The organism is Paenibacillus alba (assembly GCF_013204855.1).
GTDB classification, from domain to species: Bacteria; Bacillota; Bacilli; order Paenibacillales; family NBRC-103111; genus Paenibacillus_E; species Paenibacillus_E alba.
Window position 1 is genome coordinate 460,041 of the sequence record NZ_JABMKZ010000002.1, and the last position, 230,686, is coordinate 690,726.

Annotated in this window: 222 protein-coding genes, 2 pseudogenes, 2 riboswitches and 1 other annotated feature (2 of these 227 only partly in view); of the genes and pseudogenes, 45 read left to right on the forward strand and 179 right to left on the reverse strand. The window is 46.7% G+C overall.

Features of this window, described 5'->3' with window-relative positions; translation table 11 throughout:
• The 8 genes from ribE to HQN90_RS02295 form a co-directional block, all read right to left on the reverse strand.
• A protein-coding gene (gene ribE, locus HQN90_RS02260) for a riboflavin synthase (RefSeq protein ID WP_173216027.1) crosses the window boundary here: on the reverse strand, nucleotides 1–459 show its 5' portion. It extends 213 nt beyond the left edge of the window; only the first 459 of its 672 coding nucleotides appear in the window; the start codon lies at nucleotides 457–459; its stop codon lies off the left edge, out of view.
• A 16-nt stretch (nucleotides 460–475) separates the two neighbouring features.
• Nucleotides 476–1,585 (reverse strand): bifunctional diaminohydroxyphosphoribosylaminopyrimidine deaminase/5-amino-6-(5-phosphoribosylamino)uracil reductase RibD, encoded by a 1,110-nt coding sequence (ribD, locus tag HQN90_RS02265; protein WP_338042266.1) that lies wholly within the window; start codon nucleotides 1,583–1,585, stop codon nucleotides 476–478.
• 236 nt (nucleotides 1,586–1,821) lie between these two features.
• A riboswitch (FMN riboswitch) is annotated at nucleotides 1,822–2,004 on the reverse strand.
• Between the two features lie 125 nt (nucleotides 2,005–2,129).
• A complete protein-coding gene (locus HQN90_RS02270) occupies nucleotides 2,130–3,686 on the reverse strand; it encodes a sensor domain-containing diguanylate cyclase (protein ID WP_173216029.1) in 1,557 nt (518 codons plus the stop codon).
• 176 nt (nucleotides 3,687–3,862) lie between these two features.
• Complete coding sequence (locus HQN90_RS02275; protein ID WP_079409609.1) at nucleotides 3,863–4,294, reverse strand: peptidylprolyl isomerase; 432 nt, start codon at nucleotides 4,292–4,294, stop codon at nucleotides 3,863–3,865.
• 381 nt (nucleotides 4,295–4,675) lie between these two features.
• Nucleotides 4,676–6,007, reverse strand: coding sequence for a diaminopimelate decarboxylase (gene lysA, locus HQN90_RS02280; protein ID WP_173216031.1), 1,332 nt, complete (start codon nucleotides 6,005–6,007; stop codon nucleotides 4,676–4,678).
• Nucleotides 6,008–6,169: 162 nt separating this feature from the next.
• Entirely contained in the window at nucleotides 6,170–7,798 is a 1,629-nt protein-coding gene (locus HQN90_RS02285; protein ID WP_173216033.1) for a spore germination protein, read from the reverse strand.
• 23 nt (nucleotides 7,799–7,821) lie between these two features.
• Nucleotides 7,822–8,244, reverse strand: a complete 423-nt coding sequence (locus HQN90_RS02290; RefSeq protein WP_411830306.1) for a stage V sporulation protein AB — start codon at nucleotides 8,242–8,244, stop codon at nucleotides 7,822–7,824.
• A complete protein-coding gene (locus HQN90_RS02295) occupies nucleotides 8,241–8,873 on the reverse strand; it encodes a stage V sporulation protein AA (RefSeq protein ID WP_173216035.1) in 633 nt (210 codons plus the stop codon). The genes HQN90_RS02290 and HQN90_RS02295 overlap by 4 nt, the downstream gene beginning before the upstream one ends.
• 164 nt (nucleotides 8,874–9,037) lie before the next feature.
• Here HQN90_RS02295 and HQN90_RS02300 point away from each other — a divergent pair, with 164 nt between their 5' ends.
• Nucleotides 9,038–9,247, forward strand: a complete 210-nt coding sequence (locus HQN90_RS02300) for a DUF378 domain-containing protein (RefSeq protein WP_079409606.1) — start codon at nucleotides 9,038–9,040, stop codon at nucleotides 9,245–9,247.
• A 109-nt stretch (nucleotides 9,248–9,356) separates the two neighbouring features.
• On the opposite strand, the gene sigF is transcribed toward HQN90_RS02300, so the two are convergent.
• The 16 genes from sigF to HQN90_RS02380 form a co-directional block, all read right to left on the reverse strand.
• Entirely contained in the window at nucleotides 9,357–10,112 is a 756-nt protein-coding gene (sigF, locus tag HQN90_RS02305) for an RNA polymerase sporulation sigma factor SigF (RefSeq protein WP_079409605.1), read from the reverse strand.
• A gap of 11 nt (nucleotides 10,113–10,123) precedes the next feature.
• On the reverse strand, nucleotides 10,124–10,570 hold the full coding sequence (gene spoIIAB / locus HQN90_RS02310; RefSeq protein WP_079409604.1) for an anti-sigma F factor: 447 nt from the start codon (nucleotides 10,568–10,570) through the stop codon (nucleotides 10,124–10,126).
• Nucleotides 10,567–10,920 (reverse strand): anti-sigma F factor antagonist, encoded by a 354-nt coding sequence (spoIIAA, locus tag HQN90_RS02315; RefSeq protein WP_079409694.1) that lies wholly within the window; start codon nucleotides 10,918–10,920, stop codon nucleotides 10,567–10,569. The genes spoIIAB and spoIIAA overlap by 4 nt, the downstream gene beginning before the upstream one ends.
• 130 nt (nucleotides 10,921–11,050) lie before the next feature.
• Nucleotides 11,051–12,226 carry a D-alanyl-D-alanine carboxypeptidase family protein gene (locus tag HQN90_RS02320; RefSeq protein ID WP_173216037.1) on the reverse strand — a complete coding sequence of 392 codons (1,176 nt, stop codon included), beginning with the start codon at nucleotides 12,224–12,226 and terminating at the stop codon, nucleotides 11,051–11,053.
• A gap of 207 nt (nucleotides 12,227–12,433) precedes the next feature.
• A complete protein-coding gene (locus HQN90_RS02325) occupies nucleotides 12,434–13,735 on the reverse strand; it encodes a pyrimidine-nucleoside phosphorylase (protein ID WP_173216039.1) in 1,302 nt (433 codons plus the stop codon).
• A 109-nt stretch (nucleotides 13,736–13,844) separates the two neighbouring features.
• A complete protein-coding gene (locus HQN90_RS02330; RefSeq protein WP_079409601.1) occupies nucleotides 13,845–14,228 on the reverse strand; it encodes a cupredoxin domain-containing protein in 384 nt (127 codons plus the stop codon).
• Between the two features lie 179 nt (nucleotides 14,229–14,407).
• Entirely contained in the window at nucleotides 14,408–14,845 is a 438-nt protein-coding gene (locus tag HQN90_RS02335) for a flagellar protein (protein WP_173216041.1), read from the reverse strand.
• 180 nt (nucleotides 14,846–15,025) lie between these two features.
• On the reverse strand, nucleotides 15,026–15,853 hold the full coding sequence (locus tag HQN90_RS02340; protein WP_173216044.1) for a purine-nucleoside phosphorylase: 828 nt from the start codon (nucleotides 15,851–15,853) through the stop codon (nucleotides 15,026–15,028).
• A gap of 34 nt (nucleotides 15,854–15,887) precedes the next feature.
• A complete protein-coding gene (deoB, locus tag HQN90_RS02345) occupies nucleotides 15,888–17,063 on the reverse strand; it encodes a phosphopentomutase (protein ID WP_173216046.1) in 1,176 nt (391 codons plus the stop codon).
• Between the two features lie 110 nt (nucleotides 17,064–17,173).
• Nucleotides 17,174–18,070, reverse strand: coding sequence for a site-specific tyrosine recombinase XerD (gene xerD, locus HQN90_RS02350; protein WP_420851025.1), 897 nt, complete (start codon nucleotides 18,068–18,070; stop codon nucleotides 17,174–17,176).
• An 86-nt stretch (nucleotides 18,071–18,156) separates the two neighbouring features.
• The gene (locus HQN90_RS02355; RefSeq protein ID WP_173216050.1) at nucleotides 18,157–18,396 is read right to left on the reverse strand and encodes a DUF4227 family protein; all 240 of its coding nucleotides are present in this window, start codon (nucleotides 18,394–18,396) and stop codon (nucleotides 18,157–18,159) included.
• A gap of 57 nt (nucleotides 18,397–18,453) precedes the next feature.
• Entirely contained in the window at nucleotides 18,454–19,584 is a 1,131-nt protein-coding gene (gene ald / locus HQN90_RS02360) for an alanine dehydrogenase (protein ID WP_173216052.1), read from the reverse strand.
• A gap of 166 nt (nucleotides 19,585–19,750) precedes the next feature.
• Entirely contained in the window at nucleotides 19,751–20,236 is a 486-nt protein-coding gene (gene fur / locus HQN90_RS02365) for a ferric iron uptake transcriptional regulator (RefSeq protein ID WP_079409595.1), read from the reverse strand.
• A gap of 104 nt (nucleotides 20,237–20,340) precedes the next feature.
• Nucleotides 20,341–20,982, reverse strand: coding sequence for a stage II sporulation protein M (spoIIM, locus tag HQN90_RS02370; RefSeq protein ID WP_244208885.1), 642 nt, complete (start codon nucleotides 20,980–20,982; stop codon nucleotides 20,341–20,343).
• A gap of 61 nt (nucleotides 20,983–21,043) precedes the next feature.
• Nucleotides 21,044–22,228, reverse strand: coding sequence for an endonuclease Q family protein (locus HQN90_RS02375; protein WP_173216054.1), 1,185 nt, complete (start codon nucleotides 22,226–22,228; stop codon nucleotides 21,044–21,046).
• The gene (locus HQN90_RS02380; protein WP_173216056.1) at nucleotides 22,225–22,782 is read right to left on the reverse strand and encodes an NUDIX domain-containing protein; all 558 of its coding nucleotides are present in this window, start codon (nucleotides 22,780–22,782) and stop codon (nucleotides 22,225–22,227) included. Before HQN90_RS02380 ends, HQN90_RS02375 begins: the two co-directional genes overlap by 4 nt.
• 94 nt (nucleotides 22,783–22,876) lie before the next feature.
• Here HQN90_RS02380 and mciZ point away from each other — a divergent pair.
• A pseudogene (gene mciZ, locus HQN90_RS39840) lies at nucleotides 22,877–22,942 on the forward strand (Z-ring formation inhibitor MciZ); the annotation flags it as partial.
• 34 nt (nucleotides 22,943–22,976) lie between these two features.
• Here the strand turns inward: mciZ and HQN90_RS02385 are convergent.
• On the reverse strand, nucleotides 22,977–24,092 hold the full coding sequence (locus HQN90_RS02385) for a DUF3866 family protein (RefSeq protein WP_173216058.1): 1,116 nt from the start codon (nucleotides 24,090–24,092) through the stop codon (nucleotides 22,977–22,979).
• A gap of 129 nt (nucleotides 24,093–24,221) precedes the next feature.
• Nucleotides 24,222–25,352 (reverse strand): M20/M25/M40 family metallo-hydrolase, encoded by a 1,131-nt coding sequence (locus tag HQN90_RS02390; RefSeq protein ID WP_173216060.1) that lies wholly within the window; start codon nucleotides 25,350–25,352, stop codon nucleotides 24,222–24,224.
• Nucleotides 25,353–25,426: 74 nt separating this feature from the next.
• Here HQN90_RS02390 and prli42 point away from each other — a divergent pair, with 74 nt between their 5' ends.
• Nucleotides 25,427–25,531, forward strand: coding sequence for a stressosome-associated protein Prli42 (prli42, locus tag HQN90_RS39245; RefSeq protein ID WP_158081981.1), 105 nt, complete (start codon nucleotides 25,427–25,429; stop codon nucleotides 25,529–25,531).
• A 2-nt stretch (nucleotides 25,532–25,533) separates the two neighbouring features.
• On the opposite strand, the gene HQN90_RS02400 is transcribed toward prli42, so the two are convergent.
• The 4 genes from HQN90_RS02400 to lpdA all read right to left on the reverse strand — a co-directional run bounded on the left by HQN90_RS02400 (nucleotide 25,534) and on the right by lpdA (nucleotide 30,478).
• On the reverse strand, nucleotides 25,534–26,883 hold the full coding sequence (locus tag HQN90_RS02400) for a dihydrolipoamide acetyltransferase family protein (protein WP_173216062.1): 1,350 nt from the start codon (nucleotides 26,881–26,883) through the stop codon (nucleotides 25,534–25,536).
• Nucleotides 26,884–26,954: 71 nt separating this feature from the next.
• Nucleotides 26,955–27,935 (reverse strand): alpha-ketoacid dehydrogenase subunit beta, encoded by a 981-nt coding sequence (locus HQN90_RS02405; RefSeq protein WP_173216064.1) that lies wholly within the window; start codon nucleotides 27,933–27,935, stop codon nucleotides 26,955–26,957.
• Nucleotides 27,936–27,937: 2 nt separating this feature from the next.
• Complete coding sequence (locus HQN90_RS02410; protein ID WP_079409587.1) at nucleotides 27,938–28,948, reverse strand: thiamine pyrophosphate-dependent dehydrogenase E1 component subunit alpha; 1,011 nt, start codon at nucleotides 28,946–28,948, stop codon at nucleotides 27,938–27,940.
• 105 nt (nucleotides 28,949–29,053) lie between these two features.
• Nucleotides 29,054–30,478, reverse strand: a complete 1,425-nt coding sequence (lpdA, locus tag HQN90_RS02415; RefSeq protein WP_173216066.1) for a dihydrolipoyl dehydrogenase — start codon at nucleotides 30,476–30,478, stop codon at nucleotides 29,054–29,056.
• Nucleotides 30,479–30,649: 171 nt separating this feature from the next.
• Here lpdA and HQN90_RS02420 point away from each other — a divergent pair, with 171 nt between their 5' ends.
• Nucleotides 30,650–30,907 (forward strand): DUF2627 domain-containing protein, encoded by a 258-nt coding sequence (locus HQN90_RS02420; protein WP_173216068.1) that lies wholly within the window; start codon nucleotides 30,650–30,652, stop codon nucleotides 30,905–30,907.
• Between the two features lie 9 nt (nucleotides 30,908–30,916).
• On the opposite strand, the gene HQN90_RS02425 is transcribed toward HQN90_RS02420, so the two are convergent.
• From HQN90_RS02425 to steA, 3 genes are read right to left on the reverse strand one after another with little or no spacing between them, the layout of a single operon-like run.
• Nucleotides 30,917–31,828 (reverse strand): MraY family glycosyltransferase, encoded by a 912-nt coding sequence (locus HQN90_RS02425; RefSeq protein WP_173216070.1) that lies wholly within the window; start codon nucleotides 31,826–31,828, stop codon nucleotides 30,917–30,919.
• Nucleotides 31,798–32,532, reverse strand: coding sequence for a glycosyltransferase family 2 protein (locus HQN90_RS02430; protein ID WP_338042267.1), 735 nt, complete (start codon nucleotides 32,530–32,532; stop codon nucleotides 31,798–31,800). The genes HQN90_RS02425 and HQN90_RS02430 overlap by 31 nt, the downstream gene beginning before the upstream one ends.
• A complete protein-coding gene (gene steA / locus HQN90_RS02435; protein WP_173216072.1) occupies nucleotides 32,529–33,680 on the reverse strand; it encodes a putative cytokinetic ring protein SteA in 1,152 nt (383 codons plus the stop codon). Before steA ends, HQN90_RS02430 begins: the two co-directional genes overlap by 4 nt.
• A 127-nt stretch (nucleotides 33,681–33,807) precedes the next feature.
• Between steA and HQN90_RS02440 the strand changes: the two genes are divergently transcribed.
• Nucleotides 33,808–33,993, forward strand: coding sequence for a hypothetical protein (locus HQN90_RS02440; protein WP_173216074.1), 186 nt, complete (start codon nucleotides 33,808–33,810; stop codon nucleotides 33,991–33,993).
• Between the two features lie 100 nt (nucleotides 33,994–34,093).
• Here the strand turns inward: HQN90_RS02440 and HQN90_RS02445 are convergent, their stop codons facing one another.
• On the reverse strand, nucleotides 34,094–34,273 hold the full coding sequence (locus HQN90_RS02445; RefSeq protein ID WP_079409580.1) for a hypothetical protein: 180 nt from the start codon (nucleotides 34,271–34,273) through the stop codon (nucleotides 34,094–34,096).
• Between the two features lie 134 nt (nucleotides 34,274–34,407).
• Here HQN90_RS02445 and HQN90_RS02450 point away from each other — a divergent pair, with 134 nt between their 5' ends.
• The gene (locus HQN90_RS02450) at nucleotides 34,408–34,629 is read left to right on the forward strand and encodes a hypothetical protein (protein WP_173216076.1); all 222 of its coding nucleotides are present in this window, start codon (nucleotides 34,408–34,410) and stop codon (nucleotides 34,627–34,629) included.
• Here HQN90_RS02450 and HQN90_RS02455 read toward each other — a convergent pair.
• Nucleotides 34,608–34,862: a hypothetical protein gene (locus tag HQN90_RS02455; RefSeq protein WP_173216078.1), complete on the reverse strand. Its 255-nt coding sequence runs from the start codon at nucleotides 34,860–34,862 to the stop codon at nucleotides 34,608–34,610. The genes HQN90_RS02450 and HQN90_RS02455 overlap by 22 nt on opposite strands.
• Before the next feature lie 145 nt (nucleotides 34,863–35,007).
• Between HQN90_RS02455 and HQN90_RS02460 the strand changes: the two genes are divergently transcribed.
• On the forward strand, nucleotides 35,008–35,274 hold the full coding sequence (locus tag HQN90_RS02460; protein WP_079409577.1) for a hypothetical protein: 267 nt from the start codon (nucleotides 35,008–35,010) through the stop codon (nucleotides 35,272–35,274).
• Nucleotides 35,275–35,325: 51 nt separating this feature from the next.
• Here HQN90_RS02460 and HQN90_RS02465 read toward each other — a convergent pair whose 3' ends face one another.
• The 11 genes from HQN90_RS02465 to HQN90_RS02515 all read right to left on the reverse strand — a co-directional run bounded on the left by HQN90_RS02465 (nucleotide 35,326) and on the right by HQN90_RS02515 (nucleotide 46,460).
• Entirely contained in the window at nucleotides 35,326–36,711 is a 1,386-nt protein-coding gene (locus tag HQN90_RS02465) for a cobyrinic acid a,c-diamide synthase CobB (RefSeq protein WP_173216080.1), read from the reverse strand.
• Entirely contained in the window at nucleotides 36,711–37,868 is a 1,158-nt protein-coding gene (locus tag HQN90_RS02470; protein ID WP_173216082.1) for a cobalt-precorrin 5A hydrolase, read from the reverse strand. Before HQN90_RS02470 ends, HQN90_RS02465 begins: the two co-directional genes overlap by 1 nt.
• Nucleotides 37,865–38,641: a precorrin-4 C(11)-methyltransferase gene (cobM, locus tag HQN90_RS02475; RefSeq protein ID WP_079409574.1), complete on the reverse strand. Its 777-nt coding sequence runs from the start codon at nucleotides 38,639–38,641 to the stop codon at nucleotides 37,865–37,867. The genes HQN90_RS02470 and cobM overlap by 4 nt, the downstream gene beginning before the upstream one ends.
• Complete coding sequence (cobI, locus tag HQN90_RS02480) at nucleotides 38,642–39,352, reverse strand: precorrin-2 C(20)-methyltransferase (protein ID WP_173216084.1); 711 nt, start codon at nucleotides 39,350–39,352, stop codon at nucleotides 38,642–38,644.
• Nucleotides 39,345–40,580, reverse strand: a complete 1,236-nt coding sequence (gene cbiE / locus HQN90_RS02485) for a precorrin-6y C5,15-methyltransferase (decarboxylating) subunit CbiE (protein WP_173216086.1) — start codon at nucleotides 40,578–40,580, stop codon at nucleotides 39,345–39,347. The genes cobI and cbiE overlap by 8 nt, the downstream gene beginning before the upstream one ends.
• Nucleotides 40,577–41,707 (reverse strand): cobalt-precorrin-5B (C(1))-methyltransferase, encoded by a 1,131-nt coding sequence (locus HQN90_RS02490; protein ID WP_173216088.1) that lies wholly within the window; start codon nucleotides 41,705–41,707, stop codon nucleotides 40,577–40,579. The genes cbiE and HQN90_RS02490 overlap by 4 nt, the downstream gene beginning before the upstream one ends.
• A 5-nt stretch (nucleotides 41,708–41,712) precedes the next feature.
• Nucleotides 41,713–42,363 carry a precorrin-8X methylmutase gene (locus HQN90_RS02495; RefSeq protein ID WP_079409570.1) on the reverse strand — a complete coding sequence of 217 codons (651 nt, stop codon included), beginning with the start codon at nucleotides 42,361–42,363 and terminating at the stop codon, nucleotides 41,713–41,715.
• A gap of 5 nt (nucleotides 42,364–42,368) precedes the next feature.
• Nucleotides 42,369–43,145, reverse strand: a complete 777-nt coding sequence (gene cobK / locus HQN90_RS02500; protein ID WP_173216488.1) for a precorrin-6A reductase — start codon at nucleotides 43,143–43,145, stop codon at nucleotides 42,369–42,371.
• Entirely contained in the window at nucleotides 43,145–44,113 is a 969-nt protein-coding gene (locus HQN90_RS02505; RefSeq protein ID WP_173216090.1) for a sirohydrochlorin chelatase, read from the reverse strand. The genes cobK and HQN90_RS02505 overlap by 1 nt, the downstream gene beginning before the upstream one ends.
• Before the next feature lie 18 nt (nucleotides 44,114–44,131).
• Nucleotides 44,132–45,841, reverse strand: coding sequence for a precorrin-3B C(17)-methyltransferase (gene cobJ / locus HQN90_RS02510; protein WP_173216091.1), 1,710 nt, complete (start codon nucleotides 45,839–45,841; stop codon nucleotides 44,132–44,134).
• A 141-nt stretch (nucleotides 45,842–45,982) separates the two neighbouring features.
• Nucleotides 45,983–46,186: riboswitch (cobalamin riboswitch) on the reverse strand.
• Nucleotides 46,187–46,229: 43 nt separating this feature from the next.
• Nucleotides 46,230–46,460, reverse strand: a complete 231-nt coding sequence (locus HQN90_RS02515; protein ID WP_173216093.1) for a hypothetical protein — start codon at nucleotides 46,458–46,460, stop codon at nucleotides 46,230–46,232.
• Nucleotides 46,461–46,624: 164 nt separating this feature from the next.
• On the opposite strand from HQN90_RS02515, the gene HQN90_RS02520 reads away from it, so the two are divergent.
• A complete protein-coding gene (locus HQN90_RS02520; RefSeq protein ID WP_173216095.1) occupies nucleotides 46,625–47,200 on the forward strand; it encodes a guanylate kinase in 576 nt (191 codons plus the stop codon).
• Nucleotides 47,201–47,256: 56 nt separating this feature from the next.
• On the opposite strand, the gene HQN90_RS02525 is transcribed toward HQN90_RS02520, so the two are convergent.
• Both HQN90_RS02525 and HQN90_RS02530 read right to left on the reverse strand, forming a co-directional pair.
• Nucleotides 47,257–47,682 carry a hypothetical protein gene (locus HQN90_RS02525; RefSeq protein ID WP_173216097.1) on the reverse strand — a complete coding sequence of 142 codons (426 nt, stop codon included), beginning with the start codon at nucleotides 47,680–47,682 and terminating at the stop codon, nucleotides 47,257–47,259.
• A gap of 92 nt (nucleotides 47,683–47,774) precedes the next feature.
• Nucleotides 47,775–48,863, reverse strand: coding sequence for an MBL fold metallo-hydrolase (locus tag HQN90_RS02530; RefSeq protein WP_246362005.1), 1,089 nt, complete (start codon nucleotides 48,861–48,863; stop codon nucleotides 47,775–47,777).
• 495 nt (nucleotides 48,864–49,358) lie between these two features.
• On the opposite strand from HQN90_RS02530, the gene HQN90_RS02535 reads away from it, so the two are divergent.
• On the forward strand, nucleotides 49,359–49,454 hold the full coding sequence (locus HQN90_RS02535) for a YjcZ family sporulation protein (protein WP_173216099.1): 96 nt from the start codon (nucleotides 49,359–49,361) through the stop codon (nucleotides 49,452–49,454).
• A 149-nt stretch (nucleotides 49,455–49,603) separates the two neighbouring features.
• On the opposite strand, the gene HQN90_RS02540 is transcribed toward HQN90_RS02535, so the two are convergent.
• Nucleotides 49,604–49,810 (reverse strand): helix-turn-helix domain-containing protein, encoded by a 207-nt coding sequence (locus HQN90_RS02540; RefSeq protein WP_173216101.1) that lies wholly within the window; start codon nucleotides 49,808–49,810, stop codon nucleotides 49,604–49,606.
• Between the two features lie 332 nt (nucleotides 49,811–50,142).
• Here HQN90_RS02540 and HQN90_RS02545 point away from each other — a divergent pair, with 332 nt between their 5' ends.
• On the forward strand, nucleotides 50,143–50,265 hold the full coding sequence (locus tag HQN90_RS02545; protein WP_173216103.1) for a YjcZ family sporulation protein: 123 nt from the start codon (nucleotides 50,143–50,145) through the stop codon (nucleotides 50,263–50,265).
• A gap of 70 nt (nucleotides 50,266–50,335) precedes the next feature.
• On the opposite strand, the gene HQN90_RS02550 is transcribed toward HQN90_RS02545, so the two are convergent.
• The 27 genes from HQN90_RS02550 to HQN90_RS02680 form a co-directional block, all read right to left on the reverse strand.
• The gene (locus HQN90_RS02550; protein ID WP_173216105.1) at nucleotides 50,336–51,094 is read right to left on the reverse strand and encodes a thermonuclease family protein; all 759 of its coding nucleotides are present in this window, start codon (nucleotides 51,092–51,094) and stop codon (nucleotides 50,336–50,338) included.
• 744 nt (nucleotides 51,095–51,838) lie between these two features.
• On the reverse strand, nucleotides 51,839–52,633 hold the full coding sequence (gene spo0A / locus HQN90_RS02555; RefSeq protein ID WP_173216107.1) for a sporulation transcription factor Spo0A: 795 nt from the start codon (nucleotides 52,631–52,633) through the stop codon (nucleotides 51,839–51,841).
• Nucleotides 52,634–52,867: 234 nt separating this feature from the next.
• The gene (gene spoIVB, locus HQN90_RS02560) at nucleotides 52,868–54,208 is read right to left on the reverse strand and encodes a SpoIVB peptidase (RefSeq protein WP_173216490.1); all 1,341 of its coding nucleotides are present in this window, start codon (nucleotides 54,206–54,208) and stop codon (nucleotides 52,868–52,870) included.
• A 119-nt stretch (nucleotides 54,209–54,327) separates the two neighbouring features.
• The gene (recN, locus tag HQN90_RS02565) at nucleotides 54,328–56,058 is read right to left on the reverse strand and encodes a DNA repair protein RecN (protein ID WP_173216109.1); all 1,731 of its coding nucleotides are present in this window, start codon (nucleotides 56,056–56,058) and stop codon (nucleotides 54,328–54,330) included.
• Between the two features lie 15 nt (nucleotides 56,059–56,073).
• A complete protein-coding gene (ahrC, locus tag HQN90_RS02570) occupies nucleotides 56,074–56,523 on the reverse strand; it encodes a transcriptional regulator AhrC/ArgR (RefSeq protein WP_079409558.1) in 450 nt (149 codons plus the stop codon).
• 2 nt (nucleotides 56,524–56,525) lie between these two features.
• Entirely contained in the window at nucleotides 56,526–56,978 is a 453-nt protein-coding gene (locus tag HQN90_RS02575; protein ID WP_173216111.1) for a hypothetical protein, read from the reverse strand.
• Nucleotides 56,979–57,081: 103 nt separating this feature from the next.
• Nucleotides 57,082–57,918 carry a TlyA family RNA methyltransferase gene (locus HQN90_RS02580; RefSeq protein ID WP_173216113.1) on the reverse strand — a complete coding sequence of 279 codons (837 nt, stop codon included), beginning with the start codon at nucleotides 57,916–57,918 and terminating at the stop codon, nucleotides 57,082–57,084.
• Between the two features lie 37 nt (nucleotides 57,919–57,955).
• Nucleotides 57,956–59,842 carry a 1-deoxy-D-xylulose-5-phosphate synthase gene (gene dxs / locus HQN90_RS02585; protein ID WP_173216115.1) on the reverse strand — a complete coding sequence of 629 codons (1,887 nt, stop codon included), beginning with the start codon at nucleotides 59,840–59,842 and terminating at the stop codon, nucleotides 57,956–57,958.
• A gap of 113 nt (nucleotides 59,843–59,955) precedes the next feature.
• Nucleotides 59,956–60,861, reverse strand: a complete 906-nt coding sequence (locus HQN90_RS02590) for a polyprenyl synthetase family protein (RefSeq protein ID WP_173216117.1) — start codon at nucleotides 60,859–60,861, stop codon at nucleotides 59,956–59,958.
• 1 nt (nucleotide 60,862) lies between these two features.
• Nucleotides 60,863–61,114 (reverse strand): exodeoxyribonuclease VII small subunit, encoded by a 252-nt coding sequence (gene xseB / locus HQN90_RS02595; protein ID WP_079409553.1) that lies wholly within the window; start codon nucleotides 61,112–61,114, stop codon nucleotides 60,863–60,865.
• Complete coding sequence (gene xseA, locus HQN90_RS02600) at nucleotides 61,101–62,471, reverse strand: exodeoxyribonuclease VII large subunit (protein ID WP_173216119.1); 1,371 nt, start codon at nucleotides 62,469–62,471, stop codon at nucleotides 61,101–61,103. Before xseA ends, xseB begins: the two co-directional genes overlap by 14 nt.
• A gap of 8 nt (nucleotides 62,472–62,479) precedes the next feature.
• Nucleotides 62,480–63,346 (reverse strand): bifunctional methylenetetrahydrofolate dehydrogenase/methenyltetrahydrofolate cyclohydrolase FolD, encoded by an 867-nt coding sequence (gene folD / locus HQN90_RS02605; protein WP_173216121.1) that lies wholly within the window; start codon nucleotides 63,344–63,346, stop codon nucleotides 62,480–62,482.
• A 103-nt stretch (nucleotides 63,347–63,449) separates the two neighbouring features.
• The gene (gene nusB, locus HQN90_RS02610) at nucleotides 63,450–63,908 is read right to left on the reverse strand and encodes a transcription antitermination factor NusB (protein WP_173216123.1); all 459 of its coding nucleotides are present in this window, start codon (nucleotides 63,906–63,908) and stop codon (nucleotides 63,450–63,452) included.
• 169 nt (nucleotides 63,909–64,077) lie between these two features.
• Nucleotides 64,078–64,305: a DUF2273 domain-containing protein gene (locus HQN90_RS02615; protein WP_173216125.1), complete on the reverse strand. Its 228-nt coding sequence runs from the start codon at nucleotides 64,303–64,305 to the stop codon at nucleotides 64,078–64,080.
• A gap of 14 nt (nucleotides 64,306–64,319) precedes the next feature.
• A complete protein-coding gene (gene amaP, locus HQN90_RS02620) occupies nucleotides 64,320–64,880 on the reverse strand; it encodes an alkaline shock response membrane anchor protein AmaP (protein ID WP_079409548.1) in 561 nt (186 codons plus the stop codon).
• Between the two features lie 88 nt (nucleotides 64,881–64,968).
• Entirely contained in the window at nucleotides 64,969–65,382 is a 414-nt protein-coding gene (locus tag HQN90_RS02625) for an Asp23/Gls24 family envelope stress response protein (protein ID WP_079409547.1), read from the reverse strand.
• Between the two features lie 161 nt (nucleotides 65,383–65,543).
• Nucleotides 65,544–66,902, reverse strand: a complete 1,359-nt coding sequence (accC, locus tag HQN90_RS02630; protein ID WP_079409546.1) for an acetyl-CoA carboxylase biotin carboxylase subunit — start codon at nucleotides 66,900–66,902, stop codon at nucleotides 65,544–65,546.
• Between the two features lie 46 nt (nucleotides 66,903–66,948).
• The gene (gene accB, locus HQN90_RS02635) at nucleotides 66,949–67,446 is read right to left on the reverse strand and encodes an acetyl-CoA carboxylase biotin carboxyl carrier protein (protein ID WP_173216127.1); all 498 of its coding nucleotides are present in this window, start codon (nucleotides 67,444–67,446) and stop codon (nucleotides 66,949–66,951) included.
• Between the two features lie 156 nt (nucleotides 67,447–67,602).
• The gene (locus HQN90_RS02640) at nucleotides 67,603–68,403 is read right to left on the reverse strand and encodes a SpoIIIAH-like family protein (protein WP_173216129.1); all 801 of its coding nucleotides are present in this window, start codon (nucleotides 68,401–68,403) and stop codon (nucleotides 67,603–67,605) included.
• Nucleotides 68,404–68,441: 38 nt separating this feature from the next.
• Nucleotides 68,442–69,080, reverse strand: a complete 639-nt coding sequence (gene spoIIIAG / locus HQN90_RS02645; RefSeq protein WP_079409689.1) for a stage III sporulation protein AG — start codon at nucleotides 69,078–69,080, stop codon at nucleotides 68,442–68,444.
• 4 nt (nucleotides 69,081–69,084) lie between these two features.
• Nucleotides 69,085–69,834, reverse strand: coding sequence for a stage III sporulation protein AF (spoIIIAF, locus tag HQN90_RS02650; protein WP_173216131.1), 750 nt, complete (start codon nucleotides 69,832–69,834; stop codon nucleotides 69,085–69,087).
• Nucleotides 69,835–69,847: 13 nt separating this feature from the next.
• Nucleotides 69,848–71,047, reverse strand: coding sequence for a stage III sporulation protein AE (gene spoIIIAE / locus HQN90_RS02655; protein WP_079409542.1), 1,200 nt, complete (start codon nucleotides 71,045–71,047; stop codon nucleotides 69,848–69,850).
• Between the two features lie 24 nt (nucleotides 71,048–71,071).
• Complete coding sequence (spoIIIAD, locus tag HQN90_RS02660; protein WP_173216133.1) at nucleotides 71,072–71,461, reverse strand: stage III sporulation protein AD; 390 nt, start codon at nucleotides 71,459–71,461, stop codon at nucleotides 71,072–71,074.
• A gap of 10 nt (nucleotides 71,462–71,471) precedes the next feature.
• On the reverse strand, nucleotides 71,472–71,675 hold the full coding sequence (gene spoIIIAC, locus HQN90_RS02665; protein WP_029197158.1) for a stage III sporulation protein AC: 204 nt from the start codon (nucleotides 71,673–71,675) through the stop codon (nucleotides 71,472–71,474).
• Between the two features lie 61 nt (nucleotides 71,676–71,736).
• Nucleotides 71,737–72,255 (reverse strand): stage III sporulation protein SpoIIIAB, encoded by a 519-nt coding sequence (gene spoIIIAB, locus HQN90_RS02670; protein WP_173216135.1) that lies wholly within the window; start codon nucleotides 72,253–72,255, stop codon nucleotides 71,737–71,739.
• Between the two features lie 3 nt (nucleotides 72,256–72,258).
• Nucleotides 72,259–73,245, reverse strand: a complete 987-nt coding sequence (gene spoIIIAA, locus HQN90_RS02675) for a stage III sporulation protein AA (protein ID WP_173216137.1) — start codon at nucleotides 73,243–73,245, stop codon at nucleotides 72,259–72,261.
• 72 nt (nucleotides 73,246–73,317) lie between these two features.
• A complete protein-coding gene (locus tag HQN90_RS02680) occupies nucleotides 73,318–73,581 on the reverse strand; it encodes a YqhV family protein (RefSeq protein ID WP_079409538.1) in 264 nt (87 codons plus the stop codon).
• Between the two features lie 343 nt (nucleotides 73,582–73,924).
• Here HQN90_RS02680 and comA point away from each other — a divergent pair, with 343 nt between their 5' ends.
• From comA to HQN90_RS02695, 3 genes are read left to right on the forward strand one after another with little or no spacing between them, the layout of a single operon-like run.
• Complete coding sequence (comA, locus tag HQN90_RS02685) at nucleotides 73,925–74,728, forward strand: phosphosulfolactate synthase (protein WP_173216139.1); 804 nt, start codon at nucleotides 73,925–73,927, stop codon at nucleotides 74,726–74,728.
• A gap of 3 nt (nucleotides 74,729–74,731) precedes the next feature.
• Nucleotides 74,732–75,472 carry a 2-phosphosulfolactate phosphatase gene (locus tag HQN90_RS02690; protein ID WP_173216141.1) on the forward strand — a complete coding sequence of 247 codons (741 nt, stop codon included), beginning with the start codon at nucleotides 74,732–74,734 and terminating at the stop codon, nucleotides 75,470–75,472.
• Between the two features lie 56 nt (nucleotides 75,473–75,528).
• Nucleotides 75,529–75,993 carry a DUF441 domain-containing protein gene (locus HQN90_RS02695; RefSeq protein WP_079409534.1) on the forward strand — a complete coding sequence of 155 codons (465 nt, stop codon included), beginning with the start codon at nucleotides 75,529–75,531 and terminating at the stop codon, nucleotides 75,991–75,993.
• A gap of 8 nt (nucleotides 75,994–76,001) precedes the next feature.
• On the opposite strand, the gene HQN90_RS02700 is transcribed toward HQN90_RS02695, so the two are convergent.
• From HQN90_RS02700 to HQN90_RS02720, 5 genes are all read right to left on the reverse strand, one after another.
• Nucleotides 76,002–77,258: an aspartate kinase gene (locus tag HQN90_RS02700; RefSeq protein WP_079409533.1), complete on the reverse strand. Its 1,257-nt coding sequence runs from the start codon at nucleotides 77,256–77,258 to the stop codon at nucleotides 76,002–76,004.
• A 136-nt stretch (nucleotides 77,259–77,394) separates the two neighbouring features.
• The gene (gene efp, locus HQN90_RS02705) at nucleotides 77,395–77,958 is read right to left on the reverse strand and encodes an elongation factor P (protein ID WP_079409532.1); all 564 of its coding nucleotides are present in this window, start codon (nucleotides 77,956–77,958) and stop codon (nucleotides 77,395–77,397) included.
• 15 nt (nucleotides 77,959–77,973) lie between these two features.
• The gene (locus HQN90_RS02710; RefSeq protein WP_173216143.1) at nucleotides 77,974–79,047 is read right to left on the reverse strand and encodes a M24 family metallopeptidase; all 1,074 of its coding nucleotides are present in this window, start codon (nucleotides 79,045–79,047) and stop codon (nucleotides 77,974–77,976) included.
• 38 nt (nucleotides 79,048–79,085) lie between these two features.
• On the reverse strand, nucleotides 79,086–79,523 hold the full coding sequence (aroQ, locus tag HQN90_RS02715; protein WP_173216145.1) for a type II 3-dehydroquinate dehydratase: 438 nt from the start codon (nucleotides 79,521–79,523) through the stop codon (nucleotides 79,086–79,088).
• Nucleotides 79,524–79,600: 77 nt separating this feature from the next.
• The gene (locus tag HQN90_RS02720; protein WP_173216147.1) at nucleotides 79,601–80,095 is read right to left on the reverse strand and encodes a YqhR family membrane protein; all 495 of its coding nucleotides are present in this window, start codon (nucleotides 80,093–80,095) and stop codon (nucleotides 79,601–79,603) included.
• Between the two features lie 153 nt (nucleotides 80,096–80,248).
• Here HQN90_RS02720 and HQN90_RS02725 point away from each other — a divergent pair, with 153 nt between their 5' ends.
• Together HQN90_RS02725 and HQN90_RS02730 are read left to right on the forward strand one after the other, a co-directional pair.
• Complete coding sequence (locus HQN90_RS02725) at nucleotides 80,249–81,193, forward strand: DUF1385 domain-containing protein (RefSeq protein ID WP_079409529.1); 945 nt, start codon at nucleotides 80,249–80,251, stop codon at nucleotides 81,191–81,193.
• Nucleotides 81,190–81,447: a hypothetical protein gene (locus HQN90_RS02730; RefSeq protein ID WP_079409528.1), complete on the forward strand. Its 258-nt coding sequence runs from the start codon at nucleotides 81,190–81,192 to the stop codon at nucleotides 81,445–81,447. Before HQN90_RS02725 ends, HQN90_RS02730 begins: the two co-directional genes overlap by 4 nt.
• Before the next feature lie 5 nt (nucleotides 81,448–81,452).
• Here HQN90_RS02730 and HQN90_RS02735 read toward each other — a convergent pair whose 3' ends face one another.
• Both HQN90_RS02735 and mntR read right to left on the reverse strand, forming a co-directional pair.
• On the reverse strand, nucleotides 81,453–82,409 hold the full coding sequence (locus tag HQN90_RS02735; protein WP_173216149.1) for a patatin-like phospholipase family protein: 957 nt from the start codon (nucleotides 82,407–82,409) through the stop codon (nucleotides 81,453–81,455).
• 111 nt (nucleotides 82,410–82,520) lie between these two features.
• Nucleotides 82,521–82,946, reverse strand: a complete 426-nt coding sequence (mntR, locus tag HQN90_RS02740) for a transcriptional regulator MntR (protein ID WP_173216151.1) — start codon at nucleotides 82,944–82,946, stop codon at nucleotides 82,521–82,523.
• A 164-nt stretch (nucleotides 82,947–83,110) separates the two neighbouring features.
• On the opposite strand from mntR, the gene splB reads away from it, so the two are divergent.
• Nucleotides 83,111–84,172, forward strand: coding sequence for a spore photoproduct lyase (gene splB, locus HQN90_RS02745; RefSeq protein WP_173216153.1), 1,062 nt, complete (start codon nucleotides 83,111–83,113; stop codon nucleotides 84,170–84,172).
• 1 nt (nucleotide 84,173) lies between these two features.
• Here the strand turns inward: splB and HQN90_RS02750 are convergent, their stop codons facing one another.
• From HQN90_RS02750 to HQN90_RS02790, 9 genes are all read right to left on the reverse strand, one after another.
• On the reverse strand, nucleotides 84,174–84,887 hold the full coding sequence (locus HQN90_RS02750) for a cytochrome c biogenesis CcdA family protein (RefSeq protein WP_173216154.1): 714 nt from the start codon (nucleotides 84,885–84,887) through the stop codon (nucleotides 84,174–84,176).
• Between the two features lies 1 nt (nucleotide 84,888).
• Nucleotides 84,889–85,689 carry a metal ABC transporter permease gene (locus tag HQN90_RS02755; protein WP_173216156.1) on the reverse strand — a complete coding sequence of 267 codons (801 nt, stop codon included), beginning with the start codon at nucleotides 85,687–85,689 and terminating at the stop codon, nucleotides 84,889–84,891.
• Nucleotides 85,690–85,701: 12 nt separating this feature from the next.
• On the reverse strand, nucleotides 85,702–86,481 hold the full coding sequence (locus HQN90_RS02760; protein ID WP_079409522.1) for a metal ABC transporter ATP-binding protein: 780 nt from the start codon (nucleotides 86,479–86,481) through the stop codon (nucleotides 85,702–85,704).
• Between the two features lie 52 nt (nucleotides 86,482–86,533).
• Nucleotides 86,534–87,451, reverse strand: a complete 918-nt coding sequence (locus tag HQN90_RS02765) for a metal ABC transporter substrate-binding protein (RefSeq protein WP_246362008.1) — start codon at nucleotides 87,449–87,451, stop codon at nucleotides 86,534–86,536.
• Between the two features lie 156 nt (nucleotides 87,452–87,607).
• Complete coding sequence (locus HQN90_RS02770) at nucleotides 87,608–87,973, reverse strand: hypothetical protein (protein WP_173216159.1); 366 nt, start codon at nucleotides 87,971–87,973, stop codon at nucleotides 87,608–87,610.
• A 123-nt stretch (nucleotides 87,974–88,096) separates the two neighbouring features.
• Nucleotides 88,097–90,097, reverse strand: coding sequence for a methionine--tRNA ligase (gene metG / locus HQN90_RS02775; protein ID WP_173216161.1), 2,001 nt, complete (start codon nucleotides 90,095–90,097; stop codon nucleotides 88,097–88,099).
• Between the two features lie 363 nt (nucleotides 90,098–90,460).
• Nucleotides 90,461–90,712, reverse strand: coding sequence for a membrane protein insertion efficiency factor YidD (gene yidD, locus HQN90_RS02780; protein ID WP_173216163.1), 252 nt, complete (start codon nucleotides 90,710–90,712; stop codon nucleotides 90,461–90,463).
• A gap of 89 nt (nucleotides 90,713–90,801) precedes the next feature.
• Nucleotides 90,802–91,500: a transposase gene (locus HQN90_RS02785; RefSeq protein ID WP_173216167.1), complete on the reverse strand. Its 699-nt coding sequence runs from the start codon at nucleotides 91,498–91,500 to the stop codon at nucleotides 90,802–90,804.
• A 1,174-nt stretch (nucleotides 91,501–92,674) separates the two neighbouring features.
• Nucleotides 92,675–94,702: a beta-galactosidase gene (locus HQN90_RS02790; protein WP_173216169.1), complete on the reverse strand. Its 2,028-nt coding sequence runs from the start codon at nucleotides 94,700–94,702 to the stop codon at nucleotides 92,675–92,677.
• Between the two features lie 123 nt (nucleotides 94,703–94,825).
• Between HQN90_RS02790 and HQN90_RS02795 the strand changes: the two genes are divergently transcribed.
• Nucleotides 94,826–95,647: an AraC family transcriptional regulator gene (locus tag HQN90_RS02795; RefSeq protein ID WP_173216171.1), complete on the forward strand. Its 822-nt coding sequence runs from the start codon at nucleotides 94,826–94,828 to the stop codon at nucleotides 95,645–95,647.
• An 89-nt stretch (nucleotides 95,648–95,736) separates the two neighbouring features.
• Entirely contained in the window at nucleotides 95,737–96,366 is a 630-nt protein-coding gene (locus HQN90_RS02800; RefSeq protein ID WP_173216173.1) for a DsbA family oxidoreductase, read from the forward strand.
• 65 nt (nucleotides 96,367–96,431) lie between these two features.
• On the opposite strand, the gene HQN90_RS02805 is transcribed toward HQN90_RS02800, so the two are convergent.
• Nucleotides 96,432–97,118 carry a queuosine precursor transporter gene (locus tag HQN90_RS02805; protein ID WP_173216175.1) on the reverse strand — a complete coding sequence of 229 codons (687 nt, stop codon included), beginning with the start codon at nucleotides 97,116–97,118 and terminating at the stop codon, nucleotides 96,432–96,434.
• A 189-nt stretch (nucleotides 97,119–97,307) separates the two neighbouring features.
• On the opposite strand from HQN90_RS02805, the gene HQN90_RS02810 reads away from it, so the two are divergent.
• On the forward strand, nucleotides 97,308–99,407 hold the full coding sequence (locus HQN90_RS02810) for an LTA synthase family protein (protein WP_173216177.1): 2,100 nt from the start codon (nucleotides 97,308–97,310) through the stop codon (nucleotides 99,405–99,407).
• A 62-nt stretch (nucleotides 99,408–99,469) separates the two neighbouring features.
• Nucleotides 99,470–99,853 carry a YmaF family protein gene (locus HQN90_RS02815; protein WP_173216179.1) on the forward strand — a complete coding sequence of 128 codons (384 nt, stop codon included), beginning with the start codon at nucleotides 99,470–99,472 and terminating at the stop codon, nucleotides 99,851–99,853.
• Here the strand turns inward: HQN90_RS02815 and HQN90_RS02820 are convergent.
• Together HQN90_RS02820 and HQN90_RS02825 are read right to left on the reverse strand one after the other, a co-directional pair.
• Entirely contained in the window at nucleotides 99,838–100,824 is a 987-nt protein-coding gene (locus HQN90_RS02820; protein ID WP_173216181.1) for an aldose 1-epimerase, read from the reverse strand. The two genes, HQN90_RS02815 and HQN90_RS02820, sit on opposite strands and share 16 nt — an antisense overlap.
• Nucleotides 100,825–100,838: 14 nt before the next feature.
• Nucleotides 100,839–101,597 (reverse strand): CPBP family intramembrane glutamic endopeptidase, encoded by a 759-nt coding sequence (locus tag HQN90_RS02825; protein WP_173216183.1) that lies wholly within the window; start codon nucleotides 101,595–101,597, stop codon nucleotides 100,839–100,841.
• Between the two features lie 291 nt (nucleotides 101,598–101,888).
• Here HQN90_RS02825 and HQN90_RS02830 point away from each other — a divergent pair, with 291 nt between their 5' ends.
• Together HQN90_RS02830 and HQN90_RS02835 are read left to right on the forward strand one after the other, a co-directional pair.
• On the forward strand, nucleotides 101,889–103,247 hold the full coding sequence (locus HQN90_RS02830) for a sensor histidine kinase (protein ID WP_173216185.1): 1,359 nt from the start codon (nucleotides 101,889–101,891) through the stop codon (nucleotides 103,245–103,247).
• Nucleotides 103,248–103,260: 13 nt separating this feature from the next.
• The gene (locus tag HQN90_RS02835; protein WP_173216187.1) at nucleotides 103,261–103,959 is read left to right on the forward strand and encodes a response regulator transcription factor; all 699 of its coding nucleotides are present in this window, start codon (nucleotides 103,261–103,263) and stop codon (nucleotides 103,957–103,959) included.
• Here HQN90_RS02835 and HQN90_RS02840 read toward each other — a convergent pair.
• A complete protein-coding gene (locus HQN90_RS02840; RefSeq protein ID WP_173216491.1) occupies nucleotides 103,956–104,801 on the reverse strand; it encodes a YitT family protein in 846 nt (281 codons plus the stop codon). The genes HQN90_RS02835 and HQN90_RS02840 overlap by 4 nt on opposite strands.
• A 259-nt stretch (nucleotides 104,802–105,060) precedes the next feature.
• On the opposite strand from HQN90_RS02840, the gene HQN90_RS02845 reads away from it, so the two are divergent.
• Nucleotides 105,061–107,172, forward strand: coding sequence for an LTA synthase family protein (locus HQN90_RS02845; protein WP_173216189.1), 2,112 nt, complete (start codon nucleotides 105,061–105,063; stop codon nucleotides 107,170–107,172).
• Between the two features lie 61 nt (nucleotides 107,173–107,233).
• Here the strand turns inward: HQN90_RS02845 and HQN90_RS02850 are convergent, their stop codons facing one another.
• From HQN90_RS02850 to HQN90_RS02860, 3 genes are all read right to left on the reverse strand, one after another.
• Nucleotides 107,234–108,616: an MFS transporter gene (locus tag HQN90_RS02850; protein ID WP_246362009.1), complete on the reverse strand. Its 1,383-nt coding sequence runs from the start codon at nucleotides 108,614–108,616 to the stop codon at nucleotides 107,234–107,236.
• 316 nt (nucleotides 108,617–108,932) lie between these two features.
• Nucleotides 108,933–109,952, reverse strand: coding sequence for a Gfo/Idh/MocA family protein (locus HQN90_RS02855; protein WP_173216191.1), 1,020 nt, complete (start codon nucleotides 109,950–109,952; stop codon nucleotides 108,933–108,935).
• A gap of 25 nt (nucleotides 109,953–109,977) precedes the next feature.
• A complete protein-coding gene (locus tag HQN90_RS02860; protein WP_173216192.1) occupies nucleotides 109,978–110,754 on the reverse strand; it encodes a sugar phosphate isomerase/epimerase family protein in 777 nt (258 codons plus the stop codon).
• 133 nt (nucleotides 110,755–110,887) lie between these two features.
• Between HQN90_RS02860 and HQN90_RS02865 the strand changes: the two genes are divergently transcribed.
• The gene (locus HQN90_RS02865) at nucleotides 110,888–111,682 is read left to right on the forward strand and encodes a helix-turn-helix domain-containing protein (protein WP_173216194.1); all 795 of its coding nucleotides are present in this window, start codon (nucleotides 110,888–110,890) and stop codon (nucleotides 111,680–111,682) included.
• Between the two features lie 265 nt (nucleotides 111,683–111,947).
• Complete coding sequence (locus HQN90_RS02870; RefSeq protein ID WP_079409501.1) at nucleotides 111,948–112,175, forward strand: 3-dehydroquinate dehydratase; 228 nt, start codon at nucleotides 111,948–111,950, stop codon at nucleotides 112,173–112,175.
• Between the two features lie 79 nt (nucleotides 112,176–112,254).
• Here HQN90_RS02870 and HQN90_RS02875 read toward each other — a convergent pair whose 3' ends face one another.
• From HQN90_RS02875 to HQN90_RS02915, 9 genes are all read right to left on the reverse strand, one after another.
• Nucleotides 112,255–112,773, reverse strand: coding sequence for a DinB family protein (locus HQN90_RS02875; RefSeq protein ID WP_173216196.1), 519 nt, complete (start codon nucleotides 112,771–112,773; stop codon nucleotides 112,255–112,257).
• Between the two features lie 181 nt (nucleotides 112,774–112,954).
• Nucleotides 112,955–115,153 carry an alpha-galactosidase gene (locus tag HQN90_RS02880; RefSeq protein WP_173216198.1) on the reverse strand — a complete coding sequence of 733 codons (2,199 nt, stop codon included), beginning with the start codon at nucleotides 115,151–115,153 and terminating at the stop codon, nucleotides 112,955–112,957.
• 223 nt (nucleotides 115,154–115,376) lie between these two features.
• Nucleotides 115,377–115,664, reverse strand: coding sequence for a ferredoxin family protein (locus HQN90_RS02885; protein WP_244208883.1), 288 nt, complete (start codon nucleotides 115,662–115,664; stop codon nucleotides 115,377–115,379).
• Entirely contained in the window at nucleotides 115,661–116,971 is a 1,311-nt protein-coding gene (locus tag HQN90_RS02890; RefSeq protein ID WP_079409497.1) for an FAD-dependent oxidoreductase, read from the reverse strand. Before HQN90_RS02890 ends, HQN90_RS02885 begins: the two co-directional genes overlap by 4 nt.
• Nucleotides 116,968–118,110: an electron transfer flavoprotein subunit alpha/FixB family protein gene (locus tag HQN90_RS02895; RefSeq protein WP_173216200.1), complete on the reverse strand. Its 1,143-nt coding sequence runs from the start codon at nucleotides 118,108–118,110 to the stop codon at nucleotides 116,968–116,970. The genes HQN90_RS02890 and HQN90_RS02895 overlap by 4 nt, the downstream gene beginning before the upstream one ends.
• A gap of 42 nt (nucleotides 118,111–118,152) precedes the next feature.
• Nucleotides 118,153–118,989, reverse strand: a complete 837-nt coding sequence (locus HQN90_RS02900; protein WP_173216202.1) for an electron transfer flavoprotein subunit beta/FixA family protein — start codon at nucleotides 118,987–118,989, stop codon at nucleotides 118,153–118,155.
• Nucleotides 118,990–119,384: 395 nt separating this feature from the next.
• Nucleotides 119,385–119,558 carry a hypothetical protein gene (locus tag HQN90_RS02905; protein WP_173216204.1) on the reverse strand — a complete coding sequence of 58 codons (174 nt, stop codon included), beginning with the start codon at nucleotides 119,556–119,558 and terminating at the stop codon, nucleotides 119,385–119,387.
• 64 nt (nucleotides 119,559–119,622) lie between these two features.
• Complete coding sequence (locus tag HQN90_RS02910) at nucleotides 119,623–120,060, reverse strand: GNAT family N-acetyltransferase (RefSeq protein WP_173216206.1); 438 nt, start codon at nucleotides 120,058–120,060, stop codon at nucleotides 119,623–119,625.
• Nucleotides 120,061–120,093: 33 nt separating this feature from the next.
• On the reverse strand, nucleotides 120,094–120,744 hold the full coding sequence (locus HQN90_RS02915) for an HAD family hydrolase (protein ID WP_173216208.1): 651 nt from the start codon (nucleotides 120,742–120,744) through the stop codon (nucleotides 120,094–120,096).
• A gap of 217 nt (nucleotides 120,745–120,961) precedes the next feature.
• Between HQN90_RS02915 and HQN90_RS02920 the strand changes: the two genes are divergently transcribed.
• Nucleotides 120,962–122,086 carry an MHYT domain-containing protein gene (locus HQN90_RS02920; RefSeq protein ID WP_173216210.1) on the forward strand — a complete coding sequence of 375 codons (1,125 nt, stop codon included), beginning with the start codon at nucleotides 120,962–120,964 and terminating at the stop codon, nucleotides 122,084–122,086.
• Nucleotides 122,087–122,160: 74 nt separating this feature from the next.
• Here the strand turns inward: HQN90_RS02920 and HQN90_RS02925 are convergent, their stop codons facing one another.
• On the reverse strand, nucleotides 122,161–123,480 hold the full coding sequence (locus tag HQN90_RS02925) for an MFS transporter (RefSeq protein ID WP_173216212.1): 1,320 nt from the start codon (nucleotides 123,478–123,480) through the stop codon (nucleotides 122,161–122,163).
• Nucleotides 123,481–123,679: 199 nt separating this feature from the next.
• On the opposite strand from HQN90_RS02925, the gene HQN90_RS02930 reads away from it, so the two are divergent.
• A complete protein-coding gene (locus HQN90_RS02930) occupies nucleotides 123,680–124,444 on the forward strand; it encodes a sulfite exporter TauE/SafE family protein (RefSeq protein ID WP_173216214.1) in 765 nt (254 codons plus the stop codon).
• A gap of 99 nt (nucleotides 124,445–124,543) precedes the next feature.
• On the opposite strand, the gene HQN90_RS02935 is transcribed toward HQN90_RS02930, so the two are convergent.
• Nucleotides 124,544–125,287: an ABC transporter permease gene (locus HQN90_RS02935; RefSeq protein WP_173216216.1), complete on the reverse strand. Its 744-nt coding sequence runs from the start codon at nucleotides 125,285–125,287 to the stop codon at nucleotides 124,544–124,546.
• Nucleotides 125,275–126,012, reverse strand: coding sequence for an ABC transporter ATP-binding protein (locus tag HQN90_RS02940; protein WP_173216219.1), 738 nt, complete (start codon nucleotides 126,010–126,012; stop codon nucleotides 125,275–125,277). Before HQN90_RS02940 ends, HQN90_RS02935 begins: the two co-directional genes overlap by 13 nt.
• A gap of 170 nt (nucleotides 126,013–126,182) precedes the next feature.
• Here HQN90_RS02940 and panD point away from each other — a divergent pair, with 170 nt between their 5' ends.
• Genes panD through HQN90_RS02955 form a run of 3 tightly spaced genes read left to right on the forward strand, consistent with a single transcriptional unit; the run spans nucleotide 126,183 to nucleotide 128,578 of the window.
• The gene (gene panD / locus HQN90_RS02945; RefSeq protein ID WP_173216221.1) at nucleotides 126,183–126,584 is read left to right on the forward strand and encodes an aspartate 1-decarboxylase; all 402 of its coding nucleotides are present in this window, start codon (nucleotides 126,183–126,185) and stop codon (nucleotides 126,582–126,584) included.
• Nucleotides 126,577–127,350, forward strand: a complete 774-nt coding sequence (locus HQN90_RS02950) for a YheC/YheD family protein (protein ID WP_173216223.1) — start codon at nucleotides 126,577–126,579, stop codon at nucleotides 127,348–127,350. Before panD ends, HQN90_RS02950 begins: the two co-directional genes overlap by 8 nt.
• A 13-nt stretch (nucleotides 127,351–127,363) precedes the next feature.
• Nucleotides 127,364–128,578, forward strand: coding sequence for a threonine synthase (locus HQN90_RS02955; RefSeq protein ID WP_173216225.1), 1,215 nt, complete (start codon nucleotides 127,364–127,366; stop codon nucleotides 128,576–128,578).
• Between the two features lie 99 nt (nucleotides 128,579–128,677).
• Here HQN90_RS02955 and HQN90_RS02960 read toward each other — a convergent pair whose 3' ends face one another.
• The 6 genes from HQN90_RS02960 to HQN90_RS02985 form a co-directional block, all read right to left on the reverse strand.
• Nucleotides 128,678–129,307 (reverse strand): hypothetical protein, encoded by a 630-nt coding sequence (locus tag HQN90_RS02960; protein ID WP_079409484.1) that lies wholly within the window; start codon nucleotides 129,305–129,307, stop codon nucleotides 128,678–128,680.
• Nucleotides 129,308–129,449: 142 nt separating this feature from the next.
• Nucleotides 129,450–131,336, reverse strand: coding sequence for an arginine--tRNA ligase (locus tag HQN90_RS02965; protein ID WP_173216227.1), 1,887 nt, complete (start codon nucleotides 131,334–131,336; stop codon nucleotides 129,450–129,452).
• A gap of 52 nt (nucleotides 131,337–131,388) precedes the next feature.
• Nucleotides 131,389–131,609 (reverse strand) — a binding site (T-box leader).
• Between the two features lie 48 nt (nucleotides 131,610–131,657).
• The gene (locus tag HQN90_RS02970; RefSeq protein WP_173216230.1) at nucleotides 131,658–132,524 is read right to left on the reverse strand and encodes an EamA family transporter; all 867 of its coding nucleotides are present in this window, start codon (nucleotides 132,522–132,524) and stop codon (nucleotides 131,658–131,660) included.
• 60 nt (nucleotides 132,525–132,584) lie between these two features.
• The gene (locus HQN90_RS02975) at nucleotides 132,585–134,813 is read right to left on the reverse strand and encodes a GDYXXLXY domain-containing protein (protein ID WP_173216232.1); all 2,229 of its coding nucleotides are present in this window, start codon (nucleotides 134,811–134,813) and stop codon (nucleotides 132,585–132,587) included.
• A 110-nt stretch (nucleotides 134,814–134,923) separates the two neighbouring features.
• Nucleotides 134,924–136,717 carry an ABC transporter ATP-binding protein gene (locus HQN90_RS02980; RefSeq protein WP_246362012.1) on the reverse strand — a complete coding sequence of 598 codons (1,794 nt, stop codon included), beginning with the start codon at nucleotides 136,715–136,717 and terminating at the stop codon, nucleotides 134,924–134,926.
• Nucleotides 136,704–138,455: an ABC transporter ATP-binding protein gene (locus HQN90_RS02985; RefSeq protein WP_173216234.1), complete on the reverse strand. Its 1,752-nt coding sequence runs from the start codon at nucleotides 138,453–138,455 to the stop codon at nucleotides 136,704–136,706. The genes HQN90_RS02980 and HQN90_RS02985 overlap by 14 nt, the downstream gene beginning before the upstream one ends.
• Before the next feature lie 173 nt (nucleotides 138,456–138,628).
• Here HQN90_RS02985 and HQN90_RS02990 point away from each other — a divergent pair, with 173 nt between their 5' ends.
• Entirely contained in the window at nucleotides 138,629–138,841 is a 213-nt protein-coding gene (locus HQN90_RS02990) for a YrzA family protein (RefSeq protein WP_079409478.1), read from the forward strand.
• Between the two features lie 237 nt (nucleotides 138,842–139,078).
• Here HQN90_RS02990 and HQN90_RS02995 read toward each other — a convergent pair whose 3' ends face one another.
• The 5 genes from HQN90_RS02995 to HQN90_RS03015 all read right to left on the reverse strand — a co-directional run bounded on the left by HQN90_RS02995 (nucleotide 139,079) and on the right by HQN90_RS03015 (nucleotide 143,904).
• Nucleotides 139,079–139,321: an HPr family phosphocarrier protein gene (locus HQN90_RS02995; protein ID WP_079409477.1), complete on the reverse strand. Its 243-nt coding sequence runs from the start codon at nucleotides 139,319–139,321 to the stop codon at nucleotides 139,079–139,081.
• Nucleotides 139,318–140,751, reverse strand: a complete 1,434-nt coding sequence (locus HQN90_RS03000) for an NAD-dependent malic enzyme (RefSeq protein WP_173216236.1) — start codon at nucleotides 140,749–140,751, stop codon at nucleotides 139,318–139,320. The genes HQN90_RS02995 and HQN90_RS03000 overlap by 4 nt, the downstream gene beginning before the upstream one ends.
• Before the next feature lie 71 nt (nucleotides 140,752–140,822).
• Nucleotides 140,823–142,349 (reverse strand): tripartite tricarboxylate transporter permease, encoded by a 1,527-nt coding sequence (locus HQN90_RS03005; RefSeq protein ID WP_173216238.1) that lies wholly within the window; start codon nucleotides 142,347–142,349, stop codon nucleotides 140,823–140,825.
• Between the two features lie 55 nt (nucleotides 142,350–142,404).
• On the reverse strand, nucleotides 142,405–142,863 hold the full coding sequence (locus HQN90_RS03010) for a tripartite tricarboxylate transporter TctB family protein (protein WP_173216240.1): 459 nt from the start codon (nucleotides 142,861–142,863) through the stop codon (nucleotides 142,405–142,407).
• 36 nt (nucleotides 142,864–142,899) lie between these two features.
• On the reverse strand, nucleotides 142,900–143,904 hold the full coding sequence (locus HQN90_RS03015) for a Bug family tripartite tricarboxylate transporter substrate binding protein (protein WP_420851026.1): 1,005 nt from the start codon (nucleotides 143,902–143,904) through the stop codon (nucleotides 142,900–142,902).
• A gap of 289 nt (nucleotides 143,905–144,193) precedes the next feature.
• On the opposite strand from HQN90_RS03015, the gene HQN90_RS03020 reads away from it, so the two are divergent.
• Together HQN90_RS03020 and HQN90_RS03025 are read left to right on the forward strand one after the other, a co-directional pair.
• Complete coding sequence (locus HQN90_RS03020; protein ID WP_173216242.1) at nucleotides 144,194–145,795, forward strand: ATP-binding protein; 1,602 nt, start codon at nucleotides 144,194–144,196, stop codon at nucleotides 145,793–145,795.
• A gap of 4 nt (nucleotides 145,796–145,799) precedes the next feature.
• Entirely contained in the window at nucleotides 145,800–146,513 is a 714-nt protein-coding gene (locus HQN90_RS03025) for a response regulator (protein ID WP_173216244.1), read from the forward strand.
• Nucleotides 146,514–147,281: 768 nt separating this feature from the next.
• On the opposite strand, the gene HQN90_RS03030 is transcribed toward HQN90_RS03025, so the two are convergent.
• The gene (locus HQN90_RS03030) at nucleotides 147,282–150,257 is read right to left on the reverse strand and encodes a family 78 glycoside hydrolase catalytic domain (RefSeq protein WP_173216246.1); all 2,976 of its coding nucleotides are present in this window, start codon (nucleotides 150,255–150,257) and stop codon (nucleotides 147,282–147,284) included.
• A 128-nt stretch (nucleotides 150,258–150,385) separates the two neighbouring features.
• On the opposite strand from HQN90_RS03030, the gene HQN90_RS03035 reads away from it, so the two are divergent.
• A complete protein-coding gene (locus tag HQN90_RS03035) occupies nucleotides 150,386–151,282 on the forward strand; it encodes an AraC family transcriptional regulator (protein ID WP_173216248.1) in 897 nt (298 codons plus the stop codon).
• 587 nt (nucleotides 151,283–151,869) lie between these two features.
• On the opposite strand, the gene HQN90_RS03040 is transcribed toward HQN90_RS03035, so the two are convergent.
• On the reverse strand, nucleotides 151,870–152,829 hold the full coding sequence (locus HQN90_RS03040) for an acetylxylan esterase (RefSeq protein WP_173216250.1): 960 nt from the start codon (nucleotides 152,827–152,829) through the stop codon (nucleotides 151,870–151,872).
• A 24-nt stretch (nucleotides 152,830–152,853) separates the two neighbouring features.
• A complete protein-coding gene (locus tag HQN90_RS03045; protein WP_246362016.1) occupies nucleotides 152,854–154,506 on the reverse strand; it encodes a hypothetical protein in 1,653 nt (550 codons plus the stop codon).
• A gap of 197 nt (nucleotides 154,507–154,703) precedes the next feature.
• Here HQN90_RS03045 and HQN90_RS03050 point away from each other — a divergent pair, with 197 nt between their 5' ends.
• From HQN90_RS03050 to HQN90_RS03060, 3 genes are read left to right on the forward strand one after another with little or no spacing between them, the layout of a single operon-like run.
• The gene (locus tag HQN90_RS03050) at nucleotides 154,704–155,729 is read left to right on the forward strand and encodes a methionine ABC transporter ATP-binding protein (protein WP_173216496.1); all 1,026 of its coding nucleotides are present in this window, start codon (nucleotides 154,704–154,706) and stop codon (nucleotides 155,727–155,729) included.
• Nucleotides 155,730–155,731: 2 nt separating this feature from the next.
• Nucleotides 155,732–156,388, forward strand: a complete 657-nt coding sequence (locus HQN90_RS03055; protein WP_173216495.1) for a methionine ABC transporter permease — start codon at nucleotides 155,732–155,734, stop codon at nucleotides 156,386–156,388.
• Nucleotides 156,389–156,410: 22 nt separating this feature from the next.
• Complete coding sequence (locus HQN90_RS03060; RefSeq protein ID WP_173216254.1) at nucleotides 156,411–157,259, forward strand: MetQ/NlpA family ABC transporter substrate-binding protein; 849 nt, start codon at nucleotides 156,411–156,413, stop codon at nucleotides 157,257–157,259.
• Between the two features lie 329 nt (nucleotides 157,260–157,588).
• On the opposite strand, the gene HQN90_RS03065 is transcribed toward HQN90_RS03060, so the two are convergent.
• From HQN90_RS03065 to HQN90_RS03085, 5 genes are all read right to left on the reverse strand, one after another.
• The gene (locus HQN90_RS03065; protein ID WP_173216497.1) at nucleotides 157,589–160,729 is read right to left on the reverse strand and encodes a DUF5695 domain-containing protein; all 3,141 of its coding nucleotides are present in this window, start codon (nucleotides 160,727–160,729) and stop codon (nucleotides 157,589–157,591) included.
• A 300-nt stretch (nucleotides 160,730–161,029) separates the two neighbouring features.
• The gene (locus HQN90_RS03070) at nucleotides 161,030–161,860 is read right to left on the reverse strand and encodes a carbohydrate ABC transporter permease (protein ID WP_173216256.1); all 831 of its coding nucleotides are present in this window, start codon (nucleotides 161,858–161,860) and stop codon (nucleotides 161,030–161,032) included.
• Nucleotides 161,860–162,774 (reverse strand): carbohydrate ABC transporter permease, encoded by a 915-nt coding sequence (locus HQN90_RS03075; protein ID WP_173216258.1) that lies wholly within the window; start codon nucleotides 162,772–162,774, stop codon nucleotides 161,860–161,862. The genes HQN90_RS03070 and HQN90_RS03075 overlap by 1 nt, the downstream gene beginning before the upstream one ends.
• Nucleotides 162,775–162,891: 117 nt before the next feature.
• Nucleotides 162,892–164,325: an ABC transporter substrate-binding protein gene (locus HQN90_RS03080; protein WP_173216260.1), complete on the reverse strand. Its 1,434-nt coding sequence runs from the start codon at nucleotides 164,323–164,325 to the stop codon at nucleotides 162,892–162,894.
• Nucleotides 164,326–164,403: 78 nt separating this feature from the next.
• Nucleotides 164,404–166,374 (reverse strand): glycoside hydrolase family 127 protein, encoded by a 1,971-nt coding sequence (locus HQN90_RS03085; protein WP_173216262.1) that lies wholly within the window; start codon nucleotides 166,372–166,374, stop codon nucleotides 164,404–164,406.
• A 145-nt stretch (nucleotides 166,375–166,519) separates the two neighbouring features.
• Here HQN90_RS03085 and HQN90_RS03090 point away from each other — a divergent pair, with 145 nt between their 5' ends.
• Nucleotides 166,520–167,410 carry an AraC family transcriptional regulator gene (locus tag HQN90_RS03090; protein WP_173216264.1) on the forward strand — a complete coding sequence of 297 codons (891 nt, stop codon included), beginning with the start codon at nucleotides 166,520–166,522 and terminating at the stop codon, nucleotides 167,408–167,410.
• On the opposite strand, the gene HQN90_RS03095 is transcribed toward HQN90_RS03090, so the two are convergent.
• From HQN90_RS03095 to HQN90_RS03180, 18 genes are all read right to left on the reverse strand, one after another.
• Nucleotides 167,394–168,236, reverse strand: coding sequence for a YitT family protein (locus HQN90_RS03095; protein ID WP_173216266.1), 843 nt, complete (start codon nucleotides 168,234–168,236; stop codon nucleotides 167,394–167,396). The genes HQN90_RS03090 and HQN90_RS03095 overlap by 17 nt on opposite strands.
• A gap of 450 nt (nucleotides 168,237–168,686) precedes the next feature.
• A complete protein-coding gene (gene ald, locus HQN90_RS03100) occupies nucleotides 168,687–169,802 on the reverse strand; it encodes an alanine dehydrogenase (RefSeq protein WP_173216268.1) in 1,116 nt (371 codons plus the stop codon).
• Between the two features lie 125 nt (nucleotides 169,803–169,927).
• Entirely contained in the window at nucleotides 169,928–171,577 is a 1,650-nt protein-coding gene (locus HQN90_RS03105; RefSeq protein ID WP_173216270.1) for a PucR family transcriptional regulator, read from the reverse strand.
• Between the two features lie 167 nt (nucleotides 171,578–171,744).
• Nucleotides 171,745–172,896 carry a DUF2264 domain-containing protein gene (locus HQN90_RS03110; protein WP_173216273.1) on the reverse strand — a complete coding sequence of 384 codons (1,152 nt, stop codon included), beginning with the start codon at nucleotides 172,894–172,896 and terminating at the stop codon, nucleotides 171,745–171,747.
• Nucleotides 172,889–174,010, reverse strand: coding sequence for a glycoside hydrolase family 88 protein (locus HQN90_RS03115; protein ID WP_173216275.1), 1,122 nt, complete (start codon nucleotides 174,008–174,010; stop codon nucleotides 172,889–172,891). The genes HQN90_RS03110 and HQN90_RS03115 overlap by 8 nt, the downstream gene beginning before the upstream one ends.
• Nucleotides 174,011–174,028: 18 nt before the next feature.
• On the reverse strand, nucleotides 174,029–175,045 hold the full coding sequence (locus HQN90_RS03120; protein WP_173216277.1) for a LacI family DNA-binding transcriptional regulator: 1,017 nt from the start codon (nucleotides 175,043–175,045) through the stop codon (nucleotides 174,029–174,031).
• A 148-nt stretch (nucleotides 175,046–175,193) separates the two neighbouring features.
• A complete protein-coding gene (locus HQN90_RS03125) occupies nucleotides 175,194–176,540 on the reverse strand; it encodes an ABC transporter substrate-binding protein (protein ID WP_173216279.1) in 1,347 nt (448 codons plus the stop codon).
• A 532-nt stretch (nucleotides 176,541–177,072) separates the two neighbouring features.
• The gene (locus HQN90_RS03130) at nucleotides 177,073–178,962 is read right to left on the reverse strand and encodes a right-handed parallel beta-helix repeat-containing protein (protein ID WP_173216281.1); all 1,890 of its coding nucleotides are present in this window, start codon (nucleotides 178,960–178,962) and stop codon (nucleotides 177,073–177,075) included.
• Between the two features lie 856 nt (nucleotides 178,963–179,818).
• Nucleotides 179,819–180,799: an LLM class flavin-dependent oxidoreductase gene (locus HQN90_RS03135; RefSeq protein WP_173216283.1), complete on the reverse strand. Its 981-nt coding sequence runs from the start codon at nucleotides 180,797–180,799 to the stop codon at nucleotides 179,819–179,821.
• Nucleotides 180,800–180,823: 24 nt separating this feature from the next.
• A complete protein-coding gene (locus tag HQN90_RS03140; RefSeq protein ID WP_173216285.1) occupies nucleotides 180,824–181,606 on the reverse strand; it encodes an SDR family NAD(P)-dependent oxidoreductase in 783 nt (260 codons plus the stop codon).
• 143 nt (nucleotides 181,607–181,749) lie between these two features.
• Nucleotides 181,750–182,835 carry a Gfo/Idh/MocA family protein gene (locus tag HQN90_RS03145; RefSeq protein ID WP_173216287.1) on the reverse strand — a complete coding sequence of 362 codons (1,086 nt, stop codon included), beginning with the start codon at nucleotides 182,833–182,835 and terminating at the stop codon, nucleotides 181,750–181,752.
• Between the two features lie 30 nt (nucleotides 182,836–182,865).
• Nucleotides 182,866–183,945: a Gfo/Idh/MocA family protein gene (locus HQN90_RS03150; protein ID WP_173216289.1), complete on the reverse strand. Its 1,080-nt coding sequence runs from the start codon at nucleotides 183,943–183,945 to the stop codon at nucleotides 182,866–182,868.
• 173 nt (nucleotides 183,946–184,118) lie between these two features.
• Nucleotides 184,119–184,781: a hypothetical protein gene (locus tag HQN90_RS03155; RefSeq protein WP_173216291.1), complete on the reverse strand. Its 663-nt coding sequence runs from the start codon at nucleotides 184,779–184,781 to the stop codon at nucleotides 184,119–184,121.
• Between the two features lie 107 nt (nucleotides 184,782–184,888).
• Nucleotides 184,889–185,854: a class II fructose-bisphosphatase gene (gene glpX, locus HQN90_RS03160; protein WP_173216293.1), complete on the reverse strand. Its 966-nt coding sequence runs from the start codon at nucleotides 185,852–185,854 to the stop codon at nucleotides 184,889–184,891.
• Between the two features lie 40 nt (nucleotides 185,855–185,894).
• A complete protein-coding gene (locus tag HQN90_RS03165) occupies nucleotides 185,895–186,683 on the reverse strand; it encodes a pyruvate, water dikinase regulatory protein (protein WP_173216498.1) in 789 nt (262 codons plus the stop codon).
• A 27-nt stretch (nucleotides 186,684–186,710) separates the two neighbouring features.
• On the reverse strand, nucleotides 186,711–187,325 hold the full coding sequence (locus HQN90_RS03170) for a helix-turn-helix transcriptional regulator (RefSeq protein ID WP_079409445.1): 615 nt from the start codon (nucleotides 187,323–187,325) through the stop codon (nucleotides 186,711–186,713).
• A gap of 246 nt (nucleotides 187,326–187,571) precedes the next feature.
• Nucleotides 187,572–188,114, reverse strand: coding sequence for a chromate transporter (locus HQN90_RS03175; protein WP_173216295.1), 543 nt, complete (start codon nucleotides 188,112–188,114; stop codon nucleotides 187,572–187,574).
• A gap of 9 nt (nucleotides 188,115–188,123) precedes the next feature.
• A complete protein-coding gene (locus tag HQN90_RS03180; protein ID WP_173216297.1) occupies nucleotides 188,124–188,768 on the reverse strand; it encodes a chromate transporter in 645 nt (214 codons plus the stop codon).
• A gap of 244 nt (nucleotides 188,769–189,012) precedes the next feature.
• On the opposite strand from HQN90_RS03180, the gene HQN90_RS03185 reads away from it, so the two are divergent.
• Nucleotides 189,013–189,378, forward strand: a complete 366-nt coding sequence (locus HQN90_RS03185) for a hypothetical protein (RefSeq protein ID WP_173216299.1) — start codon at nucleotides 189,013–189,015, stop codon at nucleotides 189,376–189,378.
• A gap of 84 nt (nucleotides 189,379–189,462) precedes the next feature.
• Here the strand turns inward: HQN90_RS03185 and HQN90_RS03190 are convergent, their stop codons facing one another.
• A complete protein-coding gene (locus tag HQN90_RS03190; RefSeq protein WP_173216301.1) occupies nucleotides 189,463–190,374 on the reverse strand; it encodes a DMT family transporter in 912 nt (303 codons plus the stop codon).
• 144 nt (nucleotides 190,375–190,518) lie between these two features.
• Here HQN90_RS03190 and HQN90_RS03195 point away from each other — a divergent pair, with 144 nt between their 5' ends.
• Entirely contained in the window at nucleotides 190,519–190,716 is a 198-nt protein-coding gene (locus tag HQN90_RS03195) for a hypothetical protein (RefSeq protein ID WP_173215286.1), read from the forward strand.
• Between the two features lie 36 nt (nucleotides 190,717–190,752).
• On the opposite strand, the gene HQN90_RS03200 is transcribed toward HQN90_RS03195, so the two are convergent.
• The 4 genes from HQN90_RS03200 to HQN90_RS03215 form a co-directional block, all read right to left on the reverse strand.
• On the reverse strand, nucleotides 190,753–191,244 hold the full coding sequence (locus HQN90_RS03200) for a hypothetical protein (protein ID WP_173216303.1): 492 nt from the start codon (nucleotides 191,242–191,244) through the stop codon (nucleotides 190,753–190,755).
• A 106-nt stretch (nucleotides 191,245–191,350) separates the two neighbouring features.
• Nucleotides 191,351–192,802, reverse strand: coding sequence for a catalase KatA (gene katA, locus HQN90_RS03205; protein ID WP_173216305.1), 1,452 nt, complete (start codon nucleotides 192,800–192,802; stop codon nucleotides 191,351–191,353).
• Nucleotides 192,803–193,325: 523 nt separating this feature from the next.
• Nucleotides 193,326–194,471: a glycerate kinase gene (locus HQN90_RS03210; protein WP_173216307.1), complete on the reverse strand. Its 1,146-nt coding sequence runs from the start codon at nucleotides 194,469–194,471 to the stop codon at nucleotides 193,326–193,328.
• A 22-nt stretch (nucleotides 194,472–194,493) separates the two neighbouring features.
• Nucleotides 194,494–195,375 (reverse strand): NAD(P)-binding domain-containing protein, encoded by an 882-nt coding sequence (locus HQN90_RS03215; RefSeq protein ID WP_173216309.1) that lies wholly within the window; start codon nucleotides 195,373–195,375, stop codon nucleotides 194,494–194,496.
• A 151-nt stretch (nucleotides 195,376–195,526) separates the two neighbouring features.
• On the opposite strand from HQN90_RS03215, the gene HQN90_RS03220 reads away from it, so the two are divergent.
• Together HQN90_RS03220 and HQN90_RS03225 are read left to right on the forward strand one after the other, a co-directional pair.
• Nucleotides 195,527–195,856 (forward strand): PadR family transcriptional regulator, encoded by a 330-nt coding sequence (locus tag HQN90_RS03220; RefSeq protein WP_079409680.1) that lies wholly within the window; start codon nucleotides 195,527–195,529, stop codon nucleotides 195,854–195,856.
• Nucleotides 195,857–195,875: 19 nt separating this feature from the next.
• The gene (locus HQN90_RS03225) at nucleotides 195,876–196,592 is read left to right on the forward strand and encodes a pentapeptide repeat-containing protein (protein ID WP_173216311.1); all 717 of its coding nucleotides are present in this window, start codon (nucleotides 195,876–195,878) and stop codon (nucleotides 196,590–196,592) included.
• 593 nt (nucleotides 196,593–197,185) lie between these two features.
• Here the strand turns inward: HQN90_RS03225 and lacZ are convergent.
• Nucleotides 197,186–200,332: a beta-galactosidase, LacZ type gene (gene lacZ / locus HQN90_RS03230; RefSeq protein WP_173216313.1), complete on the reverse strand. Its 3,147-nt coding sequence runs from the start codon at nucleotides 200,330–200,332 to the stop codon at nucleotides 197,186–197,188.
• 134 nt (nucleotides 200,333–200,466) lie between these two features.
• On the opposite strand from lacZ, the gene HQN90_RS03235 reads away from it, so the two are divergent.
• Entirely contained in the window at nucleotides 200,467–201,327 is an 861-nt protein-coding gene (locus tag HQN90_RS03235) for an AraC family transcriptional regulator (protein ID WP_173216315.1), read from the forward strand.
• A gap of 90 nt (nucleotides 201,328–201,417) precedes the next feature.
• Here HQN90_RS03235 and HQN90_RS03240 read toward each other — a convergent pair whose 3' ends face one another.
• The gene (locus HQN90_RS03240) at nucleotides 201,418–201,708 is read right to left on the reverse strand and encodes a hypothetical protein (protein WP_079418535.1); all 291 of its coding nucleotides are present in this window, start codon (nucleotides 201,706–201,708) and stop codon (nucleotides 201,418–201,420) included.
• Between the two features lie 167 nt (nucleotides 201,709–201,875).
• Between HQN90_RS03240 and HQN90_RS03245 the strand changes: the two genes are divergently transcribed.
• Nucleotides 201,876–202,478, forward strand: a complete 603-nt coding sequence (locus HQN90_RS03245; protein ID WP_173216317.1) for a 50S ribosomal protein L25 — start codon at nucleotides 201,876–201,878, stop codon at nucleotides 202,476–202,478.
• 77 nt (nucleotides 202,479–202,555) lie between these two features.
• On the opposite strand, the gene HQN90_RS03250 is transcribed toward HQN90_RS03245, so the two are convergent.
• The 18 genes and pseudogenes from HQN90_RS03250 to HQN90_RS03335 form a co-directional block, all read right to left on the reverse strand.
• Nucleotides 202,556–202,750: a hypothetical protein gene (locus tag HQN90_RS03250; protein ID WP_173216319.1), complete on the reverse strand. Its 195-nt coding sequence runs from the start codon at nucleotides 202,748–202,750 to the stop codon at nucleotides 202,556–202,558.
• A 105-nt stretch (nucleotides 202,751–202,855) separates the two neighbouring features.
• Entirely contained in the window at nucleotides 202,856–203,524 is a 669-nt protein-coding gene (locus tag HQN90_RS03255; protein WP_173216321.1) for a GntR family transcriptional regulator, read from the reverse strand.
• An 86-nt stretch (nucleotides 203,525–203,610) separates the two neighbouring features.
• Nucleotides 203,611–204,324, reverse strand: coding sequence for a hypothetical protein (locus HQN90_RS03260; RefSeq protein ID WP_173216323.1), 714 nt, complete (start codon nucleotides 204,322–204,324; stop codon nucleotides 203,611–203,613).
• Between the two features lie 185 nt (nucleotides 204,325–204,509).
• The gene (locus HQN90_RS03265; RefSeq protein ID WP_173216325.1) at nucleotides 204,510–208,490 is read right to left on the reverse strand and encodes an endo-alpha-N-acetylgalactosaminidase family protein; all 3,981 of its coding nucleotides are present in this window, start codon (nucleotides 208,488–208,490) and stop codon (nucleotides 204,510–204,512) included.
• A 657-nt stretch (nucleotides 208,491–209,147) separates the two neighbouring features.
• Nucleotides 209,148–209,609, reverse strand: a complete 462-nt coding sequence (locus HQN90_RS03270) for a DIP1984 family protein (RefSeq protein WP_173216328.1) — start codon at nucleotides 209,607–209,609, stop codon at nucleotides 209,148–209,150.
• 98 nt (nucleotides 209,610–209,707) lie between these two features.
• Nucleotides 209,708–211,885 carry a sensor histidine kinase gene (locus HQN90_RS03275; RefSeq protein ID WP_173216330.1) on the reverse strand — a complete coding sequence of 726 codons (2,178 nt, stop codon included), beginning with the start codon at nucleotides 211,883–211,885 and terminating at the stop codon, nucleotides 209,708–209,710.
• The gene (locus HQN90_RS03280) at nucleotides 211,863–212,555 is read right to left on the reverse strand and encodes a response regulator transcription factor (RefSeq protein WP_173216332.1); all 693 of its coding nucleotides are present in this window, start codon (nucleotides 212,553–212,555) and stop codon (nucleotides 211,863–211,865) included. The genes HQN90_RS03275 and HQN90_RS03280 overlap by 23 nt, the downstream gene beginning before the upstream one ends.
• Nucleotides 212,556–212,715: 160 nt before the next feature.
• Nucleotides 212,716–212,799 (reverse strand): annotated as a pseudogene (locus HQN90_RS03285) (hypothetical protein); the annotation flags it as partial.
• Nucleotides 212,800–212,949: 150 nt separating this feature from the next.
• Nucleotides 212,950–213,822, reverse strand: coding sequence for a sugar phosphate isomerase/epimerase family protein (locus tag HQN90_RS03290; RefSeq protein ID WP_173216334.1), 873 nt, complete (start codon nucleotides 213,820–213,822; stop codon nucleotides 212,950–212,952).
• Between the two features lie 57 nt (nucleotides 213,823–213,879).
• Nucleotides 213,880–214,740, reverse strand: coding sequence for a sugar phosphate isomerase/epimerase family protein (locus HQN90_RS03295; RefSeq protein ID WP_173216336.1), 861 nt, complete (start codon nucleotides 214,738–214,740; stop codon nucleotides 213,880–213,882).
• A gap of 23 nt (nucleotides 214,741–214,763) precedes the next feature.
• Nucleotides 214,764–215,828 carry a Gfo/Idh/MocA family protein gene (locus tag HQN90_RS03300; protein WP_216855163.1) on the reverse strand — a complete coding sequence of 355 codons (1,065 nt, stop codon included), beginning with the start codon at nucleotides 215,826–215,828 and terminating at the stop codon, nucleotides 214,764–214,766.
• A 398-nt stretch (nucleotides 215,829–216,226) separates the two neighbouring features.
• Complete coding sequence (locus HQN90_RS03305) at nucleotides 216,227–217,423, reverse strand: MFS transporter (protein WP_173216338.1); 1,197 nt, start codon at nucleotides 217,421–217,423, stop codon at nucleotides 216,227–216,229.
• A 120-nt stretch (nucleotides 217,424–217,543) separates the two neighbouring features.
• Nucleotides 217,544–218,512 (reverse strand): quinone oxidoreductase family protein, encoded by a 969-nt coding sequence (locus HQN90_RS03310; protein ID WP_173216340.1) that lies wholly within the window; start codon nucleotides 218,510–218,512, stop codon nucleotides 217,544–217,546.
• A gap of 102 nt (nucleotides 218,513–218,614) precedes the next feature.
• A complete protein-coding gene (locus tag HQN90_RS03315) occupies nucleotides 218,615–219,247 on the reverse strand; it encodes an SGNH/GDSL hydrolase family protein (RefSeq protein ID WP_173216342.1) in 633 nt (210 codons plus the stop codon).
• Between the two features lie 485 nt (nucleotides 219,248–219,732).
• A complete protein-coding gene (locus tag HQN90_RS03320) occupies nucleotides 219,733–219,885 on the reverse strand; it encodes an aspartyl-phosphate phosphatase Spo0E family protein (protein ID WP_079418504.1) in 153 nt (50 codons plus the stop codon).
• Nucleotides 219,886–220,110: 225 nt separating this feature from the next.
• Nucleotides 220,111–220,563, reverse strand: a complete 453-nt coding sequence (locus HQN90_RS03325; protein ID WP_173216344.1) for a GNAT family N-acetyltransferase — start codon at nucleotides 220,561–220,563, stop codon at nucleotides 220,111–220,113.
• A gap of 13 nt (nucleotides 220,564–220,576) precedes the next feature.
• The gene (locus HQN90_RS03330; RefSeq protein ID WP_173216346.1) at nucleotides 220,577–221,932 is read right to left on the reverse strand and encodes a TrkH family potassium uptake protein; all 1,356 of its coding nucleotides are present in this window, start codon (nucleotides 221,930–221,932) and stop codon (nucleotides 220,577–220,579) included.
• A gap of 487 nt (nucleotides 221,933–222,419) precedes the next feature.
• The gene (locus tag HQN90_RS03335; protein WP_173216348.1) at nucleotides 222,420–222,698 is read right to left on the reverse strand and encodes a hypothetical protein; all 279 of its coding nucleotides are present in this window, start codon (nucleotides 222,696–222,698) and stop codon (nucleotides 222,420–222,422) included.
• A gap of 190 nt (nucleotides 222,699–222,888) precedes the next feature.
• On the opposite strand from HQN90_RS03335, the gene msrA reads away from it, so the two are divergent.
• Nucleotides 222,889–223,518 carry a peptide-methionine (S)-S-oxide reductase MsrA gene (gene msrA, locus HQN90_RS03340; RefSeq protein WP_216855164.1) on the forward strand — a complete coding sequence of 210 codons (630 nt, stop codon included), beginning with the start codon at nucleotides 222,889–222,891 and terminating at the stop codon, nucleotides 223,516–223,518.
• A gap of 148 nt (nucleotides 223,519–223,666) precedes the next feature.
• Here msrA and HQN90_RS03345 read toward each other — a convergent pair whose 3' ends face one another.
• The 6 genes from HQN90_RS03345 to HQN90_RS03370 all read right to left on the reverse strand — a co-directional run.
• Entirely contained in the window at nucleotides 223,667–224,110 is a 444-nt protein-coding gene (locus tag HQN90_RS03345) for a carboxymuconolactone decarboxylase family protein (RefSeq protein WP_173216350.1), read from the reverse strand.
• Nucleotides 224,111–224,164: 54 nt separating this feature from the next.
• On the reverse strand, nucleotides 224,165–225,055 hold the full coding sequence (locus tag HQN90_RS03350) for an RNA polymerase sigma-70 factor (RefSeq protein ID WP_216855165.1): 891 nt from the start codon (nucleotides 225,053–225,055) through the stop codon (nucleotides 224,165–224,167).
• A 578-nt stretch (nucleotides 225,056–225,633) separates the two neighbouring features.
• Nucleotides 225,634–227,823 carry a hypothetical protein gene (locus HQN90_RS03355; RefSeq protein WP_173216352.1) on the reverse strand — a complete coding sequence of 730 codons (2,190 nt, stop codon included), beginning with the start codon at nucleotides 227,821–227,823 and terminating at the stop codon, nucleotides 225,634–225,636.
• A 47-nt stretch (nucleotides 227,824–227,870) separates the two neighbouring features.
• A complete protein-coding gene (locus HQN90_RS03360; RefSeq protein WP_173216354.1) occupies nucleotides 227,871–229,049 on the reverse strand; it encodes an ABC transporter permease in 1,179 nt (392 codons plus the stop codon).
• A complete protein-coding gene (locus tag HQN90_RS03365; RefSeq protein ID WP_216855166.1) occupies nucleotides 229,046–229,768 on the reverse strand; it encodes an ABC transporter ATP-binding protein in 723 nt (240 codons plus the stop codon). Before HQN90_RS03365 ends, HQN90_RS03360 begins: the two co-directional genes overlap by 4 nt.
• A 30-nt stretch (nucleotides 229,769–229,798) precedes the next feature.
• Nucleotides 229,799–230,686 carry the 3' portion of a permuted SH3 domain-containing protein gene (locus HQN90_RS03370; protein WP_173216356.1) on the reverse strand. It continues 792 nt past the right edge of the window, so 888 of the gene's 1,680 nt are visible here — the last part of the coding sequence; its start codon lies off the right edge, out of view; the stop codon is at nucleotides 229,799–229,801.

Sequence of the window (230,686 nt, forward strand, 5' to 3'; positions counted from 1 at the left end):
TTCATTGACGTCCACCACCGTAAGGCTAATGCCATCAATCGTGATGGAGCCGCCGGCAATGATGTAACGGAAAATATGCGTATTCTCCGGCTCGAACCGGTAAACAACGGCATTTTCTTCCGGTGTGCGGGAAAGGATCGTGGCCGTAGCATCCACATGTCCTTGAACGATGTGTCCGCCGAATCGACCATTCGCCGCCATCGCACGCTCCAAATTCACGCGTGTGCCGGTTTGCAGCTTGCGAAGGTTGGTCTTGCGATACGTTTCGGGCATAACGTCCACGGAGAAAGACTCGCTATCGAAAGCAATGACAGTCAGACATACACCGTTCACTGAAATACTATCTCCCAGATGGACATCTGACAGCACTTTCTTGGCGCCAATCGTTAGCACCATCGCTTGACCTTGGCTATGAATGCGGCGCATGTGGCCGATTTCTTCAATAATGCCGGTAAACATGACAGCCCTCCATTCGTTAGTTCGGATATATCGGATAGCCTGTTAGGCAAATATCCGGTCCGAGCTGCTCGACCTTCACCCGGTCGAGCGTAATTGCTTCATCCATCTTCGCGAAGCCTTCGAAGTTGATGTTCACAGGTGCTGCGTGGCCTCCGCCGATCAGTTTCGGCGCAAACATCAGCACCAGCTTGTCTAGCAGGCGCTGCTCCAGCATAGCGCCGTTCAACTTGCCTCCGCCCTCCATGAGGATGGAGCCGATCTCCCGCTCGCCCAGCTGGCGCATGGCGAGCGTCAGGTCCACCTGCGGGCCATCCCCGCAGGTGAGGATCGTGATGCCGCGCGCTTCCAGCGCGGCACGCCGCTCTGCCGGCGCCTGTGCGCTGGCGAGCAGGATCGTCGGTTGACGATCCTGCTCGGTGAGCACGCGGGCGCCGAGAGGGACTCGCAGCTGCGAGTCCGCGATGATCCGTACCGGCTGCACAGCCGGTACGTCGCCGCGCGCGCTCAGCTGCGGGTCGTCGGCGATGACGGTGTCAACGCCGACCATAATCCCCTGATGCCGATGGCGCAGGGTGTGCACATAAGCACGCGACGCCGGCGATGTAATCCATTTGCTGTCGCCGGTCTTCGAGGCGATGCGACCATCGAGCGTGCTCGCCGTTTTCATCGTCACAAATGGCATCCGCGTGATGATGTATTTGTTGAAGGCCTCATTCATAGCTGAGGACTCATCGGCTAGCAGCCCCACGCTGACCTCGATGCCTTGGGCTTGCAGCTTGGCGATGCCCGTTCCCGCCACCAGCGGGTTCGGGTCTGTGGCCGCAACAACGACGCGTGTCACCCCCGCCTCAATCAGGCGGTCGCTGCATGGCGGCGTCTTGCCGAAATGGCTGCACGGCTCCAAAGTAACATAAGCCGTACTTCCTCTAGCTTCCTCGCCTGCCATCTGCAAGGCGAGAACTTCCGCATGCCCATGGCCGCGTTTCAAGTGCGCCCCCATGCCTACAATACGTCCATCCTTCACGAGGACGCAGCCTACAACCGGGTTGATCCCCGTTTGGCCTAATGCGCCGGCTGCCATTTGCAAGGCAAGTTTCATGTAAGCTTCGTCATTCAGTACATGCACGTCGTTTACCGCCTTCCACCCATCCAGCTTGATTATGAATGCAAAAAGACCCCTCCGTATATCGGGAAGGGGCCAGAGATTGTCGAGATAACACGAATAAGCTTCTGCCTATACGTACTTGCCGCATTTTTGATCAAACCAAACAAGATCGACGTTTCTGCTTCAAAAGACAGACTTGCCGAATTTTTGTTTACGTGAAAAAATGAACAAGTACGCATAGCGAATGTTAAATTCGCGTATTCCTTCTCCCATCCAGACTATACTGTCGGTTCCGGAATTGCACCGGATCAGCCGTAGCGAAGCTGTATGTCAGGTACCGCTAGCTTCAAAACGGGTCACGGACTTATCGAAACCAAGTACTAGGTACATGACTTCGAATCACCGCCGGTGTGGAATTTCACCACGCCCCGAAGGTTTTGCATACATATGAAAGTAACTTACAACTAGGAACTAGCTAAAAATTACTTTGGTAATGAAAAATTTATCACTCACACCTCGAAAAAGCAAGGGCTTTTTTTGCATGATTCCCAAATATGAATATGCCTTACGCTGACTCCACGCGATTTCTCCCCCTACTTTTCGCCCGATATAACGCTTTATCGGCATAAGCAATAAGCTCGTCCACATCTTTCGTTGTATCAGGAAATGAAGCCACCCCTATGGACACCGTAATATGTTTCCCACTGGGTCCCCTCGCTTCAGCCATCGATTTCCGCGCTGTTTCCGCTCTTCTCATCGCCGTTTTCAGCGAAGTATTTGGCAGCAAGATGACAAACTCTTCTCCGCCATAGCGGAAAATGGCTCCGCTTTTGCCTAACGAGTTTTGCAGGCTCTCGGCTAGAAATTGCAACACCTTATCTCCAATAACATGACCATATGTATCGTTGACCTTTTTGAAATGATCAATATCGAGAACCAGAATAGCAAATGGATTTTGCTGTGAGATCAGGTTTTGCATAAACAATTCCATCGTACGGCGATTATAGACGCCCGTTAAGGGATCTGTTTGGGAAATATGTGAAAGGTCATCAAATTCCGTGCGCAAATGAGTAACCGCCAAACTGAACGCCTTGTGAAGCTTGTTCGCTTCATACATCCAGGAGTGAATGCGCGGCGGATCTTCTTGCTCAAGATTATTCGTTGAGAGCTTCGCAGCATAATTAGCCAACCTCAAGAGGGGCTCGGACATTTTCCTGATGAGCATATAGATCACGAACATGAACGCAAGCACAATTGGAATGACATAAAGAAGAACTTGCCTAACAAGGTGATGAGAATCCGCTAATACGACTTTCATTGGCGTTTGAGCAACAATCCCCCATCTCGATTCCTTCATGTATGTGTAACTGGCGAGCATATCCACACCTTTGGTATTAATAAGCCTCCGCATACCGCTTCTCCCTTGCAGCAGCTCTCTTACCGCTGGATTCTCGCCAACCTGATCTCCGATCCGGGCTGGATCAGGATGGTAAATCAAATTTCCTCCGGAGCTCACAACAAAAAAATAGGAACCATCTTCCCCCTTGAGCTTATCCCCTAACACCACATTAAACATATTCGTTTCATGCAATCTTATTGTTCCGCCAAGTGCACCAATAAACTCCCCATATTCATTAAATAAAGGCTGGATAATGGCAACAGACAAATAATTGGCATTGGTATAAAACGGTTCTGAAATAATTGGACGCTGCTGAATAAAAAGCTTCTCAACATCAGGCATGATCTTTTTCCCAATCACATCGCTATTATAAGGAGATGTATTCGTGATAATCCCTGAACGATCGATCAGCGAAATCGTATTCAGGCTCGTATGATTTAGTCGAAACAGTTCCAACTGCTCGAACATGTCCGGCCGCTTAAGATCTTTTTGCAAATATTCGCCTGTTACGGCGAGTCCTTGTTTTAAATTCGAGAATAAGCCGTCCACCGTGTCCGCGATTTTATCCGCATATGCCTTGTTTAATTCAAAGGTAGTCCGTGTCAACGATTTTTTCTCATTATAATAACTGATCAAGATACTTGCGCCCAAGGTTGTGAGGACAGAAATAAGCACAATAGCATTGACTAGGTTCCTAAGTTTAAAATCTCCTCTATGCACCATATCGCTTTCCTCCACTTTGGTATTTAGCTCTCTTTCTATTTTCCTAGAGAATTGTTAGTAAAATACGCAATAAGGTTTCAGGAGAGTGTTAGTTTTCATCATACTTCTGTCAAATTTTGCATAAAAAAAAGAATCTGCCGAGTTACCTCAACAGATTCTTTGATTCCATTCGTAAATTATACTTCTACAACTTCAACTTTTTCCATAACGTCTTTGCCTTTGAAAGCATCGACCAACTCCATGCCTTTGGACACTTTACCGAAAACAGTATGCTGTCCATCCAGATGTGGTTGCGGTTGGTAAGCGATGTAGAATTGGCTTCCACCTGTGTTTCTGCCTGCATGAGCCATCGCCAAGGAGCCGCGCTCATGTTTGTTCGGGTTGATTTCACAGTTGATTTGGTAGCCTGGACCACCTGTTCCTGTGCCGGTTGGACAACCGCCTTGTGCTACGAATCCTGGAATGACGCGATGAAAAACAAGACCGTTATAGAAACCGGAGTTTGCTAATTTTTCAAAGTTGGCAACGGTATTTGGAGCGTCGTTTTCGAAAAGATCGATAACAACCTCGCCGCCACCTGCTAGTTTAATATTTGCTTGTTTGGCCATTTGTGGTCCACTCCTTTTGACAATAATATCTTATTCTACTATGAAACTTTACATTTCACAAATGACACGCGAGACTGCACCTAAACTTGTCCCCTTTTTCCTCGCAGATGCTGAGCAAGTTGAATGACTCCTCGACACTGAAAGCCTGCGAAAGTGCAGGCATTTTCATCATAAATCGTGAGAAAAGTGAAAAACCTGCAATTGTGCAGGCATTCTCATCTTTTCTCTCAACGAAGTGTGAAAAGGCTGAATAAACATGCAGATATGCAGGAATTTCGTAATATCGGTTATTCAAGGAATGAAAAAGATGCATAATCGCAGGTATTTACCAAATACCGATTCTATCAGCATTCCTGACAGCTCACACCTGCGAACGCTCCGTTACATCGTTGTGCTGACTTGTTTCATTCTTGCTGGAATGAGGTCGTTGCCGATGATGTTGTCAAACGATTCCCGTTTCACGACAAGATCGCTTTGGCCGTCTTTTACAAAAACAACGCCAGGACGACGAATACGATTGTAGTTGCTCGCCATTGCATAGTTATAAGCACCTGTGCAGGAAACAGCCAGTATGTCGCCTACTGACACTTTAGGCAGGTTCAAGTCCCAGATCAGCATATCGCCGCTTTCACAGCATTTGCCAGCGATTGAAACTACCTCTTCAGTTTGCTCTGTAGCTCGGTTTGCCAGCATAGCTTCATATTCAGCCTCATACAGCGCAGGACGCGGATTATCTGTCATACCACCATCTACAGCTACATATTTGCGTACGCCGGGAATATCTTTCGTAGTCCCTACTGTATACAAGGTCGTACCTGCATCGCCGACGATGCTGCGACCTGGCTCTACCCAAATCTCAGGCAGCGGGTAATCATTGTTGCCGAAGTTCTCTTTGATAGCTTCTGTAATAGCTTCCACATAGACAGCAACCGGAAGCGGAGTATGGCCTTCCACATAACGAATACCAAAGCCGCCGCCAAGATTAATGACAGGGAAAATAATTCCTGTTTCTTTACGCACTTGAACGGCAAAACCAGCAACTTTCTCAGCAGCAATGCGGAATCCGTCTACTTCAAAAATTTGTGAGCCGATATGGGAATGCACACCGAGAACGTCCAAATTGCTTAAGGAAGCCGCTTCTTTGATCGCACGCATGGCGGACCCATTCCCCAAGTCGAAGCCGAATTTGGAATCGGTTTGGCCTGTAGAGATGAACTCATGCGTATGCGCTTCTACTCCTGGTGTAATGCGCAGCAAAACTTTTACTTTCTGGCGTTTATCTCCAGCAATAGCGTTCAATAATTGCAGCTCAATAAAATTATCTACAACAAAACAACCGATTTTTGCATCTATAGCCATTTCGATCTCATCCACAGTTTTGTTATTGCCATGGAAATGAATGCGTTCAGCAGGAAAACCCGCCTGCAGCGCCGTGTACAGCTCTCCATCGGAAACTACGTCCAAGGACATTCCTTCTTCTTCCACGATACGGCACATCGCCATCACACAAAATGCTTTGCTGGCATAAGCCACTTGAAATTTCAAGCCAGACGCGCGGAAGGCGTCAACAAACTCACGACAACGTTGACGTACTAACGCTTCATCGAATACATATAAAGGCGTGCCGTATTCCGCAACCAGCTGTGTTGCATCGACACCGCCGATTTCGAGGTGGCCTTGATCGTTTACTTTACTAGTACCATGTAAATACATAGCTTGATTTCCCCTTCTTCCGGAACCATTTCTTGCCATTATCCGCTTAAGCGGCAATTCGCATTACTAATAAAAGTAACATAGGGAAAGCTCATTTGACAATACACTTATCCAAGCATGAAGAAAAAGGGCACCCGTGATCTGCGCCCTTTTTCTTCGTGATTACGATTTAGGCTGACGTGTACCGTCAATAGGCTTCGTAAGGCTTAATCGTGTTTTGCCGGCCAACACAGGACGACGAACGAGAATGGAGAAAAAGCTCTTCGCATTGAACGGAATGAACGGCCACATGTACGGAGCGTTGTACGATTTTCTGGTTGCTAATAAAATGAGCCATAACGTAGACCCGATCACAAAACCCGGAACATGGAAGATGGCCACAATGATGAGCAGAGCAAGCCGGACGATTCGATTAGCCAGCCCTAATTCGTAACTCGGAGTGGCAAACATCCCAATGGAGGCAAGGGCCAAATACAAGATAACTTCATTGATAAACAACCCGGCTTTGACAGCGATATCCCCCACTAAAATGGCTGCAACCAGACCCATCGCTGTTGCAAGTGGTGTAGGTGTATGTACGGCTGCCATGCGCATCAAATCTATTCCGATATCAGCCAGCAGGAACTGGACTAACAGTGGCAGAGTACCTTCCTTCTGCGGACCGAGGAATTCCAGACCTGCAGGCTTTAAGGACGGATCCATCACCATCATGAACCAGAGCGGCAGCAAGAAGAGGGAGGCCATGATCCCAACGAATCGCACCCATCTTAAATACGTTCCGATAAAAGGGGTTTGCCGATATTCCTCGGCGTGCTGCACATGATGGAAAAACGTCGTTGGCAAAATCATCACGCTCGGCGAAGTGTCCACAAACACACAAACATGACCTTCGAGCAGATGGGCTGAAACAACGTCAGGCCGCTCTGAATAGCGAACCATCGGATATGGATTCCACCCTTTATTCACGATCGCTTCTTCAAGCTGCTTTTCACCCAATGGAAGTCCGTCGATATCTACGCCCTTTATTTTATCTTTGATTGCTTTCACTAAGTCTGCATTCGCAATGTCATTGATATAAGACACACAGACGTCCGTTTTCGTTCTTTTGCCGATTTGCATAATTTCCAGCTTTAATCGCTCGTCACGTATTCTCCGTCTCACCAAAGTAACATTCAATAACAAGGTTTCGACGAAACCATCACGTGAACCGCGAACTACCCGCTCCAAATCAGGCTCGGCAATGGAACGTACTGGATAATTTTTGACATCAATCGTAATCGCGGCGGTCTCACCTTCAATGAAGAAGGCCGTTCCGCCCATCAATACTTGTCCTACGATTTCTGACATTTTTTTGTAGGATTTAACTTGAATATGAGGAATCAGTTTTTCGATGAACGCTTCCAGGGTATGATAGGAAACGGCTTCTTTGTCGGCATACGATAGCCTTGTAAGAATATCCGTTAATACGGTATCCTTCGCGAAGCCGTTGCAGAAGAAAATGCCCACACGCTTGGAGCCAAACACCATCTCTCGAAGAACCAGATCAAAGCTCCGGTTCAGCCCTACCCGCTCTTCGAGTACCCTTTGAATTTCGCGCAAGCTTCGAGGAATGTCTTCTTGGGTTTTAAGCGCTTTTTCCTCAGCGGTCATATCCGTAACTGGATTGTAGGGAGACAAATTCCCCTCCTCATCGATCGCCAGCTTGTCAGATTGCTGATTATCCGATTGCTCCTGCGTGCCATTCGAGTTACTTTTATCGCTGGCATTGCCTTTTTTTACAATCAATTTCATCGAGCGAGCCCCCTTAGCCTCTGTTAATAAAATAACCACTCAAACAACGAACCAAATACTTTACCGAAAATCATCGCCATAAGCAGTAAAATCATATAAGAATCCATGCCCACACGTTTGGCCAGAATGGGAAGCACATTAATAATTTCCGTTAGCGCAGCTGCCAGCATACCAACGAAACAGCCTGCGAATACACCCACTATCGCTGTCCCCATCGGAAAAAGCGGGAGCTCGATATCACTGAAGTCAACCCATGTAAAAAAGAGTGAACCCAGCACCACCGCCGCTTCATACGCGCGTATTTTGGCAAAAGAGTAGGTGATTTGCGCCAGCCTTGGGATGATATCGAGCACCACCAGGAAGGCAACCATCCCGCTGCCTACAGCGATACCGCCTGCTAGTCCAATAAATGCGATTAATAGGCCTTCCCCGAGAAGGGTGATCACTTCGACTCACCTTCCGAATGGATTTTCATATATTCTTCCGTGATGACGTAATGATTGATATTTTCTTGATACATGAACATTTCCACCTCCAAAGGGCTCGGTTCTTCATTGAACTTCTTCTTGAAGAGATGATTGAAGAATATGACCATACCCACTCCAATGCCCAGAGAATATGGAATTTGCAAGATTAACGGGTGTTCAACCTTCTTCCCCGTCATCAGCTCGTAGATGCGTTGGTGAACTTGAAGCATAGAAACATCGGCGTGAAAATTCATGATCGCAAGCCCTGAACCAATAAATAAGAGCAGCCATACCAAGCCAATTAGAACCGGGCTGGCCTTCTTGTTGTCCGTGAAGATTTCCAGAAGTACATGCGGTTCTCCAAAATGCTCGATTTGCAGCTCCGGATATTTCGCTTTGACTTTGCGAACAATCAGCATCATATCAATCAGTACGCGGTTGCCATCCTCATGCTGCGGTTGATGAATGATCAGTTCATGCAGCGCTTGTTCATATTGAGGCTCTACAATGAGCTGAGCGATTTGGCTTAGTTTCACAACAGAGCCCTTGCGGACACTTGCTTTGCGGCGAAGTCTAATGTAGAGATATGGAGCTCCATTCTGTGCCATGGTCTCACTCCCTTCATCCTCCATGTATAGGAGTAGTATGCAAATTCCTTCCTACGCATAAACACTTGGTCTAATGGTAAATTCTCCAGGAATAAAGCAAGCATACATTTGGCATAGTAAGAAATGAATAACGATAACTTATTCCATATAAAGAAGGTGATAACATGGCAAAATTCGCATTAACACTCGTTATTATTGGTGCGTTGAATTGGCTTTTGGTTGGGCTCTTCGAATGGGATTTAGTTTCTGCTTTGCTCGGCGGAGATTCTCACAGAGAATCTTCAGGACTAAGCCGCGTCATCTACACGATCGTTGGCTTATGTGGGATCTATTGTGTTAGATTTTACGCTGATGACAGACGCGCTGTCCGTTAAACCATGACTTTGCAGCAATATAAACAAACCTGCATAAGCAAAAAACCGCTCTCCAGAAGGAGAACGGCTTTTTGTGTTTCGCACGGCTGCATGATTAGCGCTGCCGTCGTTATTGAGCAATCTGATCCTTGATTGATTGCAAGATTTTCTTTTCCAATCGTGACACTTGGACTTGGGAAATCCCCAATCTGCTGGCGACTTCAGACTGGGTCTGGTCGCGGAAATAGCGAAGATACACAATAAGCCGTTCTCGTTCAGAAAGCGTGCCTATCGCTTCATTTAATGCCAGCTTCTCAAACCATTTATCACCGGATTCATCCGATATCTGATCCATTAATGTGATGGGATCTCCATCATTCTCAAACACAGTCTCATGAATCGAGGAGAGCGGCTTATTCGCTTCTTGCGCGAAAACCACTTCCTCCGGCGTAATCATGAGTTCTTCGGCAACTTCTTTAATCGTAGGAAGACGCCCCAGACGCTTGGACAGCTCATCCTTCGTCTTGCGAATCTTATTCGCCAGCTCTTTCAGCGAGCGGCTTACTTTCAGCGTTCCGTCATCACGCAGGAAGCGCTGGATCTCACCGATAATCATCGGTACGGCATACGTTGAGAATTTAACATCATAAGAGAGATCGAATTTGTCAACGGACTTGAGCAGTCCGATGCAACCGATCTGGAACAAGTCTTCGGCTTCGTAACCCCGGTTCAAAAAGCGTTGAACCACTGACCAGACCAAGCGGATATTGCAGCTGACGAGTGTTTCTCTAGCGAGTCCATCTCCGGATTGACTGAGGGCGATTAACCGTTTGACTTCCGAATCGTCTAAATAACTATGAGAAGCATGCTTCAGATCGACATCCATAGATCAAACCCCTAATTGTATAAAGCTTTTTTAGATTCAATTCGCTTCAACATGTTTATTTTGGTTCCGATTCCGACGGCCGTCACAACTTCCACTTCGTCCATGAAATTTTCCATAATCGTGAATCCCATTCCAGAACGCTCCAGCTCTGGTTTAGAGGTATACAGCGGTTCTTTCGCCTGCTCTAAATCGGCAATACCTGAACCTTTGTCTTCGATCGTAATGCGCACCACATCGTCATCAATGTGTGTGGAAATGGTAATAATGCCATCGGTCTGGTTATTGTAGCCATGAATGATGGCATTGGTTACCGCTTCCGACACAACTGTTTTGATATCCGTTAATTCATTCAACGTGGGATCTAATTGAGAGACAAAAGCAGCAACAGCAACACGGGCGAAAGCTTCATTCTCGGAACGGCTGGCAAACTGCAGCGTCATAAAGTTATGTTCACTCATAGCGCAACCTCCAAACTGGACATTGCATTGCGTTCATTATCTTGAATCGAAACAATCTTAAACATTCCTGAAAGCTCGAACAAGCGGTAAACAGCAGGAGAGACATCACATACGACCATCTTGCCGCCTTTACTCGTAATTTGCTTATAGCGACCGAGAATGACACCTAGGCCTGAGCTGTCCATGAAAGATAGATCTTTCAAACTAAGAATCAAGTGCTGCGTATGCTCTTTGGCAATCGCTTCCTCCATCCTAGCCTTCACACTATCTGCCGTGTGATGATCCAGCTCACCTTTCAATCTAACAATCAGCGCTCTTCGGCCTTGCTCAAATTCTATTTGCAGGCTCAACATGTTCACTCCTTCCCAGTCATGAAACATAAGTTTCTACATCTGAGTTGGAATATCCTGCCACCCGACAAAACTAGAAGAAAACTGCTAAAAGATGTACTAAACTGCGTTTATTCGCGAAATCTCACGGTTAATCCGTGGTAAAAATCTGAGTAGTTGTACGCTTAAAGAGCTTCCACCAGGTCGCTTTCGCCACATCAACAGGTGACTCCAACGGGTACTCCGACAGCACACTGTCGCCATTATAGACAACGATTCTACCAATCGGCTGTCCCATAGTGATCGGTGCTTTAAGGTTTGGATCCAATTTCAGCTCATGTCGAATATTTTCAGTAGGCGTGCCTTTTTTCATTAAAATGCTATAATTCTGCTTGGCAACAAGCGGAACTGTCGAAACCTGCCCTTTGTTTACGGTGAAATTCCCTAAACTGTCTCCTGATTTAAACAACGGATAATTCGTAAATTGCGCAAACGCATAATCAAACAGCTTGGATACTTCAGCGTTTCGCGTTTTGGTATTCGGTTCACCCAGAACGACCGCGACAACACGCAAATTATCTCGTTTGGCTGTTGCGGATAAACAGAATTTCGCTTCACTTGTGTAGCCCGTTTTCAATCCATCAGCACCGCTGTAGAAACGAACGAGCTTGTTCGTATTCACAAGCCAGAAAGGGTTTGGCGTTTCCTTGCGCAAATAGTCTTGATAAGCGCCTGTAAATTTCGTTATGCCTTCATGTTTCAGCAGTTCGCGAGACATGATGGCAATATCGTTGGCCGTTGTATAGTGATTTGCCACTGGCAGTCCGTTGCAATTCGAGAAATGCGTGTTTTTCATGTCCAATTGCTGTGCTCGCTCATTCATCATCTGCACAAAATTTTCTTCTGAGCCCGCAATCTTCTCTGCCATAGCGACAGAAGCATCGTTGCCGGACGCCATCGCGATTCCTTTCAGCATATCTTGAACGGTCATTTCTTCACCCGGCTTCAAGAATATTTGCGATCCGCCCATGGATGCCGCGTATTCGCTGACTCCAACTTTCTCATCCATCTTTATATTGCCTTTGTCGACAGCCTCCATGATCAGGAGCATTGTCATGATCTTCGTAATACTTGCAGGCGGAAGCTTCGTATCTTTATTTTTCTCGGCGATGACCGTCCCTGTATCTGCATCCATCAAGACGGCGGATTGGGCATTTGGCGTCAAATCAACCGTAGGTGCCTTCTTCTCTTCGGCGAAAGCCGCCGGTACGAGAAGCGTCAAACAAATTTGGAAACAGATAAAACAAATTAGCCCTTTTTTTCGCATAGCAATTGTACCCCTCCTGTGATAAATGAAGTGAAAGCCTGACACTTGCAGCTTGAATGACTGCTAATCAGTCTTGACGATTTCATCGTAAAATATTCCAAGAGAAGGAAAATAAAGATAGAACCAAAGCGCTGTCCGTTTCCGAAAAAAGCAAAAAACCCTAACTACCACATTCCTGTGGCCGTTAGGGCAGCTGACTTCGTGAAATTAAACGATTACGTCATAGATTAATTGAACTGGGGCAGGCTTTGTCGACTTGATACGATACGCGTCAAGAATCATCGCACTCACTTCCTTGACTTCCTCGCGATTCGCATGGATCGTACAGATCGATTCTCCCTTTTTCACGGAATCACCGATTTTCTTATTCAGGGTTAGGCCAACCGCATAGTCGATCTGATCTTCTTTTTTCGCACGGCCAGCGCCCAGCAGCATGGCAGCAATACCGATATGCTCCGCATCAATCTGATTGACGTAGCCTTCTTGCTCAGCTAACACTTCAAAATGATAGGCAGCCGTCGGCAGCAAATCAGGTTGGTCTACGACATTCGGATCGCCCCCCTGGCTTGCTACGAAGCGTCTGAACGTATCCAAAGCTTTCCCCTTGGCAATAATGTCCCGAACGGCTTCCTGAGCCTCTTCAAAGCTCTCAAACACTTTGCCCAGCACTGACATATAAGCCGCTACCGAGATCGCAACTTCAGTCAGCTCTTTGTCGCCAGTACCGCGCAGAACGTCAATGGATTCACGGATTTCATTGGCATTGCCGATTTCACGCCCGAGCGGCTGCTCCATGTCCGTAATCATCGCGATCGTATTCCGATTCAACTTTTTGCCGATGTCGACCATCGTCCTAGCTAGAACACGCGCATCATCAACCGTTTTCATGAATGCGCCTGAGCCAATTTTCACGTCCAGTACGATCGCATCTGCGCCTGAAGCAATTTTCTTGCTCATGATCGAACTCGCAATCAGTGGAATAGAATCAACCGTTGCTGTCACGTCACGCAAGGCGTACATCTTTTTATCCGCAGGAGCTAAATTTCCGCTTTGACCGACAATCGCAATTTTGTTGGTATTCACGGCTTCGATGAAAGCCTCATTCGTCAGCTCGATCTGGAAGCCCGGAATCGACTCCAGCTTGTCAACTGTTCCGCCTGTATGACCAAGTCCTCTGCCTGACATTTTGGCAACAGGAACACCTAGTGAGGCAACGATTGGCCCAACGATAAGACTGATTTTATCGCCAACGCCGCCTGTTGAATGTTTATCCACTTTGATCCCGGCAATCGCCGATAAGTCAATCATTTCTCCTGAACCCGCCATAGCCAGCGTAAGCGCTGAAATTTCTTCACTTGTCATCCCATTGAAAAAAATAGCCATCAATAAGGCAGACATTTGATAGTCCGGAATATCCCCGTTTGTATATCCGCTTACGATATGTGTAATTTCTTGATCAGTAAGTCCTTCGCCTAAGCGCTTTTTATGTATTAAATCAACCATTCTCATTATGTCTTCCTCCTTAGCTCTTTACACAATTATATATCTATACGGCTGCTGACGCTTCACCAAATCGAAAAAAGGGAGCTGTTAGGCCCCCTTAGTCTTGCTATTCCACTTATTGAACAACAAGTTTTGATTTCATTTTAGCATGTCCTTCACCGCAAGGAAGCACACAATCAATTTCATATGTACCTGGCTTGTCGAACGTTAATTCTTTGGAAGGGTTCTCTTTATCCAACTTGATATCCAAACCTACGATTTCGATGGCATGAACGCCCTCTTTCAAAGACAAAGATACTTTCGTTGGCTCTCCGCTTTTCACTGTGAAGTCAGCTTGGTCAAACTGCCAGTTGGAAGCAACGATTTTCAGTTGCTGAATTTTGCTAGATGCAGCTTCTGCATCCTTCGCCTCTTGGCGAGCAGAAATATCAGTAAAGAGGACTCCCAGCCCCAATGCGCCCGCAAGTATAAATAATACAAAGAAAATCCACTTTTGCATGCATATCCCCCTCATCATGTGTTCACTTTATCTATTCTACCTAACAACTTAAGACATTCACATACATAGTTAGTGGCAAATCATTGAATATTTTGTGACGAAATTGTGAATGAGACTTTCATAAAAACATCCCCCTTAACGGGGGATATTACTCTTACTATTGCCCAAGTTCGCTTAAATTACACGCCTCTTAATCTTTCGCGGATTTGGAAACCGCCGGAAGTTATCGTTTGTTTCTCTCTGCGAAGCACCTGAAAAGATTTATCTTTGTCCTTCAGCTCCCGAATATCTTGGGTAATTCGATACGCACAGTCTGGACACATCTTCTGTTGACGAATCGGCTTCGAACAAGAAGCACAGGGGTAGCTCAAATTAGGATAATCCGTCAAATGCAGCTTTCCTTCTCTGATCCAAGCATGCAGTTGTTCAGGTGTTACTCCCGTCGCAACGCAAACCTGCGAATTCCTAGAACGATGGTTTCTGCGCAAGAAATCCAAGCTGTTGGTTAAGATGGCGTCCATACTATGACTGCAGTCTGAGCACTGATTTCTCAGATTCTTCTGGAATACTTTACCGCAGCGCGGACAGTTTGCTACCGTTAATTGTGGGATGGCCATGCTCCACCACATCCTTGTTATGGAATAGGTACCCCGCTCTGGGACGCCTTAAGATCTAGTTCTAATTAACTATATCTTAGCATGACTTCCTCACTTTTTCTAGGTCTTCTGATGCTTAATCTCATTAAAAATTCATAAAATTTCAACCCCAACACCCTTCATGCAGTGTGCCGGTTCATCTTATAGAGCGTCAATGATTCCCAAAACTAATTTCAGAAACTTAGGCTTTACTTGCTCTGTCGTTTCCATCACTTCGGCGTGAGAAAGCGGCTGATCCAAAATGCCGGAAGCCATATTGGAAATACAGGAGAAGCCCAGCACTTCGATCCCTGCATGACGGGCTACGATAACTTCAGGTACCGTTGACATTCCCACGGAATCCCCGCCAAGCGTGCGGAACATCCGGATCTCAGCCGGCGTTTCGTAGTTAGGTCCGAGCAAGCCGACATATACCCCTTCTTGCAGTTTAAAATCTTGTGTCGCGGCAACCTCATGCGCCAGCTTGCGCAGGCGCTTGCTGTACGCTTCGGACATATCCGGGAAGCGCGCACCCAGCGCGTTGTCATTAGGCCCGATAAGCGGATTCCGGAATGTCAAATTTAAGTGATCGCTAATTACCATCAAATCACCGACCTGATAGGATTCGTTGATTCCACCAGCCGCGTTCGTAACGATCAAGATCTCGATACCAAGCTCTTTCATTACACGCACTGGGAAAGAAACCGTTTCTGCGCCATACCCTTCATACGCATGAAAACGGCCTTTCATCATTAAAACTTGCTTCCCTTGAATCGTTCCTACAACAAGCTCGCCAGCATGGCCTTCCACCGTGGAGACCGGGAAATGAGGAATACGGGCGTAATCCACGACGATAGGCTGCTCGATCAAATCAGCAAGAACGCCAAGACCGGAACCGAGAATAAGCCCAATTTGCGGTTTAATATTCGTCTCTTTGCTAATAAAGGCTGCTGCCTCTTGAATTTTCTGGATCAGGGATACTTCGGACATGGATAAATTCCTCCTAAACGTTTATCAAACTTTGTTATTTTAAAAGCGACAAAAAGCTTTCGCCTTGCTCCGTGGCTTTTACGCCGAAATTATCTGCGATCGTAGCTCCCAAATCGGCAAACGTGCTGCGAATACCAAGCGATACAGGCGATTCAAAACTTGGACTGTACAGTAAAATAGGCACATATTCGCGGGTATGATCTGTCCCTGCATGGATCGGGTCATTCCCATGATCCGCCGTCAAAATTAGCAGGTCATTCGGACCGATGACCGATTTCAGCTGCGGCACGAACGCATCGAATTCCTCCAGCGCTTTGCCGTACCCCTCTGGATCGCGGCGATGCCCATACAAAGAATCAAAATCCACAAGATTGGTGAAAGCCAATCCTTTGAATGACGTCCCAAGCACCTCAATCGTCTTCTGAATCCCATCCAGATTGCTCTTGGTTGAGGAAGTTTGTGTGACGCCTTCACCATCGAAGATATCATTGATTTTGCCGATGGCTATGACGTCCAGCCCCGCATCTTTGAGATGATTCATGACCGTAGGCGCCGGAGGCTTCACGGCATAATCATGCCGGTTTGATGTACGCTTGAAGGCTCCAGGCTCCCCTAGATAAGGTCTTGCAATAACTCGGCCTACCGCGAACTCATCCTGCATCGTTAATCTTCTGGCAACTTCACATGCCCGGTACAGCTCTTCGAGCGGAATAATGTCCTCATGCGCGGCCAGCTGAAACACGCTGTCAGCCGAAGTGTACACAATCCAAGCTCCTGTTTTCATCTGTTCTTCGCCCAATTCATCCAAAATCTCCGTTCCGGAAGCCGGCTTATTCCCAATCACTTTGCGACCTGTTTCTTGCTCAAATTGCGAAATTAAGCTTTCTGGAAATCCATTCGGATACACGTTAAATGGGGTAGAAATATGTAATCCCATCAATTCCCAGTGTCCTGTCATCGTATCTTTACCTACGGACACTTCTGCCATTTTACCGTAATATCCTTCCGGTGAATCCGTTGCTGGAATCCCTTTGATTGCTGCAATGCTTCCAAGGCCCAAACGCTGTAGGTTCGGAAGTGAGAACCCGTCTACCTTCTCTGCGATATGTCCGATTGTGTGAGCGCCACTGTCTCCAAATTGTTTGGCATCCGGTAATTCGCCGATACCTACACTATCCAATACGATTAAGCTTATTCGTTCAAAGCGCACGCTGTTCCCTCCAAATCAATTCCTTCTGTTATCCACCCTTAATTATCTCATTTCCTATGGCTGAATGCAAAACAGCAGCATTTCCGCTTGGAAACAGCTGCTGTCTCTAGCTACATATTCGCTCTGGGATGCGCGCTATTATAAACATCCTTCATCTTAAGCTTAGCTGCTTGCACGTACATTTGTGTAGATGAAATATCGGAGTGCCCTAGCATTTCTTGCACGGATCTAAGATCTGCCCCATTCTCAATCAAATGTGCCGCAAAGGAATGTCTAAGCGCATGCGGAGAAATATCGTTTGCAATATTGATATCTTTGGCATATCGCTTCAAAATCTTCCAAAAGCCTTGCCTCGTCATTCGCGTGCCCAGATGCCCGATAAACAAGGCTTCTTCATCCGCCGTTTTCTTCAATAGCTTCTTCCGATCATTATGTATATAGGTGGTCAGACATCGATTCGCGATCGCGCTAAGAGGAATATTGCGCTCCTTTTCCGCTTTGCCGACGCATCGAATGAACCCCATCTGTAGATTTACGTCGGTTACATTCAAAGAAATTAATTCAGACACACGAATGCCCGTCGCATAGAGAAGCTCCAGCATCGCTTTATCTCTCGCACCGCTTACAAGCTCAGCCTGAGGCGCATCCAGCAGCTTTTCTACCTCTTGGATCGATAAGACTTTGGGGAGCTTTTTTTCCAGCTTGGGGGCTTCAATGTAAATCGAAGGATCCGCATCCAGCACTCGTTCCCTCACTAGAAACTGGTAAAGTGCTCTTATGGAAACTAAAGTACGCGACAACGTTGCTGATGCGCGCCCTAATATTCTCATCTGCGAGAGGTGTCCGGCAATATGTGTTTTATTCGTATCTTTCCAACTTGTAATCTCATGCTGCAGCAGGTAATCCACATATTGGTTCAAATCTCTTTGATAAGATTCCAACGTATTCCGTGATAGCCCCCGTTCAACTGATAGAAATCGGATGAAGGATTGCAGCTCATTCGTTATCATGCCAGTATGCTCCTTCGTATCTTGCCATATCTTCATATGGATAGCATTCAACGATCCCTGAGCAAACTCCTCTTTTTTACGCTTTATTCACCATACCAATAAAATAACCGCAATCGATCGCTCATCGTTCCTGTTTCCTTCAAGGAAACAGGATCATGCTGACCAAAAACCTTCACAGACTTCCCCGAAGGGGTCTTGTACTTGTTCACCGGCTCAATCCAGCCCGTCAAGACCAGCATAACTTGATATAAAATGACGGTCAATGCCATGAAAAGCAAAATGTATCGTAAGCGAACAAGTAATTTTCGATAAGAAAAAATCATAGCCCGTCCTCATTTCCTTGCCTTTCTTAAGGACAAGATATGAAGAAGCAGGCCTGTTTATGACAACTCAGCCAACTTTGCATAAGGCAGCCCTAACGCCTCGGCAACAGCAGGATGAGTCACATTTCCTTGATAGGTATTTACCCCCAGCTGCAGCGGGTAATTGACAGAAATCGCCTGCTTAAAGTCAGAATTAGCTAATTCCAACGCATAGGGCAGTGTGACATTGGTTAATGCCAGCGTAGATGTCCTCGGGACTGCACCAGGCATATTGGCAACCGCATAATGCAAGACTCCATGCTTCACATAAGTAGGATCGTTATGCGTTGTAACACGATCAATCGTCTCAATGGAGCCCCCTTGATCTACCGCGACATCCACAACAACAGCACCCTGCTTCATGCTCTGTACCATCACCTCTGTCACTAAGCGAGGCGCTCTCGCCCCTGGAATCAGAACAGCTCCGATTAAGAGATCTGCTTTCGGGACGGCATTTGCGATATTAAATGGATTCGACATCAAGGTGATCAATCTTCCGCCAAAAATATCATCCAAGGCCCGCATCCGATCCGCGCTCCGTTCAATAACAACTACACTGGCCCCAAGGCCAAGAGCCATTTTGGCTGCATTCGTTCCCACGATGCCGCCACCAAGAATAACGACATTGGCTGGCGGTACGCCCGGTACCCCTCCAAGCAATATCCCCCGTCCTCCATAAAACTTCTCCAATAAGTGTGCGCCAATCTGTACCGACATGCGACCCGCGACTTCACTCATTGGTGTTAATAGCGGCAGCGAGCCATTCGGCAGCTGAATGGTTTCATAAGCAATGCCTGTTACTTTCTTATTCAGTAGATGGTCCGCCAACTCACCGGCAGCAGCCAGATGCAAATAAGTGAATAGCAGCTGCCCTTCCCGGAAATATCCATATTCCTCAGGAAGCGGTTCCTTCACCTTCATAATCATATCGCTGCGTGCCCACACCTCTGCGGCATCCGCGAGAAGATCCGCACCTGCCTTGGCATAATCTTCATCCGCGAAGCCGCTGCCCTGGCCTGCTCCGCTTTCGACCACAACTTGATGGCCTGCCAGAAACAGCATACTTGCCCCTCCCGGCGTCAATGCAACACGGTTCTCATTGTTCTTCAATTCTTTGGGAACACCGATCACCTTCGATTGTCTTGTCATCACGGCTACCTTCTTCCTATGTTCATTAGTCATAATGTGCCCATGCTTCCAGTCCAATTATGTGAGCTGAAGAACGATCTGTCCTTTCTGTCATTATATGAAAAAGACGAAAAAATGCCTGTATGCACGAGCTGTGCTTACAGGCATTTTCTTTGTATGAACAGTTCTATTCAGATCCTGTTGTTTTGGATTTGTCCAATGAGTCCGGCTTTCCTCGTTCGTTACAGCGATAGCAGATACCTTGAAAATCAAGTCGATGATCGAGCACTTGGAAATTAAAATCACTGTCTAGCCTTTCTTCCAAAGGTCCGAGCCAGTCTTCCATAATTTCATCTACGGATCCGCATTGCACGCAAATTAAATGATGGTGATGGTGACGTGTACTGTCATCACGCAAATCGTAACGAGCTACGCCGTCGCCAAAATTCATTTTTTCCAAAACATGCAGCTCGCTCAGCAGCTCTAGTGTTCGGTATACGGTTGCCAGACCGATCTCCGGAGCTTTATCCTTCACAAGCATAAACACGTCTTCCGCACTCAAATGATCTTGTTCATTTTCTAAAAGCACGCGCACTGTCGCTTCCCGTTGGGGAGTTAGCTTGTACCCTTGGGATTGCAGTTGCTGCTTAATCTTCTCAATCCTTGCTTCCATATGCCTCCCCCTCAGAAAGGTGGGCATCCAAGCCCAATTTTAGCCACTCTTTTTATTATAGGGGGAGCTAGCTGACAAAGTCAAACATTAACATGCATAAAACGCTAGCTATAAAGTCCAGCGAGCATCGGCGTTACCCATTTCATCATCATTTGTGACATATATCCTTCCCAAAGGGCTGCTCCCAAAAGGAATATTCCCATCACGAGCGTAATGGATGTGTAGCGCATAAAAGGCTGGTACATGTTGCCATTCCGGCTCAAAAAGCGATTTTTTATCATATAAATGGAGAAGGCCATCGCCGCGACACTGCAGAATAGAATAGCCGGGACGACAATTAAATTCTGAGGCGCAACAGAAACAAGCGCAAATAACAACCCTTTCCATGACATTTGCCCGACTAAATAACCAACCGTAAAGCCAATCAACACACCTTTCAGAAAATCAAGAATGAGAATTAACGGAAAACCGATAACCGACAATCCAAACAGCCAGATCAACAATATCCATTTCATATGCATGCCAAAGGCTTGTACAAAGGATTGCCTGCTGTCGAATTCGGCGCCCTCATTCACTTCATGGAAAAAACTGCCCAAATGACGCGTCATCTCTTGCTTTTGTTCCAATGAAAGAGCATTAACCATCACAGCGCCAAACACCACGCCAATAATGAAAAGTACGGAGACGAATATAAAAAGCGGCAAATTATCCTTCATATATTGTTTCATCGTTAGGTTTCTATTCACCCTCGCTGCTCCTTCCTTGTACAACCTGTACAAAGACAAGCTTATGAGCGATTCGTGAAAACTATGAACGATTTTTATTCACTTTGCCGTATCGCCCGCCGCCGCCAACCTCCAACTGCAAGGAGCCTTCCCTGGCTTTGACCAGATAGGAAGCAATTTCCTCCCCAATTTCACGTTGCAATTGTTCCAACGTTGTCCGATGCAGCACATTCATCTCCGTTCCAAAGCGCTGCAGCAATTGATCAAGCTTCTTAGGCCCAAGACCCGGAATAAACTCTAGAGGAATTTGAAAATGATAGGGCGGCCGATAAGGCGGAAGATACGCCTGCTCACGATCAGCCAAGGCAAGGATTCGATCCATGACCCCTCTTACGATCTTCGCACTGCCACAGTCCGCGCATCGTTCTACCGTCTCTACACGCTCATCCAGGATGGACTCACATACGCTGCAATAAGTGCGATGGTATTTGCCCAAACGAGGATTAAGCCCGTAATTCGCGGTGATTCCACGTCCGTCCTGGCGATTCAGCGCTTTGACCAGCTCTTCGAAGGTGGGAGCAGCCAACTGCATTTCATTATATTCACGTCCGATTTTGGCAAGCGAGTGCGCGTCCGAATTCGTCACGAAAGAGAAGCGGTCCAGCTCGGAAATCAAGCCGGCCATTTCCGAATCTGCACTTAGTCCGAGTTCAACCGCAGCGATCCCATCCAGCTCCAGCAGATTTTCCATTCTACCCGTCGCGCTGCCGTATACACTTTTGTGCGGGGTGAAAATATGGGCAGGGATTAGAACCCCTCCCCGCCCTATTACCTCGTCTTGCAGTACACGAGCCGGAACATAAATGCGCTGGGAGCTTAGCTCCACATTTTTCATATAACCCTTCATCCATGTTGTGAACTCCCGCATCACCGATAAATTCGGCATATAAGCCAGCAAATGGGCAGGCCCCATTCCTGGCTCCCGCACCTCGATTTCACTTCCCAACATAATAGCCGTATCCCGATATTGGATGCCGCCGCCTGCAAGTTCCTCCATCTCGCCACGGTCCAAGTAAGTCATGATATCATCCTGCACCGACGGCGATTGGCAATCGATAATCCCGATGATTTCCATTCCTTTGCGAACCGCTGCCTCATGGGCAATATTGAAAAACGTAAGGTTGTTAGCCGCACTGATTTTGACGGCTTGTCCTTTCTCCGTTCGGCCAATATGAATATGCAGATCTGCGTAATAGGATCTCATCATCCCATCTGCCCAGTTAAACGATACAACTTCCACGCATAGACGGCCATGATCGTCTTCGCATCGCTGATACGCCCCTCTTGCATATATTGCAGCGCTTGCTCCAACGTTATCGCTTCACATTCCAGAAATTCGTCCTCATCTGGATTCGCTTCACCCTTCACCAAATCTTCCGCTACATAGAGATGGATGATTTCATCAGCGAACCCTGGCGAGGTATAAAAAGAGCTGACCAGCCTGATATTCTCAGTCCGATAACCGGTTTCTTCCACAAGCTCTCGCAGGGCGGCTTTCATAGGCTCTTCCCCCGCATCCAGCTTGCCGGCAGGAATTTCAACCTGGCTCTTCTCAAGCGGCTTGCGATACTGCTCGACAACAATCATTTTATCCCCCAGAAGCGGGATGACGGCAACAGCGCCTGGGTGCTTTACAATTTCGCGTGTCGCCATTTCCCCGTTAGGCAGACGGACATGGTCTACTTGCAGCGAAATAACTTTCCCCTTGAAAATTTGTTCAGACGTTACGGTTACTTCTTCGAATTTTTTGTGTAATGACATACTAACACCTCATCATGATTAATTGGTCTATCTTGTCCCATTCGCGCATATCGTTCATTATATCAAAATTTAACCTGAAAAGAGGAAATTGGATATGAAGAGCTATGTTACCGATCGCCAAATTAGGCTTGTAGGCAAAGCTTGGGAAGTCAAACGCCAACTGCAGCTAATGCTCCAGCAAGGTGGAAACCATGTTACTCTTGTCGATTATGTAACTGATATACATACTCAGCAGCCGCACAAACGGCTTGGAAATAAGCGGGGTCCTGAAATAATCCCCTTCCCATCGAGGTAATGGATTCCGGGTATTTTCTGAGAGCCTCGTCTATCTCATCTTGGGCAATAGCCGGCATATGCACAACTTGATGCCGCTTCAGACTTTGCGCCTGCTCTTGGACGAGCCCATGTTCTTCTCCCTGCAGGTGCGGCAAGGGTACGATCGCAGGGCAGCTGGCAGCTATTTGCAGCGCTGTCAGCGTATGATGGCTTATGCCTCGATGCCGCAACCGTGCATCTGCGAAGGAGATGCGCGGAATCACAATGGGCGTCCCGCCAAGGGCATGAACGGCGTTAACAAGCTCCCCTGTTTCTATACCCGAATAGCCATAGAGAGTTCCCGTGCCAACGATTCCCGGACCCATCGAAACGATACAAAGATCAGCCTTGGCGACATGTTTCGCTGCGACTAAGGCGCTGAACTTATTCACAGCCTCTATTTTACCCCCATAAGCTTGACCATAAGTAATCGTAGTCTCCAGCCACCCAAGCGCCTCAAGAAACGCCACATGATGACTCCATGCGAGCGGCAGCGCGCCTCCATCCGACATCACGTAAGCTACCTTCCTTGCCTCCTCAACACCACCCTTTAACTCTCGGTAACGCAGCCAACTTATAGCAATAGGCAGCATGCTATGCAATTCTCCCAGCAATACAGGCATTCCCGATAGATGCATTGGTTCCAAAAAAGTGGCATGATAGCTGCTTTGCGGTTCTTCGACGGCTAACACACTCCGCTGCATCGGGGTGTATTTGAGCTTCATGATATGCCCTTCCGCTGTTGCTGGCACGCATTCGGGATCAGCTCGCCATTCGCGTGCACCGATAACCAAATGATAGCCTCCAGAACCTAACCCCAGGTCCATCGCCGTTACATTCAAATCAACCACCTCCCCTGCCGCCAATAGCGGGGCACTGTCTGTGTAATGCACCGCGCGTTCAAGCTTCCCGCTTCGCATCCGGACACGAACGATCTGCACGCCTTCACGAACCGATTCAACGCCTTCTACCGTCCCTATATCTCTTCTCAACATTGTGGCAATCCCCCCCCCGCTTGGACGCATCTTACTCGAAGCATATGTGGGCTGCCGCAGTTTTACCCCTTTTCAAAGCAAAAAACCTCAATTCCACCTAAGTAGAAAATGAGGTTTTCAGTTCATTTATTAGACGTTTGCTGCTTCTTTGACAAGGGCAACAAGCAATTCAGCCGTTTTGACCAGATCGCTGATGGCGATATGTTCTTTGGTTGTATGAATTTCGTGATAACCAACGGCCAAATTCACCGTAGGAATGCCCATGCCATTGAAGATGTTAGCATCGCTTCCACCACCGGAGTGGAAAGTCCGAGCTGTCAGTCCAAGCGTCGCGAGCGCTCTGCTCGTCAGCTGTACGATTGGCGCTGAATCGTCATGCATGTAGGAAGCATACACGATGTCCGCATGAAATTCACAAGTTGTGCCCGCATCTGCCGCAGCGGATTCACAGGCTTGCTTCATCGCAGCAATTTGCGCCTCCAGCTTATGCTGAACGATACTGCGAGCTTCTGCTTCCATTTTCACTTTATCGCAGACCACGTTCAAGGGACCTACACCCGAGAAACTGCCGATATTCGCTGTTGTTTCACTGTCGATACGTCCCAGCGACATGCGGGATACCGCTTTACTGGCAACTTGGATGGCACTGATGCCATCTTCCGGATTCACGCCGGCATGCGCAGATTTGCCATGGAAAATAATTTCAATCTCCGCACGGCCAGGAGCAGCCGTTGCGATGTCTCCGATACTGCCGTTGGAATCAAGCGCAAAGCCAAACTCCGCTTCCATCACACTGCGATCCATGGCGCGAGCGCCTTTCAGACCGCTTTCTTCGCCAGCGGTAATAACGAATTGAATGCGGCCATGCGGAATATTGTTTTCCTTCAACACTTGGATGCCTTCAAGCATCGCGGCAATACCTGCTTTGTCATCGCTGCCCAGAATCGTGGTCCCGTCGCTGCGAATATAGCCATCTTCACCAATTTGCGGCTTGATCCCCTTGCCTGGCGCTACGGTATCCATGTGAGAGGTAAAGAAGATCGTTGGAATCGCAGCATTGCTGTCCGTCGCTTCCAATGTACAAATCAGGTTTCCAGAGCCGTGACCACTTTTCGCCATGGAATCATCTTCCACCACGTGTAAGCCCAAACGGCTGAACTTCTCTTTCAGAACGACACAGATGTCTTGCTCGAAGCGGGTCTCGCTGTCAACTTGCACAAGTGCTATAAATTCTTCCACTAAACGGTTTTGTTGAATCATGTACTTTCCTCCGATACTTACTTTGAGTTACAATATAACGGTACAAGCTTTTACGACAAAGGAGTGAGTATTCATTGTTACAAAATAAACGCTGGTTTAAAGTCGTGATCTATATTATGTTGATCGTCATGGTATTATCAAGCCTATTGTTTACTGCGGGATTATTTTTTACTTCTTAATTTTAATAAATCTTCGTATCCGCATTATAACTTTCTAGATTTTCTTTCACTCGCTGCAGGAACCTTCCGCAAATGACACCATCGAGAATTCGGTGATCCAGCGATAAACAGAGGTTGACCATCGAGCGAACGGCAATCATATCTTGAATAACGACAGGCTTCTTCACAATCGATTCAAAGGTCACAATCGCTGCTTGCGGATAATTGATGATCGGATAAGACAGAATCGAACCAAAGGAGCCTGTATTATTTACCGTAAACGTTCCGCCCACCATATCGTTCAGCGATAATTTCCCCGCGCGTGTTTTCTTCGTTAATTCATCAATCTCTCTAGCCAAACCGGCGATATTTTTCTGATCCGCTTTTTTGATCACCGGCGTCATAACGGAATCTTCCGTCCCGACAGACAAGGAAATGTTAATATCCCGCTTCACGATAATTTTATCAACAGCCCAAACCGAGTTGATGATCGGATAATCTTTGATCGCATTCACAACAGCTTTCAGCATGAAAGCCAAATACGTCAAATTAATGCCCTCGCGGCGCATAAACTCATCCTTCACTTTGTTCCGCAGAACGACAAGATTCGTAACATCGACTTCAATCATGGTCCAAGCATGTGGAATTTCGGTTACGCTTTGACGCATACGGGATGCAATCGCGTTCCGTATTGGCGTTACATCAATGAAATGCTCATTACGCGAGTCGAGCGAATGACCTTCGGCCTCGATCAGCGGAGTCTGTGGATTCGCTGAGAGATGAATCCCTGAGCTGCGCACAGGCATGTTCGCAGCTTGAGGCTGTTCCGCAGCGATGGCAGAGGCCGCTTGCTGCTGCGATTGTACAGCAGCAGGCTGAGCTGCTGGAGCAGCAACCGCATTGGCGCCGCCGGAGCCGATGAATTGCTCAACATCCTTGCGCGTAATGCGTCCGCCAAGTCCTGTTCCTGCAACACGCGCCAAGTCAACGCTGTTGTCTTGCGCGATACGCTGCACAGCCGGCGAGTAACGGCCGCGCATGCTTTGGTCCGTATCGGCGGACAGCGCAGCGCCTACTGGGCTAACAGCTTCTGTATGTGCGACAGTCGACGCATCTACCGTCTCTTCAATCAAACAAATCGCTTCGCCGACAGCTGCGGTTTCGCCGTCTCCGACGATGATTTTTACCAGCTTGCCTTCAATAGGAGAAGGCATTTCGGTATTTACTTTTTCTGTGAAAAGCTCACAAAGAACGTCATATTGCTCGATATAATCGCCAGGCTTCTTCAGCCATTTGCCGATGGTCGCCGAAACGAGACTTTCCGCCAAATGCGGAACAGTAACCTCTGTCAGACGGCTGTTGGTTTGATTCATAGGTGTACCTCCTAAGTTCAGGAACTGATCAATGATAGATATAAGCGGTTGGAATTAGACCTTTATTCGATTTAGAACATGGCAAGCTGACGCATGGCATCCTTCAGCTTATCTGCATTGAGCAGGAAGAACTTCTCCATCGGAGGGTTGCTGCCCACTGCCGGGACGTCAGGACCGCATAGTCTTGCGATCGGCGCATCAAGCTCGAAGAAGATTTCTTCGGCAATGATGGCAGAAACTTCAGCGCCTACTCCGCCTGTTTTGTTATCTTCATGGGCAATCAGCACCTTGCCTGTTTTCCTCACGGCTTCCAGAATCGCCTCTTTGTCGAGCGGCTGCAGCGTGCGCAGATCAAGCACATGCGCGGAAATGCCTTCCTTAGCGAGCTCCTCAGCTGCTTGCAGCGCATAGTTAACGACCATCCCATAAGCGATTACGGTGATGTCCGTTCCTTGGCGCTTCACGTCAGCCTTGCCGATCGGAACGATATAATCGTCGTCAGGCACGTCAGCAGAAAGCGCCAAATAACACTTTTTGTGCTCGAAGTAGAGCACTGGGTCCGCGTCACGGATAGCCGCTTTCAGCAGCCCTTTGGCATCGTAAGGATTGGAGGGCGCTACGATCTTCACACCTGGCGTGCCGAAGAAAACAGACTCCGGACATTGGGAATGATACAAAGCCCCTGCACCTGTCGCACCGTAAGGTGCGCGAATGACAATCGGGCACGTCCAGTCATTATTAGAGCGATAGCGGATTTTCGCAGCTTCGCTCAGAATTTGATTCGTTGCCGGGAAAATGAAATCGGCGAACTGAATCTCGGCAATTGGCTTCATTCCATACATTGCTGCGCCAATGGCTACACCGACAATCGCTGACTCCGCCAGCGGCGTGTCGAGCACACGGTCTTCGCCGAATAGGTCGCGAAGCCCTTTGGTTGTGTTCAAGACTCCGCCTTTCCCTACGTCTTCTCCTAGAACGAAGACATTATCATCAAGCTGCATTTCCTCCTGCATCGCAGAGCGGATTGCTTCCAAATAAGTGATTACTGCCATAATTAGTTGCCATCTCCTTCTGCGTAAACGTGGAGAAGCGTATCTTCCGGCTTCGGATAAGGCGCAAGATCCGCATACTTTGTCGCTTCATTGATTTCTTGCTTTTGAAGTTCCTGAAGCTCGCTATCCAGCTCATCATTCCAAAGCCCGCATTCCATCAAGTATTCTTTGAATTTCACAATCCCGTCCTTCTGACGGTTTTGTTCAACTTCTTCTTTCGTGCGGTAGAGCATATCATCGTCCGATGTCGAATGCGGCATAAGACGGTACGATACCATTTCGATCAGCGTTGGACCTTCGCCGCGAACGGCCCGCTCTCTTGCTTCTTTCGTCACACGGTACATTTCCAGTACATCGCTCCCATCGACTTGAATGCCAGGGAAGCCATAGCCTAATGCACGATCCGAAATTTTGCCTGCCACTTGTTTATGTAGGGGAACGGAAATCGCATATTGATTATTTTCGCAAACGAAAATAACCGGCAGCTTGTGAACCCCTGCAAAGTTACAGCCTTCATGGAAGTCTCCTTGGTTGCTGGAGCCTTCTCCAAAGGAAACGAACGTGACGAAATCTTGCTTTTTCATCTTGGCCGCCAGCGCAATGCCTGCGGCGTGAGGAACTTGCGTCGTTACCGGAGATGAACCCGTGACGATATGATTTTTCTTATCGCCAAAATGTCCGGCCATTTGCCGTCCACCGCTGTTCACATCTTCGGCTTTGCAGAATACGGCAAGCATAAGATCCTTCACGGTCATGCCAACGGAAAGAACGAAGGCATAATCACGGTAATAAGGAAGGAAATAATCCTTTTGCGCTTCCATCGCGAAAGCCATCCCTACTTGACCTGCATATTGCCCCATACCGGACACATGGAAAGGAATTTTCCCCGCGCGCTGCAGCATAAAAGCTCGCTCATCATATTTCTGAGCAAGGTTCATCACTTTATACATACGAATGACTTCATCATCTGATAAATCTAATTGTTGGTGCTTATAAAGTTGACTAACGGACATGGAGTTTGCCTCCTTAAGAAATTTTAATGACCAAAACTTAATACCTGGTCCTAAGACTTGACTCTATAAGCTTATTATAAACGCAAATGTTTATGATTACAATTTTTATCCGCTAATTGCAATCCCATCCACTGCAAGCATCGCTTCGCCCAAAGCTTCCGATAATGTTGGATGAGGATGAATCGTTTGGCCAACTTCCCATGGTGTCGCATTCAGCACTTGCGCCAAAGCAGCTTCCGTAATGCTGTTTGTCACACTTGGCCCAATCATATGAACACCTAGAATATCGTTCGTTTCACTGTCCGCTATGACTTTAACAAATCCATCCGTATCTCCATAAACGAGAGCTTTCCCAATCGCTTTAAAGCTGAATTTGCCAATTTTCAGTTTATGTCCTTGCTCTGTGGCTTGCTGCTCCGTCCATCCGACGCTGGCAATTTCAGGTCTTGTATATGTACATTTGGCGACAAGATGGGCTTGCAGCTCATGAGGGGTTTGACCGGCAATATGTTCTGCCGCCAGAATTCCTTCATGTCCGGCCATATGGGCTAACATCAGTCCGCCAATCACATCGCCGACCGCATAAATATGAGATTCCGTCGTTTGCATGAAGGCATTTACACGAATGACACCTTTATCAATCTTGACGTCGGTATTCTCAAGTCCGATTCCTTCAACATTCGCCATACGACCAACCGAGACAAGTACCTTGTCGGCTTTTAATTCAATGATTTCCCCTTGCTTGTCCGCTTGCAGGGTAACAGCACCTTCTTCAATCTTCACCGAATCCGCAAGAACCTTAGCACCTGTAACTAGGTTAATGCCACGTTTCTTGAATAAGCGTTCCAACTCCTTCGAAATATCCGCGTCTTCCAACGCAACCAACCGCTTGTCAAGCTCCACTATGGTCACCTCTACGCCGAAATCACGCAGCATGGACGCCCACTCCACCCCGATGACACCGCCGCCTACGATAATAATTGACTTCGGCAGCTCGTCCATTCGCAGCGCATCTTCACTTGTCAGAATGTGCGTACCGTCAATCGCAAGACCTGGCAGGCTGCGCGGTCTGGAGCCGGTAGCGATGATCAAATTGCTCGAGAGAAGCGTTTCAATATCTCCGTCTTCTTTCTCAACAGAAACCGCGCCGCTGCGCGGAGAAAAGATCGAAGGTCCAATAATCCGGCCATTGCCTGCATGCACCGTGATTTTATTTTTCTTCATCAGAAATTGCAAGCCTTGGTGGAGTTGGTCCACAATTCGCTGCTTGCGTGCCAACACACGATCAAAATTCAGCTCAACGGATTGTGCCGTAATCCCGTATTCCTCGCTTTTTTGCATCGTTGCATACACTTCTGCGCTGCGCAGCAAAGCCTTGCTTGGAATACAGCCTTGATGCAAACAAGTGCCACCAAGCTTCTCTCTTTCCACAATCGCTACCGTCTTGCCAAGCTGTGCAGCCCTGATTGCAGCGGTGTAGCCACCAATTCCTCCGCCTAAGACAACAACATCATATCTATGTTCACTCATCTGTAATTCCTCCTTATTAGGCATTCGCTTTCCACATATGTAACCATTAGTCTCTATTATATTACCCTTTTTTGACTTCGAAATCATAGTCTTATTTGTGAATTAGACACACTAACAGATTCAGAGTATGATGATAGAAAAAAACATGAGACCAAACAGTAAGGAGCAGCTATGAAAGCCCCATTTTATCGATTTATTGCCATTTTACTCCTCGTTATTCCTGGTTTGACCGCCACTTATGGGTTTCTAGCCATGAAAGATGCTTTTTTTGCCCAGTTTAATCTGGAAGGTCACTTCCTTTGGGGGAAATTTTTTCTAGGCTTAATTTTATTTCTATTAGGCGTTGCTTTTATCGGCGGCTGGACCTTTTTTCGCGACCGCAAACGCAATTATCTTGCACCGCGTTTTAAACCCAAACGCCGCAAATAGACCGAACCTTCAAGTCCGGCCTAAATGGTCTAACCAATTCAAGAAACGGTTCCGCTCAATGAGTTTCGTCAGGGAGCTTGTCTCGGCAAGCTTATGCAGGAAGATGAGTCCTATCATCATCACACATTGCGCCAGCCATGGAAAAGATAGAATCACCCCATAGCCAAGGGTAAAACCGAGCAAATTAGCGCCCGCATCGCCCAGCATCCCGCGTCCTCCAATATCTGACTTGTACAGTAACAGCACACCTATACATACAGGCATCGTTGGCAGCAAGCCCATCATCGGGATCGTCATCCCGAGCAAACCAACAATCACGACAAATAAAGCAATGCCCACATACACTTTTAACGAACGTCCCGGTCTAACGTCCATTAAGTTCAGGGCGTTCGTCATCAGAACGAGCAAGAGAAGCTGCACCCCCATCTGCCAGATGGGGGTTTCTCCGTTTCGGAGCGAAATCACAAGCCACATTGCGACAGCGAGTGTCCCTATTGCCTTGACCGCCCCCATAGATACGATTTTGGTTTCAATCCAGTACTGGAAGTGGCCCCTTAGCCCTTTTACCGTTTTGCTGCCAATGACATCATCCGTCCACCCAAGCAAGAAAATGATCGTCGCCGCCAGCGTATATGTGCGATTGTTTGCTTCCCAATCCTGCAGTTGACTTCCTAAATTGCCTAAATTGGCTGACCACATCCATTCATTACGCTGCAGCACCCAAGCTGCCACCTGCAGCATCAGCTCCTGAAGCCACAGAAGCAGCCAAAGCACGATTCCCATCCCTCTTGGAATCATCAGGCCAGCATAGTTGAGTTCCACTTGCCCATGAGCCGTCAGAAACCTCTGTACGTGCGGCAGCAGCCACCGCCCTGCGGCAGCAAGCACAATCAGATCGAGGATTGATCCGATGAGACCCATACCCGCTTCCTCCCTTTCCAGCGAGCCAGCAGCGTGCACCCTACCGCGGCGAACTGCTTGCCGCGGTGAAGGAAGCCGTGCCAATCCCGCCCCGTTTCCCGGTGCGAAATTGGCACGTTCAGCTCCACGATGCGCAGGCCGCTGCGCGCCGCATCAATCGTCAGCGCGACTTCGACACCGAAGCCGCGGGCGAACTTCCCCAGCTCCCGCAGCCGATCAGCGCGCACCGCGCGCTGTCCGGACAAGGGAGCTTCGGTCTCATAGCCGCTGAGCCGGTAAATGCCGCGGCGGGCTAAGCCCTTCACCAAGCCGAAGCCAGCTTTGCCGCGGGACGGCGGCAGCTTCGCTATCGCCATGTCCGCTTCGCGCCGCAGCAGCGGCTCGATGAGGACAAACGCCTCTCCCGCCGTAGCCCGCAGGTCGGCGTCCAGAAAGAGCAGCAGATCGCCGCGCGCCTTGGCGACGCCAGACTGCAGCGCCGCTCCTTTGCCGCGGCGCCGCGAATGCTTCACCAGCTTGTCCACCCAAGGCCAAGCCACTTCATAAGTGTTGTCCCGGCTCCCGTCATCCACTACAATCACTTCAATCCTGAGTCTCTCTTGAGGAGTAACGTTCACTTGCCTCTGGATATGCTCCAGCGTTTCCTGAATGACATCCGCTTCATTCCAAGCCGGAATAATAATCGATACGAAGGGCTTCATCATTCTCCCCCTAATCGCCACACGACATGGGCGATACGTCCCAGAATCCAATGCATTTGAAAGAACCCAAGCGCGATAAAGAAGAGCGAGAGCACTATGGTTGCAACCGCTTCTCTTCTCCAGAAATGGGGCATCTTATATAGAACCCCAATACTTTTAATATCCACCAGTCTGGCCCCAATCTTCATTCTCACCAGCAGTGTGCTGCCCATACCCTCTCGCCCTTTTTCCAGAAAATCAATCATATGCGTATGCGCTCCCACCGTAACCAACCACTGCGCTCCATGCTCATTGGCTAACAGCAAGGCAGCGTCTTCACTCGTTCCAAAGCAGGGCAATACATGTGCAAACAGCCCCAGTCGATTCGTGCGAGCCAGTCCTGGCGCTGTACCATCAGGGTAAGCATGAACGATGATTTCTGCTCCGCAAAACAGCGCTTCATCCGTCACACTATCCATATCGCCCACAATGAAATGAGGCTGATAGCCTAATTCAAGCAGCGCGTCGGCTCCCCCATCAACACCGATAAGGATAGGTTTAACTTCGGCAATGAATGCTTTGGCAGCCAATAAGTCCTTCTTATAGCCTTTTCCTCTGGAAACAATAAGCACATGCTTATCTGTCATCTCGGTTTGCAGCGGCAACAACGGCAGCGGCTCCAGAACTGCCTTTTTTTCACGCATCGCATAGGTCAACGAATTTTCAATAAACTGCTCAAGCAGTTGGTTGGATTGTGCATGCGCAAGCTGCTGGAAATGGAGCCATTTCTCCTTGGTGAAAGACGCACAGGCCATATGAAAGTGACCTATTCGAACCTCATTTTCGTATATAGCTATTTCTGAATTCGCTGTAAAAAAATCGAACATCGAGCTGTCTACTTCCCAAATCGGAATTTGCGCCTGCAGCAGCATGAGCGGTCCTTGGGTCGGATAGGCGCCGCTCATCGTCGTCAGGCAATTAATAACAGCCTTTACTTTATGGTCAATAAGCTCTTGAGCCACGACTTCATCCAAGTCGCGATGCTGAAGAACGACGATTCTACCAGGCGGTAAATCACGCAGCAATACTTTCGTAATCGCGCCTACGCTTATCTTTCCTTTGCAAAGAGGCAGCGGTTTTGAAGTAAACAAAGACAGTGAGGACCAGTTCATGGCAGACCGACTTCCCTTTCGTTGCAGGATGCCGTTATTTTAACCTTAACCACGAACTTCTATGTATAAATTGCCAATTAGATGGCAACTATTGGGTTATATTCTGATGGAAAGGAGAACACGATCCATGGAGCTAAACATGAGCGCAGATGAAGTTTTAGGCCACATTGTACAGCTTCACAACACCGGGGAATCACTAGCCAAAAAGAATGTGAAGAAGCTACACCCTGATCTAATGAAAAACGCCCTCTATTACTACCCAAGCTGGGAACATGCCTTGCAGAAGACAGGAGTAGACAACATCGTTCACTAAACATACATAGCATGCGCAGCAAAAAAGAGCTCCGATTGGGATATCCCATCCGGGGCTCTTAGCCATTTAACTGCTCCATTTATCTGCTTCATTCAGCGGTCTATTCCTCGATAACTTCCCATTCCACCTGCACCATCCGATCCATCCATGTCCGAATGTTGACTTCAATCGCACTTTCGATTTCTTCATCCGTCATTTCACCAAGCTTTTGCTCAGCAATCTCAAGCACGTCCTGCTTGACTGTTTCACCGTTGATGGCCAATTGAACTTGAATACGCATAGCATTTCCCCCTAAGCAAACCAAAATAACATCTGATTTTAAGCAATCTTTCCATTGCTGCCGCTGCTTTAATTGTTTAAAATAAAGTAGATCTAGAATAAAACAGAACGTATAAGAAGAAAAGAGGTCATCACATGTCCCGAACTCAAGCACAGAAACAAAGGCAGCGCTGTTTACGTGAAGGCAAGCTTGATCCAGCACTTCAACGGCTGCACTGGCATGGTTTAAATCCGGTCTCCAAAGCTACACCTACTTTGAAGGAACTGCAAGCCAAACAACAGCATAAGCACAAATCAAGGAATTTGAACCATTCGCATGGGGACGATTCCTTTTTTCATGAGGATTTAAGTGCTTGAATAACAATTCCATGCTCGCCTGCATAGTCAATTAAGGCCTCAATTTCATCGGGGCGAAACGTATATTTACAATCAAAGCCATTAAAAAACAACTTCCATTCTGTCACATAACCATCATCCCCCACAGCTAACTCTGCTACATACAAGGAATCAGGCTCATCTTCGAATTGTAGTCCTATATGCACCTGTACCATTTCTTCCAAAATTTCCTGCTCACAATAGTCCATGATCACCTTATAGGACCTCCTATTGAATAAAATCTTTTTTATTTATATAATATACTAACGCGCCCAAGCGAACAAAGACATGGGCATGCAAGTTTATGCTTAAGCTGACGTAAAAAGTTTTGCTGAAGCAAAACTCTTAGGAGGAATTTCAATGGCATATGATCCACAAGTAGTAGATGCAACAATCGTTAGTGACAATAAAAAAAATGGCCTTTTCGAGGTCGTCGTTTCGTTGAAAGACCGCAATAAATGCCGTCTGTTCTTCGAGAGAGATTCCGAAACAGGCATCGGCAAAGTAACTGATCTGAATAGACTGATGAAAGAACCATGCCCGATTTGCCGCAAAGATTACCTTTGCAACTGTCTTGACCGCTACAAACAATCCATTGCGGACCAAGCTTTGACTTTCATAAAATAATGCCTCACGCAAACCGAAACCCCCTAGCTGACAAGCTAAGGGGTTTCATTGTTATTTGCGCTTTCGTTGATAGTTTACACAAGCTTCCAGCCAAGAGCTCACGATATTGGGATTAGATGCGAAATGCAAATGGGTATAGCCAGCAACCAAATTTCCGAGCAAGTACCCCTCCGCTTTGGTTCCCAATCTGCCTTTGGATTGAAAGGCTGCCTGCCCGTCTGCCTGCTCATTCAGTTGAATGGTCGAATAATGAAATTCATGACCGCGGGCTTGTGCGCCGGATGAAAGCAAGAAGTTACCTTCAGCTCCTGTGACCTCCCGATAACCTAACGCAGCCAGCTTCTTCTGCATCGTGACTTTACCTGGAACGATGCCAACCATCGGATAGTCATTTCCTGCCGTATCGGCAATGGATTCCGTCAAATACATATAACCGCCGCACTCCGCAAGGGTAGGAATGCCGTCAAGAATTCGGTTTCTGACAGATGACTTAACTTTTTCATCAGCAGCTAGACGTTCCGCAAACTCTTCGGGAAAACCGCCCCCGATATATAGCCCGTCCGCTTCAAGAGGAACAGCTTCACCTGCCAGTGGAGAAAAGTAAATGCACTCTGCCCCGCTTGCTTCTAACAGCTCCAAATTTTCAGGATAATAGAAATGAAAGGCTGCATCTTTGGCAATCGCGATTTTGACACGCTTTGCTTGCGGACGATCTCCAGCTAGGAATAAGTACGGCCCACTTTCGATCGGTTCAGCTACAGCAGCTTCAAGCAGTTGATCCAGATCTACATGCCTAGCTACCTTATCTGCTAATTGGTCAAAAAATGGCTGCAGCTCTCCACGCCCAATGGAGGGAACAAGTCCCAAATGCCGTTCAGGGAGCTCCATGCCGGCATCCTTAGGCAAATAGCCGAACACAGGAATACCGCATTCCTGTTCAATGGCTTGCTTCACCAGCTTATAGTGCCCCTCGCTGCCTGCTCGATTAGCGATTACGCCAACAATCCGGTCTCCTTGACCAAACTGCTGAAATCCTCGCACGATCGCGGCAACACTTCTTGCCATGCTCGCAATATTGACAACAAGGATAACCGGAGCCCCAAGAAGACGCCCGATATCTGCTGTGCTTCCTTCATCAGATAAGGGGTCCTTGCCATCAAACATGCCCATAACGCCCTCGATTAACGAAATATCAGCGCCGCTGCTGCCACGTTGAAATATTTCTTTCACCGCTTCCCGCGGAACCATCCAAGAATCCAAATTGCGGGCGGGTCTTCCTGTCACGGCTGTATGATACGTTGGATCAATATAATCGGGGCCGCATTTAAACCCTTGAACAGCAAGACCTCGCTTCTGTAAAGCAGCCATAATACCAATCGTCAACGTTGTCTTCCCGACACCGCTGCCTGTACCGGCAATCACAAGCCTGCGATCCATTACAAGCCACCTCGCTCATCCTCTTTGGCAATACCAAATTCGAGCAAACCTACTGAAATGGTGACATTTGCTGATTTCTTCTTAATTAAGGCCAGCTTATTATGACCGGTGTATAACTTCACAGCCGGTTCACTCACAGCATAAGCTCCCGTGAACTTAAATACCGTTTCAGAAGGTGCTTCTACGCTCACTGTGTTCAGCATCTCGGGCGTGTAATAGTTGAACTCCCAGCCATACTTGCGAGTCACCTCAAGCAATCCTGCTTCATCCTGCTTCAAATCAATGGTGCAGACAGCTTTTACACTACGTATTGAAAAAGACAGCTCATCCAGTGTCTCACGAATAACTTGTTCAATTTCCTCGGCAGAAGTTCCGCGGTTGCATCCTATACCTAACACGATCACTTTAGGTCGATACAAGACGCCGTTCGTCAGAATACTCATCTCTTCCTGCTGGAGCAGACGATGCGTAACGAGCAGCACCGCATTGGGGCTGCTTGCCCGTCCCTCTTCAATAGAGCTGAATTGCTGTATATTCGGCGGGATCGGTCGATCATGCGTCCACCAGTTAGGCTCACCTGATTCTTGGATCACCGCAATCTTTTCTTCATTCACAACTGCCGCGCTGACCGGTGTCAGCTTATCGGCTGATTCCCAAACCCATCCGAAACGACGACCAAAGAGATCGACAGGAATCGTTTTCTGGACATCGGAAGCTGTTGTGATGACGGCTTTGGCGTTAATCGCTGCGGCAACTTCATGCGTTAACTCATTCGCTCCGCCTAAATGACCGGAGAGTACACTGATAACGTGCTCCCCATTATCATCAATCACAACAACCCCTGGATCTTTCTTCTTATCCTTGAGCAAGGGGGCAATCATTCGAACAACTGCACCCAGCGAAATAATGATAATAAGTCCTTGATAAGCAGGGAAAAGAGCAGGAAACAACATGCGCACACTACCCTCAAACAGTTGAATGGAGCGCTGCTCTTCATCACCTTTGGTAAACTTGCTCATGTAATAAACATCCGTGCCGCTCATCTGCTCATTCAGCTTGCGCGCAATCTCAACACCATGCTTCGTGATAGCCACAACCGCATAATCATTCTGTTGACGAATTTCCGGGACTATCCCCTCTTTGAGGCTTATCGTCATGGTTTAACACCTCTGCGGAAGCGGTGCGTGAATGATTTGTCGTACAGCTTGGAGCGATATTCTTCTTTCCCATGAATTTCCGGGTCCAGCGCCCATCCCGCCAGAATCATCGCATGAGAGCGAATACCATGCGTTCGCATATCCGCTTCTAATTGTCCTACTGTGGTACGAACAATAAGCTGATCCGGCCATGTAGCACGCTGTACGACCGCAACTGGCGTATCTTCACTCCATCCCGCTTCCATAAACTCGCTCACAACCTTCTTGATCAGGGTCGCACTCAAGAACAAAGCGATCGTACAATGATGTGCGGCAAGATCTCGCAACTTCTCAAGCTCAGGAACCGGCGTACGTCCCTCGGCACGTGTTAGGATTACTGTCTGCGTCAAATCGGGGATGGTTAATTCCGCACCAACAGCCGCGGCAGAGGCGAAAACTGAACTAACGCCGGGAATAATCTCATACCCAATATCTTCTTTACGCAGTAAAGCAATCTGCTCCATCGTAGCACCGAACATAGCCGGATCACCCGTATGAACGCGAACAACCATTTTCCCTTGTTTCAAGCGATCGACAATGATTGCGACCATCTCTGTCAAATCCATGCCAGAGCTTTTCAACACTTCCGCCTCAGGCTTTGCTTTGGCAATCAGTTCTTCATTCACAAGCGAATCCGTGTACATGACAACGTCCGCTTCCTGAAGCAGCTTCAAGCCTTTCACCGTAATTAAATCGGGATCGCCAGGACCTGCGCCAATAATATAAAGTTTCATCTATTTTCTCACCACCATCAAAGTTAAATATTCCAATTCCCGTCCTTGCAGCTCATCCACATTGCGCCAAATCTCTTCCTCCGATGAAGTTACTTTGGTTAACACAGAAGCTTTGCTCACAAGACTTAGATCACGAAGAACGGACAGCATTAAATCAATGACCTTTGCTACTTTAATAAACACGACACAGTCATGCTCTTCAATCGCTTTACGCATTTTGTCATAGTCATCCATCGCCGGAACGATGGCAATTTGTTCATCACCATCCGCCAGCGGGATGCCTAAGCGAGAAGCTGAGGCGTTAATAGACGATATGCCAGGAATAGAAACAGCCTTGACTTCCGGATGACGTTCATTCATGAGGCGCATCAAATGGATGTAGGTGCTGTAAATCATCGGATCGCCTTCCGTTACAAAAGCAACATCTTTCCCCTGTATCAAATGCGCGTAGACACTTTCAACCGTTTTCGTCCACTGTATTTCAAGCGCTTCTTTATCCCTAGTCATCGGAAACGTTAGGCCCATCATCTCTTTTTGCTCTGTATTCACATAAAGCTCAGTAATGGCCAAAGCATAGCTTTTCGCACCGCGTTTCTTTCTTGGATATGCGATAACCGGGCACTCTTTCAACAACCTGAACGCTTTCACTGTAATCAATTCCGGGTCACCGGGACCAACACCCAAACCATAAAGTGTTCCAAGTTTACTCATCACTGCTTCCTCCCTCGCTATCTGCCTGCTTGCGTTCTGCGGTAATGATGTAGATAGGATTCAGTGCATCAAATCGTTTCATATGTAAGATCGGTTTGCTGCGCGAAACCTGGACAAGCGCAATTTGCGTCGTGAAGCCAACCTTGGCAAATGTTTTATCCGCTTCATAAAGCGTCTCTATTGTTGCAGCGTTCAGAACAATACGGCCGTTCGGTTTCAATCTGGAAGCACAAACCGCCAGCAGTTCTTCCATTTCTCCGCCGCTTCCACCGATAAAGATGGCATCCGGATCTGCGAAGCCTTCCAAGCCCTTCGGCGCCCTGCTGTGCACTGCCGTTAAATCCACGCGGAATTTCGCGCTGTTTTCCAGGCAGTTGCGAAGATCGTCTTCGTTTTTTTCGATAGCAAATACAGCGCCTTCACGGGCAATCCGAGCCGCCTCAATGGCAACAGAGCCAGTACACGTGCCAATATCCCAGACAACGCTATCTGCGCGAAGCCCTAATTGGCTAATGCTTAATACGCGTATCTCTTTTTTCGTAATGAGCCCCTTATCTGGCTTGCGTTGGGCAAATTGATCATCTTCGATGCCTAGCGGCCATACAGGACCTGTTGATTGTCTTTTCAGTATCACAACATTTAACGGCGAAAACGAAGCTTCTCGCAGCTGTTCCAACTCATACCAACCGCATCGTTCTTCGTCTCCCTCCAAGTTCTCCGCAACGAAAGCCCGGTATTCCGTCATGCCATAAGAAAGCAAATAGGACGCAATGGCGCTTGGGGAATTGGTTTCATCCGTGAGGAGCGCTATTTTGTCTTTGCCGTCAATCCGCTGTGCCAAGCCCTTGATGCTGCGCCCATGTACACTTGTAATATACGCGTCGTGCCAGCTTTCCCCCATGCGGGCAAACGCCAATTGAATCGAGCTGACAGCTGGGTAAAACTGCACGCCTTCCAGCTTCTTCGCGACATAACCGCCAATGCCATAAAACAGCGGGTCGCCCGACGCCAAAATAACGACCGAGCGCTCCTCCGTCTGAAGCTTATGTATAAGCTCAGGCAAGCTGCCTTTAATCACGATTTTCTCCCCGGCAAAGTTCGGGAAAAAAGCCAGGTTGCGCTCACCGCCAACCAAAACTTCACATTCGTTGATCCACTTGCTATATAAAGGGATTAGGCTCCCTTGACCGCTATCGCCGATTCCGATTACTTTCACATTTGTACTCATTCGTATCCCATCTCTCCATTCCCACTGCTTTTCACCATGGCCGATTTCCCTAAAAGCTCGGCTTTCATTGAAATAATGACCGTTTCTATGCGATCAAACCCGTCTCGACCTACCTCTTCAAGTCCAGCCAAATTGCAGCGCTCGCACAATCGTTCAAAATATCGCAAATAGCCTTGCGCAGCCATCATATCCCCAACCTGCGAGGCCGTGTTCGCACCTCTTACTTCTGCAACAAGCTCATCTGGCGCCTCTGATTCAATCGCCACTTGGGCAAGGAATTCGAAATCCACAGCTGCCGACTTCGAATGGACCATCATGACACCTTGGGCCACTTTCGAAAATTTCCCCATCATGCCAACGAGAGTAATTTTGCGGATGCCTTGGCGCTGCGCTTGCGTCAAAGCAAATCCAACAAAATCCCCCATCTCGATGAAGGCTTCCTCCGGAAGCTCCGGATACATTTGGATACCGTAAATTTCCGTCCGGCCGCCGGTCGACAGCACCAGCTGATCGCAGCCGCATTTCACCGCAACGCGGATCGCCTGCGCGACGCTCGCCTTGTAGGCGGCAGTCGAGAATGGCACCACGGTGCCGCGAGTGCCCAGAATCGAAATCCCGCCGAGGATGCCCAGACGCCCATTGAGCGTCTTCTTGGCGATCTCTTCGCCGGCGGGAACAGAAACGAGCACGTCTACGCCGTGCTCGATCTCGTATTGGTCAAGCACCTCTTGCACGGTTTCGCGGATCATTTTCCGCGGGACCGGGTTGATGGCAGCTTGACCGACTTCTACCGGCAGGCCGGGCTTCGTCACGCGCCCCACGCCAACGCCGCCATCTATGCCGACGCCAGGCTCGGCACGGAAGCTCACGCGCACGATGATTTCGGCACCGTGCGTCGCATCGGGATCATCGCCACCGTCCTTGATGACGGCGGCCTCGCCCCACAGCGGCGTAAAGCTGCAGCTGTGGAGGACAAATTCGACCGTTTCCCCGATGGGGATACGGATGTGCACGAGCGCTTGCGGCGCTTGCTCAATGAGCGCCAGCAGAGCTGCCTTCGCTCCTGCGGTTGCGCAGGAGCCGGTGGTATAGCCGTGACGCAGCGGCTTGTCCGGTACTTCCTGCATAGGCGCTACTCCTTACGCGCCGCCATGATCGACAGCGCATTGACTGCCGCCACGGCAACAGGGCTGCCGCCCTTACGGCCAATATTCGTAATAAACGGAATATCCAGCTTGGCCAATTCGTCCTTGGACTCCGCTGCGGATACGAATCCTACCGGTACGCCGACGATCAGCCCAGGTTTGGCAATTCCTTCTTTGACAAGACGAATTAATTCCAGCAATGCCGTAGGAGCATTTCCAATCGCATAGATGGCTCCGTCCGCTTCTTTGATCGCTTTGCGAATGGAGATAATGGCCCGCGTCGTATTTAAGCGCTTCGCTTCCTCCATCACATCTTTATCGGATATATAGACTCTGACATCGCCGCCGAATTGCTCAATGCGAGGCTTGCTGATACCGACTTGGACCATTTGAACGTCGGCCACAACAATTTTACCTGCTCGAATCGCAGCAATACCTGCTTCAATGGCTCGCGGATGAAAAACGAGACTGCGTCCCAATTCAAAGTCCGCGGATGCGTGAATAACCCGTTGAACAACCGGATATTGCTCCGCTGTAAAGGGATGCTCCCCCAGTTCCTCTGTAATCATTTCAAAGCTTTTCTCTTCAATTTCCTGTGGTTGAACGGTTAGTGGTTTAAATTCTGTATGAAAATCCATGCGAGTTAGTCCTCCTTTTGAGTACGATCGTTAATAAATTGAATGACACCGTTGAAATCGGAATACAGCGTTCCATATTCAAGCTCAGGTCTGCCGATTACAATGCTCGGTATGCCCATCTCCAAAGCTGCTTCCAGTTTCTCATCCACAGCTCCGACTTTTCCGCTTTCTTTGGTGATCATCAAAGTCACTTTGTAGTGATCATAGAGTGCTTTATTCAACTCTTTGGAGAATGGTCCCTGCATAGCGATAATATTTTTTTGCTCGATGCCTAGCTCTTCGCACTTCTCCATATTGTCCTGACGCGGCAGCATCCGGGCAATAAGTCTTGTATCCGGAAGTCCGATCAGACGATCAGCAAAGATTTTTAATGTTTTGCTGCCAGTTGTGAGCATAATATTCCCACGTTTATCAGCTGCCAGCTCAGCAGCTTGTTTATAGTCATCCACCGTTGTGACAAGGGCGCCTTGCTCAATGGATAAGCTTTGGCGTTCGAAGCGCACATAGGGGACGACAGCAAGCTTGGCAGCGGCCATTGCGTTCTTCGAAGCCTCTTCGGCAAAAGGATGTGTCGCATCAACAACAATGCGAATTTCCTTCTGCTCGATGAGTTGTTTCATGTCTTCAGACGTCAAGCGCCCTGTCAGAACAGGCAGGCCTTCTGTCTCCATGCTCTTCGCAGCACTTTCCGTTACGACCGTGGTCAGCACTTCATAACCGGCTGCACGAATTCCCAAAGCCAGTTCCCTGGCATCGCTTGTACCTGCAAGTACGAGAATCATCATTTGCTGCCTCCAGTGTGAGCGTGGTCGTGGTCATGATGGTGATCATGATCGTGATGGTCGTGATCGTGATCGTGATGATCATGGTGATCATGGTGATGGTCATGGTCGTGATGGTCGTGATCATGGTGGTGATCATCATGATCGTGATGGTGATGATGGTCGATATGCTTCATCGCTTCCAGACGATATTGGCACATATCACAATTCATCTTCACTTCATCCTGAAGTGCTTCTTGTGCCCGGCCGATCAGAATATCTTGCAGCAGCGGATGGAAGCCAAAATATGGCGCTAACTGGAATTGTTTATCTGGATAAGTAGCTCTATATCCTTCAACCATCTTTTCCATCCGTTGAATCAATACACCTGTAAACAAGAAATACGGCAGTACGATTACCTTCTTAGCTCCGAGCAGCAAGCACCGTTCTACACCATCATCCATCAGAGGCGCGGTTACGCCAATAAAAGCTGTTTCAACCCACTTCACTTGAAGCTTTTCCCAAAATAAACGTGAAATTTTGAAGAGATCGCTATTGGCATCAGCGTCACTGCTTCCCCGGCCTACGATCAATAGCGCCGTTTCTGCTAATTCCTCCTTCACATGTATGCCAAGATCCTCAACTCTCGATGTCAAAATATCAAGAATTTGCTCGTGTACTCCTATCGGTCTTCCATATGTAAACTTCACTAACGGATATTTCTGCTTGGCATCATCAATCGCAGACGGGATATGGATTTTGGCGTGACCTGCTGCAAATAAAATAATCGGGATTACCACAACATGCGTTGCGCCTAATTCAATACAACGGTCAATGCCTTGCATAATCGTTGGCTGGACAAATTCAAGAAAACAAGTTTCTACAATTTGTTCCTTCATCTTGCTTGCAATCTCCGAAACGAAGAGACGCACTTCTTCATTCCCGCCTTCTTCCCGACTTCCATGACCCACAAATAAAACTGCATTCATCCCTATTTCCTCCTCTACTTAATCCCCGCAAAGCGCATTTTCGATGACAAAACCAACCGCCTCTTGATGGCGATATCCTTCAATCTCTTTGACACGCTTGAAAAATTTATGAAACCGCTCATTCGGATGTCCTTCTTTTTGATACCGTTCAACAATTCGTGTCACTAGTTCAACCAGTTCTTCCGGGTCTATGCCCTCAGCTACAGGCTGAGCCGCATGTGCATTTCTTCCAACTGTTTTTCCGCCAAGAAATAAATCGAATTTCTCTTTGCGGTACACGATGCCGATATCTTGTTGAACCGCGCCGTAACAAGCCATTCCACACCCATTAAACCCAATTTTCAATTCTTTGGGCACTTCCAAATGACCAATTCGGTTGTGGATCGCTTCCGCATAAGGAATTGAATCCCCTTTTTCCAAATTGCAGAAGTCACACGCTTTAATCTGTGCTACGTCGCCAATTGGTGAAAGCAGCAAGCCTAATGCGCTTAACTCCGTAGTGATTTGCTGCGGATTATCGGTTTGCACCCGCACAATCAATTGATGATGAGGCGAATACTCTATATCTCCGCGCTCTCCGACAATCTCACCGATGGCTATCAGCTGAACGGCAGACAACTTTTTATTCGCGATACCCGGACTAACGGCAAACTCAAAGATAGATTGCGTTGCGGTCAAGTGGTTATTAAATTCTTCGGCAATATTGCTTCCCGTTCCCTGAGAAACTAACTGTAAGGCTTCCATTGCTAATTCGAGTGAATTACGCATAGAAGGACTCGGTGACGATTTCAGCAGGATGGGCTCTTCGATTCCCGTATCCTCTTCATCCTCTTCAATAAACCCGAACTCGTCTTCTTCATCGTACACTTCAAAAGACTCCGTGAATTGTTCCTCTTCCAATTGCTCGAGAGCCCAAGGCTCCGCTTCTGATTTCAGACGTTGATGCGGTTTCAGCGGTTGTGTTTCCGCACCTAGCGTATATTTGCGCTGATAGCCGCGAGGTGTAATCATAAGTCCCTCATACAGCTTGGTAGCCGAATTCCCAATAATAATCGTCGTCAGCATGCCAATATCATGATTCAGCATATCTTCGAGCGTAGTCACCACGATGTGTTGACGGTCCCGATAGGCGCTTTTCACAATACCGACCGGCGTTAACGGAGATCTATATTTGAGTAGTATCTTTTGTGTTTCAACAATTTGTCTCGTTCTTCTCCCGCTACGCGGGTTATACAAGGCGATGACGAAATCCGCCATCCCCGCGGCTTCCACCCGCTTCGCGATCAACTCCCATGGCGTAAGGTGATCGCTCAAACTGATCGTACAAGAATCGTGCATGATTGGCGCTCCAAGCAATGAACCCGTGGAATGAACAGATGAAATGCCAGGCACGACTTCAACCTCAACGCCGCCCTCGCGCTTCCACCCTTGCTCCATTAGTACCTCATACACGAGACCAGCCATCCCATAGACACCTGCGTCTCCACTTGAAATGACCGCCACTTTCTTACCTAGCTTGGCTTGTCTAACAGCCTCTTGCGCTCTGCTTACTTCCTCGGTCATTCCCGTTCTCACAATTTGCTGATCTGAAAGCAGACCTGCAATCAAATCAACATACGTGTTGTAGCCGATAATTACTTCGCTTTCTTGAATGGCTTCACGCGCGCGCTTCGTAATATGTTCGTAGCTCCCTGGGCCAAAGCCAATAATGAGCAATTTTCCTGCCAATTCGGATCACCCTTTCCCGTTAATAAACAAACAAAAAAAGCACGTCCAACATGAGATATGTTAGAAATGCTTCGTAAATTACTACACGTTAATATAACTGGAGTAACCGATCTCTAACACTCCCTAATTCCTCGTAGGGTTATTGTGTTGTTGATCTAGGCAGGTCTCCTGACTTTAATCTCCCTTCGCGTCTTCCCAGGTTTCTACCCAGTGACATCTTGCTAAGAGCTGCCGTCTTCGTGCGGCGTGATTATTACAGTGGCGGGTCCGTGCCGGTTTCTCACCGGTCTTCCCATTTAACTATATAACTTTCATATATATAGCACCTAGAACCTTTGATATGCAATTAGGATCATCCTATCATCTATGAAGAGGCTTTGTCACGTTTTTATTCATAAATGACACGATATAGCCCCTCTATTAAACTTTGATAATTTGCCCGGTCAAAGGTGATTTCCCCAAAGGATACATGAATGACTTTATTGCTCGTTTTTACGATAAAAAAACTTAGCTCCTCATGCTCCGGATCAATATAAGTAAAGCATTCCAACTGACTGCTACCTGTCTTCTGACGTAAAAAAGCGGTCGCATCCGCACTCGCATTCGCATATTTGGGCATATTCAAAATCCTTTCTATCTAAGCCTGATTCTCCTATCTATTATACACGATCTCCTAACCTAGAATTCAATGTCATCTTAAAAGAATCTCTTTAATTATCTGAATTTTCATACTATAATAGAGACATCAAGATATCGCTTTCATTATATGAAGGAGGAATTGATATGAGTCGTCCTGACAATGGGTTGGTGTTTGTTTTTACCGGTACAAGCGGTTCGGGTCGCAAAACCATCGCCCACCGTATTGCCCAAGAGCTTGGCTTCTCCTCCGTTGTTTCCTATACAACACGCACACCAAGACCTAAAGAAGTCAACGGCAAGGATTATACGTTCATCACTCGCAAAGCCTTTATTGATAGTGATATCGCCGGAGAATTTTTTCAAACTGCTGAAATTGATGGTCATTTTTACGGTATCAAAAAAGCCGATCTTGACGACGCCCTTAGCAAAAACGGCTTTATCTACGTCATCGTTAATCGCTACGCAGCCAACCGTTTCAAATACATTTATGGAGAACGTGCTGTCCGCTTGTTCATCTATGTCAGCAAACAAACAATTATGGAACGCCTGCTGGCGCACAATACCTCTACAGATGTAATCGACCACTACATGAATCACTACATAGAAGAAGTTTCCTATCGCAAAGATTGTGAGCATGTGTTTGAGAACATGGATTTGAATGAAACCATCAATAAAGTGAAAGCCACCATGCTTGCTCACATCCCAACGACAACAAGCTGAAGATATAAACAGTCAAAAGAAAAGACTCGGTTCAGCACCGAGTCTCTTTTCTTTGTTCATTTTAAAGGTGTCTTTTTTCTCTTTAAAGCCACATATCCGCCTAGCAGCGAAATCGGAATAATCACAACGAAACCGATTAACTCGAACCATAATGGAATCCCATGATCCGTCAACATCGAATCAAATCCGACTGCTGCGCCGATCACACCTATAATAGCAGCATTGAAATATTCCGCACGTCTTGCGACTCTTGCCGCGATATATCCTCCAAAAAATGACCAAAATAAGCCCATGACCATAAGCAGAAGCAATAATCCTACATTCGAATAAATCGCGTTAATCGTTTCTTCATTTACGGGTTTACCAGCAAAATAAATACTGCCAAATAACGCAGTCGATATATAAGTTCCTATGTTATCAACGGCTACACCTAACAATACACCCAGAAAATGAAATTTTCTTTCCCTTTTTTGTTCATCCATAGCTTCTTCTTCTCTCCTGATCCATCGAACTTCCAACCTAATCCATAATACCATGAGGTTGACTCAGTATCCAGTTCTCAGCCTCTGCCCCCTTAACTCCACCAAGGTGCTTGCGGATATTCAGCTGCATGTACATGAATCGTTTGGCCCATTCTCGGCGTTGCAATAGCTACCTCGTTGGCATATGCGGCTCTTACAGCACGCGACACCGAATCATTCCAATCGTGAACCGCTAGGGTGAATGCTCCCCAGTGAATCGGTATCATCAGCTTGCCTTTAACATCTATATGAGCTTGAACCGTTTCTTCCGGCATCATATGAATATCAGACCAACGATCATCATATTGCCCACATTCCATCAATGTCAAATCAAAGGGTCCATACTTCTGGCCAATGGCTTTGAAATGAGGAGCGTATCCGCTATCCCCACTGAAAAAGATCTTAGAATTCACCCCTGCGATCACCCAAGAGCACCATAGTGTAGCTCCTCGATCCGTTAAGCTTCTCCCCGAGAAATGAGTTGCCGGCGTACAAGCGAGTGTCAGCCCTTCGAACGTAAACTCGTCCCACCAATCATGCTCTTCGATTTTCCCCGGCTGGATGCCCCATCGAATCAAATGACTACTGACCCCAAGGGGAACAATAAATTTGCCTACTTTATCCTTTATTTTCATTATCGTCCCATAGTCCAAGTGATCATAATGATCATGTGACAAAAGAACAGCATCTATCTCAGGCAATTCGGCAATTTCAAAAGGCAAGCCTCCACTATATCTTCCCTTACCGAACCATGGAAATGGCGAAGGTGCTTTGCCAAACATAGGATCTAAGAGCAAGGACTTCCCATCCATCGTTACAAGAGACGCCGAGTGGCCAAACCACGTAACCTTCGTTTCCTTATCTTTGCTGAAAGAAGGAACATCCATAACAGGCGGACTCGACGGACGTCGATTAGGACTGCTTTTGATAAAATCACGCAAAATGCTTACCGTTGTTTTGAAGCCCATATCCATCATCGTTGGGACCGCATTCTCAAACTTTCCGTTCACATACTGAACCGAACGAGAGAGATCCTTGGCCTTGGCTTTCGATGGTTTTCTCCCAAAGTGTGGGTAAACATTCATAAAAAGTACAACAACACCTGCAAGTACAACAATAATGCCTATCCATATCAGTAACAACTTCGCGGCCTCCAAGCTTATTTCTTCAGAATTAGTCTTTTAATTTTCCAATGCCGATATACAAAGAATAAGTAAGCTCCCACATACGCCGGAATTGTTAAAAACCCATTTTGTATAACGAGTTCTTCTTTGAAAATTAGTTGACTAGATGTATTAACGTAAATGTTCATCGTATGGTTCCAAGATTTTATGAGCAGTCCCGATTCTTTGGTTTGAATGACATATTGCTGCGGATCTATCCTCTGGAAAGTGATCGTATGATGACCCAGCGGAACAAATCCCAAAAGATACATCCCGCCATAAGCCTGAAGCCGTTCCAGGGAGCTTAGATTGCATTTTCAACATGAAATGGGCTCCTTTCTACCACAAAAAGCTTTTCATTTTCGGTTCCCATCGGGACATTAGCACAATCCATTCAATCGCCCAAACATTACCCCAGAAAAGTCATAAGCTATCTCGAAACATAAACCAATTCAAACTTGGAGGTTGATTCGGATGAGTTCTGGAACTGGTGTAGGTTATAATTCTTCAGCAGCTATCTTGGTTCTTTTCATATTATTGGTTATTATTACTAGCGCGTTTGTTTGGTAATTTAAAACCTCAAGCAGGATGGCTACCTATGTAAATAGGTAGTTTTTTGTATTTAACCCGAAAGGCATAATCGAATTATAACAAAAATACAAAAAGAACGCCCAGCTATAGCAGCGCCCTCTCATTTCTCATATGATCTTCATTTGGCTTCAAATTAATTCATACAACTGTTTCACATCACATCTTAACGCGCTGGCAATATGGATGGCCGATTTCAATGGCATGATTCTTTTATTCTCAATAAAATCATTTATCTTTTCTGGCTTGTAATTTAGGATAAGCGCAAGATCCTGAACGGTCATGCCAGATTCACGCAACCGTTCATTCAACAAGCACCGACCGAGCTCAAACTTCATTGTGTCGCAGTCCTCCTATCAGAGAGTCTCAAAAAAGGCCTTGACCAACAAAAAAGGCAATGCACCAATTGAAACAAAAGCAAAAAAGAATCCTTGAAGAAAATTTTTGAACAGCTTCACAAAGATCACTCCTATCTATTTTTGTCCAATTTGTGAATAACCCCATTGTACTCCTTTATCCATAGTGTTACATGAAAATAAGATTAAAATTCCTCAGGTTTGTCCACTAGGGGCATTAGCACAATCATCTCATTTGCCCAAACATCCCTCAGCATATGTCATACATTAATCATGTAGTACACAGATGAATTCCTTATGAAAGGGTGATTTAAATGTCTTATGTTGGCGGAGTTGGCGGTGTTGGTTGTGGAACTGGCGTAGGTTATAACTCTTCTGCAGCAATTTTGGTTCTTTTCATTTTGTTGGTAATCATCACTAGCGCATTCGTATGGTAGTTCTTCATAAATAAAAGAAAGGCTACCTTCGAGCCCTCGCTCAGGTAGCCTTTTTTTCCGTAGTAGCGGCTTACTTTTCACACGCTACACCATCATGATCCCGGTCAAGCTTGGAGCTGTAGCCCGGCTCGCCTTTTTTGATATTGTACGCACCCGCCGCTTTCGCTTCTGTACAATTATTATAGTACACTTCTGAGTGCTCCTTCGTCTCAGTTTCATGAAAACCATCCTCTTGCGCATAATTCTCTACACTCCATATGTTGATCCCTTTTAATTGTGCCGTCTTTTGGATCTCCCGAAATTGATCTACGTACTTCACATTCGGCGGATACACATAGGCAACGCGGGCATAACCATTTTCAAGCAGCATCTCGTTAAACATCTTATCCCCGATATAAAGATAACAAAGCAGTCTGCCATACTTATCACGCTCAGAAACATCTAATTCCAGCTTGACGTCCTTATTCGTTAACATATCTTTAGCATACTTTGAAGCTTCCAAGGCAAAAGGCTGAACAGGCTTGTCTGGAGCTACACTTTCAGGTGTATCCACCAGGAGCAATCGAATCGTCTCCTCTTTCACTTTCCCAGCTTCCGTGAACGACACCTTCATCGTGTCCCCATCTACAACCCTAACTATTTTGGCCGGGATGAATCGCTTGTTGAGTTCTGTTGGAGTCGGAGACACCAGCGCTGTTTCCACTGGCAGTGATGTAACAGAACCTGATGCAGGTTTTACTGTTTTTTGTGCACAGCCAGCTGCCGCGAATAGCATGAATAGACTTAATGCTGCATGTAAGTATTTCTTGGTCGTATTTGCGCGAAACATTTAAAATCCTCCAGTATTTCTAGTTGATAAATTAATTTTTCAAAAAAATCGATATGACCTCACCAGCAAACTAGCTGATAGAAATTCGATTATCATAATGATGAGCTGCCCAGCAGTCTCCATTAACTAAGCTTTGATGCTCCCATTATACAGTTGTCCTACTCCTGGGCAAATGAAGGATAGAATTCCTGCTATTTTGCTATTTGGCATGATTTGCTCCGATTAATTATATTACCTATTTATTCCTATTGTACCATCTGAATTACCTTTGCGGTTATTTTTAAATTTTTGCTACAAATAGCGTTCAGGAAGGGAAATTTGCAGAAACATCTTATTGAAAAGGAACTCGGATCCTCTATTTGACGTATAATCCGATTTTTCCAGCTGAAAGGGAACACGGATCCCTTATTTCACCTTTCAAGGGTGAAATTCCAGCTAATTAGACAAATTAGCGTATCGTAGTTCCCCCTGACTAGCCAAATGGCTGTTTGAATCATGAATAAGGGAACGTAGTTCCCTCAGGAATTTGAAGTCCGTAAGGATAAGTCTGAGCCAAACTGACTGGCCTCTAATTTGATAACTCCTTAAAAAATTAAAAACCCAATAAACCAAAGGTTTATTAGGCAAGATGGAAAAGCTAGACATCAAACAAAGTCCACGGTCTTCAAAACCTAACTAGATATTACTTCCATCCCTTCACCATACATTCGTCTCAAAGCATTCGTCTCAAAGCTCCTAACGCTCTCAAGAAACCTTATGCTCAATGCGCAGCTTATCCGCTACCATCGCAATAAACTCGCTATTCGTCGGTTTGGATTTGGAGATGTTAATCGTGTATCCGAAGATAAATGAAATCGAATCAATGTTGCCGCGCGTCCAAGCGACTTCAATCGCATGACGGATCGCACGCTCTACACGGCTAGGCGTCGTTTTGTATTTCTCAGCGATAGCTGGGTACAAGGTTTTGGTGATCGCACCGAGGATCTCAATGTTGTTGTACACCATCGTAATCGCTTCACGGAGATACTGATATCCTTTAATATGCGCAGGAACGCCGATTTCATGTATGATGCTCGTGATGTTTGCGTCCAAATTTTTACCTTTTGGCATATGAACGACATTGGCACGCGTAGTTGAAGTTGTTGACGACGATTGGTTGCTTCCAACAAGCTGACGGATCCGGTTCGTTAACGTTTCCATATCAAAAGGTTTTAGTATGTAATAGGATGCTCCAAGTTGTACAGCCTTCTGTGTTATGTTTTCTTGGCCAAAAGCAGTCAGCATAATGATTTTCGGTTGGGACGAAAGATTCATTTCACGCATTTTTTCAAGTACACCCAGACCATCCAAATGAGGCATGATAATATCTAAAATGAGTACGTCCGGCAGCTCACGCTGTTGTTCAAGAAAGCGAAGAACTTCATTACCGTTGTACGCAACGCCCGCAATTTCCATGTCCTCTTGCTCACTAATGAACTCAGATAATAAATGGGTAAACTCACGATTATCATCAGCTAGTAATACTTGGATTTTTTGCAACTTTAAATCCTCCTTTAGGCTATTAAACAAGTTAGTGAATTCTCTCTTACGTATAGGTATTCGACACCCCAACTTAAATTCCTTCTGTCGAATATTATTTTTCTTTTCTTTTATTTCACTTTCTTATATAATAGTATATTTATCTTGTTGATACTACATTTTTCGACAACTTGGATCTAAACCATGCATCGCTATGTAGAATAAGGTTAAAATACAATAAAGAATCAAAGGCGTCTAGCTCGCCTTTGATTCTTTATCAGGGGCTCCAGCGGAAGGTCTCAGGACAATTCCGGAATCCTGCAGCATCCATTCGATAAAACAGCCATAGCCGCTTGTAGGGTCGTTAACGAATACGTGAGTGACGGCACCAATTAATTTTCCATTTTGTATGATGGGGCTGCCGCTCATTCCTTGCACAATACCACCGGTTTTATCCAATAGACGCGGGTCCGTAATTTTGATGACCATTCCTTTGGTACCTGGGAAATCTTGTTTAGAGACATGGACAACTTGAATGTCGAACTTCTCGACCTTCTGTCCTTCCACAACTGTATAGATTTGTGCGGGACCTTCTTTCACTTCTTCAGCGAAAGCCACTGGAATAGCTTCTTTATCTAAGCTATGGTCTGGGGCTGCATACATTTTGCCAAATATACCGAACGCTGTATTTCTTTCGATATTGCCGATAACTTTGCTGTCTTTGTACAACGTAGCATGTTTTTCACCAGGGTCGCCATTATGACTCTTGGAAATGGATGTTACATTCGAGTACACGATATCCCCATCGCCGACGATTATAGGGGTTTGTGTATCCATATCCGTGATGACATGTCCCAAAGCTCCGTATACGCCCTGATCGGGTGCATAGAAGGTTAAGGTGCCTACGCCTGCCGCGGAATCGCGAATATATAACCCTAGGCGGTAGGACTTGTCCACAATGTCATAGACGGGCTGCAGCTTAACAGAAATTTCTTCATTGTTGCGAAGGATTTTGAGATCAAGAGGTGTTTTGCTCTCGCCGGATTTGGCAACTAGATCTGCGACCTTGCTGACATCTTTGGAATCTTTGCCGTTAATCTTCGTAATCAAATCGCCGACTTGAATTTTGGCTTCTTCCCCAGGTGAAACTTTCTGGTCTTGGGCAACCGTCACCAAATGATGACCTACGACCAAAATGCCGGCAGACTTAATTTTCACACCGATGGTTTGACCTCCGGGAATCACTTTCAAGTCTGGAACAACATTCACTTTCACCGTCTTGATGGGGATCGCACCAAAAAGCTTAAGCTTCATTTCTGTTTGCCCAGAGTGATCGGATTGCAAAGAGATAGGTTCATTCAGATTAACTTGAAATGAGTGCTCGGCATTGCCATTTACTTTCACAATGTCCGTATCCTTGACCGTCACTTGCGCGTTCACCGGCATTGTTAACTGTAGCTGCTTCCCTTGGCCGCTGAATAAGCGAAGTTCTTGGGGGAAGGAGGCAAAGCTTTGAAAAGGCGGAGACAAACTTACCATACAAACGAAGAAGACGAGCAGGAGTCCGAACAATCTTTTCCTTTTGCTGGATTGCAATATCTTCACGCTCCTTCACACATCCTTGAGCCCTGACGAACTTTCGTCGTCAATTGCGTACCTATAAGTTAACCCCACTCCCCATGTTTTATAACTGAAAATGATGACTATCTATACTTTTATACCCTTGATTTCTTATTTCTTGCCATGGCAAGCATTTCCCCAGCGTGATGAAGCGTGGTTTCAGTGACTTCTACGCCACCCAGCATACGCGCTAATTCTTCAATGCGTCCAGAATCAGGCATGTCTTGAACACGCGTGAACGTCCGCTCATGATCAACTTCTTTGCGAATATAGAAATGAACATCCGCGAAACTTGCTACTTGAGGCAAATGGGTGATGGAGAATACTTGACAGTTCGTAGACAGCACAGACATCTTCTCCGCAATCGCTTGAGCCGCGCGGCCACTTACCCCCGTATCGACCTCATCGAATACAAGAACAGGAATTTGATCAATGCGGGCAAAAATCGTTTTCATGGCAAGCATAATCCTTGAAAGCTCTCCCCCGGAAGCAATCTTGCTCAAGCCGCGCAAAGGTTCACCTGGGTTAGGAGCCATGAGAAATTCCACTTGGTCGATGCCTTGACGCGAATAGCGAACTTTTTTGCCTTCTACCTCAATCCCATTACGCTCATCCAGCGTCTGTTCCACTTGCACGCGGAATTGCGTCCGTTCCATCTGCAGATCACGAAGTTCATGCTCAATTTGCACGCCAAGCTGCTGGGCAATCCCTTTGCGTAGATTAGAAAGGTCTAATGCAGCAATGCTTAGCTGCTTCTCTAAGACAGCCAGCTTATCTTCAATTTTACGAATATGCTCATCTTTATTCTCAATGGTATCGACTTCGGTTTTGATTTTTTCTAAATACGCGAGGATCTCTTTTATATTCTCTCCATATTTTCGGCGAAGAGACGTGATCGTATCCAATCTTTGTTCAATAAAATCCAAACGCGAGGAATTGAACTCAATGCCATCCCGGTAGTCACGAAGTTGATAAGCTGCATCTTCCAGCTGATAATAAGCCGATTGCGCTTGTTCCAGAAGAGGCGTTAACTGAGCAGGGTCAAGCTGTACGATATCTTGTATTCTAGAAACGGCCTTGCCGGCAGCATCTAGCCCACGATTCGTCGCATAAAGAAAATCATAGGCCTCTGAAGTGCTCTGATACAATTTCTCGGCATTAGCCAGCTTGCGTTTCTCTTCAGCCAAGGTCTCATCCTCGCCTAATTTAAGTTTTGCGGCGGAAATTTCATCAATTTGAAAACGGTAAAGATCCAGCATTTGAAGAGCTTGCTTGCTCGTTTCTTGAAGATCACGCAAATCTTTTTGTAGTTTCATATATTCATCATAGGCAGCTTGATAGATTTGCTTCGTGCTCTCAATCTCAGAGTCTCCGAATAAATCGAGAGAATGCAAATGTTCTTCCACATTCAATAAGGATTGGTGCTCATGCTGGCCATGAATATTAACTAACCATTCACCGGTTTTGCGAAGCATCGTCAGATTGACGAGTTGGCCGTTAATCCGGCTTGAGCTTTTGCCAGCTGCCGTAATTTCCCGACGAATGAGCAAATGCTCGCCAGGATCAGCCTGAATACCCAGCTCTGTAAGCGTATGCCAAACCGGATGTGCAGCAGGCAGTTCGAACATTGCTTCAATCTCTGCTTTATCAGCCCCATAACGGACTAATTCAGAAGAACCTCTGCCGCCCACAATTAGCGTAAGCGCATCAATAATAATGGATTTCCCTGCGCCAGTTTCCCCAGTCAGCACATGAAAACCTGCTTTGAACCGAATATGTACATGTTCTATTACTGCCAAATTACGTATCGAAAGTTCTGTAAGCATCTGCGCCTCCTGGCATTAAGATAGTAAAGACATCACTTCATTCACAAACGTACCACTATTGTCCTTGCCGCGGCAAATCACAAGAATCGTATCATCCCCGCAAATGGTGCCCATGACCCCATTCCACTCCAAATTATCAATCAGTGCGCAGATCGTGTTCGCTGTTCCGGGCAGGCATTTCATAACAACCAAATTGTCAGTGTAATCAATGCTTACAAAATGGTCGCTTAACGCCCTGCGCAGCCTCTGCATCGGATTAAACCGTTGATCAGCGGGCATTGAATATTTATAACGGCCATCATCCAAAGGAATCTTGATCAAATGCAATTCCTTGATATCGCGGGAGACGGTCGCCTGAGTGACATGAAAACCGGCAGCCCGTAAAGATTCCACCAATTCATCCTGCGTTTCGATCTCGTTGTTGGTAATGATCTCTCTGATTTTTACATGCCTTTGACCTTTCATGCTTACACCTCTATGGTAAAAGTGATTTTTTTGATTTTGCTCAGTGTCATATCGACATAAAGAATGCCCGCAGCCTCCGGATAAATCAAACTATAAGGGAGAAGCATGTCGCGGACAGAGCTTCCTGTCATTTCCAACGGTTTGCGTTCTTTGGCTACTTTCACCAGGTAAATATCTTCTTCCTTTTGGACAAAATAGTCGATAAACAGTCGGCTTTCCAGCTGTTCTCTCTGGTTTATGGTCATGGTGATGGGAATTTTGGTTTTACCGGCAAGCACATGGAAACCCGCGCCCTCCAGCAGCTCAACTACGTCATCTTGTGGAATATCCGAATGTCTAGGAATTCTTCTACGCCTAGTCCCTGTTCCGTCAAGCCATCTCTGAAAACGCCAAATGAGATAGCCGACCAGCAGGATCAGTATAATTAAAATGACTGTGACATCGCCGTTCTCCATGTCCCTCACCTCGCCATAGTATTCGCGGATTTACTCCGAAAACCCTTTTTATGAAGTGAAAAAACCCATCTCTGGGCCGCAAAAGGCGTTCGCAAAGATGAGTTTATTTACCATGCAATTTTTGGGCTTCTTTGACGATGTCTGCAATAAAGCCCTTCATTGACGACGCGTCAACGAAAGAAACATCTGCGGCCGAGTTGCTTGACCAGTAAGCCAGGAATTCAATATTGCCTTCGCCGCCCGTAATCGGAGAATAGGTAAGTCCTTTCAGACGAAAACCCAGTTCTTCCGCAAAAGATAACACGGTAGTTAGAACTTCCGTATGAACATCAGGGTCGCGAACAACGCCCGATTTGCCTACTTTTTCTCGGCCCGCCTCGAATTGAGGCTTAATTAAAGCAACAACATGACCTTGATCGAGTAAAATCTCCTTCAGTGGAGGTAAAATAATTCGCAGCGAAATGAACGAAACATCAATACTTGCAAATGTTGGACGCGGACCGTTCAAATCTTCCATTTTGGTGTAGCGAAAATTCGTTCTCTCCATGACATGAACACGTTCATCATTGCGAAGCGACCAGTCTAGCTGATTGTACCCCACATCAACCGCATAAACAGAGGATGCACCATTCTGCAAAGCACAGTCCGTAAAGCCGCCTGTCGAAGCACCGATATCGAGCATAACAGCCCCGTTCAAATCAATGCCGAATTGCTTCAGCGCCTTCTCCAGCTTAAGCCCGCCTCTGCTCACATAAGGATGCAGCGCTCCTTTTACTTTGAGAACAGCTTTTCGACTGATTTTCATTCCAGCCTTATCAACAGGTTCTTCATCTGCAAAAACAAGGCCTGCCATGATGGCGGCCTTTGCTTTTTCTCTGCTTTCGAAATACCCTTGCTCAAGAAGCAATAAATCTAATCGTTCTTTATCCGAAGATGACATTATGTGTGTATGACTCCTATTCGTATCGTTCCAAGGCTTATGCCCGTTGTCGTTTACGTGGTACTAGCTTCTTAACTTCAGCAATCAAGCTTAGCGCGGTTAGTCCGACTTCCTCACGTTGTTCTTTCACGCTTCCGTGCTCCACGAAGTAATCCGGGATCCCCATTACATGGACGTGCAGGCCTATTATAGCTTTTTCCGCATAAAATTCCATGACAGCACTTCCGAAACCGCCTTGGATAGCCCCCTCTTCCATCGTAATGATTGGAATGGACTCGCTTGCCAATTGCAGCAAGTAAGCTTCGTCTAGGGGTTTGATGAAACGTGCATTCACAACACGAAGATGTATGCCTTCCTTGGCTAATTGCTCCGCAGCGTCTTCAGCAACTTGCACCATCGGGCCTGCGGCCAACACAGCAGCATAATCACCCTCACGCAGCGTTTCCCAAGTTCCGATCGGAATAGCTGTTGGTGTCTCGTCTAGACTTGATCCTGTACCGCTGCTCCGCGGATAACGGTAAGCAATCGGACCCTCTTCATATTCGAGCGCCGTTTGCATCATATTGCGAAGCTCTTTCTCATCCTTCGGCATCATCAACACCATATTCGGCAGCGTACGCATAAACGAAATATCGTATACCCCTTGATGTGTTTCGCCGTCTGGACCTACAAAACCAGCACGGTCAATCGCAAAAGTTACATTTAATTTGGGGCGACAAATATCATGAACGACTTGATCGTAGGCTCTTTGCAAGAATGTCGAGTACACGGCAAAAACCGGTTTCAATCCTTCGCTGGCAAGACCTGCACATAATGTAGCCGCATGCTGCTCGGCAATCCCAACATCGATCATTCGATCAGGGAAATGCTTAGCGAATTTCAACAAGCCTGAACCTCCAGGCATAGCAGGGGTCACAGCAACAATGCGTGAATCCTTCTCCGCCAATTCAATTAACGTGTTGCCGAACACTTCGGTATACATCGGTGGACCCACTGATTTAAGCACTTGACCGGATTCGATCTTGTAAGGTCCTGGTCCATGCCAGCTATGCGAATCCTGCTCAGCAGGCGTGTAGCCTTTGCCTTTGGTCGTGACCACATGCACAAGAACAGGACCATTCACTTTCTCAGCTTGCTTCAGCGTATCTAGAAGAACCGGCAGATTATGTCCATCGACAGGTCCAATATACGTGAAGCCCAGCTCTTCAAACCAAACACCGTTCAAAACAAAGTATTTGAGACTGTCCTTCAGCTTTTCCGCAGTTTTCGCCAGCGTACCGCCGATGGCAGGAATTTTCTTCAGTAAATGTTCGACTTCTTCTTTGGCTTTCAAATAATGACGGTCCGAACGAATTTTGCTCAAATAATTATGAATCGCACCCACGTTAGGCGCAATGGACATTTCGTTGTCATTCAGAATGACCATGATATTCTTTTTCTCGTGGCCAATATGATTCATGGCTTCCAAAGCCATACCGCCTGTAATCGCACCGTCTCCGATGATTGCAACAACTTTGTTATGCTCGCCTTTTAAATCACGAGCCATGGCCATCCCCATTGCAGCAGATAAAGAGGTTGAGCTGTGTCCAGCTTCCCAGACGTCATGTTCGCTTTCCGAACGCTTGATAAATCCGCAAAGACCTTTATATTTACGCAAAGTATCAAATTTGTCCTTGCGGCCCGTCAAAATTTTGTGAACATAAGCTTGATGACCCACATCAAAAAGCAATTTATCATAGGGGCTGTGGAACAAGGTATGTAAAGCGATGGTGAGCTCAACCACACCTAAGTTCGAGGACAAGTGTCCACCTGTGACAGACAGCTTCTCAATCAGAAATTGACGGATTTCACCAGCCAATGTCTCAAGCTCCGTCAAGGATAACCGTTTCAAGTCCTCAGGTCGATTGATTTGTTCGAGCAGCACGCTTGTTTCCTCACTTTCAATGTGAAAATGCTAAGATTCCACCATTATATCATAGATTTGGGTAAATCGAGTAAAACCGTCCAAGCACAGGACACAAATAAGTTCCATATGGCTTAGTGATCCCGCTGCATCAAGTAATCAGCCAGCTGAAGCAACCGATCCGGATTCGGCAAATTCGCTTGGATAAGCGCCGTTTTGGCTTGTTTGGTCAATTCCTTCACTTTCTGTTCCGACGCTTCAAGCCCAATAAAATAGGGGTAGGTTACTTTCTGCTGTTTCTCATCACTTTTCACCGGCTTGCCCAGCTTCTGCTCATCTCCGATAATATCCAAAATATCATCTTGAATTTGAAAAGCAAGTCCCAGTGCATTGCCAAACTCCGTTAATGCGTTAAGCTGAGCGTCCGTAGCCCCCGCAATATGTCCCCCGGCACGCAATGAAAATACAATCAGATCACTCGTTTTGTGAAGGTGAATGAACTCTAATTCCTCCAGCTTCGTAAGACCTTGCTCGCCGAGCATATCAGCCGCTTGACCACCCACCATGCCGCGTGCCCCTGCGTAAAAGGAAAGCTCTTCCGTAATAGCCAGAACTCGCTCTGCCGGAATGCCGAAACTTCTGTGCGCCTGCGTGACACTATAAAATGCCTGTGTTAATAATGCATCGCCTGCCAAAATTGCCATCGCATCGCCATACACCTTATGGTTTGTGAGCTTGCCCCGGCGATAATCATCATTATCCATCGCAGGCAGGTCATCATGCACCAAGGAATACGTATGAACCATTTCAATTGCCAGCGCTGCAGGCAGAGCAGCAGCCTGCGAGCCTCCAAGGGCTTCGGCAGCTTCCAATACCATAATAGGGCGCAGTCGTTTGCCCCCCGCCATCAACGAATAGTTCATGGACTCACGAAGCGAACCTGGAACGTCCCAGCTCGCTGGCAATGCTTCTATTAACGCTGCTTCTACCCGCTCGGCTTGAGAAGCAATATACTCACCAAATGTAGATGTCGTTTTCAACCTAATTCCCCTTATCTTCCAAGACAGGTTGGAAAGGCTTTCTGGTGACGCCCGCTTCCCCTTCAACCAACATCTCAATTTTCTTTTCGACCTGTTCAAGCTTCACACCGCATAGATGGGAAAGCCTAACGCCTTCTTGATAAAGCTCAATGGCTTTCTCCAGCGGCACATCCCCGCTTTCCAATTGTGCGACAATGCGCTCAAGCTGCTCGATTGCCTGCTCGAAGCTAACTTCTGTTTCACTTGTAGACATCTTTGTTTGCCTCCATCCCCGATACTTCACAATTCAATCTTCCATCTTTGAGGCGAATCCTCACGGTATCTCCCACTTTCACTTGGGAAACGGAACGAATGAGCTGCTGTTCTTGGTCGTCATAGGTCAAGCTGTAGCCACGCTGCATAACCTTCAGCGGGCTGAGGGCGTCCAAGTGACGGACGCCGGACTGCCACTCCTGCTTCTTCGTACGCAGGAGGGTCTGCATCGCCGTGCTCATCTGTCGCCCCGCTGTATCCAAGCGGCGTTTGGCGGACACGGCCTGCTCTGTGGGATTGAAGCTGGACAAGCTGCGCTCCAGCTTCATATGCCGCTCCGCCAGCTTGCTGACGCGCTGGCGCATCCGGTAACCGAGCTGCTCCGCGAGCCGGTCAAGCCGCTCCGCAGGCTGCATGAGCAGCTGCCTGCGCGGGTTCGTCAGGAACGGGGAGCGCTTCGCGCGCTCCAGCCGTTCCTGCTTGCGGCGCAGCTGCTGCAGCAGCCCATAATGCAGCCGCTGTGACTGCTGCGCCAGCTGTTGTTTCAGCTCGAGGTGGTTAGGCACCGCGAGCTCAGCCGCCGCCGTAGGCGTCGGCGCTCTAAGATCGGCGACGAAGTCCGCGATCGTGAAGTCCGTCTCGTGTCCGACGGCCGAGATGACAGGAATCGCGGAGGCGTAAATCGCCCGCGCAACGATTTCCTCGTTGAACGCCCACAGCTCCTCGAGAGAGCCGCCGCCGCGGCCTACGATGAGCACGTCGGCTTCACCAAGCCTGTTCATCGCTTCGATCGCCTTGACGATCGAAGGACCCGCCTGAGCGCCCTGTACCAGTACCGGGTACAGGAGAATCTGGACCGACGGGAAGCGCCGCTGCAGCGTGATGATCACATCACGTATGGCAGCCCCCGTCGGTGAAGTGATCACGCCGATGGCGCGTGGAAACCGAGGAATCGGTTTCTTGCGCTCCGCCGCGAACAACCCTTCGCCTTCGAGCTTCTTTTTCAGCTGCTCGAAGGCCAAGTACAAACTGCCGATGCCGTCCGGCTGCATCGCCGTCACATAGAACTGGTAAGCTCCGTCTCTTTCATATACGGAGATATTGCCGCGAGCGATCACTTTTGTTCCCTCTTTGGGAATAAAACCAAGCTTCTGGTTATGAGAAGCAAACATAATGCTTTTCAATCGGCCTTCGGCATCTTTAATCGTGAAATACATATGACCGCTGGAGTGATGAGTGAAATTGGAGATTTCACCGCGGACCCAAACATCTTGAAGCCGCGAATCGCCCTCCAGCAATAGTTTGATATATCGATTTAATTCCTTGACCGATAAGATTTTCGTATCATTTCTCGCCATAGGCCTGATTAAACACTCACATTCATTTTGGCTGCACGCGCTGCTGCATCAACCGTGTTGCGAAGCAGCATCGTGATTGTCATTGGACCTACGCAACCCGGTACAGGTGTGATTGCACTTGCGACTTCTTTGACAGCTTCGAAATCAACATCCCCTGTCAGCTTGCCATCAGCCGGACGATTCATCCCGACATCAATAACAACTGCGCCTGGTTTCACGTGATGAGCTTTAATCAAGTGAGCTTTACCAACGGCTACAACGAGAATATCCGCTTGTTTTGTAATTTCTTCCATGTTCGGTGTACGCGAATGAACGACAGAAACGGTTGCATGCTCGCGCAAGAGCAGCATCGCCATCGGCTTGCCAACGATATTGCTTCTGCCTACGACAACAGCATGCTTGCCAGCAATTTGCACGCCTGTACGCTTCAAAATTTCTATGACGCCATGAGGTGTACAAGGCTTCATGCCATCTTTCCCAATCATGAGGTTCCCAACATTAATCGGGTGGAAGCAATCCACGTCTTTCAACGGATCGATTTCATCAACAACAGCTTCTTCATTAATATGCTTAGGCAGCGGCGATTGAACGAGAATTCCGTTAATTTTGCTATTCTGATTAAATGTATGAATAAGTTCAATTAGTTCTTGCTGCGTCGTTTGCTCAGGCAGTTGGTGTACTTCGGAATAAATGCCAACATCCTCGCATGCTTTTGCTTTATTGCGTACATAAACTTGCGAAGCTGCATCTTCCCCCACAATAACGACAACAAGACCAGGTTGATGACCGCCAGCTGTGAGCGCTGCAGCATCCTTCCTGATCTCCTCACGAATGGAACTAACCAATTCTTTACCATTAATAACTTGTCCAGACATGCTATTTCCCCCTCATTATTTTCGTAGAAAAAGTTGAACGCTATAGGTGACTTGACGATTTCAACAACCGCTATATCAAAATGGTTCGAATAGTCAAATGGAATTAAGACGGCGACACTTTGCTTTTCAAGTCGTCGACTTCCTTAATCATTTTACCGAGAACGCCGTTAACAAACTTGCCGGACTCGTCCGTTCCGTAGTGTTTGGCCAAGTCAATCGCTTCGTTCACGACAACTTTCGGTGGAACATCATCTCGGTACAGCATCTCATAAACAGCCAAACGCAATACTTCACGATCCACGCGTGAGAGCCTGTCCATAGCCCAACCTTTTAAATACTCCTCCAGCAGCTCGTCAATACTCACTTTATGACTGTAGGTTCCTTCAACTAATTCAACAATGTACGCCGGATCAATTTTCTCGCCTTTGAAATCCAATTCGGTTTCATTGTCATGCTCTGCTTCATGAATCGCAACTTGCACCGCTTCTTGAGGGGTCGCCTCGTTCATCTGGATTTGGTAAAGACTCTGTACAGCAATTTCTCGTGCCACTCTGCGTTTCATTATGGTCCTCCTAAAAGTTTGCTTCAGCAAAACTGACTTCGCAAGCAATGATTTTGTGTTTTGCTTTAGCCTTACTGACATCTATCCTACGTCCTTTATTGCTCTTTTCTTAGTATACGTCATATTAGATTGAATCCAAACAAAAAAATCCATGGTTGAACCAGGGATTTTAGCGAAACATTCTCCATTTTTGCGTGAGATAGCGCCAAATGTCTTCCAGCATAACGAAACTTTCCTTGCGATCCAGCTTGTTTCCGATATAAAAACCAAGGAAGACAATGAATCCGAAGATCAACATATCCCAAAATCCAAAAAACAAATAAATAAAACCAAAAAAGACGCCTGCTGCCACTCCGATCACTTTGCCCCTATGGGACGCCCAAAGCTCATTCCACATGAGTGGGTTCACCTCTATTCGACTCGGCTTTTAAAAGTTGGGGCTGATTGCACGATATTTGCTACGAATACGGTTACGGAAGCAACTGGAATGCCGGTAATGTCTTCAATATAACTTTTCACAGTACTTTGCATCTCTTCAGTTAGTTCGGGAATCGAACCTTCTCCATCGACAATGGTTCTGATTGTAATCTCTAACCCGGATTGGTTGACACGGACTCGCGCGCGAAGATCTTTGGCGCCTTTCGTTCGACCGGCAGCTTTCAACGATAAGTTCTCAACCGTTTCAATGGAAATACGAATGTCGCCAAAATCGGTTCTCTGATCGATAGACGGCGCTTGCGAGCGGCCTCGGCGAAGAGTCAAAACAAGAAAGCGCACGGAAATTAACAGCATGATCAAGCTAATGGCAATGGCTGGGTAAGCATAGTTTTTGTCAAAATAGAAACTATTCAGCGTTTGACCTGCTTGTTCTAACGGGATCCAGCTTGAAGCTGTGAACAATACAACGATAGAAGCAACTAGAATGATTAGGCTATAAAGAAGCAGCAAGAGCCTGTCCACAATTTTACCCACGTAAGCTTGTCCCCTTCCTATAGTTAGAGGAAACCCCCTGCAACCTGTAGGGGGTTTCAATTGGTCCATATGGATACAGCAATTCCGCCTATTTCACTCGATGTGCAGCTGCTGTTTCTTCTTCGATCGGTTTATCTGCCTGTTTAAAATGAACGTCATGAATGTGTACGTTGACTTCAACCACATTTAAGCCTGTCATCGATTCGATGGCATTCTTCACATTTTGTTGAATGTCGCTAGCAACTTCAGGAATCCGATTTCCATATTCAATAATGATGGAGACGTCAATGGCCGCTTCACGTTGTCCGACTTCTACCTTTACGCCTTTGGACAAATTTTTGCGTCCAAGCAATTCAGCAATACCGCCAGCTAATCCGCCACTCATCCCCGCTACACCTTGTACTTCTACCGTTGCCAAACCGGCAATGATCTCAATAACCTCGGGGGCAATCTGGATGCTGCCTATATCTGTTTTGACGTAATCCGGAGCGATTGTGCTCATTGGGGCACCTCCTTAGAGTTTATGAAGCAATTTTTTGGCGTTTTGCGCCCGTATAAATAGTGTCGAAAGCTTGCGCTTGAGAATACGCTTCAACCTTAGGCTGGATAAGCTATCTTAATTTATAACTATACCATTTGGCAAAAAATATGACAAATGTTTGTCTACGAGTCTGCGTCGTTCACATCGTGCTCTTCCAAGAATTTAATATCATGGTCGCCCTTGATAAAACGCTTGTGTTCAAGCAGCTTCAGATGGAACGGAATCGTTGTGTTTACTCCGTCTACAGCGAATTCAGTGAGCGCTCTTTTCATGCGGGCAATCGCTTCATCACGCGTGCTTCCCCATACGATCAGTTTCGCGATCATAGAATCATAGTGAGGAGGTATCGTATAGCCCGGATATACCGCGCTATCCACCCGAACACCGAAACCGCCAGGAGGCAAGTAAAACTTCACTTGTCCGGCCGAAGGCATGAAGTTCCGATTAGGATCCTCGGCATTGACACGACATTCAATCGCCCAACCGTTAATGCGAACATCGTCTTGTGTAAAGGAGAGAGGGTTCCCTTCGGCTACACGGATCATTTCTTGAATGATATCAATCCCTGTAATCATTTCGGTTACCGGGTGCTCAACCTGAATTCTCGTATTCATTTCCATGAAATAGAAATTGCCGTCAGGACCCAAGAGGAATTCCAATGTTCCGGCGCCTGAGTAGTTGACTGCTTTGGCTGCGCGAACCGCTGCCTGCCCCATGGCTGTACGTGTTTCTTCCGTCAGAATCGGACAAGGCGCTTCCTCAACAAGCTTCTGTCTACGACGCTGCACAGAACAGTCACGCTCGCCTAAGTGAACCACATTGCCATGTTTATCTGCTAGAATTTGAATTTCAACATGCTTCATGCCTGTTAAATATTTCTCCAAATAGATACCGGCATTGCCGAACGCATTTTGAGCCTCTTGTTGTGCAGCCGTAATTTGCTGAACGAGCGTATCCTCGTTTTCGGCAATTCGAATGCCTTTGCCGCCGCCGCCTGCCGTTGCTTTGATAATAATCGGATAACCGATATCTCTCGCAATGACAATCGCGTCTTCCACGTTCTCAACCAAACCGTCAGAACCTGGAATAATCGGCACACGTGCTTCTTTCATCGTTTGCTTGGCAACCGCTTTATCACCCATGCGGCTAATGGCATCAGGCGATGGACCAATAAACGTAATATTGCAGCTTTCGCAAATTTCAGCGAAGTCTGCATTTTCTGCTAGAAACCCGTAACCTGGATGAATGGCATCACACTCAGTCAGCGTAGCTACACTCATCAGATTCGTAAAGTTCAAATAGCTGTCCTTGGAGGCAGTAGGTCCAATACAATAGGCTTCATCAGCTAGTCGCACATGCAGCGCATCACGATCTGCTTCCGAATAAACAGCCACGCTGTAAATGCCAAGCTCACGACAAGCCCGGATAATACGAACAGCTATTTCTCCTCGGTTCGCTATTAGGATTTTATGAAAGTTCATTGTTTTTCCTCCTAAGAGTTTTCCGCCTAAGTTAAAACAAATGCGCTTACTCCGGTTTTACCAAAAATAAAGGTTGTCCGTATTCCACGAGCTGGCCGTTTTCAACCAGAATTTCAACGATTTCACCTTTGATTTCCGCTTCAATCTCATTCATTAATTTCATAGCTTCAATGATGCAAACAACCGATTTATCGCCTACTTTGCTGCCAACGCTCGTGAAAGGAGCAGAGCCAGGAGAAGCAGATTCATAGAAGGTTCCTACCATCGGTGAAACTATCTTATGTAAAGATGAGTCTTCTTGCTTAGCATGTCCAGCAGTCGTAGGCACAGAAGCTTCCAATGCGGCAACAGGTGCCGTGTTTGCAACGCTCGCTTGACCAATTGGGGCATATGTGTGCTGAATGGGAGCCGATACGTAGACGGGCTCTGATTTGTTCGGTTTACGAATAGCAAGGCGTGCGCCTTCATTTTCGATTTCAAGTTCTTGTAAAGAGGATTGATCCACGAGTTTGATCAACTCTTTGATTTCACTCAATTTGAACATTCATGTCACTCCTTTAGACGTTGGTGAACCAGTAAAAAATGCGGTTTCATAGCCGCAACGTATGTATTATACCTATAAACGCAACAAATGGAAAGAGTCCAGTTTGTCCGGACCCTTTCCAGTGACATCTCAATCAAGCTTATTTCCTCTCTAATCCTATGGACGAACGTACTGAATCTTGATGTTTTCCGGCGCTGCGCCCAGCTCTTTGACCACCATATCCACAATCGTAACACCTTGGCTTTTCTCCAATTTATCGCTTTGCACCGTTACTTTCCACTTGTTACCATCTTGATTCACAATGGCTTGCGGGAAATCTTTCATGAGTACATCTTGCAGGTTTTCTACTTTGTCTTGAACATCGGTTAACTTGGATAAATCGTTCGTTGCTTTGGCTACAGCTTCAGGCGTCTTCTTCCCATCGATAATAATTTCCATGAGGTCAGAGGACGTTTTTCTGAAGTATTCGCTTTGTTTCATTTGTTCGTTTGTGAAAAAGTCACTGGCGGAGGTCGTTTTCGCTTGTTCTTCCACTTGCTTTAACACTTGATCGTCTGTTTTGGCTGTATTGGATTGCGGCGTTGTTTTCGAAGCATCTGCTTTTGTCGTCGTTTTGGCATCTGTTTTGGTGTCTGTTTTAGCATCTGTTTTGGTGTCTGTTTTAGCATCTGTTTTGACTTCCGTCTTCACGTCAGTTTTTGTTGCATTTTGCGGAGTTGCCGCTTTCGTCGCGTCGACTTTTGTATCTGTGCCTGTTGCTGCTTTTACATCTGTTTTAGCCCCAGTCGCTGGGTCAACTTGACTCATATCAATCTTCACTTCTTGCGCTGTTTGCACTTTGCCTGTTGTGGCTAAATCCAGCTTGTTGACGTCCTCTGTGAACAAATAATATGCAGAAAGCACCACCATTAAGCTAAGCATAGATACGAGCCAAATTGTTTGTCTTTTTGCGTTCATTGAATATTCCTCCTCATAATTTGAATGATAATGGCGATTTATTCGCCGGTTTTACGGGGTAAAATGGAAATGCGGCGAGCTTCAACATCAAGACCTCTTTCAACCGCTTCTGTGATCATTTTCTTTACGGTGAGATTCTCGGCGCCTTTGGCGACAACGATAACCCCTCTGATCTTCGGTTTAATGTATTTGAGCACAAGCGGCTTCTGGTCACCGGACACTTGATAGATCACCACTTCACCACTCCGCGTTACCTGGGATATATTTCGGGTCGCCCCGCCATTGTCGCGTTCTGTCGTCATTTGCTGATTATCGTTATAGTTTTTGTCGACGTTCATTTCTTCCGTCGATTCAATTGTAACTAGCACTTCGACATCGCCGACACCGACAATTTTTTGTAAAATCTCTTTCAATTGGGATTGATAGGCCGCTTCATAGTCATGAAAGGCAGAATTTTCCTTGGGTGTACTACCGAGAAATGTTTCTTTACTTGGCGGCGGAGAAGCTCTGCCCGCATTGATGGGATCAACATCTTTTACAGTCATAAATGCATTGATAATCATCAGCGCAGCTCCTAAAAGTCCAATCATAATGACCCATAGCAGCGTATTTTTACGTTTGGGCCCTCCTGGACCTCCGCCGAATTTGTGCTCCATCCATTGCAGCAATGTTCCCATCGATTCACCTCGCAATCCTTCCGTTCCTTTGATCAACTTGAATATCAATCTGGGCAGGTTCCACTAGCCAATTGCGTGTAATCCCTTGCTTGAGCCGATCTACTTCCTGCTCTAACCGGGCAGGCAGCCCAGGTGCAGCCGCAGCTGGCTGATCCATTGTGCGGTTAGTCTGCTTGCTGGTTGTCGGTTCGATCCGTATCGGGTCAACGGGCTTAACAGGCTCCATCGCAGCGATACTTTTGGCAGTTCCTGAGGCTTGAGCCTGCTTCTTCGCGTCTATATCATCAAGGGTTACCCTGACTTTCATAATCACGGGTTTCCCATTATTGTCGATTTGTGCAGCCACTTGAACGTCTTGGATAACCAAGTCGGTTTGCTTCTGCAAGTCCTCTTTCATCATGCCGGCCAATTGGGTTTGCAGCATTTGCTGGGACTGCTTTTGGCCTTCCGCTTGCAGCTTTTGCGCATCCTTGGTAATGACTTCGAGCGATTTCATCCGTTGATCTCCATTGCCGGCACTGGCATACATCGTTTTTTCATTTTGCTTCTGCTCAGCCTGACCGATCAATTGATCCATGTCCCAATCCTTCTGAAACAGCTGTAGGACCGGAGATAGGAGCGTAAGGAGAATGAACAGGCTCATCACCGTTTTGACATAGCGCTGCATGGTATTGCTGGGAAGAAGCAGATCCACGAAGGTGGCCAGCATAATGACCATGATGACGGTTTTCAACCAACCGGCCAACCATTCCATAGCTTGGCTCCTTTCACCTCATCATGACGGAAACATTACTAATCGTGATCATTATCGTTAAAGCAAGAAAGAACATTAAGCTTACAGCGGCTAGTGCCGCAAAAACATAAATCAAACTCTTTCCAATGGTTTGCAGGCAAGCGATCATCGGACTGTCGCCCAAGGGCTGCATAATCGCTGCAGATAAGTTGTAAATAAAAGCGAGTATAATAATTTTGATCGCTGGAAACGCACAAAGCATGATCAAAATCACAACGCCTACAAGCCCAATCGCATTCTTCACTAGCAAGGAAGCCCCAATCACTGTCTCTGTCGCATCGGAGAACAACCGACCCACAACAGGCACGAAGTTGCCGGTAATGTACTTTGCTGTTCGAATCGCTACGCCGTCTCGCACAGCCCCCGCCGTCCCCTGAATCGATATGACCCCAAGAAAAACGGTCACAAATATTCCGAGCATGCTGAGCGCTATCGTTCGAAGCAGATTAGCCAATTGAGTCACTTTATACTTCTCACTGAGCGAACTCACAATGTGCAAGACTGCCGAGAAAAACAATAAAGGAAAAACAAATACATAAATCGCCGTTCCTACGGAGTGAATCATAAATACGATAAGCGGATGCAAAATAGCGACGGAAGTCACATTGCCCATTGAAGCAAGCAGTGTTAAAAGCAAGGGCACAATTGCAATCATGAATTGAATCATCGCTGTTATCGCCGATTTGGCATAACCGATTGCTACACTGAAACTATTGATAGCTATAATGATCATCACCATGTAGGTAATCGAATAACCAAGCTTGCTTACAGTATTTCGTTCAAAGGAACTTTGGAGCGTTTCGAGAATCATGCTGAATATCGTGAGAATAACGATGGAAGCGAGCAGCTTGCCATTGACGATGATTTCGTGGAACACATAGCTGAGCAGCCCTTTGAAAATGCTTTTTAAGCTGATCCCTTTAGTCCCAAGCAGCAGCTCCATGAAGGTTGGCGGCTTGCTTTCCGGGAAATATCCGCCGTAATCTTTCATGAGCTTATCCCAATATTGTTCAACAGGTTCCGTGTTCAAATGACTGGCCTGCTCTTGGATAATCGCATCGGTTGGTGACGCAGCATCGGTAGAGCCTGTCAGACCAAGCCAGCATCCTGCGATCAGTATAATCAAGATGATCCAGCGGTTGTTCAGCTTCTGGTGCGAATAAAGTAGGTTCATTCCTGTCACTCCTAAATGAATCATCTAAGCCGGAAGCAGCTTAACGACGGTTTCGATAATGACGGTAATGATCGGAATTGCCATCACCATAATGAGCACTTTGCCTGAAAGCTCGATTTTGGAGGCAATTGATTCTTGTCCGGCATCACGAACGATTTGGGCGCCGAACTCAGCAATGTACGCTACGCCAATGATTTTGAGAATCGTTTTAAGAAACACCATGTTGATGCTCGATTTTTGCGCCAAATCTTCCAGCACCTGGATGACCGTAGATATTTTGCCGATCAGGAACAAAAAAATCATAATGCCTGTAAAGGTAGCCAGCAGGAAAGCGAACATCGGCTTCTGCTCTTTGATGATGAGGGTCAGTATCGTAACAATAAGTCCGAGGCCTACAATCTGGATGATTTCCATAAGGCCCACCTCATTGGAATAGGAAAATCGTTTTGATTTCTTTGAACAAATGATCGAGCATACTGACGACCATAAAAAGAACGACCACGAAGCCAATGACCGTAACCCAGTGAGCCATATCCTCTTTGCCCATTTGCTTGAGCACCGAATGGATCATCGCGATGATGATACCGATGCCGGCGATCTGGAAAATGGCATTCACATCTACATTCATTCCAGGCACCTCACTCTGTTCACAAGGAGCGTTTGCCACCTCGGCATTTCCCTTGTTACCCTTAATACATCAAAATCACGATCAATGCGCCGATTAGGACTCCAAGGCTTTTCCACATTTTCTCGTAACGGCGCTGCTCTTCTCTGGACTCGGATTCTTCGGTTTGAAGCTGACTCATGGCCAGTCGCAGATGTTTGATCTGATCGCTTCGATCTGATAGGCCCAGTACACCACCCAGTTGAAGCACCACTTCTTGTTCAGCTTGTTTCATAGAAGTTCGCGTCCAGACATCCTTCACACTCATCTGCCAGATTTCACGGGTCGAGATGCCGTCACTTGCCGCCAGCCGTTCTGCGGTTATGCGAAACAAGGAAGAGACAGGATCAGCCACCTGTTTGCTAAGCGATAGGAAGGCTTCCGGAAGGGGGGTGAGCGCATAGGTGATTTCCGTCTCCATTCGTCCCAAAGCGCTAATCATCGCTCTAATCTGTTTGGGACGCCTCACATAATGAGCTGCCTTCAGGAAACCAAATAAGGTGGCCGCACTTATGATCAGAACCCCGCCAACGAATTTAAGCATCCTTCATCCTCCTCTGCTAACAGGAATGGAATCTACTGCTTTGCCGTAACGATCCATAACGCGGTAGGAAGACGGCGCTCCCTTTCTTCGCTGCAGGATGACATACCTAGCAAACACCCCTTCTTCCAAAAGCTGCTTTAGAACCGGACGCATTCGCACATCCTCGTAGTCCGATCCATGCGCAGTCGCTACAACCCGAATCCCTGTATGGACAGCCTCGTGAATAGCTTGAGCATCTTCGGGGCGCCCGATCTCATCCACAATCAGCACATCCGGTGACAAAGACCGAATCATCATCATCATGCCTTCCGCCTTCGGGCATCCATCCATCACATCGGTGCGCGGCCCAAGATCGAATCGGGGTACCCCTTTGACACACGCGGCCAGCTCTGATCGCTCATCCACAACCCCCACTTTCTTGCCGGATGCTGCGATAGCGCCTATTCCCCACTCTCCACGGCTTATCAAACGAGCCAAATCCCGAATCAAGGTCGTTTTCCCTTGCTGCGGCGGCGATATGATAAGCGTGTGATGAACACTCCTCAGAAGCGGATCATACAGCTGCGGCAGCAGCGCCTGACCGACCCCCGGCAACTCACGCGCAATCCGAATGTTGAAAGAGCTCACATCACGAATTTGCCGGACATGTCCTTGTTCCAACACGGTGCGCCCTGCTAGTCCTACACGATGGCCGCCGACTATGGTGATATACCCTCGCCGGAGCTCTTCCTCAAACGTGTATAACGAATGATTCGTTAGCATTTCCAGCAAAGACAGACAATCCTGACGGGTTGGCTTATAAGCCATAGCTTCCTGCGTTACCATCTGCCCCCGCTCATCCAGAAAAGCATAGCGCTCTCCCCAGCTAATCTCGAGGGGCCGAGACTCTCTCACCCTTATTTCCTCAACACTAGCTTGTACTGCATCTGGCAATTCAGTTAACAGAAAGCGGAGAGTTTGGGGGAGCAGTGGCAAGATTGATCTGAGCATAGGCTGACATCCCTCCAAGTTGTCCAGTCTTCTATATTCATTTCTATGCTTAATAGAAAGAAATATGACCGATTACTTTTTTAAAATACCAATAAATAGACAGCTTACACCCGCAATCACCCACAACATCTTGCCATAGGAGAGCTTCTCAGCGATTCCTACCAAACCAATGGTAGTTGTCGCTAATAGTACTAGAGGACCTACTAGAGCCAGCCCAGAGTTCACTAGAAGCGCCTTCTCCACCGTTGCCAGCCTCAACATGAGAATAGCGGCAATAATCTCAATACTTCCCGACATCATCCTCAGCGAGGCCATCGTTAGGACAATTTTGTTCATTTCTTTTTACTACCTCCTTTAAAAAGAAACAGCTCTTTTGAACCTGGACATCGTTACTAGCGGAGCAGTCTTATAAAAGGCCGGAAGCGACTTTTGCAAAACGGTTCCTTCCACCCAAAGGCCAATTCAATAAAAGGAACCGTTTTGCAATGGAGTCTGAAGGTTTTTATAAGATTGTGGAGCACTCGAATGTAACTTCGAACAGGATCAACTGCAGCTCACTCTTTTTACCCTACCTTATGCGGGCTCGTCTCATTTTAGGCATGCTGGGCACCACCATTTATCCAGATGCATATGCTGTACACATAATTGATCCTTCAAAGGACAGTGAGGAGAAGTACCGATGAAAGTGACCTCTTATTTAAATTGGAACCCCGTTCTGGCCGACCCCACAGGACAAAGGCAGGCCAAACCAAGGACGTTGGGCAAAACCATGGTGATGGATAAAGGATTAGGCATGTTTGCTTTTCAAGATTTGCTAAGCACATCCAGCAGCCATTTGGACATGATCAAAATAGGCTTTGGAACATCTCCCCTCTATCCGCAAGAGGTGCTGAGAAGCAAAATAAGCTTGGCTAAGGAAAGTGGGATTTGCATTTATCCGGGCGGCACCTTCCTAGAAGTTGCCTTGACTCAGCAAGCAGTAGACTCCTTTTTCGATATGATTATCGCACTTGGCTTTAACGGCGTTGAAATTTCCAACGGTACCATCGATATTGACCGAACAACGAGAAGCGAGCTTATCGCCAGAGGCCTGGAAGAGGGGTTGGAGGTCATCACCGAATACGGTAAAAAAGGCTGGGGTTCCACCATTGAATTAGAGGAGCTTATTGAAACCGTCATGATCGACACGGAAATCGGAGCGACCTTAGTGACGATTGAAGCGCGGGAATCGGGCGTAGGCGTTGGGATTTTTGATCATTCAGGAAAATGCAAAGACGAAGAATTGCAACAGGTGCTTTCGGCCGTGAACGGGCAGAAGCTCTTATGGGAAGCGCCGCTCAAAAGTCAACAGGTGCATTTGATCAGCATGCTAGGACCAGAGATCCACTTGGGAAATATCTCACCGGATGAATTGATCGCACTGGAAGCATTGCGAAGAGGGCTGCGTTCCGATACGTTGTCCTTAGGTACCAGAAAGGATTAGAAGATGCATATCGAGGTTGTCGCCAACATCGGCGAAGCGAGAAGTGACGATTTTCTTCATAAAACCGTCATCGTCGTTGATGTTTTACGTGCAACTAGCACGATCATCACCGCGCTCATTAACGGCAGCAAAGGCATTGTTCCTGTAGAAACCGTGCTGAAAGCCAAAGAACAATATCAAGAGGGCGATTTACTGGGGGGAGAACGATTCTGCAAAAAAATTCCCGGCTTCGATTTAGGAAATTCTCCTTCGGAATACACCAGGGAGTCTGTTCATGGGAAGCGGATCATTCTGACGACAACGAATGGAACCCGCGGGATTCAGAAAGCGATGAAAGCTGACCACATCTTGGCGGGCGCATTATTAAACAGCCGTGCATGTGCGCAGGCTGCCGTTGATTTGAAAAGGGATACGGTCATCTTATGCGCTGGCACACAGGATGTTTTTTCATTAGAAGATGGGCTCTGTGCCGGACTTATTCTGGAGGAGCTGGCTAATGAGCTGGGGGAAAGAAATATCCTGACCAATGATTTTGGGCTAGCGATGCGAGGTTGTTATCTCCAAAGCAAAGATGCCTTATATGAGGCCATTCTTGCCTCTGCAAATGGCAAAAAAATGAGTAAATCCGGTTTCCATGACGATCTGATCCAATGTTCCAGACCAAACGTAGCGAATCGAGTCCCTATTCTGGAGCGCGATCAGCTTGTGCTGCTGCCACGAAGCCTAACCCGCTCAGCGTTCTAAATACAAGCCCTCCTCATAAACTAGGATGGAAGTTATTTGGGTGAGGGGTAATGTCTATGAATGGCGATTTACTGTTAGTAATTCTAATTATTATTGGACTTATCGGCCGTTCTCCTATTATCACAACTGCAGCTTGCCTTCTGCTTGCGGTTAAACTCATCGGATTAGATCGCTTCTTCCCTACTATGGAACGAAGAGGCTTGGAGCTAGGCTTGCTGTTCCTTACAATTGGCGTACTCGTGCCCTTTGCCAGCGAACGAATCTCCATGAAGGATATCCTTTCTGTCTTCACGACTTGGCCTGGCATTATTGCATTGCTGGGCGGAGCTATTGCAACTTATATGAACGGCAAAGGTTTGGAGCTGCTAAAAATAGACCCACAATTAATTGTGGGTCTTGTTATCGGTTCCATCTTCGGTATAGTCTTCCTGCGCGGCATTCCGGTTGGCCCCTTGATGGCAGCCGGCATAACAGCCTTCTTATTGAAGCTCGCTTACTTTATTTCGGATAAAATCAGATAAGATTTCGATTATCTGCGATCTTCCGGTCCACCCACGAAGGCTTGCTCCGTTGTGTCCAAGCCATAGGCCGTGTGCAAGGCGCTGATAACATCCGTTAAGTTCGAGTTGTCAATGACGCAAGACATTTTGATTTCGGACGTGCTGACGAGTGAAATCGAAATTCCGAGATCGGAAATCACTTTAAACATCGTTGCTGCTACACCTGGCGTACTTACCATACCAGCGCCAACAATCGACACCTTCACGAGATTCACTTCGGAAGTCACTTCACGGTACCCAATTTCGCCGCGAATTTGCTCGATAACAGCCAATGCCCGCTCGCGATCGGCAAGTGTCGTTGTGAAAGAGAAATCAGCGGAACCGTTAATCACACCGCTTTGCACGATAATGTCGACATCAATTTGCACTTCAGCAAGTGAAATGAAAACTTTAGCTAGTTGACCCGGTTTCTCAGGAACACCTAGAATACTAATTCTTGCCACATTCTTATCATAAGCGATGCCGCGAACGACGATTCCTTGCTCCATCACTGCTTCCTCCTTCACGTTGGTACCTTCATTGTTAGTAAAGCTTGAACGCACCACAAGGGTTACGTTGTAGTTTTTGGCATATTCTACAGCCCTAGGGTGAAGAACGGCAGCCCCTAAATTAGCCAGCTCCAGCATTTCATCATAGGAAATTTCATTCAGCTTTCTGGCTACTTTCACGATACGCGGATCTGTGGAATAAATCCCGTCAACATCCGTGTAAATCTCGCAAAGATCAGCTTTAATTGCTGCAGCAAGTGCTACAGCTGTCGTATCAGAACCGCCGCGGCCAAGTGTCGTAATCTCACCTGCTTCTGTCATACCTTGGAACCCGGCTACGATAACGACGTTGCCCTGTTCAATCGCGTTCAGAACGCGCTGTGGCTGAATATCGGATATTCTCGCTTTGCCGTGAACAGCTTCGGTATAAATCCCGCTTTGCCAGCCGGTATAAGAAACAGCCTGCTCGCCTAAATTATGTATCGCCATAGACAATAATGCGACAGATACCTGCTCCCCTGTCGTTAACAGCATATCCATTTCACGAGCCGGTGGGGCTCCATCGTAAATTTGCTTAGACAAGTCAATCAAATCATCTGTTGTATCACCCATCGCCGAAACGACAACGACGCAGCTATGTCCTGCTTGTTTTCGCTCAACAATCCTTTTTGCAACACGTTTCATTCGCTCCGCATCACCGACAGAGCTACCGCCAAATTTCATCACGATTAGAGACAAAGCTGACCCACTCCTAACGCATACTAGTGCATAACAATTCAATATTATAGCATAAAACTGTACAGCTGTGGTAAGAAATACTTGATACATCAAAAAAGCCTCCCTAACTCATCCGAGTCAGAGAGGCTTGTCCTAATTAAGACTGTGCGCGAGAGATGTATCTGCCATCTTCCGTATCTACAGTAAGAACATCGCCTTCGTTGATGAAAAGCGGAACTTGAACGGAAAGTCCTGTTTCCACTTTTGCACTTTTGAGAGCGCCTTGTGCCGTGTTGCCTTTGATGCCCGGCTCCGTTTCAACAACTTTCAAATCAACGCTTTTCGGCAGGTTAATCCCGAGGATTTCACCTTGGTAGCTCAAAATTTTGATGTTCATGTTTTCGAGCAGGAAGTTCAGTTCCCATTTCAATTGCTCGCGGGAAAGAGCGAACTGATCGTAAGTTTCTGTATCCATGAACGTAAATTCATCGCCGCCTGAATAAAGGAATTGCACTTCACGGTTGTCGATGTGTGCGCGGCCAACGTTCTCGCCAGCGCGGAACGTACGTTCAACTGTGTTTCCGTTGCGCAGGTTTTTAAGCTTGGAGCGCACGAATGCTGCGCCTTTACCTGGCTTCACGTGTTGGAAATCCAGAACGGTAAAAATATCGTGCTCTACTGTAATCGTAAGACCTGTTTTGAAATCGTTAACTGATATCACTTGTAAATCCCTCCGCTAGTCAATAATAAGAAAATCTTTGGTAGAATGTGTAAGTATTTTAATGCCGGTGTCAGTAATTACTGCATCGTCCTCAATTCGAACTCCACCAAAGTCAGGGAGATAAATGCCGGGTTCAACGGTAACCACCATACCAGGTGTTAAAATCATATCTTCGGTTTTCGACAAGCGCGGAGATTCGTGAACCTCCATACCTAATCCATGTCCGGTACCGTGACCGAAATAATCGCCATAGCCATGTTTCACGATGACATCTCGTGCAAAAGCATCGCCTTCTCTGCCCGTAATCCCCGGTTTCAGGTTGGCTAGACAATTCAATTGAGCCTCAAGCACAATATCATAAATCTCTTTATGTTTGTCTGTCGGCTTTCCAAGCATAACTGTTCTAGTGATGTCAGAGCAATATCCTTTATAATACGCTCCAAAATCCAATTTGACAAACTCGTTTAATTGTAGCACGCGATCGCTCGCTTTACCATGCGGAAGCGCAGAACGTTCACCGGAAGCAACGATCGTTTCGAATGAAGTTGATGTTCCGCCATTTTTGCGAATAAACATCTCAATCTCAAGCGCGATATCCTTCTCTTTCACGCCAGGCTTGATGAAAGACAGAATATGCGAGAACGTTTGATCCGCTAAGTCAGCGGCTTCTTGCATAACTTGCAGTTCTGCGTCATCTTTGACGATTCGAATTGACTCAACAGCACGTGAGGTTGGCACTAATTCGATTCCCGACAAGCCTGCTTGGAAGCCAAGAAAGTCGCCGTACGTCACATCCGCTTGCTCGAAGCCAACCTTCGTAATGCCTTGCTGCTGCAATAGCTCGCGGACGGTTTCGATGGCCTTCGGCTTATGCTCTACAACTTCAAAGCTTTTTGCTTGCTGCGGCGCTTGAGTCATATACCGGAAATCAGTTAGCAAGATAGCACGGTCTAACGTAATAAGAACATAACCGGAAGAACCAGTGAAACCAGATACATATGTACGGTTATATGCGTTTGTGATCAGTAGTGCCGGTAAATTTTGCTGCTCCAAAACTTTGCGAAGGCGTTCAATACGTTTCTCCTGCATCCAAATCACCCATCTTTCTTATTTATAAGAAAAGTCGTTCATCCTTGCATATGGGATAATAAAGCTCGCAAGCCTAATTCATATCCTTGTGGGCCAAGCCCGCAAATCTGGCCGATGACTACCGGCGCAATAACGGAATGATGGCGAAATTCCTCGCGTTTATGAATGTTCGATAGATGAACTTCAATCGTTGGCAATTGTACGGCGGCTAACGCATCACGGATCGCATAGCTATAATGCGTAAATGCGCCTGGGTTGATCAGAATGCCGTCTTTCGTGCCAAAAGCTTCATGAATTTTATCAATTATATCGCCTTCATGATTCGATTGAAAGCTTTCCAGCTCAACCGAAAGTCCCTCTGCTATCTCAGTTAAACTTTGAATAATAACGGGAAGGGATGACGTTCCATAAACACCGGGCTCACGCACGCCCAGCATATTTAAGTTGGGCCCATTAAGGACAAGAACCTTTTTCAACAGGAAATCACTCCCCAGCATGTTCTGTCAGGATGATGATTGCATCCTATTTGACCCTTGATATTTTACCATAACTTTCATGTCTTGTGTATAGCTTCTCTCTTGCTCGTGCTAGTGTCTGTGTATTCGATGGCAATCGAGTATCCAATAAACATTCCCCAAAGCACGAACAAACAGAAATCACTTATGATGGTGTTTATGTCCAGCTTATTGATCCAGTAGGTCATGCCCGCGAGCGGCCCAATGAGTAAATAGATCGCCGCCCACCAGAAAGCTCCATACCCCATTCCCCACCAAGGCCCTTGCAGTTTCCACATGGTCACCATGTAGAGGAAGGCGGCGATGATCGAAAACAGTGTAAAAAATCCCCAACCTACCAGAACCCCCTGCCAAGTTACCAGAAACTCGTGCCTGAAAAAAGGCTCGACAAGAAAGCCAATGACAATGTGCGTAAACTTCAAATATTGTTCAACAATTTTGAGTGCGCCCCAAATAAACCCTGCGAAAAACCCAATATAAATGGTATACAGCCACCGATTTGTTTTAATTTTCTGTTCATTCCTTGCCTCCATGTTCCTGTCTCTTCCTCTCTCTGCAGAAGTTCCCTGTCTTTCCTTAGGTATGAATAGTATGTTCTACTGGTATCGGTAGCATTCAACCTGTGAATCCGTTACAATAAGAAAGTAGACTAAACCGAATTCGAGAAGGATAAGAAGGTGGAACTCATGGCAGAACAAAACAGTATATACGGAGGACAAGCCGTCATCGAAGGCGTCATGTTCGCAGGAAAAAATGTGCATGTAACCGCCGTGCGCAAAAAGGATGGCTCCCTGGATTACTTGGAAGTGCCGAAGAAAGTAATTCCGTGGGTTCAATCGCTCAAAAAAATACCATTTATTCGTGGTATTGTAGGCATTATCGAATCCAGCGCGAAAGGTGCACAGCATTTGAACTTCTCGGCTGAATCCTTTGCTGAACAAGAAGGTGACAACGATAAAAATGCCCAGAAAGAAGAGAAACCAGGCTTCTTTTCTAATATTTCGATGATTCTCGGCGTTGCCGTAGTCGGTGTCATTTCCTTTTTATTCGGGAAATTCGTTTTCACGCTGGTACCAGCAGTTATTGAACAGTTTTTGTTTCAAAATGTATTTAGCAATCAGATTCTTCATAATCTTATAGAAGGTGTTATCAAAATCATTTTATTGGTTGGATATATTTACTTTATATCCCTTACACCTATGATTCGCCGCTTGTTCCAATATCATGGAGCGGAGCACAAAGTCATCAGCGCTTATGAAGCCGGCGTCGAGCTGACGGTAAGCAACGTACAGAAATTCAACACGCTGCACTATCGCTGCGGCAGCAGCTTCATCGTGTTCACCGTATTAATCGGTGTCGTGATTTACTCTTTCCTCCATTACGATGGGTATGTAGAGCGTATTCTGCAACGTTTGCTGCTGCTTCCTGTTGTAATTGGCGTATCCTATGAAGTCTTGCGATTCACGAATTCACTTCGAGAAGTCCCAGTTCTTCGCTACCTCGGTTACCCGGGACTTTGGCTTCAACTACTAACGACCAAAGAACCGGAAGACCATCAAGTCGAAGTGTCGATTGCGTCATTCAACCGCATGCGTGAAGCGGAACAACGAATTACGGAGGGACGGGTATGAGAAGAAAATTTTCCCCTATCGAAATCGCCATCGCGATTTTGATTGCCATTGGTTTATTGGTAAGTTTACGAGCCTTATTCATTCCGATACTCGTGCTAGGGATCATCTTTCTCCTTTATAAGTTTCCGCCATCTCGCTGGAGAAAGTTTTCTACAGGCCGAGGCCCATCTAAAGTCAAAAGGAAAAATGCCAAATTTCGTGTCATTAACGGAACTAAGGATTCCGAACCGGACGATTACCCGAAATATCACTAGGCGCACTATTCCAGAACGTACTTCGTATAGTTTTCTTCATAAATTTCAGCCGACCATTTGTTGAAATATTCGTTGGAAGCTTTGAATCCTGATTCGTAGAGCAGCATACTTTTTTCTTTCGATAAGTTGAACTGCGTATTCCCCACACCCAGTGTGGGGATTTTTACTGTTCGGAAACGGTTTTTCTGTTCAATATAACGCTCGTCATGGGCGCTCAACATCGTGCCAAAAAGCGCCTCGAGCATGGTGATCGGCCCTTTAATTTTCCGGGTATGCGTGTCGCTTTTCCCGACCAGTTGAAAGCCAATCACAGGAATGATCTCATCGCGGTCCGTATCCTTATCGAAAACCCATAACGGATAGTTACTTAGCAAGCCGCCATCTACAATATAATAAAATTGCTCGGTGAATGGCGTCGCCTTCCCGAAGCTTTTTATTTTGCGCCGAATCCTCACAGGGTCAAAAAAGTAAGGGATGCTTGTGCTCATCCGCACCGCTTTGGCAATCGAAAACTTGCGCGGATCGATCCCATACTGGGCGATATCATCCGGTAGAATAAGCAGTTTGCCTTGCGTAATGTCAGAGGCAATAACACGCAGCTGGTTCGGCTTCAAATCGCCAAAGGTCCGAATCCCCTTTGCGGCAAGCTGCTGCTCCACCCAATATTCGAGCGCTTCTCCAGCGTATAGGCCTTTTTTGATTAACAAACGTGCCGCGGGTCCGATAATTTTGGTATTAAAAATGGGGGAACGCTGCATAAACGATTTAAAGGGCGCTCTTAGGATTAATTCCTTCATCTCTTCTCCGGTATAGCCCGCGGCCAGAAAAGCCGCTACAATCGAGCCTGAGCTTGTACCTGCCACTTCGTTGAAGACGAGTCCCTGTTCCATAGCCGCACTGACTCCGCCTGCAAGAGCAATCCCTTTCACGCCTCCACCTTCAAACACACCATTAATGATCAACTTACACCACTCCCTGTCGTCGCGCTTAGGGCCTACTTTGTTATGTATGCAGAGGCGGTTTGTTTCTATACCCACAAAAAAAAGACAGAGCACCGTTGTCACGGTCTCTGTCTAACTATCAGCGTCGATCTCTTTGCGAATATTCGCAAGGTCTTCCATCCGATTCGGGTCCCTGCGGAAATATTCGAGCAGCGTTTCAATACAAGTGATGGAATCCCAACTCAGATGATGTTCAATGCCTTCTACATCCTTATATATATTGTCCTCTTGGACACCAATAACGGTTAAGAAATTTTCCAGAAGCAGATGACGGTCAACTAAACGTTTCCCCATCTTCTTCCCTTTGGGAGTTAACATAAGTCCACGGTATTTTTCGTAAATCAAATAATGATCCTTGTCCAGCTTTTGAATCATTTTTGTCACGGATGAGGGGTGCACCTCTAGTCCTTCAGCAATGTCGGAGACACGAGCGTAGCCTTTCTCGTCAATGAGCTTGTATATTCTCTCCAGATAGTCTTCCATGCTAGGTGTAGCCATTGCTTTATTTCCCCCTGCTTTTGCTTTATTTCCTGTCAACTGCTTACTTATCATAATGCATCAACCCAGATGCGGTCAAATATCCCATGGTTCATCGTCTCCTCGGTTTGGCACACTAAGGAACACCGTTAATTCTAATCTCGATACGTTGAAAGGAGACAAACATGGCGACTGAACTGCTCACAAGACCTGTGCCTGCCACTTCTGTTTTTGTCCCCGAGCTTGTCTATTTTGAACCGGATGCGATGAATTATCCCAAAGGCCAGCGGATCTATGAATGGGCTAAACAGCAAGGTCTTGAGATTCATATGACAACCTCTCATAACCAAATTCGGGATTTGCCCGGCGACTCTGAGCTCGAGAAATATAAAATTGCCAAACGCACGCTTGTCGTCGGCCTCCGCAAAACACTCAAATTCGAGACGTCCAAACCATCCGCTGAGTACGCAATCCCTATTGCCACTGGCTGTATGGGACATTGTCATTATTGCTATCTTCAAACCACAATGGGAGCCAAGCCCTACATTCGTGTCTATGTCAACATGGACGATATCCTTGGAGCCGCCAAGCAATATATTGAAGAACGGGAACCGGAAATCACACGTTTCGAAGCAGCCTGCACGTCTGATCCTGTGGGATTGGAGCATATCTCCGGTTCCTTAAAAGAATTAATTGAGTTCATGGGTCAGCAGGAGCACGGCCGCTTGCGCTTTGTAACCAAGTATCATCATGTGGATCCCCTTCTCGATGCCAAACATAACAAACACACCCGTTTTCGTTTTAGCGTAAACGCGGATTATGTCATCAAGAATTTTGAGCCCGGCACCTCCAAATTTCATGAACGTATCGAAGCCGCAGGTAAAGTAGCCCATGCAGGCTATCCGCTCGGTTTCATCATTGCGCCGATTATTTGGCATGAAGGCTGGGAAGATGGGTATGCAACCTTGCTGGAACGGCTCTACAAAGAGCTGCCTGCCGAAGCTGCCGCTGATTTGACTTTCGAAATGATCCAACATCGTTTCACGCGAACGGCCAAAAATATCATTGAAAAAAGATATCCAAAAACGAAATTGGAGATGGACGAAGAAAAACGTAAATACAAATGGGGTAAGTATGGAAGAGGCAAATATGTATATCCCGATGAACAAGCAAATGCCTTGAGAGAATTCATCACTGAACAGATCTTTGATAAATTCCCTCAAGCCAAAATTGAATATTTTACGTAGCTTAAAATTTCATCCAAGCCGGCGTTATGGAGTTCAGCCAAAGCGTGATTTGCGTCATTTTGCCTGTATAGAGAAGAATGGCGATCAAAATCATTAAGCCCCCGCCAATTTTCATAATCAGATTGGAGTATTTCAGAATCCATTTGGTCGAACCGATGAAAAATGAAAGGACAAAGAACGGAATCGCAAACCCAAGCGAATAAGCCGTTGTAAGCTGGAACCACGTTCCAGGTTCTGTCGTCGCCAGTGCAAGAATGGCGGAAAGAATCGGTCCCACACAAGGTGACCAACCTGCTGCAAACCCCATCCCAACAAGAATGGATCCCAAATAGCCTGCGGGACGAAAATTGATATTTAATTTTCGTTCCTTCATTAACCATTGAGGCTGAAAGATACCAAGCAGAAACAATCCCATAATGAAAATTAAAAGGGCAGCAATTTGTCTAAGCAAATCACGATAATCAAAGAAGAAATTCCCCAAGAAACCAGCCGTTAACCCCAACGTATAAAAAATGATCGAAAATCCAACGATAAAACTTAACGTATGCAGCATCGTTTGTCGGCGAACGCGAGAAGTCGTTTCTCCTGATTTCAACTCGCTAACTGAAATTCCCGTTATGTAAGAAAGATAAGAGGGATACAAAGGCAAGCAGCAAGGTGATATGAAGGATGCGATTCCTGCCCATAATGCGATCCAAATATTAACAGAGTCCATGTTAAATCCTCAATCCTCTTTTCAGAATGATCCCGACCAGCATAGCAATAAGCGTAAGAACAACCGTACCGCCTGGAGCCAGGTCCCACACTCCCGCGACAACAAGTCCAATAACAACGGCAATTTCAGAAAAGAGAATCGCTAAAAAGACCGAATGTTTAAAGCTTCGAGCGATTAATAAACTGCAGGCAACCGGAATCGTTAATAAAGATGAAACCAGTAGTGCCCCCACAATCTTAATAGCAACCGAAATGACTAGCGCGGTAAGCATTGTAATCATCATATTATAATATTTGAGTGGAAGTCCACTTACACTCGCTGCGTCCTCATCAAAGAACATAAGAAAAAACTCTTTAAAATGCGCCGCAATGATGCCAACTACAAGCACGCATACACCAAGTACAACCCATAGATCTGTGCTGTCGAGCGTATAAATGCTGCCAAACAAATAACTCATCACATTCATGTTAAAGCCCTTGCCTAGGGTAAATAGCAGCGTAGCCAGCGCCACGCCTCCTGACATAATAATAGCAATAGACAGCTCTGCATACGTCTTGTACGCTTTGCGCAAGCGTTCAATGGCGAATGAAGCTAGCAATGCAAATACAAGTCCAACGCCTAACGGATAGACGTTAATTAGAAAGCCGAGGGCTACACCAGCGATGGATACATGTGCAAGCGTATCACCAATCATCGACAATCGCCTTAGGACAAGAAAAACGCCCATCAAAGGCGCCGCAAGCCCAATTAAAATTCCGCCAATTAAAGCACGCTGAAAAAAGTACTCCGTGAAAATGTCCAAAATGCCCGCTCCTTACTGAACTCCGATCATCTCGCGAATTTGGCCGATTGAATGAGTCAAATTCGTCTCACGGCAATCCTCGGGATCATGGGTATGCTTGACATAAAACTTAATGCCGCCGCTTACCTGCTGCGGCTCTGTTCCTAAATAAGACTGCATCATGTCCATATCATGGGAGACCATGATGAAAGTCATATGGTGATGCTGATGCATATGTCGGATCATTCGGAAGAATCCGACTTGCGTCTCTGCATCAATCCCAACCGTCGGCTCATCGAGTATAAGGAGCTCTGGATTGTTCACGATCGCGCGCGCAAGGAAAGCGCGTTGCTGCTGTCCACCCGACAGCTGACCAATGCGACGGTCAGCCAAGTCTTCGATGCGCATGGCGAGCATCGCATCTTCGGCTTTTTGAAGATCGACCTTGGACAGGCGGCGATATACCCGTTTTTTGGTGTACATCCCCGACAGCACAATTTCTCTCACCGTAGCCGGAAACAGGGGATTAAACGCATTTTTCTGGGGAACATACCCAATGCGTTCCCAATCCTTGAATTGGCTTAAGGGCCGATCAAACAACCTGATCTCACCAGCTGTTGGCTTCAACAAACCGACAAGCATTTTGAGCAGCGTTGTTTTGCCCGCACCATTGGAGCCTATAACGCCAACAAAATCGCGTTCGAGCACATCGAAACGCAGCTTATCTATCACTTTCTTATGTTCATAGGAGAATGACACATCATCCATAGACACGATACTGCGATGACAAAATTCTTTTTGACTAATCTCCATCTATTAACTCCTGACTCCTTCATTATGGAATGACTCCAAAACTACTCTTCCTTTATTGTAAAGCCTTCACCAAGTTTTTCAAATTTTTGTCCATGATCGAAATATAACTTTCGCCTGCCTTCACTTGCTCGTCTGTCAGACCCTCAATTGGACTTAGAACCATGGTATCCACCTTAGCATCCTTTGCTAACGTTTTTGCCAACTTATCAGAAACAAGCTCTTCAAAGAATATATATTTCAATTCATGTTCTTTCATGTATTCATTCATTTTCTTCAAATCCTGGGCAGTCGGCTCAGCGTCTGGGGACAATCCCATAATCGACATCTGAGTCAAACCATAATCTCGGCATAAATACGCAAAAGCCTGATGAGATACCGCAATCTCTTTCTTCTTGGTTGATGCAAGCTCTTTTTTGTAACGAGCATCTAGATCCGTCAGTTGTTGAGCATAACTAGCATAATTTTGCTCGAATGCTTCTTTATGTGCAGGGTCAGCATTAATGAGAGCCTCTTTAATATTATTAGCCATTTTTATCGCATTTAACGGGCTTAACCAGGCATGCGGATCAAATTCTTCTTTATTTTCGGAGGTTTTGATTAAATTGGCCCCTTTGCTTGCTTCTACAACTTTCAAAGTTGAATCTGCGGGCAGACTGCCAAGGAAATCTTTCACCCATCCTTCGAAACCTGCTCCTTGATAGACAAACACTTGGGATTTCGTCATATTTTTAATATCGCGGCTCTTTGGGGACCAATCATGCGGCTCTACACCCGCTGGAACAAGATTGATCGCATTCACATACTCACCGCCAATAGTACGAGTAAACTCATACAAGGGGTAAAAGCTGGCAACTACATTAACCTTACCGTCCACCAGCTTAGCCTTCGTACTCGAATCACTGGCACAACCTGTCGCCACAATCGCTAAAAAAGCGAAAACAACTATATAAAAAAATCTCTTGTTTGCCATCCCCATATCTCTCCACTCACATTCTAAATCGTAATTATTTTTATTAACGAATTGATTATACGAATCCCCCTACCCGAAGTCAATACATCTAGGCGCAAAATAAAAGGACTAACTGCGGATGTTCACAGCATAGCCCCACTTTTTCCCCACATTCGTTCACTTATCTTGTTCACCATCAGTCCCCGACTCCTGATTGTCACCCTTCTTATCCGAACTCGACTTTTCAGGCTTGTTGCTTTCCTCTTTTAATTTCTTGTAGCGTTCTTCTGACTGTTTAATCAGTTTCTTCTCCTGCTGAGTCTTATATTCGATAATTTCATTATACATCTGATATTGTTTCTTCAACTCTTGATTAATAACACTGTCATCCTGCTTGGTGCTTTGCGCCTTCGATTTCCCTTGTTTCTGCTGAGAAGTATCCTCTTTTTGCTTATCTGATCCTTTGCCAAATAGCGTGCAGGCTGTTAAAAGAAAAGCCAGACCAAAAACAACGATAATTTTCACTATAAATCGTATCTTCATCTGCTTCACTCCGTTGTTAGTTTCCTTTAGGATTCCCCACTTGCCTAGGAACCCATTCACAAACAAAAGAAAGCCTCCAGCCCCACGTTATCCGTGGGATTGGAGGCTTGTCGTTCCTTGCCTTTATTTGACGATCGCACCGTTTGGCATCGAGTCAGGAACAGTGGCAAGCGTCAGCTGATCGCCATGTGAAGCGGCGAGAATCATACCTTGAGACAGCTCGCCGCGCAGCTTGGCGGGCTTCAAATTCGTAACGCAAATAACTTTGCGTCCAGCCAGCTCCTCGGGCGAATAAAACTTCGCAATGCCCGAAACAACCTGACGCTGCTCGTACCCAAGGTCGAGCTGCAGCTTTAGAAGCTTATCGGCGCCCTTCACAGGCTCCGCCGATATGACTTGTGCTACGCGCAGCTCCACCTTAGCGAAATCGTCAATCCCGATTTCGTCCTTTGGCTCCGGCGCAGGCACCGTACTAGCAGCTGCGGCAGGCGCAGGTGCTGCCTCTTGCACTTCTGCGGCGCTGGACGAAGCGCCGCCCATGGCCTCGACGATGAAAGCCACTTCCGCCTCCACGTCGAGTCTTGGGAACATCGGATCTCCCTTCTGCACAATCGTGCCTGCTGGGAGATGTCCGAAGGATTGGACGCTGTCCCACTCCGTCAAGCGTGGCAGATCTTCAACAGCTAATCCAAGCTGCTGCCAGATCAATTGCGGCGTCTTCGTCAAAAATGGACGCAGCAGCACAGACGATATGCGCTGGGATTCAGCCAGCACATACATAACAGAGCCAAGAGTTTCACGTTTGGCTTCATCCTTCACCATCGACCACGGCTGCGTCTCGTCGATATATTTGTTCGTGCGGCTAATAAGCTGCCACACGGCCGATAACGCGATGGAGAATTCCATCTTCTCCATCGCTTCCTCGTACTTCGCTACCGTCAACTGAACAGTCTCCAAGAGACTTTCATCAAACTCGGTAGCCCCAGCAACATAAGCGGGAATCTTGCCTTCAAAATACTTATCTATCATCACGATCGTACGGTTCAAAAGATTCCCCAAATCATTCGCGAGATCATGATTGACTCGCTCCACAAAACTTTCCGGTGTGAACGTACCGTCTGCACCAAAAGGAACCTCGCGCATCAAATAATAGCGCAGTGCGTCCAAGCCATAACGATCTATCAACGTAACCGGATCTACGACATTGCCTTTGGACTTCGACATCTTGCCATCCTTCATTAGAAGCCAGCCATGGGCAAAAACCTTCTTAGGCAACGGTAAATCAAGAGCCATCAACATAATCGGCCAATAAATCGTGTGGAAACGAACAATCTCCTTACTCATTAAATGCACATCAGCAGGCCAGTACTTCTCAAAATTACTCGCATCGTCTGATCCATAGCCTAGAGCCGTAATATAATTAGACAAAGCATCTATCCACACATAAATCACATGCTTGGGATCACCAGGAACCTTAATGCCCCAATCAAAAGTCGTCCGAGATACCGCCAAATCTTCGAGACCTGGCTTAATAAAATTATTCAACATCTCATTTTTACGAGACTCCGGGTGAATGAATTCCGGATTTTCTTCATAATACTGCACCAGTCGGTCCGCATACTTACTCATCCGGAAGAAATAAGTTTGCTCTTTCATCTTCTCGACAGGACGCCCACAATCCGGACATTTCCCATCAACCAGCTTGCTTTCCGGAAAGAAAGATTCATCAGGAATACAATACCAGCCTTCATATTCACCTAAGTAAATATCACCTTGATCCAGCAATTGTTGGAAAATTTGACTAACAGCAACTTTATGACGATCTTCCGTTGTCCGAATAAAATCATCATAAGAAATATCTAATTTTCCCCATAGCACTTTAATACCTGCCACAATCTCATCTACAAATTGCTGAGGGGTAGTCCCTTTTTCCTGAGCTTTTCGTTCGATCTTTTGACCATGCTCATCCGTGCCCGTTAAATACCTTACATCAAAGCCGCGCAATCGCTTATATCGAGCCATCGCATCGCCAGCTACCGTAGAGTAAGCATGCCCGATATGAAGCTTATCACTCGGATAATAAATCGGCGTAGTAATGTAAAACGTTTTAGCTTTTGTTGACATAATCATTCCTCCTAGCGATTAGTAGAAAACACAAAAAACCCTCATCCATCTTGGGACGAGAGTTGAACTCACGCGGTACCACCCAGGTTCCCCCGCCTTTCACAAGCTCGGGGCTCAGTAAGTCTTTACGACTTGCCCATTAACGCTGGGACACGAAGCCAGCTCACTCCCATAATGTGTGTTGTTTTGCGAACACATTGGGAAGCTCGAAGGCTTATTCTCCGGGACCATCTTCCAAACTTTCTCCTATACCGGCTTTCACCTAACCCGGCTCTCTGTTCATAGGCATCCATTTGTACTTATCCGTTCATCGAAGCATATATAACATCTTAAGCCAAATATATCGAAAAGAAACATACCATGTCAAGCAGACTGATCGTTATGAGTTAATTTTTCCGCTTTGGCTGCCGGCACATGATCAACCCCGCCTGGATGAAAGGGATGACACTTGCATATCCGTTTCACAGATAGCCATGATCCCTTCAGGGCACCGTGAACCTCAAGAGCTTCCAGCGCATATTGCGAGCAAGTAGGATAGAATCGACAAGTTGGCGGCTTCAACGGAGAAAGAAACTTCCGATAGAAATGAATGGGAATTTGCAAAGTCTTTTTCATAGTTCCGCTTCCCCTTAATTTATAAATATCAAGCATTCTGTTACTACATCATGCCTGAAAAAAGGAGCACGGTCAATTTATGAATGTTCCTATCCAGTAATTTGATAACATTTAAAAAAGCTACGATATAAATGGATTGAAACAAACTTTTTAAACCATTTATTAAAAGAATAGGGACAAGACATGCCACTTTCGAATTTGTGTGCATGAAAAGCATAACCCAAATAAAGTTTAGGAGTTACTTTCTTAAAGGTTATTTTTTCATGAAGCCGGCTTACTTTAGACGCCATACAAGAGACTAAATCCCATTTATCAATCGGTATGCTCGAATGTTCATCCTGATGATTCGCAACTGTATCCAACCTTGTAGCGGAATTGGAAGCTTCCATTTTCCGAAACGAGTTTTTCCAGTTTTCTTCACTAACAAAAGCAAAATATATTTTTTTCAATAATAATTGAGCGCTTCTATAATTAATTCCAAGAATTTGCGACAATGACGTGGCCGAATAACGATGATCGGATTGAACTAATAATTGGATAGCCCGGAACCATAGAAGCAGCGAAAGCTTGGATTTATGCATGATCGTCCCAGCCGTTAAAGAAATCTGCATCCTGCACTCCTTACATTCCAACAATCTGCGAGAACGAATATGAAAAGCTTCATGATAATCACAACGAGGACAACAAAATCCATTGGCCCATCGCAAACTCAACAAGTATTTCTCACAATCTTCTTCTGTCAGAAAAATACTCAAATCCATATCAACAAATTCCTGCCACAATTTCATTTCTTCACCACCATAAGGAACATTTGTTCTTATTTTATTATACCAAATATACGTTCGCTTGTGAAGTAATTTTTAGGTATGTTTTTTAATTTTGTATATATAAAAATACTATAAATCGCCTAGCTGAATAATAGGTTTCTATGAAACGCTTTTTCTGTGATACATACAAAAATATCGACGAAACGCCAGAAACATTATCGAATAGATAGCCAGCAGTTCAGATAGCAGTTGACTCTTGCGGCCTCACTAGCTAGCTCCAGTCATCAAATTCCACAAAAGTTCGCGCTCAAGCGGCATCCATCGTTCTAGAGCTCTAGCGGCTTCAATAGTCTGCGTGCTTTACGGTTCTCCATTTTCTGGTCCTCAAATGACCCCGATATTTCTAGCCCCTAGCTACTCTTACTCCACTCACTTCTTTAGTCGTTCCAGTCAGTTCATTCTTCTTTTTTGCTCCTGCAGCTCGATCCTCTTCATGCTCCGACTAGCTCTCACCTCTTCTAATCCCTGTCAGCCCAATCCTCTTGCTGGCTCCGGTCAGCCCGCCTCTCTTCTAGCTCCGCTCAGCTCTCTCCTCTTGCGGCTCCACTAACCCTACCTCTCTTGTGACTATGGTAATTCTAGTCCTCTAGTGCCAATGATAGTCCTCAGAGTTATGGTAGTTTAGCTAGCCCTAATTGATTCATTCGCTGAGATAATTCTTTTAAACTATGTTATTAAAGAAGGATGATATCCGGTAATCCTACTTGAAAATGCCATTGTTTCGACCGCTTAATAACCATTTCATTTAATCAGTTACATCAATCGGCAGGGTTAACTACCTACTGTCCCAAACAAATAAAGTACGTTTTGTAGATATCGCAGAATCTGAGTATTCAAAGAATAGGATACCCGGGATGGGCAATACCGTTAAGAATGGTCTCAGATTATAGTGCCATAGAAATCTAATATATCTTTATGCACGTGTCATTTTTGGGGTACGGTTAAAGGTGTGTTTCGTAGTGCGGATGGTGGTGGGGTTAGTGCTCTAGCTGGTGGTGGGGCTGGTGGTTTGGTTCGTAGGGTAGTTGGTGGTGTGGTTCGTGCTGTGGCTGGTGCTGTGGTTCGTTGTGCGATGTCTGTCACTTTCTTTGAATGGTTTCCGCTCGAAAGTGAAAGACATCGCTTGTTGGGGTGGTTAATTTTTTTCTAGGATTAGAACTCCTTTTGGCGGTAGGGTGATTTTGTTCTTGATTGGTTCCCCGGTTATGAGGTCTGTACCTGTTAGGTCGCCAAGTTCTATGCTTGTTGGTTGGTCATTATGATTTAAGACGAATAGGTAGGAATTGTTTGCTGTTGTTCTTGTTGTAACTTCTATACCGGCTACGGGCGGGATGGGTGCTGTGATGCCTTTTTCTTTGCATAGATTTCCGAGTAAGCCTTGTAAAAAGGCGGGTTCTGGGCTTGAAGCGACGTACCAGGCTTGTCCTGCGCCGAATTTGTTTACGGTTAGGACTGGCATTCCCTGATAAAATTCGCTGCCGTATACGGCAGCGACTTCTGCTCCTTCTGCATGGATTAAATCACATAGCAATCCACATTGATATTGGCCGTGTAGTGCCCCCCATGACTCAGTGAGGACGATTTGGTTGCTTTGCTCTGGGAATAAGGCATCGATTTCTTCTGCCCAGATACCAAGTACTTTGCGCAGCTCGCCAGGATAGCCGCCGAGGGTTACGATATCGTTTTCGTTAACAATGCCGCTGAAGAAGGTGGTTAGGAAGGTTCCACCCTCATGAACGAAATGTTCTATTTGTTTAGCGAAGCCTTTTTTGACCATGTAGAGAACAGGTGCAATGATGATGTCGTAATTTGAGAAGTCTGCGTCTGTGCTGATGAGATTGGCTTGTATGTTTTGCTGAAAAAGGGCGTCATAGTATTTGTGGACTTCATCTACGTATTGGAGGGCAACGGTTGGCCCACTGGATAGTTCGACTGCCCACCGGTTTTCCCAATCATAGACGATTCCGACGCGAGTGTTGACTCTGGCATCCAGCAGTTTATCTGAGAGTGTTTGAAGTTCAGCGCCTAATTCTGCGCACTCGCGGAATACTCTTGTATGTTCATGACCACCGTGCTCGATGACGGCTCCATGGTATTTTTCACAGGCACCCACTGAGCGGCGCAGCTGAAAGAACATAACGGTATCTGCGCCGCGAGCAACGGCTTGGTAGCTCCAAAGCTTCATCACGCCTGGTCGCTTGAGCGAGTTGTAGGGCTGCCAGTTTTGCTGGCTTGGCGTTTGTTCCATCAGCATGAATGGCTGACCCTCTTTTAAACCGCGCATAAGATCATGGGTCATGGCTGTCAAGCTGATCGGCGTGTTGAAGGACGGATAATTGTCCCAAGAAATGACATCCAAATGCTTAGCCCATTTGAAATAGTCAAGTTCTTTATAGAGTCCCATCAAATTGGTTGTGATTGGGAGTTCGGGAGTATGTTTTTTAATAGCGTCGTATTCCAACTTGTAACAGTCGAGCAAACTATCCGACATAAATCGTCGATAATCTAATGAGATCCCTTGAAAGCAGGTATTGTCTCCTGCCCACTCTTCGGAAAGTGCATTCGGCGGAACGATGTCTTCCCAATCATAGAAGGTATGGCCCCAAAAATTGGTATTCCAAGCTTTATTGACTTGCCCCAAGGTTGCATATCGTGCTTGCAGCCAAGTGCGAAACCCGTCTGCACATTGGTCACAATAGCAATAACCTCCATACTCATTGGAAATGTGCCAGATCAGAATGGCGGGATGATCCTTGTAGCGCTCAGCTAGCTTTTCAGCTATACGTTCAGAGTATTTCCGATAAGTCGGGCTGTTCGGACAAGAATTGTGTCTTGCGCCAAATTTACGCTTGCGACCTTCAAAATCCACACGGAGTACATCCGGGTATTTGCGTGCCATCCAAGCCGGATGAGCCCCAGTGCTTGTAGCTAAACATACATATGTCCCACTTGCGTATAAACGCTCGATGATGTCATCCAGCCAAGTAAAATCATAGATATCTTCACTTGGCTGTAATAAAGCCCAAGAAAATACATTGATGGTAGCTACATCAATCCCTGCTAGTTTAAACATGCGTAAATCTTCATTCATGATTTCTTTGTCCCATTGTTCTGGGTTGTAATCTCCGCCATACCAGATTTTTGGAAGTTTATCATTTATCATTGCAAACACCTCTTTATTTCTTGAAGGATATAAGAATAAATACATTGTATTGGATTCCGAATCATCTTAAAATATAATATTCTTGTATCCTTATATAATAAAATGGAACAGGAATGTGGCGATATGCACACAAGATATGAATTGACGCCTTCCACAGCGCAACCGCTTCCAATTTTTATCGAAAGTATTGGGCACCATGAAGATCAGGAAAAAATAATAAGACCTGAGGGGATTCCTAATTATCACTGGCTGCAAACTTATGAGGGTGAAGGCGAATTTATGATGGGAGGGAAAAAACATCACTTAACGAAAGGTTCAGGGGTGTTATTACTTCCTGGAATACCTCACTCTTATTGGGCTGTGACGGACAAGTGGTGTACGCAATATGTTACGTTTAGGGGAAGTTGTGCGGAGGCTATTTTGAACACATTGGAGTTGAATGAGTCTGCTGTTTATCGTTGGGATGAACAAGGATCTCTGGAATTGGAAATAGAACGCATGTTAACGAGCTTAGCTACCGAAAATGATTATTCCGGTTATGATGCTTCAGCAGATTTGTACCGATTTTTCATTCAGCTTAAAAAACAAGGTCAAATCAATAATCGGATTTCGATAAGTAACCAAATGCGGCATTTACAGCCTCTGCTAGATTGGCTAGACGTGCATTATGATAACCCAGACACGGGTCTTGAACAGATGGCTGAAGTTCTCAAAGTAACGCCCAGACACTTGAATACGTTGTTTCAGCACGCTTTCGGACTTTCGCCTTATTCCTATTTAATTCGAATGCGGCTCCGTAAGTCGAAGGAAATGTTACTGAGTCATAGACAACTGACGATTACTGATATCGCTAAAGGTGTCGGTTTTCGTGATGTCAGCCATTTTGTGGCCAGTTTCCGAAAACAGATTGGGCTCACGCCTGAAAAATTCCGGCAGATGAATTAGGAGCTGAAGAAAGGATTTTAGATTTCCTTCCAAATGGTTTATAATAAAAATATAGTTACTATTTTTTTATCAAAGGAGTCTGAATTCACTTGATTATAGAAATTTTTCAGGATGTCGTCTGTCCTTGGTGCCGGATCGGCAAAAAGAATTTAATGGATGCGCTCGCCGAATTTACAGCTGAGCCCGTTGAGGTTCATTACCGCGCTTATCAGCTCGACCCCTCGACGCCAGAGGAGGGGTCTCCTTTCCGCGATGTCATGGTTAAGAAAATGCGCGCAGATGAGGATCGATTGAATGGCATGCTGCAGCAAGTAACAGATGCAGGCAAAGCTTCCGGCTTGCATTTCGATTTCTCCAAAGTGGAAAAAATGCCAAATACGCTAAAAGCACATCAGCTTATCGCAATCGCACCTACAGAGAACAAAAAAGAGCTTGTTGACGCTATTTTTCAAGCCTACTTTGAAGATGGAAAAGATATCGGGCAGGTTGATGTTTTGCTTGAGCTTGCTGAACAGCTTGGCTTGAACCGATCACAACTAGCAGCGTCTCTGCTCGCCAAGGAAGGTCTGGAAGCCGTTGAGGGTGATCTGGCATTTGCTAGTCAGGCCGGTGTGACTGGGGTTCCCTTTTTCGTTATTAACGGGAAATACGCGTTAACAGGAGCGCAGCCATCCGCTACCTTCTCACAGGTTTTACAGCAGATCAGCGAGGAATCTTAATTCTTTCTATATATTGCAAATAAAAAGCCGACTTCTCTTTGCAAGAGGAGTCGGCTTTTTCGGCTTCAAGACTTAAACACAAAATTCCTGGCTATATAAAGCACCGGTGTCGATGCAATGGATATAACGAATTTAATTCCGTACGTGGTTAAGAAGATCTGCAGCCACACATTCCAATCATAAACACCCGCGAAAGCAATGGTGCAAAACACAAAAGAATCGACCAGTTGACTGATCCCGGTAGAGCCATTATTGCGAATCCAAAGCTGGTTTCGCGCTGAGAAGAGCTTTTTCAAATACGTGTAAATTCTTACGTCCAGGAACTGGCTGATCAAGTATGCTGTCAAACTGCCAAGCGCAATCCGCGGCAAAAGACCAAAAATCGTTTCCAGGGATGACTGAGCTGCTAGCCCAAAATCACTAGCCTGGGGAGTGAACTTCATCGCCATCTGCATAATGATGATGGTCATAATCAGCGTGAAAAAACCGAACCAAACCGCTTTTTTCGCTTCTTTTTCCCCGTACTTCTCGTTGAGCAAGTCCGTTGTCAAATAAATCGTGCCATACATGGTATTCCCAAGGGTCATAACCAGACCAAACATATCAATGGTCTTAACCACTTGGATGTTAGCCAGAACGGTAGCTACCCCTACCCATGCATACAGGCCTTGCTTGCCAAACATGCGATAGCAAATGAGAAACAGCACAAAATTAACGAGGACGAATCCTACGCCCCATACAAAATTAAACATTCTAATCCCCCTAGTTTTGATAACGCGGGAAGTTCCCGAACCGCGGCTTCGCTTTGCAAAGCGATGTTGATTATAACATGAAGGGATTAGGTTGTGGCAATTTTTTTTCAATGAGGTATCTTTCATCTTTTCAACAGATATAAGATAATGGACGAATGGCATGGCATATCTAGAACAGGAGTCCAACGAATGACTACTTTACTAACTACACTTAAGCATCTACCCTCGCGTATTTTGATCCTTATTTTGCCTTTTTTATTAATGGGCATGGTCGAATTTTTGGAGAGAGGCACTTATGAAGAGCTGCACAAATGGGTGATGAGCCACCCGCTTTCTATGGTGCTTGCCTACTTCGTGGTCGGTACTTTGTATCTCTTTTTAATCGCGGTATCCGCAAGAATTCAGCTCTCATTTTGGCTGCTGTGCGTTATTTTGCTTCCACTTGGTGCGATAAGCGGCAGTAAATTAAAAGCCATAGGCGCTCCCTATTATCCGTGGGATTTATTTTTTAACAATCAAATTATGGCGTACAAGACTTTTCTGTATGGGTATTTAAACATTCGAATTATTGGAACCCTGATCGTCTTTGTCGTCGTTACTGCCCTTTTATTCTATTTGCTAAATCTCAATAAGCGCTTGCGCATTCAATTGACGTGGATTGAGCGTACTATTTACGCTGTTATCGCAATAGTGATGGCAACGAGTCTATACATGGACAAGCCCATTCCATTCATGAATGCCTATGGCATCTATACGGTACCGTGGGATCAAACGATTACGTATGACGAAAATGGCTACCTTTTTTCATCCGTACAGATGCTTGGGTTTTTGAATGTTGCCAAACCAGACGGTTACAGCAAAAAAGCAGTCGCCTCCATTCTGGATCAGATTCCAGAACCAAAAACAGCGAGTGGCAAAAAGCCGAACATTATAGTCATGCTTGGTGAATCATTCATGGATCCTACTGTCATGAAAAATATCACGTTTAGCCGCGACCCGATTCCAAATTTACATCAACTACAGAAAACGTTCACGAGCGGCTTGATGTTGTCTCCCCAATTCGGCGGCAGTACGGCCAATGTTGAATTCGAAGTGCTTTCTGGCAATTCTATGCGATTTTTCGGGAAATCGCCTGATAAAATATTGCCTTATATCCAATACATGAACCATGGCGTGGATTCATTAGCCAGTATTGCAACGAGGCAGGGATATACGGCTACATCCATTAATCCTTTTTTCAGTTATTTCTTTGATAGTAGAAAAGTGTACAAGCATTTTGGTTTCTCCAGGTTTATTTCCAGTGAATTTTTCCCGAATGATTTTGAGGGGCCCAACTATGCGGACCGGGCTGTGGTGAAGAAAATTATCGAGGAAACGGAGAAAAGTTCGGGACCTGACTTTGTTTTTGCCAACACGATGGAAAACCATCATCCTTTTAAGCCCGGCAAATTTGCCCAAAATACGATTGAAGTGACTGGGGATATTAGTTCGGAATCCAAAGGTATTCTAGAAACTTATGCCCAAGGGATATCCGGCACAGACAAAGCGCTGCAATCTTTGGTGGACTATTATACGAAAAAGGGTGAACCTACCATTATCCTCTTTTTTGGAGATCATTTTCCATTCTTCGAAGAAGACTACAAGGTGTATCGGGATGCCAAATATGTCCTTCCAAATGATCCTGATTTGTACACAAAAACACATTACACGCCTTTTCTGATATGGAACAATTTCCTGCCAGCTGAGCAGGAGCAATTAAATCTCAAGCTAAGTCCTTCGTTCTTGGGGCCTACACTGCTTCATATGGCAGGCATTCAAGGCAGCTACTATACGGATTATCTCTATGAACTATCGCAAAAAATCCCGGTTATTCCGCCGCAGGACATGTGGGATAAGTATGGTATTCAAAACAAGGATCTAGCTGATTACATGAAGCTGCAATATGATAATTTGTTTGGCGGTCACTACGGATACGAAGCGAAAGGCATCAAAAATACGATTGTACAGCCTGGATATGTTCTAGGTTACGGAGATCCTATCATTTCTAAGGTCCTACGAAGCGAAAATAAGTTACAGGTCATAGGTACCCCTTTCTATTCCTCCTGTAACGTCTATATTGATGGCTTAGCTTTCAAATCAAATTTTGACGGTGAGGACTCCCTTTTTGTGGATCTTTCCGATTCGGACAACCCTCGTTTAGAGGAAAGCAAGCCGCATCAAGTAGAGGTTCGCATTTATGATGATAAAAAGATGAAGATTGGTCAATCCAATTTCTATCCTCTCCCCTAGTCATGACAAAACCCCCTTTGGAATAGGATGAAAGCATATCCTGTTCCAGGGGGGTTTTGGGCATGACTTCTTGCATTCCGCCTGCTCATGTGCATTTCTTCAAGAGCATCACTTCAGAAGAGTTGAAGCATCATCATCTACTAAGGGTTTATACGTTCAGTGTAAACGGAACTGCCAATGATGGTCATGTTCATCAGTATCAAGGCATCACGGGCATTCGCTATGGGCACTATCATAACTATTTCGGAATATCTGGACCCGCCATTGCCCTTCAGAATGGCACTCATATTCATCTGCTTGAAGGGATTGTTGAATTGAATGCCTACAATACATCCCGTTCCGGCGCCCTGGTCCAATCGGCCAAGGCAGATGGCCTGATTACTGAGCTCCATCAGCATTCCTACTCAGGCTACTCGACGATTGGTATGGCCTACGAGCCCTGGTGAGATTCGATTCGAAGCGACCACTCGAATGTGAAGGTTTCGCCAGAAGCTAAACCTTGCGCACCGGATAGCTCCGGTTTAATAGGCTCATTGAACACGTTCATGATGCTCGTATAAGGTTCAAGCGAGACCGCATCCGTCCATGGCGCGGTAAACAGTACGTGAATGGGGAAACGGTCTCCCATGTCGAAGACCAGCTTCGTCCTGCGAGCTTCGTAATGCAGCTCACAGGTTTGCGGACCAGGCTTCATGCTGAGCATCTGCGAGCCGCCAGGGTAGCCTGGCAGCTCCGTGACGTGCGCGCCTTGCTGCAGCGCCGCGGTAAGCGTTGACGCCGCCGGCTCGCCTGCGGCGTAGCCATCCTCGCTGAGCGGCCATTCCCCAGCCGCTGGAATCACGACCCGCACGCGGTCGGCTTCGCCCTCCGCGTATGCGAAATACGGGTGAAAGCCAAGAGAAAGCGGCATCGTGCTGCCGCTTCGGTTGGCGATTTCACCGCTGAGCGACAACGTGCCGTCCTTCAGACGGTACGTAAAGCGAAAGCATGCGGCGTGCGGCCAATACGCCAGCACATCCGCGTGCTCCGCGAAGTCGAACTCCGCGGAGACATAAGCCCCGCCAGCCGCATCCGCGCCGCTGGCTACGACCTTCCACGGCCGCTCGCGCAGCTCGCCGTGGGCATGATCCGGCTCCCGATTCACGGGGAGCCTGTATTCGCGGCCTTCGAAGGAGAAGGCCGCTTGCTTGACGCGCCCCGGCGGGAACAGAATCGGCACGCCGTAGCGCGAAGACTTAACGCGAAGCTCGGCCACGCTGGCTGGCTTCGCGATATAAGCTTGGTTCCGCACATCGAAGCGGAACAAATGCAGTCCGATGGCCGGGATGATCTCGGCCTCGGCTCCGGCCGCATGGTCGACGAGGCGAAGCGTCGACTCCCCGTCCCACTCACTTGCAATAATTTCATAAGCACTCATGTGAAATTTCCTCCTTAGTTCGTATGTACAGTCTGTGATTGTCTCCGATAATACAAGACAAGCCCTGCTATTCCAAGCATAAGAATCATAGTCGTAACTAAACTGCCCTCAGCCCCGAAGCTGCCGCCAGAAATCAAAGAACTGTTGGGATAACTCATTTTTAGCGTGAAGAGCGAGGGCATTGGGGTGCCCGATACCTCGAAGCCATAAATGCATCCCTGCAAATAATTCCAGGATAAATGCAGCCCAATCGGCATCCACAAGCTGTTAGAATACTCTCGGCATAAGCCAAACAACAAGCCAGCCAGCAGCAAATTCAGCAAAGGCACAGGATTGTTCCACATTCCCGGATTAAACGAATGCAGCAAAGCAAACACGAGCGTAGACACGACTACAGCCGAAGTGGTTCCAAATCTCTCTTTCACCAGTCCCTGCAAGTAGCCTCGTGCAAAAAGCTCCTCATTAACCGCAACGCCGATAAAGAGCAAGAATCCCCATACCAGCTCCAATGCCAATGAGCTTGTCCAAGAATTGAGATGAAAGAGAATGACGCCAAACAGCCAAATGCCGAAAGTGCTGGCCGACATCAGCAGTGCCCCCAAGAGAACACCAGCGCTAAATTTTCGTCCCATCTGACGTGTTCCAAAACCAAGCGCCCATCTTTTCCGCCTTTCAAAAACGGCATAGGCAAGAAGAACGCCACCTACAAAGCCAATAATTTGTGCCCACAATGCTGCCTTAACAAAGAAGGGGTCACCAGCCATTCCAGCCATGCTGAGCTCCTGATCTGGATGTCTTAGAATCGCTACAACAGCTGCTGCAATTGATAATATCACGGTTATGACAACAATGAAAACTCCGCAAAGCAGTACTTTACCTACAATTTTCAAAATAGCTATGGCATAACGCTTTTTTGCATCAATGAGACTTCACTCCCTTCTCATCCACTTATTCGCGAAGCTTCGCCCATTTCCTCTTAAGCCCATAGGGAAAGGATACTCTTGTGCAAATGTTGGCTCCATGCCACAATAGAGGAAACTATCTATTCATTTGACGGAGGAATCATGCTTTTTGTACTATTTGCCTTATGGATTATTGCACTTGGTCTTATGATGATCGATCCAAGATCCAGTACAATGAGATGGATGAGCGCTGTCGTTTTTACCGGTGGATTTGGTGCCCTTGCCGCTGTTCTGTCGGAGAACTTCATCCCTTATATCCAGCAAACTGTACCTAATCCTTCAATCGCATCAGTGCTCTATAATTTCATGGGACTATGCTCATTGATTTCTTATTATGGCTTACCCTATTCGTTCGCCATGCTCTCCTTAACCTACAACACATTTTGGCAAAACCCGAAACTTCGGACTTGGCTGCCCTTTGCTCTGCTTGTCCCGCCCATCGCCTGCCTGGTGTTCACGCCAAGCTACACTGAAGAAATGCCCATCGCTTTTCCTGTCGTAGCCACGTGGGCTTTCCCTTATATATTGATCGGCGCTGTACTGATCATTATCAAAAAAGAGCGGCTGCCAGCACTGAAACGCACGCATTTATTCACATGTCTGGCACTTCTCCCGCCAATCCTATGTGTGGGTGTGCTTAATTACGTCATGCCAAGCTTCGGATTCTACCGGATGTGGGTCTATCATGTATGGATTTTGGCTTTTGTCGTGCCCTTCTTCGTGTATACTTTTTTCAAATACGGATTTCTGGGCATGCGCCTGCTCATCGAACGCCGAAAGCTTGACTCCACTTTGCGGGCGATTACTTCCGGAACCGCCATTCTGAACCATGCCATCAAAAATGATGTTGGCAAAATGCGCTTATTTCTTGAGAAAATGAAGCAGCATGCCGAAGATACCCAGCAAACCGAGCTAATCCAAGACATTGATGTAGTTATGAACGCATCCATGCACATTCGCGACATGATTAGTCGTGTCCATGAGCAAACACAGGAGCTTCCGCTCAGAGTTTCTCCGGTACATTTGACAGCGCTTTTGCAGGATGTTATCCCGCCGCTGCATCCTTATTTGACGAAAATTCATGTGCATCAGAACGTTCCTGACACTTTGAAACTTCTACTCGATCCGATTCAAATTGCCGAAACATTGACCAACGTCCTGATGAATGCGGCAGAAGCTATGCCAAGCGGCGGCGAGCTTACGATTAGAGCCTTTCATGCCAAAAAAAATATCGTCATCGAAGTCAAAGATACCGGTATGGGGATGGATAAATCGGTGTTGAAACAAGTGCTTGAGCCCTTTTATACGACCAAAAGCGGCAGCCGCAACAATTTTGGACTTGGCCTTGCTTATTGCTACAGTGTGATGAAAAAGCATGGGGGATCGTTGGAGTTAAGCAGTGAGCCTGGGAAAGGAACAAGTGTGTTCCTGATCTTCCCTGGCAACCGATTACAGACATAAGGGGGATTCTGACTTGGAAGCAATTCGCGTTTTTATTGTTGAAGATGATTTAGACTGGCTGCGCGGCCTCAAAGCTTATCTGAATCGCCAGACAGATCTGAGCGTCGTTGGCACCGTATCGACCTCAGAGGAGGCCAAAGAGCTTTTCACAGAAGCTGATCCCGGCGTTGACGTCCTGTTGATGGATATCATGCTGCAAGATGAGCCCGCCGGAATCGGACTGGCTGAGCAAGCTGTTCTTTCATGGGGCGTGAAAGTCATCATGCTGACTTCGATGGAAGAAAAGGATTTTATCTTTCGTTCCTTTCAAGCCGGCGCCATCGACTATCAAATCAAATCTCGCTACGAAGAGCTGCCTGGCATTATCCGCGCTGTTCATGCCCGTCAATCCGCCATTAACGCCGCGGTCGCCGAGCAGATGCGAGAAGAATTCCGCAGACTCAAAAAGCTCGAGCATCAATTCAAAGTAAAAGAAATCAGTGATTTGATTACTCCTACCGAGCTGCAAGTACTGGAGATGATTGATCAAGGGCACACGCAAACCGAAATTGCTAGCCGTTTCTTCATCTCTTTGCGAACGGTCAAAATTCATGTCGGACATATTTTGAAAAAACTCGGTAGTCCCAGCAGCAAGGATGCCGCTCAGAAAATCAGAGATTTAGGCTTATTTGAACGAGGAGAAACAACGAAGGGTACGGACAAAGCGGACTAGTGAATGTCCTTCTTCTTAAATCTTCCACCTTTGACATCGTGGATGTTGCCGACTGCCAGAAATGCTTTTGGATCAAGCTCACCCACGATGGACTTTAGCTTCGCTTCCTCCAGCCTTGTAATGACACAGAAGATCACCTTCTTATTATCTCCGGAGAATCCACCTTCCCCTTCCAGATACGTAACGCCGCGCCCCAAACGATCTAAAATCGCTTCGCCAATTTGGCGGAAACTATCACTGATGATCCAAACGGATTTGGACTCATCGAATCCTTCAATCGTCACATCAATCATTTTATAAGCGATGAAATAGGCGATTAGCGAATACATGGCGCGATCCCAGCTATAGACAAACCCCGCGCTGCCAAGGATGAATAAGTTGAAGAACATGACGATCTCGCCTACTGAAAAAGGCAGCTTTTTGGATACCAGAATCGCAATAATTTCCGTGCCGTCCAGTGAACCCCCGAATCTGATGACCATCCCAACCCCGATGCCCAGAATAATGCCTCCGAATACGGCAGCCAATAAAGGATCATTCGTCAGTTCATGTACGGGATGAAGCAGCCATGTTCCGATGGACATGACCAGAATGGCGAAAAATGTCGAAAGTGCAAAGGTTTTGCCAATCATTTTATAGCCGATAAATAAGAACGGGATATTTAACAAGGTCAAAAATAGTCCGACTTGCACATGGGTCAAATACGATAAAATAATGGAAATCCCTGTGATGCCGCCATCGATAATTTTGTTGGGAACCAGGAATATCTCCAGTCCCACTGACATTAAGGCTGCCCCTATGAAGAGGAACACACCGCGCCGCAATAGGGCGCTTTTGGTCATTCTTCGATGTTGTGCATGTACTGCTGCCTTATTCTGATATTGAACTTGTTCGTTGGCCAAGGCTAATCCCCTCCGTATCTCATCATCTTCTAAATATATTTCTCGACAAACTGTTCGATTTCCTCCCTAAAAGAACGCCATTCAATCTCCTATTCTTATAAAAATTGTTAGATATTCTGCCATCGAATATTATGACCGCCCATGGTATAATGTCAGTTGTCATTTACAATTTCTTAATTCATTCTTTTTAGGAGAACCTATGAAAAATCAACTTAATCGCTTGCTCCTATTATTACGGCAACGGTGGCCGCTAGCCCTTATAGCATTTATCCCTGTAGTGGTCATGGAAATCTTGAGCCGAGGGCAATATATAGAAACGATCACATGGGGCTTTAAGCATGTGCTGGAGCTCCTTTTTAATGAATGGATCGTCCTCAGTCTTCTGCTCTTATTCATCGCTATGATAGGTCGTACCAAAATCGCATATTGGGTCGTATCCGCACTACTGCTTTCATTAGCGCTAATCAGCGGTATTAAACTGAAAATCCTAGGAGTCCCTTTGACCCCTTGGGACATTGTTTTAGCAGGTGAAGCATCGGATATGGTGAAATACCTCTCCAATATTTTCAGCTTCAACATTTTGATTATGATCGTATTTTTCTTGGCAAGCAGCTATTACTTGTTGTACCGCACACCCTTATTTATGAAAAAAGTGGCATTAAAAGAACGTGGCATTTTGGCGATTATTGCTCTTGCGATGTTAACGGCTGTTTACACAGACCTGCCTCTACCGATTCAAAAATGGTTCGGGATTAAAGCCTCTGTCTGGAACCAAGTGGAGAACACAACGACGAACGGTTACGCGCTAGCCACGGTTCTCAATACGAAGTCGATGCTTTTTGATAAACGCGAAGGCTACGACGATAAAGCCGTCGAGGCTATTGTCAGCCAGACACCCAAACCGATTAAAGCCGGCGATCCTGGCAATCCTGTTAAGCCGAACGTCATTGTCGTACTAAGTGAAGCCTTTTGGGACCCAACGGTCATCAAAGGAGCAACCTTCAGCAAAGATCCCATACCGTTCTTTCATAAGTTGCAGCAAACAGGAACGAGCGGAACCATGCTTTCACCGCAATATGGCGGCGGCACCGCGAATGTCGAATTTGAGGTTTTGACCGGAAACTCTATGCGTTTTCTGCCTCAGGGTTCCATTGCCTACAATCAATTCATTACAGGCGAAGTCGATTCTTTAGCGAGTATTTATGCTAGACAAGGCTATACATCAACTGCTATCAGCCCTTTCTACAATTGGTATTTCAACAGCAACAAAATTTATAAGGACTTCGGCTTCTCGAAATATATTCCGATTGAATACTTTAAGCCTAATTATTCAGGCCCTTATATCGCCGATCATGAAGTTGCAGCCAATATTATACATGCGACCGAATTAAGCGATGGACCGGATTTTGTTTTTGCCAATACGATGGAAAATCATTTTCATTTTTACCCTGGCAAATTTCCCAAAAATAATTTCGATGTTTCTGGCGATATGTCACCTTCGTCGCAAGGTATGCTTGAAACGCTTGCCCAAGGCATCAATGCCTCGGACAATATGCTCAAGGAGCTTGTTGAGTATTACGAGAGAAAAGGCGAACCGACCATTATCGCTTTCTGGGGAGATCACCTCCCGGCGCTTGGCGATGATTATGCCACTTACATCGATACGAAGTATATCAGCGGCAAAGACGACCCTGATTTCCTGAAAAAGATGTACAGCGTTCCACTCGTGGTATGGAATAATTTTGATACGGAGCGCAAGGATAAGCTTGACATCAGCCCGTCTTTTTTGGGTCCTTATCTCATTGAATTATCCAAGCAGCAAGGCAGCTATTATACGGACTTTCTAAGCCAGCTTGTCAAAAAGATTCCGATCATTCCTCCAAAAGATTATTACCAAGCGATGAACATTAATGAACAGGATCTAAAAAACTACGACACGCTGCAATATGACATTATTTTCGGTGACAGGCATGCTTATAAAGATTACAAAGTGCCTATTATTAATTCCAAGTATATGCTTGGATTCGGTCCGATTACACTGAATACAGTTGAAGCTGATTCCCGCGATATCTCAGGACGTTCCAGCATAACCCTTTCGGTGAAAGGCAATAATTTACCGCCACTTGGGTTTGTGACCTTGAACGGAAAAGCAGTCCCGACAACTTGGCAGGATGAGCATAACCTAACCGCTAAAGTCGAAGGCAGCTTGCTGAAAGCAGGCATTTGGGACATTCAGGTTCATGTGAAGGATTCTAAGGAAACCACCGTAGGCAAGTCGAATACAGTGCCAATCGAAATTGGCGGACGTTAAGCAATATTTGACACCAAAACCCCTTTTCTCATCTTCTGAGGAAGGGGGTTTCTGTTGTCTTTTATTTGGCCGCAAGCGAAAGTCTAGAAAGCTGTCTGGCCCGGTATAGGAGATAGCTGATGCCAGCCAGCAATACCATTGTGGCTACACCCCAATAAATATGTGTAAATACATCCCCCATTGGAATGGACTTTTGCCAAACGATGCTCTTCCCGCTCAGCGCCACACCAAAGGCGCCTCCAACGAATTGTATAAGCTGTGAGAGCCCCATACCTGCGCCAATTTGTTCCTTTGGCAGTATGCGTGACATTTCGTTAGACACACTGGTGGTAAGCATCGTAACGCCAAGGCTTAGAGGAATATACACGATTAAAATGGCGATTGGCGATAAGGAGCTGAATAAACCGAACAGCACAGCTCCTAGCAGCATCAGAATACTTCCTGTACGCAAAATCAGATGGTTGCCATACCTATCAATCATGCGGCCTACCACATTTGAAAATAACGCCGACAGCATAGCTCCTGGGAAAATGATCAGTCCTGTGTAGACGGAGCTTAAACCAAATAGTCGACTAAGCATTAGCGGCATTAGGAACAGTGTCGCGAAGTGCGCGGCAAATGCGGCAAAGACCATGAAACTCAGCAGCATATAAGGCATATTTCTTAGCAGCTCTGGCTGAACAAAAGGGCCTTTCGCACTTTTGATTCTGTACCAAAAAGCAAAGAGGAAGACGACTCCCGCGACAAGCGCATAAATGGAGTTCGTTGTCATAAATAATAAAAGACCCGTTACACCAACGCCGATGGAAATCGCACCAGCGAAATCAAATCGAACGTGTTCGGCTTCTTCCTTAGGCAGCAAGCGGACCAGAAAGGGAAGTACCAGCACAATGAACCCCGTGACGAGGAAAAGGCCATTCCATCCCCAATACTGCGTAATCACACCTCCCAAGACAGGGCCTAAGCCCATACCGAACGTGGCCGTTGAAATGATGGTTGACATTGAGCGGCCTCGTCTACTCATCGGAATATAGCGAGTGACCAACATAACGCCTAGAGAGATTCCTGACCCTGCTCCGATCGCTTGCAAAATTCTAGAAGCAAACAACATCAGAAAATGATGACTGAACATGCCTAGAAACGAGCCAACGCCCAAGAAAATAATCCCTATCGTTAATAGTCTGCGAATTGGCAAATAATCGGACAACCGACTAAAAGTTATCGATGATATCGCAAAAACAATCGAGTATCCCGTGACAATCCACGAGGCAGTTGTTGAGGATAAGGAGAACTGCTTCATAATCTGTGGCAATGCAACATTAAACATCGTTGTATTCATCGTGATCAGCATGACCGCAACGCTCCACAAGCCCAGAACAAGTCTTTCTCTCATGACCTCCTGTTCTTGAGCTTCCTTTATTGGTGAAACCTTATCCGTTGTCATTATGAAGCACCTCCTTTTATAGTTCGAATATTATCGAACAATAAAACTTTAACACATTTGTTTAGAAACGACAAGAAAAAAAGAAACGCCTAACCATTATTATTAATTCCTGCGATTATACATCCTTTTCGTCTTCAAATCAGGCTAAATCTTGAAAAGCCTGCAATTGTGCATCCTTTGGCGACCTTTTTGCGATTTCAGGATGGAAAAACTTAAAAAGCCTGCATAATCGCAGGCTTTCTCTTGTTTCAAACGATTTGATTCGAAAAAGCCTGCACATACGCAGGCTTTTCAGAAATGGGGTTAAGGGCATTCACTATAAGGAAATGACTTTGCCTGTTGCTTCGGATTCGAAAGCAGCCAGAATGACGTTCAGGGAGCGAAGACCTTCTTCGCCGGAAATGCGCGGGCTTTTGCCTTCCAGAATGCTTGTAACGAATTCATCTATAACGCCGCTGTGCGTTTGTTTTTCGTTCGTTGCGATTTGTCCTAACTTATAACGCTCAACAGTACCGTCACGAAGTTCAACGATCACTTGATCGTTAGGATCTGTATCGATTTTGATAACACCGTTCTCGCACCAAAGGACAGTCGAGTTGTCTTGACCTTTGTAATACGTCCAGCTAGCAACCAAAGAGCCTGTAGCCCCGCTCTTCATGCGCAGCAAGCAAGTCGCGTTGTCATCAACATCGGTTCCCTCTTTGTGGATCGTACCCACGAAAGCTGCTACTTGAGCAACCTCGTCATCCAGCAGCCAACGGATCAAATCAGACTTATGTACGCCTAGATCGCCCATAGCTCCCATGACCGCTTCTTCCTTGCGGAAGAACCAGCTCTCGCGGCCATCAACGCTCCAGCCTTCCGGACCTGGGTGGCCAAAGGAAGTGCGGAATGTAAGCACTTTGCCCAGCTTGCCAGAGGCAAGAATTTCTTTGGCTTTCACATGTGGAGGCATCAAACGTTGGTTATGACCCACCATGAGGAAAACGCCATTTTTCTTCGCAGCGGCAATCATCGCTTCTGCTTCTTCGGCTGTGGCCGCCATTGGCTTCTCCACCAATACGTGCGCACCGGCATTTGCCGCGGCGATGGATACTTCTGCGTGAAGATAGTTAGGTGTACATACGCTGACAGCGTCGACCTTCTCATTCTTCAGCATGTCTTCATAACTGCTATAAGCTTTACCACCGTGCAGCTGAGCATAATGCTCAGCTCTCTCCAGGATCGGATCTACGAAAGCGACTAGCTCCACATTGGCGTTCCAAGCATATTCCGGGATATGTCTATGTTTAGAAATAGAACCGCAACCAACTACGGCTACTTTAATTTTGCTCATTGTCATTATTGCTCCTTTGGGCTGATTAATTAGTAACGTTCGTGTAATGCTCTTTTACCCAGTTCAAGCTGTTCTCAATGCTGGTAAGCGGCGGTTTCTGGCAATTATCCTGCTCTACGACAAGCCATTCAACACCAGCTTTCTCCGCTGCTTTGATCACTTCCTGCAAAGGAACATCGCCAAGACCAAGCTCAAGCGTAACTAGCTTGCCTTCAGCATCCTTGGTGAAATCTTTAAAATGGACAAGCGGTAAACGCCCCGCATATTTGGCAATGTAAGCAAGCGGATCTTGCCCAGCGAATTGTACCCAACATACGTCCATCTCAACGTTAATCGCATTTTCACCTGTTTTGGCAAACATCGCATCGAAAACGAACTCGTCGTTCACTTTATGATGAAATTCGAAATCATGATTATGATATAAGAACTGCAAGCCTTGTTTGTTGACTTCTACTGCAATCGCTTCACACTCAGCTATCAAAGCTTTCCATTGGTCGGCAGATTCACGCTCTTCAGCGCCAACATACGGACAAATCGCGTATTTAGCACCAATTGTGTGCAAGAAATCAATTTCCCCTTGCAAATTCGTACGGAATCTTTCGAGACTCACATGGCTGCCGAAAGCTTTCAAGCCAAGCTCATCGAGAAGTGCTTTTACTTCATCAGATGATTTGTCGTAATAACCCGCAAACTCAACACCTTCATATCCTAATTTCGCAACATGGCGAAGTGTTCCTTCAAAGTCATTCGCCATATCATCACGAAGTGTATACAATTGCAGACCAATGCCTAAACGTCCCATTTGTTCTCCTCTTTTCTCTTTATCCTATTTTAATGAATCAAGCCTATGTACATAGTATAATGGATCATAGCCTATTATGACCATTCACGATATAATCAAAACATCTCCTATTTGGCTATGAAAGGTGAATAACATGGAATCAGAACTTATCACTTGCGGCTATTCCTTTCATATGGAGCCGTTTAATGCGAGCAACAAGTCCGGACTTAATCATTATCTGTTTCGATTGCAGTCCGAAGGCACTTGCGAAGCTTTCGTAGATGGAAAATTCAAGCGAATCGAAGCGGGCCATTTGCTCCTTTTTCAACCGGGAGATCCCTATGAGCTGCGAATCGAACACGATACCGCACAGCCGGATCATAAAATTGCCAGCGGCGATTATTATTTATTTTGCCGAGGCACATGGATTGACGCATGGTGGAAACGCAGCAAGAAGCAATCCTGCACACGCATTGATCTGGATGCCAGACTCATCTCTCTCTGGCGGCAGTTAATTCTGGAGAAACGCAGAATGGAAGAAGAAAATAATGAGCTCAGCGGTTATTTGCTGCAAGCCTTATGCCTCTATGTAGAACGCGCAGCAACGGAAACGGTCTCCTTGCAGGGACGCCCTTTCACCGGCACTCGTATGAAAAGATTTATTGAAGCCCATGCCACAGCTACGTTCAAAGTTGATGATGTCGCCAATCATGTTGATCTGAGCGTCTCGCGCGCCGTTCATTTGTTCAAAGAATGCTTCGGCAAAACGATGATCCAATACTCGCTCGAAGTTCGGTTATCCATTGCTGTGGAACGGATGCATGACAGATCATTGTCTCTGGAACAAATTGCGCTAAGCTGCGGCTTCGGCAGCTACGCTTATTTCCATAGAGCGTTCAAACAACGATTTGGCACATCGCCTAAGCTATTTCGCCAAAAATCTCCTTAACCGATACATTTTTAAAAAATATTCACAAAATCTTCATGCAGATTGACCATTGGAATGAAACATTTCTGCTCTCTCATTCGTATATTATAGTAGCAGGAAAAAGATTACAGAATACATAGTCTGAAATTGAGGGTTTCTAGAATAGTTATCTACAATTTCTATGAAAATCAACATTTTGTTTCAAAATTGTAAAACTATTTTAAGGTTAAATTAATAATAATCCTATATGCTAAAACTATAACCAATTCCTAGGATGGTGAAAACTATGAAAATGTTTATTACGATTCATAACAAACCCGTGCCTGTCTACTCCGATGAGAAAAATAAAAAGAAGTTCAACTTATTGAAATCTGCGCTTGAAGCAAAGGTTAGCAAAGGAAGAGCTACCATCAAGAAATGCTTGGATTCTATCATTAGCATTGAAATCGTTGGTTGTGAAGCAATTCTGCACTCTTTTAACGAACGCGACTCGCTCGCGTTGTCGCTTTACTAGCATCATGGTGAACGACAAACAGACCTCCACCACCACTTTCTAACAAGTGGCATTGGAGGTCTGTTTATTTTGTTGGCGATTAAGCTTGCAAATATCGTGTATGAACAACATTGAGGTGATGCTGCGCATGCCCTGCAATAATGTAGGCAAGCGCTCTTGCTGAGATCGGATGATCGCTAGAAACACCTCGACGCTCCCAAGCGGATTCCGCGATCGTAGTCAACAAAGTGAAAGTGGCTTGCCGAACAGCCTGAAAGTCTTGGAGCAAATCACGGATGGAGAGCACATCAAAATTAGTGTTCGCAATAAAGATATCTTGATCAAACCCCGGCAAACTCGTTGTATCCCCACGTGCGATACGCAGCATCCGATAGCTCATAATGCGCTCTGTATCGGTAATATGGATCAATAGCTCTTTCAAGCTCCATTTGTCCGGAGCATAACGCAAGAGCGCCTTCTCCTCGCTCATTTCAGCAAATAAGGCAATGATTGTATCCAATTGATTTTGTAAAAAGGAATGATAGTCCCCTTCCGGAACTTGGCTGATATACGTTTCAAAATAAGAGTTGTATTCTTCTTGATCAGGTCTCTGCAGCATGCGTCGTTAATCTCCCTTCCAAGGTAAAAGTCAGATATTAATGCCAATATCATATAACAGATAGAAGCAAATTTAAACACTCTGCTTTCCACTGTGCAGAACGGGCTTTTCTGTGGTATCTACAAAAAGCGCAACCCCACTTGATCTAAGTAGGATTGCGCTTGATTGGGTTGAACAGATTTTATTCGGCGCTGCTGCGTTCAAGCAGCCAAATTTTGCTTTGGAAATCCCCGTGAAGCCCAGCAACGGGCAGACCGACGTAGAGAAGGTGATCGCCGGGGTATTCGCCTTGCAAACCTGCGACTTGATAATCAAAGTCGGGGTTAAGTCCTTTGAGGCGGAGAGTTTTGATCGCATCATTCGGTATGGCGAGGACGCGGAAATAGGCGACCATCGCTTGGGTTTTATCCTCGGATACAATCATCCAAGCCGTTTCATTGCCCTCGAAGGGGCTAAGCAAACGGTACATGTCGCCAAATTGCACGAGCGGTCGAATCTGTTTGTAATCGGCAATTTGCTTTTTGACGATTTCTTTTTCTTCGTCCGAGAAGACAGTCAGATCTAGCTCGTAGCCGAAGTTGCCGGACATCGCAACATTTCCGCGCATTTCCAGCGACGTGTCACGATGCACTTGATGATTAGGAACGGCTGAAACGTGAGCGCCCATCGAACTAATCGGGTAAACAATGCTTGTCCCATATTGAATTTTCAATCGGGAGATGGCATCGGAATTATCGCTCGTCCATGTTTGCGGCATGTAATACAGCATCCCCGGATCGAATCGTCCACCGCCGCCTGAGCAGCTTTCGAATAAAATGTGCGGGAATTCAGCCGTTAAGGTTTCCAAAACGCTGTACAGCCCCAGCATATAGCGATGAGCTGTCTCGCGTTGTCTTTCCGGAGGCAGAGCGGCCGAACCGATTTCTGTCATATTCCGGTTCATATCCCATTTGATATAGCTAATTGGCGCGCTTTTTAAAATATTTCTAATCATCGTTGTTATCTCTTCACAAACATCCGCACGCGAGAAATCCAAAATCAATTGCTGACGCCCTTCCGTGCGCCTGCGATCCGGTACATGCAGGCACCAATCCGGGTGTTTTCTGTATAAGTCGCTGTTCGGCGAAACCATTTCCGGTTCAAACCAAAGCCCGAACTCCAGCCCCATGCCATTCACTCTGGCAACGAGATCTTCCAGACCATTCGGCAGTTTCGCTTTATCGACAACCCAATCCCCTAAGGAGCTGTTATCGCTGTCTCGTTTGCCAAACCAGCCATCATCAAGCACGAATAGCTCGATACCCAGCTCTTTGCCAGCGCTTGCGATGCTTTCAATTTTCTCCGCATTGAATTGGAAATACGTAGCTTCCCAGTTATTCACAAGCACAGGTCTGGTACGATCACGGAATTCGCCACGGCAAAGCCTTGTCCGGTACAGTCTATGGTACGTTCTAGACATATTCCCCAGCCCTTCACCGGAATAGACCATGACCGCTTCAGGCGTTTGAAAATGCTGACCAGGCTCAAGCAGCCAGCTAAAATCAAAGGAATTGATCCCCATGGAAATACGCGCAGTTCCATAAGGGCCAACTTCGGCATGCGCCGCGAAGTTGCCGCTGTATACCAGGCTAAACCCATACACATCCCCATGGTCTTCGCCAGCATCTTTGGACAGCAGCGCGACGAATGGATTATGTTGATGGCCGCTGGCGCCGCGGCTGCTTTCAACCGACAGCTTGCCCGGTGCCAGAGGTCTTCTGACCATTTCGCGTTCTCTCACCCATGCACCAGAAAGCTGCAATAGATCATAATCGCCATGCGAGAAATCTACACTCGTACTGTAAGCGCGAAGAAGCTTCAAATCAGCGTTCCCCTCATTGACGAAACGGACAGACCTCGTTATTGCAGCATGATCTTTGAAAAGCGTATAAGATAGGAACACTCTTAAACCGATGAGTTTATCGAACAATGCAAGTTCAAGTGTCTCTGCTTCTTCCTCTTGCTCCACATAAGTTGCAGGAAGTCCTTCAAGTGTAGGCTTGCCTTGGTAAATTCGATGGTTCTCGTAGACTAGCTCCGTAATCGTAGAGCCGTTCGTTAAGGCAACTTGATACGCTGGTTCCCGATAATCGCTTGTTCCGTAAGCTGGGTACTCTTGCGGCATCGTATCGAACGTAATCTTGCGGTCATCGACTACCGGATTTGGATGAAACGAGCATCTTTCCTTATCTTGTATGATCGAGCCCAATTGGCCGGATCTGATGGGGCGTCCCCAATACACGTGTGCCGGATACGCCTGATGAATGAGCTGAATGACATAACTCATATGCTTATTTTGTAAATGAAACAGTCCCTGTGTTGGTTCAAATGAAATACTCATGAAATCCCTCCTATGTTCATCTCTATTATCTTATCCTTCCGCGAACAAAACTATGGAGGATTTGCACCTACATATGGAGAAATGTAGTTTCCACAGGCTTTCGGTTACAAATGAAAGAAACGGAACTATCGAGCGCTTATTAATGAATTCTCCCTCCATAAGAGCGAAAGCATTCATTTCAACGCACCATAGCTCCGTTCGATCTGCCCGTCATTTTGATTATTTAACCAAATTTATAGGTCATGCCATAACCGCCCTTGGGGTAAACCCAATCAATATTGTAGGAAGGACACGCAATTCGGCACGTTCCGCATTCGATACAATTCTCGTAGGCAACCGTTGTGATTTTGAGCTTCTTCTCCCACTCATACACATCGGATGGACAGAAAAAATTGCAGTCTTTGGTGACGCAATTCAGGCATGTCTGCGTATCTTTAATGACAAGGTGGGATTTATCGTCGCATTTGTAACGAATGGTAAACAGCTTATCTGAAACATCACATTGGCTCATCCGTTCATCGCCCTCCATCCTTTATAACCCAGCTTCATTAAATTAACGGTTCCGCCAGCCGCATTTTTGATGAGTTTTACGGCCATTTTTTGTTTATCTGCTTTTGTAATCCCATCCACAAGAAACATGTTATAAGCCGCTTCATTCAGCGCCCTAGGCAATTTGTCGAATAACAGCTCCGGATCCTGATCCTTCAGGAATTGGTGCATTCCCTTGTATTTTTGCAAATCCTTATGAACAAAAGAAGACTTTATTTTATTATCATAAGCATGGAGAGAAGCACCGGAGAAATCCCCGCGTTCCTTGGCTTCCACAATGGCTTCACCTGCTAAGCGGCCCGAGGTCATGGCTAAATTGGTCCCTTCTCTATGCACGAAGTTGATCAATTGAGCCGCATCCCCGCACACGCACCAGCCATCGCCGGATAATGGCGGAATCGAGTGAAAACCCCCTTCGGGGATCAAATGGCCGGAGTACTCTTTGGTTTCACCGCCCTGAATTAATTTCCGAATCATCGGATGCTGCTTAACAGCGTCTAAAACAGCGTAAGGCTTCACTTTTTTGTCCCGCAAATGATTAACCATCACACCAACGCCCAAGGAAATCGTTTCCTTGTTCGTATAGAGAAAACCCATGCCCGCCATACCGAGCGAAGTCTCGCCCATGAACTCAATTGTCACGCCTTCATCGCCCTCAAGGCCAAAGCGATCCTCGATTTTCTCCCGCGGCAGCGCAATCACTTCTTTGACTGCAAGAGACACTTCATCCGGCATCCATTCCTTATGAATGCCCATCGCTTTGCCCAGCAAGGAGTTGACGCCATCTGCAATGACAACAACGTCGGCGTAGAGATCGCCATCCTCCCGATCCGTGCGCACACCCACAACGCGATTGCCCTCCCGAATGACATCCAGCGCCACCGTTTCATAGATGGGAATAGCTCCGGCAGCCACGGCCTTCTCCGCAAACCACTGATCGAATTTCACACGCAAGCCTGTAAAACAGTTAAAAGGCTCCTTATACGCCTCGTTGCGATGGCCAAATGTGACCATAGACTCCTTGCCCATCATCCAAATCCGCTGCTCGACAATGTAGCGTTCCATCGGGAAGTTTTTCTCTTTCCAAAACTCGGGCACAAGCTCCTCGATTTGCTTGCGGTAAAGGACGCCGCCGAATATATTTTTGGCGCCGGGAAACTCTCCCCTCTCCAGCAGAACAACAGATAAACCAGCTCTTGCCATCGTCAAAGCTGCCGCTGCACCGGCCGGTCCTCCTCCAACAACAATCGCATTGAATTTCTCATTCATTTGGCTTCACTCCTTTCAAGAGCTCCGCTTGCCGCACGGTTCGAATCATTGGCAGGTGTGGCACTATCGGCTTTGGTTAGCTGCACGCCAAACAACGTTCGGCGTTTCTTGATTTCCTCGGTAATCGCTGGCACAATTTTGAACATATCACCCACTATGCCATAATGAGCAAATTGAAAAATAGGCGCCTTCTCATCTTTGTTTATGGCCACAACTACATCGGCATGGCTCATGCCAACCGTATGCTGGACGGCCCCTGATATGCCGATTGCAAAATACAGCTTCGGCCTCACTGTCGCACCGGTTTGACCGACCTGGTGCTCGTGCCCGATCCAGCCTGCGTCGACCGCTGCGCGCGATGCGCCCACGACGCCGCCGAGCGCATCCGCCAGCTCGGCGAGCAGCCCGAAAGCATCGGGGCCGCCCAAACCGCGGCCGCCCGCCACGATAATCTCGGCATCCTCGAGATTTAGCTTGCCCGTTTCGCGCAGGAAGTCGAGCACCTGCGCGGCAATCTCTTCCTCGCGCATCGTCGCCTCGATGCGCACGATTTCACCCTCACGCGCGGCGTCCTTCGGCAGCGCCTGAAAGACCCCGGCCCGCGCTGTCGCCATTTGCGGCCGGTATTGCTTGCAGAGGATGGTAGCCATCATCTTCTCGGAAAAAGCCGGCCGGCTGGCCAGCAGCAGCCGTGACGGCGGCGGCTCCACGTCGAGCTGCGTCGTGTCGGCCGTCAAGCCCGTCGGCAGGTGCGTTGCGATCGCGCCTGCCAGGTCGCGCCCCGTTGCCGTCGCGCCGAACAGCACGATCTCCGGCTTCGCTTCCTCGATCAGCTTCAAGCACACCCGGCTGTACGGCCGGGTCCGATAGGTGCGAAGCTCTGGCGCTTCGCAGAGGAACACCCGGTCTGCGCCGTAATGCACGGCTTCCTCAGCGAGATGTGCGACATCCTCGCCGATTACGAGCGCCATAAGCGGCGCATCCAGCTTGGCTGCCAGCTTCTTGCCTTCGCCCAGAAGCTGCCAGGACACCTTTTTGGCGGCGCCATCGCGCTGCTCCACCACGATCAAAACTCCCCGATATGCGGACCAATCGGGCATTGCCGCTTCCGACTGCTCCGATGCTTGTTCATTTGCCATCGCAATTCCTCCATTCTATCCATTCACCTTGTTAACTCAGTGTTAAGAAGACCAATCCAGCAAAGTTTGAATCTCCTTCGTCCATAGCTGATCCGCCAACAGCGCAGCTGTCTCCTCCGGGGTGTCAGATGCCAGCATCTGGGTTTTCACCGCCTTGATTTCCGGTACCCATGTTTTGGCAACAATGGTCGGCGAGCCTTTTAAACCAATTTTGGCGCGCTCGAGATCAGGGAAATCCGCTGTTGTCCACACGGTAGGCTTATACCTCGCGGCACGCACCATGCCTGGCAGCGAAGCTCGCCTAACTTTATTCAGCTCCTTTAGCGCAGTGATGAGCACCGGCATGCTTGTCTCCACCACTTCGATCCCATCCTCCAGAAGCCGGTGAACGCGCACCTTGCGATTCTCTTCATCCACATTGACGACTTTGTTCACATACGTTAACTGTTCCAAATCCAACCGACAAGCAACACCCGGACCAACTTGCCCCGTATCTCCATCCAAAGTCTGCTTACCGCAGAACACGATATCGACAGGCCCCCAAGTTTCGGCTATTTTCTGGATCGTGCGTGCAACCACATACGATGTAGCTAACGTATCCGCACCGGCAAAACCACGATCTGTTACCAAAACAGCCTCATCCGCTCCAAGAGAAATGCATTCTTTCAAGCCCTTCTCCGCTGGCGGCGGTCCCATCGTGACAACGGTGATCCTTGCTCCTTGTTCATCCTTAATACGCAGCGCTTCTTCCAGCCCATGCATATCATAGAAGTTCACAATGCTGGGAACGCCCTGCCGGATTAACGTGTTGTTCTTCGGATCAATCCGAATTTCTCTCGAATCAGGTACCTGCTTAATACACACAACGATATGCAGCATCTCTGCACCCTCCTGTCTGTAATGAAGACTTTGTTACAATAAGCGACTTCATGCTTGTCATCATTGTGAATTTTGTCACTTAAATGGCGAAGCAGAAAGCGCTCTCAAATTTTGTTTTAAGAGAATAACCTACAACAATATATGCGAATTGTTTCCTAACATGACAACAACTTTATGGTCATGGGGGCTCATACAGTAATCGAAGTAGCATCTGTCTTCGCAGACTTAACGGACTTCGTCCAACTACACACCTATCAGCCGCGAGGTATTCCGCGTGGGAGATGCAGCCTCCTTTCGCCCAGTTACAGCCCACCCCGAGGGCTGAGACTGCCTTTTCGGCAGGCTCAGTCAACGTTAGCTGCTTTCCACCTCCTGAGACTGCTTTTTTGGCAGGCTCAGCTGACTTCCGCCCAGATGCAGCCCCCTTTGAGGCTTGAGCCTGCCTTTTTGGCAGGCTCAGACAGAGTTTGCTGCTTTCCCCATCCTGAGACTGCTATTTTGGCAGGCTCAGCCTCCTTCCACCCAGTTGCAGCCCACTCCGAGGGCTGCCCCCCCCCCTTTTTTAACATCAAAATCTCCACAAAAAAAAGACCGGAGGCTACGCTCCGATCTTTAAGTATCCACTCACTACCACTATTCCTCGTCTATATCCCCATCAACCTCATAGGTACACATAAACCGCTCCACTCCTGGATATTTCTCACCCAAGCTGCGAATGACGAAACCGATATTGCGATAAAATTGGACGGTTTCTTCATCCGTCTCTGCCACGATTCTCAGCGGGTGCATGTCTTCAATAATTTCGAGGATAATCCCTCTTCCAAATCCAACGCCTCGACTCTCAGGCTCAACAGCCAAATGAGTAATGGTCATCTCTTGATCGTCGTTGATTCGAAACCCAATGATTCCAACCAAAATACCTTCGGATTCATAACCATAGAGCCAAAGGTTCAAATCCTCCTTATATTGCTGAATTGTTTGTTCCAAGCGATCCGGATCTGGAAACACGCTATAGCTCAACAGCTCTTGTATGCCGTCTTCTTGAATTCTGGATTTCACATCTACTAACATGTAGGATCACTACTTTCTCTTTATCTTTTTAATCTATACATAATCTAACAGACTCAGCAGCTTGTCAATGTGAGCGAAAGGTTGTACGCCTTTTTCCTCCATTGCATACGTCGTTTGACCATAGCTGATGAAAGGAATATATGCGTCCATAGAAGCCTGACCATCTATCCAAGAATCGCCAACTGACAGCCAACTCTTCGCTGGGACTTCAGGAAAGTACCTCATGGCAACCAAATAACCTGATGGGGCAGGCTTCATTGCATCCATCTGCTCTCTGCCGACAATAAGATCAAAATAATTCTTAATGCCTGTTATTTCTAAGGCTTGCAGCGCTGCTGCCTCGGAATTATTCGTCACAATGACAAGTTTGAAATGACCTTTCAGCACATCCAGCAGCTCCAATGCCTCTGGCTCCAAACCTGCCCCTTCCATCCCGCGAAGTTCATGTTTTTGTGCAATTTGCAGTGCAGCTTCGATCAGATTAGGAGGCGCCCCCTCTTTTTGAGCATAGGCTAATAGTGTTGAAGTCGTGTGATTTTCCATTGAAAATGAGGCTCCTAAATAACCTTGCTGCATGAGCAGTTCGGCAACTTCCTCTTTCATAGCTTTGAACTGAATATGCGATTGAAGCAAGGTATTGTCCATATCAAAAATGATTCCTTGTATACCCTTGACTTTACTCATTTGCACTCCTTTTTAAACTATGTGAAGTCTTAGTGTATTTCGACAAGGAAAGACATAAAGCTACATTTACCGCTATATACAGGTGACTTTACCGACCTCTATAATATAAAAAATACGTGCTGATTTTTATTTTTTTTAATTTCCAAATCAGCTTACAGCTTAGATAATCAAGTGTCAATAGAGAGAGATAGCCCCGATAGAATGTGAGGATATGGACATGCACGATATGAGTATTGAAACTTATTTTATTGCCTTAATCTTTCTCGCTTTTGTCCTAATCCTGATAACCTCCCTCATAAGTTTAAACCTGACGCGAAAGATTGCCGCAACAACCGCCTGGCAGCAGAAGTTATGGATTGCTTGCAGTGCATTATCATTAGGAGTCGGTATCTGGTCCATGCATTTTATCGCTTTCTTGGCTCATCCTTTATCACTGAGTATTACTTATGATGTACAAGCCGTCGTTACTTCTTTAGCTATCGCTATCGTAGGTGCGCTCGTCGGTTTTTTTGTTATGTATCGTTCAAAGCTGGAAATTCCTAGGTTATTCTTTGGTGGAACTTTTATGGGTTTCTGCTTTGCCAGTATGCATTACATTGGATTAGGCGCTGTCACAAACGTTGTCATTCATTTCAAACTTGTTCCTTTTGTGATCTCCATTGTCATCTCCGTAGGCGCAAGTATGTTAGCCTTATATTTGTCTTATTTACAGAGTCCAAAAATTATCATGAACGGATTGCTCATGAGCCTGATGTTTATCTGCATGCATTTCGTCGGAATTCTCGCAGCGGATATCCATTTTCCAGCCAAAAATATCAACTTCCCAGCAGACTCGGTGAGTATGGATAATTTCCTCTTAGCCATGTTTGTTGCTTTTGGCACGGTAATCCTATTATTCATCAACTTAAGCAGTTCGTTGAAAACAGATCAAAAACTGCAAAATCAATTCACGCTCCGAGCATCTATCCTTTCGTCTAGTCTGGACTGCATTATGATGTTTAACAGCCGAGGTTGGATCATTGAATTCAATCCGGCCGCAGAGGCTACATTTGGGTACTCACGGAAATATGCACTTAGTCTAACCTTGCTGGATTTTCTATTTCCCTTTGATCAAAGTGGACAAGCCGCCGCTTCCTTATTCGGTCAACTCGTCCGACAGGATGATGCCATTATGGGCAAAAGGCTTGAAATGCTAGCCTACCGTGCCGATCGCAGCGAATTTCCGGTGGAGATCACGATTACAGGATTCCACCACGAAGGAAAGCCAATTTTCACCGCTTTTCTCAGAGATTTATCCAAAACCAAAACATTGCAATGGCCCTCAGAACAAATCGTTTCATAAAGAAAAAGCCAGAACGCGATATTGTCGCTTCTGGCTTTTAGCTTTTTAAAAGAGAAAGCTCCTCCTACCATTTCTTAAGCCGTCTGCTTCGAGGTTGATCGAATGGCGAACGGGATGGCAAGCGAGAGGACACTCACGATGAGTCCGAAGACGAACATTCCATGAAAGCCCGTGTAAAAAGCGCTTGATTTGGTCAAAATTGCTCCCATGATCGTAACGCTGACCGCTGTTCCGATATTCCGGGCAAATAGCTGAAGCGAGGTTGAAATGCCTTTTTGATTGGCCTCAACTAGCTGCTGAGCACCGATCGTGGACACGGTGAAGATTAATCCGAAGGCAAGCCCCAGAAGCGTTAAAGCACCAAAAGAATACCAGAATGAGGTGCTTTCTCGTAAAAAGAACAGCATTACAGCGGTCACAACGAGCAATAAGTTGCCTGCAATCAGCAGTGGCTTGTAGCCGTAGCGCAGCACCCATTTCCCTGAAGGAACAGCTACAACCATCCATCCGATGGAAGTTCCCAAAAGTGCAATTCCGCTAATAAAGAGCGAATGGCCTTGATTTTGCAAGAAAAGAGGCAGAAAACTGGAAGTTCCGAACAAAGCCGCACAGCTGATAAAAGAACCGGCGATCATGATCGCAACAGGACGATTGCGCATAATATTTAATGGAACAATCGGAGCGGTGTGTCTTTTTTCATAAAAAATAAAGGCAATAATCAGCAATGCCCCTACTATGCCGAATAGGGCGTTGTACCGATCTACAGTCGTCGTCAGCAAAAGAAGCGAAATTCCTCCTGCGAACAAGATTGCGCCGCCATAATCGACCACCGATTTTTTCGGTTGATACACTTCTTTATAAGGCTGCAGAGCAATTAGCGATACGATACATATTGGAATATTCACGAAGAAAATCCAGCGCCAGCTCAGATAGGTCACGAAAAATGTGCCTAATAATGGTGCCAGGACCGCTGACAGCCCCCACATGGCCGTAAAAAAAGCCTGAACTTTGCCCCTTTGCTCGACTGGATAAATATCGCCGGCAATAATGGATGGAAACGGCATCATAACCCCTGCCCCGATCCCTTGAACAGCCCTGAAAATGATCAATTGAAGCATGCTCTGAGATAGACCGCATAGAATTGAGCCTCCCAGGAACAGAAGGATCCCTGCGGCATAAATCCTTTTCCGCCCAAACAAATCCGACAATCGGCCAGCTAATGGAGCCAATACGGTAGATAAGACCATATATGAGGTAAATGCCCATGCATACAGGTCATTACCACCAATTTCTTTCACAATAATCGGCATCGTCGTATTGGCAATTGTAGTATCCATCGATGCTACAAGCATTGCCAGAACAATACTGACCATCACCGTTGTTCGATTACTCATAGTTGCTCCTCTCTACTTGCATTTTTAGTCACGTTCCCATATTGTACCTGATTCCCTCTTTGATGAACAGAAACTTTATGAGGAGAGAAAATAATCCTTTTTAGCATCTACTTGAAAATTTTTCTTTACATAATGCTTTTCTATATAATAAAATTAATCCAATTGATTTAGTGGGTAATCGGATTGGGGACATGACAACATGACTTTAAGTGTATTACTGATGGGGGTATTTGTTGGTTTTTTGGTTGGATTAACTGGCGTTGGCGGAGCCTCGCTGCTCACTCCGATCCTCATTCTGATCGGTATTCATCCTTCTATCGCCGTTGGCACAGATCTGCTTTATAATTCCATAACGAAGCTTTTTGGAACCATCCAGCATTGGCGGCAGAAAACGATTGATTTTAAACTAGTCAAAATGTTGGCTATGGGCAGTATTCCGGGCGTTATTGTCGCAGTTCTCTTCCTGAAATTATTCGATTCGTTTTTTGACAACCAAGAACTCATGATCAAGCATGCACTTGGCTACGTTCTGATTCTGGTCGCCTTTGCTACCTTGTTCAAAGTATTCTTTGGACACAAGCTCAAAGAGAATCGCTGGCAGTTGAAGAGCCTGCAAGAAAAGCGCGGATTGACCATCACAATCGGAGCCGTGCTGGGCTTCATCGTTGGACTCACGTCCATCGGTTCCGGCTCTTTGTACGCGATAGCAATGCTCTATTTTTTCCGCATGAATCCGGCCCAGCTTGTCGGGACTGATATTGCGCACGCATTTTTCCTTGCATCTGCGGCAGGCATCCTGCATGCAAGCATGGGCAATGTGAATTACACGCTGGTACTCAATCTGCTTATTGGCTCCATTCCTGGAGTTCTCATCGGCAGCATGCTGTCTACCAAAGCCCCGACGCATGTGCTGCGAATCATCATTGCAAGCTTGGTATTAATTAGCGGGATTAAATTAATTTGAGGCAAGAATAGGAAAAACCTGTGGCGCTACTGGGTGAACCAGCGTGGTCACAGGTTTTTTGTCTGTCGATTCCTGCCATTCCCTGGGAAATATATCGCTCTATTTCAGCGTCATTTCCCTAGTGAACCAAAGCTTATAGCTCAGCATGCTGAGAATAATGCTTGTGATGGCAGCAGCGGCGGTGAAAGCAAACAAAATCAAAATCTGATAGCGCACCGCCTCTACCGGATTGGCGCCAGCGATAATCATGCCCGTCATCATGCCAGGCAGTTGAACGAGTCCTACCGTCTTCATCCCGTCAATCGTTGGGATCATGCTGGCCTTCACAGAGCGCTGCAGCGCCTGCTGTATGGCTTGTCTTACGGTTGAGCCCAGCGCCAGCAGCGCCTCGATCTCTTCCTTGGAGGAAGCGACCTCACGGTTCATTTGATTCAAAAACAAACCACAAACGATCATGGAACTGCCTATCGTCATTCCGCTGATCGGAATAATAAACTGGGTCGTTGGCTTAATGATTCCCAGCCCCAGCATCAGCGTCAGCGTCAAAACCTCCGTTACGGCAATAGAAGCCGCCACCCGCCAATGAATACCTTGCAAACCCTCGCCACGCTTGCCTGCGTTGTGTGTGGCAATTAAGATCATAATGGCAATGATGATACCTATGAGTGCTATATTTTCTGTTTTAAACACATAATGGAGGACGTATCCAATAAATAACAACTGCAAGGAGCCCCGAATTGTACCTAGCGCAATATCTTTCTCCAGCCCTAGCTTTTGCCATTTCGATAAAGCGATCGTAATCATGACAAAGGTCAGCGTAAAGCCCAAAGCTACTGTTGACATGCAGAATCGTCCCCCTTCTCAACATCTTCGGAAGGCGTTTTTTCGACTATGTCCTCCATCCGAGCTTCCGCCAAAACACCACTGTCCAAATGCCAGAAGCGGTTGCCGATTCGACGAGCTTGCTCCTGTTCATGAGTGACCCAAATGATCCCTTTCCCCTGTTCATGGTGCCATTTCATCAATGTGGCTTCTACCGCCTGTTTACTTTGCGAATCGAGGGCAGACGTAGCCTCATCAAGGAGCAGAATATCGGACTTCAGCAGCATAGATCGGACAAGCTGAACCCGCTGCTTCTGGCCTCCTGACAATTCTGCCGCTTTCTGAGACCAATCCAGATCATTAAGCCCTACTTGATCCATCAAGCTTTCCGCTGCCTGTTGATCAAACGTCGTCTGATGAAGCTTGCTTACGATAGCCAGATTATCCTTAATAGTTGCAGGCAGCATTGTTGGCTGCTGAGGAACGTAACATACCCGCTTCCGCCACTCTGTGGGACCCCAGTCAACTGTCTGTTTGCCGTGAAGTATTAGCTGACCGCCATCTTTGCTTTCTAACGTGGCCATAACCCGAAGCAAGGTACTCTTGCCCTGACCGGATGGTCCGAGAATGATGACGCGATCCTGAGGCGATACTTCCGCGCTAATGTGGTCAAACAAAGGCGCTTCACCGCCATTCGGGTGCTTCTTATGTAAATGCTCAATTATGAAAATAGCGGACAGAACCATTCACTCCTTTTTTTCGTCGCAACTTATGATTCTTAAGTATATCACAGCATTAATTGGAGCGTGACACGAAACTATTTTCATCAAATCAGGGTTTACACCTAAACCAGAAGGCAGCAAATTATCATAAGCTGATATGAACAACCTATGTGATCATAAAGGAGCTACTGCTTATGCAGCGTTTAATGTGTAAAGGGAAGATCCACCGCGCGACAGTAACGGAAGCCGATCTGAATTATGTTGGAAGCATTACGATAGATCGACTGCTCATGCAAAAAGCGAATATTTACCCTTATGAAATGGTTCAAATTACAAGCCTTCGCAATGCTACAAGATGGAAAACTTACGCCATTCCTGCGCCTGAGGGCAGCGGTAAAATTGGCTTGAACGGGCCTCCAGCACACTTGTTCGCACCTGGCGATCTTGTCATCATACTCAGTCTAGGACTCATGAATGAAACGGAAATCAGTCTATTAAAGCCGCAGGTGGTTTTCGTTGATGAAAACAATCACTTCCTTCGAGTAGAAGAGCATGATGTCATCATCGCTGAGCAAGAGGTGAAGCCATATGAGTAGTTTAAGCACTAGCAAATGGACGAAGTACAAGCTTCTCCGCAAATCCTCTGAGCTCAAGATGTATCTTCCGGAAACGGCCTGGCTGAAAGAGAGTTCCTTCTCGCGTATGCTCAAGAAATACCGAGAAATCATTGTTAAGCCAACCGGCAGCTATGGCGGCAATGGCGTTATCCGAATTAGACAAACCGACCTAGCAACGTATGAAGTTCAAGACGGAGCTAAGAAAAAAAGCTTCACGGACAAATCCAAGCTAGTTGCTTTTGTGAAAAAAAAGGCCAAAAAAAATCACATTGTACAACAGCGCATACCGCTGGCTACCGTGAATGGGCGTCCTTTTGATATGCGGGTCATGGTGCAGCGTCGTCCAGGATCGCCTTGGCAAGTGACCGGCAAGCTGGCCAAAGTCGCCGGAGCCGGCTTCATTGTCACGAATATTCGCATGAGCAGTGGGAAGGTGGTTACAGTGGAACATGCTCTCAAGAAATCAGAACTGAGCAGCATCAATGCCAATGATCTCCTTGCTCAATTGGATAAAGTCGCTTTACGAAGCGCTGCACAATTGGGTCCTTCCTATCGCTGGGTGGATACGATGGGAATTGATATGGCGTTTGACAAGAAGGGCAATGTTTGGATTATCGAGGTTAATTTCACACCCATGCTGGAGTTGTTTTTGAAGCTGAAAGATAAATCTATGTTTCGTAAAATCAAATCTTTTCATAGATCTTCGAACTCTCATTCGGGAATAAAGAGTCGGTATCACAAATAAAGGAGGCCCGGAGATGAACCGATTGGGTCTTTATTGCTCACGCTGTTCTGCAAAACTCCCCTTTCGATATGTTGAGATGAGATGCGATTGTGGAGGAACACTGTTAGTCGACTACGACCTGGAGTGTATAGGCAGAACTTTCAAGAAGGAAGATTTACTGACACGCTACCCATCCATGTGGAGATACAAAGATTTGCTTCCTGTGAGCAACCCCGATTGTATCATCACCCTAGGCGAAGGCTGGACGCCGCTCGTTCGCTTGAAGACATGGGAGCAGAAGCTGCCCATTGGGCAGCTATGGCTCAAAAGAGAAGAGCAAAATCCAACAGGAAGCTTCAAATCCCGAGGATTCTCCGTTGCTGTTTCGCTTCTTAAGGAATCTGGCAGGACCAAAGCAGCCGTTCCTTCCAATGGCAACGCCGCCAGCGCTTTAGCGGCTTACGCCGGTTACGCAGGCATAGAAGCTTCTGTCTTTATTCCGCTGGATTGCCCGCCGCTCATCATAGAGGAGTGTCCCCTCTATGGGGCAGCCACTTACCTCGTGGATGGATTCATCCATGATGCAGCGGCCATAATTGAAGCAGGCAAGCACGAACAGGGGTGGATCAATGTAGGAACATTGAAAGAGCCTGGTCGTGTTGAAGGCAAAAAAACGATGGGACTTGAGCTTGCCGAGCAGCTAAGCTGGAAATTCCCCGACGTTATTATTTATCCCACCGGCGGCGGTTCAGGCATTATTGGCATGTGGAAAGCCTATCACGAGTTGAAAGCACTTCACTGGATTGACGGGCCTATGCCAAGGTTCGTCTGCGTACAGGAAGAAGGCTGTCAGCCCATCGTGGATGGCTTGGCTGCGTTGAATCAAGCTGCAACTGCTCAGGCAGTTACTGCTATTGCCAATCCGACAGGTATGAGAGTGCCGAATCCGCCTGATTTAGCGCTGATTCTTTCTATTATTGCGGAGAGCGGAGGAACCGCCATCGCCTTGTCCAAAAGCCAAATAGCAGAGGCCACGCAGACTTTAGGCTCGCAAGGCATCTCCTCGTCACCGGAAGGATCGGCCACTTGGGCAGGACTGCTTGCTCTCTGTGACAGCGGTTGGCTGCTGCCATCTGACTCTGTTGTGCTGTTTAATACTTCACATGCCATGAAATATGCTAAGTTCACGTCAAGCTCATCGCTACCGACGATTCGAACGTATGAGGATTACCGCAGCTTGAATAAATAACAAGCGGCTGGCTTTCTCTTCCGCACAATCTGCATAAACAAAAAGGGCTGTCCTCGAGTAGGTTTAACTACTTCTGGACAGCCCCTTGTTTCATAATCCTTATTGACCTAAATTATTTTCTTCATATAAACGATACATCGCTTGAATGAGCGGCTCAGCCGGATCGCGATTTAGTAAATATAACGTCATTAAATATTGCAAAGGCAGTGCACAAGTATTGTTGCCATCCTGGACGGCTACGAAACCTGCTTCAAGAACAGGGCCATGTTCTTCATGAAGCTCCAGGTCTACATAGATCTTCTGATCCGGGAACTCCTCGCGTACAGTTGAAGCACAGTAAGGAACAATATGTTTATCCAGCAAATCCTTCGCTTCGTCTTCTGTCTGCGGAGGATTCGGCAGCGGATGGTTGTCAGGACTTCTAAGCAAATCTACAAAGAAAGATGAAAGCCAAAGCCCTGCATTCGGATTCGTCTGGAAGTTTCTCATAATTTCATTCAAGAAAAATCCGCAGGATGTGGACTTCTCATCTTTGTTCAGCGTAAAAGCAAACATTGGTCCATAAGTCGGGTTATTTCCGATTTGACCATCCACTTCATATTCAGGGAATTGCTCTTTCATTACTTCTTGAATGTGTTGAAACCAAGTCATAATGATTTGGGCTTGTTCGCGTTCCTGATCTTGTTCGTTTACTTCTTCCGCTTGTGTTTCGATATCTTTTTCTGTCATTGTGGTAAAAGCCTCCTGAATCATTCATATTGGCACGAATATTCTTATTGTACCGCATTTGTTTCAGATCAGAAAGCTATTGTTGTATTTTTACAGATGAAACCGGATTAACTCTGATGTGAACTTCAGTGATTCGAGCGCACTATAGCCGATTTGGGGTTGGCATCCCCAACAGCTCGAGTGCTTGATGAAGCGTTTGTTTGTAGATTTGGGTAATCCACAGACGGTGGCGAATGCTCGCCTCACTGCCCTTCAGAACCGGGCATGCGCTGTAGAAGTGGTTGAAAAGAGCAGCCAGCTCAAACGCATAATGACAAATTAAGCTAGGCGCCAATTGTTGAATAGCTGCGGCCAAAGTCTCCGGCCAGTAAGCGATATGCCTTAACAACGGGTACTCCTGCTCCTCCAGCAAATTCACATTGAAGTCAGGCTCCAAATGCTGCACGCGAGCATCCTTCTTCGCTTTATCCAAGATGCTATTGGCCCTGCTGTAGGCATAAAGCAAATAAACTCCCGTATTCCCCGTTACTTCCGTCGCCTGATCCAAGTCAAAAATCACTTCCGTTTGCAGCTGATACTTCAGCAAATAATAACGAATGGATGCCGCTGCAATTGTACGGCTGGAAATGCCCGTTTTCTTCGAACGCTTTACTTCAATTACGCTTTCCATACGATCCAGCAAATCGGCAACTTTGATTCCGATGCCTTGACGCCCAGACATCGCATAGGAGCTTTTGCCATCCGAGATAGTAATACCAAGACCTGCTGCCGTATCCGGGCTCAAAGACACGACGCCATAGCTAACATGCTTAAGCTGGCTGGCTGCTTCCTCATAACCCAGCACTTGCAAGGCTAGCCTTACCATTTCTTGCGGGTATTGCTGGCGATGATCAATGACATTAATGACCATATCGGCATGTCCGATCTTTTTCTTACTGCCTTGAGATGAGGTTGACCACAGTCCTTCTCCCCATTTTTTGTAGACAAAATCATTGGAAAGCAGTCCAAATTTCCACAGATGATAAGCGATGTCCTTCGCTGTATAGGTTAAAATTCCATTGGAACGCACAAGCACTTTATCCCCTTGATGCTCTGCGTTATCGAGGTCTGCAACCGCCTCATCCTCTCGGTTCTTGAGCACCCAACAACCTGCCAACTTTCCGTCTGCCACCTTGTGGAACATATCTGTTTGACTAAGCAATTCAAAAGTCGTATCCCAGAACCCTGCGTTGACAATACTGCTCTCCCAGACCAGCACATCGTACTGAATGCCGAATTGCTTCATTTCCTCCAATTGCTCGCGTACAATACGTTCAGCTACCAAATTTCCCATCCATGCCAGATTGGAATTTCCGCTTTCCAGAGCATGCAGGACAACAGCTCGCTGCTCCGCAAGCTCAGGTTGGCTTTTGTAAGCTTGATTGATCTTCGCATACGTTTCCCAGCAGAAATCACCAAAGCGCTCGAAGCTTTCTTCAGTTCGTGTATGAAGGATACCGACTACCGTATCGGCCAGTTGATTGCCCAGATCATCAATATAGTTATGAACCTCGACTTCATAACCCGCGTGAGCAAGGATTCGTGAAAGCGAATCACCGATACAGGAATTTCTCAAATGACCGACGTGGGCAGCTTTATTCGGGTTTATCGACGTATGTTCAATCAGCACCTTCGTGTTCTTGCCAATTCCGCCAAGGCTATGAGCAGCTTGCTCCGCCCTTTGAGCCCATATATCCCATGCCAGATAAAAGTTAAGAAAACCTGGCTGCACAGCTTCCACCTTACGGAAAAGTCCTTGAACCCGCCCATTCTTCTCCAAACGCACTTGTAAATCCTGGGCGATTTGCAAGGGGGCTCTGTGCACTATTTTGGCTAACTGCATCGCAATATTCGAACTGTAGTCACCATGCTCGAGGTGAGCTGGATGCTCGGTCAAGATGTTCAGTGTGGACGGACGTTCCATGCCGGACTCTTGGAGTATCGCCTGGACATGCTGGTCGATTTCGTTCATTAAAAGCTGCTGAATCATCGAAATTTCCTCCCCTTTTTCATTTTTAGATGCAAAAAAGCCCCCGTCTCTAATAAGAGACGAGAGCTGTTCATTCCCGCGGTACCACTCTAAGTGTTAAATCTGCTGATTTAACCACTCCTACGATAACGGCTTATGCCGGATCTCCCTACTGCTTGTTTCGGAAGACCATTTCCCAGACCCGCTTCGTTCTTGACATTCGTACCGGTTCCCACCACTTCCGGCTCGCTGCGACTGTCCGACAAGAACTACTGTCCTGTTCATTAATGTTCGTTATGCAATTTAGAATTTACTGAATATTACTGCAAGTCATCTCAATTGTCAAGAGGCAACGATTTTCATCATAAGAATACCAATAAGTGCTAAAGCTAATCCGGATTGCTCCAGCTTCGAGAATTTATCCTTCAGAATAAATCGCGTGTACAGCAGGACGATCAGCACGTTGAGGGCGACGACCGCAGATACAAGCCCTGTTTTTCCATGCGCGAAGCCATGAATGATCAGAATCATGCCCACCACATTCGTAATGCCAACCCCCATGCCAATAAGAAAAGTTTGACGCTCTGACCATCTGGCAGAGGAAGGCGTCTTTGTGGGGTTTTGCAAGCGATCCTTCAACCACCATAGTCCGAAGCAGCAAGTCCCCGTAGTGAACATGAAAAATAAGGTTGGAAATAGGGGCGCTCCCACAAGTGTTGTCCATTTACTGGATAAATCATTGCCGGCAAAAAGCAGCAAAGCCAACACGCCCCAGCCTGCGCCTTGTAAATTATTCAGGGTGATATCATTCGAATATCTCACAACCAAAATGCCAATGACGATAACAACGAAAGCAAAAAATTGCATGAGATTAAGATGCTCGTTCCAAAGGAAATAAGCAAACACGACCACCACGACAGAGGGTAAGCCAGTGAGAATCGCAACGAGCGAAGCTTTGCCGACCGCAAAGCCTTTGAACATACTCGCATTGGCGCCGAATGAGAAGAGCCCCATCTGTACGCCGATCAGAGCCGATGAAGTCCAAGCTTGCTTGAATATTAGGACACATACGATGCTGATGACCGCCCCCATGAAAAAGGTGCCGCATAGCAGCACGTTTCGATTCAATGATTGTTGACTGGTCCAATGATATAAAATCCCCCGCAGCCCAAAGCTCATAGCTGCAAGTACTGAAAATAAAAGCCACATGAAGATCAAATACCCCTTTCTTATGCGCACAAAGATCGGGTTATTTTACCACAATCCACTTTACTGGACAACACTTGGCTGATTAAGCAGACGCACTAGAATCGCATCCCCGCCAGCGGAAACCTTCACTTCGGCAAATTTCGCATCCCGCTCATATGATCTGCCTGTTCCTTCAGGAATGAAATACGTCTCGATGCCATATGCGATACGATTGTATCCGTCTTTCTTGCCGTTCAACCGAATCTCACCGAGGGCCAAGGCTTCTCCAGCATGATAAATTCGGCTGAATTCAAAGACGCCTGTTGCTGTATTTGGAGCCAGAACGACAGTGATTTTCTTATCCTGCGCTGAATCAGGTCCCCTAGTTTCCCATATTTCAGTGTCTGAAATCGTATATCTCAGACGAACATAATCCCCTTGCATAAGGGAACGCGGGTCAAGCGGTTCCAGTTTCAGCTTAATCAGCTGTCCATGGGCGAGCAGCCACTCGCTTTTTCCTATTTGCAGCGACATCGCCAGAACCTGCAGCAGCACCAAAAGTGCAATAATCCAGCGGTTCCTTTGAACTTTGGCAGCTAAATCTTGAGGTTCAGCGGCTGCTAGACGATGTCTTTTTTCGTACCAAACCGTGAATGCAACAATCACTATTCCAATGATCGCCAAACTAACGGATTTATGCAGAAGCTTCCAAGCCAGATCATAATATTTGTACAAGAGGAATGCGATCCAGAAGCCCATGGACCAAGCATGCATCCATTTCATCTGCCGCTGCTTGCTGATGACAAGCGCCAATACAACAAGAAGGAAAAAGACAATATTGGAAATATAGTACCAAGCCTTTTCTGTCATAAATGTAAGAACAAACAAGGTAAACAGAAAGGAAGGAAAGCTGCTGTACAGAATAGGTTTTCTTATGGCCTCACTCTTGATTGCCAAAGCGGCTGCGAATAAGCAGGCAAGCAATCCTGTCAGTACTGTCATGACGAGAATGCCACTGTCCAGCCAATTCGCTAACACGAACGCGGTCAAACAAGTTGCCGCCAAGAAGAAAAAGATGCGGTGCAGAAGGCCAGACATCATCATGAAAGCTGCGATGGCAACAGCAAGAAATACGAGCAGCATGGAGACATTTTCTGTGAAAACGGCAGTTCCAGCCCCGAGCATTAGCCCGCTAATCAGAACCGTGTAACGAACCAATGAATTCAATTTGTTCACGGCAATCATTGCAATAACCGATAACAAGCCATATCCCATGAGGATATATTGCGGATCTTCGAACCCCATAACGACTGTAATAATCCCAATGATGGTTAAACTGCCCAAGAGCGAGCCAATAATGATCACGGAAACCGTGAGCACACGCACAATCCATTTGGTGAATTCACCGTCAGACTTGCTGTCCGCGTTAACTGCATGCTCCTCTTGGTCTGCCGTTATGGGAGTTGGGTTCCAAGCACGAATATAGTTCATGAACTTCACATTCGCACCAATGAAAACAATAATGAATAAGAGGCTAATGATGAAAAACAATTCATTATACTGCTCGACAACTAATTCAATGTATTTCACCGTTACCGCAGCCGATACCCACAGTCCTGCAAACAGCAGATAGGTTTTGTTTCTTGATTTATGTGCATAACCAACCGCAGCGGCCAGCGCCGCAACAAGAGGCAAATTCATCCATAGGCCATAATCCTCAAATATTTGCGAGATCGAAATAAATAAAAGGATTCCGATGGCGGCTTGAAAGGTTACCCATTTCAAAAAAGGCGAATCGATAATGCTACGTTCAGTAAGCACATACAGCAGGCCATTAACGAAGACTAATCCCAGCCAAATGGCGATCTGCATGAGCTCAACCTCAGAGCCAGAACCCCATTTGGGGAAGAAATACAATCCATAAGCCAGATGAAATAACACATAAGCCAGAACATAGAACGGCTGCCACCTGGTTAAAAGCGCGAATAACAACGCCGGTATAAACCAGACTGCGAACAGGCTGTAGCTATCCGCATGGGAATTATAGGTCTGCCCGATAAGAGCAACACCTACGCCGAACGACACACAACTTGCAAACAAACTTAGTTTACTTAGAAAAGTTCTGCCGGCTTGACGAGAAAGCCAGACCGACAACCCGTAGAATCCGAGGATGAGCAGGAAGACGGGGATGAATTTCTCCCACCGATTCAGCTTCTCCCAATTCGCTGCGAAGAAATATACGATGGCAGTTAATAGGCTGCTTGCCCCCAACACATACCCTAATTGAATCATTACAAATTTGGATTTCATGATAGTATGCCTCCTCTCGATCTACTTCTCATTGTAAGGGAGATGAAGAAGCAGCAGAAGTACTATCTATTCCTAGTACCTGATCATTAGCCCAAGGAGGATGAAGCTTGCTACATCGTAGGCGCTGAAACCTCATTCCCCTGCGAATGGAGGTACAATTGCTCATAATAGCCATGCAGCGCAATTAATTCCGCGTGATTTCCCTCTTCCACAATTTGCCCTTGGCTCATCACAAGGATGCGGTTGGCATGCAAAATGGTTGAGATGCGATGAGCGATAACAAGCGTCGTTCGTCCCTCTGCCACGATTTGCAAAGCCGTTTGAATCAACTGCTCCGTTTGGGAATCCAAATTCGCCGTTGCCTCATCCAGAATCAACACTTTGGGCTTAAACACAATAATGCGGGCGAAGGAGATCAATTGCCTTTCTCCTGCAGACAACCCGCTCCCTCGTTCCGAGATTCGCGAATCATAGCCATCCTTCAGCCTTGAGATGAGGGTATCCGCCCCAACTAACCGGCAGGCTTCAACAACCTCTTCCCGGCTAATCGTTTCATCAAACATCCGCACGTTATCCAGAATGCTGCCGGCATATAAATAAGGCTCCTGCTGGACAAGTCCAACCATCCGGTGCAAAACAGCCTGCGGAATATCGCGGATGTCTGTCCCATCAATCTCGATACTTCCCTCCTGCACATCATAGAAACGGCAAAGCAGGCTGATCAGAGAGCTCTTCCCTGCACCTGTCGTCCCCACAATGCCAATCATCTCCCCTGGCTGAACATGAAGCTCCAGATCCTCAATAATGGTTCTATCCTTCAAATAACCAAAATGCACATGATTGAATCGAATATCGCCTTTCAAATCAGCGACCGCGATGGATGTCACTTGTTCACTATCCTTCACTTCCGGTTGTGTGGAGAAAACATGCCAGATTCGGTTCAATGAAACGGTAGTCGATTGAAGCGTGTTCCACTGCTGGGTAATGTTGTTAATCGGCTGGAAAAACTGCCGGATATACGTAATAAAGGCGTACAGCACGCCGAACTCAATCGTTTTATCAAAAACGGCCATACCGCCGACCCATGTAATAAAAGCAATTGATATATTTCCTAAAATATCAAAAGAACGATTGAACCAAACATTCGTCCGAATTTCACGTAAATTCGCGCGGAAATAGCTGTGATTTCGCTCGATGAAGCGATTATTTTGTTCTTTTTCTTGATGGAACGCTTGAATCAGATGCATCCCTGATAAATTTTCAGCGGCAAAAGCAACCATTTGGGATAATTGCGTCCTTGATAGCTGATAGGTTTTGCGCATATATCGCCGAAAGCTAACCGCAATCAGCACGATGATAGGAATCACGATCATACTGTACAATGTCAGCTGTGGATCCAAATGATACATCAGCACAATGATGAAAATAAGTGTCATCCCGTCGCGAACCAAGCTGAGGAGCACTTGTGTAAAAAACTGATTCAGCGTCTCTGTATCACTAGACACATGTGTAATTAGGCTGCCGCTTGGCGTCCGGTCATAATAGGACATCGACTGTTTAAAAATATGCGCAAACAAATCCTTGCGGATTTTGGCAACAATATTTTGTCCGGCAAATTGAAGTAAATTATTTTGCAAATAACTGAAAAATAAACTACACACCGAGAGGCCGACATAAAACAAGCAAATAAGCAGAAGCGAGTTATAGTCATTTTTCCCAATCATCAAGTTGTCATCAATCGCAATTTTAACTAAATACGGCTGAAACAAGTCCGCGGCAATTCCCAGCAAAGCGCAGAAGACGACGGCGGCAAAGGTGAATCGATGCGGCTTGGCGTACCCCGATAAGAATCGGAAAGACGATTTCATGGATTGCCGGTCCTGCGAAGTCTTAGGCAAGGTCATCGTGGCTTCCTCCTTCCTGAATCGCATGCAGCTGCGCATATAAGCCTTCCTGGGCAATCAATTCCTCATGGGTTCCCCGCTGCACGATCCGGCCTTCATGAAGCACAATAATTTCATCGGTATGCTTCAAGGCTGAAATGCGATGAGCAATCCATATCGTTGTTTTATTGGATCGTTCCTTGCGGATTGTGTCAATAATATGCTTCTCGGTCACCGAATCGACGGCACTGACACTATCATCCAAAATCATCAAAGGAGAATCCTTAATGATGCCTCGGGCTAAGCTCGTTCGTTGACGCTGCCCCCCGGATAACGTGACGCCGCGTTCGCCGAGCTTCGTTTCAAACTTCTCCGGGAACGACGTAATACTCGAGAGAATCTGCGCTTTCTTAGCCGCGTACTCAACCTGCTCCAGAGGTGACTCTCTTTGATAAAAAGCGATGTTATCCCTGATCGTGGTGCTAAACAAGAAGCCTTCCTGCGGCACATAAGCGATTTGGTTGCGCAAGCTTTCCAACGTCACATCGCGAATATCCGTCTCCCCGATCCATACGGTTCCTTCGGGAGGGTCGTAAATGCGCAGCATCAGCTTGACCAGCGTCGATTTGCCGCTGCCCGTTTTCCCGATTATGCCGATGGATTTACCCGGTTCGATCGTTAAGGAGATGTCATGCAGCACCTCATCTTCATCATCTGGATAAGCGAAGGATAAATGCTCGATACGAATCCCTTCATGGTCGAGATGAGATTCCTGGGCTAGCTCTTTTTCCACAACTTCCGACTGCAAATCCAACAAATCGTTAATTCGCTCCAAGGAAGCTCGGGAACGCTGCATCGCATTGATTACGCGCCCAATCTGCTGCAGCGGATTTACCATCATGCGTATGTAGAGCGTTAACTCAACGAAGTTACCAATGGTGATGCCCCCGTGGATCGTTAAGTATCCTCCGAACGCAATCGCAATAATCAAGGATATGGCCCCGAGAAAGGGAATCAAAGCTTCAAATAGGGAGGAGAGCCGAATCAATCTCAGCTGATTGTCCCGAATCCGGTCCACCGTATCGCTGAATCTGCGAACCATAATCGGTTCTACGGCGAATTTCTTCGCGACCCGAATGCCGCCGAATTGCTCCTCGGCTGACTCCGTCATTTTGCCTAATGCCTCTTGGACTTGCATGGAACGCTTTTTGATAACGGGCTGAAATCGAACCGTAAGCACAGGAATGAGCAATAAGGGCACTATGCATATGGCAATTAAATATAGCGGGACCGAGCTGAACAACATGGTAATAATCACCGCAATGATTAGGATCGCGGAGTTCACCACTTGATTGATTCCCATGGAGATCGATTCTCGGATGACCGTCACGTCGTTCGTCATGTAACTGAGCAGCTTGCCAACGCCATTCTTCGAATAAAAAGTCGCACCCAGCTTCGTAAAGTGGTCAAACAGCCGATTCCTGGTAACAAACTCGAAACGTCTGCCATTGCGCATAATCATATATTGACCAATCCCGGCCAAAATACCAAACGACAAGCCAATCACTAATAACTGTTCACTGTAATGGACAATAAGGTCTTTGCTCAAACCACCTTGCTTTAATTGATCTGTGAACAAGCCCAACTGCTTTGGATAATACGAATAAATGATGTTGCCAACTGAAATGGACAATGCGGCAATGACGTACAACGGCCATTTCTCTTTGAAAAAATCAACCAATAACCGTGTAGATTTCAAACGACATCACTTCCTATAATTGTTCTCTGGCAACTGCGCCTCCCGATGGGGAAGTTTGCCATGTATCCCTTTACAGTATACGCCTATTCAGAATGACTTCCTATATCAGATATTGACGTTATAATAGAGAAGTCATCTAAACTTAACATAATAGCTTAAGGAGGATTCCCTTCATGGATTTTATACTGGATCGAATTGATAATAAAATTGAGTTTTTTCAAGCGTACGATTTGAAAACACTCGAACGGCAAATTAATGATCAAATTGACAATAACAAAGCGTTGCTGCTCGACGTTTATGCGATCCAACACAACATCGTGTTTGATCCCAATGCCGGCAAAATGCTGTACAGTGCCGTTGTTCATTTTAAAGTGAAGTCATCATAAACGTGACTGACCGATTTGGAAAACCTGCGATAATGCATGCTTTTTCGGTTAATTCGTGTGAAAATCGAGAAAGCCTGCGATTATGCAGGCTTTTTGAGCTTTTCCCTCCTGAAATGGAAAAATTGTCTCTAAAGGATGCATAATCGCAGGCTTTTTACTATTTTGCTTATTTCCAAGACGAAAAGGATGCCTATTCGCAGGAATTTCGCGAAAAGGGTACGGAGGGGTATCCTCAAGTTAATCTTCTTGAAGCACAAGACCATGCTTCTTAAACAAATCACTCATCGCTTGCTTAGCCTCAGCTTCATCAGGACCGTGAATATCGAGCCGGTACACTTCATGGGTCAAGAGCGTGATGCTCAACCCAAGAATGCTTTTGACATCAATGAACCGTTTGCCCACTTTGAGGACGATGCTGGATTGGAACTGATTCGCCGCTTGATTGATTTCTACAATTGTTCTTGTACCTAATCCGCTCATAGCGCTCCCTCCAATCTGAATTCACGCGGCATTCTGCGAGCAACTCCGGTGCGGATGGCAGCTTCAATGACGGCTCTGCGGATGAGTCTGACAACCTCTTGATTGAAAACACTCGGAATAATGTACAATTTATTCAATTCTTGCGGTGCGACAACAGAGGCTATGGCCGCAGAAGCAGCGAGCTTCATTTCCTCATTAATCGTCGTGGCTTGACAATCCAAGGCAGCTCGGAAAATCCCCGGGAAGCATAGAACATTGTTGATCTGATTGGGGAAATCGGATCTTCCTGTTGCGATAACACCTGCAAGATCTTCAATCTCATCGGGATGTATCTCTGGCGTCGGATTCGCCATGACGAATACGACAGGACGCAGAGCCATTCTCTCCACATCGCTTCGCTTCAGAATCCCCCCGGCTGACAGCCCAATAAACACATCGGCCCCATCCAAAACATCAGACAAGGAACCCGTTAACTGATTCGGGTTTGTTTGCTGTGCGTACCAGTTCCATATCGGATTCGTGTAAGAGCTGCTGCTAACCAATGCTCCTTCCCGATCTACGCCAATTAACTGCTTAACACCTGCAGCTAACAAAATTTTGGAGCAGGCCACTCCTGCCGCCCCTATTCCGCAGATGACCACCTTTACTTCATCAATCTGCTTCCCGACAACCTTAAGCGCATTGATCAATCCCGCATAGAGAACAACAGCCGTACCATGCTGATCATCGTGGAACACCGGAATATCGAGCTCGCTTCGCAGCCTCTCCTCGATTTCAAAACAACGCGGTGAAGAGATATCCTCTAAATTGATACCGCCAAAAGCAGGGGCAAGATGCTTGATGGTCGTAATAATTTCTTCCATGCTTTGCGTATCCAGGCAAATGGGAAAGGCATCAACATCCGCCAGCTGCTTGAACAGCATCGCTTTGCCTTCCATAACCGGCATTGCCGCATAAGGGCCAATATTGCCAAGCCCAAGAACCGCGCTGCCATCTGAAACAACAGCAACCGTGTTGCGTTTGATGGTAAGCTTGTACGCATTTTCTTGTTTGTCATGAATCGCCAAGCAAACTCTTGCCACATCAGGCGTGTATACACGGGACAGATCGTCCCGATTCTGGATCGGCACTTTGGGCTTCATCTCAATCTTGCCGCCCAAATGGAGCAGGAAGGTGCGATCGGATACATGAACAAGCCGCACGCCTGGCAATGCCTTCATAGCACCCGTGACCGCCTCCAATTGAGCCTGCTCCAACGCGGAAACCGTAATATCGCGAACCGTCCAATTCGGACCGGTCTGGATGACGTCAATGGCAATGACGTCTCCCCCATTTTCCGTGATGACCGTTATCAACTGTCCGAAATGAATCGTATCGGTTTGCAGCTCCAAACGCAAAATAATACTTTTACCCCCAAGTGAATCCTTCATGCCAAACTCCTCATTCCTGTCGATTTTACTGAGATGAACTCCACCCAACAGCATAGAGGCACATTTCCAGTTTATGCTTCTTCGTTTACCAGCACATTTTTGCCTCTCCACTTAAGGAATAAGGGGATCGTCAACCAGAGGAACCCGATAATTAAGAAAGCGAGCGAGACCGGCTTTTGCAAGAAAATCATGAAATCGCCATTGGAAATCGTTAACGCTCTGCGCATGTTGTTTTCCAGCATCGGTCCGAGAATAAGCCCCAGCACCAGTGGCGCTAACGGGTAGTCATTTTTCGATAAAAAGTAACCAACAAGACCGCAGCCCATAATTAAAAGCAAATCAAAGGTGGAGTATTGAACAGCGTAAACACCAAAGACGGAAAATACGATAATTAATGGAATCAAATACTTCGTTGGTGTTTCGATTACTTTGGCGAACACTTTGACAAGCGGCATATTCAGAATGAGCAGCATCAGGTTGCCCACGAACATGCTGGCGATAACGCCCCAAGCAAGCTGCGGGTGATCTTGGAACAGCAAAGGGCCTGGCTGCACATTGTACATGATGAAAGCACCCATTAAGATAGCGGTCGTTCCTGACGAAGGAATGCCTAACGTCAACAGCGGGATCATAGCTCCCCCTGATGCAGCATTATTCGCCGCTTCCGGTGAGGCTACGCCTTCGATGGCTCCTTTCCCGAATTTCTCGGGATTTTTGCTAATTTTCTTTTCCACGATATAGGCAAAAAAAGAAGCAAGAATCGCACCTGCACCTGGCAGGAGTCCGATGAAAAAGCCAAGCACCGAGCCGCGGGCAATCGGCGCCGCACTATCTTTCATATCCTGCTTCGTTGGCAGAATTCGATTGATTTTGGCCAACTCGTTATCGTTGCCTTCACGCTGCAAAATCGTCTTGAACACTTCGCCGACAGCAAAAGTACCAACAGCTACCGTCAGAAATTCCAAGCCCTGATAAAGCTCGGGGATATTGAAGGTAAAACGTTCCACACCGGATACATTATCAATGCCGATTGTAGCGAGCAGAAGTCCAAAGGCTGTCATCATGAGCGCTTTGACCATGGATTTCCCGGCAAGCCCGCTGATCGCGAGCAAGCCGAGAACCATCAGAGAGAAATATTCCGCAGGCCCAAACTTGATCGCAACAGCCGACAACGGACGCGCTAAGAAGATAAGACCAATTAAGGAAATAATCCCGGCAGCGAAAGAGCCAATCGCCGAAATCGCAAGCGCAGCGCCAGCCCTGCCTTGCTTAGCCATCTGATATCCGTCTAAAGTCGTCACGACAGATGATGACTCACCTGGCGTATTCAGCAAGATTGATGTCGTCGAGCCGCCATACATGGCACCGTAATAAACACCTGCCAGCAAAATAATCGAGCTCGTCGCCGCTTCCTCTGGACCTAACCCTGCGGTCATAGTCGCTGTAATCGGGATTAATAGAGCTACACCGCTCATAGGTCCAATCCCAGGCAGAACACCTACTACGGTACCGATTAATACACCTAGGAAAACAAACACGACATTGTGCCACTGCATTGCAGTACCCAAGCCATGAAGCACATAATCAATCGTGCTCATTTCAATTACCTCCTTAGAGTTTGCTTAAGCAAACTAGAGCTGCGTCAGACATATCTTAGAAGCCTAACCAGCTTGGAAATCCGGGCAGCGAGCCGTTCAGCAAGTCCACATACCCATAATAAACACCGCAGGAAAATACGGCCGAAATCAAAAGGGATACCCAGACCTTGCCTTTTTGCATCGTTTGAAATCCAATCATTAAAAACAGAAACGTTGAAATGACGAAACCGATATCTTCAAGAAATAACGCATAGAGGACAGCCGCCGTAAAAATGATGCCAAATCGTTTATAATCCAAATTTTCTTTGTATTTCTCAGCTTTTTGCCGACGAAAAGTATCGTAAATGAGCCTCAGACTCATTAAGGCCAAGAAAGCTCCCAAGATCATCGGGAAAATATTAGCTCCTACATTACTGCCGTATGCACTTGTGGAAATGCTTTTGCTGCCGATTACAAATGCCGTACCGATGGCCAAAAAAACGATGCCCGCATAGCGATCAAACAAAGTATTCATCTGTCTTATTCAACCTCCCGTCATCCTGGGACCCTCTTATTTCTGCATCCCTAAAGCAGTCAGCATATCTTTTAATTGTGTTTCTTGCTGTGCAAGATAAGTTTTGAAATCATCTGCTTTTTTATAATCGGTTTCCCAATTGTTCGCTGTCATTTCTTTTTTCCACACATCGGAATCAACCATTTTCTTAATCGTATCCTCCCAGAATTTCTTCGCTCCGGCATCCATATTTTTAGGTCCGAAGAACCCGCGCCAGATGAGGAACTCTGCATCAACACCCTGCTCTTTCATCGTCGGAATATCCTTCATATTGCCACCGAGCCGCTGTGGAGAGGCAACCGCCAAAATTCTGATTTTGCCGGCTTTGACATATTGGTCCAGAGAAGACGCATCTGTTCCGAGAACATCCGCATTGCCGCCGAGCAGTGCAGTTACCGCTTCTCCACCGCCATCATAGGAGACATATTTCACCTTTTTCGGGTCGATACCGTATTTAAAAGCAGGCAGAATAGATACCAGATGATCCATCGAGCCAGGAGCGGATCCGCCCGCTACCGTTAATTTCGTAGGGTCATTTTTCATATCAGCAAGCAGTGATTTCAAATCTTTATATTTGGAATTGGCTGCTACCGCTATGGCCCCGTAATCTTTGGTCAATTGGGCGAGTGGCGTTGTATCCGCGTATCCATAAGGGGTGTTGCCTTCTTTTTTCAAATGGTTAATGAGAATCGGCGGAGAGCTGACGAACAATTTATAATTGTCCTTCACATCTTTGGTCGCATATTCGGCCATGAACACGGCCCCGCCTCCGCCCGGCTTATTTTCAACCGAAATCGGTTTATCCATGGCTTTGGTCTCCGTCAATACTTTCGCAATCGTACGAGCCGTCATATCCCAACCGCCGCCAGCACCAGACGGAGCGATAATGCTTAACGCCTTTTCAGGGTATTTGGATGCTGCTTGTACAGGTGCCGCCGTTTCTTTACCTTTGTCCACCGCTCCTTCTGTCGGTTTGGCTGCACCATTACCACAGGCCGCCATGGATAAGGCCAATACGCCGATCGTTGTTACTTTCCAAGAAGCTGCTACCACATTTTTTATCAAATGAAACCCCTCCATATGTTTGGTGTCCTTCATGTATACGCTTTCTTTGAAACGCTTTCAGAATAACACCTGAATAAAATTTAGAGAAGTTTAACATGATTAGTTATAATAACTTCGTTTTGGGCATTTTGTTCATATTGTTCACGGGAGCGGAGAGGCGTTTTCCCTCAAAATGATAGCGCTTTATGATACAATACAAGCTGAAACGGGGGGGCCTATTCCAGTCATGAAGCTGCAAACCAAACTAATTTTGATTATTTGCTCACTGCTCGTCTTCATCGTCTTAAGTTTAGGCGGCATTTTCTATTACATTATGACCTCTGCGCTTGAAGATCAGATTGGTACTCGCGCTTTGAAAGTCGCTGAGACGATGGCCAGTATGCCCGACATCCGCGACGCCTTCCAGCTCAAAGACCCCTCATCTGTAATTCAACCCATCGCCGAAGCGGCACGCGAGAAAATTGATGCCGAATATATCGTTGTCGGGAATCGTGACGGGATTCGGTATTCCCACCCTTTGCTGGATCGCATCGGGAAAGAAATGGTCGGCGGAGATAACGGCCCTGTTCTTGAAGGGAAGTCCATTATTTCAAAAGCCATTGGATCGCTAGGTCCTTCACTTCGCGGCAAAGCGCCGGTAGTTGATGACGATGGTCAAGTGATCGGTATCGTGTCCGTTGGCTTTTTAACAGAGGATATTGAAGTAATTACTGATGCTTACCAAACACGAATTGAATTGATTTCTATGATCGTGCTTGTCGTCGGGCTTGTCGGTTCTGTTCTCATCGCGCGCAACGTCCGGCGTTCTATTCATGGCTTGGAGCCAAAGGAAATCGGGGCGTTATATACAGAAAAGAAAGCTATCCTAGAGTCCATTCGCGAAGGTATCATTGCCGTCAATCAGGATGGCGTGATCACAATGGCCAACCGCTACGCCCTTCAGTTGTTGGAATTGCCTACTACGGCCAAGATTACAGGAAGACAAGTGGAAGATGTGATCCCAAATACCCGCTTATATGAAGTTGTTCGGACAGGCAAGGCAGAGTTCGACCATGAAATGATGATCGGCGATCATGAGGTCATCGTGAACCGGGTACCAATTATGGAGCGCAAATCCGCTGTCATCGGTGCGGTTTCCAGCTTCCGCAGCAAATCAGAGCTGTACCGTTTGGCGGAGGAATTGTCCCAGGTCAAACGCTTTGCGGAAGCGCTCCGCGCACAAACACATGAATTCTCAAATAAGCTGTATGTCATTTCGGGGCTTATCCAATTGGAATCGTACCAAGAAGCTGTCGAGCTTATTTCCAAAGAAGCCGATGTTCATCAGAATTGGGTGCAGTTCATTATGCGGGAAATCCCGGATCCGATGATTGGTGGGCTGCTCATTGGCAAATTCAATCATGCGCAAGAATTAAAACTTACCTTCGAAATTGATCACGAAAGCTCGTTCCGCGATATCCCGGCTCGAATAGATCGCAATCTGCTTGTCACCATTATCGGGAATCTCATTGATAACGCTATGGATGCAGTCCTAGGCCTGGATGATCAGACCGAGCGATTTGTGAAATTGTTTCTGACTGACCTGGGTGAGGACCTGATCATTGAATGTGAAGATCGCGGTATTGGAATCCCGGAGGAAACAGGTATGGCTGTCTTTGAAAAAGGCTTCTCTACCAAAAAAGGGGAGCATCGCGGGATCGGACTTGCCTTAGTCCAGCATGCTGTCGGGAAGCTGAATGGGTATATCACCTTTCACAAACATCCAGCTGGCGGCACCATCTTCACGGTTGCGATTCCCAAGATGAACGATTTCACAGAAAGGAGTTAGCTGCATGGAAAACCGCAATCCGAGCGTTGAAGTATTGATCGTCGAAGACGATGTGAAAATTGCTGAAATCAACAGGCGATTCGTTGAAAAAGTAGATGGCTTTCGCGTCGTTGGTATCGCCACCGATGCCTTGCAAGCCAAAGAGCAGTTGGAAATTCTGACCCCGCATCTTGTCCTGCTCGATGTCTATTTACCGGGCGCCTCGGGTCTAGAGATGCTCTCCTTTATCAGACAGCATTACCGGGAAACCGACGTCATTATGATTACAGCAGCCAAAGAAATAGATGCCATTCGCGAAGCGATTCGCAGCGGAGCGTTCGATTATATTATGAAGCCGCTCGTATTTAACCGGCTGCAGGAAACGTTGCTGCGCTATCTGAATTTTCATCGAGAATTACTCCGAATGAAAGAAAGCGGCATGATTAGCCAAAGCGATGTTGATCGATTATGGTTGGGGGCACCCAAGAAAGACTCCGGCTCAGACACCTCCTTCCTGCCCAAAGGCATTGATAAACTCACACTGGTCAAAATCGTTCATGCGATTTCGGCCGCTGAGAATGGTTTGACCGCGGATCAAATCGCCAAAGAAATCGGCGTTAGCCGCTCCACCGGACGCAGGTATCTGGAGCATCTAGTCAGCTCCGGCGATCTGTACGCCGATCTCTCTTACGGCGTAGTCGGCAGGCCCGAACGGGTGTATCGGAAGAATCATGCCTAAGTTATGGGAATTGGCAGGATTCGGATGCACTTCTTGAAAGCCTGCAATTGTGCATCTTTTTAGTCTTGGAATCGTGTTTTTATCTTAAATTCCTGCGATTACGCAGGCTTTTTTGTTAATTCCTTGGATTTTAGAAGCAAAACCATAAAATTCCTGCACAATCGCAGGCTTTTCCTTTATTCACTCGATTTCCTCTCAAATTGCTGTATTTTCGCAGGCTTTTAGGAACAGAGAGAGTCAGTGAGCGCTGCGCATTTCACGACGGAAAGCCAATTTGCTATTTGGCGCTCACAGCCGGTATTTGCGCTTTGGGCCCGGTGATCTCTTTCGCTAAATTAGCTACTTATAGCTAAATCATCTATTGTGCTCCGAACGAAGATACAACAGACTTAGCAGCAGGACGGCAGATCATGCAGCTCCCTGTCTTTGCTATTGCTGCATAGTCTTCCTCCCATTAGAGTTGATCTGTATCCTCACTTGGAGCTCAGACGTCGGTTAACCATTTATTCTGCTCATTGGAAATTGTCCAATGAAACCAGCCATCATAGAGTTTATTGCAAGCTTGCACTGGAAATAAGCCAATCAAAATCTCCATTAAACCTCAAAATGGCTGCTTTATAGATTTTACATTGGAGTTTATCCAGTGAAATCGTCCTTTAAGCTCTTCAAACTAACTTGCATTGGAATTAATCCAATGAAATCCGCCTGCTTTCCATTCATTTATATGTCAACAAAGACGCCGACAACATCCTGTCGGCGTCTTCGGTTTCAAACCTCGTGGCGTTCCACGATCCCGTCCATACCGTCCGGGATGCGGATCTCCACCTCCACGCTGCGCGGCGCCCTAACCTGCAGCCGCATAACGCGCCCGTCCTCCTCGAGTCGCCAGGCGACATCGATGCGGCCCTCGCGCGGCAGCGGCACCGTGCCCCTTGCCCACTGCAAGTCCGCGGGCTGCGGAGCCACAACAACCTTCCGCCATCCTTTGTCGGCGGCGGTTACGCCAAGCACATTTGCGCCAAGGAAATAGGCTGGCGCAGCCGACCACGCGTGACAGTGACTGCGCGTGAGCATGTCCGGGTTCGCGCGGTTTTCCGCGAAATTCGGATACATTTCCCAGCAGGTGGTCGCGTCGTAATCGATCATTTGTCCAAAATGATAACGCATATCCGTGATCATCCGCTCAACACCGGAACTGCCGATTTGGGCCAGCGCCTCATAATAAAAGAAGGACATAAACGGACTGCCGATTTGGACAAAGTCGACAGGAGGAGCAAATAAATACGTCTTCATTTGTTCGGCACGTTCTCCTTCAGCAATCCCGCACAAATACGCGATGACCTGCGTCTGCATACTAAACACATCCGATTTGCGTCCATTTGCATGAATGCAATCCAAGTAAGCCCCTCGTTCCTCACTCCAGAGATGGGCGTTAATCGCCTGACTTAGCCGTAGCGCTTTTCCTTCATACACAGTCGCGTCCCCCACTTCGCCTACCGCTTTCGCCAGCTCAGCGGCGCTGCGAAGTGTTTTGACCAAAATCATATTTTGATGAGTAACTACTCCATGATTCGGTTGATCAATCGGTGCCCAGTCCAACAAATTCCAGCCTTTAATAAACAATAAGCCCCGCTCATCCAGCTTTTGCTCAAAATGCTCCAAAGTAAAGCGAATATGCGGCCACATGTCGCGAGCAAACTGTTCGTCTCCGGTATGCACGAAATATTCACAGCACGCCAACGCCCAGAAGAAGGTCCAATTCGGAATCACGCTGCTCCAACCGCTTGGCACCTGATCCACGTAGAACGGAGTTTGTGTCCGCGAGCCCGGCACCAATCGCAAACAGCGCTCAACAATTTCGGTCGCGCCGAATACGTAATAGTTCACCAACGCCTCGTTCCGGCTGTCGCCAACCCAGAAAACCTGCTCATACGCGGGACAATCTACGAAAGTGTCCTCCATGCATAGCCGGGTCGTATGTTTGCTGATCTGCCAAATGTCGTTCAACAGCGCATCAGAGCATTGAAATTTCCCTACCTCTGCAACCGGATAATTGCTTTGCAGCATCTGGACGCCATATAACTTAATCGGTCTTCCCGCGTTTCGGGCCGTAACCATCAAATAACGAAAACCTCTGCGCACAAAAGACGTATAGGATTGACGTCCCTGAGAGCATGTGTAGCGCAAAGTATTATCCAAATGAAATGTATCCTGACGCCAGCCGTCACGCATATATTCGAAGCCATAGAAATCAAGAATGCTGCCTTCGGAAGCATCCACTTCAAACTGAATATAGCCGGACAGCTCACGGCCAAAATCAATAATAAACTCTGTATCCGCACCTTCATACGCAGGCACAATTGCAGGCGTTCCACTTGCGATAACCGCTTGCTGCAAGCTGTAAGGAATCGGTTGTGACTGACTCTCTTTTTTCCAAATGCTCAAGGCAAAAATAGAATCCCTGCTAACCAATTCGAGCGGAAAAGGTCGAATCCATTCCCTAAACGTACTCAGCTCCGCAGAACTGGCAATCTTTCGAATCGCCAAATAAGTGCTAAAAGCAGGAAAAGCCTCCGCATCCAGTTCCTCCTTCAAATCCTCTTGCGCAGCAAACAAATTAAATCCTTGATAAGCATGCAAGGCTTCATGGGTGTCCAAGTGGTCAATCACTACACAGCTGGCAAAAGGACCGATAGAGATGAATGAAGAGTCCGCAGCACCCGCGTCTCCTATTGGAGAAATCAGTTCAAACGGAATATCACAATCAATACCCAACTGCAAGGCCCTGCCATGATCTACGCCTGTTGTTTCCATCAGAAGGAAATTATCCCCGGCCTTTAAGTCAATATCTGCATATCTTTCTGGCAAAATCCCCGAATACCGATCCTCAGACAGCCATTCTCCATTGACATAGCATGCTTTTACGCACCCAGCTTCCACTAAGCCTATGGATGCATTGGCCGCTTCTCGCACGCGGATGACCGTAGCTATGTATCCCACATAACCGATGGGATTCGCATGATTGACACTGTCAGGAACTAATTGATTGCGAATATCAATGGATGATGTCCACGCCACCGGCTTCACTTGATGAAGAGATTCAATGCGCACTGGCCATACAAGTTCCTCCGTCAAAAAAGGAATATCTCTCGGAACAAGCTTGCTCCATGGCTCAGTTCCAACGGGTCCAATCAACACCGCTGACGTCCATGCGCTCTCATCGAAATTGTCCGAATGCCAAGCTGTCGGCCATGCTCTGGCGTCCATTCGCTCTGCAAAACCTTGCTGGCAAGCCATCCGTCCTGATCTGTTGTCATAACCAAGATGCAAGGAAGTTTTCCATGTCTCATCTGTAACTAGTTCAACCTTCGATTGCCCGTTGCAGTCGCTCTCAACTTGGACGACTAATCCACCCCGACCTCGCAGATAGTAGAAGTTGGATACACCAAAATGAATGACCATAACCGCAATCGTATTCGTTCGTCCTTTGTACAAGAGATGCTCAATATCGTACGTATCGTACGCCAGCTCGAAAGGCCAAGAACGAACAGGACCTCTTCCTACTTGTGTGCCATTAACGATTAGCACATAGCGTGAATCGGCAGTTAGCGACAGCCTCGCTGCTCCCCAGCCCTCTGCCGGTACTTCAAATGTTCGGCGGAAGCACCTCCACGTATTTCGCGGACTTTCCTCGCCTTCCCCCCAGATCCACTCTGCTTGCCAATTGATTACCGCATGTTCCATATTTCGACCTCCGCTAAAATAATGATTGTTTCTTCCATGCCCTTATTTTATGATGTTAGCGTACTCATTTTTAGGGTTATTTCCGACATTCATTAGGGTCAAAATTGACATAACGAGGGTGAATAGGGTTGACCGTTAAACGAAGCATTCTTGAAACGATGGGTGATCAATTTTTTCTGCCGGATCTGCCTTTCTATGTCAATCGTGTCAACGAGTCCTTCCATATGCTACAGCATACGCATGATTTTATTGAAATCAGCTATGTGGCTGAAGGAAGCGGCGCTCATTATATTGAAAATACATCACTAACCGTCTCCAAAGGAGACCTCTTTTTCCTCCCGGTTGGTGTTTCCCATGTGTTCCGTCCAGCATCAACCGCTCACACCAAGCCCCTGGTCGTCTACAATTGTCTCTGTACTTCCGAATGGATGAATCAATTGCTGGCGAACCACGCGAATGGCAGTACGGAAGACTTCAACGCTTATTTTACCCAAGCCATTGAGCAGTCGACTTGGCTTTCCTTCAAAGAAAGCAACGGTGAATTTCAGCCTTTGTTTGAACGGCTGCATTTTGAATATAACGCTCATCGCAGCGGTTTTATGACCATTTTCCAGACCTGCGTCGCACAGCTCCTCGTCTATATGCACCGCTCTCAAGCGGATCTCACGCCGGAGGTGACGGAGGTCAAGCTGCAGGATTTGGATCGCTTGCTCGCTCACATCCGCAGCAATTGCGGTCAGCTCCTTTCATTGACAGAGGCTGCGGCACGGCTATCGATCAGCGAACGTCAGCTGCATCGCCAGCTTAAAAAGCACACGGGCATGTCCTTTATGGCCTACGTTCAGCAAGCCAGAATCGAAGCCTGCTGCCGACAGCTCCGCGCAACGGATCACAAAATCAGCGATATCGCGGCAAATGTAGGCTATCAGGATATGAAGTTCTTCAATCAGCTTTTCAAAAAGCTGACCGGTGTCACGCCAAGAGACTACAGACAGCAGCAGCATGCAAACGAGAATTTGACGTAAAATTGAGGAAATGCTCGCATTTCAATAGAATGAGAGGCTTTGGGGACTTCTATTTGTGACAAAGTAGACGGTGGGATTGAATGGGGCTGATCCAAGGCCATCTTTAGCGAATACGCTGACTTATAGGCGACGTCCGGGGCTCACCGATTATGAAAACCTGCATATGTGCAGGCATTTCCGATCAAATCGCGTGAAAATAGAGAATGCCTGCGATTATGCAGGCTTTATAAGCTTTCCATTCAGAAATCGAAAAAAAGTCTCGAAAGGATGCCTATTTGCAGGCTTTTCACTATTTTGCTTATTCCCACGACGAAAAGGATGCATAATCGCAGGAATTATGCGAAATGTATGCACGCGTCTGAGGCCACTCTGCCAGCATGAAGCAAATTCAAGCGACTCAGGCCAACACAACCAACTCGAGCCACCCCACCATGAAGGTGTGTATCAATAGAAAGACAGGTACAACCTGCTGGCCAACTGTCTTCCAAACAACATGCAAAAACGCCTCCAAAACCACTGCGCAAGTGTGGATGGAGGCGTTTTTCGATAGCAACCTAAAAATTTGGGACAGCCGCTTTTGGACTATTTTATAAACCTAACATAAATTGAATGGTCATATCACTGAATCCAGGCAAGCCTTCATGACCGAAGTCTGGGTAGATTTCATACGATTTCTTGGACTTAATTTTGTTGTATGCCGCAAATTGTGTGGAAGGCGGACAAACCGTATCTGCTAAACCTACAGCCATCAGGACTTCCCCTTGAATACGATCAGCCAAATATTGAATATCAATATAGCCCAGCTGTGTAAATACTTCCTCTTGACGTTTGTGCTGCGGATCATGACGGCGGAAGTAATCCTTCAGCTCCTGATAAGCATCTTTCGCCAAATCCATTTCCCAAACGCGTTTATAATCGCTAAGGAAAGGATATACCGGCGCTAATCGTTTAATACGCGGCTCAAGAGCAGCACAAGCAATCGTCAGAGCACCACCTTGTGAGCCACCCATTGCGCCTACACGTTCAGGATCAACCTCCGGCATGCTCATGGCAATTCCCGCCAGCTGCGCTGTGTCCAAGAAAATATCTCGGTACAACAGTTGATCGGGATGATCATCAATCCCGCGAATGATGTGACCACGCAGGGTTGTCCCTTTCACCCCGCCTATATCTTCCGATAAACCGCCTTGACCGCGGCAATCCAGCGAGAAGAAGGAGAAACCTAAGGCTGCATATTGAATTTTGTCCGACCAATCGCCTGAATTTCCAGAATAGCCATGGAACTGAACAATGGCTGGATGAGGCGAGGTTGCGTGTTTCGGACGTACATATTTGGCATAAATGCGTGCGCCTTTTACACCTGTGAAATAGAGGTCAAAGCACTCTGCATAAGGAACCTGAAACTCACTTGGACGAAGCTCAATTTGCGGATCAATCGCCTTCATTTCTGCGATGGCCCGTTCCCAATAAGCATCAAAGTCGGCAGGACGGGGGTTACGGCCTTCATACTTGAGCAGGCTTTCTAAGGGCATGTCAACTAATGGCATTTCTCTTCCTCTTTTCTATTTTGTTTATGCGACCGTGTAGGTAGTTAAATCAACGGGTTGATCATTGACTAATCTTGTAATCTCCCTATCTGGACCACAGCTTAACACCAAAATTTCCTCGCTCAAATTCGTATATGTAAGGTTGAATGCTTCTTTAGATGTCTGGTAGTCGGGTTGTTTGGTGTTCATGCAGCTTACAAATTGCTGAAGATTGATAATTCCCTTGGCCTGCGCTGCAAGCTTATCCATGCATTCTATAACAACGGCATTCTTGTTTCCTTTGCTGGTAACGACGCTGCGGTCCAGTTGAACCTCTCTTTGGAAAGGCTGATCCATATATACGGCCATATAAACCTGACCACATAAACCGAACAAACCGTTCGTTTCCTCTACCCACTCGCCTACAGGCAGACAGCCTATAATTTGATCAGACTGATCTTCAGGAATTTGATAAGAAGCCATTATAACGTTGCGATGAAAAAGCACTTCCACATATTCGCTTTGGTGGCGCAGATCTCCTTCACTAAATTTGTTTCCAGGATGGAAAAAATAAGCATGATTGACCCCCGGTGTTGCACAAAGCGGTAAACAGACATCCCAACGGTGCTGTTCATTGTCAAATTCTGCAATACGCTCATACATTCCGCCTACAGCAAAGCTCTCTGTGAGATAAAGATAGGAGTGCAGAACGTCATGATCATGAAGCCCCTGACCGACTTGTTTGGGCACCTGACGTTTGACTTCAGTTGGAACAAAGCGGTTTAAAGCCTTAGCCTTAATTGCCTCAGAAGCCTCATAAGCCAGAAATCCCGCATATTCTGTTCGAGGCATATGATCCGGCAAAGAGAAATCGCCGAATTGCACATAATCGTGCAGAACATTCGTATCCTTGGGCATGTCATGCGGCCAAATGCGTGAATGGGCGCCTGCCCATGCCCCACCCAAATAATACGTGGCGCGAACGTTCCACAAATAATCCAGCATCTCAGCCAAAGTGGTTTGGATCGCTTCATCTTTTATAAGCTCCCACGCACAAGTAAAAGCCTGCACCCAATGCCAAAACCAAGGAAGTGCGCTGTACTCCACCATTCCAACTGTCTGGATGCGCTCGAGCGTGCTGCGCAAGGACTGAAAGCCATCCTCCAGCAAAGCTTTATCTTCATACAGCTGCCCAAAAATAAGCTTGGCAGCGGTATACTTCGCTTCATGATGATTATAAGCAGTCATAGGCTTGCGATAAAAATTGCTTTGATAAATATGATGAAAGGTTCTGTCAAAAGAACTCCGCAGCGATACACTCATTTCATGGGCATAGCGCTGGTAGAAGATGACCATCAAACTTCCCATTAACTCAACTGGCAGCGTATTTTTGGAAGCTTCTTCTGGTGAAGGGAAGAGATTAAGCGGCCAATGTCCGTAGGTTGCACTCTCCGGCTGCTGATCCTGAAGCTCGAGAAGCAGGAGCAGAACACCTTCCGCTTTACTTTTTGCTTGCTCGCGATCTCCCTCAAATGGAATTGTCTGATCCTGAGAAGCCGCAAATAAATAGGAAGCGTAATAGAAATTGTCTCGGACATCTTGTTGAAATAGGAACCCACTATTCAAAAGAGGCTGCTGATAAGCCTTTGCGGCAATTTTTGTTATGATTTCAACTTTGCGCTGCTGTAAATTCGTCATATGTGTCATCCCCTATTTGTAAAAAATTGAAACGTTTAACCTCAGTTTATATGCAAACAAAACAGGCGTCAATGCTAAGTGGCATTCACATTTCCCACATTCTGGTCGTTGCTATCACTGGACTTTTCTTATAAAATAATTAACCGTTGGTTAAAATATACAATCACCCATTAGGTACGGCATTGGAGGTATTCATCCTGATTCATATCGAAAATTTGCAAAAAGTATATGAGGACGTGCCGGGACGTCTACCGGCCATACAGAAAATCCATTTACATATTAAGCGTGGCGAAATCTTCGGAATTATCGGACATTCCGGTGCAGGGAAGAGTACGCTGCTCCGTTGTGTGAATTTGCTGGAACGCCCCTCCTCTGGAACGATTCAGATTGATGGTGAAGAAATGACCCGCTTGGATGCTCGGCAGCTGCAGACGAAGCGGCGCAAGATCGGAATGATCTTCCAGCATTTTAATCTCCTCTCCTCCTCTACGGTAGCTGAAAATATTGCTTTCCCATTGAAATTATCAGGGATCGGACAAGCAAAGCTCCAAGCACGCGTCCAGGAGCTGCTGGATCTCGTTGGGCTGCAGGAGCATGCCCACAAATATCCGAACCAGCTTTCCGGCGGTCAGAAGCAGCGCGTAGGCATTGCCAGAGCTTTGGCTAATCATCCAGACATCTTGCTATGTGATGAAGCAACCTCTGCACTTGATCCACAAACAACGAATGCTATTCTTGCTCTGTTGCTAGATATTAATCGCAAGCTGGGCATCACAATTCTGCTTATCACTCACGAAATGCAGGTCATTCGAGCGATTTGCGACCGTGTAGCCGTGATGGAGAAAGGCTTGATCGTCGAAACCGGAAATGTGCTCGATGTGTTCCTGAAACCACAACATGCGGTCACAAAAGATTTTGTTGGGCAAATATCTGACTTCACCACACAGATGGAGAATGAACAAAGCGAGGATCAGAGCGATTCTGCCGGGACTTTGATTCGAATTACTTATATCGGCAAGCAAACCTATGAACCGATTTTGTTCGAAACCGTCAAGTTAACGGATGTTTCCTTCGCCATTCTACAAGGTACCATTTCTTCGATGAAAGGCGTTCCTTACGGCCAATTGGTAGTCCGATTAACCGGCGGGCAGCCGGAGGAAATCGCAGCCGTCATTGACAAGCTCAGGCAAGAAGGAATCGAAGTGGAGGTGATGACGGTTTGAACATGACATGGGACATCAATTGGACTGAAATTACCAAAGCTACCGGTGATACGCTTGTCATGCTGGGCTGGTCACTCCTGTTCACATTTATCATTGGTATGGCATTGGGCATTATTTTATTTCTTACTTCCAAAGGGCAGCTGCTGCAAAATCTGCCGCTGTACAGCGTGCTTTCCATCGTTGTGAACATCCTGCGGTCTGTGCCTTTCGTCATCTTGATGATCTCGGTATTCCCGATCACCAAAGTGCTGGTGCACACGACCATCGGCGTGAAGGGTGCTATCCCGCCACTTATCATTGCAGCCGTGCCCTTTCTGGCGCGGCTCGTGGAATCTGCGCTGCGCGAAATCGAGAGCGGCGTCATTGAAGCCGCTCAGTCGATGGGCGCAACGCCATGGCAAATCGTCTGGCGCGTTCTGCTGCCGGAAGCGCGCCCGGGTCTGATCTCAGCCGTCACGGTAACGGCTGTCGCTCTGCTCTCCTACTCCGCCATGTCAGGCGTCGTCGGCGGCGGCGGCCTTGGCGATCTTTCGCTGCGTTATGGTTATATGCGCTTTCGCACCGACATCATGATCGTGACCGTCGTCATTCTCGTGCTTTTCGTCCAGCTGCTGCAAATGCTGGGAGATCGTTTGGTTACCAAATACAATCGTAAATAATCGTTTTGGAGGTATTCACACCATGAAGAAATTATCAGCAGCCTTAGTGGCCTTACTATTCGTACTTGCTCTTGCCGCATGCGGACAAAAAATAGCGGAACCCCCTGCAAGCTCGGCGCCTGCGGCATCTGCTGCACCCGGCACATCCAAAGAAGTTACACTGAAAGTTGGCGCTTCATCCGTTCCGCATGCTGAAATTCTGAATAACGTTAAAGCCAAGTTGAAAACAGAAGGCGTGAATTTAGAAGTTATCGAATTCAACGACTACGTTCAACCGAATGTTCAAGTGTTTGAGAAGCAGTTAGATGCCAACTTCTTTCAACATCAGCCCTATTTGGATCAATTCAACCTCGACAAAAAGCAAAATCTCGTTAAAGTCGTAGGCGTACACATCGAACCGTTCGGCGCTTACTCGCAAAAGGTGAAATCCGCTGCTGACTTGAAAGAAGGCGCATCCGTCGCGATTCCGAATGACCCTTCCAATGCTGGCCGCGCACTTGCTTTGATGGAGAAAAATGGTCTAATTAAGCTCAAAGACGGCGTTGGCATCAAAGGCACTGTTCAAGATGTTGTAGAGAATAGCAAAAAGCTGCAAATCAAAGAGCTTGACCCAGCTATGCTGCCGCGTAATGTCGGCGAATTTGACCTCGCCTTAATCAATACGAACTACGCTTTGCAAGCGAACTTGCTGCCTACGAAAGACGCGTTATTTATGGAGGACAAAAACTCCCCTTACGTGAATATTCTTGTATCTCGCCCGGACAACAAAGACTCCGAAGCTATGCAAAAGCTGGCCAAAGAACTCAATTCCGAGGACACGAAGAAATTCATCGAAGATAAATACAAAGGTGCGATTGTTCCTGCCTTCTAAAGCACTTTCCTATCTAGGATTGTTATCGTCAGGGAATGCGGCTGTTGATTAAGCCCCGGCGGGGCCTGTTTACAGGTCTGCCCGGACTAGCTATGTTAAAGCCTGCGAAAATGCAGGCTTTTTCAATGAAATCAGAGCAAATGAAAGAAAAGCCTGCGATTATGCAGGCTTTTTTAGCATTTTCATCCAAATAGTAATAAAGAGACACAAATGCCTGCACAATCGCAGGCTTTTGTTAATAACAGGAGCTGTACAGAGCTAAAGGATGCACAATTGCAGGTTTTCCGCCTCCAACGTCACTTAATCCCGTTTAGCATGCCTGTCAATGATCAAGTACCGTATACTTTCCACGATTCTACCCCAGTTGAAGTGGTCGATTTGGCGGTGATATTTAATCTGATTTTCATTGTCGATACGGGGGTAAAGGTTGTCGTATTATACTGGTTAGCCACAATCCCTAGCCCGGACGGACTTGCTACATTCACCCATGCCGTCCCGTTCCAGTATTGCAGCGTATAGGAAGCAGGCAGGTCGATGCCTTGATCGTCATCAAACCAATAGATATCGGTTTTTGAGATCGTTTTGGCACTCGCGAAATCAATCTGCAGCCATTGTGTCGTGCCTGGGTTATCCCAGTTGCCATAGACGGCATGGCCTCTATCATTTGAGCTTGTTGGCGTGTAACCATCATTCATGCCTGCTAGACTTTCCCAGGAAGATACGAATGAAGTGGTCACCGTCCCTTGAGGCGCGATATCCACTGGTCCAGTAGTTGTGCCGGCTTGCAGCTTCACCTCATACGTCGCCGCTGTGCCAATGTTTAGGCTTACGATCGTTTTGGACCCATTAGCAGCAGATACTGACCCAACGACTGCATTGTTGAGAAGCACATCATACGTGCCTGCAGCCAGTCCGCTAAACGAAACTTTTGTCGTATGGGCCGCTGATGGCGTTAGATTTTTCAATGTAAAGCTCACATTATTTTTGGCAATTGCGACCGTCGCAGTGGAGTACTGATCCCTTTCAAGCTCCATGGAGAGCTTCTGGGTAATCAGATTCAACCTTTTGAACAATCCGTCCTTCGGCGTGATCACATAGCTCGAACCGCTCTGGGTCACATCGGCACCATAACCATAAAGCCCAAATATAGGATCAACCGCGATATCCGCACTGAGAATTTTGAGCGCTCCGAACAACCCCAGATCCGCTTCCCCGCTCATCCCGCGCCAGCCATTGAACAGCGGTCCGCCGTCCAAACCAAGAGCGCCATAATTGCCTTTCTCTGCTTGGTAGGTCCAGGAAACAGCACCGATATTAGCGGCATCCGAAGAGATTTGCCCAGAGTTAATCGCACCAATATTAGCAATCTTCGCCGCATAGGAAAGTCGCTGCTCCACTTCTGGCGTTGTGGAATGATTGCGTATCCAATCGTCCATGGTATAGCCAGCCAACGAAGTGGTGTATTGGAAATTCCACCAGTTCTCGCCTGTAATGGTTACCGGATCTGCGTAATAATACCAGATGGGCATTTGTCCGCGAGCAGCCCGCGTTTTGTTGTTGATTTTGCTCATCATCGTTGTATTATTATTCATTTTGGCCAGCGTATAAACGGCTTCTTCCCCTGTATTATCGTAAGAATATTCAGAGCCGTAGGGGTAGGTCGTGTTTTTGAAATTATTATATTTTGTTGCCATTTTCGCAATCATATCATTGGCTTGTGTGGTATAGCCTTCATCTTGCAAGGCTTTGATGATATCCGGGGTTGTCAGCTCACCCATGAGGCCGGTATTCCAGTTATAAGCAACAGGGCCATCATACAAGGCTTTGAAGATGTTATATGCCCTTAATAAATAAGTGTTTTTCGTTTGCGCATACGTGATGAGATTCGGATACAGCTTCGCAATTTTATACATGCTGAAATACGTGTTATAAATATGCGGATACGCATAGCCGCGATACGTCGGGGTATCGTTCGGCTCCGGCATTAAGAAGTCATGAATGAGATAATCCGTATGATTATTCACCATAAGCCGATTCCAGATCGCAGTTTCCAAATACTGATCCACCGCAGTCACTTCGGCTGCCACAGGTGTCAGCGCATTTTTCTCTGCGAGGAATTGGCCGTGCGTATAGCCCCAATCATCTCCCCAGCCCCAATATCCGGCAAAAGAGCCCCGCTTCGCTTTATTTTGCATCATCCAATCGTCGAATACTTTGTCATAGATTTGCCCTGGCGCATTCCACTGCGTTTTGTTCACCATGAATGTGGCATGTCTTTGCAGCGCAGCATCAATAGGCTCTATGGCATAAAATTGAAGAACCGTTTTCTCGCCGCTGCCATAGTTGACGGTTATGTTGTTTGGCCCCAGATGCGTGAGACTGAGGTCATAAATTTTATGATCTGTGCCTGTTGTATTCACGTAAGTGATTGTCGTTTCAGAAGGATATTGCGCTGTCACCGAAGTAATCGCCTTCGACGTGTGCAAATCAATCTTCGCCTTCATATTGGTAGCGAACATCATGCCCGGTACAACCGTTACATCAACGAGTCCTTCTGTGTATAGGCGATCTTTCATCGCGTTCTCGTTCGCCACTTTAATAAATTTAAAGGCATACGTTTTGCTTTGATTGGCTGTTAGAATAAGGCTTGTATTCGGCAAATAGCCGCGGTTTGTGCTTTTAATGACACTCGAGTGAATATAAAAGACATTCAGCCCTTCTGTCCAGCCCCCTTGATCCATCGCCCACTTGCTGCCTGGATGTTCTTCAATTCTCCAGCGATCCTGATACTCGAATCCCGCGCCAGTGGCAGCATCCGGTATCAGCAGCAGAAAAGGTCCGATTCCACTAGGCCGTGCAGCTGTAATATAAGAGTTATTGTTCCCTACATAGGAGTGCGTGACAACTCGTGTTTCATAAATCGGATCATTCCCTGCTGTCCAAAACTCATTGAAAGGGAGCGGCAGGCCTACATCGCCGAACTCAATCGTTTGAGCGCTGGTATTCGTCAAATTAATAGACCACTGCAAATAATCATTCACTAATGCATAAGTCACAACGACTTTGAAGTTCTTAATCCCTTCACTATTCGCAGAATTCTGATAAGTGACTGTTACCGTATTTCCGCTTTGAGTAATCGTTCTCCCGTCCGCAGACTTACTCGTATAGGCTTTGGTCCAAGCACCGCTGCCCAGCTTGTAGGTGAACATTAATTCGCCCAGCCACTCGTGATCGGCCGTATTTTGATTCGGCGCATTCGTCCCATTCATCACATAATCTGTGGCGAACGTATCCCCGGTCAGCTTCAACGATGTAATTTCACCGTTCGAACCGGTCTGCACATTAAACGTGCTGTTGGATAACGTATTCGCATACGCCAAGCCAGGCGCACACAGAATGAGTACAACCGCTGTCAAAAACAGGCTCACAAGCAGTACAAGGCTATTTCGGCTGAACTGAAAACTTGGCATGCTCAATCATAACACCTCCATTAAATTGAATTAAATAGCCCAAACCTCTGGAATTGCTGCTGACTTTCCCATCACCTCCTTTCAGCATGTAGATACAGCAACTGAGCCTGCCAAAAAGGCAGTCTCGGAGGAGCAAACCCCCTCAACACCCGAAAAGCAAGCTGAGCCCGCCAAAAAAGCCGTCTCAACCTCCTTCGCACACGTGCTTACTGAACACATATTGAAAGCGCATTCAATAGTAGCAATAGAGAATAGACAGAACGCTGCTAACGCTTTCTGCCGCTCTATTTTTTTGTTTGCTTACCCTTTAATCCCCGTAGTTGCGATGCCTTCAATGAAATACCTCTGACCAAACAAGAAGACGATTACGGCTGGCATCACTACAATCGCTGTGCCCGCCATCAGGAGGTTCATCGGCGTATTATTCGCCCCTCGCAGTGTGGACAAGCCTAATGAGACGGTATATTTATTCGAATCATTCAGATAGACCAATTGACCAAGAAAATCATTCCAAACACCTACGAAAGTGAACAAAAGGACGACAACAATAGCTGGTTTAATAAGCGGAAGTATGATTTTACGATAAATCGTAAAGTAACCTGCGCCGTCAATAACGGCTGATTCATCCAGTTCTTTGGGAATCGTCATTAGAAACTGCCGCAGCAAGAAGATATTAAAGGCGCCGCCGCCGAAAAAAGCAGGTATGATTAAGGGCCAATAGGAATTCGTCAGCTGCAGCTTGGACCAACCGATGTATGTGGGGACTAGCGTAACAATGCTGGGAAGTAAAATCGTCATGATGATAAGTGAAAACCATAGATTTTTTAGCGGGAATTCCAGTCTGGCGAAGCCAAAAGCCGTTAAGCTGGCAGTTAAGCCTACACCAACTAATACCGGAATAATAACTGTAAAGGTGTTTATAAAATATTTCCCGAAATCAACGCGCGCCATCACCTCTGTATAATTATCAATCCGAAAAGCATTCGGAAACCAGATCGGCGGAAACTCGAGAATTTCCTGCAAATTCAGCAAGGATGAACGAATGATCCAATACATCGGGAAAAAGACAAGCAAGGATAGCAGGAACAAGACACCGTATGTAATAATTTTACCTCTGATCCGGTAGGTCATTACTTTTTCCCTCCTTCATAATGTACCCATCCGGCAGAAGAGCGGAATAACAAGTACGTGAAGAATGCAACAATGATGAACAACACCCAGGCGAGTGCGCAGGCATAGCCCATATTCTGACGCTGAAACGCTTCTCGATAGATGTAGAATGCATAGAATAACGTTGAATTTCCCGGTCCACCTTGGGTCATCGCATAGGCTTGCGTAAAAGCTGTAATCGAATTAACGAAACCGAGTATGACATTATAGAAAATGATAGGCGACATGAGTGGAATCGTTACGGAACGTAATTTATGCCACCAGCCTCCACCATCGATTTCCACAGCCTCGAGTAAATGAGTCGGCACATCCTGCAATCCGGCTAGAAAGATTACAATGACATTGCCAGACCCCCATACGGCGATAATAATCATAGATAACACCGAGGTATCCGGGCTGTTCACCCACATCAGCTTATCAATGCCAATGAAGCTTAGCAGATGGTTGATAATGCCGAAATCAGGATTATACAGCCACAGCCAAATGATACTGCTTGCAAGCACAGGAATAATCGAAGGCAAATAAAAAATTGCGCGGAAGGCAGCTCTGCCCCTAATCTTCTGATTGAGGAACAAGGCCACGACAAAGCAGAACATAATTGAAGCAATGACGGAACCAATCGCATAATAGGCAGTCGCTTTGAGCGAGTCAAAAAAGAAGAGATCCTGGGTGAAAATATTGCGGTAATTGTCCAAGCCAACCCATTGCTTCGGCTTGAGAATCGTCCAGTCCGTAAAGCTCAAATACAAGCTGTACAGCAATGGACCTAGCGTAAAAATGAATAGTCCCAGAATGGCTGGCAAAATGCATAGGTATCCTACAATTACCTGCTGCCGCTTAAGGCTTCTGTAACTAGACTGCTGATCTGTAGACATGATTCGGTACCCCCTAAGTGTGACAACCTTCCTTGTAAGCACATCAGGAACAAGCTGATCGAATAACACTTGTTCCTATGTGCTGTTTGCCTACATCTTACCTAACATGAATGTGATTTAATTAGCTTTGCCGCTATCAAAAATAGGTTTAATTTTCGGCATCATCTCTGCTATCGCGTCCTTAGCCGACTTCGTGCCTAACCACACCTGATCCAATCCTGGATTCAACACATCCCCAATTCGGCTATACGTCGGCAAGAAGAACCAAGGCGTCGGATACGTGGCTTTCAGAGCGTAATCAATAACAGCCGTTTTGTACTCCGGTGGATGAACAGGTGATTGTGTCCATCTCTTGATTTTCTCAGGATCTGTGTACCAGCTCATTTCCGTCGGCATCCATACCCCGCTATCAATGTTCGCTAAGTTCTTCTCAATATCCATAAGCCATTTGTAAAGCTCAATGGTTTCTTTGGGATGCTTGGTACTCTTATACACGACCATCGGTGTTCCTGTATTGGTGGTTGCCGGTTTTTTGAAAATAGGCAGGACACCGATGCCATTTTTCAGTCCGTTTTTGAGCTGAGGATTAATATTCACTAATTCCCATTGCCCTGACGTGACCATCGCGACTTTTTTCGATAGCAGCAATTGGCCGACATCTCCTGGCAACCCAGAGGATTGTGCTGCTGTTGGCGAGACGTGCTCTACATTGGATAGATCGGCAATTTTCTGAATCGCTTCAATGGTTTCCGGCTTATCCAGCAAAAGCTCTTTCCCATCTTGGCTTACTTCCCCGCCGCCATTGGAGATCGCAAAAGGAGTCCAGAAGAAGTCTTGGCTATGGGACACATTAATGCCATACTGCACGATGTTTTTGGCATCGAAGCCTGCTTCGCCCGGGTGCTTGCCGCCTTTATCTTTTGTTAGCTTTTTGGCTACATCCAGCATTTGGTCCCATGTCCATGCTTTTTCGGTTTCAGCTGGCGGATACGGAATTTTCGCTTCGTCGAACATATCTTTGTTATAATGCAGCAAAATAATTTCGTTTGCAGCACTGTAGCCAAGCAGTTTTCCGTCCGGGGTTACGAATTTATTGCTCTCTAACTTCGGAGTGACTGACCCGTCCTTATAATACGAAGATAAATCCATCAGAATATCCGATTCTGCATATTTAAGTGCTTGTGCTTCCAGCATCGTGCTGATATCCGGAAGTGTTTTGGAGGCAGCCATCGCGCTTAGCTTCGCACCGAATTCAGCAAGCGCAACGTTCTGATAGTCAACCTTGATGTTGGGATGTGCGGCTTCGAAAGCGTCCAAGCTGATTCGAGTAGACTTTGCTTCTTCATTATTCGCCCAGTCCGTGAACCGAATCGTCACTTTTTCTCCGTTGTCGGCCGCCTTCGTCGGAGCTGATGTACTGGCAGGCGTGTTTGCTCCGGGCGCAGCAGTACCGTTTGATGCAGGTGTGTTTGTCGAGCTGCAGCCTACCATTAATCCTAACACTAACGTAGTGACCGTGCTGACTTTTAAGCCTTTTCTCAAAGATCTCAAATTAACCCCTCCAAATGATTGTTATCATTTTCGCTTTTACCTATATATACCATAAACCTTCGCAGGTTAAAGCCATTTTTATTTCTCCTTGATCCAAACCGACATTTCTCCTTGCCCTCGATTGGCCCAAGCGTAATAGGGAATGAACTGAGCTGTCATCGGTTCCCATTCATGCGGGATGTTCGCGATATATAATTGCTCGCCCCACTTGTGTCCCAAATCCTCAGAACGAATGCGTTTGGCGGCAACAGAAAGCGTCTGAATCCCTCCCAACAAAGCTTGGTCAAAATGCTTCTGGGGTTCCTCCTCATCTTCCAGCACAATTTGATGCAAACCCGCTCCGTTATCGGCTTCCTCCATGCAATAAATCAAAGGTCCACATTGCAAGGCTACCTTACCGAAGGTATCACGCACTTGGGGATGGCCTTTCATTCGCCTCACCTCCATCGGCAGCACCCACTCAACCTCATCCTGGTCATTCCATTCCCTCGAGAGATAAACGTAGCCGTCACGCACATTTTCACCTAGCTGCACGGAAGAGCCTTGTACCGTCAATGATGGCTCTGTGCACCAGTTTGGAATGCGCAAGGCCAGTGTAAAAGACGTTTTGGCGCTTACTTCAATGGTAAAGCGAACGTCGCCCTTCCAAGGAAGCTCGGAATGCTGATGAATTTTGATCGACTGTCCTATGACATCCAATGTCATTTCGCTGCCTATATAAAGGTTGGCATACACGATGTCTCCTTGGCAGGTGTAAATGTATTGACCTAGTGACGCCAGCAATCTAGCGATATTCGGCGGACAGCAAGCGCAGCCAAACCATCCTTGTCTAATCGGCTTCACATGGCTCAATTGATGATTCTTGTGAATGGCATCCGGCCATACTTCCAGTGGATTGACATAAAAGAAACGTTTGCCGTCCTGAGACATGCCGCTGAGTACGGTATTGTAGAGCGCCCGTTCCATCATATCGGCGTATTCGCTTTTGGCCTCGATTTGCAGCATGCGCTGAGCAAAGAAAATTAATCCGATGGAAGCGCAGGTTTCCGCATAGGCCGTATCATTTGGCAAATCATAATCCAGTGTAAAAGCTTCACCATGTGCCATAGAGCCAATGGCCCCTGTGATATACATTCGTTTGCTGACAATGTTCGTCCACAGCTTTCGACACGCTTCAAGAAGCTCCAAATCGCCGCTTTCCGCTGCAACATCCGCCATCCCGGAGCACATATACACAACTCTAACTGCATGCCCTTCAGCTGTATGCTGCTGCCTAACCGGCAAATGGGATTGATTGTAGGTGTAATCGAACACCATATCCAAGCTGGGAAAATGCATTTGCCCGTTTCGTCGGTGGAACTCCTCTTCGAAGAATCGAGGCTCCTTGCCACGCTCATCCAGAAAATACTGACTTAATCGCAGATAACGCTCATTCGTTGTCGTTTGGTACAGCTTCACCAGCGCAAGCTCGATCTCTTGATGACCGTCATATCCGTGAATTTGTGCATCTCCAGGACCAAACACCTGGTCAATACAATCGGCCAATTTGCATGCTACATCCAAAATCAAACGCTTCCCAGTAGCTCGATAATAAGCAACCGCTGCTTCAATCAAGTGCCCTGCACAATACAGCTCATGACATTCAGCCAAATTCGTCCATCTGCCGTTAGGTTCCTTCAATGTGAAATACGTATTCAGATACCCATCCGCATGCTGGGCCTTCGCAATAATTGCAATCACTTCGTCAGCCAACTGCTCCAATTCAGGATCGTTGCCCGTTTCCAGCAAGTAGCTGACGGCTTCCAGCCACTTCGCTACATCACTGTCCTGAAACACCATGCCATAAAATTCACCTTGCTCCAAGCCGGCAGAAATTTTAAAATTTTTCATAGCATGACTTGGTTCAGCACCTTCGATTTGATCGTTTAACGCTTCCCACTGATAAGGAACGACAACATTCCGAACCAATCGAATATAAGCAGACCAGAAGTCATCTGTGATATGTACATTCCTTAGTGGAAGTGGTCTGGAGATTGATAAATTCGCCATGTAAGGGTCCCCTTTATTTTATAGATATGATCTTTTTTGTAAGCGCTTTAATTAATATACTACATGGTGTACCATAGTATTTATATAGTGTATTCCAACCACATTTTTAAAAATATCAACCTTTTCGAAGGAGTGAATTGCGAGAATGAGCTCACCAATTTTACACTTTATCTCCCCTCCTGTTCCTTATTTCATCGACTGCGGCCGTTTCCAATACCAGGAAGGCGAGCAGCATGTAAGCCGAAACCAGATCGGTGTATTTGATTTAATGGTCGTGACAAAAGGAACCTTGCACTTGGGTGAAGGAACGACACAGTGGACGATTCAGGAAGGCGAAGCTTTCATCTTAAGACCGGATGCGAACCATTATGGAACCATTCCTTGTACAAGCGAAACGGAGATTATTTGGATTCATTTCCAAACGTTTGGCGCGTGGGATGAGTGCGGCAGCATGAGTGAATGCCTGGACAATCAACAAACATTAATTGCCAATCACAAGCAAATGGCTTATTTAAATCATAGCGAGGTATGCTCCGTATTTATCCCCAAATTTATGAAGCTGTCGCAGAAAGCACTCGACATATTGGAGCAGTTCTTTCAACTGGATGAAGAACCTCGTTCACTGCGAAATTGGAAACGGCAAGGCGTCTTCCAGCAATTCATGCAATTGGTTGATCGCGACCTCGCGGCGACCTCTGATGTGACCGCCTTCCATCTAGCGGAGAAAGTCGAGCTGTTCCTTCGCCAGAATTACACACAGAAGCTGACGAATACCCTTTTGCAGCAGGAATTGAACTATCATCCTAATTATTTGGCCAAATGCATGCTCAAAGTATATGGCGTTACGCCGATGGACTACTTATTTCAATACCGGATCGAACAGGCCAAGAAGCTGCTCCTCCAAACCAAATGGCCAATGGCTCGCATCGCAGAAGAAGTCGGCTTCCAGCATGGCTCATACTTCTCCTTCTGCTTCTCCAGCAAAGAAGGTATTTCACCGATGAACTTCCGCCGAAAGTTTATTGGTCATGCTTAGCGAAGCCATTGCCCACCACTTCGCGGACATCGCTGAAGCTGACGAAAGCGGCAGGATCTACGCGGTGGACCAGCTTTTTGAGCTTAATAATCTCTTTGCGGCTTACGATACAGTAGATCACTTCGCTATGCTTGCCCGTATAGCCGCCTCTTCCTTCCAAAAATGTGATTCCACGCTGTAATTCTGTCATGATCTCATTGCCAATCTGAATAGGTTTAGCCGTTACGATGAACGCCGCTCGCGCGCCAGAAGCACCTTCCAGCACAAAATCAATCACTTTTGCACCAACAACAATCGCAACTAACGTATACATAGCTCGAGTGAGGTCCAAATAAATTAAGGACAGCAGTAGGACAATGCAATCAATCGCAAAAATGGTCTTCGCGATCCCGATTCCATAATGCTTCAACAAAAGCCGCGCGATGATGTCCGTCCCTTCCGTCATTCCTTCAAATCGGAACACAATGCCGAACCCAAGCCCCACAATGGCCCCGGCGTACAAAGAGGCTAACAGCGGATCAGGCAGAGGCAAGGAGAAGCGCTCGAATAGCCACAGAAACATAGATACGGCCAGCATTCCAACAACGGTATAAATGAAACTGATTCGCCCGAGCAGCTTCCAGCCGATCAAGACAAGCGGTATATTCAACAATAAATTCATCCATGCGGGATTCCAGCCCAGCACATACTTAAGCAGCAGCGCTAATCCGGTAATCCCTCCTTCCGCCAAGCCATTCGCCAAATTAAAATAATTCATGCCAAACGCAATAATTGCAGAACCGCCAATAATAGCGGCAATATTCGGCCATTTAATTGTATGTTCCACTTCTAATTCTCCTTACGTAAACAACCGTCATCGACTATCCTTCCCTGATTTACCCATAAATGATCAAGCTGAATACGAATTCTCATAAATTGACCACTACCACCTTAAACACGTTCTCTCAACAAATTAGCGCTCTCCAGTTCTTCTACGATCACGGCTAGCTCACTTTCGCCTAAAATAACTTACCACCGTTCCGTCTGAAAAAGTTGGCTTACTACAAAATTTGGGCAGTTGGCGGGCTCAGCTTGCTTTTCGGGGGTTAGGGCTGCTTGCTTTCACGAGACGGCCTTTTCGGCATGCTCAGCGGCTTCTTGGCTACTTTTTGCCACTGAGACTGCTTTTTCGGCGGGCTCAGCTGCCTTAATCTAGGGTTGCGGGGTTGCTTTTACGAAACCGCCAACTGCCAAAAAGACTTTCGCATCTGTGCGAAAGTCTAATTAACTCACTTATTTACTTAAGTATCGAGTAAATATCTGTATACGTGTAACCATGCGCCTCGGCGACCGCTTGGTAGGTCACGTACCCGGACACCACATTGATGCCTTTGGCAATGGCTTTGTTGTCCAAAGCTGCGCGATCGTAACCTTTGCTCGCGATCTGCAAGCCATACGTTGTCGTAACATTCGTTAGCGCCAATGTCGAAGTGCGAGCTACGGCGCCAGGCATGTTCGCCACCGCGTAATGGATGACCCCATGCTTCACATAGGTTGGCTCATCATGCGTGGTAATGCGGTCAATCGTCTCAATGGAGCCGCCTTGATCAATCGCCACGTCAACGATGACGCTGCCTGGGCTCATCTTTTTCACCATATCTTCCGTCACAAGACGCGGAGCGCGAGCTCCCGGAATCAAAACAGCGCCAACCACCAAATCCGCATGCCGCACAACCTCAGCGATGTTATAGGGATTGGACATGATCGTTTTCACACGACCTTGGAATTGATCATCCAGTTGACGAAGCCGATCTGCGTTCAAATCCACGATCGAAACGTCAGCACCGAGTCCTATTGCCATTTTGGCTGCATTGGCGCCAACAATTCCGCCGCCGATTATGGCGACTTTCCCTGGCTCAACACCAGGCACGCCGCTTAGGAGAATGCCTTTGCCGCCATGCGCTTTCTCTAGAAAGTGTGCGCCGATTTGCACGGACATGCGGCCTGCTACTTCACTCATCGGTGTTAATAAGGGAAGACTGCCATTGTCGAGTTGAATGGTTTCGTAAGCAATAGCGGTTACTTTATTTTCAGCCAAGGCATGCGTTAATTCTGCCTCTGGCGCTAAGTGTAAATACGTGTAGAGAATTAATCCTTCATGGAAAAAGCCATATTCCTCAGGAAGAGGTTCTTTCACTTTAACGACCATTTCTGCTGCCCATACTTCGGCTGCTGTAGCTACAATCGTTGCTCCTGCTTCAGCATAAGCTTCATCTGTAAAACCGATGCTGAGACCTGCCAAGGTTTCTACGAGAACCTCATGCCCTGCTTTTTTGTAAGAATGTACGGAACTAGGTGTCATGCCCACACGAAACTCATTATTTTTAATTTCTTTGGGGACTCCGATGATCATAGGGCATCTACCTTTCTTCATGATCCCCTTACTTGGGGATCTGTCTCTACTTGTCGTTTCCAAGTATAAAACGGATCCCCCTTCGTTCCATTAGACAAATTGTCAAAAATCTAAGCGATTTCTTTTCACAATTTCCGTACCGGATTGGTTAACTGATAGGCGCGAATTGCTACCTGCAAGGCTAAGCGTTTCTCGGGAAGCATGTAGTCGGCGCCCAGCAATTCTTCTATTTTTTCCAAACGATAATAGAGCGATTGCCTCACGATAAAAAGCTGCTGAGCTGCTATTTGCTTCGACCCGTCATTGTCCAAATACACCTTCAGGGTGCGCAGCAGCTCACTTCCTTTGGTCTGATCATGGTCGATGATCGGCCCCAAATAGGTACGTACAAAAGCTTGCAAAATCTGCTTGTCGGCAATATGCAGCAGCAATTGAAACACGCCAAGCTCATCGAAAAACATCACATTTCCCTGCAGCGTTGGCGCCAGTGAAATGGCTTGAAGGGCTTCCTGATAGCTAATATGAGCTTGCATAAAGCTGAGATTACGCTGACCGATTCCGATGGTTAGCTTCATTTGTTCCTCAGCCTTCATAGCCAGCAGCGACTGAAATATTTGCTGCAGCCTCTCTTTGGAAGGCCGTTTGGGTGCTTTATCGAAAGCTACAACGACGAGCTTGTTATTTTTCAAAGTAATCAAGGGATGGAACGAATGTTGTTCAAAAACAGAGCGAACCGAAAGCGATAGATGAATGCCTATTGACTCCGTACCCTCGTCCTGCAAGCTATGATTCTCTTGTTCCTGTTCAAATTCAATAAGAATAACATGATAAGGCAGCTCATTCAGCTGCTTAAATTCGTTGCCAATCAAGACTTTGATCTGCTCTTCGTCTCGAATTCGGAGATGCAGCAGGTCGTCCACCCACAAAGTTTGTGAATATAATTTGCGCTCTTCCATATAGCGCTTGCGCAGCAAATCCTGAGCGATAGACAACGAGGCGGAGTCCATAATCAAGTACTCATATTCCTGCGGCTTTCGGCTAAGGATTAGGATGAGATGCGCCCATGTTTTCCCCATCGCCCCAACTGGCTGCACGATAACGGTTTGCCCGTCTATTTCCTCTACCGAAGGAACGGCTGCCTGGCCATGATCGGAGGTTTCAACCAGTTTGCCTGCTAGACAACTCAGCCAATGCCCCGATTCCCGGCTAGATACCGGAGGAATAAACTTCGGCTGCCCGTCCTGCGGCACATAGATCACTTGAGCTTTGGTACTGCTTTGAAGCAAGCCAAGCACGTGAGTAACTCCTTGTGAAGTAAGGGTCATACGGTGAAATTCACGTGATATTTTTTCCAAATCCTGCAAAGCTTTATGGTGCTGGTTAATCATATGCGCATGGATATCCTGCGTAATGTCGATGAATCGTACACTTTGCGGAAATATAATAAGCGGAAGTTGACAGGCTTCTGCTGCGCTCAGCCACTCTTGCGGAATGGTGCTGACATTGTGCCCCATCTCAATACATAGGCAGGAGACCTGATTATGTATCAGCTGATCCAAATAAGTCATGAAAGCTGCGGTATCATTTTTGAAAGCAGCACCTGTCGTCAGAATCAGCTCGCCGCCTTGCAGCAATTGTTCGAAATGGATCACCTCGATAATATGGACCCAGCGAACAAGCCGCTGCAACCCCTCTTTGCCCGCTGCGAGATACGCATGCTGGAAAGTAGGACGAGCCAGTACTTCCTGTACCGTTAATTGATAGTCTTGATTCAAAAGAGTCACTCCGCTTTCTACCCGCTCATCTAAAGTTATCCACAATCGCCCACAAAGATTATATGTGGATGAATTTGTTCACCATAGGGCTGCAATCCCCCCTTCCAGTTTACATGAAAAAAGCGCCTGTTTCACTAGGAAACAGAACGCATGGATGTAAGCAGCCGCTATAACGCTTTATCAATGGCGACGGTGTGGCCTGACCACACCTTCTGGGATGTCCAGGGGGTATCAGCCCCCTGCCAAAATGCATCCTCAGCCGATAAGCCTAAAGGCAGGAAAACCGCGGAGCATAAGTATAAACTGCCAGTAGAAATGTAGGTTTCTCCAAGCTCAGGCTGGTGTCCGCATAGACCGATCGTAAGCCAGCCGGCTTCGTCGAAGGTGCCAGGTGCTTCAATTAATCTGCGGATGACAGCTCCAAGCGCGCCTCGGACTTGGGCTGGCACAACTTCGGGCGGCAGTTCGCCGCGCAGTGCCGTCTGGGCAAGCGATTGAAACGCCCCGAATCGGTAGGCAAGGGAACGGCCAATCACCGGAAACGTTCCCTCGGGGGAAATCGATCGTTCTTGTACAGCTGCAAAGCGTTGGGCTCTTGTAATGACAGGCTTGCGCATGCTTGCCCAATCCTCGTAATGGTCACTCACCTGATCAAGAATTTCAACCAGCATAGGTTGAATGACGAAGCTGTTGTAATAATCTGCGTGGTAGTGCGGACCGTCCCCGTACATCCCATCGCCAAGATACCACTGCTCGTGTTGTTTCAGCGCATAATCTATGCGCATCGGGTCCCAATCCTCGCCCATGTACCTCAGCGCCGTTTCGGTCATTGCCGCAAACAACAGCCAATTACTGAAACCCGGCTTGCGCGTTCGTGTCGCCTTCATCGCTTGGGCCAGATTGCTTTTGACACGGCTGTCCAGCTGATGCCATAACGCATTCGGAGCTCTTAGAATCGCATTAGCCAGAAACGCCGTATCCACAATGGGCTGGAACCCTTGACTGAAATTCAGAAAATCCGGCGATTCCGGATCCGTTCCTGCATCAAGCGCTGTCCGCGCAAGCTCGCCATAGTGAAGACGCAGCTTCTCTTCTTCGGCATCAAGCGCCGGGGTCTCCAACCAAGGAGAGAGACCGACCAAGGTGCGAGCGAAAGCCTCAAGATGCGAATACTGGAGCTGCTCTTGTTTTTTATTATCAACAGGCATCGTTGCCCGCAGTTTTTTGGCTGCCAAAGCGTTCAACACCGGATCGGCGATCCGCAGCATCGTTTGTAACCAATAGCTACGTTCTTCGCTGTTCGCAAAGCTTTTATTCATACCAGTATCCTTTGATCCCTTTGTCCAAACGAACCAACGCTTCCAAGTAGTAATAATCGCCCCAGATCATATAATCATCCGGCGCATTCCCGCCGCGAACACTATAGGAGCCCCGTTCAATGAAGCCCTGCGCATCAGGCTTGCCAATTGTCGCATACGATTTGACTAACCCTGTCATGGAGCGTTGAATCGCATTTTGCAAATACGCGCGATCCGGATCGTCTGCCGCTAGATGCTCAAGAATTTCCAAAGCCCCTGCTGAAGCAATGGCCGACGCCGAGCTATCGCGTTTCGTCTCCGCATTCACCGGTGCATTGAAATCCCAATATACCACGTCATCTTCCGGCAAGCGGTCGAAGAAATAACGAGCAAGGCGTTTCGCAGTTTCCAGGTAAAGTGGATTTTTGGTGTAGTGATATGAAAGGGCAAAGCCATAAATTCCCCAAGCTTGACCACGAGTCCAAGTGGAGCCGTCTTGGTAGCCTTGATGTGTACCGCCGCGTAATGGCTCACCCGTTTCTTGATCAAAATAGAACGTATGATACGAGGAATCATCACCGCGAACTAAATAACGACGGCTTAAATCAGCATGAATGACGGCCACTTCTTTATATTTTGCATCGCCCGTTTGTTCATAAGCCCAATAAAGCAGCGGCAAGTTCAGCATACAGTCGATAATAATACGGCCACCGTTTTCCTCGTTGCCTTCAGGGCCCCATGCTTGAATGTACTGGCCTTTTGGTCTCCAGCGCTTCATAAGCACATCTGCTGCTTGCAGTGTCAATTGTTTGGCGGATTCGTCCTTCTCAATAATCCACTGCGCTTTGGAAGATAATGAGTATAAGAAGCCAATATCGTGGTGATCCAGCGCTACATTCTTTTCAATTCTTTCTTTGAAACTCGCAACCGTTTTCACTGCCGCTTGGCGGAACGCTTCATCGCCGCTGTATTGATAGCCAAGCCACAAAATACCGGACCAAAAGCCATCTGTCCAATCATTGTTAGGATTCAGGTGGTACACATCATTCTCACTAACGTGAGGGAACAAATCCCCAAAACGCTCAATATTCGTTTTTGTCTTCGCTAATGCATCTTCAATGGCTTGCTTCCACATGTTAAAATCACTCCGTCTCTAAATTTTAGTTGTTTCTCGTTCAATGAACACCAACGGAACCTCGATCTCTCGAATTTCATCTGTTTCGGGCTGATTAGTTAGCTTATTAAGCAGTTTATTTATGGCCATTTTGGCTTGATAGCTATAGGGAATATCCCAGCTTGAAATACCAGGAAAGCTGTTTATCGCGATATAATCGTTATTAATGCCAATGAGTTGAAGCTGTTTTGGGAAATTGAGCTGCAATTTATTCGCTGCTGTCAGCAGTTTCAATGCGACATGATCGTCGAAAGCAACAATGCCTACAGGGGCGCTATGACGCTGCAGCAAATCTTGTAAATAAGCTTCCATATCCAGTTCTCTGTAGTCCACAATTTCATGAACAAGCTGGCTGCCATATTGCGAAGCTCCCGCCATGAAGCCCATGCGCCGCTGTTCATCAATGACTTTGGAGCTCTTGCTGCCCACATAACAGAGCACGGTGCACCCGCGATCCACCAGCACTTGACAAGATTGTCTGCATGCCTCGGCGAATCCTAAGTTCACGGAACCAATAGAGATGTCCTCCGGCCAATCCCAACCGTTGATGAGAACTAGTGGTGTTCCACTGTTTACAATAGATCGTGTAGATTCAAAGCCCATTGCCAAGCCATGGCAGATCAATCCATCTACTCTGCGCTGCAGCAGCACTTCCAAATTTCGGCGTTCAATATCGGGATCGAATCCTCCTGATGAAAAAACTGACAAGTGATAGCCCGCATTGTGTGCTTCAATTTGCAAATGCTCAGCCAGCTGACCGTAATAACTCGTCAAACCGGGAACAATAAGTCCAATCTCAAATGTTTTGTTACGGCTTAATCCCGCCGCCATCGTATTTCGCCGATATCCTAGCTGCTCAGCTGCCAATTCGACTTTGCGAATCGTCTCTTTGGACGATCGAATACCACCTCGATTCAGCACATTGGAGACGGTGGCAATCGATACACCAGCTGCTTCTGCCACTTCTACAATTGTGACTTGTTTGGGCTTGCTCATCCTTGGTTCAACTCCGTTTTGTTAAACGTTTAACATACTCTATTAGCTTAATTTGAAACGTTTAACCTGTCAAGCTGAAAATAACAAAAAAAAGACCGAGCAGCTCCATGTACGAAGTCTCCTCGATCTTTCTATTCCATCGACTTATTTATTTCTTATTTTTTTCTAAAATGGCATTCGCATCCTTGCGGAATTTGGCTGCCGCTTCTTCCACGCTTGTTTTTTTGTACAGAATTTGCTCGCTGGCCGATTTCAGCAATTTCTCCACTTCGATGGAGCCAACCGGATTCGGAGGATCCATTTGGCTGCTGTTTTGCTCAGCCCATGCGACGTAATCAAAGATTTTCACTTCGTTTGGCGACAACAACGGCTTCAGGGCATCTTTTACTTTGGAGGAAACCGGTACACCGCGGTCGCCTTTAATCAATTTATTCGCTTCAATATCGTTCACGAAGAAGTTGATAAATTTCGCTGCTTCTTCTTTCTGCTTCGAGCTGTTTGCGATGGAGAAATACATGCTTGGTTTCAAAAAGAGACCTTTATTTCCATTGCGGCCTGGCAGCGGCGCCAGTTCAAGCGGACGGTCTTTGACCAAGTTAGCGACAGCCAAGAATTGGTTGGACCAGCCATTGCCTGTAATCGCATTGCCCAGTAAGATTTCATCTTCTTCCGCTACACCTTTCTTTTGCGACTCTTTGTCGAGGGAAAGGATGCTTCCTGAATCGTACCATTTTTGGTAGCGCTTGAAGTAATCGATGAATGGCTTATCATCATTGAAACCAAGAGCGCTTCCGTCTGCATTGTACATTTTTTGATCGATGGTACGCAGGTAGTACGGGAAGAAGACTTCATGATGAAGAGCGAAACCGCCGATTTGCTTGCCTTTTGCTTTCGCTTTCGCCGCAATCGCATCATAATCGTCCCATGTCCAATCTTTCCCTGGAACGTCGATGCCGAGACTTTTGAACGTATTCACATCAAGTGTTGTAGCCAGTGCGTTGACGCCTAAGTTCATTGCAACCAGTTTGCCGCCGACTTCACCGCCGGAAACCGCGTTCGGGCTGATGGAGGATACATCAATCAAGCCATTTTTCGTGTAAGCAGAGAGATCAGCCAGCTGATTTTTGCCGCCATATTGGGTGAGGTAAGAAATATCCATTTGGATAACGTCTGGCAATTGGTTCGCCGATGCTTGTGGAGCCAGCTTTTTCCAATAGTCATCAAATGGCGCGTATTCCGCTTCAATTTTGACATTCGGATGCGCCTTCTCGTACATCTCAATTACTTTCAACGTGTAATCGTGACGCGCTTGACCTCCCCACCAGGCGACACGAAGCTTAACCGGGTCTGTGCTTGGTGCTGCCGTCGCTGTCGCTGTGGCTGCCTTGGTTGGTTCGCTGCTTGCCGCAGGCGTTGGAGTTGTCTTGCTTGAAGAGCATGCTACTGCCGTAAACATCATGGATAGTGACAACGCTAAAGTAAATACTTTTTTCATCTCTAATCCTCCCCTGAGTGAGCCGATCGATTTTGGATAACGCTTACATGTTTATTATCCAACTTTCCAGCCTAAAGTTTAATCCAGAAAGTAGAGGTGTTTGTTTAAAAAACAGTGATAAAAAAATACAAAAAAAAATAAAACCAACGACACCTTTCTTACGTATACCTAATTATGTGTACCATTCTTTAGGGTTAGGGAGGTTTCTTGCTTATGACAACGACACTTGCTTTTCACCAAACCGCTTCAATCCGTGATATGATCTCCATGTTGGTCTGGTATTTGCGTAAGAAGCGCAAAGCGTAACTGGACGCGCACCCCCTATGAAGTACAAGGTGTGAGAAGACCTAGATCAAGGCTATTTTAAGTCAAAGATGTGATCCACCGTTTTTTTGAGGTAGGTTTTATCTCCAATAACAAAAAGGCTGTATCTTTGTAGAAGCTCTACGAAGGGTACAGCCTTTTTACTGTTCTAAGAAATCAGCAGCTCGTAGATGTATCTATGGCGCGAATTTCCCAACTCCTTCTTCATTTAGGGTGCGATTCGACCAATATCCGTACCGCTGGGAGTACCCGCTCCGAGTAGGTCACTGCCTGCTGCCAGCTTCATAAAACTGCCCAAGTTCGGAGACCCATCCGCATTACGCGTTAATGTAGGCACTAGGCTGACAAAATCAACATCACTTGCCAAAAGTCCTTTCCCATTCGTACTCTGATTGTTTTTCCACCAAACATTGGAGTTTTGCACATCCGTACCGCTTGATTTGTCACTGGATGAGCCTTTGTAGGACAAATTATTCGTAAATTGGTGCGTGCCTACATCAAAGGTAAAATTGCCTTGGCCATTGCTAAACGAAGTATTGTTCTTCAACGTAATGGAGCCAGGATTGCTGTTATAAGTAAAACCATGCTTTTTGTTTTGGTAAGCAATGGAATTCAGGACAATGTGATTGACTGCAATCTTTTCACCGCCTAATTTATACCCGTTGCCATCGCTGTTGCTTGTTGAGTTCCCAGATGAAGTCTGACCGTTATGATGGGATACACTATTTTTAATGGTAATAGCCCCAATTGGCCCTGTTTCCGATTTCGTATACAAATCCCAACCATCGTCTGTATTATAGGCGGCTATGCAGCCATCAAAAACATTTCCAGGTCCAACCGTCAGCTTAGCTGCAAAGCCATCTGCATCTTCCCCATTATCCGGATCAAAATTATCATGAGAGTAAGTGTTAATAATTTGATTGTTCATCGGCCACTCGCTGTTCGGCGCTGAAGACGCGTACCGGCCAAGCTGGACTCCGCTGTCTCGGTTGTGATGAACGTCTAGATTTTCCAGACGATTATTGTTGCCTGCCAGATACAAGCCATTATCCGCAGCACCTTTTATTTCCAGCCCCTTAATGCTCCAGTAGCTTCCGTTTACTTGCAAACCTCGCGCGTTAAGCGATACATCTGCCGTATTATAGGGCTCGGACGAGAAATCGAGTACCGGCTTTTCAGAGCTGTAAGGCATAATTTGCTTCATCGTGCTGGCTGCACCGTTATTGGTGCGATCTATCGTAATTTGACTATTATAGCTATAAGTACCGCCCCGCATATAAATAACCCCGCCCGGTGCAACCCGAGACAGCGCTGAAGTCAGCGTTGTTGGGCTGGCCAATGTGCCAGCATTGCTGTCTGTTCCGCTCGGAGCTACGTAGACAGCTCCAGCCGTAGGCGGCGGTGTTGGGGATGGCGATGGGCTCGGTGCAGTTGACGGCGATGGGGATGGCGAACTTGTTGGCAGCGGTGTCGTTGTCGATCCCGAGCTGTCCGAAACTACAATTTGATCGAAGCTGGCTGCTGCTTTATACGCGATTAAACCGACGGCACCTGAGCTCAAACTTGTATCCGCAGCCGTAAGCTGCAAAGTTCCGTTCACATACATTCGAATCGTAGAACCGGAGATATCCAGCTTAATCGTGTACCAAACCCCTGTGCTAAGCGGATAATCCAACGTTGCCAGCGTCGTCGTGGAACCGCTTACTTTTTTACGAATCTCAAGCTTGCCTCCATTGCTATTGTACAAAGAAGCGGCATAGAAATTGTTGCCGTCTTGGTAGCGTCCTGCAACGTAGGCTCGATTGGCGCCGTTCCAATTGTCAATCTTTACATTCGCCTCGACCGCGTAATCTGTCCAAGCGGCATTCCCCGCTGAAGCGCGCCCTTCGTTTGCACTGGATTGTCGATACACATAAGAACCGCCATCCTGAACAACAGACCATGTGCCATTCTGTGTCGTCCAACCGTTCGCATTCCCATCATCGAAATTATCACTGAATAAATTAGCCGCAAAGACGGAAGGAATGATCGTCATTCCCGCAATAAGCGTAGACGTTATAACGGCAGCTAGAGCATGCCTTGGTTTAAGCTTCTTCATCAATTGCTTTCCTCCTTCGATTGTTGCAAGAAATCTTGCACCTAATAATGGGATTACATCTGTTCATTGCATGGCTGCGATGCATAAGATACCCAAACGAGTCTGCTCCACTCCCTTTCCTGATTTTCTCTCCGCCTTGCCGAGAACATGACCATTGTCCGTCCTCCCCCACGAATATAGCCATTTCATCCAAGGTGCGGCAATAATCATTTTTACATTTATTAACTTTTCGCCTTAAAACAAGGTGCTCCCAGCCCTCAATAATCACTAGCTCAGATGATAATCAATATGTTTGATTATGGATTTTCCCCCTTTTATCGCCTGGGAAATAGGCTTTTTTGGGGCTTGGCTGCAAGCACCACGTTGAAAAGCCCTCCGAAGGCTAATCCTCGGAGGGCTTGCATTTTAGTGATGAAAAACAGCCTTACAGGCGGGCAAACCCGAGCGAAACGCCCCGCGCTTGCAGTTAGGGCCGAAAAACAGCCCTAACGCCGCCGCCGAGCAGCTAATCGCAGCTGTAAGGCTGAAAATCAGCCTTACCGGCGGGCAAACCCGAGCGAAAGCGCCCTTCGCTTGTTGTTAGGGCCGAAAAACAGCCCTAACGTTGCTGCCGAGCAGCTAATCGCAACTGTAAGGCTGAAAAACAGCCTTACAGGCGGGCAAACCCGAGCGAAAGCGCCCCGCGCTTGCAGTTAGGGCCGAAAAACAGCCCTAACGCCGCCGCCGAGCAGCTAATCGCAGCTGTAAGGCTGAAAATCAGCCTTACGGGCGGCAAACCCGAGCGAAAGCGCCCCGCGCATGTAGTTAGGGCCAAAAAACCGTCCTCAAAAACAAGGACGGCTAAACGAACCTACCGCTAAACCAAAACCGAACCCAAAAGCTCATAAGAGCGAAGCCGCTTCTCATAGTCAGCAATTGGCGTAACAACAAGAAATTCATCAATGTGAGCCAGCTGAGCTAGGCCCACTAGCTGACGCTTAACGGTTTCAGCCGTTCCAACTAACAACTTGCGCCCTGCTGCAGATTGCATCTTTTGTCCATCACGCGCTACAGCCAGCGATTGCGGCACCTCCCCATTCTGTCTCAGAGTCACATCAGGCTGCGATTGCTGCCAAGGTACACCCTCGGAGGCTAGAGATAAAGCCTCCTCGTCTGTTGGCGCACATATAACGCCTATGGCTATCATGGCACGTGGCGCTTGAACTTGCGGGGATGGTTGGAAGTTATTTCGATAAGCTGCTACCATCTCCAGCGCATCGCTGTCGCTCATAAACTGTCCAAACACATAACCCGTACCGTAGGCTGCGGCGAAGTCCGCACTTTTGCGATTCGTGCCCAGCATCCATACATCCGGCGGTATAGAGGGCAATGGCCTTGCATGAACGACTTGGCCCTCACATTCAAACTGATCGTTCAGTAAAGCCATTAAAGCTGACAAGGAATTCGGAAGCTGCCTGACATTTTCCAAAAAGTTACCGCTTAGCGCAATCGTCACCTGGGCTGAACCCCCGGGTGCCCTGCCTATCCCCAGATCAACTCGTCCTGGATACAAGGTAGCCAGCATATGAAAAACTTCAGCTACCTTCAGCGGCTTATAATGAGGCAGCAGCAATGCGCCCGAGCCGAGGCGAATTCGCTGCGTTCTCGCACCGATATGTGCGAGAAGCACCTCAGGGGATGTGCAAGCCAGTCCAGGCATATCATGATGTTCAGCGACCCAATAACGCGTGTATCCCCACTTTTCGGCATGCTGAGCCAGCTTAACAGACTGTTCTATGGCATAAGCCGGCTCAGCAGGAGGAATAACCGGAACAAGATCCAGCACACTAAGCTTCATACGAATGTTCCCCTTTGCTATTTCTTACAATGCTTCCCCTTTACCGCCATCAATATTGACGGAAGTGCCGGTTACGTATGAAGCTGCATCCGAGGATAAGAAGGTAATGACATTAGCCGCTTCCTCCGCATTGCCAATGCGGCCAAGCGGGATGTCGTGTCTCGGATCACGGGCATATTCGTCCCAAGTCAGTTCAGGCGCCTCGCGCTTCCAGCCTTTTTCCAACTGATCGCTGCGGATTTTGCCTATACAGACGGTGTTGACACGAATTCCATGGGCAGCAAGATCCTTGCTCATAGCATTCGTTAACGCTAACCCTGCCGCCCGACTGACGGATGTTGGCAATGAGGAGGCTGGCGGTGTTTTGGCAGCGGATGTCGTGAGATTTACGATTGACCCTCCACCGGCTTGACGCATATACGGTATCGCATAACGGGAGCAATGAATGGCTCCGAATAATTTCAGCTCCAGATCCTGACGCCAGATCTCCGTTCTCACTTGCTCGAATGGCGCCGCAGCGGATGTTCCCGCATTGTTCACCAGAATATGCAAGCCTCCGAATCGCTGGAAGGTTTGCTCTACTGCGCGCTTGCAATCCTCTTCCGAAGTCACATCCGCTTGGATGCTGAACACTTCGCCATCGGTCACATTGGCAATATGAATAGCAGCTTCCTGAAGCTGCTCCACATTGCGAGCAAGAATCGCTACTTTAGCTCCTTCACGAGACATCGCGATTGCTGTCGCTAGCCCGATACCTTTACTTCCTCCAGTAATGAGTGCCACTTTTCCTTGCAAGCCCAATTGCATAACTTCACGCATCCTTTCTTTCAGCTCATATCATTAAATTGCTCTAAGCCAAGCATACTCCGTTTATGCGCTAATTTACAAATTTGCTTAAAAAGAAAAAGAGAGGCATCGCCTCTCCCTTGTCCATTCCGTATTCATTGGAATTAATTTTGCAGATAAACCGCTTCTCCCGTACGCGCAGATTCATAAATCGCTTCAAGGATTTGTGAAACAACATACGCTTGTTCCGGAGTCACAACAGGCTGCGTATCATTTTCAATGGCTTTGATCCATGTGCGCATTTCCAAATCAGCATCGCTTTCTACAGCACCGTCGTAGAAAGCTACCCCGCCAGCTTTCAGGTCGACTTCCGTCGTATACAAGCGGCTGTGCTTTTCGCCATTAATGCGAAGTCCGCCTTTCATATCCGCTCCGCCTTCTGTACCGCTAAGGGAACATTTGGCTTCATCCACTTCCAACGTGTTCAGTGCCCAGCTGGATTCTAGGATAATCGTAGCCCCATTCTCCATAACTACCATGCCGAACGCCGAATCTTCTACGGTAAATTTACTTGGATCCCACGGCCCCCAAGCATTAGCCGCATTCTCTTTCTGCGATAATTTGTGGTAAGACGTACCTAGCACGACTTTCGGCTTGTAGTTATCCATCATCCAAAGCGTTAAATCGAGCGCATGCGTACCAATATCAATCAGCGGTCCGCCGCCTTGTTTCTCTTCATCCAGAAATACGCCCCAAGTCGGAACAGCACGACGGCGAATCGCATGGGCTTTGGCAAAATAAATTTCACCAAGCTCGCCTTCCTCGCAGACACGTTTCAAATGCTGGCTGTCCGGACGGAATCGGTTATTATAGCCAATGGTCAGCTTCTTGCCTGTGCGCTTCGCTGTTTCTACCATACGCTTAGCATCAGCCGCCGTTTTAGCCATTGGCTTCTCACACATTACATGCTTGCCCGCTTCAAGGGCAGCGATCGCAATTTCAGCATGAGCATCATTTGGCGTCAACACATGTACAATGTCAATTGTGGCATCTTTCAGAAGCTCGGTGTAATCCTCATATACTTTAGCGCCTTTAGCTCCATATTTCTCGGAAGCTTCCGCTGCGCGTTCTGGAACAATATCACAGAAAGCGACCAGCTCAACATTTGTTAGTTTTTTTAGGCTTGGCAGATGCTTGCCGTTGGCAATTCCCCCGCAGCCGATAATACCGATACGAAATAATCGTGACATGTCAATTCCTCCAAAATGGTTTGTTTTATATTAAAGCAAGTCGATGGTCACTTCTCGTTTCAATAAGGAAGAACGGATAATCCCATCAATAATGGCTTGATTGCGTACGATTTGCTCGCCAGGGATCGGCGCCGGCTTGTCTTCACGAACCGCCTCGACGAAATCGCGGACTTTTTCATTGAACAAATTTTTATTATGTTCGATTAATGGAATTTGGCTTTCGGTATGATGGCCTCTAACGTCGTGGAAATACGTAATGGCACCTACACTCCCATCAAATACGCCACTCCATGGGCCTTTGCCGGCAGGCGTTACTTTCAAGCCGCCATCGGTGCCCAAAAATAGCGTTGGCCCCAATGTATCCATATGCATAGCCCACGATATTTTAAAATTAAGCACAAGATCATCTTCAAACCGAATCATCGCTACGCCAAAATCTTCGACATCAAACCGGCTTGCTTCGTTATGATACAGCGGATTAGTGCCAAAATAATTACTGCTGTAAGCGGATACGGTAAGCGGTTTCGGATAGCCCATTGCATTCAAAGCCATATCGAGTGAGTAACAGCCAATATCAGCCATTGCACCCGCACCGGCAATTTCTTTGCTAATAAACGTTCCGCCAGGCATGCCTCTGCGTCGCCCGCCACCGGTTTCTACATAATAAACCTTGCCGAGCTGACCGGATTGCACGACATCCTGAATAATTTTCATATTCGGATCGTATCTCGGTTGAAAGCCCACATTCAGCATGAAGCCTGTTTGTTTAGCGGTTTGCGCCATTTCTACGGCTTCTTCCAAAGTTACAGACATCGGCTTTTCCAGCATGACGTTCTTGCCTGCACGCAAAGAATCGACTGTCGTTTGATAATGCGCCACATTCGGTGTGCAAATACTCACCCCATCCAGCTCTAACTCCAACAGCTTCCTGTAGTCGTCAAAAGCCTGCGCTGACGGAATACGCCAGAAATCAATAAACTGCGCAGCTTTACCTGGTATTTGATCCGCTACCGCAACAATTTCTACGTCGGCTAGTTCTTGATAGGCTTTTACATGCGAGCCTGCAATGCCTCCGCTGCCAATAATACCGATCTTCAACGTTCTGCTCATTGAGATTCCCTCATCGCTATGTGATATTAAGACATCCTCCATTAATGTAGCATAGGAAATACGATATTTTTAGTGTAACTTTCGGACAATTATATTCAGAAATTACGACACAAAAAACCAGATGGACATAAGCCCTCTGGCATGAAGTCGTATATATAGAAAGAAGTGACAATCTAGTTGCCCCCCGCTTTTCTTTGTGCATCCTCCAAATAACTTCGATAGACGGGCTGATCGGGCTGCTCTCGAACTAAATTCTCATAGTAACGTGAAACCTTTTGGAAATAGTACGGATGTACGTCATGGTTAGGAACTAACCGATAGGGAGCCCAACGATACGTCTGCACTTGATAAGCTTGATCCGAGTCTTTCACCCACAGCGCAATTTCACATAACCCGTCTCTTCCATCCCGGTTTGGCATATCTTCGATTTCCAAATGCGAATACGTTGTACCAGGGGGAATTAGCCGCTGATACCCTGTTGCAGTCAACTGAACGATGTCCAGTTCAGAGGAGGAGGGCTCATTTTGCCAGCCAATAATGACGTCCCATCCTTCTCTTCTGGACACAGGTGCTGCTGCAAAATCCGTTACCGCCTGCGCTCTTCCGGTAGCCGCCGACCCAATAGGGAACCAGTTTCCTGAAAAATCCTTGATCGCGAATAAATATTGATTGCCTAAGTATCTATACAAGGCTGTGATTTCGGGCTGCCCGTCACCGTCTACATCCGCATAAAGAATAGCCGCGGGATTACCCGGCTTCTCCAGTTGGATGATTTCGGCTTCCTTGGGAATGCAGCTTCGGACGACGGAAAGGAAATCAAATTCGGTCACGCTCATCGTTATCCCTCTTTTCGCATCATTATCAAGTAAAGTATATGCGAGGGGAAACTTGGCCCATGAGTAGGAATAATAACCTTACTAGGGAATTATCTGAGAATTATCTGTTATGCGCTTCCCAGCTGATATTCATGCGTCTGATGAACGCAGTGGATGAAACGCACCGTTTGTGTTTCGGCCCGCATGACGACGGAATGGGTTTCAGCGCGCCCTCCGAATAAGAATTTCACTCCGCTGAGGAAATCACCGGAAGTGACGCCTGTCGCCGCGAAGTAAATATCGGATTCCCCGATTAAATCGCGCATGCCAAGCACGTTGGAGGGATGTGCAATCCCCATCTCGATGCAGCGCTGCTTCTCTGCGTCATTGTCCGGGAGCAGCCGCCCCTGAAATTCGCCTCCCATGCAGCGAAGCGCAGCGGCAGCCAATACGCCTTCCGGCGCACCGCCAGAGCCGACGTGCAGATCAATGCCCGTTTCGGGGAACGCAGTCGCCATCGCACCCGCGACATCGCCATCGCTAAGCAAATGAATTTTTACACCCAGTGTCCGCAAAATGAGGATTTTATCGGCATGGCGTTTACGATCAAGGATCGAGACAGTCAGCTCAGTTATGTCTTTAACCAGCAGTTCAGCTGCTTTGCGAATCGTCGTCTCGAGTGGATCATCCAAACTCAGCTTGCCGGCCAATCGAGGACCAACGGCAAGCTTCTCCATGTACATGTCCGGCGCATGCAGCAGATTACCTTTCTCTGCAATAGCAACTACCGAAAGCGCGTTGTTCCTGCCGCTGGCAACAATATCGGTTCCCTCAAGCGGATCAACCGCTACGTCATACTCTAGACCCATCCCATTACCAACTGGCTCACCAATGTAGAGCATCGGGGCTTCATCCATCTCCCCTTCACCAATCACAACAGTTCCTCGAAATGGAATGGAGCTAAAAATAGAACGCATGGCAGAAGTTGCGGCCTCATCAGCGCTGTGTTTATTCCCTTTTCCTGTCCAACGAGCGGACGCTAAAGCTGCGGATTCTGTGACACGTACAATTTCCAATGACAAATCTCTTTGCATACATCCATTCACCCTTTCAATTAGGAATTGTTTAATCCTCTTACCTGTCAGCCAAAATAAGTCCTGCGGTTTCCTCAATCGCTTTCCCGCTAACATCAATGATTGAACAGCCTAGCTCCTGATATAGCTTCATAGCAAAAGCAAGTTCCTCTTCAACTCGCTCGCCAGTCGCATATTTTGCCCCAAAAGGAAGGCCAACAGCTTTCAATCGTTCTGTTCGGATTCGCACAAGATAATCTGGATTCATCGTTAGTCCGATCAATTTCTTAGGATCAAGCTCATAGAGGATGGAAGGCGGCTTCACCTCGGGAACTAAGGGGTAATTCGCTACCTTATAGCCTTTGTGCGCTAAGTAAATACTTAAAGGCGTTTTGGAAGTTCGTGAAGGTCCAATCAGCACCATATGCGCTTGCTTCATCGCGCTGGGATCCTTTCCATCGTCACTATTAACCGTGAATTCTACGGCTTCTACCCGCTGATAGTATTCCTCATCCAATTGATAGAGCAGCCCTACTTTTCTTTTGGGCGAATCCTTAAAGGTATCGATAAACGCCTGCATCATCGGTCCCATGATGTCGATGGCGTTCACATTCACACGGATCGATTCTTGCCGCATCATCTCACGAAGCTCAGGCAGAACGAGCGTATAGGCGATAAAGCCGTTTACGCGGAAGGCCTCTTCAACGATTGATCGCACCTCATCCTCCGTTCGGATCAGCCCGTATCGCCGGACTTGAACTTGGCTTGCATTGAACTGCCGGATCGTTGCTTGTACGACGGTGTTCGCCGTTTCTCCCACTGCATCCGAGCAGACGAAAATAGTATGCATCTTCTCTCCCACGTAATCTCCCCCTGATTAAGCCCCTAGCGCCACTTCAAGCAGCAATTTGGTCATTGTTGTTTTGGTTATACGGCCAACCACTTCATCGTGGCTTTGTTCATTTGCTGCTTTGATCACCACAGGCAAGCTGTCCACATCATGGTGAATCATTTTTCTGGCGGCTTCCAAGACGCTTTCTTCAGGACCAACAGTCACAATATTCGGATGTCTCGTCATCACGAGTGAAACAGGCATCGTATTCGCCGTCGTCTGCCCAAGCGTAACTTTCAGCAAATCTTTTCTTGAAACAATTCCCACGAGTGCGCCTTGCAGATTCACAATCATGAGGCTTCCTACATTTTCGAGAAAAAGAGTGACAACCGCATCACTTACGGTTACCGTTTCTCGCAGTACGACGGGAATTCCCATGACTTCCTTCACCTTCATAGCTTCTATATGCTTGAAAGGTGAGTCCACTTCGAGTGCTGCTTTGCCCAGAAAATAGCCAACCTTAGGCTTAGCATCAATATGCTGAAGCATAACCAATACAGCGAGGTCTGAACGAATGGTCGGCCGGCTTATTCCCAGAAGCTCAGCGATGCGTTCCCCTGTAATCGGGGCATGCTTTCCAACAAGATCAATAATTTCCAACTGACGCGATGTAAGCTCGATGATGTTTCCCTCCTATTGAGCCAAAACCAGCTATATAGTGTGTTCTATTTATTATATATTGTATATTATATAACAAAACAAATGAAAATAAAGATGTTTATAGCACATATTAGAATTTTTTATCACTCTTTTAGATGAAAGGTTCCCTCTTTTGTACAAAAAAACTCTCCACTCACTCCAAAAAAGCTGGAATGACTAGAGAGTTCCCTAAGCACGAACTTTGTATTATTGAAAAAAGACAATACCCATAATGCCTGCTGAAACGATGACGAAAAAAGGATGGAGCTTATATTTAATAATTGCAAAAAAAGCCCCTACTGTAATCAGGACAGATGCGATGCGATCCCAGGAAATCTGAAATTTATCCGCACCCAGCCCTCCCAAACCAAAATGAATCGCGGCAAAAATAATAAGTCCGGTCACTACCGGCTTCAACCCATAGAAGGAAGATTTGAACCATTTATTCGAGTGCCACTTGTACAAAAATGCCGCTAACAAAATAATTAACAGCAAGGATGGCAGCACCATCCCGAAGGTGGCGGCAATGGCTCCAGGCACCCCTGCGGTCTGCAATCCGACCAATGTTGCGGAATTCGTTGCGATCGGTCCCGGACCTGTTCCCGCTAAGGTAATGACTTGATTGAACGCATCCGCTGTAAGCCAATCGTGCTTAACCACTTCACGCTGAATGACAGGCATCATCGCATACCCGCCGCCGAAGGAGATCAATCCTATTTTGAAAAATGTGAAAAAAAGACTAAATAGCATAGGATCACCTTATATCCCGTCAGCGAAGAAGTATTCATGAGCGACTAGGCTGGTGCTTCTTGCGGAAGGCCTTTCTCGAGGGGCGAGCGGGTCTTTCATTCCCCATCTTTGTTTTAGAAACACGGCCATCAGCCCAAGTATTAAACCGAATAGGATCATAACGACGGGTGATACCGGGACAAATAGCAAGATGGCAACCGTGCTCGCAGCAGCGAACAGCGTTATTTTGTCAATAATAGAAGACTTCGCCATTCTATAGGCGGCTGCCGCTATCAACCCGACCACCGCGGCATGAATGCCTTCCATAACGGCTTGCATTTTGGGATAGCTTTGAAGAAACGCGTACACGATGCTGAGCAGCAGCACGATGAAGAAGGTTGGAAGTGTAATGCCGATGACGGCTGTTACAGCTCCGCGTATTCCTGCCAAATGATACCCTACCAGCGCTGACACATTTACGCCGACCCCGCCAGGAGCAGCTCCTGAGACCGCCATCAGCTCGGCCATTTCATCCTCTGTCATCCACTGGTTCGTGACGACTACTTCTCTTTGAATGGCTGGCAGCATCGCATAGCCACCACCAAATGTCAGCGGACTGATGCGAAGAAACGTCCAAAAAATTCGTGCTAATTGATGCAAATGTTTTATCGGCATGTTGGTTGACCTCCCCTGCACTTAATTCTATTTTGAACTAAAGTCAGCGAATTGTCCAATCAAATAATTTAATCCCCTTTTTAATTAAAGCTTATAATGCAGGATTATCGCCTTGTTTAATTCCTATCATCCCGATTAATACTGTAAGTTTAATTTATTTTGGTGTAAAGGTGGTTGAAAGTTCACGATTGGGGTAAGTATCCCTATGAACAACCCCATAACTCATTCAAAGGAGTGAACGATCATGAACCGAATGATTCAAGCTTATTTCCATACGGAGAGCCAAGCTGAAGATGCCAAGGTCCTGCTGCTTAAGTATAATCCAGAAATTCTAGAGGTTGGCAGATTGCCGGAGGGTTACAACGGCAGCGGTCGAGTTCTGCTACCATTGGTAGATGGCGTTGGTACAGGTGCTGATGCCAGTGGCCATACGGGCGTTGGAACCGTCGGCGTTATGCCAACCGTAGGTACTCTTGCATCAGAAAAATATTTAGAAGAGGATCAAGATACGCTCCATTATGTGCTTTCTGCCAAATTACGTGAAGCTGATTATTTGGGGGCTGTTGATCTTCTCCGCCGCAATCATGCACATTTGGAAAAAATAGATTAATTGAAAAAGGCGCTTTCTACCTGAGTAGATCGCGCCTTTTTACCGCAAAGATAAGCATCTTCATTCCAACTGGATCTCTAGGGATTATTTCAACCCCGCAACAAGCCGTTTCTTCATCGCCAAGTTCGTCAAGTAAACCCCAACTACGATCCAAACCGCCCCTAAAAGATGATATACCTGCAGCGATTCACCCGTAAAGAACGTTGCGAAAATAGCGCTGAACAGGGGGATTAAGTTGAGAAAACCCGCACAACGCTGAGGTCCAACCAGCTCTATTGCCCGATTCCAGCTCAGAAAAGAAACGATTGACGCGAATAATCCGATATAAATGAGTCCTGCTGTTAGGGAGAGATTCCATTCTATCTGTGGTGACTTTATTCCCCATTCCACCATTGAAAGCGGAATTAACAACACAAGCGCGGCAGCAACTTGGATCAAAAGAAATGGGCTGGATGGAAACCGCCCGGCCATCTTTTTCATTCCAACTGAATATAGTGCCCAACAGATGACAGCTCCGATCATCAGCAAATCACCTTTATTAAAAGATAAATGCAGCAGCGCTGATAAGCTGCCACGGCTAATGATCCAGCTTACTCCGGCCATCGAGATTAGAATGCCTGGCAAGGCTGCCCAAGCAAAGCGCTCTCTCATAACTAGCCATGTCAGCACAACGACAATGATAGGTGTCGCAGAATTCATCAAGGAAGCATTGATCGAGCCGGTAAATTGGACAGCTTCATAGGTTAACGTGTTAAAACCGGCGACACCTGTTGCCGATAAGAAGAGGATCATCGGCCAATTCCGCAGAAACTCCGCTCTTAGCTGCCACACCTGCTTGCCAAAGAAAGGCAGCAAACAAAGGAAGGCAAGACCCCAACGCAAAGTCGCTAATGTAATTGGCGGTATATGCAGAACAAGTGCTTTGCCCGCGACAAAATTACCTCCCCATATACATGTGGCAAGGATAAGCAAGAGATAAGGGGAACGTCTTAGCATGTAGGTTAGAACTCCTTTAATAGACATGTTCGGATTCGTTCATTCATCATAACATAGGATGATTGCAAAAGTTCATTGACACTTGCATTTCCTATCCATTACTATTGCTTAGTAGTTGTGCGATGGCCGGAGGTGAGTTCAACATTGAAACAAACGTTATCGACGGACATGCAATTGTTCGCGGCGGCCCTTTTCCAAGTGATGGTTACCGTCATCCAACGTACAGCGGATGATATCCCTGTTTTCGTTGCCGCTGGCATAGTGGCGAAGTATACCCCCTTTTATGTTCAAATTGGTGATACCAACTATCTGCGGGACGAAAGCGAGTTTCGGATCGACTAGTCCTAGTGTTGGCTTATTAGGCCATCATCCTAAATTTCAATGACATGTAATTTCACAATACGATCCTAATGGAATCAATTCATTTAAACAGTGATACATCCTTTCCTTGTCACGTTCCGAAACCAGACGTATGGCATGGAAATCAAAATAAATCAACCCTTCTGCTGCATCGTATTTCGCAAAGGACATACGACCATTCGGAAATAGCCGATTCATCGCTTCCAAAATGCCAAATTGGTTCAAATCTCTTCGCTTTGCGGCCTTAATAATAGCTTCCGGCACTTCTTGAATAAGCGGCACCTTATCGTCAACGATTTGATGATACGCTTTTACTTGATAACAGGCGTAAGGATATAAGTAACCGTTTGCATAAAGCTGCAAGTTCTGTGCGTCTTTTTCCGGCAGCTGCAAGTTTTCATCCCAAGCATAAATGGTTGCTTTGTGCTTGGAAGCCGTATGAATTCGAATATAATTCAGCCGTGGAAAACGATTCCTCACAAACTGCTCCGACAATAAACGAGTTCCCACCTTAAATCACCTCTTTCAACAAATTGCCCTGCTCTTACAGCATATGCCGCATAAAGAGGCAGCTCTCCTTTTATCTCACAAAGGAAGCTGCCTCTACTGTTATGATTTACTCCGGAATTGGCAATCCAAGTCCCTCTGCGACACGAATGCCGTATTCTGGATCAGCTTTGTAGAAGTGCCCAATCTGCCTGCTTTTAATCGCATCGCTTTCAACCGGCTGCATCGCTCCTACAATCGTTTGCACAAGACGGATACGCTCCTCGTCACTGAGTAGTCTGTATAAATCACCTGCTTGTGTGTAATGATCGTGATGATCATAAGCGACACTGTCAGCTGTACCGGAGACTTCAAAAGGCGCCGTTTTGTAGGCTGACGTTTCCGCAGCACCGCCCAAACTATTCGGCTCATAATAAACAGAACCTCCGCCATTATCATCCGAGCGCATTTGACCATCCCGCTGGTACGTATTCACTTCGCTATGCGGACGGTTAATCGGCAGCGCTTGATGATTCGCCCCTACCCGGTAGCGATGCGCATCTCCATACGCGAACAGTCGGCCCTGCAGCATTTTATCCGGCGAAGCCTCAATCCCTGGAACGAAGGTGCCCGGCGAAAAAGTAGCCTGCTCGACCTCCGCAAAATAGTTTTCAGGATTGCGATCCAGCACCATTCGCCCTAATTCTATAAGCGGATAATCTTTCTGCGACCAAACTTTGGTCACATCAAACGGATCAAAGCGATACGTATCGGCATCCTCCAAAGGCATGATCTGCACGCATAGCTTCCACGCGGGGAAATCCCCTTTATCAATGGCGTTAAATAAATCTTCCGTATGGTAATCCGGATTATCCGCTGCGAGCTTGGCGGCAACATCCGGTGCTAAGTTCTGAACTCCTTGTTCCGTTTTAAAATGGTACTTCACCCAAACGGCTTGCCCTTCCGCGTTCACCCATTTAAACGTATGGCTGCCGAAACCATGCATATGCCGCAGCGTCGCAGGAATCCCACGATCCGACATCAGAATCGTCACCTGATGCAAAGATTCCGGAGACAACGACCAGAAATCCCACACCGCATTCGGATTTTTCAAGTGCGTCTGGGGATGGCGCTTCTGAGTGTGAATAAAATCCGGAAACTTGATCGCATCACGAATGAAAAATACCGGTGTATTATTCCCAACCAAGTCATAATTGCCTTCATCCGTATAAAACTTCACCGCAAAGCCGCGCGGGTCCCTGACTGTGTCTGATGATCCATTCTCACCGGCCACCGTCGAAAAGCGAACAAACAACGGCGTCCGCTTGCCTACTTCCGCAAATAAGCTTGCTTTCGTATACTTCGTCAAATCCTGCGTCACCTCGAAATACCCGTGAGCACCGGCTCCCTTCGCATGAACAACCCGCTCTGGCACTCGCTCACGGTTGAAATGCGCCAATTTCTCCAGAAGATGCACGTCCTGAATTAACGTTGGACCCCGCGACCCCGCCGTTATCGAATTCTGGTTATCTCCAACAGGAGCTCCCCAGCTGGTCGTAAGCTTGCTCTTTTCATTACTCATAATGGACTCACCTCTTCTATGTAATCAAGGATTTTCCGATATAAGCGCTCTCATCGCTTCTCGGACTACAAAACTGACAACCTGTATGACCTTATTTCATATGTATTCGAGGACCTGTCTCATTATGATGATTTGGTTGTAACAGAATTGACTTGGGCTGCGCTACTCTTCACGCGGAAAGCTACTATTTCTGGTTCTGAGCGAGCAAAGTCGTATTTGGACGTTGCTTCAAAATAATAAGGGATAAACTTCCTCTGAAGCCCCCTAAACCCCAAAAGACTGCGAAAATGCAGGCTTTTTCAGCTAAATCAAGCTAAAAATGAAAAAACCTGCGATTATGCAGGCTTTGACTGCTTTTCAGACCTAAAATCCTGAAAAGGGCTAAAAAGCCTGCACAATCGCAGGAATTTAATGATTTCGGAAATTCCAAGCGAAAAAAGATGCATAATTGCAGGTTTGCAAAAAAAGTTCAGGTGACTTACTAGGTAGATATCCTGTTATTCCAAAGATACTCACAAACCAGTCACTCTCTAACCCGCACGCCAGCCAAATAAGTCCGCAGAACTTGCTCTGCTTTCCGCACTAGCAATTGTTCGGTTCGGCGCATCGCATCGTCTAGCTGCATCGGTCCATCCATAATACTGTGGATGCTCGTCACGCCATGCGCGTAAAGAGACTCTATGCCATCTCCAACGGAGCCTGACATAATAAAAACCGGGACGCCCAGCCGTTGAGCGGCTTGGGCAATGCCCATCGGCGCTTTGCCCGAGGCGGTCTGAGCGTCCGTTCGTCCTTCCCCCGTAATGACGAGGTCGGCCCCTTCCAGATGTGCATGGAAATTCGTCTTTTCCATCACGATTTCAATGCCCGGCCTCACCACGCTGGGAAAAAATGCTTGAAAGGCGCCACCAAGCCCTCCTGCAGCACCCGCACTAGGTGCATGGTGAATGGCAATCCCTGTATGCGTCTCAACGAGGTCCGCCCAGTGATGAAGTGCCTGATCCAGCTCCTCTACCATAGCTGGCGTTGCCCCTTTTTGCGGGCCGAACACCGCTGACGCCCCTTGCGGGCCGATCAACGGGTTCGTCACGTCTGAAGCAATCGTGAAGCGCGACGCTTGAATGCGCGTATCGAATTGCGTGCTGTCGATGCGTCGAACACGCGCAAGAGCTTGTCCGCCATCCCCTACGGCATGCCCGGCTTCATCCAGCAACTGCATTCCTAGCGCTTGCAGCATGCCGCTGCCGCCATCATTCGTAGCGCTGCCGCCAAGTGCGAGAATAAATTCGCGGTAGCCGCTATCCAGCGCATGTTTGATTAGCTGCCCGGTGCCGTAGGTTGTTGTATGCAGCGGATTTCTGGACGCCGGTGCAATCAGATAGAGCCCCGAAGCGGATGCCATTTCAATGACGCAAGTCACATTGTCGCCGAGCACGCCATATTCTGCGGTCACTTCTTCACCTAGCGGCCCGCGCACAGGTACTTGGTGGACGGTTCCATGCGTAGCACCAGTGAGACTGTCCACCGTACCTTCCCCGCCATCTGCGATCGGCATGAGTACGGTTTCGGTTCCTGGCGCAGCTAGCAGGATGCCTTTTTCGATGGCAGCGGCCGCGTCCTTCGCGCTGAGACTTCCTTTGAACGAATCAGGTGCAATGACAACCTTCATAAGTATCGTCCTTCCGCCAGACTTATTTATTCATGAGTTTGAATAAGGCTTGGGTACCGCTATCTTCTTCACCACTCGCGGCTAACTGTTCATAGAGCGATTTGGCAAGCGTAAGTCCTGGAAGCTCCAGCTTCATTTCTTCCGCTGATTCGAGCGCGATTTTCATGTCTTTGATAAAATGCTTCACATAAAAGCCCGGCGCAAAGTTGCCAGCGATCATGCGCGGCGCCAAATTGCTTAACGACCAGCTGCCTGCCGCGCCCGTTTCAATACTTTTGAGCACAGTCGTCGGGTCTAGCCCTGCTTTCTGTGCATAAACAAGCGCCTCAACAACGCCCATCATATTACTCGCGATGGCAATTTGGTTGCACATCTTGGTGTGCTGACCTGCACCCGCTGCACCTTGGTACACAATGTTGGTGCCAAGCTTCTCCAAAAGCGGCAGAACCTCATCAAATACACCACGCGTGCCGCCAACCATAATGGATAAACGCGCTTCCTTCGCACCGATATCCCCGCCGGAAACAGGAGCATCCAAAGCATACACTTGCCGTGTCAACGCTTCCTCGTAAATGCGTTTGGCCAATATCGGACTTGACGTTGTCATATCAACGAGATAACTTCCTGCCTGAGCATTAGCAAGAATGCCATTCGCACCCAAATAAATCTCTTCAACGTCTGTTGGGAACCCTACCATAGTGAAAATAACCTGACATTTGCCAGCTAATTCCCCCGGGGATGCTTCCCAATGTGCTCCTTGTTCGATTAATTCCTGTGCTTTGGATTTCGTGCGCGTAAAGATATGTACTTCATAGCCAGCTTGAATGAAATGACCAGCCATACTTTTGCCCATAACACCTGTGCCTATTAAGCCTATAACTGTTTCTGACGGAATGAATGCCACGATAATTGTCCACCTTTCCAAGCAATTGCAATTTTAACCTTAACTTATCATCGTCTGTGTTTCCGGTCAAATAACAAATGTGTAGCCGCGATAAAATTACTTTGACAGACATAGTATTTCGTTATATATTGTAAAACAGGAGGTGAGGATTATTGTTGACTTGAAAATAACATCCGATCTCATTCGGGGACATACAGATAGTATCATTCTTAAACTTTTACAATCGGGCGATAAATATGGCTATGAAATATCCAAGCTCGTGCAGGTGAGTTCCGGCGGAGAGTATGAATTGAAGGAAGCTACCATGTACTCCAGTCTAAAACGTTTAGAACAGGAAGAAAGCATTTTCTCCTATTGGGGTGATGAAACGCAAGGCGGTCGAAGGAAGTACTATCAGATTACCGACAAAGGCAAAGAGACTTATTTAACCAACAAGCGAAATTGGGAACACGCGAAAACGATTCTCGATTTACTACTATAAAGAAAGGCGGAATTCGTAAATGAATCAACGGCTATCCGTATATTTAGATGAGATTTTTGCCCATTATGAAGATTTGAAACCGATCCAGGAGCTGAAAGAAGAGCTTTCGAGGGATTTACAAGAGCGTCTGCAGGATTTGCGTAAAGAAGGCTTTGACGAGGAAGCCGCCTTTCAGCGAACGATCTCATCCATTGGCGAAATTTCCGAATTAATTGAAAGCATCCATGCGAGCACGACCAAGCTGCAGCAAATAATCGGCATCGATTTTTCTATGCAAAATTTACAGAAATCTGATTTCAAAGATATTCAAGTCCATGATGGAAAATTTAACTACAGCAACCTGCAGGATTCGGATTTCAGCAATTCAGACCTATCCCATGCCTCCTTCAAATGCAGCAACTTAGACCGCGTAAAATTTGATGGAACCAATTTGACTGGAGCTAAAATATCCAAATCCAATCTCAAAGGAGCCAGCTTTCGCAATTGTATCTTGAATCACGTTGATTTCTCTTCCTCAGATTTAACCGGAGTTTGTCTGGATAACTTATCGTTCACCGGTACAACGTTTCATCATTCAGGTTTAAAAGGCACCACCTTCCGCAATGCCACATTTCAAAGCTGCTCCTTCAAAACAGAGGTCAAAAAAGCTATTTTCGACGGTGCCCGTATGGATAAGGTGACTTACGCCTTTTTAAAAGCATTTAAAGCCGACCTAAGCAAGGTTACTATCATTTAGCGCGAATACGCCAGGAAATAACCATCACATTCAATGTGCTTTTGCGGGGGTTGGGGGCTTTTTCTATTCCGAGACTGCCTTTTGGGCAGGCTCGGAGGGGTTTTAGCTACTTTGGGTAGCTGAGGCTGCTTTTTGGGCGGGCTCAGCTTGCTTTTGCGGGGGTTGGGGGCTTTTTCTATTCCGAGACTGCCTTTTGGGCAGGCTCGGAGGGGTTTGGCTACTTTGGGCTACTGAGGCTGCTTTTTTGGCGGGCTCAGCTTGCTTTTGCGGGGGTTGGGGGCTTTTTCTCTTCCGAGGCTGCCTTTTCGGCAGGCTCGGAGGGGCATTGGCTACTTTGGGTAGCTGAGGCTGCTTTTTGGGCGGGCTCAGCTGTCTTCTCAGGGATGTCAGTCAAACTCGATAGATGCTGATACCCTCCGTTAACCAAAAAAGAACCTTCACCACAAATCAGTGGTTGAAGGTTCTTCTTTGGTTAGTCGTTAAAGGTTCTTCTTTAGTCAGTAGTAGAAGGTTCCTCTTTAGTCAGTAGTAGCAGATTCCACTTTCCACTTTAGTCAGTATTAAAGGCTCCTCTTTCGCCTGCCCTCTTAGCACTAAATCCCTTTGAACGTAAAAGCGTAAGCATACGTACGGTTCGCAAACAAAGTGAATTCAGGATGCGTTCTGGCCCCCCAGCTGTCATCTCCGCCAACGCCCATCTGCTTATAGTTCACGCGCAGCACGACTTTATCGCTGGCTGGCAGCTTGTAGGGATGATCATGAGCTTCGAGCTCCGTTGGTGTATAAGGCAAAGCATTTAATTCAACTGTCGGCAAGCCAGTAATGAGGAGACCACGTCCCTGTTCGTTCGTTAATGTCGCTGAACGCACATCGGTCTTGTTCCCGCATTCTTGCGGGCGCAGATAAGGAACCATTTGCTCCTCCACCGTTCCGCGATGAAGTGCCAGCTTAGCTCCTACCGCGCGGTCCCAATAGTTCTCATGAGGGCCACGGCCATACCAGCTCAAGTTCTGGAATGAGCGGTCCAGTTGGAACATAACGCCGATCTCTGGAATTTCCGGCAATTGTGCGCCAGGTACGAGTTCCATGCGAACTTCCACTTCACCGCTTGGCGATACCGTGTAGACCAGTTGAACGCTCGATACAGGCTGAGTGGCCAAATGATAACGTACCTTGACTTCAGCTTGACCGTCGGAAGTTGACTTCACTTGAAGAGCTTGCAGTGTTCGACTGCTGCCAGCTTCTTGCCAAGGCGCGCAACGAGCAGGATGTTGATTGCCGCGATCATTATCCGTGTAGGCACGCCAGAAATTAGAGGTTGGCCCGCTTAGGAACAACTCTGTCCCCTCGACTTTATAGGAAGTAATGTCTCCGGTAGCTTTATCGAATTCAAGTGAGAAACTAGCGCCTTTAAGGTTAACGGCGTCAGCAGTTGTCTCTATGCGGACAGCATCCTCAACAGATGTCGTCGCTGCTGTCTGAGTGAATGCCGTTTGATCGGTATAAGCCGATACCGTTTGAGCAGCAGGCAGCACATATTGCTCCCAAGCAATTTCATGACCTTGGCTTGCCCATAACGTTGTTTCCTTCAACTGCAAGCTGATCGTAAGAACGAACTCATCGTTCGGTGAGATGGCTTCCACCCGATCCAAAGCCAGCTCAATAATGGCTGTCTCGCCAGGCTTCACAGCATATTGTCCACGCTTCTCTTCGCCCACGACAACACCATTGCGTGCGATAGTCCACGTCCAATCAAACTCACCTAAATCCGTGAACAAGAATTGATTCGTTACTTTCACTTGACCTTTGGACAGATCGAGTGCTTCAAACTTGGCATTCTGATAGCACTTCTTCACTTCGTAGATTTTCGGCGAAGGTGTTCGATCTGCGAAAATCAGGCCGTTGCCGCAGAAGTTCCCGTCATTTGGCGTATCGCCGAAGTCGCCGCCGTAGGCTTGATAAGTAATGCCTTCCGGTGTTGTCGTACGAATGGATTGGTCGATCCAATCCCAGATAAATCCGCCTTGGAGAATCGGGTACTTATCAAACAGCTCCCAGTATTTGAACAAATTACCGCAGGAATTGCCCATCGCATGGCTGTATTCACACAAAATGAAAGGCTTCTTCGGATTCGTTCTAGCGTACTCCTCAATCTTCTCAATCTTGGAATACATCTGGCTTTCGATGTCGGAAGACGCCTCCGAAGCACGGAAGTGAAACACTCCTTCGTAATGAACTACTCTGGAAGGATCTTGCTCACGCAGGAAGTCATGCATTTTAATAAAATTATCACCGCCAAAGGACTCATTGCCCAGCGACCAAATCACGATAGACGGATGGTTTTTGTCCCGCTGCAGCATGGAATTCGCCCGATCAAGCACGGCTTCCGTCCATTCCGGCTTACTTCCCGGTACTGCGTCGCCTTCTTCCTCCTGCATGTAGCTCCATGATCCATGTGTTTCGAGATTGGTTTCATCAATCACATATAAGCCATATTGATCACAAAGCTCATACCAGTACGGATTGTTCGGATAGTGCGAAGTTCTGACGGCGTTGATATTATACTGTTTCATCAGCAGAATATCAGCAATCATGCTGTCTTTATCAACAGAGCGACCACGATCTGTATCAAATTCATGACGGTTCACGCCCTTGAATACGACAACCTCGCCATTTATTTTCATCAAGCCGTCGTGAATCTCAAATTTCCGGAAGCCCACTTTGCAGCTTTCTGTTTCCAACAATGCGCCCTGCTCATCTTTCAGGCTCAAAACTAACGTATACAGATTTGGCTTCTCCGCGCTCCATTTGGCTGGGCTCTCGACCTTCGCCTGCAGCTCAACTTCCTGCAATTCAACTCCGTTTACAAGCACTTCAACAGATAAAGACTTATTCCAAACAGGCTTCAGCTCACTATCGTACAAAACGGCTTCAACGCGGCGCGACCCTGTACCTTGACCATCATAATTGCTGATTTTCGCTTGAATGCGCAGCTCAGCATGCTCAAAAGCCTCATCCAAATCCGTGTTGACCATGAAATCGGAAATATGTGTAATCGGCGTAGCATACAGGTAAACATCACGGAAAATTCCGCTCAGCCGCCAGAAATCCTGATCCTCCAGCCAGCTTGCATCACTCCAACGGTAGACCTCGACGGCAAGCTTATTCTCGCCTTCTACTAAGTACGGCGTAATATCAAAATCCGCAGGTGTAAACGAGTCTTGGCTGAAACCGACCAAATCGCCGTTTACCCATACATAGAAAGCTGATTCAACCCCTTGGAAGCTTAGATAAACCGGTTGCTTTGCCCAAGCCGCAGGTACTGTAAAGGAACGAGTATATGAACCAACAGGATTGTACTTAACTGGTGCAAAAGGAGGCTTTAAATCCTCATGGCCTACCCAAGGGTAAATCAGATTGGTATATTGCGGGAAATCAAAGCCTTGCAGCTGCCAATGGGATGGAACGGCCATATCCGCCCAGGCACTCGTGTCATAATCTGTCCGATAAAAATCTTGCGGACGGCCCTGAGCATTCTCGGCAAAATGGAATTTCCATGTGCCATTCAACGACTGATAGGCATCCGAAGCCTCGCGATCTCCTACAAGCGCTTCTTGTTCGGACTTATAAGGCATCAATGTAGCGTGAGCCGCCATGCGGTTTAATTGAAAAATTTCAGGATTATTGTTCCATTCCGGATAACCGTTAGCAGGTGGGGTATAGACGTATTTATTAGCCATTGGATGAGTTCCTCGCTTCTATAAGTTGTATAAATATCTTCAACTACCCCTATATTGTACAAGACAATAATTTCTTTTAAAATATAAGATACTACGCTTCGTATATTAAAAAATGAAAGAGATGACTACTCATCATGGCCATAGATTACAGGAAATTTTTCGTCATTACCGAAACAGACCGCAAGCTCCCCCTCATCCTAGAAACGGTCGGTTACGAAATGGATCAACTTTATTACAAGCGGGAAGAAGGCTATCCCTGCTTCCACTGGCTCCAATCGATTGAAGGAAGCGGAGAAATTATTCTCGAAACCGGAGCTGTTAAGCTGGGGGAAAATCAAGGGATGCTTCTGCCCGCTGGCATACCGCACGAATACAAGCTGTCTGCTTCCCGGTGGTCGACGTGGTATTTGACTTTCGACGGTGCCTTGGCGGCGTCCATCGTGTATGCATTAGAGATTCCGTTATCCACTGCCATCAGCTGGGGAAGCGAAACGCCTCTGTCCAGTATTCACGAGTACTACTACGAGAAATACCGCTACAGCTATGATTTCACCGGCATGAACGGTTCTCTGGAGGTATATCAATTCCTCACACTGCTCAAAAAACACGGCAACGTCAACAAAAGCGCCTCCTTCTCCCAAAGCCATGAGCGTTTGCTGCCGCTGTTGTTTCAGTTGGAAATAAGCTTTGCCTCTTCAGACACCGGTCTGCCTTGGATGGCTCAGCTTCTTGGGGTCAGTCCCCAGCATGTCAACACCTTATTTCGCAAGGCATTTGGTCTTTCGCCTTATCAATATTTGCTGCAGCTTCGCTTGCAGAAGTCCAAGGAATTCCTGATCGCTCAGCCCGGACTTACCGTTAAGCAAGTCGCAGAAGCTACCGGATTTCTCGATGCGTCTCATTTCATTTCCACTTTTCGCAAATCAATCGGTTTGACCCCTGAGGTTTTCCGGAATCAATATAACCAAAAGAACCAACAGGAGGATCTCCGTTAGTTGTCCCAGCCTCAACCCAATAGAAAAGGACAGAACGATTGAGATCGTCTGTCCGCTTAGATCAACTACTATTTCCCTACAACTCGATCATTAGTGATTCGGAATAAAATCGTTGTGCGCTGCTAGCAGGTTTTGGACAAATATCTCAAAATCTGTTTTGCTAGAAGAAAACTTGAAATCGGTTACACCCGTATTAAAATCAATAATCGTTAAAGCTACGCGGTTCAATGGGTACTCAGGAATCGGTTCAGAGGCAAGAGTAATATTTTTGAAAGGGTAAATGGATGTTTCACCGTACAAACGAAGTACAGTCAGATGATCATCTCTTAACTCCAAAGAAATATGTTGATCAGAATCAGTGAAACTTTTCAGTGTACTCATTCTTTATCAATCCTCCTCTTGTCCTCTATTTTACTCCAATTCTGCTAGATAAAGAAGCCCAAATCGAAAAAAATTCCTAATTCTTACCTGTTTCACTAGGAACTTATGAGGGTACATAGAGTTAGGGCTGAACGCTGCTTTTACCAACGCTACGGAGGTGCCAGACAATGAGTACAACGATTTTACTATCCGAAAGAACCGGTCCAGTTAAGACGCTAAGAGCACAGGGGCAAATCCCTGCTGTGGTGTATAGCTCGCGTATGGAATCCGAACATGTCACCGTTCCGGAAAAAGAAATCCGCGCATCACTGAAACGCAATCCGCATGCCATTCTGACTGTTGCTTTGCCATCCAACACGGAGCAGCCGGTGATGATCCACCATGTTCAGAAGGATTCCTTAACTGGGCAGCTGCTGCATATTGATTTTTTGCAAATTGATTTGAAAGAAAAGCTCGATACCTCCATCGCTGTTCATTTCACCGGGGATGCACAGGGAACCAAAGAGGGAGGCATCCTGCAAGTCGAGACCCATGAAGTTATGATTCGCTGTATGCCAAATAAGCTGCCTGATTACCTGTCCCTTGATGTGAGTAAGCTCTTGATTGGCGAGCATCTGACAGTAGCTGATCTCGAAGTGCCTAAGGATGTTGAAGTGCTTTCAGATCCAGAGATCATCCTTGTCACGATTCTAGGCATTCAAAAGCTGGATGAAACCCTTGAGCCTTCCGCTGAAGCTGTGGATGAATCGGTGGAATCAGGCGTTTCCTGAAACACCCTTACAATAACTTATATGTAAACAAAACCGACTCTACGCATTTAATTGCACGGAGTCGGTTTTTTTATGCATCAAAAGGCATGAATCCTTGGGCTTTTAATTTTCCAAATGATAGCTTTATGCCGCTCGTCTCTAGCAACGATTGCTTTCAAGCTTTGAAGCACCTCAGCGGCCTGCTCCAAGTATTCCTTATCGCCAAACATGGCATAGAGTCTCATGTAATCATTGTAGGTATCGAGCCATTCATTGAAGTAAGAAGATGCCATCTCTATCACTCCCTTGCTTCAATGATAGAGTAAAAACATTAAACCACGATGAGTAGAAGATTAAACTTTTGTAAGATTCGTATTTTTATGAATACTTAAGCTGAGCTAGTCAATAAGCGCGTACAATTCATGCATGGGTCTGATAAAATTATGCTTCATCTCAGCCGCAGCCAAATTCGCGTCACGATCTGCCAACGCTGCAATAATCGCTGTGTGCTCTTCAACAGAAGTCAGCGTCTCCGCGACGGGTTGCTGAAGGAAAACGTACTTAAATCTTCGAATATGTATTTGCAGTGAGGCGCTAAATGAAGTGATATAGGCATTATCGGCGACCTCAATAATCAAATTATGGAACTGCTCATCCAGCTCCATGGCTTGGTAAGGCTGCCCGCCTGTGATGGCTTCGCTGAACCCAGCGTTCAGCTCCTTCAGCATTTCAATTTGCTCCGGCTTAATGAGCTGTGCGGCATATTCCGCTGCCAGTGCATGAAGCGCGGCGAGCGTTGGATACATTTTCAGAATATCGTCTTTCTCGATATTCGTCACTCGGGTTTCTTTGCCCGGATGCATGGAAACCAAGCCCTGCACTTCCAAGAGCTGAAAAGCTTCCCTAATCGGGGTTCGGCTGACAGCCAAGGATTCAGCTAATTCAGCGTCTATTAGTTTCTCTCCTGGATGAAGCGTTCCTTCAATGATCCATCTTTGGATTTGCGAGAGTGCGCGTTCTTTGGCTGACATACGTATCGGTGTAGCAAAATTAGTGGGTACAGGCATCTATCCAATCCTCCATCAGCATAACATTATATGCAATATATCGGATCTCGATAATCGATGCAAGCATTTTCAGTTTCGAACGTCTTTTACTCATCAAAAATGAGGTCATTGTACTTCACTTTCTCTTTGCTTGTTACAATCAAAAGCTCTTGCAGCGCATCATATTGAAAGTGATACACGTCAACGAACTCCTGCCCCGCTCCGAAGCCGCCTGTCAGAACGAGCTCCTCACTCTGAATTTGCAAAGAGCGATGCGGAATTTGACTGATCTGAGGCACAATTTGCCCGTCATTCAGCATCAGCTTGAGCGGAAAGGCTTTTCCTTCTTTTACGCCAAAAAAATAAGTCTCCAGGCCATGACAATCCGTATACCTAGGAACAAAGGCGAGGATGTCGATGCCTCCCAATTGGAAATGCTGCATTGGAGTCGGCGCCTCACCCTGCTGCACGATTTCAAAATCATCGGGAAATTCCGAGACCTTGCTTGAGCCCCCCTCTGACGAGGACTCCCACCACGCTTCATAGTGACCTGACCATCGTAAATCCGTCTCTTGGCCATAACAGCTAGGTGCTCCTAATGGAGCGGCCACAGCTTGGCTCAAAGGCTTGATAAGCAGCTTCCCTTCAGGAAGCGTGCCGATAGCTCTTATCAAATGATCTTCTTTGTTCCACTGAGCTTGCTCAGCAGCGGGCGAAGCAGCAGGCTGAATGAGAGGTGACCGATCTTTGTCTGCACAAGCGGACAAGGCAAGAATGAAATTCAAAACAACCAACGACATATAGTTTGATTTGTTAAGCACTGCGACTATAGCCTCCTTCATAGAACAATGCGGCTCTCTTTCGAGGGAAGTTGCCTACATTAGACTATTTCACATCGAAAAAAGTTCCAATTTCTACCTATTATTTTTTGAAATAAATGAACATAATAAAGCCTTGCAGCGCTTAATTCCTATTACAGGAACAAGCGGCCGCAAGGCCGATAAAACTAATCCGAATAGCTCACATCGTCAAGAAGCATATTGCCTGCATTCCAACTGCGGAAGCCAATTTGCCCAGCGCCTGTGGGGATACTGGTTAACGTACCTGAATAGATCTGTGTTCCATCCACCCATACGGTTACCGTCGCACCTGTAAACTGAACCTTTATCGTATAGGTTATTCCGCTCGCGAGCACAGGACCGGTAAAATTGCCGTATTGGCCTGCTCCATTCGACCAAGCCCAGGAAGTGCCAAGATCGTAGCCGATAGCTGCCCATGAGCTTGTTCCCGTATAACGGAATACCGCTTGAAGGCGCCCGTTTGCATTTTGCGGTGTCACCTTAAAGGTGTAGACACCGTCAGCTTTTGCCGGAGAATTGCTGTCCACCACAACCGTGTTACTGCTATTGGCGTTTAAATTAAGCCCCCCTGAGAAAGCGCTGGCCGTTCCTGCGCCCATGACAACATTCCAACCTGTAATTCCATTGTTAAAATCCTGTGTATACGCGGCGGCGCTGCCTCCACTTGTTTTGTATACATTTAACTCTGATGCGGAAGCCCAGCCGCCAGTTCCTGCTGTTGCTTCCAGACGTATGTGCGTGGCAGGCGTTGCTGCAAACACAGCGCTTTTCTCCGCAGCATCATTCGCCCATGTTCCGGTTGATACCTGCGTAAACGTCGTACCATTGGTGCTTGTGTACACGTTATAGCCGGTAATATTGCCGTTAGAGCCGCCGTCTTGTCTTGGCATATATTTCAACTGATTGATCGTATAGCTGCCACCTAAATTCAAGGTAATTGATTCTGGAAGCGGATTGGACAAGTCCCACTTCGTATGCCAAAATGTCGATAAATTGCCGTCGAGCACGTTCGCTGCGCTATTGCTGGCATTGACCGTCTCTTGGCTTGTTGCAGAAGCCGTCATCTGGGATTGAGGAATCAGATTAGGATCAACAGGTACGGTGCCGCCGGTGGTCACTTTCAAATCGTCCATAATGAAATCCGTCTGATTGCCGTTCGTTTTTTGAATGCCAATCCAACTGTTGCCTGAAGCTGAGGCCGTAAATACTTTGCTAAACGTCGTAGGCGATGTAACAGTTCCCAAGCTGGTCGTAGACACGACAGCTGTTCCGTCTCCGACGACAAATGCATAGTCGCCCGCTGCTTGATTCTCGTAGCTGAAAGTAACCGTGTATGCAGCTCCTGGCGCAAATCTCAACGTTTGTGGAATCGTTTGATACAGCAAGCCAGCGGATTCCTTGTGAGCCATCAGCGACCAGCTGCCATTCAACACATCATCAATCGTCTTGCCATTCCAGCCCTTTTGCGTGAAAGGAGCATGGAGCTTCATCAAATGCGTACGTGGATCATTCGTGCCGCCTGCCGGCCCTTTGACAAAAGGGAACCATCCATCCGGCACATTTTCGAAGTCCTGTACGAAATAGTCGTGGTTCGGATTTGGCGTTTGGACTGTCTTTTCAATACGCACATCATCAAACGTAACCGCCGTAGTACCCGCATCGCTTTTCAAATACAAGGTTGCCGTCGTAGAGCCTGCCGGTACATCAAACCACACATACATGCGCTGCATCATCGTATCTCGTTTGGAGTCTGCCTGGATGTAATTTTTCCACAGAGAGCTGTTCGCATACGTGTTGACGTCGGCGCCGCCGTAATTATTGACACCGAGGTAGGCTTTGCGTCCGCCGCCGGTTGATACATAAACAGAAGCATAATAGCTGCCTGGCGTCAGTCCCGAGATCGTTTGACTGACCGACGTCGTACCCGTGCTTGTGCCGATCTGAAGCTCTTGCTGGCCATTCGCGTTACGCTGAACGGAAGCGCCGCTGCCTGCAACCGTCCACGCGCTAAGATTGCCGTTATTAAACCCAGGATCCGCCACACCCGATCCTTCCCCATAATTGACAGCTGTGTTCGCTGGAGCTGCGCCTTTGTAGAGCACGTATGCTTTGTTCGCGCTGGCCGTAATCGTAACTTGATTGTTCGTTACAGCAAGATCACTGACAAGCTGTCTTCCCTGATCGGACAATTGATATAGCTTTACGGTGCTAAGCCCTGCCCAACTAGCCGGAAGCTGCCAAGTGGTGCTGCCTGCACTCGAATTCCAATGATATAATTTGTCCTCTGTGGTTGGACTCCAAGGCAGCAAATAAGCCCCGCCGTTCAGGATCGTGCGGTTGTCCTTCGTAATTACACGCGTACCGCTGGTACTACTGACCGATACATTGTTTTCGAAGTTAATCGTCCCTGGCGTCCACTTCATTATTTTAAAATGCTGCAAATATTTGGTTGGCAAATCAGTCCCAAAGGTCATCGCAATCATGGCATCGAAATTGGTTTTACCTTGCCAGCCTTCATAAGCGGAGAGCTCGGTTCCGCCTAATAGCGGATCGCGAGCGATCCATGTATCCTTTTGGTGGTTGCGGATAAAACGAGCAATCTGGCTGTTAAAGCCTTTGGTATCGGTGCCGCCATAATTATAATCAACAGCCCAGTGATTCCAGATGCTATCGTATTCATGATCGGATGGAAACTCCGTTGCGAGTGGCCAGCCCAGCGAATTGACTTCCTTCGCTGCTTTTCGGCTGTCCCAACCATTGGATTGCCATACATCAATATAAATGTAGCCAAGGCTAGGCACTTGATTTTTCAATTGCTGCAGTCTGGCTAATCGGCTTCCGGAGGTGGAATCATACCTTTTGTTGATATAGTACGAAGAATCCAGCCAATCCCAGCCTGGCGAAGTTTTGTTCACAAGCGTTTCGTTAAAAGCCTGCGCCTCGGGATACGATTCCGTCGCATTGATATGGACGCCGAACAAAGCATTGTACGCGCTTCCCGCATTCACCAGCGTGTTCATATCGGCAGCCCCTCCTTGCCTTTGACCAATATCTCCGTAATCGGGATGCCCCGAATCGTGGCCTTCGGAACCGTAGCCTTTGAGCAGCACCATCTGCCCGAGGCCGTCTGTCGCATTGTACACTCGCTTCGTTTCATCGAGCGTTTTGGTAAACGGATTCGTCGCCTGGCTGGCGAAGTTCATCGGTATCCGCTGTACAACGAGATCCGGCACCTTGTCCGCACCCACGGGATTGTTCATTATGCTGCGGTAAGCGATCGCACTATCCTGCCAATCCACACTGCCATCGCTGTTTGCGTCCGGCGTAATCACAACCTTCGCGCTGGGCAGCGAATCGGCATCGGTCATCCCGTTGGCACGGTAAATCCAAGCTCCGCTCCACAAGCCTGTTCTGGAGTAGCCGGTTTTCGCCGTCGTTTGCTCCTTCACCCTGCCATTGTTATCTGAATTTTCGTATACCGAATTCGTCCACAATCCACCAGCAAGCTGATTCGTATTCACGAATGCGTACATGTAGTCGACAGATGCAGCATCTGCTGTTGGTGAGCCTGCGACCGATTTGATCGTGTCGCCCGTACCGCTTACAGCCGTGTACATTTTATTCCCGGCAAAAGAAGCCCCTGTTTGCGTACTTCTGACACTAAGCAGATTATGATTGCGAATTTCGAGCGTATTCACTTTGGTTGTGCCGTTTTCTGCGATATTCGTGATGTCGAAAAGCAACGTGTTGTTCACAACCTTCATTTGTACCGTAATAACTACTTGAATCGCCGCTATTGTAAGCGTATACAAAGCTGTGTTTGAAGTAGGGCTTGAAAAGGCTACCGTCGGCGTGTACGCTGTGCCGTTGATATAAATCTGATTAAGCGTGTCTTCTGAGCCATACAGGACAGACCCGTTTGCCAGCCAGGTGTACTGATTTACTTTGGGAAATGCAGGATCCAGATCTACACTCAATACAGATGAAGCAATAGACTGCGTGGCTGCGCTTACCGAATCGTACATCACCGAGGCAAGAGGCGCAAATGGCCCGGAACCAACCTGCAAAGCGAGGATGGCAGATAGGGCAACGCTCACCTTCCACTGGAATCGCCTTCTTTTGATCATTAATTCTCCTCCTAACATGGATTTGACTTCTTCCTCAATATACCACTACATCCGTAAGCACAAATTTGATATATTTGGTTATTGCATGATGTTTTTTGCTTTAAATAGCAGCCATGCAAATAATCTAAGCTAAATCCAAGCACCCGGCTGAAAAAGCCTGCGAAAGTGCAGGAATTTTCGGGAAATTCGGCTAAAAAATGAAAATGCCTGCAATTGTGCAGGTATTTTCAGCTTCTCCAGCCTCTAAGCCAGAAAAAGCCTCAAATACATGCACAATTGCAGGAATTTAATGATTTGGGCTATTCCAAGAGTAAAAAAGATGCACAATTGCAGTTTTTTAAAAGTAAAGCTAGAGCAGGACGACATCAAGGCAAGGATGAAGTGTAAGTAAAAACAAGAGCTGCCCCAAGTAGGTTTATCTACTTATAGGACAGCTCTTTACTTGTATGTATAAGTCCCCAAACCCACCCTCACCCATAGTCAACAAATCAGCACGTGGTCATTACAATAAGTGGTAAGTCATAAGTAGATGCAAGCATCTTGTTACAGTATTGGGCTAATTAGTAAGGTTATCAGGCATGGCCCTGCTCTGATTGTCAGTCCAACATTCCCGTTGGCGGTTGCGCTCGCTTTTGTTGACATGGGTTACCGACTTTATTACTCTTCGATGACTTCGACAGTCCAATTCTTTTCTTGTATCTTGAAATCCAGCTCCCGATAGCTTTTGGCTAAATCATCCAACTGCTTTTGAAGCTCATTCACTTCAATAGTTCGATAGAATTTAACTTCGGAACGACTATAGCGATCCTGCTTGATGGTAGCTGCTTCTAGTAGATCATTTAACAAATTTCTTTTCTGCATTAAATTATCCCGTTCAGCAAGCGCATCAGCAATACTTAGATGACCATCGAACTTCGTATAGGCATTCGTTTTGTTGATCTTTTTTATCCAACTTACCAAATCGTCTACTGTTCGATCTAGTTCTGTCAAAAGAACGCTTGGCTGTTCCGCCGGCTGTTCTCCTTCTTGTACTTTAATCACTCTCTCAAGTCGTTGCTTGATTTGCGCAACTTTTCTTTGAGCATCTGCGCGCAGCACAAGGGCTTCAGCAAGTTTCATCTTCGTTTCCCACCTACCCGTAATTCCTATATTTTGTTAATTTCCACTTTACCCTACTATACTATCTCTCTACCACTTTTGTAAAATTTTGCTCATCATCACTTCTTTTTCATAATAACTGTTACTTTAAATAGATCTCCGTCCATATCAATCTTCAATTGCCCGCCTTGGAGCTCCATGATGCTTTTCGCAATAGCCAATCCTAAACCTGAACCTTCGGTTTGTCTGGATTCATCCCCGCGCTTAAATCGTTCAAACAATTCTTCCGCATCGAAATCAATTTCAAATGCGGAGACATTTTTAATGATAAAAAACACTTGATCTTCATCCTCACTGAGAGACAAATGAACTCTAGTATTCGGCATGGCGTACTTAATCGCGTTGCTGATCAAATTCTCAAACACTCGCCACGTTTTGCGGCCATCCAAAGAAGCTACGATGTGTGGATGCTCAACTTGCAACCGGAAGATTAACGGTGAACTCTCCATCATCTCGCTAAATTCAGCTAAGGCTTGTTCGAGCAATGCAGAGACATTCACCTTTTCTACTTGCAGCTCGACAGAGCCGCTCGACATTTTGGAAGCCTCAAACAAATCATCAATCAGCACCTTGAGCCGTTGTGATTTTCGGTCCAGCACCTCGATATAAGTTTCTACCTTATCGGGGGCAAGATCTTTTTGCTTAAGAAGATCCACGTAATTAATGATCGAGGTTAGCGGCGTTTTAAGATCATGGGAAACGTTTGTAATAAGCTCAGCTTTCATCCGCTCGCTTTTCATTTCGTTATCCATCGAGGCTTTGAAGCCCTCTTTCATCTGGTTTACATGGTGCGCCAATCTAGACAAGTTGCCAGAACCTTTTTCCGGAATCATATCAGTCAAATTGCCTGCCGCCATTTGTTCCACACCATACAGAATTTGTTCAAACAAGCGAATTTGTTGAACACATTTGGGCAGGATTGTGAATAGGAACGCTAGCAAATATCCACCCGCAAACAAGATAATCCCACTATTCCAGTCCAGAGCAAACATCCAATATATCGTTATTAAGAAGGATACACCAAATAAAGAAGTAAGGATGAATACGAATACGACTTTAAAGCGAAGAGATTTTCTAATCACCTTGAGAGTACACAATTGAATCATCGTATTCAATAAACAATTATTCCATTGTTTGCGCAATGCCGCCTTGTTCCTGTAAAGTCTCCTTCCATCTATCACAAGAATGACGAGGAGAATCATGTTCAAGGAAAGATTTATCCCTTCAACCGCTTGTTGAAATCGCAAGGGTATTTGAAAAAAGGAATTATTGCCAATTTGATTGAACAACAAAAGCAAGCTAAGGAATGTTACAATGACTCTTAGATCTAATGGGACATATTCCAGCCATTTCAGCGGCATTTCTTCAGTCAACACCTGGAACGAATGTTTTTTTCGCATGATCCACACAAGTGCAGCTGCAATCATACAAAGCACTACGAATAGACCGATTTCCAACCAAATCCGCTTGCTAATTGCCTGATAATACGTATAATCCTCATGCATTTGACTCGACCAAATTGCTTCCTTCGGAATAAGAATATACCCATGAAGCTGATTCTGCTGAAAGAATTTATTTATCCCTTTAAGAAAAGAATTGCTCACTTGTTTCTGCGGCAGTTCTGCATAAAATAATGCCTGCTCGAATTCAGCAGCTCCCGGCTCTTTAACCATATTGGAATAGAAATGATCCGTCTTACGGTCTCGAACATAATAGTGAAATGATTCCCCGCGTGCAATTAAACTGTTGGCAACATCACTAAATTCTTTGTTTTTATATTCTAAATATTGGATTTTTCGAACTTCCAGCAGCTTTGCGACTTCCGCTTGCACATCAAGGATTTGGTTATCAAATTCCTGTTGAAAACGTGATACTTCGCCTGATATATCCGATAATCGAGCTTCCTGCAATTTACTATTGTAGGTATTGCGAGCGTTTGTTTTACCACGCTTCTCCATAGCCGTGTAGGCTTGATTCCAAGATTCTCTCCGTTCTTTTCCAATTTTCTCTTCATCGGTTAAAAGCGGGTAGTTCGCATTTTCAATCCTATATTTCAGAAGATTGAGAGGCAGCTGGAGCTCATTCCCAAATATTTCACTTCGAAAGTAACTGTCCTTGCTTAGGAACGAGTGATGTTTCCCCACATCAATTAACGTGCAAAGGGCTAGAACTGCTGCACAAATAAGTGAGATGCCAAGTAGATATGTAACAGCTTTATTTCTCGATTTTATAACCAATACCCCATACCACCTTTAAATATTTGGGTTCCTTCGGGTTGATCTCAATCTTCTCCCGAATTCTTCGAACGTGAACGGCAACCGTATTCTCTGCATTGAAATAGGGCTCTTTCCAAACCTTCTCATAGATCTCTTCGATGGAGAATACTCTGCCTCTGTGTTCCATTAACAGCTCTAGTATTTTGTATTCCGTAGCTGTTAAACGTACTTCTTCGCCATCCACGGAAACACTTTTCGTGTCCTTGTTCAGAATCAAAGCTTTCACTTTAAGTCTATTTTCACTAGCCGTATAGTGCCCAAAACTTACATACCGCCTAAGCTGGGATTTCACACGGGCAATAAGCTCCAAAGGATTAAACGGCTTGCCCAAATAATCGTCAGCACCCACATTCAAGCCTATAATTTTGTCTGTATCCTCTGTCTTGGCTGACAGCATAAGAATTGGAATATTCCTGCTCTCCCTCACTTTAAAAGCCGTTTTGATCCCGTCCAGTCGAGGCATCATAATGTCTAGAATCATCAAGTGAATATCTTGCTGCTCGAGAATGTCCAAAGCTTGCATCCCATGATCAGCCTTGAAAATAGTCATATTTTCATTCGTTAAATAAATTTCTATCGCATCTTGAATCTCTTTCTCATCATCAACAACGAGAATATTGTAGGTATGCATCTCCATTTACCCCTTCTATATCATCCATGGATGCCGCCGGCTTTCCATCATTCCCCTTTATATTACAGGAAAACATTTACAAATAACCAACTAAAATTATTACAAATTTCTTAAGAAAAAAACCGACTCTTCCCTTCAGGGAAAAATCGGTTCTCATAGTTTAGATTTGTGCCAGTGCCTCTCGGTCGGCGGCATGTGGCGGTTTTTCCATCCATCCGTTATCAATCATTATGTTGGCGCCATCATGAGCATAGCTTGATCAGAGTCGTACATGCAAAAAAACTGCAACTCCACGACTTTCCGCAGTGTTGCAGTTTTTCTTGCATGTCAAATGAAGGGCAGGATAGCGTGCCTGATTCGTTTCCAATCAACATCAAGAGCCTGAAATTACGCACTATCCCTGATATTTGCGAATAAAAGCAATCGCATTGGCGATATCCACCTCAGGCTGTTCGCCAACCTCACGCTCAATCGTTAAATATCCGGAGTAGTTAATCGCTTCCAGCGCTTCGAAATATTTTTGGAAATCGACATGACCTTCGCCCAAAGCGAGCTCCCGATAATAAGGACCTGAGGCAGCTGCTTCCGCAATATTCGCGTGACTCATCGGCTGATACCCAAGTGATCCGTATACTTCGCGTGGATCTGCTTGACGAAGACGAAGTCCGTCCTTCACATGGGTATGTACGATATAGTCTTTCAAGGTAAGTACCCCTTGTACCGGATCATCGCCCGTGACCATGACCATATTCGCAGGGTCAAAATTAACTGAAACGCCATTGGTAGACAGCGCATCAAGGAAGTTCTTCAAGTGTGCGGCCGGCTCTGGTCCGGTTTCCACAGCAAAATATGCCCCCAAACTGTTCGCATACACGCCGAGTTCTTCACAAGCATTGAGCATGACTTCGTAGATGGGATCATTCGTCTGCTCAGGAACTACGCCAATATGGGTAGTCACTACCTTAGTACCTAAATCCACCGCAAGATCCAGAATTCGCTTGGATTTTTCAATCTTTGCTGCGTTTGCTGCCTGATCCTGAAAACCATGCCCGCCTAAGTCTCCGCATAAAGCAGAAATACTGAGTCCAAGGGATGCAATGTAATCTTTCAGCTCTTTGCGCGCTTGCGGCGTTAGAAGAGCGGGATCCATCTCTCCGGATACGGCATAGATCTGTACCCCGTCGGCACCGAGCTCCTTGGCTTTTTTCAAACCATCCCTTACGCCAAGACGCAAACTGTCGACCATAATACCGATTGGATTGTTCATTGTTGTCAAACACACCTTTCAGATGGTTGCATGTATGCTGCTTGCCACTATTTACGCTTACTCAATCTCAGCCCAAATTCGTTTTACATTTTCAAGCCCAACCAGCGTACCTGTTTTGCACTCTTCCATGCCTTCGAACTCGATTGAGATATAACCATCATAGCCTGAGCGTTTAATTACGCGCAACACTTCTCGCATATCAATATCTCCATGGCCGACAATAGCACCGCGCAAATGATTGCCTTGCGTCGTTTGGAAAAATCCTGAACCTGGGTGCTCATAGGAAGGTCTCAGATAAAAATCTTTCACATGGACCATAGAAGCGAACGGCAGATTTTTTTTCACCGCTGAAACCGAATCTTCATCCACGCACATGAAATTACCCACATCAAGAGTTGTCCGGAAATTCGGACGGTCTACAGCCTGAATCAACGTTTGAACCCGATCGCTATGCTGAACAAAATAGCCATGATTCTCAATGCTGGTTACGATATCGAAAGAAAGCGCATAATCCGCTATTTGCCGGCAAGCCTCTGCCATACGTTCAAGCTGACGATTAAAGTTGCCAATGGACGTATCGTCTGTGCGCGCCACGTCATGACGCATCTTTTTCACGCCTAATCTGGCTGCGATATCAACTTCAGCTTTGACTCGTTCAAGTTCCTTCTCATACGCTTCATCCGAATCTGTGAGGAAATTAGCGCCAATCGCATAATTGGAGATTTCAAGGCCGCGAGACTCTGCTTTCAAACGAATTGCATCAGCTAACTCCAAATTCCCAGCCAGCTCAAAGCCTAACGGAACGATTTCTATATGCACAGCGCCTTGATCGGCGACCCAGTCAATAACCGCATTAATGTCCATTTCGCCAGACTTCAGCGCTTGGTATAAACTATACGTGCTCACTCCGAGTTTCATGTTTGCATCTCCTGTTCGCCTTGTTATAGGTTGATTTCCTGACCTTTGGCTGCTGATTCATATATTGCGCAAAGCATTTTCATCATAGTAACCCCATCTTCAACTGGACTTATCGGTGTTTGGCCGGTTCGACAGCAGTCTAAGAAATGAGCGATTTCATTGCTAAATGCGCCATTGATGTTGATTGATTTATCATCTGTCTGTGGAGAAACATTCAAGATGGTATCTTGCATTTCTGTCACGAAGACAAGCTCAGGTTCAACCTCGACGCCACCCTTGTCCCCATAAAGCTTGACTGCGATTTCGTCCTTTTTGGCATGCAGCGTAAAGCTGACATCCACGAGCAGTGACGCTCCATTTTCAAACCTGATCAGGGCATTGGCCATATCTTCAACGTTATTCAAAGCAACATCATAGTCAGCCGCTTTATAAAAGCTTAGATTGCGTACGTTGGAACGGTTGCCTAGTTTATTATAGGTGTTGCCGCTTACGGAAACAGGCTTCGGTCTGCCCATCAAGTACCAGCATAAATCAATCACATGGACGCCAATATCAATTAAAGGTCCGCCACCGGAGCGCTCTTTATCTGCAAACCAGCCGCCTGGATTGCCCAAACGACGAAGACAGGACGCTTTCGCATAATATAATTCGCCAAACTGGCCGCCTTCAATAAATTGCTTAACAAGCTGAGCATTCGTATCATATCTGCGTACAAAACCAACCTGTAGAATTTTCCCGGATTCGCGAACAGCCTCCTGGATTTGAAGCGCCTCTTCCACCGTCTTACACAACGGTTTCTCAACCAGCACGTGCTTGCCAGCTCGCAAGGCTGCGATACTGATCTCTGCATGCGAATTGTTCCACGTACATATGCTTACAGCGTCCACTTCAGGATTGGCTAACAATTCATGATAATCCGTATAAATATGTTCAATGTTATAAGCAGCCGCTTTATCTTCGGCTCTTTGGCGATTAAGATCGCATACGGCAATCAAACGAGCATCAGCTTGCTTGCTGTAGGACTGAAGGTGCATGTCGGATATTGAACCTGCTCCGATAACACCAATATTCAACTTGTTTATGCTCATTGCAAATTTTAGCTCCCTTCATTGTCTTATACAATCAGAATACCATGCTTTTACTGCTCGTAGAATGCATAAAATGAGCATTAATATGGATTATATGATCAAAATGGCACCCAGTGAAGCCTATGCTCCACAGGATGCCATTCATAGTCGGTACCTTTTAGCGAAAATCCTTACTGGGAGGGAACTAGGGTCCGCTATTTGACTCAAAATCCAACATTTGCAGCTGAAAGTGAACTCTGATCCGCTATTCCGCTTCAAAATGGTGGAATCCAGCCAACAGAGGCCATTTAGCGGATCGTAGTTCCGTCTCACTCGCTAAAAGGCTGTTTTACCGAAGAATAAGGGAACACAGTTCCCTTATTCTTTGGTTCTGTCAACTAGAAGCAGCTAAACTTATATCAATGACTGCGTACCCTTTGTTCTTTCAGCATAAAGCCGATATTCACCAGACCGATAAACAAGAAGCAGCTCCAAGGAAGGAGCCGCCATCCAAGCAGATTAGCTAAATCATACAAATAGCCACCGCCTACGTTACCGATCATCGCACCTATCGACAATGCAAAGCTGTTAAAGCCAAAGTAGCTGGCAATACTTCCGCTCCCTGCGTAGTCGGACACCATTGTATTCATCATTGGCTGCAGAAACACTTGTCCAATCATGAAAGCAATGACTCCGACATAGATACCGGCAAGAGATCCCGTCATGCCAATTGCAAATAATCCTCCTGCAAGCAGCAATGTGCCTAGGGACATCACCCCAAATGGCTGCAAATTGTTGTTGCCTAATTTGGCTAGCGGCACCTGCAGTAGAACCATCACGATAGCCCCGCAGCTGTAAATGAGCCCGATATTGGCACCACTCGCAATTTGACTAACACGGAAAGGAACCGCTATATATAACTGTGCAACTAGGGACCATGAAATCATGGTGAATATCATAAACCTCCTGAAGGAGCGGTTATACATCACCTTTTTCATCTGCGGCCAGATGCCCGGCAGCTCCGCTCGAGGCTGGGCTTCCTTCAAATTCGGCAAAAAGAAAAGACTTAAGAAAAAAGAAAAGACAAAAATAAGCGTCGCTGTCATGCTCACATAGGTAAAGCGAAAGCTCATTAACAGAGCCCCCAGCATTGGACCAACTACGAAACCCATGTTGCTTAACATTTCACGGATCGCATAGATCGTAATACGGTTGGCAGAAGTAGAAAGCGCTGCGTAATAAGCATAACTGGCGGGCTGGAAAAGCGCCGCACCTAAGCCAGAGAAGAAGCAAGCCACGATTAATCCGGGAATGTGATCGACGAAGCCGAACATCCCGAAACCAAAAGTTCGGATCAAGAGGCCGACAAGTATCGTGCGTTTGTACCCCAATCTGTCTGCCAACGTGCCGCATAATACCGAAAGTCCTTGCTGACTAAAGCTGCGTATTGCCGAAATGACGCCGACCATCATGACCGTCAGTAGTAAATCATACAATAAATACGAAGCTAACAGCGGAATCATCATATAAAATCCGACCGCCATGCTGAAGGTATTCATAAACATGATCCAAAAAGGCAGTTTAATCGCTGTGAGTTTATTCCAGATTGCTCCCATACGGCATTCCTCGTTTCCATCTGCGATGTGGTAATTTCAACAAGATACCTGATTCGCAGCGGAATGCCTAGGGACATTCTTTGTATTCACTTGGGTATATTATTGCTGTCGCTTTTCCGTCTATGGAATGAGCAAAATTTTGCCTGTGCTCATTCTGCTCTCCATCAGGCGATGTGCGCCAGCACCTTCGCTTAGCGGAATGCACATGAGATCTTCCATCTGTATGGTCCCTTGACGCAACGCTTGAAACAACTCTTGCGAACGCTCAATCCGGTTGGCTCGTGTTGTCACATGGTTCCACAAATCGCCGCCAGTCAGCGTTTTGGATGTGTCCATGAGCATTCTAGGGTCAACATGTGGCGGATCGCCGCCTGCCATGCCATAGAAAACAACCGTCCCTTTCGTTTTGACAGCAGCGAAGCTGTCCATTAATGTGGACCCCACGGAATCGTAAACGACGTCAACGCCCTGGCGATTCTCCGTGCAAGCTACGACCGCCTGCACCCAGTCACTGTCGTAGCTGAACACTTCGCTTGCGCCTGCTTTGCGGGCAACTTCTTTTTTGGCTTCGGAAGACGTCAGACCGATGACCTTAGCTCCTTTGTTTTTACCCAGCTGTGTCAACAACTGTCCCACCCCGCCGGCTGCCGCATGAACGAGAATAACGTCGCCTAGCTGGACTTTGCAGCTGTCGTTAACTAAGTAATGCGCCGTCATTCCCTGAAGCAGGATGCCTGCCGCTTGCTCGAATGATATATCGAGCGGCAGGGGAATTGCCCGTTCCACCGGCATCGCCACCAATTCTGCGTTGGCAAAAGGAACATCAACGAAGGCAATTCGATCCCCAACGCTGATATCGACGACATCAGGAGCAACTTGTTCAACAATCCCCGCGCCTTCGTAACCTAGTATGAAAGGCGGCTTCCCTGCCAGATGATAGTTCCCTTTTCGCCGATAGACATCGGCAAAGTTCATGCCAATCGCTTTGGTTCTTACCACGATATGTCCTAACTTAAGGGTAGGATCAGGGATCTCGGCATAGCGTAAAACCTCTGGACTTCCAAATTGTTCAAAAATCAGTGCTTTCATAGGCTACCTCCACAAGCTAATCTTGCTGAAATTGTATCATATCCCCACTGGCAAACAAAAAGGCTTCCCGCATAAAGCGTGAAGCCTTTCCTGCAAAATCACTTATTGTGCTGCTCCCACTGCTTGCAGCCAAGCTTTGGCAACCAAGGCATGGCCAGCCGGAGAAGGATGTACGCCATCTGGAGCCCAGAAAGAGCTGTCGGCACGTGTTGAGGCTTGAGCAAACAAGCCATCCAGACAGACTAGGCGTGCTCCGAATTCTCTTGCCAGCTCGCGAACAACCGTAATCTTCGGATCGAGGTCTTCTCTCCACAGCTTGCGATCTTCTGGGACTGGAAGAACAAACGGTTCGATCAACACGAGCTTTGCTCCTGTTTCTGCTGTTTGCGTCAGAATGTTGCGGTAACCCTTTTCATAAGCTTCGGTAGAAGTTGGATCATTCCGATCATATCTTCTCCACGTATCATTAATACCAATGTAAATAGAAACCAAGTTAGGCTTCAGATCCAAGCAATCTTCCTGCCATCGCTGCTCTAGATCTACAACTCGGTTGCCCGAAATTCCTCTGTTCAGGAATTGCACCTGTTTCTCTGGGTAGCTCGCTGAGAATTGGGCCGCAGCCATCAGCGCATATCCTTTGCCTAAATCCTGCCCGTTGTCGCGAATACGCCCTGCGTCTGTGATGCTATCCCCTTGAAATAGAACAACATCGTCTTGCTGAATCCATGAAGACATTTAATTATTTCCCCCTTCAATACACTTTCGTTAGCATAGTCATGAAAAAACCAATCATCCGCTTCAGCTAGAAGATTGGTCCTAAGCAAATCGTTCACAAACGTTACGCCATTGCTTAAAATCGATCCGATAGAAATCCAACGGACCTAGTTTCGTGCTGCTTGTCTGCGGCTTGGAACCGAGTTTGATAAGCTTGGGCTGACCTGAAGGCTGTTGAAATAAAAAAAGTATAAACCTCCTTTTTCCATAAGTTGCCTAGAGTATAGCATAGCTTATTAGGTCTATCAACTAAGATTTTCGCTAGAAATTAAGATCCAAATCTGACAAGAAATTGCTTAAGCTGATTGATTTCGACTTCATATAAGTGCTTAGCACACCTGCTTTGGGAAATAATACAAATAGCATACCCCAGTAAGCTACGGGGGTAAATATACATAAAAAAATCTTCCTCATCGGCATGATGGGAAGATTTTCAGAACAGCGGATTAAGCTGATTTATAATAAGTGTTCAATAGCTCGTCCAATTCGACTGAAAGTTTTAGCACAAAATCGGAAAGCAGGTCATGATGACGACTGGCAAGATTAAGCTCAAATCTTTTGGCTTCGATCTTTTTTTCCAATTCTACTAACTGACCCACATTTCATCCCTCCCATTTGAGATTTTCCAATTTGTACAAGTACTTGGCTTCTTATTCCTAATCTTACACCTATTATATTAAAAAACTATTAGCTAATTATTTAGACTTTTCACTACTCGGATGAAATCCATCTATCATTATATAATAAAAAGGAGCCGCTTGGGCTCCATTTTTTATTTTTTTTATGAGAATTTTTTTAACCGACGTATCTGCTGCACATTTGAGCTACAAATCTTGTGCTAATCGTATCATATCTCGGCAAGCAATGCCATTTTCGACGATGTCTTCGGCATAATGCCTGATAAAAAAGTCGCGATCCACACTCACAATCCGGAACCCGCATTTCTGGTAAAGCGCGAGCTGCCCGATGCTTGAATTCCCAGTCCCGACTTCCATCGTTGAGAATCCGAGCGCTTTGGCTTGTTCGATCGCGTGCAGAATCAGCTGCTTCCCGATTCCCTTGCCCTGCTGATCCTCAGCGACTGCAATATTAACTAATTCAATCGTCTCAGGTCTGGTTGGTAAAATAACATAAGCGGCAGCTAGATGACCGTTCATTTCTGCCAAGTAACACTCCCCGCGCTGCAAATATCCAAGTACGATAGACGCAGAAGGGTCCGCTAACAAAAGCAAGTCCATGGGCGGTTCTTCACCCAGCTTCAACTTTCGAATTTCCATTTTCTACTCCATTCTAACCAATTGTAATCTTCCCCTCCGGGTAACGGAAGTTCATCTTTTCAGGCACTGGTGTTAAGGTATAAGCCAAGGATACGGGACCAAGGCGCCCGACAAACATCAGGATGATAATAAATACTTTGCCGAATTGCGTCAACTGCGAAGTCAAACCAAGCGACATGCCTGCCGTTGCGTAAGCCGATGTGACTTCAAATAAAATCCCTAAGAAAGAAAAACTTTCTGTGGTAGAGAGAATCATCGTTGATAGAACAATCAGGATAAAAGAGAGCAAAGCGAAGGTGATCGCCTTATAGATCCGATCCTTCGAAATGCGGCGGCGGAACAAGACGATTTCTTCCTTGCCTCGCACCATGGCCAGCAGCGCCCCGAGAAGAATCACGAAGGTCGTCACTTTAATCCCACCGCCTGATGAGCCAGGTGCTGCCCCGATGAACATCATGATCACGATAAAAAACTGCGTCGCCTGCCGCATGGAAGAAATATCCAAGGTGTTCACACCTGCTGAGCGGGATGAGACTGACTGCAGCATGGCGCTAAGCAGCTTGCCTATTGGCGATAGCGGCTGCAGGGTTTGCGTATTCGTGAACTCAAATACTAAGATAACGATCGTCCCGATCACAACAAGCGCCGCCGATGCCGTCAGCACAACCTTGCTATGCAGTGTAAGCTTTTTATTTTGGGGATATGTGAGCAAGTCGGAGATGACGATAAACCCAATACCGCCGAGAATGATAAGCAGCATGGAGACGATGTTAACGTACGGATCCTCGACGTAATGAATGAGGCTGCTCGGTCGGTTCGGCAGTGCGCCAAAAAGATCGAAACCTGCATTGTTGAAGATGGAAATGCTATGAAAAACGCCGAAGTATAAAGCTTGACCTATCGGCATTTCGAACGACCAGCGCAATGCAAGCAGTAATGCCCCTGCAAGTTCAATATACAGTGCGTAAACTAGCACTTTGCGGACAAGACGAACAACACCTTCCGTAGAATCATGATTCATAGCTTCTTGCAGAACAAGCCGTTCCTGAAAGGAAATACGACGACGCAGCACAAGTGCAATCAACGTAGACATCGTCATGAATCCCAACCCACCAATTTGCACGAGCAAAATCAGGACAATCTCCCCGAAAGTGGACAAATGGGCACCTGTATTTATCATCGACAATCCCGTCACACAAGTTGCGGAAGTCGCCATAAACAGCGCATCAATAAAGGACAATCGGCCTTCTCCCGTATACGAAATCGGCAGCCAAAGCAGTTCCGCCCCCACGAAGATCATAAATAAGAATCCTAAGGTCATTACCTGAGGGGGACTTAAGCGAAATTTTTTCTTTTTATAAATAGACATGTTGATAACTCCGAGCTCTTATGATATTTGCGACTATTGTATAATCTAGCAAACATAATGTAAAGACTTAGAGAGATCCAGAGCACCAGCGGGAATGGAACTGGTTGGGTATACCAGCGTTTACTTTCCGCAGAATGAGTTAATTGTAAGGGCATACATATGGCGAACCTACTGAACTAAGCTGGTTTTCCGAACAGGGAATTGCGGTTTTTTATGAGGTAGAAGCTAAATGAAACCGAGGGAGGGAACTAGGATACGCTATTTCATTAATATCGGAGTAAATTTACCGGCAAGCGGAACTACAGTACACTATTTCGTCAGTTTTCCCTCCAAATCATGCTATTTTGTTCAAATAGCGTATCCTAGTTCCTTTTCATGCTTGTTCAGCTCATTTTCCCGGAAATAGCGTACTTCAGTTCCTTTTCAAACTAGTTAACTCCTCTTTACAGGTACTCCGGTTCCTTTTGAATGTCTCAGTGGACTCCATTTATTTCCCCGACAATAGATCACCAATTATTTGAATAACATGATACACAATAAATGCAGCAAAAATGAGTACGGACAAAGCGGCGGAATTTCTTCGATGATTCTGATACCACTTCGGCCATTGTTCCAGCCTCTTCGGGGCTTGAACGGCTTGAACGATATCATGGTGCTCGATAACGTCGTTAAACGGAGCTCGCTCGTTCAGAGGGCTTGGTTGGGTTTGATCGGTCGTCATGTGAATGGTTTTATCTTCAAATGGATTGTAGGAAGGATTTGTCATGAGGAACCTCCTTCAGTAGAATATACATATTATAACATTTATTCTAAGCGGCGGGGCATGATCTCCCATTTCCGTTTCATGATGAAATTCCTCTGCTCGTGATTTGGCGCTTCCATTGGAACGAGGTATTCTGCAATTTCTTATCCTTATCTTGTAAATGGTATGATGGACAAACGAGGTGATTCGTAAGATGAACAACATAGAAACATTAACTCTTGGAATGGGATGCTTCTGGAGTCCTGATGCTTTGTTTGGGCAATGGCCTGGCGTTGTTAGAACACGTGTTGGTTATGCAGGCGGTACCCATGCTCAGCCAACGTATCGCACAATGGGAGATCATTCCGAGACGATCGAGATCGATTTTGATCCGCAAATGATGACGATGGAACAACTGCTTGATATATTTTGGAGTCATCATCAACCAGATAATATTAATGACTATAAAGGCAGGCAGTATCAATCTCTGGTATTGTATCGCGATGAAAGACAGCATGGTTTGATTAGAGAAGTCATGAAAACTAGAGAAGCCGCTGGAAAGCGGAAGCTGAATACCGAGATTGCTCCCTTTGCAGGCTTTTATCTGGCGGAAGAACGGCATCAGAAGTATTACTTGAAAAGATATCCGGATGCGATCAGCAAACTGAGCACTCTTTATTCCACCCAAGATGAGCTAGTGGATTCAACCTTGGCAGCGCGCTTAAATGGATTAGCCAAAGGCTACACCAATTTGCAAAGGATCATTAGCGAAATCCAAACTTGGCCATTGCCATTAAACGAGCGCGAATCGCAAATTACGTTGGTAAAACGCATAAAATGGTAGCAAATAGCTGCGATCGTTCTGTAATCGGCTGGTTCCTCCGGGTTACCATTTCCTTTCACCTCCCTTCCACTTCCATAAAAAAACACCGCAATAGCTGCGATGTTTATTCAGGAAACGATAGGCTTGTCTACTTATAGAGAGCTATGCCTTATTGCGCGGCGGGGAACATCCCTGTAGAAATGGCAATCCGATTCCAGGCATTGATGATATTGATCGCCATGATCAAAACGACATATTCCTTCTCATCAAAATGCTTCCGCACATTCTCATAAACCGCTTGTGGAACTCCGTTCTCCGAGATGCGAGTGACTGTCTCCGTCAATTCCAGCAAAGCTTTTTCTTTGTCGGAATAAAAAGGAGCTTCCCGCCAAGCCGTAAGCAAGTTAATTCTTTGCTCAGTTTCGCCCATGTTCCGCAAGTCTCTGGTGTGCATGTCGATGCAGAAGGCGCAGCCATTGATTTGAGACGCTCTAATTTTGATAAGCTCATACAGTTTGATATCCAAACCGCTTGTTTTAATAAAACCTTCCAGCTTCAGCATCGCCTGCAATGCTTCCGGATTTACCTCAGTATAATTGAATCTAACTTCCATGTGAATCTCCTCCATACACGTTTAATTTAGGTTTGCCTTAATAAGACAAATTAGTCAGCAGATTTGTGACAACACGGAAGAAAGATGTTGAAGTTTATCTGGATTCACCATTTTATAAACATGATTGGCCCGCTGATGCTGCTGCTCCATCTCAAAACAGATAACCATATCAGCCTTTTCATCTTTGACGAGTACAAGTCCTGCTTGACCATTGATGAGAAAAGGACGCCATTGCCCCTGCAGCGAACCTTTTCCTGCAATCCCTTCAAAAAATGCCTGAATGCGCTGTTTCCCGAATATCGTTTTGATTGCTGCACGTCTTTTGCCGCCACCGTCAGAAATCAGCACGGCGTCTTCCGTCAGCAAAGCAACAAAATCCTGAAAATTTCCGGTCTGAACTGCACGCAGAAATTTCTGAACAAGCGGCTGTGAGTCACCAAGCTCACCCATATTTCGCACATGTTCCTGATTAATTTTCACCTTGGCCCGGCTAAAGATTTTGCGACAGTTGGTTTCGCTCTTATGCAACATGTCGGCAACCTCATTGTATTCGTAACCCAGTACTTCTCTTAGTATGAATACCGCTCGCTCCACGGCTGATAATTTCTGCAGCAGCACTAAAAAGGCATAGGAAATCGTTTCATCTTGAACGATCTGTCCCATGGGATCCGCATTATTCGCCATAATGAGCGGTTCAGGCAGCCAAGCACCGACGTAAACTTCCCTTTGCTTTCGTGCTGATTTCAAGACATTCAGGCAGCGGTTCGTAATCATTTTGACTAAATAAGCTTTCAGATTGGTGATGTTCTCTGTATCCAATGTTGGCAAGGAAGCGAATAAGTCCTGCACCATGTCTTCCGCTTCCGACACAGATCCGAGCATCCGATAAGCCACAGTAAAAAGCAGCTGCTTATAAGTGCGATACAACATTTCGATGTCAATCATACAATGTTCTCCAATCTTGCTAGTATGCTTTGTATTCTAATACTATACATCAAAGAACCAAAAAAAGGATGTGTCTCAAGAGCCCAGAGTAGTGGTTCAGCTTCCACAGATTATACTTTAATGGGATGATTACTCAGCAGCACCACATTTACCGGAACGTTGGGTATCTATCAAGCAAAGCCCACGGCTCACTGACTCTGAAAACCTGCGATTATGCAGGATTTTTCAACGAAATGGTGTAAAAAGCGGCAAAGCCTGCAATTATGCAGGCATTTTCCACATTTTCATCTTGAAATCAATAAAATGGTTCAAAAACATGCACAATCGCAGGAATTTAATGATTTTGGTTATGCCAAGAACAAAAAAGATGCATAATCGCAGGAAATATGCGAAAATGCATCCAGAATAGGCAGAGCGCCAGTCCCAAATCTTGTGAAAAACCACCTCCATCCCCACTAATCTAGTGGGGATGGAGGTGGTTTTTTTGCAGGGAAATTCCTATCAAAGTGGGGGCTTAAAAATCCAAAAACAACTTTTGGTACAGCCCCTTTTATATATTTTATCTATTCCCCGGAAAATTAATGGAACTGCTTAATCAAACGTTTCGCCGTACCGTTAGGCGTCTCAATGACTTCATACATGTTAACCTTCACGCCGGAATCCACTTGTTCGTTTTTTAAGCCTGTGACAACAATTTTTTGATTGCCGCTTACCAGCTTGCCAGTACCTAACAAGGTGGCCGTTTGCGTGCCGACTATGCGACCAAGCGAATCGATCATGTCGAATTCGACTTTGGAGAAGTTGCTATCCACGATGACCTGATCCTCATGCGTTACATCAAGATCCAAATTGAGCTGGTAGGAATAAGTGCCACTGTTGTAAAGCCAGCTAATGGAATCGCTATTCACTTTAATCGTGAATGGATACAAAGCAAGCGTATCGCTTTCTTCCTCAGCTTGCAGCGCAACCTGGTAAGTGCCGATGTTCACTTTGCCTTGAGATACCGATTTATCATCGAAAATGTTCAAAGCAAAGGATTCGTCGTCCGAATCCTTTTTATTCGGCAGCAGGTAGGAATAACTCACCACGTAGGAGCTTCCCGGCGTAATCTGAGTCGTTACAGACGTTTGACGAGTGCCCGTGTACGAATTTCCGCTGCTGTCGATCAGTTCGTTTTGCAGCTCGGGAAGAGCGATCGTGCTTGTGCCGTTATTCGTAATTTTGTACTTGGCTATCGCTGTTTTGTAGCCTAAATCATCATTCTGATGGGCGTGCAGCTCAACGAGCGAGACGTCTAAATTTTTGTTCACAACGGAGCTGTTGGTAAAGGTCAATTTGCTGCCCAGCTTATATGCAGCTGCAGTCGTGAATCCATTTTGTGCTTCGCTTGCTCCTTTGAGGAGGAAGACAGCCACAGGCATTTGCCCTGTTGTTCCACTATTTGACCCTGTCGTGGTGCCAGTAGTGGAGGCAGCAGATGAGCTTCCAGCTGAACCCGTCGACTCTGTCCCCGTTCCGCTTGGAGTCGAGCTTGCTGAGCTGGCAGAGCTGGCAGAACTTCCCGTGTTCTCCCAAAGAACAAGCTGCGCGGCATTCGGATCAACGCCTGTTGGCAGAATCGCATTGAAATAATAGGTCGTCGTTTCCTTCGGGGCCAGATATTCATTGCGGGCGGTATTATCCGAAGCTTTCACTGAAGTCCCTGCATCGCCGAATTGATACGAGGCGAAAAACGATGGCACCGCAGCGGCGGCTTCTCCATCATTGCTGAGCGTTACGATCGTTTGGACATGCACGCCATCAGCCTGGTTGCTGTAACTGGAAGAATTCGCTTTAACCGTCATCTTCTCGCCATCTTGCTGACCGCTGTACGTTTGTTTCGTATTCAAGTCCGTCGTTTGCAGCGATGTATTCAGGTTCATTGTCCCCAGCGTAACATCCTCAGTTTGATTCAAATAGTAGTATTCCAGCGATAATCCAGATACCGGCATTTGCTTGGAAATCGGCGTTTTCAGCGTTATCGTATCAGCTTCGCTAGGCAGGAACGTCGTTCCAGATCCATTAACAACCGTTGATGTATATTTCAAACCATTCGCGTCCACCAATCTGACTTGAAGGCCAGTTGGCAGCTTCACGCTGCTTGCGCCAAGGTTTCTAGCCGACAATTGTGTATACATGACCCATTTGCCATTCTCCGATACACGAACACTTTGCCCTAATTGAAAAGCAATGGATGCATCAGTGGGCAGAGTGCTGTCGAGCGTTCGGAGATTAATAATCTCCTCTTGCACCTGATCTTGCCCCTCTTGAAGCGCAGAAGCTACCGGAAGATTGCCAAGATGGCTCATGAAGTCAGCCTTGCTTTCATCCCAGCGAAACACATCGATTTGCAACTGATCCGCGGTTTCCCCCTCATCCAAACTGGCGTAGAAGCGGAAGCTTGTATCTTGACCGGGAAGAACGCTGGCACTCTTTTTCTCGCTCAATTTAGCTGTGTAGCTGTGTCCTGAAGTATCTGTCACCCTTACGCCATATTGGTTGAAATCGATCGTCTTATTTCCCCCATTATGTAGAGAAACTGAAAACTGAAGAGACGACGATGAAAGGGCAGCTTGATTCAAAGTAAAATAAGAGGAATCCGAAATATACACGCCCTCTGATGCCGCATGAGCGGAAGGAGCTGCCCACGAAGCGGCTGTCAAGCTGCAGGTAAGCAGCAGGGCTAAACTTGTATGTTTGAAAGAAAGTGAAGTTAATTTGCGTATCACAATAGTGACCTCCTAAAACGGATTGGTAGGAATAAGCTCAACTGACATTAGTCATAACGAAGCGCGTCGATAGGTTTTAACTTGGAAGCCTTGTTCGCTGGATAAAGTCCAAAAATGACACCAACTAAAGCAGAGAATAAAAAGGCATATAATCCTACGCTGAGGGAAAGACTCGTTTCCTGACTTGGATTAATATAAGGCCATGCCAGCGATAAGCCGACACCTACAATAAGTCCGATCAATCCACCCATCCCGCTGATTAGTGTGGCTTCAACGAGGAATTGAAGTAAAATGTTCCGGCGTTTCGCGCCAATGGACTTGCGAATACCGATCTCCCGCGTTCGTTCACTGACGGTCACGAGCATGATGTTCATAATCCCGATCCCCCCAACGAGCAGGGAAATTGCAGCGACAGCAACCAGTTGATTCGTTAGCGTGCTGGAAGCGGCTTGTCTGGCGGTAATCAATTCGGAAGAGTTGAAGATAGTGTAGCCTGACGTGCTTTTAAATTTGCTATATAAATATCTCTCCAATACCGCCTGCACCTTGCTTACTTGGTCTCCACTCGCGGCTTCTACATACGTAGAGCGAATGTTGCCCAGTTTAAAATCTCTGCTCATCGTTGGCAAAGGTACAATAACTGAGCTGTCCAATGAGGTGCCGCTCGTATTCGACCCCTTGCTTTCCAAAACACCGATAATGGTGTACATGTACCCATTCACATTAATTTCTTCATTAATCGGATCATCTTTGCCAAAAAACTTCGTGGCGACTTCCGTACCAATCACCGCTACGTGATTTCGAAAATCCAGATCAGCTGCCGCGAGAAAGCGGCCGCTGGCGACTTTTCCTTTTTGCATATCCAAATAGCGGTCATTGGTGCCGATCACGTTATACGTTTGCGTAGTCCGATCATATTTAATGCTTGTGCTGCCTCTCGTCATCGTTGGTGCGATGGCACTAATGCCGGATGTGCCTTCCAGCTCCATAAGCTCATCATATTTCAACTGTGTGGCGCGTCCGTTGCCGAGTAAATTAACCGTCAGCAGGTTCGTCCCCAGTCCTTCGTATTGCTTCTCAATCGACTTGGATGTTCCTTGCCCGATTGATACCAGCGTAATGACGGAGCTAACCCCAATAATAACGCCCAGCATGGTCAAAACAGTCCGCATCGGATTAGAACGCACCGTGGCCATAGCCATTTGGAAGAGCTCCCAAATTCTCATGAGGAAACCGCCTCCTGCTTGATCAAAGATGACATCGGCTCATTTCTGACATCTTTGATAATCTCTCCATCTCTTAGCGTGACGACACGCTTCGCGTTATCGGCGATGTGATTATCATGCGTAATCAAAACAATCGTGTTGCCTTGCTCATTCAATTCCTTAATCAATTCAAGCACTTCAATGCCAGTCTTGGAATCCAGTGCGCCTGTAGGTTCATCCGCCAGGATGAGCGATGGTGAAATAGCTAAGGCTCTAGCAATGGCAACCCTCTGCTGTTGTCCGCCGGAAAGCTCACTGGGCTTATGATGCCCGCGCTGCCCCATTCCAAGCTTCTCCAGCATGGCATTTGCTTGTTCTCTGCGCTGCTTGGTAGGAATGCCTGCATAGATCATCGGCAGCTCCACATTCTCAATCGCACTAAGTCTAGGCAGCAAATTAAATTGTTGAAAAATGAAGCCGATCTTCCGATTTCTCAGCTCGGCAAGGCCGTTGTCGGACATCTGAACCGTCGAGACGCCATCGAGCGTATATGTGCCTGAGCTAGGGATGTCTAGCAGGCCGATCGTATTCATAAGCGTGGATTTGCCAGATCCACTGGGACCGATAATGGCTACAAAGTCGCCTTTGGCAATGTGCAGCGTGATGCCTCTCAAGATTTGCAGTTGTTCATCGCCGCGGGCATAGCTCTTGGTGACCTGATTCAATTCAATGATGTTCATATCGTTGGCTCCTTTCCGGAAGCTGGTTCCTTACTGACGTGTTCCGCCGCCGTTTTGACCACCGCCACCAAACCCGCCGCCTCCATTACCGCCTTGGAAGCCAGCTGGCGGACCTCCTTCACCGCCTGGGAAGCCTCCCTGCCCTTGCTGCTGGGTCGTCGTTGTTGCTTTCCGAGTAGGCATCACAACTTCATCGCCCTCTTCCAAGCCGCTTACAATTTCTACCTGCGTTTTGCTGCGAATGCCGATTTTGATTTCATGCTGCTCTTCCACCGTTCCGTCCGCTTTCTTCAGAGAAACGGTTGATTTGCCTCTGGTCGTTGTAACGACTTGAATAGGCAGAACGAGAATATCTTTTTTATCCTGAATATAAATTTCAGCGGTAGCTGTCATCGCATATTTCAAATCATTTTGTGCCGTGTTCGGAATGGCGACAACAGCATCATAAGTCGTAACACCATTGGAGGTTGTTCCCACATTGGACACCGAGGTCACTTCACCCTGGAAGGTTTTGCCCGATATCGCGTCCACCTTCACGGTCACCTTTTGCCCAACTTTCACACTTGTCAAATCAAGCTCATCGACAGCAATAGCTAGCTGCATCGTGCTTAAACTTGCCACCGCGCCTAATGTGGTATTGGCATTAATTTGAGCCCCAACCGGGTAGTTGCGCAAAACATTGCTTTTACTATTGGCAAAGTCAGCTGAGAAAACACCGTCGAATGGCGCCTTAATCGTCAATTGATCAATCTTTTGCTGCGCATCATCCACTTTAATCTTCTGGCTGTCAATCGCCGCTTGTTTACTAATGACGTTATTCTGCAAATCATCATTGAACAACGTGGCAATCAGCTCGCCTTGTTTCACCGTTTCTCCATCTTTGAACTTCATGCTTTTGACCGTACCGCTCGCATCAGA

What these genes read in the sequence shown, in the direction of transcription:
- HQN90_RS02270 (WP_173216029.1), bottom strand. Translation starts at nt 3,686, where the DNA reads ATGGTGCATAGAGGAGATTTTAAACTTAGGAACCTAGTCAATGCTATT.
- HQN90_RS02275 (WP_079409609.1), bottom strand. Translation starts at nt 4,294, where the DNA reads ATGGCCAAACAAGCAAATATTAAACTAGCAGGTGGCGGCGAGGTTGTT.
- lysA (WP_173216031.1), bottom strand. Translation starts at nt 6,007, where the DNA reads ATGTATTTACATGGTACTAGTAAAGTAAACGATCAAGGCCACCTCGAA.
- HQN90_RS02285 (WP_173216033.1), bottom strand. Translation starts at nt 7,798, where the DNA reads ATGAAATTGATTGTAAAAAAAGGCAATGCCAGCGATAAAAGTAACTCG.
- HQN90_RS02295 (WP_173216035.1), bottom strand. Translation starts at nt 8,873, where the DNA reads ATGGCACAGAATGGAGCTCCATATCTCTACATTAGACTTCGCCGCAAA.
- HQN90_RS02300 (WP_079409606.1), top strand. Translation starts at nt 9,038, where the DNA reads ATGGCAAAATTCGCATTAACACTCGTTATTATTGGTGCGTTGAATTGG.
- sigF (WP_079409605.1), bottom strand. Translation starts at nt 10,112, where the DNA reads ATGGATGTCGATCTGAAGCATGCTTCTCATAGTTATTTAGACGATTCG.
- spoIIAB (WP_079409604.1), bottom strand. Translation starts at nt 10,570, where the DNA reads ATGAGTGAACATAACTTTATGACGCTGCAGTTTGCCAGCCGTTCCGAG.
- HQN90_RS02320 (WP_173216037.1), bottom strand. Translation starts at nt 12,226, where the DNA reads ATGCGAAAAAAAGGGCTAATTTGTTTTATCTGTTTCCAAATTTGTTTG.
- HQN90_RS02325 (WP_173216039.1), bottom strand. Translation starts at nt 13,735, where the DNA reads ATGAGAATGGTTGATTTAATACATAAAAAGCGCTTAGGCGAAGGACTT.
- HQN90_RS02330 (WP_079409601.1), bottom strand. Translation starts at nt 14,228, where the DNA reads ATGCAAAAGTGGATTTTCTTTGTATTATTTATACTTGCGGGCGCATTG.
- HQN90_RS02335 (WP_173216041.1), bottom strand. Translation starts at nt 14,845, where the DNA reads ATGGCCATCCCACAATTAACGGTAGCAAACTGTCCGCGCTGCGGTAAA.
- HQN90_RS02340 (WP_173216044.1), bottom strand. Translation starts at nt 15,853, where the DNA reads ATGTCCGAAGTATCCCTGATCCAGAAAATTCAAGAGGCAGCAGCCTTT.
- HQN90_RS02355 (WP_173216050.1), bottom strand. Translation starts at nt 18,396, where the DNA reads ATGATTTTTTCTTATCGAAAATTACTTGTTCGCTTACGATACATTTTG.
- ald (WP_173216052.1), bottom strand. Translation starts at nt 19,584, where the DNA reads ATGACAAGACAATCGAAGGTGATCGGTGTTCCCAAAGAATTGAAGAAC.
- fur (WP_079409595.1), bottom strand. Translation starts at nt 20,236, where the DNA reads ATGGAAGCAAGGATTGAGAAGATTAAGCAGCAACTGCAATCCCAAGGG.
- HQN90_RS02375 (WP_173216054.1), bottom strand. Translation starts at nt 22,228, where the DNA reads ATGATGAGATCCTATTACGCAGATCTGCATATTCATATTGGCCGAACG.
- HQN90_RS02380 (WP_173216056.1), bottom strand. Translation starts at nt 22,782, where the DNA reads ATGTCATTACACAAAAAATTCGAAGAAGTAACCGTAACGTCTGAACAA.
- HQN90_RS02385 (WP_173216058.1), bottom strand. Translation starts at nt 24,092, where the DNA reads ATGTTGAGAAGAGATATAGGGACGGTAGAAGGCGTTGAATCGGTTCGT.
- HQN90_RS02390 (WP_173216060.1), bottom strand. Translation starts at nt 25,352, where the DNA reads ATGATTCAACAAAACCGTTTAGTGGAAGAATTTATAGCACTTGTGCAA.
- HQN90_RS02400 (WP_173216062.1), bottom strand. Translation starts at nt 26,883, where the DNA reads ATGAATCAAACCAACAGCCGTCTGACAGAGGTTACTGTTCCGCATTTG.
- HQN90_RS02405 (WP_173216064.1), bottom strand. Translation starts at nt 27,935, where the DNA reads ATGGCAGTAATCACTTATTTGGAAGCAATCCGCTCTGCGATGCAGGAG.
- HQN90_RS02410 (WP_079409587.1), bottom strand. Translation starts at nt 28,948, where the DNA reads ATGTCCGTTAGTCAACTTTATAAGCACCAACAATTAGATTTATCAGAT.
- lpdA (WP_173216066.1), bottom strand. Translation starts at nt 30,478, where the DNA reads ATGAGTGAACATAGATATGATGTTGTTGTCTTAGGCGGAGGAATTGGT.
- HQN90_RS02420 (WP_173216068.1), top strand. Translation starts at nt 30,650, where the DNA reads ATGAAAGCCCCATTTTATCGATTTATTGCCATTTTACTCCTCGTTATT.
- HQN90_RS02425 (WP_173216070.1), bottom strand. Translation starts at nt 31,828, where the DNA reads ATGGGTCTCATCGGATCAATCCTCGATCTGATTGTGCTTGCTGCCGCA.
- HQN90_RS02430 (WP_338042267.1), bottom strand. Translation starts at nt 32,532, where the DNA reads ATGATGAAGCCCTTCGTATCGATTATTATTCCGGCTTGGAATGAAGCG.
- steA (WP_173216072.1), bottom strand. Translation starts at nt 33,680, where the DNA reads ATGAACTGGTCCTCACTGTCTTTGTTTACTTCAAAACCGCTGCCTCTT.
- HQN90_RS02440 (WP_173216074.1), top strand. Translation starts at nt 33,808, where the DNA reads ATGGAGCTAAACATGAGCGCAGATGAAGTTTTAGGCCACATTGTACAG.
- HQN90_RS02445 (WP_079409580.1), bottom strand. Translation starts at nt 34,273, where the DNA reads ATGCGTATTCAAGTTCAATTGGCCATCAACGGTGAAACAGTCAAGCAG.
- HQN90_RS02450 (WP_173216076.1), top strand. Translation starts at nt 34,408, where the DNA reads ATGTCCCGAACTCAAGCACAGAAACAAAGGCAGCGCTGTTTACGTGAA.
- HQN90_RS02460 (WP_079409577.1), top strand. Translation starts at nt 35,008, where the DNA reads ATGGCATATGATCCACAAGTAGTAGATGCAACAATCGTTAGTGACAAT.
- HQN90_RS02465 (WP_173216080.1), bottom strand. Translation starts at nt 36,711, where the DNA reads ATGGATCGCAGGCTTGTGATTGCCGGTACAGGCAGCGGTGTCGGGAAG.
- HQN90_RS02470 (WP_173216082.1), bottom strand. Translation starts at nt 37,868, where the DNA reads ATGACGATAAGCCTCAAAGAGGGGATAGTCCCGGAAATTCGTCAACAG.
- cobM (WP_079409574.1), bottom strand. Translation starts at nt 38,641, where the DNA reads ATGAAACTTTATATTATTGGCGCAGGTCCTGGCGATCCCGATTTAATT.
- cobI (WP_173216084.1), bottom strand. Translation starts at nt 39,352, where the DNA reads ATGAGTAAACTTGGAACACTTTATGGTTTGGGTGTTGGTCCCGGTGAC.
- cbiE (WP_173216086.1), bottom strand. Translation starts at nt 40,580, where the DNA reads ATGAGTACAAATGTGAAAGTAATCGGAATCGGCGATAGCGGTCAAGGG.
- HQN90_RS02490 (WP_173216088.1), bottom strand. Translation starts at nt 41,707, where the DNA reads ATGCAGGAAGTACCGGACAAGCCGCTGCGTCACGGCTATACCACCGGC.
- HQN90_RS02495 (WP_079409570.1), bottom strand. Translation starts at nt 42,363, where the DNA reads ATGGATTTTCATACAGAATTTAAACCACTAACCGTTCAACCACAGGAA.
- cobK (WP_173216488.1), bottom strand. Translation starts at nt 43,145, where the DNA reads ATGATTCTCGTACTTGCAGGTACAAGCGATGCCAGGGAACTGGCTTTG.
- HQN90_RS02505 (WP_173216090.1), bottom strand. Translation starts at nt 44,113, where the DNA reads ATGAATGCAGTTTTATTTGTGGGTCATGGAAGTCGGGAAGAAGGCGGG.
- HQN90_RS02515 (WP_173216093.1), bottom strand. Translation starts at nt 46,460, where the DNA reads ATGCCCAAATATGCGAATGCGAGTGCGGATGCGACCGCTTTTTTACGT.
- HQN90_RS02520 (WP_173216095.1), top strand. Translation starts at nt 46,625, where the DNA reads ATGAGTCGTCCTGACAATGGGTTGGTGTTTGTTTTTACCGGTACAAGC.
- HQN90_RS02525 (WP_173216097.1), bottom strand. Translation starts at nt 47,682, where the DNA reads ATGGATGAACAAAAAAGGGAAAGAAAATTTCATTTTCTGGGTGTATTG.
- HQN90_RS02535 (WP_173216099.1), top strand. Translation starts at nt 49,359, where the DNA reads ATGAGTTCTGGAACTGGTGTAGGTTATAATTCTTCAGCAGCTATCTTG.
- HQN90_RS02540 (WP_173216101.1), bottom strand. Translation starts at nt 49,810, where the DNA reads ATGAAGTTTGAGCTCGGTCGGTGCTTGTTGAATGAACGGTTGCGTGAA.
- HQN90_RS02545 (WP_173216103.1), top strand. Translation starts at nt 50,143, where the DNA reads ATGTCTTATGTTGGCGGAGTTGGCGGTGTTGGTTGTGGAACTGGCGTA.
- HQN90_RS02550 (WP_173216105.1), bottom strand. Translation starts at nt 51,094, where the DNA reads ATGTTTCGCGCAAATACGACCAAGAAATACTTACATGCAGCATTAAGT.
- recN (WP_173216109.1), bottom strand. Translation starts at nt 56,058, where the DNA reads ATGCTTACAGAACTTTCGATACGTAATTTGGCAGTAATAGAACATGTA.
- ahrC (WP_079409558.1), bottom strand. Translation starts at nt 56,523, where the DNA reads ATGAAAGGTCAAAGGCATGTAAAAATCAGAGAGATCATTACCAACAAC.
- HQN90_RS02575 (WP_173216111.1), bottom strand. Translation starts at nt 56,978, where the DNA reads ATGGAGAACGGCGATGTCACAGTCATTTTAATTATACTGATCCTGCTG.
- HQN90_RS02580 (WP_173216113.1), bottom strand. Translation starts at nt 57,918, where the DNA reads ATGTCATCTTCGGATAAAGAACGATTAGATTTATTGCTTCTTGAGCAA.
- xseB (WP_079409553.1), bottom strand. Translation starts at nt 61,114, where the DNA reads ATGTCTACAAGTGAAACAGAAGTTAGCTTCGAGCAGGCAATCGAGCAG.
- xseA (WP_173216119.1), bottom strand. Translation starts at nt 62,471, where the DNA reads ATGGCGAGAAATGATACGAAAATCTTATCGGTCAAGGAATTAAATCGA.
- folD (WP_173216121.1), bottom strand. Translation starts at nt 63,346, where the DNA reads ATGTCTGGACAAGTTATTAATGGTAAAGAATTGGTTAGTTCCATTCGT.
- nusB (WP_173216123.1), bottom strand. Translation starts at nt 63,908, where the DNA reads ATGAAACGCAGAGTGGCACGAGAAATTGCTGTACAGAGTCTTTACCAA.
- HQN90_RS02615 (WP_173216125.1), bottom strand. Translation starts at nt 64,305, where the DNA reads ATGTGGAATGAGCTTTGGGCGTCCCATAGGGGCAAAGTGATCGGAGTG.
- HQN90_RS02625 (WP_079409547.1), bottom strand. Translation starts at nt 65,382, where the DNA reads ATGAGCACAATCGCTCCGGATTACGTCAAAACAGATATAGGCAGCATC.
- accC (WP_079409546.1), bottom strand. Translation starts at nt 66,902, where the DNA reads ATGAACTTTCATAAAATCCTAATAGCGAACCGAGGAGAAATAGCTGTT.
- accB (WP_173216127.1), bottom strand. Translation starts at nt 67,446, where the DNA reads ATGTTCAAATTGAGTGAAATCAAAGAGTTGATCAAACTCGTGGATCAA.
- HQN90_RS02640 (WP_173216129.1), bottom strand. Translation starts at nt 68,403, where the DNA reads ATGAACGCAAAAAGACAAACAATTTGGCTCGTATCTATGCTTAGCTTA.
- spoIIIAG (WP_079409689.1), bottom strand. Translation starts at nt 69,080, where the DNA reads ATGGGAACATTGCTGCAATGGATGGAGCACAAATTCGGCGGAGGTCCA.
- spoIIIAF (WP_173216131.1), bottom strand. Translation starts at nt 69,834, where the DNA reads ATGGAATGGTTGGCCGGTTGGTTGAAAACCGTCATCATGGTCATTATG.
- spoIIIAE (WP_079409542.1), bottom strand. Translation starts at nt 71,047, where the DNA reads ATGAACCTACTTTATTCGCACCAGAAGCTGAACAACCGCTGGATCATC.
- spoIIIAD (WP_173216133.1), bottom strand. Translation starts at nt 71,461, where the DNA reads ATGGAAATCATCCAGATTGTAGGCCTCGGACTTATTGTTACGATACTG.
- spoIIIAC (WP_029197158.1), bottom strand. Translation starts at nt 71,675, where the DNA reads ATGAATGTAGATGTGAATGCCATTTTCCAGATCGCCGGCATCGGTATC.
- spoIIIAB (WP_173216135.1), bottom strand. Translation starts at nt 72,255, where the DNA reads ATGCTTAAATTCGTTGGCGGGGTTCTGATCATAAGTGCGGCCACCTTA.
- spoIIIAA (WP_173216137.1), bottom strand. Translation starts at nt 73,245, where the DNA reads ATGCTCAGATCAATCTTGCCACTGCTCCCCCAAACTCTCCGCTTTCTG.
- HQN90_RS02680 (WP_079409538.1), bottom strand. Translation starts at nt 73,581, where the DNA reads ATGAACAAAATTGTCCTAACGATGGCCTCGCTGAGGATGATGTCGGGA.
- comA (WP_173216139.1), top strand. Translation starts at nt 73,925, where the DNA reads ATGAAAGTGACCTCTTATTTAAATTGGAACCCCGTTCTGGCCGACCCC.
- HQN90_RS02690 (WP_173216141.1), top strand. Translation starts at nt 74,732, where the DNA reads ATGCATATCGAGGTTGTCGCCAACATCGGCGAAGCGAGAAGTGACGAT.
- HQN90_RS02695 (WP_079409534.1), top strand. Translation starts at nt 75,529, where the DNA reads ATGAATGGCGATTTACTGTTAGTAATTCTAATTATTATTGGACTTATC.
- HQN90_RS02710 (WP_173216143.1), bottom strand. Translation starts at nt 79,047, where the DNA reads ATGCAGGAGAAACGTATTGAACGCCTTCGCAAAGTTTTGGAGCAGCAA.
- HQN90_RS02720 (WP_173216147.1), bottom strand. Translation starts at nt 80,095, where the DNA reads ATGGAGGCAAGGAATGAACAGAAAATTAAAACAAATCGGTGGCTGTAT.
- HQN90_RS02725 (WP_079409529.1), top strand. Translation starts at nt 80,249, where the DNA reads ATGGCAGAACAAAACAGTATATACGGAGGACAAGCCGTCATCGAAGGC.
- HQN90_RS02730 (WP_079409528.1), top strand. Translation starts at nt 81,190, where the DNA reads ATGAGAAGAAAATTTTCCCCTATCGAAATCGCCATCGCGATTTTGATT.
- mntR (WP_173216151.1), bottom strand. Translation starts at nt 82,946, where the DNA reads ATGGCTACACCTAGCATGGAAGACTATCTGGAGAGAATATACAAGCTC.
- splB (WP_173216153.1), top strand. Translation starts at nt 83,111, where the DNA reads ATGGCGACTGAACTGCTCACAAGACCTGTGCCTGCCACTTCTGTTTTT.
- HQN90_RS02750 (WP_173216154.1), bottom strand. Translation starts at nt 84,887, where the DNA reads ATGGACTCTGTTAATATTTGGATCGCATTATGGGCAGGAATCGCATCC.
- HQN90_RS02760 (WP_079409522.1), bottom strand. Translation starts at nt 86,481, where the DNA reads ATGGAGATTAGTCAAAAAGAATTTTGTCATCGCAGTATCGTGTCTATG.
- HQN90_RS02765 (WP_246362008.1), bottom strand. Translation starts at nt 87,451, where the DNA reads ATGGCAAACAAGAGATTTTTTTATATAGTTGTTTTCGCTTTTTTAGCG.
- HQN90_RS02770 (WP_173216159.1), bottom strand. Translation starts at nt 87,973, where the DNA reads ATGAAGATACGATTTATAGTGAAAATTATCGTTGTTTTTGGTCTGGCT.
- metG (WP_173216161.1), bottom strand. Translation starts at nt 90,097, where the DNA reads ATGTCAACAAAAGCTAAAACGTTTTACATTACTACGCCGATTTATTAT.
- yidD (WP_173216163.1), bottom strand. Translation starts at nt 90,712, where the DNA reads ATGAAAAAGACTTTGCAAATTCCCATTCATTTCTATCGGAAGTTTCTT.
- HQN90_RS02785 (WP_173216167.1), bottom strand. Translation starts at nt 91,500, where the DNA reads ATGAAATTGTGGCAGGAATTTGTTGATATGGATTTGAGTATTTTTCTG.
- HQN90_RS02790 (WP_173216169.1), bottom strand. Translation starts at nt 94,702, where the DNA reads ATGATAAATGATAAACTTCCAAAAATCTGGTATGGCGGAGATTACAAC.
- HQN90_RS02795 (WP_173216171.1), top strand. Translation starts at nt 94,826, where the DNA reads ATGCACACAAGATATGAATTGACGCCTTCCACAGCGCAACCGCTTCCA.
- HQN90_RS02805 (WP_173216175.1), bottom strand. Translation starts at nt 97,118, where the DNA reads ATGTTTAATTTTGTATGGGGCGTAGGATTCGTCCTCGTTAATTTTGTG.
- HQN90_RS02810 (WP_173216177.1), top strand. Translation starts at nt 97,308, where the DNA reads ATGACTACTTTACTAACTACACTTAAGCATCTACCCTCGCGTATTTTG.
- HQN90_RS02815 (WP_173216179.1), top strand. Translation starts at nt 99,470, where the DNA reads ATGACTTCTTGCATTCCGCCTGCTCATGTGCATTTCTTCAAGAGCATC.
- HQN90_RS02820 (WP_173216181.1), bottom strand. Translation starts at nt 100,824, where the DNA reads ATGAGTGCTTATGAAATTATTGCAAGTGAGTGGGACGGGGAGTCGACG.
- HQN90_RS02825 (WP_173216183.1), bottom strand. Translation starts at nt 101,597, where the DNA reads ATGGCTGGAATGGCTGGTGACCCCTTCTTTGTTAAGGCAGCATTGTGG.
- HQN90_RS02830 (WP_173216185.1), top strand. Translation starts at nt 101,889, where the DNA reads ATGCTTTTTGTACTATTTGCCTTATGGATTATTGCACTTGGTCTTATG.
- HQN90_RS02840 (WP_173216491.1), bottom strand. Translation starts at nt 104,801, where the DNA reads ATGACCAAAAGCGCCCTATTGCGGCGCGGTGTGTTCCTCTTCATAGGG.
- HQN90_RS02845 (WP_173216189.1), top strand. Translation starts at nt 105,061, where the DNA reads ATGAAAAATCAACTTAATCGCTTGCTCCTATTATTACGGCAACGGTGG.
- HQN90_RS02850 (WP_246362009.1), bottom strand. Translation starts at nt 108,616, where the DNA reads ATGACAACGGATAAGGTTTCACCAATAAAGGAAGCTCAAGAACAGGAG.
- HQN90_RS02855 (WP_173216191.1), bottom strand. Translation starts at nt 109,952, where the DNA reads ATGAGCAAAATTAAAGTAGCCGTAGTTGGTTGCGGTTCTATTTCTAAA.
- HQN90_RS02860 (WP_173216192.1), bottom strand. Translation starts at nt 110,754, where the DNA reads ATGGGACGTTTAGGCATTGGTCTGCAATTGTATACACTTCGTGATGAT.
- HQN90_RS02865 (WP_173216194.1), top strand. Translation starts at nt 110,888, where the DNA reads ATGGAATCAGAACTTATCACTTGCGGCTATTCCTTTCATATGGAGCCG.
- HQN90_RS02870 (WP_079409501.1), top strand. Translation starts at nt 111,948, where the DNA reads ATGAAAATGTTTATTACGATTCATAACAAACCCGTGCCTGTCTACTCC.
- HQN90_RS02875 (WP_173216196.1), bottom strand. Translation starts at nt 112,773, where the DNA reads ATGCTGCAGAGACCTGATCAAGAAGAATACAACTCTTATTTTGAAACG.
- HQN90_RS02880 (WP_173216198.1), bottom strand. Translation starts at nt 115,153, where the DNA reads ATGAGTATTTCATTTGAACCAACACAGGGACTGTTTCATTTACAAAAT.
- HQN90_RS02885 (WP_244208883.1), bottom strand. Translation starts at nt 115,664, where the DNA reads ATGAGCCAATGTGATGTTTCAGATAAGCTGTTTACCATTCGTTACAAA.
- HQN90_RS02890 (WP_079409497.1), bottom strand. Translation starts at nt 116,971, where the DNA reads ATGAATGAGAAATTCAATGCGATTGTTGTTGGAGGAGGACCGGCCGGT.
- HQN90_RS02895 (WP_173216200.1), bottom strand. Translation starts at nt 118,110, where the DNA reads ATGGCAAATGAACAAGCATCGGAGCAGTCGGAAGCGGCAATGCCCGAT.
- HQN90_RS02900 (WP_173216202.1), bottom strand. Translation starts at nt 118,989, where the DNA reads ATGCTGCATATCGTTGTGTGTATTAAGCAGGTACCTGATTCGAGAGAA.
- HQN90_RS02905 (WP_173216204.1), bottom strand. Translation starts at nt 119,558, where the DNA reads ATGTTAAAAAAGGGGGGGGGGCAGCCCTCGGAGTGGGCTGCAACTGGG.
- HQN90_RS02910 (WP_173216206.1), bottom strand. Translation starts at nt 120,060, where the DNA reads ATGTTAGTAGATGTGAAATCCAGAATTCAAGAAGACGGCATACAAGAG.
- HQN90_RS02915 (WP_173216208.1), bottom strand. Translation starts at nt 120,744, where the DNA reads ATGAGTAAAGTCAAGGGTATACAAGGAATCATTTTTGATATGGACAAT.
- HQN90_RS02920 (WP_173216210.1), top strand. Translation starts at nt 120,962, where the DNA reads ATGCACGATATGAGTATTGAAACTTATTTTATTGCCTTAATCTTTCTC.
- HQN90_RS02925 (WP_173216212.1), bottom strand. Translation starts at nt 123,480, where the DNA reads ATGAGTAATCGAACAACGGTGATGGTCAGTATTGTTCTGGCAATGCTT.
- HQN90_RS02930 (WP_173216214.1), top strand. Translation starts at nt 123,680, where the DNA reads ATGACTTTAAGTGTATTACTGATGGGGGTATTTGTTGGTTTTTTGGTT.
- HQN90_RS02935 (WP_173216216.1), bottom strand. Translation starts at nt 125,287, where the DNA reads ATGTCAACAGTAGCTTTGGGCTTTACGCTGACCTTTGTCATGATTACG.
- HQN90_RS02940 (WP_173216219.1), bottom strand. Translation starts at nt 126,012, where the DNA reads ATGGTTCTGTCCGCTATTTTCATAATTGAGCATTTACATAAGAAGCAC.
- panD (WP_173216221.1), top strand. Translation starts at nt 126,183, where the DNA reads ATGCAGCGTTTAATGTGTAAAGGGAAGATCCACCGCGCGACAGTAACG.
- HQN90_RS02950 (WP_173216223.1), top strand. Translation starts at nt 126,577, where the DNA reads ATGAGTAGTTTAAGCACTAGCAAATGGACGAAGTACAAGCTTCTCCGC.
- HQN90_RS02955 (WP_173216225.1), top strand. Translation starts at nt 127,364, where the DNA reads ATGAACCGATTGGGTCTTTATTGCTCACGCTGTTCTGCAAAACTCCCC.
- HQN90_RS02960 (WP_079409484.1), bottom strand. Translation starts at nt 129,307, where the DNA reads ATGACAGAAAAAGATATCGAAACACAAGCGGAAGAAGTAAACGAACAA.
- HQN90_RS02965 (WP_173216227.1), bottom strand. Translation starts at nt 131,336, where the DNA reads ATGATTCAGCAGCTTTTAATGAACGAAATCGACCAGCATGTCCAGGCG.
- HQN90_RS02970 (WP_173216230.1), bottom strand. Translation starts at nt 132,524, where the DNA reads ATGTGGCTTTTATTTTCAGTACTTGCAGCTATGAGCTTTGGGCTGCGG.
- HQN90_RS02975 (WP_173216232.1), bottom strand. Translation starts at nt 134,813, where the DNA reads ATGAAATCCAAATTTGTAATGATTCAATTAGGGTATGTGTTGGGGGCA.
- HQN90_RS02980 (WP_246362012.1), bottom strand. Translation starts at nt 136,717, where the DNA reads ATGACCTTGCCTAAGACTTCGCAGGACCGGCAATCCATGAAATCGTCT.
- HQN90_RS02990 (WP_079409478.1), top strand. Translation starts at nt 138,629, where the DNA reads ATGGATTTTATACTGGATCGAATTGATAATAAAATTGAGTTTTTTCAA.
- HQN90_RS02995 (WP_079409477.1), bottom strand. Translation starts at nt 139,321, where the DNA reads ATGAGCGGATTAGGTACAAGAACAATTGTAGAAATCAATCAAGCGGCG.
- HQN90_RS03000 (WP_173216236.1), bottom strand. Translation starts at nt 140,751, where the DNA reads ATGAAGGATTCACTTGGGGGTAAAAGTATTATTTTGCGTTTGGAGCTG.
- HQN90_RS03005 (WP_173216238.1), bottom strand. Translation starts at nt 142,349, where the DNA reads ATGAGCACGATTGATTATGTGCTTCATGGCTTGGGTACTGCAATGCAG.
- HQN90_RS03010 (WP_173216240.1), bottom strand. Translation starts at nt 142,863, where the DNA reads ATGAATACTTTGTTTGATCGCTATGCGGGCATCGTTTTTTTGGCCATC.
- HQN90_RS03015 (WP_420851026.1), bottom strand. Translation starts at nt 143,904, where the DNA reads ATGGCGGCCTGTGGTAATGGTGCAGCCAAACCGACAGAAGGAGCGGTG.
- HQN90_RS03020 (WP_173216242.1), top strand. Translation starts at nt 144,194, where the DNA reads ATGAAGCTGCAAACCAAACTAATTTTGATTATTTGCTCACTGCTCGTC.
- HQN90_RS03025 (WP_173216244.1), top strand. Translation starts at nt 145,800, where the DNA reads ATGGAAAACCGCAATCCGAGCGTTGAAGTATTGATCGTCGAAGACGAT.
- HQN90_RS03030 (WP_173216246.1), bottom strand. Translation starts at nt 150,257, where the DNA reads ATGGAACATGCGGTAATCAATTGGCAAGCAGAGTGGATCTGGGGGGAA.
- HQN90_RS03040 (WP_173216250.1), bottom strand. Translation starts at nt 152,829, where the DNA reads ATGCCATTAGTTGACATGCCCTTAGAAAGCCTGCTCAAGTATGAAGGC.
- HQN90_RS03045 (WP_246362016.1), bottom strand. Translation starts at nt 154,506, where the DNA reads ATGACGAATTTACAGCAGCGCAAAGTTGAAATCATAACAAAAATTGCC.
- HQN90_RS03055 (WP_173216495.1), top strand. Translation starts at nt 155,732, where the DNA reads ATGACATGGGACATCAATTGGACTGAAATTACCAAAGCTACCGGTGAT.
- HQN90_RS03060 (WP_173216254.1), top strand. Translation starts at nt 156,411, where the DNA reads ATGAAGAAATTATCAGCAGCCTTAGTGGCCTTACTATTCGTACTTGCT.
- HQN90_RS03065 (WP_173216497.1), bottom strand. Translation starts at nt 160,729, where the DNA reads ATGCCAAGTTTTCAGTTCAGCCGAAATAGCCTTGTACTGCTTGTGAGC.
- HQN90_RS03070 (WP_173216256.1), bottom strand. Translation starts at nt 161,860, where the DNA reads ATGACCTACCGGATCAGAGGTAAAATTATTACATACGGTGTCTTGTTC.
- HQN90_RS03075 (WP_173216258.1), bottom strand. Translation starts at nt 162,774, where the DNA reads ATGTCTACAGATCAGCAGTCTAGTTACAGAAGCCTTAAGCGGCAGCAG.
- HQN90_RS03085 (WP_173216262.1), bottom strand. Translation starts at nt 166,374, where the DNA reads ATGGCGAATTTATCAATCTCCAGACCACTTCCACTAAGGAATGTACAT.
- HQN90_RS03090 (WP_173216264.1), top strand. Translation starts at nt 166,520, where the DNA reads ATGAGCTCACCAATTTTACACTTTATCTCCCCTCCTGTTCCTTATTTC.
- ald (WP_173216268.1), bottom strand. Translation starts at nt 169,802, where the DNA reads ATGATCATCGGAGTCCCCAAAGAAATTAAAAATAATGAGTTTCGTGTG.
- HQN90_RS03110 (WP_173216273.1), bottom strand. Translation starts at nt 172,896, where the DNA reads ATGAATAAAAGCTTTGCGAACAGCGAAGAACGTAGCTATTGGTTACAA.
- HQN90_RS03115 (WP_173216275.1), bottom strand. Translation starts at nt 174,010, where the DNA reads ATGTGGAAGCAAGCCATTGAAGATGCATTAGCGAAGACAAAAACGAAT.
- HQN90_RS03120 (WP_173216277.1), bottom strand. Translation starts at nt 175,045, where the DNA reads ATGAGCAAGCCCAAACAAGTCACAATTGTAGAAGTGGCAGAAGCAGCT.
- HQN90_RS03125 (WP_173216279.1), bottom strand. Translation starts at nt 176,540, where the DNA reads ATGAAAAAAGTATTTACTTTAGCGTTGTCACTATCCATGATGTTTACG.
- HQN90_RS03130 (WP_173216281.1), bottom strand. Translation starts at nt 178,962, where the DNA reads ATGAAGAAGCTTAAACCAAGGCATGCTCTAGCTGCCGTTATAACGTCT.
- HQN90_RS03135 (WP_173216283.1), bottom strand. Translation starts at nt 180,799, where the DNA reads ATGAAGCTTAGTGTGCTGGATCTTGTTCCGGTTATTCCTCCTGCTGAG.
- HQN90_RS03140 (WP_173216285.1), bottom strand. Translation starts at nt 181,606, where the DNA reads ATGCAATTGGGCTTGCAAGGAAAAGTGGCACTCATTACTGGAGGAAGT.
- HQN90_RS03145 (WP_173216287.1), bottom strand. Translation starts at nt 182,835, where the DNA reads ATGTCACGATTATTTCGTATCGGTATTATCGGCTGCGGGGGAATTGCC.
- HQN90_RS03150 (WP_173216289.1), bottom strand. Translation starts at nt 183,945, where the DNA reads ATGAGCAGAACGTTGAAGATCGGTATTATTGGCAGCGGAGGCATTGCA.
- HQN90_RS03155 (WP_173216291.1), bottom strand. Translation starts at nt 184,781, where the DNA reads ATGAGCGTGACCGAATTTGATTTCCTTTCCGTCGTCCGAAGCTGCATT.
- glpX (WP_173216293.1), bottom strand. Translation starts at nt 185,854, where the DNA reads ATGCAAAGAGATTTGTCATTGGAAATTGTACGTGTCACAGAATCCGCA.
- HQN90_RS03165 (WP_173216498.1), bottom strand. Translation starts at nt 186,683, where the DNA reads ATGCATACTATTTTCGTCTGCTCGGATGCAGTGGGAGAAACGGCGAAC.
- HQN90_RS03175 (WP_173216295.1), bottom strand. Translation starts at nt 188,114, where the DNA reads ATGCTATTTAGTCTTTTTTTCACATTTTTCAAAATAGGATTGATCTCC.
- HQN90_RS03180 (WP_173216297.1), bottom strand. Translation starts at nt 188,768, where the DNA reads ATGCCGATAAAACATTTGCATCAATTAGCACGAATTTTTTGGACGTTT.
- HQN90_RS03185 (WP_173216299.1), top strand. Translation starts at nt 189,013, where the DNA reads ATGAACCGAATGATTCAAGCTTATTTCCATACGGAGAGCCAAGCTGAA.
- HQN90_RS03190 (WP_173216301.1), bottom strand. Translation starts at nt 190,374, where the DNA reads ATGCTAAGACGTTCCCCTTATCTCTTGCTTATCCTTGCCACATGTATA.
- katA (WP_173216305.1), bottom strand. Translation starts at nt 192,802, where the DNA reads ATGAGTAATGAAAAGAGCAAGCTTACGACCAGCTGGGGAGCTCCTGTT.
- HQN90_RS03210 (WP_173216307.1), bottom strand. Translation starts at nt 194,471, where the DNA reads ATGAAGGTTGTCATTGCACCTGATTCGTTCAAAGGAAGTCTCAGCGCG.
- HQN90_RS03225 (WP_173216311.1), top strand. Translation starts at nt 195,876, where the DNA reads ATGAATCAACGGCTATCCGTATATTTAGATGAGATTTTTGCCCATTAT.
- lacZ (WP_173216313.1), bottom strand. Translation starts at nt 200,332, where the DNA reads ATGGCTAATAAATACGTCTATACCCCACCTGCTAACGGTTATCCGGAA.
- HQN90_RS03235 (WP_173216315.1), top strand. Translation starts at nt 200,467, where the DNA reads ATGGCCATAGATTACAGGAAATTTTTCGTCATTACCGAAACAGACCGC.
- HQN90_RS03240 (WP_079418535.1), bottom strand. Translation starts at nt 201,708, where the DNA reads ATGAGTACACTGAAAAGTTTCACTGATTCTGATCAACATATTTCTTTG.
- HQN90_RS03245 (WP_173216317.1), top strand. Translation starts at nt 201,876, where the DNA reads ATGAGTACAACGATTTTACTATCCGAAAGAACCGGTCCAGTTAAGACG.
- HQN90_RS03250 (WP_173216319.1), bottom strand. Translation starts at nt 202,750, where the DNA reads ATGGCATCTTCTTACTTCAATGAATGGCTCGATACCTACAATGATTAC.
- HQN90_RS03255 (WP_173216321.1), bottom strand. Translation starts at nt 203,524, where the DNA reads ATGCCTGTACCCACTAATTTTGCTACACCGATACGTATGTCAGCCAAA.
- HQN90_RS03265 (WP_173216325.1), bottom strand. Translation starts at nt 208,490, where the DNA reads ATGATCAAAAGAAGGCGATTCCAGTGGAAGGTGAGCGTTGCCCTATCT.
- HQN90_RS03270 (WP_173216328.1), bottom strand. Translation starts at nt 209,609, where the DNA reads ATGAAACTTGCTGAAGCCCTTGTGCTGCGCGCAGATGCTCAAAGAAAA.
- HQN90_RS03280 (WP_173216332.1), bottom strand. Translation starts at nt 212,555, where the DNA reads ATGCATACCTACAATATTCTCGTTGTTGATGATGAGAAAGAGATTCAA.
- HQN90_RS03290 (WP_173216334.1), bottom strand. Translation starts at nt 213,822, where the DNA reads ATGAACAATCCAATCGGTATTATGGTCGACAGTTTGCGTCTTGGCGTA.
- HQN90_RS03295 (WP_173216336.1), bottom strand. Translation starts at nt 214,740, where the DNA reads ATGAAACTCGGAGTGAGCACGTATAGTTTATACCAAGCGCTGAAGTCT.
- HQN90_RS03300 (WP_216855163.1), bottom strand. Translation starts at nt 215,828, where the DNA reads ATGAGCATAAACAAGTTGAATATTGGTGTTATCGGAGCAGGTTCAATA.
- HQN90_RS03305 (WP_173216338.1), bottom strand. Translation starts at nt 217,423, where the DNA reads ATGGGAGCAATCTGGAATAAACTCACAGCGATTAAACTGCCTTTTTGG.
- HQN90_RS03310 (WP_173216340.1), bottom strand. Translation starts at nt 218,512, where the DNA reads ATGAAAGCACTGATTTTTGAACAATTTGGAAGTCCAGAGGTTTTACGC.
- HQN90_RS03315 (WP_173216342.1), bottom strand. Translation starts at nt 219,247, where the DNA reads ATGTCTTCATGGATTCAGCAAGACGATGTTGTTCTATTTCAAGGGGAT.
- HQN90_RS03325 (WP_173216344.1), bottom strand. Translation starts at nt 220,563, where the DNA reads ATGGAAATTCGAAAGTTGAAGCTGGGTGAAGAACCGCCCATGGACTTG.
- HQN90_RS03330 (WP_173216346.1), bottom strand. Translation starts at nt 221,932, where the DNA reads ATGTCTATTTATAAAAAGAAAAAATTTCGCTTAAGTCCCCCTCAGGTA.
- HQN90_RS03335 (WP_173216348.1), bottom strand. Translation starts at nt 222,698, where the DNA reads ATGACAAATCCTTCCTACAATCCATTTGAAGATAAAACCATTCACATG.
- msrA (WP_216855164.1), top strand. Translation starts at nt 222,889, where the DNA reads ATGAACAACATAGAAACATTAACTCTTGGAATGGGATGCTTCTGGAGT.
- HQN90_RS03345 (WP_173216350.1), bottom strand. Translation starts at nt 224,110, where the DNA reads ATGGAAGTTAGATTCAATTATACTGAGGTAAATCCGGAAGCATTGCAG.
- HQN90_RS03350 (WP_216855165.1), bottom strand. Translation starts at nt 225,055, where the DNA reads ATGATTGACATCGAAATGTTGTATCGCACTTATAAGCAGCTGCTTTTT.
- HQN90_RS03360 (WP_173216354.1), bottom strand. Translation starts at nt 229,049, where the DNA reads ATGAGAATTTGGGAGCTCTTCCAAATGGCTATGGCCACGGTGCGTTCT.
- HQN90_RS03365 (WP_216855166.1), bottom strand. Translation starts at nt 229,768, where the DNA reads ATGAACATCATTGAATTGAATCAGGTCACCAAGAGCTATGCCCGCGGC.